At 63.6% G+C, this 223,185-nt stretch carries 230 protein-coding genes, 5 tRNA genes, 4 pseudogenes and 1 riboswitch (2 of these 240 only partly in view); of the genes and pseudogenes, 162 read left to right on the forward strand and 77 right to left on the reverse strand.

Going from position 1 to position 223,185, the window contains the following annotated elements:
• From MTX19_RS15565 to MTX19_RS15575, 3 genes are all read left to right on the forward strand, one after another.
• On the forward strand, positions 1-2,122 hold the 3' portion of the coding sequence (locus MTX19_RS15565; RefSeq protein ID WP_280984323.1) for an efflux RND transporter permease subunit. 1,064 nt of this gene lie to the left of the window's left edge; only the last 2,122 of its 3,186 coding nucleotides appear in the window; its start codon lies off the left edge, out of view; its stop codon occupies positions 2,120-2,122.
• A gap of 424 nt (positions 2,123-2,546) precedes the next feature.
• Positions 2,547-2,999: a hypothetical protein gene (locus MTX19_RS15570; protein WP_280984324.1), complete on the forward strand. Its 453-nt coding sequence runs from the start codon at positions 2,547-2,549 to the stop codon at positions 2,997-2,999.
• 115 nt (positions 3,000-3,114) lie between these two features.
• Positions 3,115-3,864, forward strand: coding sequence for a cation transporter (locus MTX19_RS15575; protein ID WP_280984325.1), 750 nt, complete (start codon positions 3,115-3,117; stop codon positions 3,862-3,864).
• An 86-nt stretch (positions 3,865-3,950) separates the two neighbouring features.
• Here the strand turns inward: MTX19_RS15575 and MTX19_RS15580 are convergent, their stop codons facing one another.
• On the reverse strand, positions 3,951-4,175 hold the full coding sequence (locus MTX19_RS15580) for a GDCCVxC domain-containing (seleno)protein (RefSeq protein WP_280984326.1): 225 nt from the start codon (positions 4,173-4,175) through the stop codon (positions 3,951-3,953).
• A gap of 330 nt (positions 4,176-4,505) precedes the next feature.
• Here MTX19_RS15580 and MTX19_RS15585 point away from each other — a divergent pair, with 330 nt between their 5' ends.
• Positions 4,506-4,790: a hypothetical protein gene (locus MTX19_RS15585; protein WP_280977281.1), complete on the forward strand. Its 285-nt coding sequence runs from the start codon at positions 4,506-4,508 to the stop codon at positions 4,788-4,790.
• A gap of 315 nt (positions 4,791-5,105) precedes the next feature.
• Here the strand turns inward: MTX19_RS15585 and MTX19_RS15590 are convergent, their stop codons facing one another.
• Positions 5,106-5,651 carry a tetratricopeptide repeat protein gene (locus tag MTX19_RS15590; protein ID WP_280984327.1) on the reverse strand — a complete coding sequence of 182 codons (546 nt, stop codon included), beginning with the start codon at positions 5,649-5,651 and terminating at the stop codon, positions 5,106-5,108.
• A gap of 276 nt (positions 5,652-5,927) precedes the next feature.
• Here MTX19_RS15590 and MTX19_RS15595 point away from each other — a divergent pair, with 276 nt between their 5' ends.
• From MTX19_RS15595 to MTX19_RS15610, 4 genes are all read left to right on the forward strand, one after another.
• Positions 5,928-6,251, forward strand: coding sequence for a hypothetical protein (locus MTX19_RS15595; RefSeq protein ID WP_280984328.1), 324 nt, complete (start codon positions 5,928-5,930; stop codon positions 6,249-6,251).
• 244 nt (positions 6,252-6,495) lie between these two features.
• Complete coding sequence (locus MTX19_RS15600; protein WP_280984329.1) at positions 6,496-6,891, forward strand: hypothetical protein; 396 nt, start codon at positions 6,496-6,498, stop codon at positions 6,889-6,891.
• A 266-nt stretch (positions 6,892-7,157) separates the two neighbouring features.
• Positions 7,158-7,874, forward strand: a complete 717-nt coding sequence (locus tag MTX19_RS15605; RefSeq protein WP_280984330.1) for an outer membrane protein — start codon at positions 7,158-7,160, stop codon at positions 7,872-7,874.
• Between the two features lie 158 nt (positions 7,875-8,032).
• Positions 8,033-8,272, forward strand: a complete 240-nt coding sequence (locus MTX19_RS15610) for a DUF6719 family protein (protein ID WP_280984331.1) — start codon at positions 8,033-8,035, stop codon at positions 8,270-8,272.
• Between the two features lie 60 nt (positions 8,273-8,332).
• On the opposite strand, the gene MTX19_RS15615 is transcribed toward MTX19_RS15610, so the two are convergent.
• Positions 8,333-8,587 (reverse strand): hypothetical protein, encoded by a 255-nt coding sequence (locus MTX19_RS15615; protein ID WP_280984332.1) that lies wholly within the window; start codon positions 8,585-8,587, stop codon positions 8,333-8,335.
• 522 nt (positions 8,588-9,109) lie between these two features.
• Here MTX19_RS15615 and MTX19_RS15620 point away from each other — a divergent pair.
• Together MTX19_RS15620 and MTX19_RS15625 are read left to right on the forward strand one after the other, a co-directional pair.
• Positions 9,110-9,478 carry a hypothetical protein gene (locus tag MTX19_RS15620; RefSeq protein ID WP_280984333.1) on the forward strand — a complete coding sequence of 123 codons (369 nt, stop codon included), beginning with the start codon at positions 9,110-9,112 and terminating at the stop codon, positions 9,476-9,478.
• A complete protein-coding gene (locus MTX19_RS15625) occupies positions 9,475-10,047 on the forward strand; it encodes an alpha/beta hydrolase (protein ID WP_280984334.1) in 573 nt (190 codons plus the stop codon). The genes MTX19_RS15620 and MTX19_RS15625 overlap by 4 nt, the downstream gene beginning before the upstream one ends.
• A gap of 219 nt (positions 10,048-10,266) precedes the next feature.
• Here MTX19_RS15625 and MTX19_RS15630 read toward each other — a convergent pair whose 3' ends face one another.
• The 5 genes from MTX19_RS15630 to MTX19_RS15650 form a co-directional block, all read right to left on the reverse strand.
• Entirely contained in the window at positions 10,267-10,746 is a 480-nt protein-coding gene (locus tag MTX19_RS15630; RefSeq protein WP_280984335.1) for a hypothetical protein, read from the reverse strand.
• Between the two features lie 332 nt (positions 10,747-11,078).
• A complete protein-coding gene (locus tag MTX19_RS15635) occupies positions 11,079-11,258 on the reverse strand; it encodes a hypothetical protein (RefSeq protein ID WP_280984336.1) in 180 nt (59 codons plus the stop codon).
• Between the two features lie 41 nt (positions 11,259-11,299).
• Complete coding sequence (locus tag MTX19_RS15640) at positions 11,300-11,482, reverse strand: hypothetical protein (protein ID WP_280984337.1); 183 nt, start codon at positions 11,480-11,482, stop codon at positions 11,300-11,302.
• A gap of 124 nt (positions 11,483-11,606) precedes the next feature.
• Positions 11,607-11,681, reverse strand: a tRNA-Thr gene (locus MTX19_RS15645).
• Between the two features lie 155 nt (positions 11,682-11,836).
• Positions 11,837-12,085: a hypothetical protein gene (locus MTX19_RS15650; protein ID WP_280985025.1), complete on the reverse strand. Its 249-nt coding sequence runs from the start codon at positions 12,083-12,085 to the stop codon at positions 11,837-11,839.
• A 256-nt stretch (positions 12,086-12,341) separates the two neighbouring features.
• Between MTX19_RS15650 and MTX19_RS15655 the strand changes: the two genes are divergently transcribed.
• On the forward strand, positions 12,342-12,812 hold the full coding sequence (locus MTX19_RS15655) for a hypothetical protein (protein WP_280984338.1): 471 nt from the start codon (positions 12,342-12,344) through the stop codon (positions 12,810-12,812).
• A 46-nt stretch (positions 12,813-12,858) separates the two neighbouring features.
• Positions 12,859-13,347 (forward strand): hypothetical protein, encoded by a 489-nt coding sequence (locus tag MTX19_RS15660; RefSeq protein WP_280984339.1) that lies wholly within the window; start codon positions 12,859-12,861, stop codon positions 13,345-13,347.
• A 57-nt stretch (positions 13,348-13,404) separates the two neighbouring features.
• Here the strand turns inward: MTX19_RS15660 and rlmB are convergent, their stop codons facing one another.
• Positions 13,405-14,229 (reverse strand): 23S rRNA (guanosine(2251)-2'-O)-methyltransferase RlmB, encoded by an 825-nt coding sequence (gene rlmB / locus MTX19_RS15665; RefSeq protein ID WP_280984340.1) that lies wholly within the window; start codon positions 14,227-14,229, stop codon positions 13,405-13,407.
• Between the two features lie 195 nt (positions 14,230-14,424).
• Between rlmB and MTX19_RS15670 the strand changes: the two genes are divergently transcribed.
• A tRNA-Tyr gene (locus tag MTX19_RS15670) sits at positions 14,425-14,510 on the forward strand.
• A 25-nt stretch (positions 14,511-14,535) separates the two neighbouring features.
• Here the strand turns inward: MTX19_RS15670 and MTX19_RS15675 are convergent.
• From MTX19_RS15675 to MTX19_RS15690, 4 genes are all read right to left on the reverse strand, one after another.
• The gene (locus MTX19_RS15675; RefSeq protein ID WP_280984341.1) at positions 14,536-15,288 is read right to left on the reverse strand and encodes a tyrosine-type recombinase/integrase; all 753 of its coding nucleotides are present in this window, start codon (positions 15,286-15,288) and stop codon (positions 14,536-14,538) included.
• Between the two features lie 327 nt (positions 15,289-15,615).
• Positions 15,616-15,912 carry a hypothetical protein gene (locus MTX19_RS15680; RefSeq protein ID WP_280984342.1) on the reverse strand — a complete coding sequence of 99 codons (297 nt, stop codon included), beginning with the start codon at positions 15,910-15,912 and terminating at the stop codon, positions 15,616-15,618.
• A gap of 611 nt (positions 15,913-16,523) precedes the next feature.
• Complete coding sequence (locus MTX19_RS15685; RefSeq protein ID WP_280984803.1) at positions 16,524-16,868, reverse strand: hypothetical protein; 345 nt, start codon at positions 16,866-16,868, stop codon at positions 16,524-16,526.
• 135 nt (positions 16,869-17,003) lie between these two features.
• Positions 17,004-17,213 carry a hypothetical protein gene (locus tag MTX19_RS15690; protein ID WP_280984343.1) on the reverse strand — a complete coding sequence of 70 codons (210 nt, stop codon included), beginning with the start codon at positions 17,211-17,213 and terminating at the stop codon, positions 17,004-17,006.
• A 983-nt stretch (positions 17,214-18,196) separates the two neighbouring features.
• Here MTX19_RS15690 and glk point away from each other — a divergent pair.
• The 4 genes from glk (at position 18,197) to MTX19_RS15710 (ending at position 20,633) form a co-directional block, all read left to right on the forward strand.
• Positions 18,197-19,180, forward strand: a complete 984-nt coding sequence (glk, locus tag MTX19_RS15695) for a glucokinase (protein WP_280984344.1) — start codon at positions 18,197-18,199, stop codon at positions 19,178-19,180.
• Between the two features lie 154 nt (positions 19,181-19,334).
• Positions 19,335-19,820 carry a hypothetical protein gene (locus MTX19_RS39265; protein WP_348638297.1) on the forward strand — a complete coding sequence of 162 codons (486 nt, stop codon included), beginning with the start codon at positions 19,335-19,337 and terminating at the stop codon, positions 19,818-19,820.
• The gene (locus MTX19_RS15705; protein ID WP_280984345.1) at positions 19,783-20,010 is read left to right on the forward strand and encodes a hypothetical protein; all 228 of its coding nucleotides are present in this window, start codon (positions 19,783-19,785) and stop codon (positions 20,008-20,010) included. The genes MTX19_RS39265 and MTX19_RS15705 overlap by 38 nt, the downstream gene beginning before the upstream one ends.
• A gap of 434 nt (positions 20,011-20,444) precedes the next feature.
• Complete coding sequence (locus MTX19_RS15710) at positions 20,445-20,633, forward strand: hypothetical protein (protein WP_280984346.1); 189 nt, start codon at positions 20,445-20,447, stop codon at positions 20,631-20,633.
• Positions 20,634-21,125: 492 nt separating this feature from the next.
• Here MTX19_RS15710 and MTX19_RS15715 read toward each other — a convergent pair whose 3' ends face one another.
• Positions 21,126-21,314, reverse strand: a complete 189-nt coding sequence (locus MTX19_RS15715; RefSeq protein WP_280984347.1) for a hypothetical protein — start codon at positions 21,312-21,314, stop codon at positions 21,126-21,128.
• Between the two features lie 489 nt (positions 21,315-21,803).
• On the opposite strand from MTX19_RS15715, the gene MTX19_RS15720 reads away from it, so the two are divergent.
• Positions 21,804-22,019 carry a hypothetical protein gene (locus MTX19_RS15720; RefSeq protein WP_280984348.1) on the forward strand — a complete coding sequence of 72 codons (216 nt, stop codon included), beginning with the start codon at positions 21,804-21,806 and terminating at the stop codon, positions 22,017-22,019.
• A 68-nt stretch (positions 22,020-22,087) separates the two neighbouring features.
• Here MTX19_RS15720 and MTX19_RS15725 read toward each other — a convergent pair whose 3' ends face one another.
• On the reverse strand, positions 22,088-22,516 hold the full coding sequence (locus MTX19_RS15725; RefSeq protein ID WP_280984349.1) for a hypothetical protein: 429 nt from the start codon (positions 22,514-22,516) through the stop codon (positions 22,088-22,090).
• Positions 22,517-22,652: 136 nt separating this feature from the next.
• Here MTX19_RS15725 and MTX19_RS15730 point away from each other — a divergent pair, with 136 nt between their 5' ends.
• From MTX19_RS15730 to MTX19_RS15740, 3 genes are all read left to right on the forward strand, one after another.
• On the forward strand, positions 22,653-24,179 hold the full coding sequence (locus MTX19_RS15730; RefSeq protein ID WP_280984350.1) for an FAD-dependent oxidoreductase: 1,527 nt from the start codon (positions 22,653-22,655) through the stop codon (positions 24,177-24,179).
• Between the two features lie 454 nt (positions 24,180-24,633).
• Positions 24,634-25,431 (forward strand): lytic murein transglycosylase, encoded by a 798-nt coding sequence (locus MTX19_RS15735; RefSeq protein ID WP_280984351.1) that lies wholly within the window; start codon positions 24,634-24,636, stop codon positions 25,429-25,431.
• Between the two features lie 91 nt (positions 25,432-25,522).
• A complete protein-coding gene (locus tag MTX19_RS15740; RefSeq protein ID WP_280984352.1) occupies positions 25,523-25,939 on the forward strand; it encodes a hypothetical protein in 417 nt (138 codons plus the stop codon).
• A 22-nt stretch (positions 25,940-25,961) separates the two neighbouring features.
• On the opposite strand, the gene MTX19_RS15745 is transcribed toward MTX19_RS15740, so the two are convergent.
• Complete coding sequence (locus MTX19_RS15745) at positions 25,962-26,348, reverse strand: YciI family protein (protein ID WP_280984353.1); 387 nt, start codon at positions 26,346-26,348, stop codon at positions 25,962-25,964.
• 442 nt (positions 26,349-26,790) lie between these two features.
• Between MTX19_RS15745 and MTX19_RS15750 the strand changes: the two genes are divergently transcribed.
• Positions 26,791-26,864: transfer RNA gene (locus tag MTX19_RS15750), tRNA-Gly, on the forward strand.
• A gap of 313 nt (positions 26,865-27,177) precedes the next feature.
• On the opposite strand, the gene MTX19_RS15755 is transcribed toward MTX19_RS15750, so the two are convergent.
• On the reverse strand, positions 27,178-27,765 hold the full coding sequence (locus MTX19_RS15755; protein WP_280984354.1) for an ANTAR domain-containing protein: 588 nt from the start codon (positions 27,763-27,765) through the stop codon (positions 27,178-27,180).
• Complete coding sequence (locus MTX19_RS15760) at positions 27,762-28,937, reverse strand: transporter substrate-binding domain-containing protein (RefSeq protein ID WP_280984355.1); 1,176 nt, start codon at positions 28,935-28,937, stop codon at positions 27,762-27,764. Before MTX19_RS15760 ends, MTX19_RS15755 begins: the two co-directional genes overlap by 4 nt.
• Positions 28,938-29,350: 413 nt before the next feature.
• Here MTX19_RS15760 and MTX19_RS15765 point away from each other — a divergent pair, with 413 nt between their 5' ends.
• The 9 genes from MTX19_RS15765 to MTX19_RS15805 all read left to right on the forward strand — a co-directional run bounded on the left by MTX19_RS15765 (position 29,351) and on the right by MTX19_RS15805 (position 38,913).
• Positions 29,351-30,751, forward strand: a complete 1,401-nt coding sequence (locus tag MTX19_RS15765) for an amidase (RefSeq protein WP_280986051.1) — start codon at positions 29,351-29,353, stop codon at positions 30,749-30,751.
• Positions 30,752-30,768: 17 nt separating this feature from the next.
• The gene (locus tag MTX19_RS15770) at positions 30,769-31,767 is read left to right on the forward strand and encodes an acetamidase/formamidase family protein (protein ID WP_280984357.1); all 999 of its coding nucleotides are present in this window, start codon (positions 30,769-30,771) and stop codon (positions 31,765-31,767) included.
• 33 nt (positions 31,768-31,800) lie between these two features.
• Positions 31,801-33,039, forward strand: a complete 1,239-nt coding sequence (locus MTX19_RS15775; RefSeq protein WP_280986052.1) for an urea ABC transporter substrate-binding protein — start codon at positions 31,801-31,803, stop codon at positions 33,037-33,039.
• Between the two features lie 96 nt (positions 33,040-33,135).
• Positions 33,136-34,002: a branched-chain amino acid ABC transporter permease gene (locus MTX19_RS15780; protein WP_280986053.1), complete on the forward strand. Its 867-nt coding sequence runs from the start codon at positions 33,136-33,138 to the stop codon at positions 34,000-34,002.
• A gap of 114 nt (positions 34,003-34,116) precedes the next feature.
• Complete coding sequence (locus tag MTX19_RS15785; protein WP_280984360.1) at positions 34,117-35,190, forward strand: branched-chain amino acid ABC transporter permease; 1,074 nt, start codon at positions 34,117-34,119, stop codon at positions 35,188-35,190.
• Between the two features lie 2 nt (positions 35,191-35,192).
• On the forward strand, positions 35,193-35,912 hold the full coding sequence (locus MTX19_RS15790) for an ABC transporter ATP-binding protein (protein WP_280984361.1): 720 nt from the start codon (positions 35,193-35,195) through the stop codon (positions 35,910-35,912).
• A complete protein-coding gene (locus MTX19_RS15795) occupies positions 35,902-36,612 on the forward strand; it encodes an ABC transporter ATP-binding protein (protein ID WP_280984362.1) in 711 nt (236 codons plus the stop codon). The genes MTX19_RS15790 and MTX19_RS15795 overlap by 11 nt, the downstream gene beginning before the upstream one ends.
• Before the next feature lie 51 nt (positions 36,613-36,663).
• Positions 36,664-37,425: an SDR family NAD(P)-dependent oxidoreductase gene (locus MTX19_RS15800; RefSeq protein WP_280986054.1), complete on the forward strand. Its 762-nt coding sequence runs from the start codon at positions 36,664-36,666 to the stop codon at positions 37,423-37,425.
• An 84-nt stretch (positions 37,426-37,509) separates the two neighbouring features.
• Positions 37,510-38,913: an amidase gene (locus tag MTX19_RS15805; RefSeq protein ID WP_280984363.1), complete on the forward strand. Its 1,404-nt coding sequence runs from the start codon at positions 37,510-37,512 to the stop codon at positions 38,911-38,913.
• Positions 38,914-39,148: 235 nt separating this feature from the next.
• Here the strand turns inward: MTX19_RS15805 and MTX19_RS15810 are convergent, their stop codons facing one another.
• Positions 39,149-39,304 carry a hypothetical protein gene (locus MTX19_RS15810; protein ID WP_280980268.1) on the reverse strand — a complete coding sequence of 52 codons (156 nt, stop codon included), beginning with the start codon at positions 39,302-39,304 and terminating at the stop codon, positions 39,149-39,151.
• The gene (locus MTX19_RS15815) at positions 39,301-40,524 is read right to left on the reverse strand and encodes an IS701 family transposase (RefSeq protein WP_280985451.1); all 1,224 of its coding nucleotides are present in this window, start codon (positions 40,522-40,524) and stop codon (positions 39,301-39,303) included. Before MTX19_RS15815 ends, MTX19_RS15810 begins: the two co-directional genes overlap by 4 nt.
• Before the next feature lie 89 nt (positions 40,525-40,613).
• On the opposite strand from MTX19_RS15815, the pseudogene MTX19_RS15820 reads away from it, so the two are divergent.
• From MTX19_RS15820 to MTX19_RS15855, 7 genes and pseudogenes are all read left to right on the forward strand, one after another.
• Positions 40,614-41,068, forward strand: a pseudogene (locus tag MTX19_RS15820) (cupin domain-containing protein).
• Positions 41,069-41,178: 110 nt separating this feature from the next.
• Positions 41,179-41,361 (forward strand): hypothetical protein, encoded by a 183-nt coding sequence (locus tag MTX19_RS15825; RefSeq protein ID WP_280984364.1) that lies wholly within the window; start codon positions 41,179-41,181, stop codon positions 41,359-41,361.
• 74 nt (positions 41,362-41,435) lie between these two features.
• On the forward strand, positions 41,436-41,828 hold the full coding sequence (locus MTX19_RS15830; RefSeq protein WP_280984806.1) for an NUDIX domain-containing protein: 393 nt from the start codon (positions 41,436-41,438) through the stop codon (positions 41,826-41,828).
• A 525-nt stretch (positions 41,829-42,353) separates the two neighbouring features.
• Complete coding sequence (locus tag MTX19_RS15840; RefSeq protein ID WP_348638298.1) at positions 42,354-42,818, forward strand: copper chaperone PCu(A)C; 465 nt, start codon at positions 42,354-42,356, stop codon at positions 42,816-42,818.
• Positions 42,819-42,932: 114 nt separating this feature from the next.
• Complete coding sequence (locus MTX19_RS15845; RefSeq protein ID WP_280984366.1) at positions 42,933-44,705, forward strand: PQQ-dependent dehydrogenase, methanol/ethanol family; 1,773 nt, start codon at positions 42,933-42,935, stop codon at positions 44,703-44,705.
• 67 nt (positions 44,706-44,772) lie between these two features.
• Positions 44,773-45,315, forward strand: a complete 543-nt coding sequence (locus MTX19_RS15850) for a c-type cytochrome (RefSeq protein WP_280984367.1) — start codon at positions 44,773-44,775, stop codon at positions 45,313-45,315.
• On the forward strand, positions 45,312-45,938 hold the full coding sequence (locus MTX19_RS15855) for a hypothetical protein (RefSeq protein ID WP_280984368.1): 627 nt from the start codon (positions 45,312-45,314) through the stop codon (positions 45,936-45,938). The genes MTX19_RS15850 and MTX19_RS15855 overlap by 4 nt, the downstream gene beginning before the upstream one ends.
• 48 nt (positions 45,939-45,986) lie before the next feature.
• Here MTX19_RS15855 and MTX19_RS15860 read toward each other — a convergent pair whose 3' ends face one another.
• Positions 45,987-47,690: a bifunctional protein-serine/threonine kinase/phosphatase gene (locus MTX19_RS15860; protein WP_280984369.1), complete on the reverse strand. Its 1,704-nt coding sequence runs from the start codon at positions 47,688-47,690 to the stop codon at positions 45,987-45,989.
• A gap of 244 nt (positions 47,691-47,934) precedes the next feature.
• Positions 47,935-49,194, reverse strand: coding sequence for an MFS transporter (locus tag MTX19_RS15865; protein WP_280984370.1), 1,260 nt, complete (start codon positions 49,192-49,194; stop codon positions 47,935-47,937).
• A gap of 628 nt (positions 49,195-49,822) precedes the next feature.
• Between MTX19_RS15865 and nirB the strand changes: the two genes are divergently transcribed.
• Genes nirB through MTX19_RS15880 form a run of 3 tightly spaced genes read left to right on the forward strand, consistent with a single transcriptional unit; the run spans position 49,823 to position 55,282 of the window.
• Positions 49,823-52,282, forward strand: coding sequence for a nitrite reductase large subunit NirB (gene nirB / locus MTX19_RS15870; RefSeq protein ID WP_280984371.1), 2,460 nt, complete (start codon positions 49,823-49,825; stop codon positions 52,280-52,282).
• Complete coding sequence (gene nirD / locus MTX19_RS15875; RefSeq protein ID WP_280977320.1) at positions 52,279-52,608, forward strand: nitrite reductase small subunit NirD; 330 nt, start codon at positions 52,279-52,281, stop codon at positions 52,606-52,608. Before nirB ends, nirD begins: the two co-directional genes overlap by 4 nt.
• 10 nt (positions 52,609-52,618) lie before the next feature.
• Positions 52,619-55,282 (forward strand): nitrate reductase, encoded by a 2,664-nt coding sequence (locus tag MTX19_RS15880; RefSeq protein ID WP_280984372.1) that lies wholly within the window; start codon positions 52,619-52,621, stop codon positions 55,280-55,282.
• 2 nt (positions 55,283-55,284) lie between these two features.
• Here the strand turns inward: MTX19_RS15880 and MTX19_RS15885 are convergent, their stop codons facing one another.
• Positions 55,285-55,539 carry a hypothetical protein gene (locus MTX19_RS15885; RefSeq protein WP_280984373.1) on the reverse strand — a complete coding sequence of 85 codons (255 nt, stop codon included), beginning with the start codon at positions 55,537-55,539 and terminating at the stop codon, positions 55,285-55,287.
• Positions 55,540-55,815: 276 nt separating this feature from the next.
• Between MTX19_RS15885 and MTX19_RS15890 the strand changes: the two genes are divergently transcribed.
• A complete protein-coding gene (locus tag MTX19_RS15890) occupies positions 55,816-57,042 on the forward strand; it encodes a CaiB/BaiF CoA-transferase family protein (protein ID WP_280984374.1) in 1,227 nt (408 codons plus the stop codon).
• 258 nt (positions 57,043-57,300) lie between these two features.
• Here the strand turns inward: MTX19_RS15890 and MTX19_RS15895 are convergent, their stop codons facing one another.
• Positions 57,301-57,996 carry a TetR/AcrR family transcriptional regulator gene (locus MTX19_RS15895; protein ID WP_280984375.1) on the reverse strand — a complete coding sequence of 232 codons (696 nt, stop codon included), beginning with the start codon at positions 57,994-57,996 and terminating at the stop codon, positions 57,301-57,303.
• Between the two features lie 235 nt (positions 57,997-58,231).
• Here MTX19_RS15895 and MTX19_RS15900 point away from each other — a divergent pair, with 235 nt between their 5' ends.
• The 3 genes from MTX19_RS15900 (at position 58,232) to MTX19_RS15910 (ending at position 61,977) form a co-directional block, all read left to right on the forward strand.
• The gene (locus MTX19_RS15900; RefSeq protein ID WP_280984376.1) at positions 58,232-59,464 is read left to right on the forward strand and encodes an acyl-CoA dehydrogenase family protein; all 1,233 of its coding nucleotides are present in this window, start codon (positions 58,232-58,234) and stop codon (positions 59,462-59,464) included.
• 268 nt (positions 59,465-59,732) lie between these two features.
• Positions 59,733-60,791, forward strand: a complete 1,059-nt coding sequence (locus tag MTX19_RS15905; protein WP_280984377.1) for a phosphotransferase family protein — start codon at positions 59,733-59,735, stop codon at positions 60,789-60,791.
• 250 nt (positions 60,792-61,041) lie between these two features.
• A complete protein-coding gene (locus MTX19_RS15910; protein WP_348638299.1) occupies positions 61,042-61,977 on the forward strand; it encodes a DMT family transporter in 936 nt (311 codons plus the stop codon).
• Positions 61,978-62,120: 143 nt separating this feature from the next.
• On the opposite strand, the gene argE is transcribed toward MTX19_RS15910, so the two are convergent.
• The 3 genes from argE to MTX19_RS15925 form a co-directional block, all read right to left on the reverse strand.
• The gene (gene argE / locus MTX19_RS15915) at positions 62,121-63,293 is read right to left on the reverse strand and encodes an acetylornithine deacetylase (RefSeq protein WP_280984378.1); all 1,173 of its coding nucleotides are present in this window, start codon (positions 63,291-63,293) and stop codon (positions 62,121-62,123) included.
• Positions 63,294-64,020: 727 nt separating this feature from the next.
• Complete coding sequence (locus MTX19_RS15920) at positions 64,021-65,448, reverse strand: IS1182 family transposase (RefSeq protein WP_280983057.1); 1,428 nt, start codon at positions 65,446-65,448, stop codon at positions 64,021-64,023.
• 165 nt (positions 65,449-65,613) lie between these two features.
• Positions 65,614-66,399 carry an SDR family oxidoreductase gene (locus MTX19_RS15925; RefSeq protein ID WP_280984379.1) on the reverse strand — a complete coding sequence of 262 codons (786 nt, stop codon included), beginning with the start codon at positions 66,397-66,399 and terminating at the stop codon, positions 65,614-65,616.
• Positions 66,400-66,536: 137 nt separating this feature from the next.
• Between MTX19_RS15925 and MTX19_RS15930 the strand changes: the two genes are divergently transcribed.
• The gene (locus MTX19_RS15930) at positions 66,537-67,244 is read left to right on the forward strand and encodes a histidine phosphatase family protein (protein ID WP_280984380.1); all 708 of its coding nucleotides are present in this window, start codon (positions 66,537-66,539) and stop codon (positions 67,242-67,244) included.
• 87 nt (positions 67,245-67,331) lie between these two features.
• Positions 67,332-68,099: an SDR family oxidoreductase gene (locus MTX19_RS15935; RefSeq protein ID WP_280977333.1), complete on the forward strand. Its 768-nt coding sequence runs from the start codon at positions 67,332-67,334 to the stop codon at positions 68,097-68,099.
• A gap of 170 nt (positions 68,100-68,269) precedes the next feature.
• Here MTX19_RS15935 and MTX19_RS15940 read toward each other — a convergent pair whose 3' ends face one another.
• Entirely contained in the window at positions 68,270-69,493 is a 1,224-nt protein-coding gene (locus MTX19_RS15940; protein ID WP_280984381.1) for a serine hydrolase domain-containing protein, read from the reverse strand.
• A gap of 172 nt (positions 69,494-69,665) precedes the next feature.
• On the opposite strand from MTX19_RS15940, the gene MTX19_RS15945 reads away from it, so the two are divergent.
• Positions 69,666-69,741 (forward strand) — tRNA-Trp (locus tag MTX19_RS15945).
• 86 nt (positions 69,742-69,827) lie between these two features.
• On the opposite strand, the gene MTX19_RS15950 is transcribed toward MTX19_RS15945, so the two are convergent.
• Positions 69,828-70,484, reverse strand: a complete 657-nt coding sequence (locus MTX19_RS15950; protein WP_280984809.1) for a site-specific integrase — start codon at positions 70,482-70,484, stop codon at positions 69,828-69,830.
• 682 nt (positions 70,485-71,166) lie between these two features.
• On the opposite strand from MTX19_RS15950, the gene MTX19_RS15955 reads away from it, so the two are divergent.
• The 9 genes from MTX19_RS15955 (at position 71,167) to MTX19_RS15995 (ending at position 77,013) form a co-directional block, all read left to right on the forward strand.
• Positions 71,167-71,853 (forward strand): hypothetical protein, encoded by a 687-nt coding sequence (locus tag MTX19_RS15955; protein ID WP_280984382.1) that lies wholly within the window; start codon positions 71,167-71,169, stop codon positions 71,851-71,853.
• Positions 71,854-71,921: 68 nt separating this feature from the next.
• A complete protein-coding gene (locus tag MTX19_RS15960) occupies positions 71,922-72,203 on the forward strand; it encodes a hypothetical protein (protein ID WP_280984383.1) in 282 nt (93 codons plus the stop codon).
• Between the two features lie 14 nt (positions 72,204-72,217).
• Positions 72,218-72,994 carry a hypothetical protein gene (locus MTX19_RS15965; RefSeq protein WP_280986055.1) on the forward strand — a complete coding sequence of 259 codons (777 nt, stop codon included), beginning with the start codon at positions 72,218-72,220 and terminating at the stop codon, positions 72,992-72,994.
• On the forward strand, positions 72,991-73,410 hold the full coding sequence (locus tag MTX19_RS15970; RefSeq protein ID WP_280986056.1) for a hypothetical protein: 420 nt from the start codon (positions 72,991-72,993) through the stop codon (positions 73,408-73,410). The genes MTX19_RS15965 and MTX19_RS15970 overlap by 4 nt, the downstream gene beginning before the upstream one ends.
• Positions 73,411-73,421: 11 nt before the next feature.
• Entirely contained in the window at positions 73,422-73,607 is a 186-nt protein-coding gene (locus MTX19_RS15975) for a hypothetical protein (RefSeq protein ID WP_280984386.1), read from the forward strand.
• A gap of 11 nt (positions 73,608-73,618) precedes the next feature.
• Positions 73,619-73,906: a hypothetical protein gene (locus MTX19_RS15980; RefSeq protein WP_280984387.1), complete on the forward strand. Its 288-nt coding sequence runs from the start codon at positions 73,619-73,621 to the stop codon at positions 73,904-73,906.
• 13 nt (positions 73,907-73,919) lie between these two features.
• Positions 73,920-74,114 carry a hypothetical protein gene (locus MTX19_RS15985; RefSeq protein ID WP_280984388.1) on the forward strand — a complete coding sequence of 65 codons (195 nt, stop codon included), beginning with the start codon at positions 73,920-73,922 and terminating at the stop codon, positions 74,112-74,114.
• Complete coding sequence (locus MTX19_RS15990; RefSeq protein WP_280984389.1) at positions 74,111-74,299, forward strand: hypothetical protein; 189 nt, start codon at positions 74,111-74,113, stop codon at positions 74,297-74,299. Before MTX19_RS15985 ends, MTX19_RS15990 begins: the two co-directional genes overlap by 4 nt.
• A gap of 122 nt (positions 74,300-74,421) precedes the next feature.
• Complete coding sequence (locus tag MTX19_RS15995; RefSeq protein ID WP_280984390.1) at positions 74,422-77,013, forward strand: hypothetical protein; 2,592 nt, start codon at positions 74,422-74,424, stop codon at positions 77,011-77,013.
• Between the two features lie 12 nt (positions 77,014-77,025).
• Here the strand turns inward: MTX19_RS15995 and MTX19_RS16000 are convergent, their stop codons facing one another.
• The 3 genes from MTX19_RS16000 to MTX19_RS16010 form a co-directional block, all read right to left on the reverse strand.
• Entirely contained in the window at positions 77,026-77,967 is a 942-nt protein-coding gene (locus MTX19_RS16000) for a hypothetical protein (protein WP_280986057.1), read from the reverse strand.
• On the reverse strand, positions 77,918-78,133 hold the full coding sequence (locus MTX19_RS16005) for a hypothetical protein (protein ID WP_280984392.1): 216 nt from the start codon (positions 78,131-78,133) through the stop codon (positions 77,918-77,920). Before MTX19_RS16005 ends, MTX19_RS16000 begins: the two co-directional genes overlap by 50 nt.
• A gap of 556 nt (positions 78,134-78,689) precedes the next feature.
• A complete protein-coding gene (locus MTX19_RS16010; protein WP_280984393.1) occupies positions 78,690-79,076 on the reverse strand; it encodes a hypothetical protein in 387 nt (128 codons plus the stop codon).
• Positions 79,077-79,291: 215 nt separating this feature from the next.
• On the opposite strand from MTX19_RS16010, the gene MTX19_RS16015 reads away from it, so the two are divergent.
• From MTX19_RS16015 to MTX19_RS16025, 3 genes are all read left to right on the forward strand, one after another.
• Positions 79,292-80,155 (forward strand): hypothetical protein, encoded by an 864-nt coding sequence (locus MTX19_RS16015; RefSeq protein ID WP_280984394.1) that lies wholly within the window; start codon positions 79,292-79,294, stop codon positions 80,153-80,155.
• 586 nt (positions 80,156-80,741) lie between these two features.
• On the forward strand, positions 80,742-81,035 hold the full coding sequence (locus MTX19_RS16020; RefSeq protein ID WP_280984395.1) for a hypothetical protein: 294 nt from the start codon (positions 80,742-80,744) through the stop codon (positions 81,033-81,035).
• A complete protein-coding gene (locus tag MTX19_RS16025) occupies positions 81,032-81,238 on the forward strand; it encodes a hypothetical protein (RefSeq protein WP_280984396.1) in 207 nt (68 codons plus the stop codon). The genes MTX19_RS16020 and MTX19_RS16025 overlap by 4 nt, the downstream gene beginning before the upstream one ends.
• Positions 81,239-82,034: 796 nt before the next feature.
• Here the strand turns inward: MTX19_RS16025 and MTX19_RS16030 are convergent.
• Positions 82,035-82,259: pseudogene (locus MTX19_RS16030) on the reverse strand (ABC transporter permease); the annotation flags it as partial.
• A gap of 70 nt (positions 82,260-82,329) precedes the next feature.
• On the opposite strand from MTX19_RS16030, the gene MTX19_RS16035 reads away from it, so the two are divergent.
• From MTX19_RS16035 to MTX19_RS16090, 12 genes are all read left to right on the forward strand, one after another.
• Positions 82,330-83,943, forward strand: coding sequence for an acyl-CoA synthetase (locus MTX19_RS16035; RefSeq protein WP_280984397.1), 1,614 nt, complete (start codon positions 82,330-82,332; stop codon positions 83,941-83,943).
• 337 nt (positions 83,944-84,280) lie between these two features.
• Entirely contained in the window at positions 84,281-84,472 is a 192-nt protein-coding gene (secE, locus tag MTX19_RS16040) for a preprotein translocase subunit SecE (protein ID WP_280977336.1), read from the forward strand.
• A gap of 20 nt (positions 84,473-84,492) precedes the next feature.
• The gene (gene nusG, locus MTX19_RS16045) at positions 84,493-85,026 is read left to right on the forward strand and encodes a transcription termination/antitermination protein NusG (RefSeq protein ID WP_016840553.1); all 534 of its coding nucleotides are present in this window, start codon (positions 84,493-84,495) and stop codon (positions 85,024-85,026) included.
• A 128-nt stretch (positions 85,027-85,154) separates the two neighbouring features.
• Positions 85,155-85,583, forward strand: coding sequence for a 50S ribosomal protein L11 (gene rplK / locus MTX19_RS16050; protein WP_027583240.1), 429 nt, complete (start codon positions 85,155-85,157; stop codon positions 85,581-85,583).
• A gap of 6 nt (positions 85,584-85,589) precedes the next feature.
• Positions 85,590-86,282 (forward strand): 50S ribosomal protein L1, encoded by a 693-nt coding sequence (gene rplA / locus MTX19_RS16055; RefSeq protein WP_280984398.1) that lies wholly within the window; start codon positions 85,590-85,592, stop codon positions 86,280-86,282.
• Between the two features lie 96 nt (positions 86,283-86,378).
• Positions 86,379-87,332 carry a 2-hydroxyacid dehydrogenase gene (locus MTX19_RS16060; RefSeq protein ID WP_280984399.1) on the forward strand — a complete coding sequence of 318 codons (954 nt, stop codon included), beginning with the start codon at positions 86,379-86,381 and terminating at the stop codon, positions 87,330-87,332.
• 575 nt (positions 87,333-87,907) lie between these two features.
• Positions 87,908-88,426 carry a 50S ribosomal protein L10 gene (gene rplJ / locus MTX19_RS16065; protein WP_280977339.1) on the forward strand — a complete coding sequence of 173 codons (519 nt, stop codon included), beginning with the start codon at positions 87,908-87,910 and terminating at the stop codon, positions 88,424-88,426.
• A 54-nt stretch (positions 88,427-88,480) separates the two neighbouring features.
• Positions 88,481-88,858 (forward strand): 50S ribosomal protein L7/L12, encoded by a 378-nt coding sequence (gene rplL, locus MTX19_RS16070; RefSeq protein WP_016847588.1) that lies wholly within the window; start codon positions 88,481-88,483, stop codon positions 88,856-88,858.
• A 541-nt stretch (positions 88,859-89,399) separates the two neighbouring features.
• Positions 89,400-93,518 carry a DNA-directed RNA polymerase subunit beta gene (rpoB, locus tag MTX19_RS16075; protein ID WP_280977340.1) on the forward strand — a complete coding sequence of 1,373 codons (4,119 nt, stop codon included), beginning with the start codon at positions 89,400-89,402 and terminating at the stop codon, positions 93,516-93,518.
• Positions 93,519-93,644: 126 nt separating this feature from the next.
• Complete coding sequence (gene rpoC, locus MTX19_RS16080) at positions 93,645-97,844, forward strand: DNA-directed RNA polymerase subunit beta' (protein WP_280984401.1); 4,200 nt, start codon at positions 93,645-93,647, stop codon at positions 97,842-97,844.
• A gap of 181 nt (positions 97,845-98,025) precedes the next feature.
• A complete protein-coding gene (locus MTX19_RS16085) occupies positions 98,026-100,086 on the forward strand; it encodes an FAD-dependent oxidoreductase (protein WP_280984402.1) in 2,061 nt (686 codons plus the stop codon).
• A 209-nt stretch (positions 100,087-100,295) separates the two neighbouring features.
• Positions 100,296-102,302, forward strand: coding sequence for an ABC transporter ATP-binding protein (locus MTX19_RS16090; RefSeq protein WP_280984403.1), 2,007 nt, complete (start codon positions 100,296-100,298; stop codon positions 102,300-102,302).
• Positions 102,303-102,337: 35 nt separating this feature from the next.
• Here the strand turns inward: MTX19_RS16090 and MTX19_RS16095 are convergent, their stop codons facing one another.
• A complete protein-coding gene (locus MTX19_RS16095; protein WP_280984404.1) occupies positions 102,338-103,546 on the reverse strand; it encodes an FAD-dependent monooxygenase in 1,209 nt (402 codons plus the stop codon).
• Positions 103,547-104,114: 568 nt separating this feature from the next.
• Between MTX19_RS16095 and MTX19_RS39270 the strand changes: the two are divergent.
• Positions 104,115-104,576, forward strand: a pseudogene (locus MTX19_RS39270) (GNAT family N-acetyltransferase); the annotation flags it as partial.
• A 183-nt stretch (positions 104,577-104,759) separates the two neighbouring features.
• On the opposite strand, the gene MTX19_RS16105 reads toward MTX19_RS39270, so the two are convergent.
• Complete coding sequence (locus tag MTX19_RS16105) at positions 104,760-105,947, reverse strand: NAD(P)/FAD-dependent oxidoreductase (RefSeq protein WP_280986058.1); 1,188 nt, start codon at positions 105,945-105,947, stop codon at positions 104,760-104,762.
• Positions 105,948-106,638: 691 nt separating this feature from the next.
• On the opposite strand from MTX19_RS16105, the gene rpsL reads away from it, so the two are divergent.
• From rpsL to rplQ, 31 genes are all read left to right on the forward strand, one after another.
• Positions 106,639-107,010 carry a 30S ribosomal protein S12 gene (gene rpsL / locus MTX19_RS16110; RefSeq protein WP_006611834.1) on the forward strand — a complete coding sequence of 124 codons (372 nt, stop codon included), beginning with the start codon at positions 106,639-106,641 and terminating at the stop codon, positions 107,008-107,010.
• A 15-nt stretch (positions 107,011-107,025) separates the two neighbouring features.
• A complete protein-coding gene (gene rpsG, locus MTX19_RS16115) occupies positions 107,026-107,496 on the forward strand; it encodes a 30S ribosomal protein S7 (RefSeq protein WP_280977347.1) in 471 nt (156 codons plus the stop codon).
• Positions 107,497-107,526: 30 nt separating this feature from the next.
• Positions 107,527-109,599, forward strand: a complete 2,073-nt coding sequence (fusA, locus tag MTX19_RS16120) for an elongation factor G (protein ID WP_280977348.1) — start codon at positions 107,527-107,529, stop codon at positions 109,597-109,599.
• Positions 109,600-109,639: 40 nt separating this feature from the next.
• Positions 109,640-110,830, forward strand: a complete 1,191-nt coding sequence (tuf, locus tag MTX19_RS16125) for an elongation factor Tu (RefSeq protein WP_280977349.1) — start codon at positions 109,640-109,642, stop codon at positions 110,828-110,830.
• Positions 110,831-110,916: 86 nt separating this feature from the next.
• Positions 110,917-111,225, forward strand: a complete 309-nt coding sequence (rpsJ, locus tag MTX19_RS16130) for a 30S ribosomal protein S10 (RefSeq protein WP_002712302.1) — start codon at positions 110,917-110,919, stop codon at positions 111,223-111,225.
• Positions 111,226-111,279: 54 nt separating this feature from the next.
• Positions 111,280-111,999, forward strand: a complete 720-nt coding sequence (gene rplC / locus MTX19_RS16135; RefSeq protein WP_280977350.1) for a 50S ribosomal protein L3 — start codon at positions 111,280-111,282, stop codon at positions 111,997-111,999.
• Position 112,000: 1 nt separating this feature from the next.
• The gene (gene rplD / locus MTX19_RS16140) at positions 112,001-112,621 is read left to right on the forward strand and encodes a 50S ribosomal protein L4 (RefSeq protein ID WP_280986059.1); all 621 of its coding nucleotides are present in this window, start codon (positions 112,001-112,003) and stop codon (positions 112,619-112,621) included.
• The gene (locus tag MTX19_RS16145; protein ID WP_280984407.1) at positions 112,618-112,917 is read left to right on the forward strand and encodes a 50S ribosomal protein L23; all 300 of its coding nucleotides are present in this window, start codon (positions 112,618-112,620) and stop codon (positions 112,915-112,917) included. The genes rplD and MTX19_RS16145 overlap by 4 nt, the downstream gene beginning before the upstream one ends.
• A 12-nt stretch (positions 112,918-112,929) precedes the next feature.
• Positions 112,930-113,763 (forward strand): 50S ribosomal protein L2, encoded by an 834-nt coding sequence (rplB, locus tag MTX19_RS16150; protein ID WP_280977352.1) that lies wholly within the window; start codon positions 112,930-112,932, stop codon positions 113,761-113,763.
• Between the two features lie 12 nt (positions 113,764-113,775).
• A complete protein-coding gene (gene rpsS / locus MTX19_RS16155; protein ID WP_008136357.1) occupies positions 113,776-114,054 on the forward strand; it encodes a 30S ribosomal protein S19 in 279 nt (92 codons plus the stop codon).
• A 10-nt stretch (positions 114,055-114,064) separates the two neighbouring features.
• Positions 114,065-114,451: a 50S ribosomal protein L22 gene (rplV, locus tag MTX19_RS16160; RefSeq protein ID WP_280977354.1), complete on the forward strand. Its 387-nt coding sequence runs from the start codon at positions 114,065-114,067 to the stop codon at positions 114,449-114,451.
• 17 nt (positions 114,452-114,468) lie between these two features.
• Positions 114,469-115,173, forward strand: coding sequence for a 30S ribosomal protein S3 (gene rpsC, locus MTX19_RS16165; protein ID WP_280977355.1), 705 nt, complete (start codon positions 114,469-114,471; stop codon positions 115,171-115,173).
• 30 nt (positions 115,174-115,203) lie between these two features.
• On the forward strand, positions 115,204-115,617 hold the full coding sequence (gene rplP / locus MTX19_RS16170; protein WP_280984408.1) for a 50S ribosomal protein L16: 414 nt from the start codon (positions 115,204-115,206) through the stop codon (positions 115,615-115,617).
• 5 nt (positions 115,618-115,622) lie between these two features.
• Positions 115,623-115,829: a 50S ribosomal protein L29 gene (gene rpmC / locus MTX19_RS16175; RefSeq protein ID WP_280977357.1), complete on the forward strand. Its 207-nt coding sequence runs from the start codon at positions 115,623-115,625 to the stop codon at positions 115,827-115,829.
• 11 nt (positions 115,830-115,840) lie between these two features.
• On the forward strand, positions 115,841-116,089 hold the full coding sequence (gene rpsQ, locus MTX19_RS16180) for a 30S ribosomal protein S17 (RefSeq protein WP_066499426.1): 249 nt from the start codon (positions 115,841-115,843) through the stop codon (positions 116,087-116,089).
• A gap of 75 nt (positions 116,090-116,164) precedes the next feature.
• Complete coding sequence (gene rplN / locus MTX19_RS16185) at positions 116,165-116,533, forward strand: 50S ribosomal protein L14 (protein WP_006611848.1); 369 nt, start codon at positions 116,165-116,167, stop codon at positions 116,531-116,533.
• Positions 116,533-116,847 carry a 50S ribosomal protein L24 gene (rplX, locus tag MTX19_RS16190; protein ID WP_280977358.1) on the forward strand — a complete coding sequence of 105 codons (315 nt, stop codon included), beginning with the start codon at positions 116,533-116,535 and terminating at the stop codon, positions 116,845-116,847. Before rplN ends, rplX begins: the two co-directional genes overlap by 1 nt.
• On the forward strand, positions 116,840-117,397 hold the full coding sequence (gene rplE / locus MTX19_RS16195; protein ID WP_280977359.1) for a 50S ribosomal protein L5: 558 nt from the start codon (positions 116,840-116,842) through the stop codon (positions 117,395-117,397). Before rplX ends, rplE begins: the two co-directional genes overlap by 8 nt.
• A 46-nt stretch (positions 117,398-117,443) precedes the next feature.
• Positions 117,444-117,749 (forward strand): 30S ribosomal protein S14, encoded by a 306-nt coding sequence (gene rpsN, locus MTX19_RS16200; RefSeq protein ID WP_280977360.1) that lies wholly within the window; start codon positions 117,444-117,446, stop codon positions 117,747-117,749.
• A 14-nt stretch (positions 117,750-117,763) separates the two neighbouring features.
• Positions 117,764-118,162 (forward strand): 30S ribosomal protein S8, encoded by a 399-nt coding sequence (gene rpsH, locus MTX19_RS16205; RefSeq protein WP_280977361.1) that lies wholly within the window; start codon positions 117,764-117,766, stop codon positions 118,160-118,162.
• Positions 118,163-118,176: 14 nt separating this feature from the next.
• On the forward strand, positions 118,177-118,710 hold the full coding sequence (rplF, locus tag MTX19_RS16210) for a 50S ribosomal protein L6 (RefSeq protein WP_280977362.1): 534 nt from the start codon (positions 118,177-118,179) through the stop codon (positions 118,708-118,710).
• 11 nt (positions 118,711-118,721) lie between these two features.
• Positions 118,722-119,081, forward strand: a complete 360-nt coding sequence (rplR, locus tag MTX19_RS16215) for a 50S ribosomal protein L18 (RefSeq protein ID WP_280977363.1) — start codon at positions 118,722-118,724, stop codon at positions 119,079-119,081.
• A gap of 57 nt (positions 119,082-119,138) precedes the next feature.
• On the forward strand, positions 119,139-119,714 hold the full coding sequence (gene rpsE / locus MTX19_RS16220; protein ID WP_016843761.1) for a 30S ribosomal protein S5: 576 nt from the start codon (positions 119,139-119,141) through the stop codon (positions 119,712-119,714).
• Between the two features lie 39 nt (positions 119,715-119,753).
• Positions 119,754-119,945: a 50S ribosomal protein L30 gene (gene rpmD / locus MTX19_RS16225; protein WP_028335461.1), complete on the forward strand. Its 192-nt coding sequence runs from the start codon at positions 119,754-119,756 to the stop codon at positions 119,943-119,945.
• Positions 119,946-119,967: 22 nt separating this feature from the next.
• Positions 119,968-120,456: a 50S ribosomal protein L15 gene (rplO, locus tag MTX19_RS16230; RefSeq protein ID WP_280977364.1), complete on the forward strand. Its 489-nt coding sequence runs from the start codon at positions 119,968-119,970 to the stop codon at positions 120,454-120,456.
• A 146-nt stretch (positions 120,457-120,602) separates the two neighbouring features.
• Positions 120,603-121,934 carry a preprotein translocase subunit SecY gene (gene secY, locus MTX19_RS16235; protein ID WP_280977365.1) on the forward strand — a complete coding sequence of 444 codons (1,332 nt, stop codon included), beginning with the start codon at positions 120,603-120,605 and terminating at the stop codon, positions 121,932-121,934.
• Between the two features lie 76 nt (positions 121,935-122,010).
• Positions 122,011-122,853, forward strand: coding sequence for an adenylate kinase (locus MTX19_RS16240; protein ID WP_280986060.1), 843 nt, complete (start codon positions 122,011-122,013; stop codon positions 122,851-122,853).
• A gap of 190 nt (positions 122,854-123,043) precedes the next feature.
• A complete protein-coding gene (gene rpsM, locus MTX19_RS16245; RefSeq protein WP_137483446.1) occupies positions 123,044-123,412 on the forward strand; it encodes a 30S ribosomal protein S13 in 369 nt (122 codons plus the stop codon).
• A 115-nt stretch (positions 123,413-123,527) separates the two neighbouring features.
• Positions 123,528-123,917, forward strand: coding sequence for a 30S ribosomal protein S11 (gene rpsK, locus MTX19_RS16250; protein ID WP_006021048.1), 390 nt, complete (start codon positions 123,528-123,530; stop codon positions 123,915-123,917).
• A 101-nt stretch (positions 123,918-124,018) separates the two neighbouring features.
• Positions 124,019-125,050 carry a DNA-directed RNA polymerase subunit alpha gene (locus MTX19_RS16255; protein WP_280977367.1) on the forward strand — a complete coding sequence of 344 codons (1,032 nt, stop codon included), beginning with the start codon at positions 124,019-124,021 and terminating at the stop codon, positions 125,048-125,050.
• 166 nt (positions 125,051-125,216) lie between these two features.
• Complete coding sequence (gene rplQ / locus MTX19_RS16260) at positions 125,217-125,633, forward strand: 50S ribosomal protein L17 (protein WP_280977368.1); 417 nt, start codon at positions 125,217-125,219, stop codon at positions 125,631-125,633.
• Positions 125,634-125,693: 60 nt separating this feature from the next.
• Here rplQ and MTX19_RS16265 read toward each other — a convergent pair whose 3' ends face one another.
• Positions 125,694-127,688: a methyl-accepting chemotaxis protein gene (locus MTX19_RS16265; RefSeq protein ID WP_280986061.1), complete on the reverse strand. Its 1,995-nt coding sequence runs from the start codon at positions 127,686-127,688 to the stop codon at positions 125,694-125,696.
• 403 nt (positions 127,689-128,091) lie between these two features.
• On the opposite strand from MTX19_RS16265, the pseudogene MTX19_RS16270 reads away from it, so the two are divergent.
• Both MTX19_RS16270 and MTX19_RS16275 read left to right on the forward strand, forming a co-directional pair.
• A pseudogene (locus MTX19_RS16270) lies at positions 128,092-128,887 on the forward strand (SDR family oxidoreductase).
• Positions 128,888-128,893: 6 nt separating this feature from the next.
• Positions 128,894-129,190: a DUF1330 domain-containing protein gene (locus tag MTX19_RS16275; RefSeq protein WP_280984410.1), complete on the forward strand. Its 297-nt coding sequence runs from the start codon at positions 128,894-128,896 to the stop codon at positions 129,188-129,190.
• 103 nt (positions 129,191-129,293) lie between these two features.
• On the opposite strand, the gene MTX19_RS16280 is transcribed toward MTX19_RS16275, so the two are convergent.
• A complete protein-coding gene (locus tag MTX19_RS16280) occupies positions 129,294-130,307 on the reverse strand; it encodes a zinc-binding alcohol dehydrogenase family protein (protein ID WP_280984411.1) in 1,014 nt (337 codons plus the stop codon).
• 120 nt (positions 130,308-130,427) lie between these two features.
• On the opposite strand from MTX19_RS16280, the gene MTX19_RS16285 reads away from it, so the two are divergent.
• Positions 130,428-130,805 carry a helix-turn-helix domain-containing protein gene (locus MTX19_RS16285; protein ID WP_280984412.1) on the forward strand — a complete coding sequence of 126 codons (378 nt, stop codon included), beginning with the start codon at positions 130,428-130,430 and terminating at the stop codon, positions 130,803-130,805.
• 86 nt (positions 130,806-130,891) lie between these two features.
• Here the strand turns inward: MTX19_RS16285 and MTX19_RS16290 are convergent, their stop codons facing one another.
• Positions 130,892-132,487, reverse strand: coding sequence for an OprO/OprP family phosphate-selective porin (locus MTX19_RS16290; protein ID WP_280984413.1), 1,596 nt, complete (start codon positions 132,485-132,487; stop codon positions 130,892-130,894).
• A 369-nt stretch (positions 132,488-132,856) separates the two neighbouring features.
• Between MTX19_RS16290 and MTX19_RS16295 the strand changes: the two genes are divergently transcribed.
• Both MTX19_RS16295 and MTX19_RS16300 read left to right on the forward strand, forming a co-directional pair.
• Positions 132,857-134,215, forward strand: a complete 1,359-nt coding sequence (locus tag MTX19_RS16295; RefSeq protein WP_280984810.1) for a DegQ family serine endoprotease — start codon at positions 132,857-132,859, stop codon at positions 134,213-134,215.
• Entirely contained in the window at positions 134,212-135,546 is a 1,335-nt protein-coding gene (locus MTX19_RS16300; protein WP_280984414.1) for a replication-associated recombination protein A, read from the forward strand. The genes MTX19_RS16295 and MTX19_RS16300 overlap by 4 nt, the downstream gene beginning before the upstream one ends.
• 4 nt (positions 135,547-135,550) lie before the next feature.
• Here the strand turns inward: MTX19_RS16300 and MTX19_RS16305 are convergent, their stop codons facing one another.
• Complete coding sequence (locus tag MTX19_RS16305) at positions 135,551-136,489, reverse strand: alpha/beta hydrolase (protein WP_280984415.1); 939 nt, start codon at positions 136,487-136,489, stop codon at positions 135,551-135,553.
• 132 nt (positions 136,490-136,621) lie between these two features.
• On the opposite strand from MTX19_RS16305, the gene MTX19_RS16310 reads away from it, so the two are divergent.
• From MTX19_RS16310 to MTX19_RS16320, 3 genes are all read left to right on the forward strand, one after another.
• On the forward strand, positions 136,622-137,884 hold the full coding sequence (locus MTX19_RS16310) for an RluA family pseudouridine synthase (protein WP_280984416.1): 1,263 nt from the start codon (positions 136,622-136,624) through the stop codon (positions 137,882-137,884).
• Positions 137,885-138,016: 132 nt separating this feature from the next.
• Complete coding sequence (locus MTX19_RS16315; protein ID WP_280984417.1) at positions 138,017-139,237, forward strand: amidohydrolase family protein; 1,221 nt, start codon at positions 138,017-138,019, stop codon at positions 139,235-139,237.
• 58 nt (positions 139,238-139,295) lie between these two features.
• A complete protein-coding gene (locus MTX19_RS16320; protein WP_280984418.1) occupies positions 139,296-139,607 on the forward strand; it encodes a hypothetical protein in 312 nt (103 codons plus the stop codon).
• Between the two features lie 173 nt (positions 139,608-139,780).
• On the opposite strand, the gene MTX19_RS16325 is transcribed toward MTX19_RS16320, so the two are convergent.
• The 3 genes from MTX19_RS16325 to MTX19_RS16340 all read right to left on the reverse strand — a co-directional run bounded on the left by MTX19_RS16325 (position 139,781) and on the right by MTX19_RS16340 (position 141,507).
• A complete protein-coding gene (locus MTX19_RS16325; protein WP_280984419.1) occupies positions 139,781-139,990 on the reverse strand; it encodes a hypothetical protein in 210 nt (69 codons plus the stop codon).
• A gap of 469 nt (positions 139,991-140,459) precedes the next feature.
• Positions 140,460-141,257 carry a Crp/Fnr family transcriptional regulator gene (locus MTX19_RS16335; RefSeq protein ID WP_280984420.1) on the reverse strand — a complete coding sequence of 266 codons (798 nt, stop codon included), beginning with the start codon at positions 141,255-141,257 and terminating at the stop codon, positions 140,460-140,462.
• A gap of 16 nt (positions 141,258-141,273) precedes the next feature.
• Positions 141,274-141,507: a hypothetical protein gene (locus tag MTX19_RS16340; protein WP_280977380.1), complete on the reverse strand. Its 234-nt coding sequence runs from the start codon at positions 141,505-141,507 to the stop codon at positions 141,274-141,276.
• Between the two features lie 227 nt (positions 141,508-141,734).
• On the opposite strand from MTX19_RS16340, the gene MTX19_RS16345 reads away from it, so the two are divergent.
• The 4 genes from MTX19_RS16345 to blaOXA all read left to right on the forward strand — a co-directional run bounded on the left by MTX19_RS16345 (position 141,735) and on the right by blaOXA (position 145,389).
• On the forward strand, positions 141,735-142,520 hold the full coding sequence (locus MTX19_RS16345) for an ATP12 family protein (RefSeq protein ID WP_280977381.1): 786 nt from the start codon (positions 141,735-141,737) through the stop codon (positions 142,518-142,520).
• 63 nt (positions 142,521-142,583) lie between these two features.
• Complete coding sequence (locus tag MTX19_RS16350) at positions 142,584-144,179, forward strand: flagellar hook-length control protein FliK (protein ID WP_280984421.1); 1,596 nt, start codon at positions 142,584-142,586, stop codon at positions 144,177-144,179.
• Positions 144,176-144,439 carry an EscU/YscU/HrcU family type III secretion system export apparatus switch protein gene (locus MTX19_RS16355; RefSeq protein WP_280977383.1) on the forward strand — a complete coding sequence of 88 codons (264 nt, stop codon included), beginning with the start codon at positions 144,176-144,178 and terminating at the stop codon, positions 144,437-144,439. The genes MTX19_RS16350 and MTX19_RS16355 overlap by 4 nt, the downstream gene beginning before the upstream one ends.
• 137 nt (positions 144,440-144,576) lie before the next feature.
• Positions 144,577-145,389 carry a class D beta-lactamase gene (gene blaOXA / locus MTX19_RS16360; RefSeq protein WP_280984422.1) on the forward strand — a complete coding sequence of 271 codons (813 nt, stop codon included), beginning with the start codon at positions 144,577-144,579 and terminating at the stop codon, positions 145,387-145,389.
• 154 nt (positions 145,390-145,543) lie between these two features.
• On the opposite strand, the gene MTX19_RS16365 is transcribed toward blaOXA, so the two are convergent.
• Entirely contained in the window at positions 145,544-146,035 is a 492-nt protein-coding gene (locus MTX19_RS16365; RefSeq protein ID WP_280984423.1) for a hypothetical protein, read from the reverse strand.
• A gap of 120 nt (positions 146,036-146,155) precedes the next feature.
• Entirely contained in the window at positions 146,156-147,511 is a 1,356-nt protein-coding gene (locus MTX19_RS16370; RefSeq protein WP_280986132.1) for a PLP-dependent aminotransferase family protein, read from the reverse strand.
• A 369-nt stretch (positions 147,512-147,880) separates the two neighbouring features.
• On the opposite strand from MTX19_RS16370, the gene MTX19_RS16375 reads away from it, so the two are divergent.
• Complete coding sequence (locus MTX19_RS16375) at positions 147,881-148,777, forward strand: DMT family transporter (protein WP_280984424.1); 897 nt, start codon at positions 147,881-147,883, stop codon at positions 148,775-148,777.
• Between the two features lie 155 nt (positions 148,778-148,932).
• Here the strand turns inward: MTX19_RS16375 and MTX19_RS16380 are convergent, their stop codons facing one another.
• A complete protein-coding gene (locus tag MTX19_RS16380) occupies positions 148,933-149,934 on the reverse strand; it encodes a dienelactone hydrolase family protein (protein ID WP_280984425.1) in 1,002 nt (333 codons plus the stop codon).
• A 196-nt stretch (positions 149,935-150,130) separates the two neighbouring features.
• Positions 150,131-150,541, reverse strand: a complete 411-nt coding sequence (locus MTX19_RS16385; RefSeq protein ID WP_280984426.1) for a DUF4260 domain-containing protein — start codon at positions 150,539-150,541, stop codon at positions 150,131-150,133.
• 187 nt (positions 150,542-150,728) lie between these two features.
• Here MTX19_RS16385 and MTX19_RS16390 point away from each other — a divergent pair, with 187 nt between their 5' ends.
• Positions 150,729-152,261, forward strand: a complete 1,533-nt coding sequence (locus MTX19_RS16390) for an acyl-CoA carboxylase subunit beta (protein ID WP_280984427.1) — start codon at positions 150,729-150,731, stop codon at positions 152,259-152,261.
• Between the two features lie 102 nt (positions 152,262-152,363).
• Entirely contained in the window at positions 152,364-152,711 is a 348-nt protein-coding gene (locus MTX19_RS16395; protein ID WP_280984811.1) for a hypothetical protein, read from the forward strand.
• A gap of 147 nt (positions 152,712-152,858) precedes the next feature.
• On the opposite strand, the gene MTX19_RS16400 is transcribed toward MTX19_RS16395, so the two are convergent.
• Both MTX19_RS16400 and MTX19_RS16405 read right to left on the reverse strand, forming a co-directional pair.
• Positions 152,859-153,320, reverse strand: coding sequence for a VOC family protein (locus MTX19_RS16400; RefSeq protein ID WP_280984428.1), 462 nt, complete (start codon positions 153,318-153,320; stop codon positions 152,859-152,861).
• An 851-nt stretch (positions 153,321-154,171) separates the two neighbouring features.
• Positions 154,172-154,522: a cupin domain-containing protein gene (locus MTX19_RS16405; RefSeq protein ID WP_280984429.1), complete on the reverse strand. Its 351-nt coding sequence runs from the start codon at positions 154,520-154,522 to the stop codon at positions 154,172-154,174.
• Between the two features lie 221 nt (positions 154,523-154,743).
• On the opposite strand from MTX19_RS16405, the gene MTX19_RS16410 reads away from it, so the two are divergent.
• Positions 154,744-155,061, forward strand: coding sequence for a hypothetical protein (locus tag MTX19_RS16410; RefSeq protein ID WP_280977392.1), 318 nt, complete (start codon positions 154,744-154,746; stop codon positions 155,059-155,061).
• A gap of 94 nt (positions 155,062-155,155) precedes the next feature.
• Here the strand turns inward: MTX19_RS16410 and MTX19_RS16415 are convergent, their stop codons facing one another.
• From MTX19_RS16415 to MTX19_RS16425, 3 genes are all read right to left on the reverse strand, one after another.
• Positions 155,156-155,404, reverse strand: a complete 249-nt coding sequence (locus tag MTX19_RS16415; RefSeq protein ID WP_280977393.1) for a hypothetical protein — start codon at positions 155,402-155,404, stop codon at positions 155,156-155,158.
• Between the two features lie 154 nt (positions 155,405-155,558).
• Positions 155,559-156,566 carry an alpha/beta hydrolase gene (locus MTX19_RS16420; RefSeq protein WP_280984430.1) on the reverse strand — a complete coding sequence of 336 codons (1,008 nt, stop codon included), beginning with the start codon at positions 156,564-156,566 and terminating at the stop codon, positions 155,559-155,561.
• 68 nt (positions 156,567-156,634) lie between these two features.
• A complete protein-coding gene (locus MTX19_RS16425; RefSeq protein ID WP_280984431.1) occupies positions 156,635-157,330 on the reverse strand; it encodes a metalloregulator ArsR/SmtB family transcription factor in 696 nt (231 codons plus the stop codon).
• A gap of 81 nt (positions 157,331-157,411) precedes the next feature.
• Here MTX19_RS16425 and MTX19_RS16430 point away from each other — a divergent pair, with 81 nt between their 5' ends.
• Positions 157,412-157,720 carry an NIPSNAP family protein gene (locus MTX19_RS16430; RefSeq protein ID WP_280977396.1) on the forward strand — a complete coding sequence of 103 codons (309 nt, stop codon included), beginning with the start codon at positions 157,412-157,414 and terminating at the stop codon, positions 157,718-157,720.
• Between the two features lie 31 nt (positions 157,721-157,751).
• The gene (locus MTX19_RS16435; RefSeq protein WP_280984432.1) at positions 157,752-158,102 is read left to right on the forward strand and encodes an antibiotic biosynthesis monooxygenase; all 351 of its coding nucleotides are present in this window, start codon (positions 157,752-157,754) and stop codon (positions 158,100-158,102) included.
• A gap of 2 nt (positions 158,103-158,104) precedes the next feature.
• Here the strand turns inward: MTX19_RS16435 and MTX19_RS16440 are convergent, their stop codons facing one another.
• From MTX19_RS16440 to MTX19_RS16450, 3 genes are all read right to left on the reverse strand, one after another.
• Positions 158,105-158,260 (reverse strand): hypothetical protein, encoded by a 156-nt coding sequence (locus MTX19_RS16440; RefSeq protein WP_280980268.1) that lies wholly within the window; start codon positions 158,258-158,260, stop codon positions 158,105-158,107.
• A complete protein-coding gene (locus tag MTX19_RS16445; protein WP_280985451.1) occupies positions 158,257-159,480 on the reverse strand; it encodes an IS701 family transposase in 1,224 nt (407 codons plus the stop codon). The genes MTX19_RS16440 and MTX19_RS16445 overlap by 4 nt, the downstream gene beginning before the upstream one ends.
• A gap of 62 nt (positions 159,481-159,542) precedes the next feature.
• Positions 159,543-160,306 (reverse strand): IS5 family transposase gene (locus MTX19_RS16450; RefSeq protein WP_280985793.1). Its coding sequence is split into 2 segments (ribosomal slippage): positions 159,543-159,962 and positions 159,965-160,306, totalling 762 coding nucleotides; the frame shifts between segments, so codons are not numbered across the junction.
• A gap of 118 nt (positions 160,307-160,424) precedes the next feature.
• Between MTX19_RS16450 and MTX19_RS16455 the strand changes: the two genes are divergently transcribed.
• The 3 genes from MTX19_RS16455 to MTX19_RS16465 all read left to right on the forward strand — a co-directional run bounded on the left by MTX19_RS16455 (position 160,425) and on the right by MTX19_RS16465 (position 162,772).
• Positions 160,425-161,648 carry an IS701 family transposase gene (locus MTX19_RS16455; protein WP_280985451.1) on the forward strand — a complete coding sequence of 408 codons (1,224 nt, stop codon included), beginning with the start codon at positions 160,425-160,427 and terminating at the stop codon, positions 161,646-161,648.
• Positions 161,645-161,800 (forward strand): hypothetical protein, encoded by a 156-nt coding sequence (locus tag MTX19_RS16460; protein WP_280980268.1) that lies wholly within the window; start codon positions 161,645-161,647, stop codon positions 161,798-161,800. Before MTX19_RS16455 ends, MTX19_RS16460 begins: the two co-directional genes overlap by 4 nt.
• 159 nt (positions 161,801-161,959) lie before the next feature.
• The gene (locus MTX19_RS16465) at positions 161,960-162,772 is read left to right on the forward strand and encodes an isocitrate lyase/phosphoenolpyruvate mutase family protein (protein WP_280984433.1); all 813 of its coding nucleotides are present in this window, start codon (positions 161,960-161,962) and stop codon (positions 162,770-162,772) included.
• Between the two features lie 65 nt (positions 162,773-162,837).
• Here the strand turns inward: MTX19_RS16465 and MTX19_RS16470 are convergent, their stop codons facing one another.
• Positions 162,838-163,281, reverse strand: coding sequence for a hypothetical protein (locus MTX19_RS16470; protein WP_280984434.1), 444 nt, complete (start codon positions 163,279-163,281; stop codon positions 162,838-162,840).
• A 146-nt stretch (positions 163,282-163,427) separates the two neighbouring features.
• Here MTX19_RS16470 and MTX19_RS16475 point away from each other — a divergent pair, with 146 nt between their 5' ends.
• On the forward strand, positions 163,428-164,069 hold the full coding sequence (locus MTX19_RS16475; protein ID WP_280984812.1) for a trimeric intracellular cation channel family protein: 642 nt from the start codon (positions 163,428-163,430) through the stop codon (positions 164,067-164,069).
• Between the two features lie 4 nt (positions 164,070-164,073).
• Here the strand turns inward: MTX19_RS16475 and MTX19_RS16480 are convergent, their stop codons facing one another.
• Positions 164,074-165,300: a cytochrome c gene (locus MTX19_RS16480; protein ID WP_280984435.1), complete on the reverse strand. Its 1,227-nt coding sequence runs from the start codon at positions 165,298-165,300 to the stop codon at positions 164,074-164,076.
• Between the two features lie 234 nt (positions 165,301-165,534).
• Between MTX19_RS16480 and MTX19_RS16485 the strand changes: the two genes are divergently transcribed.
• The 10 genes from MTX19_RS16485 to MTX19_RS16530 all read left to right on the forward strand — a co-directional run bounded on the left by MTX19_RS16485 (position 165,535) and on the right by MTX19_RS16530 (position 179,808).
• Positions 165,535-169,026, forward strand: coding sequence for an indolepyruvate ferredoxin oxidoreductase family protein (locus MTX19_RS16485; RefSeq protein WP_280984436.1), 3,492 nt, complete (start codon positions 165,535-165,537; stop codon positions 169,024-169,026).
• 89 nt (positions 169,027-169,115) lie between these two features.
• Complete coding sequence (locus MTX19_RS16490) at positions 169,116-169,460, forward strand: hypothetical protein (protein WP_280984437.1); 345 nt, start codon at positions 169,116-169,118, stop codon at positions 169,458-169,460.
• A 313-nt stretch (positions 169,461-169,773) separates the two neighbouring features.
• Positions 169,774-170,931: a thiolase domain-containing protein gene (locus tag MTX19_RS16495; protein ID WP_280984438.1), complete on the forward strand. Its 1,158-nt coding sequence runs from the start codon at positions 169,774-169,776 to the stop codon at positions 170,929-170,931.
• Entirely contained in the window at positions 170,931-171,320 is a 390-nt protein-coding gene (locus MTX19_RS16500) for a Zn-ribbon domain-containing OB-fold protein (RefSeq protein ID WP_280984439.1), read from the forward strand. Before MTX19_RS16495 ends, MTX19_RS16500 begins: the two co-directional genes overlap by 1 nt.
• Positions 171,321-171,525: 205 nt before the next feature.
• Positions 171,526-172,386 carry a MaoC/PaaZ C-terminal domain-containing protein gene (locus MTX19_RS16505; protein ID WP_280984440.1) on the forward strand — a complete coding sequence of 287 codons (861 nt, stop codon included), beginning with the start codon at positions 171,526-171,528 and terminating at the stop codon, positions 172,384-172,386.
• A gap of 152 nt (positions 172,387-172,538) precedes the next feature.
• On the forward strand, positions 172,539-173,417 hold the full coding sequence (locus tag MTX19_RS16510; protein WP_280977406.1) for an SDR family oxidoreductase: 879 nt from the start codon (positions 172,539-172,541) through the stop codon (positions 173,415-173,417).
• 65 nt (positions 173,418-173,482) lie between these two features.
• Positions 173,483-174,436 (forward strand): dihydrodipicolinate synthase family protein, encoded by a 954-nt coding sequence (locus tag MTX19_RS16515; RefSeq protein ID WP_280984441.1) that lies wholly within the window; start codon positions 173,483-173,485, stop codon positions 174,434-174,436.
• 7 nt (positions 174,437-174,443) lie between these two features.
• Positions 174,444-175,268 carry an NUDIX hydrolase gene (locus MTX19_RS16520; RefSeq protein ID WP_280984442.1) on the forward strand — a complete coding sequence of 275 codons (825 nt, stop codon included), beginning with the start codon at positions 174,444-174,446 and terminating at the stop codon, positions 175,266-175,268.
• Between the two features lie 484 nt (positions 175,269-175,752).
• Positions 175,753-178,434, forward strand: a complete 2,682-nt coding sequence (locus tag MTX19_RS16525; RefSeq protein ID WP_280984443.1) for a PAS domain S-box protein — start codon at positions 175,753-175,755, stop codon at positions 178,432-178,434.
• Positions 178,435-178,722: 288 nt separating this feature from the next.
• Positions 178,723-179,808, forward strand: a complete 1,086-nt coding sequence (locus MTX19_RS16530; protein WP_280984444.1) for an SMP-30/gluconolactonase/LRE family protein — start codon at positions 178,723-178,725, stop codon at positions 179,806-179,808.
• A 171-nt stretch (positions 179,809-179,979) separates the two neighbouring features.
• On the opposite strand, the gene MTX19_RS16535 is transcribed toward MTX19_RS16530, so the two are convergent.
• Complete coding sequence (locus MTX19_RS16535; RefSeq protein ID WP_280984445.1) at positions 179,980-180,330, reverse strand: GrlR family regulatory protein; 351 nt, start codon at positions 180,328-180,330, stop codon at positions 179,980-179,982.
• A gap of 237 nt (positions 180,331-180,567) precedes the next feature.
• Between MTX19_RS16535 and MTX19_RS16540 the strand changes: the two genes are divergently transcribed.
• Complete coding sequence (locus tag MTX19_RS16540) at positions 180,568-181,008, forward strand: hypothetical protein (protein WP_280984446.1); 441 nt, start codon at positions 180,568-180,570, stop codon at positions 181,006-181,008.
• A 178-nt stretch (positions 181,009-181,186) separates the two neighbouring features.
• On the opposite strand, the gene MTX19_RS16545 is transcribed toward MTX19_RS16540, so the two are convergent.
• Entirely contained in the window at positions 181,187-181,570 is a 384-nt protein-coding gene (locus MTX19_RS16545) for a VOC family protein (protein ID WP_280977412.1), read from the reverse strand.
• Between the two features lie 361 nt (positions 181,571-181,931).
• Between MTX19_RS16545 and MTX19_RS16550 the strand changes: the two genes are divergently transcribed.
• Together MTX19_RS16550 and MTX19_RS16555 are read left to right on the forward strand one after the other, a co-directional pair.
• Positions 181,932-182,465 carry a hypothetical protein gene (locus tag MTX19_RS16550; protein WP_280984447.1) on the forward strand — a complete coding sequence of 178 codons (534 nt, stop codon included), beginning with the start codon at positions 181,932-181,934 and terminating at the stop codon, positions 182,463-182,465.
• A 210-nt stretch (positions 182,466-182,675) separates the two neighbouring features.
• Entirely contained in the window at positions 182,676-183,200 is a 525-nt protein-coding gene (locus MTX19_RS16555) for a hypothetical protein (RefSeq protein WP_280984448.1), read from the forward strand.
• Between the two features lie 107 nt (positions 183,201-183,307).
• On the opposite strand, the gene MTX19_RS16560 is transcribed toward MTX19_RS16555, so the two are convergent.
• Positions 183,308-183,712: a hypothetical protein gene (locus MTX19_RS16560; RefSeq protein ID WP_280984449.1), complete on the reverse strand. Its 405-nt coding sequence runs from the start codon at positions 183,710-183,712 to the stop codon at positions 183,308-183,310.
• A 256-nt stretch (positions 183,713-183,968) separates the two neighbouring features.
• Positions 183,969-184,048, forward strand: a riboswitch (ZMP/ZTP riboswitch).
• A 15-nt stretch (positions 184,049-184,063) separates the two neighbouring features.
• Here MTX19_RS16560 and MTX19_RS16565 point away from each other — a divergent pair.
• The 7 genes from MTX19_RS16565 (at position 184,064) to fabA (ending at position 188,392) form a co-directional block, all read left to right on the forward strand.
• On the forward strand, positions 184,064-184,927 hold the full coding sequence (locus MTX19_RS16565; RefSeq protein ID WP_280984450.1) for a tetrahydrofolate dehydrogenase/cyclohydrolase catalytic domain-containing protein: 864 nt from the start codon (positions 184,064-184,066) through the stop codon (positions 184,925-184,927).
• Between the two features lie 145 nt (positions 184,928-185,072).
• Positions 185,073-185,552 carry a MaoC/PaaZ C-terminal domain-containing protein gene (locus tag MTX19_RS16570; RefSeq protein ID WP_280984451.1) on the forward strand — a complete coding sequence of 160 codons (480 nt, stop codon included), beginning with the start codon at positions 185,073-185,075 and terminating at the stop codon, positions 185,550-185,552.
• Positions 185,553-185,749: 197 nt separating this feature from the next.
• A complete protein-coding gene (locus MTX19_RS16575) occupies positions 185,750-186,043 on the forward strand; it encodes a hypothetical protein (RefSeq protein WP_280977419.1) in 294 nt (97 codons plus the stop codon).
• Positions 186,044-186,250: 207 nt separating this feature from the next.
• A complete protein-coding gene (locus MTX19_RS16580; protein ID WP_280984452.1) occupies positions 186,251-186,628 on the forward strand; it encodes a hypothetical protein in 378 nt (125 codons plus the stop codon).
• Between the two features lie 118 nt (positions 186,629-186,746).
• Positions 186,747-187,163 carry an ACT domain-containing protein gene (locus MTX19_RS16585; RefSeq protein WP_280984453.1) on the forward strand — a complete coding sequence of 139 codons (417 nt, stop codon included), beginning with the start codon at positions 186,747-186,749 and terminating at the stop codon, positions 187,161-187,163.
• A gap of 68 nt (positions 187,164-187,231) precedes the next feature.
• Complete coding sequence (locus MTX19_RS16590; protein ID WP_280984813.1) at positions 187,232-187,828, forward strand: TetR/AcrR family transcriptional regulator; 597 nt, start codon at positions 187,232-187,234, stop codon at positions 187,826-187,828.
• Between the two features lie 33 nt (positions 187,829-187,861).
• Positions 187,862-188,392, forward strand: coding sequence for a bifunctional 3-hydroxydecanoyl-ACP dehydratase/trans-2-decenoyl-ACP isomerase (gene fabA / locus MTX19_RS16595; protein WP_280984454.1), 531 nt, complete (start codon positions 187,862-187,864; stop codon positions 188,390-188,392).
• On the opposite strand, the gene MTX19_RS16600 is transcribed toward fabA, so the two are convergent.
• Positions 188,389-188,520, reverse strand: a complete 132-nt coding sequence (locus tag MTX19_RS16600) for a hypothetical protein (protein ID WP_280984455.1) — start codon at positions 188,518-188,520, stop codon at positions 188,389-188,391. The genes fabA and MTX19_RS16600 overlap by 4 nt on opposite strands.
• A gap of 374 nt (positions 188,521-188,894) precedes the next feature.
• On the opposite strand from MTX19_RS16600, the gene MTX19_RS16605 reads away from it, so the two are divergent.
• From MTX19_RS16605 to MTX19_RS16630, 6 genes are all read left to right on the forward strand, one after another.
• Positions 188,895-189,713, forward strand: a complete 819-nt coding sequence (locus MTX19_RS16605; protein ID WP_280984456.1) for a pentapeptide repeat-containing protein — start codon at positions 188,895-188,897, stop codon at positions 189,711-189,713.
• Between the two features lie 305 nt (positions 189,714-190,018).
• Complete coding sequence (locus MTX19_RS16610) at positions 190,019-190,423, forward strand: hypothetical protein (protein WP_280984457.1); 405 nt, start codon at positions 190,019-190,021, stop codon at positions 190,421-190,423.
• A 122-nt stretch (positions 190,424-190,545) separates the two neighbouring features.
• Entirely contained in the window at positions 190,546-190,734 is a 189-nt protein-coding gene (locus MTX19_RS16615) for a hypothetical protein (protein ID WP_280984458.1), read from the forward strand.
• Positions 190,735-191,008: 274 nt separating this feature from the next.
• Positions 191,009-192,337 (forward strand): MFS transporter, encoded by a 1,329-nt coding sequence (locus MTX19_RS16620; protein WP_280984459.1) that lies wholly within the window; start codon positions 191,009-191,011, stop codon positions 192,335-192,337.
• A gap of 54 nt (positions 192,338-192,391) precedes the next feature.
• Entirely contained in the window at positions 192,392-192,619 is a 228-nt protein-coding gene (locus MTX19_RS16625; RefSeq protein WP_280984460.1) for a hypothetical protein, read from the forward strand.
• Positions 192,620-192,927: 308 nt separating this feature from the next.
• Positions 192,928-193,203 carry a hypothetical protein gene (locus tag MTX19_RS16630; RefSeq protein ID WP_063701733.1) on the forward strand — a complete coding sequence of 92 codons (276 nt, stop codon included), beginning with the start codon at positions 192,928-192,930 and terminating at the stop codon, positions 193,201-193,203.
• 498 nt (positions 193,204-193,701) lie between these two features.
• Here the strand turns inward: MTX19_RS16630 and MTX19_RS16635 are convergent, their stop codons facing one another.
• Positions 193,702-194,745, reverse strand: a complete 1,044-nt coding sequence (locus MTX19_RS16635; protein WP_280984461.1) for a methyltransferase — start codon at positions 194,743-194,745, stop codon at positions 193,702-193,704.
• Between the two features lie 132 nt (positions 194,746-194,877).
• Between MTX19_RS16635 and MTX19_RS16640 the strand changes: the two genes are divergently transcribed.
• The 3 genes from MTX19_RS16640 to MTX19_RS39280 all read left to right on the forward strand — a co-directional run bounded on the left by MTX19_RS16640 (position 194,878) and on the right by MTX19_RS39280 (position 198,707).
• On the forward strand, positions 194,878-196,431 hold the full coding sequence (locus MTX19_RS16640) for a winged helix-turn-helix domain-containing protein (protein ID WP_280986062.1): 1,554 nt from the start codon (positions 194,878-194,880) through the stop codon (positions 196,429-196,431).
• 837 nt (positions 196,432-197,268) lie between these two features.
• The gene (locus tag MTX19_RS39275; protein WP_348638300.1) at positions 197,269-197,850 is read left to right on the forward strand and encodes a recombinase family protein; all 582 of its coding nucleotides are present in this window, start codon (positions 197,269-197,271) and stop codon (positions 197,848-197,850) included.
• Positions 197,851-197,891: 41 nt separating this feature from the next.
• On the forward strand, positions 197,892-198,707 hold the full coding sequence (locus MTX19_RS39280; RefSeq protein ID WP_348638301.1) for a recombinase family protein: 816 nt from the start codon (positions 197,892-197,894) through the stop codon (positions 198,705-198,707).
• A gap of 145 nt (positions 198,708-198,852) precedes the next feature.
• Here MTX19_RS39280 and MTX19_RS16650 read toward each other — a convergent pair.
• Together MTX19_RS16650 and MTX19_RS16655 are read right to left on the reverse strand one after the other, a co-directional pair.
• Positions 198,853-198,929 (reverse strand) — tRNA-Arg (locus tag MTX19_RS16650).
• A gap of 102 nt (positions 198,930-199,031) precedes the next feature.
• Positions 199,032-199,310, reverse strand: coding sequence for a hypothetical protein (locus tag MTX19_RS16655; RefSeq protein WP_280984463.1), 279 nt, complete (start codon positions 199,308-199,310; stop codon positions 199,032-199,034).
• Positions 199,311-199,541: 231 nt separating this feature from the next.
• Here MTX19_RS16655 and MTX19_RS16660 point away from each other — a divergent pair, with 231 nt between their 5' ends.
• On the forward strand, positions 199,542-199,985 hold the full coding sequence (locus tag MTX19_RS16660) for a hypothetical protein (RefSeq protein ID WP_280984464.1): 444 nt from the start codon (positions 199,542-199,544) through the stop codon (positions 199,983-199,985).
• A gap of 16 nt (positions 199,986-200,001) precedes the next feature.
• On the opposite strand, the gene MTX19_RS16665 is transcribed toward MTX19_RS16660, so the two are convergent.
• Positions 200,002-202,266 (reverse strand): cation:proton antiporter, encoded by a 2,265-nt coding sequence (locus MTX19_RS16665; protein WP_280984465.1) that lies wholly within the window; start codon positions 202,264-202,266, stop codon positions 200,002-200,004.
• 370 nt (positions 202,267-202,636) lie between these two features.
• On the opposite strand from MTX19_RS16665, the gene MTX19_RS16670 reads away from it, so the two are divergent.
• A complete protein-coding gene (locus MTX19_RS16670) occupies positions 202,637-202,870 on the forward strand; it encodes a hypothetical protein (protein WP_280984466.1) in 234 nt (77 codons plus the stop codon).
• A gap of 161 nt (positions 202,871-203,031) precedes the next feature.
• On the opposite strand, the gene MTX19_RS16675 is transcribed toward MTX19_RS16670, so the two are convergent.
• The 8 genes from MTX19_RS16675 to MTX19_RS16710 form a co-directional block, all read right to left on the reverse strand.
• Positions 203,032-203,262, reverse strand: coding sequence for a hypothetical protein (locus MTX19_RS16675; RefSeq protein WP_280984467.1), 231 nt, complete (start codon positions 203,260-203,262; stop codon positions 203,032-203,034).
• An 89-nt stretch (positions 203,263-203,351) separates the two neighbouring features.
• Positions 203,352-203,561 (reverse strand): hypothetical protein, encoded by a 210-nt coding sequence (locus MTX19_RS16680; RefSeq protein ID WP_280977435.1) that lies wholly within the window; start codon positions 203,559-203,561, stop codon positions 203,352-203,354.
• A 178-nt stretch (positions 203,562-203,739) separates the two neighbouring features.
• On the reverse strand, positions 203,740-204,561 hold the full coding sequence (locus MTX19_RS16685; protein ID WP_280984814.1) for a YkgJ family cysteine cluster protein: 822 nt from the start codon (positions 204,559-204,561) through the stop codon (positions 203,740-203,742).
• Between the two features lie 249 nt (positions 204,562-204,810).
• Positions 204,811-206,178, reverse strand: a complete 1,368-nt coding sequence (locus MTX19_RS16690; RefSeq protein WP_280984468.1) for an HlyD family type I secretion periplasmic adaptor subunit — start codon at positions 206,176-206,178, stop codon at positions 204,811-204,813.
• 30 nt (positions 206,179-206,208) lie between these two features.
• Complete coding sequence (locus MTX19_RS16695) at positions 206,209-208,059, reverse strand: type I secretion system permease/ATPase (RefSeq protein ID WP_280986063.1); 1,851 nt, start codon at positions 208,057-208,059, stop codon at positions 206,209-206,211.
• A gap of 299 nt (positions 208,060-208,358) precedes the next feature.
• On the reverse strand, positions 208,359-210,335 hold the full coding sequence (locus MTX19_RS16700; RefSeq protein WP_280984470.1) for a hypothetical protein: 1,977 nt from the start codon (positions 210,333-210,335) through the stop codon (positions 208,359-208,361).
• A 112-nt stretch (positions 210,336-210,447) separates the two neighbouring features.
• Positions 210,448-211,266 carry a hypothetical protein gene (locus tag MTX19_RS16705; RefSeq protein WP_280977442.1) on the reverse strand — a complete coding sequence of 273 codons (819 nt, stop codon included), beginning with the start codon at positions 211,264-211,266 and terminating at the stop codon, positions 210,448-210,450.
• A gap of 276 nt (positions 211,267-211,542) precedes the next feature.
• Complete coding sequence (locus MTX19_RS16710; RefSeq protein WP_280984471.1) at positions 211,543-212,097, reverse strand: hypothetical protein; 555 nt, start codon at positions 212,095-212,097, stop codon at positions 211,543-211,545.
• Between the two features lie 163 nt (positions 212,098-212,260).
• On the opposite strand from MTX19_RS16710, the gene MTX19_RS16715 reads away from it, so the two are divergent.
• Positions 212,261-212,740 (forward strand): hypothetical protein, encoded by a 480-nt coding sequence (locus tag MTX19_RS16715; RefSeq protein ID WP_280977446.1) that lies wholly within the window; start codon positions 212,261-212,263, stop codon positions 212,738-212,740.
• Positions 212,741-213,489: 749 nt separating this feature from the next.
• Here MTX19_RS16715 and bamA read toward each other — a convergent pair.
• Positions 213,490-215,763 (reverse strand): outer membrane protein assembly factor BamA, encoded by a 2,274-nt coding sequence (gene bamA, locus MTX19_RS16720; RefSeq protein WP_280984815.1) that lies wholly within the window; start codon positions 215,761-215,763, stop codon positions 213,490-213,492.
• 247 nt (positions 215,764-216,010) lie between these two features.
• Between bamA and MTX19_RS16725 the strand changes: the two genes are divergently transcribed.
• A complete protein-coding gene (locus MTX19_RS16725) occupies positions 216,011-217,096 on the forward strand; it encodes a hypothetical protein (RefSeq protein ID WP_280984472.1) in 1,086 nt (361 codons plus the stop codon).
• Between the two features lie 671 nt (positions 217,097-217,767).
• Here MTX19_RS16725 and MTX19_RS16730 read toward each other — a convergent pair.
• The 3 genes from MTX19_RS16730 to MTX19_RS16740 form a co-directional block, all read right to left on the reverse strand.
• Complete coding sequence (locus MTX19_RS16730; RefSeq protein ID WP_280978692.1) at positions 217,768-217,923, reverse strand: hypothetical protein; 156 nt, start codon at positions 217,921-217,923, stop codon at positions 217,768-217,770.
• Complete coding sequence (locus MTX19_RS16735; protein WP_280985451.1) at positions 217,920-219,143, reverse strand: IS701 family transposase; 1,224 nt, start codon at positions 219,141-219,143, stop codon at positions 217,920-217,922. The genes MTX19_RS16730 and MTX19_RS16735 overlap by 4 nt, the downstream gene beginning before the upstream one ends.
• A 62-nt stretch (positions 219,144-219,205) precedes the next feature.
• A protein-coding gene (locus MTX19_RS16740) for an IS5 family transposase (RefSeq protein ID WP_280985793.1) occupies positions 219,206-219,969 on the reverse strand; the annotation gives its coding sequence in 2 pieces (ribosomal slippage) (positions 219,206-219,625 and positions 219,628-219,969; 762 coding nt in all).
• A gap of 118 nt (positions 219,970-220,087) precedes the next feature.
• Between MTX19_RS16740 and MTX19_RS16745 the strand changes: the two genes are divergently transcribed.
• The 3 genes from MTX19_RS16745 (at position 220,088) to MTX19_RS16755 (ending at position 222,936) form a co-directional block, all read left to right on the forward strand.
• Positions 220,088-221,311 (forward strand): IS701 family transposase, encoded by a 1,224-nt coding sequence (locus tag MTX19_RS16745; protein WP_280984181.1) that lies wholly within the window; start codon positions 220,088-220,090, stop codon positions 221,309-221,311.
• Positions 221,308-221,463, forward strand: a complete 156-nt coding sequence (locus tag MTX19_RS16750; RefSeq protein WP_280980268.1) for a hypothetical protein — start codon at positions 221,308-221,310, stop codon at positions 221,461-221,463. The genes MTX19_RS16745 and MTX19_RS16750 overlap by 4 nt, the downstream gene beginning before the upstream one ends.
• Positions 221,464-222,063: 600 nt before the next feature.
• On the forward strand, positions 222,064-222,936 hold the full coding sequence (locus MTX19_RS16755) for a DMT family transporter (protein ID WP_280984473.1): 873 nt from the start codon (positions 222,064-222,066) through the stop codon (positions 222,934-222,936).
• A gap of 215 nt (positions 222,937-223,151) precedes the next feature.
• Here MTX19_RS16755 and MTX19_RS16760 read toward each other — a convergent pair whose 3' ends face one another.
• Positions 223,152-223,185, reverse strand: the 3' end of a protein-coding gene (locus MTX19_RS16760; RefSeq protein ID WP_280986064.1) for a peroxiredoxin. 626 nt of this gene lie beyond the right edge of the window; the window shows 34 of its 660 coding nt (coding positions 627-660); its start codon lies off the right edge, out of view — the gene reads right to left on this strand; it ends in the stop codon at positions 223,152-223,154.

Genomic DNA, 223,185 nt, shown 5'->3' on the forward strand with positions numbered 1-223,185 from the left:
GCATGTCCGCAGCGCGCTGGTCGCGATCCTGATGCTGCCGGTCGGCGTGCTGATGGCGTTCGGCGCCATGAAACTGCTCGGGATCGGCTCCAACATCATGAGTCTCGGCGGCATCGCGATCGCGATCGGGGCGATGATCGACGCGGCGATCGTGATGATCGAGAACGCGCACAAGCATCTGGAGCGCGCCGCGCCCGGCCGGTCGCGCGTCGCGATCCTGATCGAGGCCGCCGCCGAGGTCGGCCCGGCGCTGTTCTTCAGCCTCCTCGTCATCACCGTGTCGTTCATGCCGATCTTCACGCTGGAGTCGCAGGAAGGGCGGCTGTTCAGCCCGCTCGCCTTCACCAAGACGTTTGCGATGGCGGCGGCGGCCTTGTTGTCGGTCACGCTGGTGCCGGCGCTGATGGTGATCTTCGTCCGCGGCAGGATCGTTCCCGAGCACAGGAACCCGGTCAACCGCTTCCTGATCTGGATCTATCGGCCGGTGATCCAGTGCGTGTTGCGTGCCAAGACGCTGGTGATCTTGCTGGCGCTCGGCGCGCTCGCCATCTCGGTCTGGCCGGCCCGGCAACTGGGCACCGAGTTCATGCCTGATCTCAACGAGGGCACGCTGCTTTACATGCCGACGACGCTGCCCGGGATCTCCGTGACCAAGGCATCCGAACTGATGCAGACCCAGGACCGGATCATCAAGAGCTTCCCGGAGGTCGCCTCGGTCTATGGCAAGGCCGGCCGTGCAACGACGGCAACGGATCCAGCGCCACCGGAGATGTTCGAGACCATCATCAATCTCAAGCCGAAGGAGCAATGGCCGGCAGGGAGGACCATCGACAGCCTGATCGCCGAGATGGACAAGGCCCTGCAATTTCCCGGCGTCTCGAATGCCTGGACGATGCCGATCAAGGCGCGCATCGACATGCTCTCGACCGGTATCCGCACGCCAGTTGGCGTCAAGGTCATCGGCACCGACCTTGCCGGGATCGACAAGCTCGCCAAACAAATCGAGCAGGTTTTGAAAACCGTTCCCGGCACCTCGTCGGCCTATGCCGAGCGCAGCCTCGGCGGCTACTATCTCGAGATCACGCCGAACCGCGAGGCGCTGTCGCGCTACGGCATTGCGGTGCAGGATGTGCAGGATACGATCGCGACCGCACTGGGCGGCCAGAGCGTGACCACGACCGTCGAGGGACGCCAGCGCTTCACCGTCAACATGCGCTATCCGCGCGATCTGCGCGACAATCCGCAAGCCATCGCGAGCGACATCCTGGTGCCGATGCCGGCAGGCGGAGCGGTTCCGCTCGGCGAAGTCGCCGACGTCACGCCGGCGCGTGGGCCGACCTCGATCAGGACCGAGAATGGGCAGCTCGCGACTTACGTCTATGTCGACATCCGGGACCGCGATCTCGGCGGCTATGTCGCCGACGCGCAGCGTGCGGTGCAGGCAAGCATCCAGTTTCCGCCGGGGACCTACGTGGTCTGGAGCGGACAGTACGAATATCTGCAGCGTGCCATGGCACGCCTGAAGATCGTCGTGCCGGCGACGTTGCTGATCATCTTTCTGCTGCTCTATCTCAATTTCAGGTCGATCACCGAGACCATGATCGTCATGCTGTCGCTGCCGTTCGCGCTGGTCGGCGGGCTTTGGCTGATGTGGTGGCTGGGGTTCAATCTCTCGGTCGCCGTTGCTGTCGGCTTCATTGCGCTCGCTGGCGTCGCTGCTGAAACCGGCGTCGTGATGCTGATCTACCTCAATCAAGCGCTCGCGGAAGTCAGGCAGCGCCGCGCCGCCGAGGGGGAGGCGTTGAGCCAGACCGATCTACGCGAGGCCATTATGGAGGGCGCGGTTGAGCGCGTCCGGCCGAAGATGATGACGGTGGTCGCCGTCATGGCGGGGCTGTTGCCGATCATGTGGAGCACGGGCACGGGGTCCGAGATCATGCAGCGCATCGCGGTGCCGATGATCGGCGGCATGATGTCGTCGACCCTGCTGACGCTGATCGTGATTCCCGCGATCTTTGGGCTGGTCAAAGGGTTCCGTTTGCCTCCTGCGGGCAAATCACGGCCGCCGGCAAAGACGAAATCGATTGTAGCGAAAGTGAGAGAGCTGGAGCCAGCCGAGTGAGGGAGCCGGAGCCAGCCGGATGAGGTGATCCATGATGCACGACATGATGCCGGGAATGATGTGGGGCATGAGCCTGATTGGTGTACTCGTCGTCGTGGTCCTGATTCTGGCGGCCGCGGCTTTGGTCAAATATCTTCGTTCCTGAAGCCGAGGAGGCCAAAATGAAGCCCTGTCGAATTGTGGTACTCGCGACTCTCGCTTTCGTGTCGCCGGTGTTGGCCCAGAACGGCGATCCGTCACGTGGGCGACAGGATTTTCAGGCTTGCGTGCCGTGTCACTCGCTTGAACCTGACCGCAACATGACCGGGCCGAGCCTCGCAAACCTCTGGGGCGCAAGGCGGGAAGCCTGCCGAGCTTCGACCGTTACTCCGACACGCTAAAAGCTTCGGGGATCATTTGGGACGACCGCTCGCTGGACGCCTGGTTGACCGATCCGCAACGCATGGTGCCGGACAATGAGATGCCGTTCGAAGGGATCAAGGATTCACGCGTTCGCTCGGACCTGTTGGCGTTCCTCAAGCAGGCCACCAAACCCGGGGCCGCGCCGGACCGAACCGCCGAAAATCGCATGAAGGGGATGGGCGGCATGATGGGAGGTATGATGGGCGGCAATCGCGCTCCCAATCTGAAGACCCTGGAGCCCGGACAGCGCGTGACGGGCATCACGCACTGCCGCGACACCTATCGCGTGATCACCGCCGACGGTAAGACGCGCCATTTCTGGGAACGCAATCTGCGTCTGAAGACGGATTCCAGCCAGGAGGGCCCGCAGAGGGGAGCGCCAGCAATTGTCCCCGCAGGAATGATGGGCGACCGTGCCGACGTGATCTTCGCGGCTCCAGAGGAGATCAGCAAGACTATCGAAGGACGGTGCTGATTTCCGAATCGTCGCGTTGAGCGCGGAGCACAATGCCCGGATTGGCGCAGTTCCGCGTGCATGAACTTGAACCAGCTGCGTAGGCAGCCGTATCCTGTCTCTGGAAAGAAGGCCAATGAGCGATTGCTGCGAGCGGAAGACATCCGAATGCTGTGCACAACCGCCGCTGACGCTGCTGAAGAACGCTGGCGTGCCGACAGTGGAGCGCCATCGCGCGGCTGACGCGTGCTGCTCGGGCGGCGTTCCGGTCTTTGACGGTCTCAATCCGCGCTACAAGCGCGTTCTCTGGACAGTCATCGGCATCAACGGCGCAATGTTCCTGACCGAGATGATCGCGGGTCAGCTGGCCGGATCGCAGGCGCTCAAGGCGGATGCGCTCGACTTCCTTGCCGATACGGTCACCTATGGACTGAGCCTTGCCGTGATCGGCGCCAGCCTGCGAACGCGTGCCTTCGCGGCGCTATTGAAGGGCACTTCGCTGAGCCTGATGGCGCTGTGGGTGTTCGGCTCGACCGTTTATCAGACCCTCATTCTCGGTGTTCCGAAAGCCGAGGTGATGGGTGCAATAGGCACCTTGGCGCTCGCTGCGAACTTGGCGTCCGTTCTGCTCTTGCTGCCGTACAAGGACGGCGACGCCAATGTCCGCTCGGTCTGGCTCTGCTCGCGCAACGACGCGATGGGAAACCTCGTCGTGATGGTGGCCGCCCTGGGCGTTTGGGGAACAGCCACGCGATGGCCCGATATCGCAGTCGCCGCCGTCATGGCGGTGATATTCCTCACCTCGTCGGTGCAGATTCTGCGGCAGGCGTGGGCCGAGCATCGTGAGGCAGCGGCGCTACGCAGTCCGACTGCGGCGCATGGCTGATTGAGCCACACATGAGTGTGTGCACCGGGCGTCGTGCGGTTACGCCGGTGCGATGCCGGTCGATCGCGCGCCGTTTGGCCAATTCCTCATTGGCCACCATACGCGGTCTCGCCGCAGCATTTCCCGTCCGCCTGGACGGGAGGGCAGGGCACCGAACCGTAGGAGCAGAACACGCAACAATCGCCGTCCTTGGGCTTGAGCCGGATGCCGCAACCCTTGCAGTCGTAGAAGAACTGGCAGGCGTCAGTCGGCATGGTAACGGCTTCGGCGAAGCCGCAGGCCGGGCAGGTCAGGGTGGAGACGAGTTGCATGCCGCGCTTCATCCCGGGTCTGTCTTGTCGATTGGCGCGTGCGTGAAATCGCACTCCTCGCACATGTTCACGCAGGCCTGAATATGGGCGTTCCTCCGATCCGCGACAACAAGTCCCGGCTGCGCCCTCGGCGGTTGTGTCTGGGGCGATGCGGGGATTCGCTCGCCGCCCCAGGCGCGATCGTCAGGGCGTGTGTGCCTGATGCCGCGGGACCGGCGAAGAGCCAACATTAACTCTACTCTGCCGAAAACACGTTGATCGGCCGTAGCGCTGGAACGCGATCGGCATTGGTGCGTTGCTGTGCATTCCAGCGCACAGAAAGGCCTCCCCATGAAAGTCCACGCCGCGGTCATGCTGATAGCTACACTCATGCTGTCGGGAACCGTGCTGGCGCAGAGCTCCGGCCCGTCGGCCGGCGGCCCCGCCGGAGGTGGACAGGCCGCCAATGTCACGACGACGGGCCAGGCGCTGAACAGCGCCAAGAAGACCGGCGACAGCGGCCCGCCGATCGACAAGGCGGCGCGTCAGGCGAAGCCGGACGCGGGCGCCGCGAGCAATACGGTCGGCGTGAACCGCAGGTCCAAGACCGACCGGCGCAACGAGCACTATCCATAGAGCCGCAACCGCTGCGATGCCGTCGACCGGGAGCGGGTGCGCCGTTCCATGGTCGAGATATCGTCGCCCTTGATCATCGCGCTGCCGCTGAACCGGATCTCGGCGGCGGCGCTGCGGGTTCTGGCTGGGTTGCTCGCGTGTTCAGCAACGACGCGCTGCTGGTGCTTGCGACGCTGTGTTCGACCGGCGCGCTTTTGATACTGCGCATTCTCGGTCGCCGCCGGCGCATGATCGCAATAACCGTCACCACGTCATAACGAAAAAGCCGGCGCGGTCGTATCGACCGCACCGGCGGGATGCTTCGATGTCATCTGCTCAGTAGACGAGGGCGGTGCCCGGCGGCTTCTCCAGCGCCGCGGCGAGCGAGCGGTATTCCTCGCTGTTGGTGCCGGCGAGCTGCGCGATGCGGTTCAGATGATACTGCGCCTGGTCGCGGTTGCCCTGCTCGAGCTGCCACAGGCCGTAATACTGCCAGGTGCGCACGTGGTTGGGGTCGGCCTTGAGCGCACGCTCGTACCAGATCTGCGACACCTTGTAGTCGCCGAGCTTGCGATAGGAGTAGCCGATCAGGTTGGCGACGTCGGCGCGATCGTCCTGACCCAGCGCCTTCAACTGCTCGATCGCGGCGGCGTAGTCGTGGCGATCATAGATCGTGGCGTAGGCCGCGTGATAACCGGCCAGGAATTTCTGGTCGTCGATCGACGATCTCCTGTCTTTCTTGCTTGCCTTCTTGCCCTTGCCGCTGTCGGATGCGGGCGGGGACGGTTGGTCGCCGCCCGCCGCGTAGGCCTTGATGACGGGGCCGCCTGCTAGCGCCATCGAGAGCACCGCGAGGGTCAAAAACCTTGTCGTCCTGCTCATTCTTCGTCGCTCCCTGAGTTCCTGATCGCGCTCGGTAATCCTACACCGAAGCCTGTCGACTTGAACACCTAGGGCATCAGAACATTCCCGGCCGCCGCACGAATCCCCGTGACCCCTGCGCCCCGGGCACATGACAAAGATGTCATTCACATGAATGAAGACCGTCAGCGTCCTTCAGGACGGGTTCAGTGCGCGGTCTCTAAGGTCGCCTCCATTGATCGGCGAGGCCGACCATCCGGCCGGGTACCTCTCGATCCCGTGGAAGAGGAGACCACCATGTTGAAGTCGATTTCCGCAGCGCTGCTCGCCATGTCCGTGATCGCTGCCCCGGCGCTCGCCGCCGAGCAGGCCAAGACCGCCACCCCCGCGCCTGCGACGACCCCCGCGCCGGCAACCAAACCCGCGCCCGTGATCAAGAGCGAGCAGGAGCCGTCGAAGGCCCTGAACGCCAACGCGAAGATGGACCGTCATCACTATCGCCATCATCGCCACCACAAACATATGGGCCTGTTGAAGGTGCAGAAGGCGCCGAAGCACGCCAGCAAGCACGTCAAGGCGAAGGTCGCGATCAAGCACGTCGCGCCGGTCAAGCGCGGCTGAAACTGATCCGCCGGCGTGGTTTCGATCCACATTGCCCCGCCGCGCCGACGGATGTCAGACCCGGCCCGTTCGCCATTGCTTCCCCAATGGCGGTGGGCCGGTGTGCTGTCGGGGCCTCAGGCCCCGCAAGATAACCGAGTTGCGAATTCCATTCCGGCGCCGGGCGGTCTAAGAGATCGTCACGGGGATCATGGAACTGCGACACTTACGGCGACACTTGGGGATTTCAGCTAAACTGGCGGCGATGCTGCTGCTGTCGATCGGGCTAGCCGGCTGTGCCGGCGGCGGCGACAGCGGTCCAATCTCCTTCACCTCCGATCGCGGCGTGACCGAGCAGCCGTTTCCGACCAACTACCGCGCCGAGATCCTGGCGTTCATGCGGACCTACCTGAACAATCCGGTGGGCGTACACGATGGCGCCATTGCAGAGCCGGTGCAGCGTACGATAGGCGGCCGGTTGCGCTACGTGGTGTGCGTGCGCTACAGCGCAAAGGACACGGATGGAAATTACCGCCCGGCGCGTGAGCGCGGCCTTATCTTCGTCGACGGCCGGCTCGACCGCATCATGGAGAACGCCGCCGAGCCCTGTGCCGGCGTCTCCTACGGGCCGTTTGCCGAACTGGGCAATATGTCGCGGTAGCGCGGTCTGCCTGATCATCGGACGGTTAGCCTGAGCCGATCACTTTTCGGGGAGTGCTGAACCTTGGCTTAGGTATTTGCGACTTCCGTGAGGCGAGGGAGTGATCACTTAACCGATAAAAAACCTTCTGTGATCAGGAACAAACGGCCGTCGTTGCCGCTCTGTCACAGCTCGGGAAGATCACGGCTGCGGCATTGCCCCAAAGCAACCTAATTGAGGTCACGTTGTTTGGGTTGGTAGCGCAACGCTAGTAATGGGGACCACCAATGAAGAAGTTTCTGCTCGGCACCGTCGCCCTGGCCGCTCTTGCGAGCCCGGCGCTTGCGGCTGACATGCCGGCACGCACCTATACCAAGGCACCGCCGCCCGTGACCGCGCCTGCGCTTGTCTACAACTGGACCGGGTTCTACATCGGCGGCCATGTTGGCGGCGCGTTCACCGACGGCACCAACCTGATGGGCAGCGACGCGCGCTTCATGGGTGGCGTGCAGGGCGGCTTCGACTACCAGTTCGCGCCGAACTGGGTGATGGGTATCGAGGCGCAGTATAGCTGGCTGCCGAGCTCGTCGAACAATGGCGTGCTGTTCCCGGCGGGTACGCTCGTGACCGGCAATACCGACCAGATCGGTTCGGTGACCGGTCGCCTTGGCTACACCTGGGGTCCGGCGCTGCTCTACGCCAAGGGCGGTTACGCCTGGCGTGACAACAACAACATCACCGCCACGGTCGGCGGCGTGCCAGCGGCGTTCACCACCGACGGCAACCACAGGGACGGCTACACGGTCGGCGCGGGCCTCGAATACATGTTCGCGCCGAGCTGGTCGGCCAAGGCCGAATACCAGTACTATAATTTCGGCAAGACCACGTTCACGGGCGGCCCGGCCGACATTGTCGGCACGAGCTTCCGCAACGACGAGCACACCGTCAAGCTGGGCATCAACTATCGCTTCGGTTGGGGCGGCCCGGTGGGCAGCAACTACTGATCGTCAGTTCGTTTGAAATGCGCAAAGGCCGGCTTCCAGCCGGCCTTTTGTTCAGCGCGATCGCGCCTCGCATGAAATGCAAAAAATAATTCCTGCCTTGCACGGAACTTTCATCGTGATGCGCTATTATGCGGCTGCCGGGTGGTGGACAAACAAACATGCGTAAAGTTGCGTTAGGTCTCATTCTCTCTGCGGTCTCCGTGCCGTGCTTTGCCCAGACGGTCCTCAAATCCGAGCCCCTGATCCTTGCACCCTATGAGGTCGTGCTCGTGCAGGACGCATCCTGTCCGACCGGCAAGGTCCTCAAGGTCACCGGCGCAATCCGGGGTCTCCATCGACGGAAGGTCTGTGTTTCGCTCGCCTCCGAGCAAGCTTCGCTCGCGACGGCGACGCCGTAAAGCCGCAGGATTTTCCCCTATGCACGTCGGGTCCGCGCAAGCGCCCCGAAGCGGCAGACGTCACGAGTTCAGCCGCGGCTCTATGCGCGCTTCAAGATCGGCGTCCGCCTTGTTCTTGTCCGGATCCTCGTTCGGGTCGAGCTGGCAGGGACGGATCTCATAATCATTGTCCAGCACCGGGCGCGGCGAGCGCTTTTGCTCGTCGGTGACGGCATCAACCACCAGTCCGGATTTCTGGGCCAGGCTCCAGACGTCAGCCTCCGTCGGATAGGCCTTGCTCAGTTTGGCGTCCTGATAGAACAGTGCATACGGCATTTCGTCGCTCCCCCCGAAAACCCGACAACGCCGGCGCCGGTTAAGAGGTTTCCCCAAATGGTATCAGCGTTCCGATCACGGAACCGTGATCGGATTGTCGCCAAGCCATTGAAAGTACGAACCATTCGGACCTTTCCGTGGCGCGCCTTGAGTCCTTAACGCGCGGTAAACCCGGCGAAAAAGAATCCCCGGGACTCTCTGGCTAGAATCGCCGGATGCTCCGTTCCATGAGAGCGATCCTGCAGACCCCGAATGAACGCGTGCTGTTCGCGCTGGCGGTAACGCTGCTGGCAGCCTGCGCCGCGAATGTGGCGCTGGTCTGGGCGTGGCTCTAGATTCTCGTTTCGCGCATTGTCGTCACGCGAAGCGTGCTCCACTGAAAACGCGTTGACCCACGCGAAAACGCCGTGGCCGCCCGGCGGTCGGACCGATTGACGGTCCGTTCATTCCCTCCATCATCTCAAGCGACAACAAGAGCCCTCCGCACGACCGGCGGATGGGCCATTGCGGGGTGGAGCGACCATGATCGAAACACTGAAGGAGCGGGTCAATCGCGACGCGGGGCTGGTGCGCCGCGGCCGGTTTCTCACGACGACCTTCCTGCTCGAGATCGGCAGGACGGCGTGGCTGATTGCGATCCATGAGGGCCGGATCGGATCGGTGACGAAGGGGCCGTTCGTGATGCCGTCGTCGTGCTTTGCGTTGCGCACCTCCGAGGCTGAGTGGGACAGGTTCTGCGAGCACCGGCCGCCGCCGGGCTCCAACGACCTGATGGCGTTGATCAAGCGGCGCGTGCTGAAGGCCGAGGGTGACCTCCAGGTGTTCATGGCGAACCTGCGCTACTTCAAGGAGGCGCTCGGCAAGCTGCGTCGCGAGGGAGTTGCCGCATGAGCGCAAGGTTCGAACCGATCGTCGGCCGCTACATGCATCTCGAATTGTTCGGCCGGCCGCACCGCATCTATGTCGAGGAGGCGGGCGAGGGCACGCCGCTGCTTTGCCTGCACACCGCCGGCAGCGACGGCCGGCAATATCGCGGCCTGATGAACGATCCGCGTGTCACGCGCGATCATCGCGTCATCGCCTTCGACATGCCCTGGCACGGCAAGTCCTCGCCGCCTGAAGGCTGGCATGACGAGGAGTACCAGCTCACCTCGGCGCAATACACGACGATGATCCTCGCCGTGATCGATGCGCTCGAGCTCGACAAGCCGATCGTGATCGGTTGCTCGATCGGCGGACGGATCGCGCTGCAGATCGACACCAGGCGCTGCCCGCTGTTCCTGTTGTCCGGCGAGTACGACTATTCCTGTACGCCGGAGGAGACGCTGGCGGTGGCGAACAGCATTCCCGGAGCGGAGGCCACCATCATGAAAGGCCTCGGCCATTTCCCGATGAGCGAGGATCCGGGCGCGTTCTTGAAGCACCTGCTGCCGGTGCTGGAGAAGATCGCCGCGCGGTGAGGCCATGCGCGACACTGCGCTCGCTCTCCCGCGTGCAGGGAGCTGCTGCGCTTCGGCGCCCTTGGGTGGGATTTATTATCCGCCGCCGTCATGGCCGGGCTCGTCCAGGCCAAGCCCGGGCATGACGATGCTGATAGGACTTCAACCGAATGCCAGTCTTCAAGAACGGGAAATGAGCCCTGCCGCGCTCGATCCGAGGCGGACGAGCAAAGCACCCGCCTACTTGCCGGAGCGCGGTAGCTCGCTGTTGTCGCGGATCGCGGCGCGCACCTTCGCCATCGTGCTGGTGCAGTATTCCTCGCGCTCCTTGAGGAAACGCTGCTGGTTCGCACGGAACTTTGCCACGCGCGCCCGCACGTCCGCCCCGAAATCACCATCGATGTCGAGCCTTGCGAAATGCGGCATCTGCACTTGCGGCGCAGGGGCGGTCACCGCCGCGGCTTCGGTGACGGCCAAGGGGGCGGGCGGAGCGGGCGCCGCGGCAGGAGGCACCTCAAACACGGTCGGCACCGGCAGCGGTGCGGCCACCTGCGTCGGCGCTTCCTGAGTTTCCGTCCCGGTCTCCAGGACAATGGCCGGTGGAGCAGTCCTCTGCGGAGCAGGCTTCATCATCTCGGCGTCCGGGCGCTTGCCGGTCACCGACTGTACGAAGGCGATTGTCTGCGCGATCAGGAGATCGCGTTCTTCCATCCACTTCATGGCGCACCTTGAGCGCGCGGATTGCACCAAAGCAACCTCGCGGAATCAAGCGTTCACCATAATGATGGTTGACGAAGACGTTCGTTTTGCACGCGGGGTGACAAAAGTGTGACACCACTTCCACGCGCGACGCCCTTATCGCTCGCTGGGATGGGTGTTGGGGACGAACGGGTACCGACGATCCGCACCGGGGGCAGATCGGGAGCGTGCGGGATCGGCTACCGGCTGGAGCAGGCGGTCGGCACCGCGCTGATTCCCGCGACGGCCATGCCCAGCAGCATGTTGCGGTTGTCTTCGCGTCCCCTCATGCCGCGCGAGGCTCGGTAAATGCCCTAGTGAGCCGCCGCCTCGACAGTGATCGCTTCGGCCGCACGCGCCTCGATCAGGTCAGCGTAGCGGCCATACTCCTCGGCCATTTCGAGCAGCTTCTCACGCACCGCGGCGTCGGTCACCTGACGGGCCAGCCGTTTCGCCTGATCGGATTGGAAGCGGTAATGTGCTGAGTCGGACATGTGGCACCTCACACGTATGTAAGGGGCCGCTTCCTAAAGGTTCATTGCAGCGTTTGCTTATGATCCGCCGGCTCTGCAATGTCCGCTGCCGTGTCCTCGCGAACCTCGACCTCGAACCAGCCCATCTCCTTGAGCTCACGCGCCTTCTTCTCGGCCGCGTCCTCGCTGTTGCGCTTCAACACGATTCGACTGGTGCCATCGCGGGCAAGGATCAAATAGGTCATCGCCTAAGCCCCCCTTTTTAAATTGCATACACCGTTTCGGCCGGCAAGGGCAGAAGCAATCTGGACGTTGCGTGGTCCTACGGGAATGTCCCCACGAATCCTGCCAGGGCCACGGGACGAGGGCTGGTGCCGGCTGAGGGGATTGAACCCCCGACCTTCAGTTTACAAAACTGCTGCTCTACCGCTGAGCTAAGCCGGCGAATGGGAGGATTTGCGAGGCTCGCATAGCAGACTTGGCGGGCGAGAGCCAGAAGCAGAAATGCCCGTGCCCCGGCGGCGGTCTACGCCTTCGAGCCGGCAACGAAAAGGCGGCCCTTAAGGCCGCCTTGTTCGCTGGATGCACCAAGCTCCGCGCTACTGGCAGGGATGCCGGCGGCCGTCGGCGCCGCGGAACCAGGTGCCGGGGGTGCAGACGAAGCCGTTCTGCCGGGCATATTCCGCGCCGCCGATCGGGGCGGTGGCGATCGCGGCGGCCGTTCCAACGGCGCCGCCGACCACACCGGCCGCAAGGCCGAATGGGCCGGGGTCGTAGCGGTTGTAGCTGCTCTGCCAGTCGCGATCGCGCCGGGTGGTACGGTGGTGATGGGCATAGCCCCGTCCCATCGTCGAGCACATTGCATGCACATGCGCGACATCCGCGACGACTGTCGCGATCTGCGTCTATTCGATCATGGCGAACGCCTTCGCCTGACGCGCCGACAGGTCGGGACATGCGCGTTAACGATTCCTGATGCTGTTTCTTCATAATTGAGCGGGCGCGGATGCTTACGCGTTAGGCTTACCGGCAGTTCGACCCGCGGCCTTAACCCTTGCGCCTGCGCGTTGCTTTAGGTTGCGCGTCGAACAACCGGGACGTGGCATGCGCATCGGCATAGCACTGGCGATACTGGCCGGAATGACCTCAGCGGCGTCGGCCGGCGGCGGCTTCGACATCGTCGTGCCCTCTCGCCCCGGCGTGCCCATCATCATCAATGGGGTCGACGCCTCCTACGCCGTGGTCGAGAGCGCCATGGGTCTCGCCCGCAACGAGTCGATGGTGCCGACGGTCTATGGCGGCCGCCCGGTCGATCCGGTGCCGAATGTCGGCCACTATTATCCAAGCCTCGGCCACATGCCCGGCTACGGCCGCCTCGAGGTCGAGCCGCCGGCGAACCGCCGCCTGCCGCAGCCGGCCGAGAGCTATCACCAGTTATGGTCGGCGCAATCGGCCCCGCTGCCGGCGCAGTCCAACGTCCCCGTCGATCCGCCGCCGGTGATCTACGCGCCGCAGTTCAACGGGACGCGCCCGGGTTCGGTGCCGCGGCCGCCGCATCCCCGGAGCCCGCAATAGCCTTCACGAAGCCCATACCAACGAAAAACACCTACAGGAGAGAGTAATGCGTCAAATGATTACAGGAATGATCGCGGCCGTGGCGGTCATGGCCGCTGCGCCCGCGATGGCATGCGGCTTCAGCCCGTGCGCCGCACCGGTTTATTCCGCGCCGGTCGTGACCTACGGCTACGGTTACGGCTATTCCGGCTGCAACCCCTGCGGCGGCTACGCCGGCTATGGCGGTTACGGCGGCTGGGGGGCAGTCGAGCGTCTGCCGGATCCGGATGCGGTCTATCCTGGCACCGCGCAGCAGTACTACTACGTGAACCAGGGCCCGACCTACACCGGTCCGGGCGACTGGGCGCCGCGTCCGTATTATCGCGAGGGCTATGGCCGCCCGTATTACGGCTATCGCCACTATGGCTACCGCGCGTATCACCACTATCGCCCGTGGTATCACCGTCCGCACTATGGCTATCGTTACGGCCATGCGCCGCGTCATGCCTACGCGCCGTATCACTACGGCCATCGCGTGCTGCGCCGCTATTACTGATCCGGCGATCTCTCGAAGAGATCAGCGCCCGTTCGCATCTCGCGAGCGGGCGTTTTGCTACATCAGCCCGAGCCGGCTCGCCCCGATATAGAGCGCGAGCACCGCGGCGTTCGATACGTTGAGGCTCTTGATCTCGCCGGGCATGTCGAGCCGGGCGACGACGCGGCAGGTCTCGCGCGTCAATTGCCGCAGGCCTTTGCCTTCGGCGCCGAGCACCAGCGCTAAGGGCTGCTGCAACTCCACCTTGCCGAGGTCTTCCGCGCCCTGGCTGTCGAGCCCGACGGTCTGGAAGCCGCGCTCGTTCAGCTCATTCAACGCGCGCGCCAGGTTCTGCACGGTGACCAGCGGCACCAGCTCGAGCGCGCCGGAGGCGGATTTCGCCAGCACCCCGGTCGCCTCCGGGCTGTGGCGGGCGGTGGTGACGATCGCCTTCACCGCGAAGGCCGCAGCCGAGCGCATGATGGCGCCGACATTGTGCGGATCGGTGATCTGGTCCAGCACCAGCACGATGCCCTCCTGCGCCAGTGTGTCGATGCCGGGCGAGGGCAGGGGATCGGCCTCCGCGAGCAGGCCCTGGTGCACGGCGTCGGGGGTGAGGCGCTGGTCGAGCGCGCTGGGACGGACGATTTCCGGCGCGACGCGGGTGTCGATATTCTCCTCAGCAAGGCGCCTCGCGGCGTTCTCGGTGAGGTAAAGCTTGCGGATATAGCGGTCCGGATTGGCGAGCGCGGCCGACACCGTGTGCCAGCCATAGAGAATCACCGGCCCGTCGGAACCCGATTCTCGCTCCCGCCAGGCCGGGGGACGAGAAAATTTCTGCCCTTTTTGGAAGGGTTTACCGCCCTTGCTTCGGAAATTGGGTTTGCGGTCGCGATCGCTCATGTGAGGCTTGTGTCACGGCTCCCGAATATTGGCAATTTAACCCGCAAATAGCGCGCAGGCTTGGTTGACTTTGACCGGTCCCTTCGCCCATAACGGCGCCCGACCGCGCGCCTGAACCGGGCCTGCGCGGTTATCAGCGTCATTTCGATGACCCGGTCCGCCGCCACTCGCGCGGCCGGTCTGGCGCTGTTAGACGGGGGAGTGTCCCGAGTGGCAAAGGGAGCTGACTGTAAATCAGCCGCCTCATGGCTTCGTAGGTTCGAGTCCTACCTCCCCCACCATCCCAATCTTTTGGCTTTGAAAGGTCTACTCTTTTTGGCCCGCGGCCCGCACCTGCCCCTGAGGTGCGGGAATAGAAGTTTCTTGTTCGGTTCTCGCGAGAGTATTCATGGCACCCGTCGCCAGCTTCTGCCGGTTGGCGGTTCGCGTGTAGAGGGCGGCCATCTTCCCACCCTCCCAGCCAAAGATCGCCTCGAGCTGAGCCTCCGTGGCCCCATTATTTGCTGCCCTGGTGGCCGCGGCCTTGCGGAGACCGTGGGCTGACTTCTTGATTCCGGCGGCGCGGCAGGCGTCGCGGAAAGCGTTGCCGACGCTCTCCTTAGTCATCCGATGGCCCTTGGCTGTGGCAATGAATGCCAGATCCCCGGTCGGCCCGGCGTCGAGGGTATTCTGCAGGACGTCAAGCACAGGAATCGTGACACGAGTTCCTGTCTTCTCGGTGTCGATGCTGATCACACCATTTTTGACGTGCTGCTTGCCGAGTGCTGCAGCGTCACCACGGCGCAATCCGGTATAGCAGTAGATATCGAACATGACGCGCTCACGAGTCCCGCGCGGCCACCGCTGTTCGAACTGGATGATCTCTTCTTCTTCCCAGACCGGGAAGCCCTTAGTCTTCGGCTTCGCTACGGACTTGCCGGCCGCCGGATCAGCTTTGACATGTTCGGCATCGACAGCCCATTTGAACAGGCCCTTCATGGTATCGAGAAAGTGCCGCGCCGCATGACCTTTGCGCCGATCGATGCCTGCTTTGATGGCCTTCCCGGTAATCTTGGACAAGGGCTGAACGCAGCAGACCAACTATGTTTGCGCGGATCGGCGTCATGCGGGCGTTGAACAGACACGGGCCGGTGCAACAGCCGCGCCGGAAACGGGCGAAGGCGTACAGGGTGATAGGCTCGACGAGATGAAGCTCTCGCGAATGGTTGTGGTTGCTACTATCGGCGATCTCGATCGAGGCTGCGCTCGGACCTATGCTGCCCATTGGCAGGGGCCGGGCAATGGCAATAGTTATAAATCTGCGATCATCCCGTATCGCTCGCAGCGAAGGCCAAAATCTTGCCTCAATGCTCGAACGCGCCGGTCGTCAGCGGCCCTTGCGATCAATTATGCATCAGATTCAATGTTCACCAAGACGTCCCCTGCGATGATTTCGGGGGTGCCAAGATCAAGGTCATGCAGGCTTGCTTGAACAAACTGCAGGACCTTATCGTTCGCCGCGTTGGCGCTTTCGCGGTCCTCGAATATCATCACAGCGACACCGACGCCTTCGCCCCCATCCAATACATAATAAGATTTAAATCCGGGCGATCCCTTCAGGATCTGGCCGATGCCGCTCTTGGCGCGGCGGGCAGCATCCGCAACCGAACGAACCTTAGTGTACTTTCGAACGAACATATACATGAGACCACCCATGCATCTCAGTTCCGGTCTCGCTCATCAAAGCATATCGGGCCGCTGCTGGACTAGGGCCTGCTTCCTCGATGGGACATTCTGACGGGCGGATTTCCGATCGGAATCGACAGCACTGGCGGCGTCGATGTCAGCAATTTCGACGTGACGCTCCATCTGATCTTCGTGGATGGACCATGCCCAAACGATGCGTCGGCTCCGAGCCAACAGCACGCAGGGTACGGCCCAACCTCGCATTAGCGGGGCTGGGCGACCTATGCCCTGCACTCAACGTCTCTCAATTAATTCTTACTTCTTGCTGAGCCTGTGGCTCAGCCTGCAGCTCAGCTTGTAGCTGAACCAGAAGCTGTGCTTACCCGCTTGCGCTGGGCACCGCGAACAGCACTGACCTAATCCAAGTAAGAGGCGGCCACGGCTGGGGACACGGCCACGGCTGGGGTCATGGCTACGGTTATCGACCATTTGGCTGGAGTCGCGGTCGCAAGGTCGGCTGGCGCGGACACGGCTGCCCGCCCGGTCTCTGGAAACAGGGGCGGTGCTGACCCCAAGGGATTTCGTGGTTGCGGCGGATGAACTGAATCGAGAGAGACTGCCCGCCCAACTTATTCAAACCCCTGCACAGGCGGCGGAGCGGTTTCTGTCGTCGGGGCCGCGACCATCGCATGAACCGGCCGCTGTTCAGGTGCGGCGGCCTGCGGCGCATCCGCTGCGGGGACAACGCGGTGCCTGTCGGCGCGGACCACCTGTGTTGCACGACGTGTGGAGCGACGAGTATGCCGACCACTAGCCACCATGGACCGCGAAATTGAAGGGCCAGCCGTGTAGCCGACAACCGCGCCTGCAATCGCACCGACCGGGCCGAACACCAGCGCGCCGGAGATCGCCCCGAGGGCGGCATCACCGCCCCGCTCCTGCGCAAGTGTTGACGTTGGAACCATGACCAGCATGAGCGCCGCAACCGCGATCGTCTTTTTCACTTCAGATTGCTCCCCATTTTGACCGGTAAACACCCGTCCGATCGATCGCGGCTGATTAACGATGAAACGGGGCAGATTGATGCTCCGGCGCAAATGTGCCGAAAGTCATGAATCGGAGCTGCCAGCCGGTGGCCGCTGAGCTTTGACCAGCTGTGGCGTTTCAGCGGGCGTCACCGTTTCCCGGCTGTTCTCGTTTGCCTTGGAGCTTCTGCTTAGAAGCCCAATGATCCCGACGACCATGAAAAGCCCACCGGTGGCGATCAGCCAATGCGGCAGCTCCATCGTCAGACCATGCGTTCTTAGGTAATCAAACATCGAGCCCGTCATGTGGTTGGGAGAACGGCCCCGACCGGGGCCAATGGGGGCGGTTGATGGTCGGAACCGTTCCTGCGATCCACCGAGATTATGGGCACGCTCAGGATTTAGCGACCAAAAATGTCCCGCGCACAACCCGTCCGGGGAGATCGATTGCGTCGGTGCGGTGCGGCTATCGCCCGTGCATCCTGAAATAGCCGAAGATCACGATGAGGGCGATGGCAGCGATGATCATGCCAACTTCCATAAGGCGACGGAGCTCGCGATCGTCAAACGGCATCGGGCGGTTACCTCGTGCAGGCGAGGCGGTCCCGAGCGTGGGGTAGGTAGCTTTGGGATTGGCCGGGACCGCCCGCCCCAGCACCGCATACCGCTGCTGACGCGCTTGAACGTTGCTCCGTCTGCCGTCGCATACGCTTGAGACGGGCCCGGGATTTCTGTCTCCGTTCGAGGCAGGCCACGGAGTCAACGACCGCTTTTTGATCGGGTGCGGGCGCCGTTGAAAATTCCTTTTAAGGCTCAATGGTGGGAAAAATCCCGCACCGATTTGTAGCTAATTGTAATTACTGGGTTATTCGACGACTACCTCCCCCACCAGCCTTCGCTCGCTTCGCGAGCTTCGGCTAGGCAAGCCAGCAGGATCAATCGTAGCGAAGCGGGCGAAGGCTGCCTCGCCGAAGCCCAAAGGGCGAAGGCGGGCTCAGCATCCACACTGCATCGCAATTCTGACCTGCTCGGCGCCGCGGTTGCCACATCGCGGGCTCCTCACGACAGGGCCTGACGCGGCAATGTGCCTTCGATCCTGATATCGTCGTGTACGACCCGCATCATCGATGGAACCGTAAGCAGGTCGGCGGTGTTGCGGAGAGGCGGAGGCCGACCGGCGCTGCTCTGGTCGTTGTCCGGCGATGGTATCGAGATGGCTCGCGCTGTGAGACAAGGCGGGCCGATTGATGAGGGACAGCGGATCGCGAATGACGGGGATGGATCAAGCCTTGCTCGCCGACGTCGGCGGCACCAATGCGCGGTTCGCGCTGCTCGATCAGGGGACGATTGGCCCGACCACGCATATGAAGGTGGCCGATTACGAGACCCCGGCCGAGGCCATGGCGGCCTTCCTGGATCAGCAGGGCGCACGAGCCACCACCGGCTTCGCCATCATGGATGTCGCGGGGCCGATCGAGAACCAGCGCGTCACCCTGACCAACAGCCGGTGGACGTTCGACGCCGCCGAACTGCAACACCTGTTCGGCTTTCGCGCAGTGCATCTTCTCAATGATTTCGAGGCCATGGCGTGGTCGCTGCCGGCGCTGACCGCGCATGATTTGGTCAAGCTCGGCGGGCAGGATCCGGTCGCCGGCGGGCCGATGCTGGTGGTCGGTCCGGGGACCGGCTTTGGCGCGTCCTGCCTGATGCGGCGCGGCGCCTCGTCGCTGGCGGTCGTCACCGAAGCCGGCCACGCCACCCTGCCGGCAACATCGGAGCGGGAAGAGCAGGTGATCGCGCGCATGCGCAGCCAGTTCGGCCACGTCTCGATCGAGCGGGCGCTGTCCGGGTCCGGGCTGGAGAACCTCTATCGCGCCATCAATGCCATCGATGGCGCCGGCGCGCCCGCGCGCGACGCGGCCTCGATCGTGCACGCCGCTGCCTCCGAGCGCTGCGCCACCAGCCGCGCGGCGCTCGACATGTTCTGCTGTTTCTTGGGCAATGTCTGCGGAAACCTGACGCTGACGTTCTCCGCGTCCGGCGGCCTCTATCTCGCCGGTGGCATCCTGCCGCGCTTCGTCGACTATCTGGCGCGATCGGAGTTTCGCAACCGCTTCGAAGGTAAGGGACGGTTCGGGGCCTATCTCAGACGCGTGCCGGTCAACATCATCGTCACGCCGGATACCGCTTTTGCCGGGCTCAAGACGTTCTTCGAGATGAACGTGTCGACATCCGATCGCCCGCTCGCACCGGCGCAGTGACGATAGATATCGTTTTCGTCGTGCCATCCTGCCGTTGAACTCTCGACCTCCGGCGCTCGTTCGCCGGGTGGCAGCGGCGAGATTCAGCCTCCGGCTGATTGACTGAATGTTCATGATTTGTTCTTATGGTGGCGTTCCCGGAGGAGACACCGCCATGGACAACCGCATCAACGAAATTCGCAGACAGATCAGGGCCTTGAGGATCAGCATGCTCGAGGCCGAGGCGATCATGCGTGAGCAGATCAAGCGGGACGAGGATTGCGCCTTCGTGGCCGGGGACATCCTGAAGATGCGCCTAGTCATGAGCCGCCTGGTCGAGGAGCGCACCGTGCTGGGCGATCACGAGCCGATCCTGGTCAACTTCGCGTCGCGCCAGCCTCGCGCGGGGAAGTCCGTTGTCGTGCCGCTCCCGAAGCGTCATCTGGTCTTCGGCGAACAACGTGCGCGACGACCGCTCGAACTGCTGAGGCTTCGCGCGCAACTGCGCGAGCTGGGCTCGACCGTGGATCAGCTCAAGCAGGCCGGGCTCGACAGCGCGTCCGCACAGCTCCTGCTGTCGCGCAAGCGCGCGCAACTGGACGACATGATCAGCCGGAGGAAGCATGAAAGAGCCGCTTCGCTACTTCCACGACAGCGATGAACACTCGCCCTGGATCAAGGCGCTGGCCGAGGTCCGCCACCGGGCGACGCGCGAAGGTTGGTGCTTTCAGCACGTCCAGGCGATCATCGTGGCGATCGATCAATATGCGGAGGCGGCGCTCGGCAACCGCGAGTTCTTCCTCAACCGGCCGCAAACCGTCGGCCCGATCAAGAGAAGCAGCGTACCGTAGGACGTGCCGCAGGCGGCCGGCGCAGCCAGCTATGCGAGCGGCAATTGACGAGCCGCTCGCGATCAGCAGCCGGGATTGGAATCATTTCTCCGCGAAAGAAATCTCGAAGGACAAGTTTGAGACTGTCTGGAGTCAGGCGAACCAATCGATGGTCGGTCGTGTCAGCCGGTGAGGTGAGGGCATCAGGATCCCGCGCCGCAACCATTTTGGCTTAGCGCCAGCAGGCCACAAAATTTGTTTGCCTGAATGGCGCTGGCGAGAGAAGTATGTACCCGCTTCACCCGGCGACGGCGTTGCATCAGGGGCCTCCGGTTAGTCGCTCCTTGTGATCTGAGCCGGGCAGTCGAGATCGTTCCAAGCGGTCATCTGGATTATTGCCGGCGGTCCGTACCCCCGCGTACGCTGTCGAGATCGGAGCCGGGAGCAAAGCAAACATGAAGGACATGGTGGCGCATCTCGAAAAGCTCCGCGCTGATGCGGCGGAGTGCGCTCTGATCAGAGATCTTGCGACGGATCCCCGCAAGCGCCAGCTGTTCGCCATGCTGGCCGAGCACCTGTCGACGCTCGCGGCCACGGTCGAAACAGAGGTCGCGGCCGCCACCAAGGGCGACAAGGCTGACTGATCCGCGGATCAGCCGGAGCCTCGCGCTAGGATACCCGAAGCCGTCGGACTTCTCCGACTGTCATGTTCAATTCCGATATTTGTTCTGCCCCAAGCCGCCGCTGAATAAGGCTAACGGCCCATCCTTCCGGGACGGTGTCCAGCACTCGATCAACGGCTTCGTCTCGCGGCGTCGCGGCGAGCCAAATCTGTTGCTCGCCCTCATCGGTCGTCACACGAATCAAATGAACCTCGGAGGCAGGCTTATCTTCCATGCTCGCTACAAAGTACCGGCGAGAGCTTTAGTTTCTAACCCCTACGAACGAACCGACTACGGAGACGATTGAGCCTCAAGGTCGTTATGGCATCCTTTGACCTCAGCGTATCCCCCGCTGCGCCGCTACCTGAAATTGGTACGACTTGCCAATTGATGCGAGCCGGAAGAGGACAAAGGCAAAGGGTCTATGAAACGGCAAAGGGTCTATGACGAGAGAGGCCGCCAACTGAGGCGGCCTTACTTGTTTGCCAAGGCTTCGCGGGCCAACCGCTCGGCTCTCAGTCGTTCCAGGTTCTTGTAGCGCGCTTCCTGAGCGAGTTCATGTTCTCGCAGCGCCCGGATGGCGTCTTGTCGGCGCTCTGCATCCCTTGCTTTTCGTGCTTCCCGTGTCAGTCTTTCGCGCTCGGTGGGGGACAGTTTTGACATCTATCCCAACGTAAAGCGGGCAAAATGGTTCCTTTGCGGGCCTTATCCCGCCAGCCTTTTTAGGATGCGGCGTTGGTGATCGATATGGCTCTCATGTAGCAGCCAATAGGTCGCTAGAAGATCAACTGCCAATTCCGTGCTGTGACCATGCGCGCCAAGTCGGCGATGATCTCGACTTGGCGGGCAATATGCCTCTCACTAAGCGCAATGTGCCGCTCAGCATCCGCGAGATGGCCCCTCATCATATGTAGGTCCATCGCCGCACTATGACACGGAACCGGGCGTATCCCTAGTTAATTTGACTAAATCAGAAAACGGGCCGGCCCAGAACATTCCGTAAGCAATCTAGGTCCTCCTGCTGAAAATGTGCGCCAGGCCTTGATTAGATCTCTACTAATCCGAAGCAGCGCACGCAGGACAAGTCGACCCGTCGACATAGCACATCGTCGTCGACGGAGGAACGCTAGCACAGCAGCGGCGTTGGTCCGCATGACCGATAGCGAGTTACGTGAACAATCATTCGAAATCGCTTGGAACGTCCTCGAGCGATCCGGCGATCTTGGTGATCCCCTTGCCGCTGCCCATTTTCTGTTGGGCACGATCGATCGCATGATGCGCAAAGGTGAGAGGCGCCGCCTGCTCCTGTCCAACGCCGCTATCGATGCGTACCGGCTGAGATACGAGCCGCTCGTTCTGGCATCGTGATGCATTTCAATGGCGCGGGTTGCAGGGACTGGTGGGCAGGACGCCCAGCGAGACCCGCCCGATCACGATTAGCGGCGAACTGCTTTCTTCCGGCGATTATAGGGTGAACGGTTGATTGGCCTTAGCGAGATGCCCTCGCGCTGCGCTTTGCTTGCGATCGATGCCGGCGGCCGTTGCATCTTCAGGCTGATCACACCCGTCGGGGTGTTTGCCTTCGCCAGCGCGAGAAGCTGCGTCACTTCCTTGTTGCTCCAGCGCTGATGCGAGCGACGCTTGTATCTCGGGTTCGCCTTGCGCGGCCCTTTTCCTGCCGATCGGTGATCCAGGCCGCTTCCATGCTGATCGTGCCATGTGGTCCTCTCACGCGGTTCCTTCGCCTTCGCGAGAGGGCGGAACGAACGCAAAGCTCGGACGATTCCCGTCGCGAGAACGCGGGCGCACATCCTCATTGCTATCTGACATCTTGAATAGAGCGCCGGACGCAGCCGCGTCGTCAACGCGGCCTCGCACCTTGTCGCGAACGTCAATGTCGAGCGCCGTGCTAGCGTTAAGCGTCGTGCCGGCCCCCGCATCGATTGGAACCAATCGCGCCCGCGGGCTTTGATTTGGATTCTCGTCATGGAGGAGGCACGGATGGCCGAACAGAGCAACGGACCCGCTGGCCCGGACCTCACGCAGGGCGTCGCCCTCGGCGCTTTCGAGAACGACATGCTGGTCGGCCATGTCGGCGAAGACGAGATTTTGCTGGTGCGAAAGGACGGGCAGATCTTCGCGATCGATGCCCATTGCAGTCACTATCATGGTCCGCTCGCGGACGGGCTCGTGGTTGGCGGTAGCGTCCGCTGCCCTTGGCATCACGCCTGCTTCGACCTGCGCAGCGGCGAGGCGACCCGCGCGCCCGCATTGTCTGCACTGTCAGTCTGGAAGGTCGAGCAGGACGGCGACCGTGTCCTCGTTCGCACCAAGCAGGAGCCACACAAGGCCCCTCAGAAGCTTCCGGCCGACGCGCCGAAGCGGATCGTGATTGTCGGGGGCGGTGCTGCCGGCTTCGCAGCGGCGGAGATGCTGAGGCGCGAAGGGTTCGACGGCGCGATCACGATGCTGAGCAGCGACAAGGCGCCGCCGGTCGACCGGCCAAACCTGTCGAAGGACTATCTCGCAGGCAGCGCGCCGGAGGACTGGGTGCCGTTGCGGCCAGACGATTTCTATCCGGAAGCCAGGATCGAGCTTCAGCTCAAGACCGAAGTGACTGCGATCGACAGCAAGGCGAGCCGGGTCGTGCTCGGCGACGGCAAGGCCGTGCCGTACGACCGGTTGCTGCTCGCGACCGGTGCCGAGCCGGTGCGGCTGCCGATCCCAGGCGCCGATCAGCCTCACGTCCTCACCCTGCGTACGCTCGCCGACAGCCGCGCCATCATCGCGACGGCAAAGACAGCGCGGCGCGTGATCGTGATCGGTGCAAGCTTCATCGGGCTGGAGGCCGCGGCGGCATTGCGCACCCGCGGCCTCGAGGTTCATGTCGTGGCGCCTGAAGCGCGCCCGATGGAGCGGATCCTTGGGCCCGAGATGGGCGACTTCGTGCGGGCCCTGCACGAGGAGCACGGCGTGATCTTCCATCTCGGCGACACCGTCACCGCGATCGACGGGCATCGTGCCAGCCTGAAGCGCGGCGGAATGCTGGAGGCCGAGCTTGTCGTGGTCGGCGTCGGCGTGCGGCCGCGGCTGACGCTGGCCGAGCAGGCGGGGCTCGCGCTCGATCGCGGCGTCACCGTGAATGCGCATCTTGAGACCAGCGTGCCCGGCATCTACGCCGCCGGCGATATCGCGCGCTGGCCCGATGCCCATTCCGGCGAGAGCATCCGTGTCGAGCACTGGGTGGTCGCCGAGCGACAGGGACAGACCGCCGCGCGCAACATGCTCGGCCGGAAAGAGCCCTTCGATGCCGTGCCGTTCTTCTGGAGCCAGCATTATGACGTGCCGATCAACTATGTCGGGCACGCGGAGAGGTGGGACGAGATCGCCGTCGACGGCGACATCAAGGGCAGGGACTGCCTGCTGCGCTACAAGAGCAAGGGACGCGTGCTCGCTGTCGCGTCGGTCTATCGCGACCTGGACAATCTGCGGGCCGAGCTCGCGATGGAGCAGGGCGAGACGGTCTGAGCGCCGCGTCCCAACGTCGCGAAAACAGACGGGGCTGGTGTCGTGAACGACGCGAAATCTCGCATGATAGCGGACCTCATCGCCGGCTGCGCCGTTGCGCTGGCGTTGGCCGTGACCGCTTACTACGGATACCTGGCCTGGCTGCTCGTCTCTCCCGACTAGAGTATTTTCGGTTCTGATTGAATCAGAACCGAGGCTCTGGATTCTTGTTTTGACGCGTTTTCTTCACACGAACCAGTGTCCACTTCGCTCGAAAACGCTCCAGGCGATAGTGCCGTCCGCATCCCGGCGCCGGGGCCAAATGCCTCGGCAACGCGCCCGTGACCGGGATGGTCAATCCCGCTGCCCCGCCATATCGTACGATCCCGGCCGGCCGTTCATCGGCGGGTCATCTATCTTCGGCCATCGTCTATGCCGGCCGGAGGTCAAGGGCTACGATATGGAGGAGTTTTGAATGATCAGGGGCAGCCAGCTTGTAACGCCGGCGCTCGTCGCTATCGCGATCGTGGCGTCGCTTGGCGCGCAGGCCAATGCTGCCCAGTGCGGCAACGGGCCGGGCGGCTTCGAGAACTGGAAGCGCGAATTTGCCGAGGAGGCGAGAGCCAAGGGCGTCGGCCCCACCGCGGTTGGCGCGCTGATGCAGACGAACTACGCCAGCGCGACCATTGCGGCCGACCGCGGCCAGCGCAGCTTCGGCCTGTCGCTCGAGCAGTTCATGGCTAAGCGCGGCGCCGCGACCATCGTGGCGCGTGGCCGTTCGCTCAAGCAATCGCATGCCGCGATGTTCGCGCAGATCGAGCAGCGCTACGGCGTGCCGCCCGGGCCGCTGATCGCGATCTGGGGCATGGAGACCGGCTTCGGCAGCCAGCGTGGCAACCAGAACATGCTGTCGTCGATCGCAACGCTCGCCTATGACTGCCGCCGTCCGGAGTTCTTCACCGACCAGCTCTATGCCGCGCTGAAGCTGATCGACCGCGGCGCGATCTCGCCGAACCAGCGCGGCTCGATGCATGGCGAGGTCGGCCAGACCCAGTTCATGCCGAAAAATATCCTCAACTACGGCGTCGGTAATCTTGACGTCGCCGCCAACGCGCTGAGCTCGACGGCGAACTTTCTGCGCGCCCATGGCTGGCGCGCGGGAGCGGGCTATCAGCCCGGAGAACCCAATTTCGCAGCGATCGAGGCCTGGAACGGTGCACAGGTCTATCAGAAGTCGATCGCCATCATGGGACGGCAGATCGACGGGCGGTGAGCCGGCGGTCCGGTTTCATGGCCCTTCACCTCTTGTTAACGCAAGGGTGGCCAGATCGGTGCTGCGAACGCGCGAGAGTGGAGACAACTCCGTGCTCAAGGACGGCACCTACGCGGCCTGGTTCAGGACGCCGCTTGGCGAAGGCACTGGCATCGTTCATTTTGCCGACGGCAAGCTGTGGGGCCGTGACAGCATCATGCTCTACAGCGGCACGTACGAGGTCGCGGGCGATCGCTTCTCTGCCATCGTCACCACCAAGCGGCATACGGAGGGCCATGCGACGGTGTTCGGCGTCGATGATCTTGTGTTGAGGCTCGAAGGCTTGTCGGCCGGCGCGATTGCGACCTGTACCGGGACCGCCGACCAGGTGCCTGGTGTGCCGTTCGAGGCGACATTGATCCCGAGCGAGGGCTTGCCAGCCGAGCCCAAAGCGAACGCTCCCACGCCCGCGCCGAAGTTCGATGCGAGCAAGCTCCCGAAGCTCCCGAGCCGTTCCAGCCATCGCTGATCGCATCTTGGCGATCCGCGCTTCAGGCGTCGGTCGGGCTCGCGGTCTCCGGAAAAGGCGCGCCCGGCAGATAGAGCCTGACCGGGCGGATCTCGTAGACTGCGGTTGGATTCGCCCGGCGCAAGTCCCGCGCGGCCGCGATGGCCGCGTCCTCGTCGGCGCAGTCGATCACGTAGAGCCCGAGCAGTTGCTCCTTGGTCTCGGCGAACGGGCCATCGATCACCATCCCCTGGCCCGGCCCGCGCAGGGTGCGCGCCTTGTCGGTGTCGCCGAGCCGTGCGGCGGGACCGAGCCGGCCCTTGAGCCGTTCGTGGACCTCGCGCAGGCCGGCCATCACGGACGCGTCCTCTGCCGCGGTCCATGACTTGACCTCGGCTTCGACGTGGTAGGCCAGGATGGCATAAAGCATCGGTAGCTCTCCTCATTTTGCTGCGTCTGGACAAAGGACGTTTCGACACGGCCCGAACCGACAATTTTTGTCGGGAGCGCCAGCCGCGAATCAACTGACCCGTACAGCACAAAGGCGCGGCGGAATCACTCCCGCCGCGCCCCGGTTTGTTGTCTCGCTGGTCAAGGGCTGAGAGCGCCCCGATGCCAGGCTCATTGGTCAAGGCCTAGCGGGCGATCCCAGCGAGGTGACAGCGCTTGAGATAAGACACTGGATCACCTCCTTTCGTTGTTGATGGGACTGCAAATATAGGCAGCGAATCGGCCTCTGTTAAGGCGGCAAGTTCGCGGGGCAGGCGAGGGAACGGGGCGGATTATGCGCAAATAAAGGCCGTTCACAGAGGCCGAAGACGCAGCCGGAGCAGTTGAGGCGGCCGCCCGGCCGTGTTAGGTGATCGCGCAACGCGGGTGTAGCTCAATGGTAGAGCAGCAGCCTTCCAAGCTGAATACGAGGGTTCGATTCCCTTCACCCGCTCCAACACCGTCCGTAAAAATCACGACGAAACAACGTGTTGCATGTGCTCTCGCCTGCAAGATGCGTCGCATTCTTGTTCGACCTCGATCATCTGTCGCTTCAACGCGGCATTGAGCGCTCAGTCATTCACGATGGCGGCGGTGAGGTTCTTCAGTCAGGCGCCAACCTCCGCGGTCTCGCGGTCCATACTGACATTGTAATCGCAGCATTAATGGATTTTTGCTGCGCGAAGCGCCGCACGACTGCCTCGTCGACGCCCGAAGCGCACCTTGCGGGATTTGAGGGGAAGGACTCGCAATAACACCGATAGATAGGTCTAGCCGGTGGCCCTGGGCAGATAGCCTCTGGCCGTGACTTCCGCGGAGAGTTCCTCGATGGTCTTGCGCTGTTCCATGGCGGCTCGCCGGATGAGCGCGAAGGCGGCCGGTTCGGCGATGGCATGCGAGTGCATGACCTGGAGGACGGCGGCAAGCACGACGCGGCGCGAGCGAAGGCGCTGCTCCAGCTTGGCGACCTGCTGCTTCAACTCGTTGGTGCGCTCGTTGCGTTCGAACGCCATGACGAGCGCGGCGTAGATACCGGCCGAGCGCAGCGGCTTGACGAGAAACGTGGCGGGATCGAGCTCGAGCATCAGCTTCAGGCGGCTCGGCGTCTCCGTGCCGAGCAGGGCGATGACCGGGCATCGTCCGAGGAACGCGCGCTGCGCCGGCGCGGTCAGCGGCAGGAATTCGTCATCGATCAGCGCCAGGTCCGCGCAGCCGTCGACGGCGCCGCCGGGCTCCCACTGGATGGTGTCGATCCCGAGGCGCTCGAACTGACGTCGGACGATCGACGCGTCGCGTTCGTCCTTGATGGCAACGAGCGCCTTGCGTCCGCGCAGCGAAAATGAAGACGGCTTGCTCATTTCACAACCCGCAAATGCGGCGCATTCGGCGACGCTCCGTCCCTTGCGGTCTCCCGCGCGGGGCTGACGGCGACGTCGAGCTGCGTCAGATAGGGATCCGGCCTAACGGGAGCATCTGCTTCCCAGAAGATGTCAAACTGTCCTTCGGCGTTGGAAACGGCGAGCCGCGGCGTCAGGACGCAGTGGTTGTTGCCGCCGTCGATCCAGACCGGTCCTTGCGGCGAATTGTAGCGATGGCCCGCCGCGGCGCGCCGCACCTCGCCGATGTTGGATGTGCCCGCGCGTTGCAGCGCGCGCGCCAGCAGATAGACCGCGACATAAGTGGATTGTCCGTCGACGCAGGGGCTGCTGGCATCGCCATAGCGCGCCTTCCAGCGTGCGACGAAGGTGCGGTTCTCGGGCAGGCGGATGCTTTCGAAATAGGCCGACGACGTGATGCAGCCGGCCGATGCCGGTCCCACAACCTTGAGCTCGGGCTCGCACAGGCTGCAGCTCAGCATCGGGATGTTGAGGCCTGCGCTTGTGGTCGCGGCGTGGAAGGCGCGGATAAAATCGTAGCTCGAGCTACCGACCAGGGTATTGAAGACGGCCGGCGGCCTGCGGCGCACAATCTCATCGACAATGTGGCCGACCGTGCTTTCGCCGAGCTCAAGCAGCCGTTCGGCAAGGATGCTGCCTTGCGCCGCCGTCACCAGCTCGCGTGTCACGCGATTGGTTTCCCAGGTCCAGACATAATTGGAGCCAACGCAGAAGAGGTGCCGCGTGACGTTTTCGAGCACATAGCGCACGAGCGGGAGCACGTTGTGGTTGGGCGATGCGCCGACATAGATGACGTTGTCTGAACATTCGAACCCCTCGTAGCGGGCGGGGTGCCAGAGCAGGCGATCGGTGCGCTCGACGATTGGCAGCACCTGCTTGCGCGATGCCGAGGTATAACAGCCGACAATGTGCTCGACGCCGACGTTGCGAATGAGGTCGTCGCAAGCGGTGTGATACTCCGAAACGACGCCACGGGGATCGCGGACGTGGGGCGTGATCGAGAAGTCGAAGTCACTCTCGTTGTTGATCTCGTCGACGGCCATCAACGCGCTCTTGAGCAATTCGCGTCCCATGGCCTGATAGGGCCCGTGCTGCGAGCATATGATGCCTACTGGAATGGACGGCTTCGTCATCGGGGACTTTCGGCAGTGCAAGGCATTGAGCAGACCATCATCGCCGCTATGGGCGCAAGAGGTCTTGCTGAATTGCTGCGCATGCACCTCGTGAAATTTGTGCAGCCAGCTCGTTGACAATGCGCCGGACACGTACTTAGAATTTTCTGCTACCGGGCTTCCTGTCGAACCTTGCGTGCGTCGATCTGGCCGATGACGTCCTGATCCCCGCACTACGTGCTGCGTTCGATTTCAGGCCCATGCGATAGATCATAGCCGCGGCATTAGAGCCATTCGTCACCTCGTTTCGGAGGGGCGGGTGGCTTTTTTCTTTTGCCGCCAAATTAGTTGGCGATGCGTTGTCGCCAAGCCGGAGGCGCATGCGCGGTGATTGGCCCGCGCTTGCGTTACGTCAAGCGCGGGGATGAGAAACGATGCCGACGACAGATCTTCACTATCTCGGACTCATTGAAGTCGGGCAGCAGATCCATGCAAGGAAGCTGTCGCCGGTCGAAGTGACCAAGGCGATGCTCGCACGGATCGAGCAGCTCGACGGCAAGCTCAAGAGCTACGCTTACGTGATGGCCGATGCGGCGCTCGCCGAAGCCGCCACTGCCGAGAAGGATATCGCATCCGGCAAGATCAAGGGGCGGCTGCATGGCGTGCCGATCGCGGTCAAGGATCTCTGCTGGGTCAAGGGCGCGCCGGCCGCCCATGGCATGCCGATCCACCGCGACTTCCGTCCCAACGAGGACGCCACGGTGGTTGCGCGGCTGAAGAATGCGGGCGCGATCATTCTCGGCAAGCTGCAGCAGACCGAGGGCGCCTATGCCGATCACCATCCGAAGATCGATCCGCCGAAGAACCCGTGGAATGCGGATCTCTGGTCGGGGGCATCCTCGAGCGGTTCGGGTGTCGCGACCGCCGCAGGCCTCTGCTTCGGATCGCTCGGCACCGACACCGGCGGATCGATTCGCTTTCCCTCGGCCGCCAACGGCATCACGGGGCTGAAGCCGACCTGGGGGCGGGTCAGCCGCTATGGCGCGTTCGAGCTCGCGGCCACACTGGATCACATCGGACCGATGGCGCGCAGCGCGGTGGATTGCGGTGCGATGCTTGCCGTGATCGCAGGCCAGGACCCCAAGGATACGACATCCGTGCCGCTGCCCGTGCCGGACTATCTCGCCGGCCTATCGGGTGATCTGCGCGGCGTGACGATCGGTGTCGACCGGCGCTGGACCAGCGAGGGCACCGACGAGGCCGCGGGCAAGGTGCTTAGCGAAGGCTTGCGTGTCGCCGCCGATCTCGGCGCAACGATCAAGGACATCGCGTTTCCCGATGCCGTGGCCGTGATCGAGGATTGGTTCCCGCTGTGCGGCATCGAGGTGGCTGTCGCGCACGAGCAGACCTATCCGTCGCGCAAGGACGAATATGGCCCCGCGCTTGCAAGCCTGCTCGATCTCGGCCGGGCGCAATCCGGCATGGACTATCAGAAGATCGTACTGCGGCGCGAAGCATTTCGCGGCGCGGTGCGGCTGCTGTTCGAGACGGTCGATCTCATCGCGGTTCCGGCCCAGGCGTTCGCCGCGCCCACGCTCGTCAAGATGGCGACGCTCGGCGAGGATGCGTCCCTGATCACCGGACTACTCCGCTTCACCTGTCCGTTCGACATGACCGGAAGCCCGACCGTGACACTTCCCGGCGGTTTCGCCCCGAACGGCGGTCCGGTCGCTTTCCAGTTTATCGCGCCTCACTTCGGCGAAGCAAGCCTGGTGCGCGCAGGCGATGCGCTCCAGCGCGTCACCGACTGGCACAAGCGCCATCCCGCACTCTGAATCGAGGAGTCCCTCGCATGTCTGCAGAAGACTGGCTGAAGAGTTCGATCATGGCGAAGCGGGCCGTCGCCAAGGGCGCGACGGGCACGACCCATAGTCTGACCATCGAGCAACAGGGCGGCCTCCACTATGTCTACGGTCCCTACGCGAAGCCGACGCTGTCGATCGATCCAGGCGGCGTGGTCGTCGTCGAGACCGAGGACGCCTTCGGCGGCGTGCTGACCAGCGAGAGCGACAGCCCCACCGCCAAGCTCAACTTCCCTTACCTCAATCCGCAATGCGGGCCGATCGCGGTCAAGGGCGCCAAGAAGGGCGATTGCCTTGCCGTCTATATCATGGACGTCGAGACGCGCGGCGCGCAGCCGGCTGGAACGACCTGCATCATCCCGGAGTTCGGCGGGCTGGTCGGGACCGCCTCCACGGCGATGCTTAATCCGCCGCTGCCCGAGCGGGTGAAGAAGCTGCATGTCGACCGCAATGGCGTGCGCTGGAACGACAAGATCACGCTGCCCTACGAGCCCTTCATCGGCACGATCGGCGTGTCGCCCGAGATCGAGGCGATCTCCTCGCTGCAGCCCGACTACCACGGCGGCAACATGGATCTGCCGGACGTGGCACCCGGGGCCATCCTCTATCTGCCGGTCCACGCCGAAGGCGGGCTGCTCTATGTCGGCGATTGCCACGCGACGCAGGGCGACGGCGAGCTCTCCGGCGTCGCGCTCGAGCAGCGCGCGACGGTGACGCTCCAGGTCGATCTGATCAAGAACTGGAGCTTCGCCTGGCCGCGGCTCGAGACCCGTGACTTCATCATGACGATCGGCAGCGCGCGCCCGCTCGAGGACGCAGCCCGCATCGCCTATCGCGAGCTCGTGCGCTGGATGAGCGCCGACTACGGCTTCGACGAGATCGACGCGTACATGCTGCTCAGCCAGGCCGGCCGCATGCGGCTCGGCAACATGGTCGACCCGAAATACACGATGGGGGCGTCGATCCTGAAGAATTATCTCAAGACGTGACTTTCACAACTTTCAAGGACAGGGGACATCGCCATGATTTTGGGACGTAGGTGTGGGACTGCTTTGCTCGGCGCAATTGTCGCGGTGGCGGCACTGAGTGTTGCTCACGCGGCCGAGCCGCCGCTGAAGGTCGGCCTGCTCGAGGACGTCTCCGGCGACCTCGCATTCATGGGCATGCCGAAGCTGCACGGCTCGCAGCTCGCGGTCGAGGAAATCAACAAGAGCGGCGGCATTCTCGGGCGCCGGATCGAGCTGATCCATCTCGATCCGCAGGGCGACAATGCCCGCTATCAGGAGTTCGGCCGCCGGCTGCTCAATCGCGACAAGGTCGACGTTCTCATCGGTGGCATCACCTCGGCCTCGCGCGAGGCGCTGCGTCCGATCGTCGATCGCACCACCACGCCGTATTTCTACACGAACCAGTATGAAGGCGGCGTCTGCGATGCCAACATGATCAGCATGGGCGCGGTGCCCGAGCAGCAGTTCTCGACCCTGATCCCCTGGATGGTCGAGAAGTTCGGCAAGAAGGTCTACGTCATCGCCGCCGATTATAATTTCGGCCAGATCTCGGCGGAGTGGAACCGCAAGATCATGAAGGATCTCGGCGGCGAGGTCGTGGGCGAGGAGTTCATCCCGCTCGGCGTCTCGCAATTCGCGCAAACGATTCAGAACATCCAGAAGGCGAAACCCGATTGGCTGCTGACCATCAATGTCGGAGCCGCGCAGGACTCGTTCTTCGAGCAGGCCGCCGCGGCCAACCTCAATTTGCCGATGGGCTCCTCGATCAAGATCATGCTCGGCTTCGAGCACAAGCGGTTCAAGCCGCCGGCGCTCAACAACATGCATGCGACCGCGAACTGGTTCGAGGAGATCGACACCCCCGAAGCCAACGACTTCAAAAAGCGCTGGCACGCCAAGTTCCCCGACGAGCTCTACATCAACGACATGGGCTACAACGCCTACAACGCGCTCTACATGTACAAGGCGCTGGTCGAGAAGGCGAAGTCGACCAAGCTCGAGGACCTGCGCAAGGTGATCGCGACCGGCGCTGCCTGCATCGATGCGCCCGAAGGCAAGGTCTGCATCGATCCGAAGAGCCAGCACACGTCGCACCGCATGCGCCTGATTTCGGTCGGCCTCAAGCACGAGGTCACGGTTGAGAAGGACTACGGAACGATCCAGCCGTACTGGCTTGGCGAGATCGGCTGCGATCTCACCAAGAAGAACGACAAGGATCAGTACACGCCGAGCCATCTTCCCAGCAAGTCGTGACGTGCGCGGGGCACGAATCTTGCTCGTGTGAACACGTGGAGGCGTTCCGCCTCACCGGCGTCGCAACGATGCGGCGCCGCGATCAGGGAGGCCAGGATGTCGGCTGAACTCTTCTCGCTGTTCTATCAGTTCGCCGACGTCTTCGCGTTCCTGATCCTGTCGGCCGCGGGCCTTGCCATCGTGTTCGGCATGATGGGCGTCATCAACATGGCGCATGGCGAATTCATCATGTGCGGCGCCTATGTGACCGTCGGACTGGTGAATCTCGGCGTGCCGCTTCCGATCGCGCAGATCCTCGCCGCGGTGACGGCGGGGCTCATCGGCGTCGTCGTCGAGTTCCTGATCGTGCGGCGCTTCTACAAGCGTCCGCTCGATTCCCTGCTTGCCACGTGGGGTCTCAGCCTGATCGTGACGCAGTCGATGCTGCTGATCGTCGGCTCCGCGGTGCGAGGCATCGGGACCCCCGAAGGGAGCTTTGCGATCGGTGAGTATACGTTCTCGACCTACCGGCTCGTGCTGTTCGGATGTGCGGTAGCGGTGCTCATCGGTCTCTACATCATCTTCATGAAGACACGCTTCGGCGTGATCGCACGGGCGACGATGCAGAACGCGGCGATGGCGAAGGCGCTGGGCGCCCGGACGGGCCGGATCTATGTGGTCAGCTTCGGCATCGGCACGGGGCTGGCGGGCCTCTGCGGCGCGCTGTATGCGCCGACCATGACGCTGATCCCGACGATGGGCGCGACCTTCGTGGTGGAGAGTTTCGTCACCGTCGTGATCGGCGGCGCCAATGTGCTGCTCGGAACGGCGCCGGCGGCGGTGTTCCTGGCGATGATCCGGATGACGCTGAACGCGAGCTACGGCCAGATCATCGGGCAGATCGGCATGCTGTTTGCAGTCATCCTAGTCATTCGTGTCCTGCCCGAAGGACTGTCCAGCGTGCTGGTGCGTCGTGGGCGCTAGAGCATGATCCGGAAAAGTGTGAAGCGGTTTTCTGCAAGGATCATGCTCAAACAAAGAGGCGAGACGGTGATGCGATCGCAGTCGACCGTATCACCGTCGAAGCGAGGATCCCTGATGTTCAAGCTGCTCGACGGTCCGCAGACGCTCGGACGAGGCAAGATCTTCTGGTCCTGCTTCCTTGCCGTGCTGGCATGCGCGCTGATCTATCCGCTGTTTGCCGACTCCTATGATGTCGGCAACTTCGCCTATTTCCTGATCTGGATCTTCATGGCGCTCGGCCTCTGCCTGATGTGGGGCTATGGCGGCATGCTGTCGTTCGGCCAGACCTTCTTCTTCGGCATCGCCGGCTACGGCTATGGCGTGCTCGCGATCAACATGGGCGGCGGGACGACGACGATCGCAGCGCTCGTTCTCTCCGTGCTCATCGCGATGGTCGCGGCCGGGATCCTCGGCTACTTCATGATCTGGGGCGGCATCAGCGGCATCTTCTTCGGCATCGTGACGCTGTCGGCGACGCTGGTGCTTGCGTTCTTCCTCGGGCAGACGGCCGGGCCGGAATGGCATATCGGCCCGGCGCGGCTGAACGGCTTCAATGGCATGAAGGGCATGGACCCGCTGGCAATCGGTGACTTCTACATCGAAGGATCGGCGCTCTATTACATTATGATCGCGCTGATCGTGATCGTTTATTTCGCGCTGCGCATGCTGGTGAACTCGAGCGTCGGCAACGTGATCGTCGCCACGCGGGAAAATCCGCAGCGCGCCGAGATGCTCGGCTACGACGTGCGCAAATACCAGCTCCTGACCTTCGTGATCGGCAGCGGTCTCGCTGGGCTCAGCGGTGCGCTGTACACCTCCTGGGGACAGTTCATCACCCCATCGAGCATTGGCCTTCCGGCGGCGGCGATGCCGATCGTGTGGGTCGCGTTCTCCGGGCGCAGCGATCTGACCGCGACGCTTGTCGGATCATTCCTGCTGCTGTTCGGCTTCCAGACCATCACGGTCTACAGTCAGCAGGCAGCGCTGGTGCTGATGGGGGCGCTTCTGCTCGCGACCGTGATGCTGGCGCCGCAGGGCTTTGTGCTCGGCATCGGCAAGCTCGTTGTCGACTGGTGGACCAGGCGTCAGCGGCGCGAGCCGGCGTCCACGTTGGCCGACGCCGGCCGCCTGCAATCGGATGAGACTTGACCATGACACTCGTCGATGTGAAAGGCGTCTCCAAGCGCTTCGGTGGATTGACCGCCGTTTCCGACGTCGATCTGACGGTCAATGCCGGCGAGGTTCACTGCCTGATCGGGCCCAATGGGGCAGGGAAGAGCACCTTGTTCAAGCTGATCGTCGGGCTCTACCCGCCGACCAAGGGCAGCATCTTCTTCGATTCCGTCGATATTACCAATGAGCGGCCCTATGCGCGGGTGCAGCGAGGCATGAGCATCAAGATGCAGGCGCCGAGCGTCTTCAAGGAGCTGCCGGTGCGCCAGAATATCCAGATCGCGCTCCAGGAGCGTCTTTCCGGCGCCGAACGCGGCACGGAAGAGGAGCGGCTGCTGACGCTGCTCAACCTGGCGGCGGACAGCGGGAAGCTGGCCGGTGAGCTGTCGCACGGCCAGCAGCAATGGCTCGAGATCGGGATGGCATTGGCGCTGCGGCCGCAGCTCCTGCTGCTGGACGAGCCGACCGCCGGCATGTCGCCGGAGGAGACCTACAAGACCGGCGAGCTGATCAAGTCGTTCAATGCCGAGGGCATGACGGTTCTCGTGGTCGAGCATGATATGGCCTTCGTGCGCCAGGTCGCGCAGCGCGTCACGGTGCTGCACCTCGGCAGGATCTTCGCGCGCGGCAGCCTCGATGCGATCCTGCAAGACGAGAAGGTCGCCGACATCTATCTGGGTCAGGGCCATGCCCACTGAGCGCATTCTGGATGTGTCGGGACTGTGGGCGGGCTACGGCGCGACGCCGATCCTGCAGAGCGTCAACATGTCGGTCTCGCGCGGCGAGATCGTCGGCGTCATCGGCCGCAACGGCGTCGGCAAGTCGACCCTGATGCGATGCCTCATCGGTTTGCTGCAGACCTGGCGCGGCACGATCACCTTCATGGAGCAGGATGTGACCCAGCTCGAGGCCGATGCAAGGGCGCGTGCCGGCTTCGGCTATATCCCGCAGGGCCGCGACGTCTTCCCGCAAATGAGCGTCGAGGAGAACCTGCAGGTCGGCGAACTGATCGGCGGACCTGACGGCAAGAAGCTACCGGAGCTGGTCTACGAGTATTTTCCGCGATTGAAGGAGCGCCGGCGTCAGATCGCGGGCACCATGTCGGGCGGCGAGCAGCAGCAGCTCGCCATTGGGCGTGCGTTGATCGGCAATCCGACCCTGATGATCCTCGACGAGCCGTCCGAAGGTATCCAGCCGTCGATCGTGCAGCATATTTGCGAGGCACTGAAATCCTTCCGCGACGAGCTCGGGACGACGATCATCTTCGTCGAGCAGAACCTCGACACGATCCTGGCAATCGCCCAGCGCTGCTACATCATGGAGAAAGGCAAGATCACCCGATCACTGGCTGGAGAGGACGTCAACGCGGACAATGTCCGCGCGCAATTGTTGCTTTGATCAGCGGGCCAGGAAGCGTTCTGCAATCAATAATGAGGGAGGGAATGACAGATGGATCTGGGACTTAAGGGAGCAAAGGTTCTTGTCACCGGCAGCACCAGGGGGATCGGCAGGGCAATTGCCGACACCTTCGCTGCCGAAGGCGCCAATGTCGGAATTTGCGCGCGCAAGCAGGCCGATGTGGACAGCGCGGTTGCCGCGATCAAGGCCAAGGGCGTTGCAGCGTTCGGCAGCGCCGTCGATGTCTCGAACGGTGCCGCGCTCAAGGCGTGGGTCGCTGACATGGCATCCAAGCTCGGCAGCATCGATGTGGTGGTCGCCAATGTCAGCGCGTTGTCGATCGGGCAGGACGAGGAGAGCTGGGAGAAGGAGTTCTCCACCGACATGATGGGGACGGTGCGTCTGGTCAATGCGGCGATGCCCTATTTGGAAAAGAGCGCGGCGGCGGCGATCGTGACCATCTCCAGCGTCTCGGGGCGTGAAGTCGATTTTGCCAGCGGCCCTTACGGCACCTTCAAGGCGGCGATCATCCACTACACACAGGGGCTGGCCTACCAACTCGCCGCCAAGGGCATACGGGCGAACTCGGTGTCGCCGGGCAACACCTATTTCGAAGGTGGCGTCTGGAACATGATCAAGGACAACAATCCCGAGCTGTACAGGTCAGCGCTGGCGCTCAACCCGACCGGCCGCATGGGCACGCCGCAGGAGATGGCGAACGCCGCCGTGTTTCTTGCAAGCCGCGCGGCAAGCTTCATCACGGGGACGAACCTGGTGGTGGACGGTGCCTTGACGCGCGGCGTCCAGTTCTAGGCGCTGAGCAGGCAGCGAAGGCATGAAACCGCGCCGCCCGCGGCACCGATCCGGGCAATCATTTCGATAACAACAGGGCGTCAGATGTCAGCGGATCCGTTGCACTACAAGTCCATCACTGAAATCGCCGAACTGCTTCGCCGCAGGGAGGCGCGTCCTTCGGAGATCACCGAGGAAATCCTGAACCGGGTCGCACGGCTCGACGGGAAGTTTCACGGCTATGCCTTGGTCCTCGCGGAGCGGGCCATGGCGCAGGCAAGGCGCTACGATGACGAGATCGCCAAAGGCATCTGGCGCGGCCCGCTTCACGGCGTCCCGATCGGGCTGAAGGACCTCTGCTACACGACGTTCGCGCCGACCGCGGGCGGCACCACGATCCATGCCAAGTTCGTGCCGTCCTTCAATGCGACGATCGTGGATCGGCTGGAGCGTGCCGGCGCGGTGACGCTCGGCAAGCTCAAGATGACGGAAGGCGCCTATACGAGCCATCACCCCGATAATCAGGCGCCGCTCAATCCGTGGAATACGAATTATTGGGTCGGCTCCTCGTCGACCGGGTCGGGCGTGGCAACCTCGGCGGGGCTCTGCTACGGCGCGATCGGCAGCGACACCGGAGGTTCGATCAGGTTTCCGTCGGCGACCTGCGGGTTGACCGGGATCAAGCCGACCTGGGGGCGGGTCAGCCGGCACGGCATTTTTTCGCTGGCGGGTTCGCTCGATCATGTCGGGCCGATGTGCCGGAGCGCGGCGGATGCCGGGGCAATGCTCGGCGTCATCGCAGGCGCCGATGTCAATGATCCGACCGCCCTGCGGGCAGCCGTGCCGAACTATCTGGCCGGAATTGGAGACGGCATCCGCGGCCTGAGGATCGGGGTGGACCGCAGATACACCCAGGACGGGATCGACCCGCAAGTCGTCGTCGCCCTGCTGGAAGCCGAGCGCGCCCTTGCTGATCTCGGCGCTGAGATCCGCGAGGTTAAATTCCCTTCCTACGAGAAGCTCGTCAGCATGTGGATTCCGATGTGCTCGGTGGAGACAGCGGAAGCACATCTCGAAACCTATCCGGCGCGCAAGTTGGAGTATGGCCCGGACCTCGCGCTGCTGATCGAGCAGGGCAGATCTGTCAGTGGTGTGGAGATCGCTGCCATTCATCACGAGCGGCTCATATTCTCCGGCAGCCTTGCCGCATTGTTTTCGGACATCGACCTGCTGCTCGTCCCGACCATGCCGGTCCCGATACCGACGCTTGCGAAGATGAGCGAATATGGCGCCGATCCAAGCATATTGCTCAGCATCCTGCGCTTCACCGCCGTCTTCGACTTCAGCGGCAGCCCGACGATCACCCTGCCGATGGGGATGGCATCGGATCACATGCCGTTGAGCATGCAACTGGTCGGGCCGCATCTGTCCGAGGATGTCCTTGCGCGCGCCGGTCATGCCTTCCAGTCGGCGACGGACTGGCATACGCGGCGGCCTCCGGTCGACTGAGATCTGTGATCAGAGCTGCACGGCGATCGGGCCAGCTTGCTGGCCGGTCGATCGGGCGAGCGGGATAGAGAGAGCGCGGCGCGCAAATCGCTCCCCGCGGCGGGGACTATTTGGCTGGAGTCGGGATTATCCTTTATGAGCGACGAGAAGAGCGACGCGCATGGATCTGGTCGGGGCCTGAGACCGGATCGCCCGCGCGCGGCCGACAAGCTTTCGGCGAGAGATTCTGCTAGCATTACAGTTGTAATTTTTGCTTGAGATGCGCTTTGCGCGCGTTGGCTTGATGAGCCCTGCGCCAGGATGACCATGCGAGGATGTGGGCATGCGGGATGCGCCGCTGGGCGAGCTTCATGGCGATGCGGCGGATTTCCGGGATCGACCAGCGGATCAAGAACGATGCTTCGGTCGGGGCCGCGGTCGCGTTTTTTTAAGCAATGCTCCGGTGTTGGCCCGATGACGGATGACGGCCATCGTGGCGAAGGCAAGCATGACCAGTGAGACATGGCGATGCCAGCCATGCCAGGAGCGGGTTTCGTTGTGATCAAGACCGAGCTCGTTCTTGGCGGTTTCGAAGCTGTCTTCGATGGCCCAGCGATGGCCTTCCACGGATACCAGCTTCTGCATGGACGTGCCCTTGGGGCACCATGTGGAGAAGAAGGCTAAGCTGTTGTCGGCAATATTGCGGCGGATCAGAAGACCTCGGGTCCATTCCCCGGCAAGGTCGTCGTTGTATTCGCCGGCGTCGAGATCGGCCAGCTCAAGATAGGCCCAGTCGTGCCAGCGCGGACCTTTGGTTCCTTCGCCGGACGGCAGGCGGCGCCAGGCCTTCTTGGGAAGGCTCTGCGCGATCGTAGAGGCAGTGCCGGCGACAGGCTGCTGCTTGCCCCAGGAATAGAACACGTGATTGGAAGCAACCCCCAGAACATAGCCTTTGCCCGCCTTGCGCAGCAGGGTTTCGATCGCTCCCGTGCCATACACGCTGTCCGCTGCTACGAACGAGAACGGCACCTTTGCGGCGATCGCGCGAGCGATCATTTGATGCGCGATCCGGGGCTTCGTCGCAAAGCTCACATCGCTCGGGACATGTGCGGCCTTCAGGCGAGCGGGTTCGTCCGTCCATTCCTTTGGCAGGTAGAGCGCCCGATCGATGAAGGCATGGCCATGCCGCGACACATAGGAGGCAAACACTCCGATCTGGCAATTGGTGATCTTGCCCGCCGAGCCAGTGTACTGGCGCGCGACCCCACACGAGGCCTTGCCCTGTTTCAAAAAGCCGGTCTCATCGATGACCAGAACCGCGTCCTCGTCACCCAGCGTTTCCAGCGCGTACTCACGTACAATATCGCGCAGCGCGTCGGCATCCCACTGCCCCCGACCCAGAATCGCCTGCTGGCGCCACGGGCCTGGATCGCCAGCCGCTTCCGCCCGCATCCAACCCGTCTTGCGCGGCTCGTTGCCCAACAGTCCGTCGAGAAATTGCCCCGCCGAGGCCGCGACCCGCTCTTGCGTAAACAGCGGACGGATGCGTTGCTTGGCATCTCGCAACGACGAAGCCCACAGCGTCAGCGTATCCTCAACCGACGCGCCACCAATCATCAGATCCCGAATCATGGTCGCCCATAGATTCAGAACCTTCAGGAAGATGCAACTGTAATGCTAGGCGACGCGATCGTCGCGTCATCATCGCTTGAAAGGTTGCCATGCCGAAGGTCGACATCGCTCATGTGCCGGAGCGCAAGGGATCCGGTTATCCCACAGAGTTCGCCGCGCCGAGCGCGGAGCGGGCGCGGCAGCGGCTCGGCGACGCGGGTGGGCTCACTGATTTCGGCGTCAATCTCATGCGCCTGCCGCCGGGAGGCTGGTCGAGCCAGCGCCACTGGCATTCCGACGAAGACGAGTTCGTCTACGTGCTCGCGGGCGAGCTGACGCTGATCGAGGACCGCGGCGAGCGGTGCTGCGCGCCGGCGATTGCGCGGCGTTTGCAAAGAACTCCGGCAACGGGCATCATTTGATCAACCGGTCGGGGACGAAAGCGATCTATCTCGAGGTCGGCTCGCGATCGCCGAATGACGTCATCACCTGCTCCGACATCGACATGATAAGCCCGAGCTCCGATGGCCGGCTCCTGCACAAGGACGGCACGCGCTACGGCTAGATCCCGAGCCAGCGGACAACAGAGGCAGCCGCCGCGACGTCAAATCGGGCGTTGCGGAATGGTCGGCGCAGCACCAATTTTCAGGGTGTGCTGGTGTTCGGATGGTTCTCATGACGGAGTGGTACTTCGTTTGGATCGACGGTCCGCGCGGACCCGAGCCGCAGAAATGGTCGTCGGAGGGGCTGTGGGGGCAGCTCGGCCGCCAGGACATCATTGTCCGCTTTCCGTTGAGCGAGCGGGAGGCTGATCTGCCGCTCGACCAGCTGGCAAGGCTGCACCCCATTCCCCGCTGAACGGCGCCGTTGTCGCCCTTAGACGACGAGCCGTCCCTCGCGCTCCGCGACGGTCAGACGCGCTTCAGGCCCTGCTGGTTCAACGCCCGAAGACGGAAAGCGAGCCGTTTCCAGGGTCTTGGGCCTTGCCTGGCGGGTTCGTCGATATCGCCGGCGATCGCGACCTGGAGGCCTGCGCGGTGCGGAAGCTGAAGGACAAGACCGGCGTCGTCAGTCCCTATCTGGAGCAGCTCGGGAGCTGGGGCAGCGCCACGAGGGATCCGCGCGGCTGGTCGGCCACCCACGCCTATTTCGCGCTGCTGCCCGAGCAGGCGGCGGGCCGTGTATTGGCGGCGACGCGCAGTGGTTCGCGGTCGATGGCGAAAAGGTCAAGCCGCGGCTTGCCCTCGACCATGCCGAGGTTCTGCAGGCCGCGGTCCAGCGTCTGCGCAGCAAGGTCGAATACACCTCGCTGCCGGCCTATCTGATGCCGGCCGAATTCACGCTGCCGGAATTGCAGCGCACCTTCGAGATCGTGCTCGACCGCCCGCTGGAGAAGAGCGCATTCCGCACCCGCATGCTCGCCGCCGACCTGATCGAGCCGGTCGCCAGGATGCGAAAGGGCTCGAACCGGCCCGCGCAGCTTTATCGATTGAAGAAGGCCAAGGCCCGGGTGTTCTTTGCGCGCACCTTCATCCCGCCGGGTTGACGTCAGACCAAGGGATCGAGCCGGGCGTCGCGACCTCAGTGAGGAACGAGGCAAGGAACGCCTTTGCGAGCACATGGCTGCTCGCGCGCGCCAATAACCTCACGCAGTGCGGCATGCGCGGCATCGCGCTCGACTGGCGGACGTATATCGATGGTCACGCACGAAGGCTAGCACGACCATCGCGTGCATCGAAGTCGCACGGTGAGACTCTTCGGGTTCCGGATCATCAATCGCTGGCAGCGCGCGACGAAGCATGAAACAGTGCTTGTCGGTGGTGGCAGTGGGAGTAAGCTGGATGTCAGCGATGCGGATGCTGCAGTGCGTGGTTGCGTGCAGAACAACAACGATCGCGCTGCCATTATTCTGCCTGATCAGCGCGTTCGGAATTGTGCATGGCGCGGCCGCGCGCGAATCCTTGCAGATCGTGGACGCGCGCGTGCCGGCGGCCGACAAAGAGGGTGGGGACCTTCCCTTGACGATGACGATCAGGAACGAGGCCGACAGCGCCGACGCACTGCTTCGCGTCCGCTGTCCGGTCGCGAATTTTTCCGAGCGTCATACCGTCGACCGCGGCGAAGGCGCGCCCGCCATGCGTTCGATCCCGAACATCCCCGTCCCCGCCAAGGGAACGCTCGAGCTGAAGCGCGACGGCTACCACGTCATGCTGCTCCAGTTGCGTCAGGCGCTCGCGCCCGGCGAGACGTTCAAATGCGCAATCGTTTTTCAGAAAGCTGGAACAATCGAGACGGAGGTGATGGTCCAGAAGTGACCACGGAAGGCGGCGGGCCGACAGTCACCCGCCGGGACTCAAGGCTTCTCACCCGAAAGCCCGTATGTGACGGGCAATCGATCAATGAAGATGCTAGATCCGGAGGAAACAAGTATGACGAGGTTGAATTGGGTTAAATCCCATATGCTCGCAGCGGCGGTAGCATCCGCTGCGACCATCGCCGGCTCTTTCGCGTTCGCGGAAGACGTCAGCCAGGAGCGACTGCTCAATGCTGACAAGGAAGCCGGCAACTGGCTGCACCATCATAAAGACTACTCGGCCAACCGGTTCTCGACCCTAACCGAGATCAATCATGACAACGTCAAGAACCTGAAGGTCGCCTGGACCATGGCGCTCGGTGGCGTCGAGGGCGGCGGAATCTGGTCGCATGGCGGACTGGAAGGGACTCCGATCGTCGAAAACGGATTCATGTACGTCACCGACGGCTGGGGCTCAGTCTACAAGATCGATGCCCATGGTGGCAAAGGCGTGCTGCTCTGGAAGATGGATCCCAAGACCGACCACGATTGGGCCGGCGCAGTCGCGTGCTGCGGCGTCGACAACCGCGGCGTCGCGCTGTGGAGCAACCTCGTCATCTCGCACACGCTCGACGGCCGCCTAATCGCAACCAACAAGGAGACCGGGCAGGTCGTCTGGCAGCGTCAGGTCGCCGATCCCGACAAGGGTGAGGTCATCACCGGTGCGCCGCTGATCGTCAAGGATATGGCGATCACGGGCGTGGCCGGCGCCGAATACGGCATTCGCGGCTGGATCGCTGCGACCGACCTGAAGACCCAGAAGGAGGTCTGGCGGACGCACACGATCCCGGGCAAGGACGATCCCGGCCACGAGACCTGGAAGGACGACAAGAGCGCCGCCGCAACCGGCGGTGGATCCACCTGGGTCACCGGCAGCTACGACCCGTCGACCAACACGATCATCTGGGGCGTCGGCAACCCCGGCCCGGACTGGGATAATGAATACCGGCCCGGCGACAATCTCTATACCGACAGCTCGCTCGCGCTCGATGCCGACACCGGCAAGATCAAGTGGCATTACCAGCACACGCCGAATGATCCCTACGACTATGACAGCGTGGCGGAAAACGTGCTGGCCGATGTTCCCGGCCCGAACAACACGACGCTGAAGCTCGCGCTCGAGGCCGATCGCAACGGCTTCGCCTATGCGATCGACCGCACCACCGGCAAGTTCATCTGGGGCCTGCCGTTCGTGAAGAAGGTGAACTGGACCAAGGGCCTCGATCCGGAGTCGGGCAAGCCGGTGGAGTACGATGCGAAGCAGGGCGTGCAGCGCTATAATGTGTCGGTCACGCCGAGCCGTCAGAACAAGGTGACGGACATCTGCCCCGGCAACATGGGCGGCAAGAACTGGCCGCCGACTGCGTATAATCCGAACCTGAAGCTCTGGTACATCCCCGTCATCGAGAGCTGCAACCGGATCACGGTCGAGGAGATGACGCCGGACAAGTTCAAGCCGCGCGAATTCTTCACCGGTGGTGGACCGAGCCAACCGGTCAAGATCACCGGCAGCGTGACCGCGATCGACGTCACCACCGGCAAGGTGGCGGGGAAGGCGGAGACGCAGTTCCCGAACCTCGGCGGCATCCTGGCGACGCCTGACCTCGTGTTCTCCGGACAGCCGTCTGGCGAGGTGATCGCCTATGACGCGAAGTCCTTGCAGAAGCTCTGGGAGTTCAACACCGGCGGCGGTGTCAACGCGCCGCCGATGACGTTCTCGGTCGACGGCAAGCAGTACGTCGCGATCCTGGTCGGTCTCGGCGGTGCCTGGGACAAGTGGTTCATCGACGCCACGCCCGAGCTGAAGAAGATGCAGCCCGGCTCGATGCTCTACGTGTTCGCCCTTTGACGTCGCAACCGCGGGAGGCTTCCCCCCGAAGCCTCCCGCGTCGATTTGGCCGAGAGAAACAAAGCAAATGAAGCAAACATGGCTGGTTGGCGCGTGGCTTGGCTGCGCGCTCGTGATGGGATTTGTGGAGGCCGCGCATGCGCAGGCGGCAAGCGATCCGACGGATGCAGGCAAGGCGGTGTTCAAGCGGGCAAACTGCATGGGTTGCCACAAGTGGCACGGCAACGGGGGCGGCGGCTATGGTGGCGACGCGCTGTCACTTCGGAAGACCGAGCTGACGCGCGAGCAGATCATCGAGACGGTCAGCTGCGGCCGGCCGGGCACCGGCATGCCATTCTTCGTGCGCGGCGCCTACGACACCACGAAATGCTACGAGATGACGCGCCAGGATGTCGGCGATCGCATGCCGCCGGAAGCCAACGTCTTCCTGCGGCCCAACGAGATCGAGGCCGTCGCCGACTACGTGCTGGCTCATGTCAAGGGCAAGGGCGAGCCGACCTATGACCAATGCATCGCGTTCTTCGGCGAGGGCTCGCGCGTTTGCAACATCTACAAGGAGGCCGGGCACGCCGCCGCGCCGTCCGGTCAGAGCGACAAGGCAAAACCATGAGCAGGCAGCGATCAGCAATCCATGGCCTGGTCTTTGCTGCCACCATCACGGCAGCCGTGCCGGCGATGGCGACCGCGGGAGACCTGCGCGACATCAGTGTCGGCATGGCGATTACCAGCGCGCCCAACGCGGGGTATGTCAACCTGACCTGCGCGGGAAATAAAGCGCACAAGCTGTCGGGCTGGACGCAGTGGTCCGACTGCCCGGCCGGGGCGGACCAGCTGCGCGCGATCCATTTTGAGTACGACCCTGCGACGTCGCGGGAAGGCACGTTGGTGGGCGGCCATCCGGCCATCCTCACCGTCATGATCGATCACGACGCCAAGGTCGCGGCTCTGATGATCGAGACCGATCCGAAGGCGCGACTGTATCTGCGCAAGAAGGCGTTCCTGCTCGGGCTGCAGGCCAAGTCCCGCTACGGTGCGGACGGGTGGACCTGCTCGGAAGCGCAACCGGCGGGCGACAAGCAGGCCATCGGCGGCAGCTTTGTCGACGAGCATTGCAGCAAGACGACCGAGGGCCGATCGATCGAGATCGAGCGGCACCTCTATCGCGAGCCGAACAAGGAGCTCAAGGATTTCACCGACGAGACCCGGATTACAATTCGTCGCGCCGGGTCCTGAGGCGAAGCTAGTCTGCGGCGGGTCTATTCGACCTAAACTCATCCTCGGCTAATGCCGCGCCAGAAGCACCACGATGATCACGGCGAGAATGGCGCACAGCACCTTCCAGAATGTCACGGGATCGCGGTCGTGCAGCGATTTGCGGCTCGCCACCGCGGGCCCGGCCCAGGTGGCGCCGTTTTCCAGCTCATGGGCAAACTCGATGGCATCGCCGTAGCGGTGCGCGGGCTCGACGCTGATCGCCTTGCCGATTACCGCGTCGAGCCAGGCCGGCAGGTCCGGGCGGTAGCGTGACAGGGGCGCGGGCTTGCCGAAGCGCGGCCGCGAGAATGGTTCGATCTCGCCGAACGGATAATTCGCCGTGAACATCCGGTAGACGGTGACGCCGAGCGCAAACAGATCGGACGCTTCGTTGCCCGCCGTGCCGCCGAACAGTTCGGGGGCCATGTAGCTCGCGGTGCCCGGGATGTCCTCGGCCGGAAAATCCTCGAGCAGCGGCACGCGCGCAACCCCGAGGTCGACCAGGCGCAGGCCGCCGTCCTTCAGCAGGATCACATTGTCGGGCTTGATGTCGCGATGGATGATGCCGGCGCGGTGCAGCGCCGTGACCGCGCGCACGAGCTTGGTCGCAATCCCGATCCCCTCGGCGAGCGATAGTCGCGGCGCGCGCTTGAGGCGCTGCTCCAGCGTCTCGCCGTCATAGAGCGGCATCGCCGAATAGAGTCGCGTCTGCCGCTCCGCCGGCAGTTCGATGATCTCGCCGATCCACAGGCTGCGCACCCGCGCGGCAACCCAGGCCTCGCGCACGAAGGCGAGGCGGTAGGAGCCTTCGCCGGCAACGCGCGGGTGGGGAAATTTCAGCACGACTTCGCGGCCGGCCCGCTTGTCGACGGCCCTGAACAGGCGGCTGTAGCGGCCGTCGGACAGAACATCGCCGAGCACGAAATCGTCGATGACGTCGCCTGACGCGGGCAGGTCGAGGATCGGCAGCGCGGCGATCGCATGGGTGAGTTCGTCGCGGTCCGCCGGCGGCAGGTCCACAATGTCGAGCACCAGCGCGGTGGCGTTGTCGCTGCCATCAGCGGCGAGTGCGGCCTCGACAATGGCGCGCGCCGACTCTTCCGGCGGTGTGCGTTGCTCGAGCAATTGCTGGATGCTGACATCGCCGAGCGCTCCGTGCACGCCATCGCTGCAGATGACGAGCCGGTCATGCTGCCGGAGCCCCACGGTCAAGTAGTCGAACCGCGCGAATTCCTCGAAGCCGATGGCGCGGCTGAGCATGTGCGCGAGATCGCCGCGGCCGGCGATGTGATCCTGCGTCAGCCGCTCCAGCCGCCCCTCGCTCAAACGGTAGGCGCGGGTGTCGCCGATATGAATGATGTGACATTGCCGCCGCGACAGCACGATCGACGAGAAAGCGCAGGCCATGCCGCTGCGCGCGGCATCGACGCGGCCCTGGCTGTAGATCCAACCGTTCGCGGCCTCCAGCGCGCGTGCGGCGCGTCGGCGGACGCCGAGCGTCTCCGGCAGGGAATAATAGGCGTCGATGAAGCTGCGGACGGCGACCTCGGCGGCCTCGCGTCCACCCTTGTGGCCGCCGACGCCGTCGGCCACGGCCGCGACCACGTCGGCACTGATGCCGCCCGACCGGCCGAGGCAGGCCGCGACATAGTCCTCATTGGCGGCGCGCTTGCCGGTCTCGCTGGCGAAACCGACGCGAACTCCGAGATCCCGTTGCGAGCCGTTCGCCACGTGCGTTCAACGCCGAATGCATGTGAGACGCGATGGCCGCCCCGCGCGTGTCACCTCTCCCCATTGGGGAGAGGTCGCGCCAAAGGCGCGGGTCAGGGGGCTCGGGTCCCACTCGAGGGCGTAACCCCTCACCCGGATCGCATCTGGCGATGCGATCCGACCTCTCCCCGACGGGGAGAGGTAAACAATTGACGCCGTGGCAATCCGTCCTGAACTCATGTTTCATCCCCGGGCGCGGGGTGGCTTACACGCGCGCCCCCGACACCGCGCCCCAGGTGGTGCGCCAGCGGACCTTGACCATGGCAAGTCCGATGAAGCCAAGCAACGCCAGGACACCGAAGAACAGGAAGCCGGCGCCGAAGCCGCCGGTCATGGCCTTGGCGGTGCCCAGCGTCTGCGCCAGGAAGTAGCCGCCGACGCCGCCGGCACAGCCGACGAGGCCGGTCATCAGGCCGATCTCGTGACGGAAGCGCAGCGGGATCAGCTGGAACACCGCACCGTTGCCCATGCCGAGTGCCAGCACGCCGATCGAGAACAGGAGAACCGAGATCCAGGCGATCCGGGGCATCTGGGTCAGCGCCCAGCCGCTCTGTGCCGGCGCCGTCGGGCCTTCCGGCATGAAGGCGATCACGAGATAGGCGGCGACCACGACGCCGAACAGGATCGACAGCGCCCGGATGCCGCCGATGCGGTCGGCGATCAGGCCGCCGACGGGACGGAAGCCTGATCCGAAGGCGACGATCAAGGCCACCAGCAGGCCCGCCGCGACGCCGGAGACATGATATTGCACCGTGAAATAGAGCGGCAGCGCGTTGGCGAGCCCGACGAAGCCGCCGAAGGTGATGAAGTAGAAGAACATGAACCACCGGCTGTCGGAATCTTTGAGCAACGCGCCATAGGCCTTCAGCGAGATCGGCTTGCGCTCGCCCGGTGCGTCCTTGGCGGCGGCGACGTAATAGGCGAGCACCATCACCATCGGGATCAGAAGGCAGCCGAACACGGCCTGCCAGCCCCAATGTTCGGCAATGCTCGGCGCGAGCAGGGTGTCGAGCACGACACCCATATTGCCGGCGCCGGCAATGCCCATCACGACGCCCTGGTATTGCGGCGGATACCAGCGGCTGGCCTGGGGCAGGGCGACGGCAAACGAGGCGCCGCCGATGCCGAGCACCACGCCGAACAGCTCGATCGCCAGCTTGCTGGTCAAGCCGAACTGCCAAACCGCAATCGTCGCGGCAATCACGACGAGCTGGGCGATGATGCCGGTGCGCTTGGCGCCGATGACGTCGGCGAGCAGGCCCATCGGCACCCGCAGCAGCGCGCCGGCCAGCACGGGAATCGCAACCAGCGTGAACTTCTCGTTCACGGCCAGGTGCATGTCGCGCGCGATATAGACGATCAGCGGGCCGAGCGAGACCCACGCCATGAAACTGATATCGAAGTACAGGAAAGCGGCCAGCAGCGTCGGCCAGTGACCCGCCTTCCTGAATTCAGCAAACTTCATTTGCAAAGCCTCGCGGTGCTGCGGCGAAGGCAGCCGCGCAGTCGCGACCGGCCTTGGCGCAAACGGACAGAATGGAGTGAAGGACGAGAGCGCTCGTCGTTGAGACGTTCCCAATCAGCAAGGACTTCAGCAATAACCGTGCCATCGAAATCGACCGCGGTGCTTCGTCAGCAAGGCGTTGCCGAGATGTCCCGGATTCGCCCGTGACTCTCCTGATTGCTGCCGCGCGCAGCAGGTGCCGCCGCGCAAACGCGCACGCTGGTGCTTTTTTGAGCGCCGTGCCGGGCATGCGCGATGGCGCGTGAAACTCGTGTCGGCGACCGCACGAACGTTCCTTTTGCTGTCCTGCACAATAGATCATCGGCGTGGCTAAAAAATCGGCCGGTGATCCGCCTCGCACTCGTCCAGGATTTTCGGGGGAGGGCGGAAACGCTTTGATTTCGCTATCGGATTCGGCCGCGCCGACTTGGCACGCGTTTTGAATATCAGTCGGCAAAGGAACATCGATCGTCAGCGACGACGGTCTGCGCCCGCGGCTGGGCTTCCGAACAATCCCAATCTCAATCGACGTTGATCGACGACGCGTGCCGCGTCGCTGCGCAGCGTCGTCGGAATTGAAAGGCAGACCATGCTCGACAAGGTGACGAAGCAAAAGCTGGTTGTGATCGGCAATGGGATGGCCGGCATCCGCACCGTGGAGGCGCTGCTCGAACGCGCGCCCGATCTGTACGACATCACGGTGTTCGGTTCGGAACCCTACGGCAACTACAACCGCATCCTGCTGTCTCCGGTGCTCGCCGGCGAGAAGACCGTCGACGACATCATGCTCAACACCGTCGACTGGTACGAGGACAACAACATCACGCTGCGCAAGGGCGAGACGGTCACCATGATCGATCGTCGCACCTGCGAGGTCGTCACCGAGGCCGGGGATCGCGTTCCCTACGACCGCTTGCTGATCGCGACGGGCTCAAATCCGATCATGCTGCCGCTGCCGGGCAAGGACCTGCCGGGCGTGATCGGCTTCCGCGACATCTACGATGTCGATCGCATGATCAAGGCCTCGACCACCTATCAAAGCGCGGTCGTGATCGGCGGCGGCCTGCTGGGTCTCGAAGCCGCCAACGGGCTGATGAAGCGCGGCATGAACGTCACGGTCGTGCATCTGCTCGACACGCTGATGGAGCGCCAGCTCGATCCGGTCGCCGGCGGACTGCTGCGCAAGTCGCTGGAAGAGCGCGGCATGGCGTTCAAGATGCCGGCGCAGACGCAGGCGATCCTGGGCGAGGACCGCGTCACCGGCGTCCGCTTCGCCGACGGTACCGAGCTCCCGGCCGATCTCGTGGTGATGGCGGTCGGTATCCGTCCGAACTTCGAGCTCGCGAAGAAGGCAGGGCTTTATTGCGAGCGGGGCATCGTCGTCTCCGACACCATGCAGACCTATGACGGCCGCATCTATGCGGTCGGCGAATGCGTGCAGCACCGCCGCCAGACCTACGGTCTCGTCGCGCCGCTGTTCGACCAGGCCAAGGTCTGCGCCAACCACCTCGCGATGAAGGGCTTTGCCACCTATGACGGCTCGGTCACCTCGACCAAGCTGAAGGTCACCGGCATCGACCTGTTCTCGGCCGGCGACTTCGCGCCGGGGCCGGACAAGGAGGAGATCGTGCTGCAGGACGCCAATCGCGGCGTCTACAAGCGCATCATCCTGAAGGACAAGAAGATCGTCGGCGCCGTGCTCTATGGCGACACCATCGACGGTCCCTGGTACTTCCAGCATCTGCGCGACGGCACCGACGTCTCGCATATGCGCGAGCGCCTGGTGTTCGGCGCGGCCAATCTCGGCGACGGCGGCGTCAGCGGCCAGAGCTCGGTTGCCGCGATGAGCGACGAGACCGAGATCTGCGGTTGCAACGGCGTCTGCAAGGGCGCGATCGTCAAGGCGATCACCGACAAGAAGCTGTTCACGCTCGACGATGTCCGCGCCCATACCAAGGCATCGTCGTCCTGCGGCTCCTGCACCGGCTTGGTCGAACAGGTGCTGGCGTTCACGCTGGGCGGCGACTACTCGGCGGCGCCGAAGGTCAAGCCGCTGTGCAAATGCACCGATCACAGCCACGACGACGTTCGCCGCGTCATCGTCGAGCAGCAGCTCAAGACCATCCCCGCCGTGATGCGCTTCATGGAATGGAAGACGCTGAACGGCTGCCATTCCTGCCGCCCGGCGCTGAACTACTATCTGCTCGCGACCTGGCCCGGCGAGTATCGCGACGACCAGCAGTCGCGCTTCATCAACGAGCGCGTCCACGCCAACATCCAGAAGGACGGCACCTATTCGGTGGTGCCGCGGATGTGGGGCGGCGTCACCACGCCAAGCGAGCTGCGCGCCATTGCCGACGTCGCCGAGAAGTTCAACATCCCGACGGTGAAGGTCACCGGCGGCCAGCGCATCGATCTGCTTGGCGTCAAGAAGGAAGACCTGCCGGCGGTGTGGGCTGACCTCAACGATGCCGGCATGGTGTCGGGCCACGCCTACGCCAAGGGGCTGCGCACGGTGAAGACCTGCGTCGGCTCGGAATGGTGCCGCTTCGGCACTCAGGACTCCACCGGCCTCGGCATCAAGCTCGAGAAGTTCATGTGGGGCTCGTGGACGCCGGCCAAGGTCAAGCTCGCGGTGTCCGGCTGTCCGCGCAACTGCGCGGAGGCGACCTGCAAGGACGTCGGCGTGGTCTGTGTCGACTCCGGCTACGAGATCCATTTCGCCGGCGCGGCCGGACTGCACATCAAGGGCACCGAGTTCCTGACCAAGGTCGAGACCGAGGACGAGGCGCTCGAGGTGATCGTGGCCCTGACCCAGCTCTACCGCGAGGAGGGCTGGTATCTCGAGCGGATGTACAAATGGTGCGACCGCGTCGGGCTCGATCAGATCAGGAAGCGCGTCGTCGACGACGTCACGAACCGCAAGGCGCTGTTCGGACGCTTCGCCTATTCGCAGCAGTTCGCGCAGACCGACCCGTGGGCCGAACGCGCCAGCCGCGGCGTCGACCGCAATGAATTCGCACCGCTTGCCGAATTGGAGATCGCATGACCGGCTGGATTGAAATCGGCGCGCTGGACGAGATTCCGCGGCTCGGCTCGCGTGTCGTCCGCACGCCTCACGGCAACATCGCGGTGTTCCGCACCGAGAGCGACGAGGTGTTCGCGCTCGACGACCGCTGCCCGCACAAGGGCGGGCCGCTGTCGCAGGGCATCGTGCACAACAAGCGGGTGACCTGTCCGCTGCACAATTTCGTCATCGAGCTGGCGAGCGGCCAGGCGGTCGCACCCGACGAGGGCTGCACGCACACGCATCCGGCCAAGGTCGAGAACGGCGTGGTGTGGCTGTCGGTTCGGCAGACGGTGCCGGTGAGCTGAGCGACAGGCGATGTCGGTCAAGACCACGTGCCCCTATTGCGGCGTCGGCTGTGGCGTCGTCGCGAGCAAGGATGCGGACGGCAGCGTCCGCGTCGAGGGGGACCGGCAGCATCCGGCGAATTTCGGCCGCCTCTGCAGCAAGGGCTCGGCGCTTGCCGAGACCATCGGTCTTGAGGGACGGCTGCTCGAGCCGATGATCGGCGGCGCGCCGGCCCACTGGGACGATGCGCTCGATCATGTCGCCGACGGCTTCAGCCGGATCATCCGGGAGCACGGGCCCGATGCGGTGGCGTTCTACGTCTCGGGCCAGCTCCTGACCGAGGACTATTACGTCATCAACAAGCTCGCGAAGGGTTTTGTCGGCACCGCCAACATCGACACCAATTCGCGGCTCTGCATGGCCTCGAGCGTCGCCGGGCACAAGCGCGCGTTCGGCAGCGACACCGTGCCGGGCTGTTACGAGGATCTCGAGCAGGCCGATCTCTTGGTGCTGGTCGGCTCCAACGCGGCGTGGTGCCATCCGATCCTGTATCAGCGCATGCTGGCGGCCAAGGAGAAGAACCCGGCCTGCAAGATCGTGGTGATCGATCCGCGCCGCACCGCGACCTGCGAGGGCGCCGATCTGCATCTGCCGCTGCGCTCGGGCAGCGACTCCGTGCTGTTCAACGGGCTGTTTGCGTTCCTGGCCGGCAGCAATGCGGTCGATCGCGCCTTTGTCGGCAATTGCACGACGGGCATCGTCGACGCCCTCAAGCAGGTGGCCGGCCAGACCCTGGCGCAGACCGCCGCGACCTGCGGCCTGACTGAAGGCGCGGTCGGGCTGTTCTTCGACTGGTTCACCAGGACCGAGCGCGTCGTCACGCTCTATTCGCAAGGCGTCAACCAGTCGAGCAGCGGTGTCGACAAGGTCAATGCCATCATCAATTGCCATCTCCTGACCGGGCGCATCGGCCGTCCCGGCATGGGGCCGTTCTCGCTCACCGGCCAGCCCAACGCGATGGGCGGCCGCGAAGTCGGCGGACTTGCCAACCAGCTTGCCGCGCATATGGAGCTCGAGAAGCCCGAGCACCGCGACCGGGTGCAGCGGTTCTGGCGCGCGCCCGTGATCGCGGAGAAGGGCGGGCTGAAGGCGGTCGACATGTTCGACGCCATCGCTGACAAACGCATCAAGGCGGTCTGGATCATCTCGACCAACCCGGTCGTGAGCCTGCCCGATGCGGATCGCGTGCGGGCTGCACTCGAGGCGTGCGAGCTGGTCGTGGTGTCCGACTGCATCCGTGACACCGACACCACGCGCCATGCCGACGTGCTGCTGCCGGCGCTGGCGTGGGGCGAGAAGGACGGCACCGTCACCAATTCCGAGCGCCGAATCTCGCGGCAGCGCCCGTTCCTCGACGCGCCGGGAGAGGCCCGCGCCGACTGGCGCATCATCTGCGACGTCGCCAGCCGGATGGGCTATTCCGGCTTCGACTACGCCTCCGTCGCCGAGGTGTTCCGCGAGCACGCCGCGCTGTCCGGCTTCGAGAATGAAGGGACGCGCGATTTCGACATCTCGGCGCTGTCGACGCTCGATGACAGCGCCTACGACGCGCTGGCGCCGGTGCAGTGGCCGGTGACATCAGACCATCCGGCCGGCACGGCGCGGATGTTCGAGACCCAGACATTCTTCACGCCCGACGGCAAGGCGCGCTTCGTGCCGGTCGCGCCGCGCCCGGCGGGCAACGCGACCAGCCGCGACTATCCGCTGGTGCTCAACACCGGCCGTGTCAGAGACCAGTGGCACACCATGACGCGGACCGGAAAGACGTCGCGGCTGATGTCGCACATCTTCGAGCCCTATGCCGAATTCCACCCCGAGGACGCGCGTCTCGCCGGCCTGCAGCATGAGGGGCTCACGCGGCTGACGAGCCCGTGGGGCGAGATGGTCGCGCGCGTCGTGGTCAGCGCCGACCAGCGCCGCGGCTGCGTGTTCGTGCCAATGCACTGGAACGAGGAGTTCGCCGGCGCAGGACGCGTCAACGCGCTGGTCAATCCGGTGGTCGATCCGTTGTCGGGGCAGCCGGAGTCCAAGCACACGCCGGTCAAGGCCGATCCTTACGCGCCGAAATGGCATGCGTTCATCCTGAGCCGCAACGCGATCAGGCGTCCCGAGACCGGCTATTGGGTTCACGGCCGGGCCGGCGATTGCTGGCGGCTGGAACTGACCGGCGATGCGCGCCCCGAGAGCTGGCGCGACTGGGCGCGGGCGCAGCTCGGCCTCGAGCAGGTCGAGATCGAATGGATCGCCTACCGCGATCCGGCGGCGGGACGCTTCCGCTACGCGGCGGTGCGCGACGGCCGGCTGGAAGGTTGCGTATTCATCGCGCCCGATCACACGCTGCCGTCGCGGGCGTGGCTGGCGGGGCTGTTCGCGGGGACTCAATTGTCGGCCAACGCGCGGATGTCGCTGCTGGCCGGACGGCCGTTCGGGGCAGGCGAGGACAAGGGGCCGATCGTCTGCTCATGCTTCGGCGTCGGGCAGCACCAGATCGCCGACGCGATCCGCAAGGGCGCCGACAGCGTCGAGGCCGTCGGCCGCAGCCTGAAGGCCGGCACCAATTGCGGCGGCTGCAAGCCCGAGATCAGCAAGCTGATCGGCTCAGGCGCGCAACCGCGGCAGGCGATCGCGTCGTAGGTCTAACAGCCGCGGCAGATGCTCTTCAGCTTGCTGTTGAGCAGGCGGTCCTCCTCGTCCGAGGCCGCTTTGATGTAGGGATCGTCGGCGTGGCGCTTATCGGCGGCAAACGCACCCGCGCCGGTTGCGCCGCCCCCGTGCATACCGTGCATATGAAGCCCGCCGCGCCCGAACCCATGGCCGCCGCGCGCGTCGGCCGCCACCATCGAGACCGCCAGCGCGGTCAGAAACAGCCCCATCGTGGTGATCGTTCGCATGTCCCGCCTCCTTGCGGCGCCAAAATACCGTTGGAAAAGGCGTCAAAACGATGTCGGCCCTTTTCACAATTTCGCGCGGCGGCAATCGGCCTGTCCGGAGGAAGCGTTCGTGGCTGGTTCCCGAAAGAGGTCGCCGCGGATCCCGCACATAGGCCGCAGGCGGATGGCTTCATGCCGACAATGCAGTGCTCGCCTCGCCAAAATGGTGTATCGGCAGGCTCAGCGCGCACGGGCGGAGGTCCGGCGCCGCACAATCACCATATTGGAGGAAAGTTCATGTCGGCTCTGCCACTCTCGGGCATCAAGATTCTCGACCTGACGAGGGTGCTCGCGGGCCCGCTGTCGGCCCAGATGCTGGCGGATCTTGGCGCCGAGGTGATCAAGATCGAGCGGCCCGGCGGGGGCGACGATGCCCGCGCCTTCGGCCCGCCTTACCTCACCGATCCCGAAGGCAGGCAGAACAACAACAACTCGTTCTATCTCTGCGCCAACCGCAACAAGAAGTCCGTCACCGTCAACATCGCCAAGCCCGAAGGCCAGGAGATCATCCGCGAGCTCGCCAAATCGGTCGACGTGATGATGGAGAACTACAAGGTTGGCGACCTCAAGCGCTACGGCCTCGACTACGACACGATCAAGACAATCAACCCCGGCATCATCTATTGCTCGGTGACCGGCTTCGGTCAGACTGGCCCTTATTCCACGCGCGCCGGCTATGATGCGATCCTCCAGGCGATGGGCGGGCTGATGAGCGTCACCGGCCATATCGATGGCGAACCCGGCGCGGGCCCGATGAAGGTCGGCCCCTCGATCGTCGACTACATGACCGGCATGAATTCCTCGATCGGCATTCTCGCCGCGCTCTATCACCGCAAGGTCAATGGCGGCGAGGGGCAGCATGTCGACGTCTGCCTGTTCGACACCGTGATCGCCGCGCTGTCGCACTACGCACAGATCTTCCTGGTCAACGGCAAGACCCCGCCGCGCCGCGGCACCTGGGGCAATGGCGGCATGCCGGCCGGCGTGTTCCGCTGCGCCGACGGCGAATTGATGCTGGTGGTCGGCAATGACGGCCAGTTCCAGCGCACCTGCGCCGTGCTCGGCGAACCCGAGCTCGCCAACGACAAGCGCTTCATCAAGAACAACGACCGCGTCGTGCACGGCAAGGAGATCATGGCGATCTTCGCCGGCCTGTTCCTGAAGAAGCCGGTGGCCTACTGGCTCGAGGAGCTGGAGAAGGCCGGTGTGCCGTCGGGTCCGATCAACGACTTTTCGCAGGTGTTCAACGATCCGCACGTCCAGTCGCGCGGCATGCGGGTCAAGGTCGATCATCCCTTCGAGCACGACCTGTCGCTGATCCGCAACGCGCTGACCTTCTCGGGCACGCCGATCACCGAATACCGCGCCCCGCCGCTGCTCGGCGCCAACACCAAGGACGTGCTGGCCACGATCGGCTATGACGACGCCAAGGTGGAGAAGCTGAAGGCGCAGGGGATCCTGTAACGCCAGAGTTGTTTCGGCCAATTCCGGGCGACGTCGAGATCGATTGCATCGCGATGGTGTGAGAGCGCTGCTTGAACTCGCGCACCGCCCGCTTCACCTCTCCCCATCGGGGAGAGGTCGGCGCGTAGCGCCGGGTGAGGGGTCTCAGGTCCCTCGATAGAGCGTAACCCCTCACCCGATTTGCTGCGCAAATCGACCTCTCCCGATGGGAGAGGTGACGAGCTCGCGGCGAGGGCGCTTCAATCAGCGCGTATCGCTTCACAAATCCTGCCGCGTCAGCCGTCCGTGCACGACCGCCGGCCGCGGGGGCGGCGGCGCGGCGGCCGCGGCTTCGCCCATCGACAGCGCCATCACGGTGACGGCGACCACGCGGTCGATGATGGCCTGCACGTCGTTAAGATCGCATTTGCCTTCGGAGAGCCGCAGCAGGCGCTCCTTCTCGCGGATGGTGTGATGGGCCATCGCCAGCGCGAAGTGCAGCCCCCAATAGAGCTCGGTGTCGTCGCGGCCGGGCATCGCGCGGCGCATCGCCGCTGCGAACTTGCGTAAGTGATCGACCTCGCGGTTCTTGATGCGGCGGATCGGCGGCACCGATTCAATCGACGCCCGGATCATGAAGCGCGCGGCCGTGGAGCCCTCGCGGTCGGGCCCGAGGCAGCCGCGCAGGGTCGGGCCGACGAGGGCGCGCATGATGTCCTCGATTGAGGCGCGGCCGCCGCCTTTTTCCTCCGCCGCCTTCAGTTCATTGAGACGTTCGCGGTTGGTCTGGATGCTGCGGGTGACGAACAGCTCCGCGATCAGTTCGTCCTTGGAACCGAAATGGTAATTCACTGCCGCAAGGTTGACGTTCGCCTCAGCGACGATGTCGCGCAGCGTCACATCGCCGAAGCCGCGGTCGGCGTACAGGCGCTCTGCGGCTCCGAGGATCGCGGACCGGGTCTGATCGCTTGCCATGGCCTTCAACCTCTTCCGTCATTCCGGGGCGCGTCGCAGGCGCGAGCCTTACGGCAGGAGTTGCATTTCAAACATTTGTATGAAACTATCGTTTGAAGAGCCGGAAATGTCAATCCGCGGATGTCGCGGGCGGCGTTCTGGCACACCACGGTCGCGGTCCCGCGAACGCCCTTGCGGGCTGCGGGCGCGAGGTGAACAGTGCAGCCCAAAGTCTAGGAACAACGAGGAGCGTCCCATGGATTTCACGATGTCGGCCCGGCAGAAGGAATGGCTCGAGCGCGTTCAGGCGTTCATGAAGGATCACGTCCGTCCCGCCGTGCCGATCTACGAAAAGCAGGATGCCGAGGGCCCGCGCTGGAAGGTGATCCCGATCCTCGAGGAGCTGAAGAAGAAGGCGAAGGCCGAAGGCCTCTGGAACATGTTCATGCCGCCGTCGTCGCATGAGGACGACGAATTCCATGGCGCGGGATTGACCAACCTCGAATACGCGCTGCTGTCGGAAGAGATGGGCCACATCTCCTGGGCGTCCGAAGTGTTCAACTGCTCGGCGCCCGATACCGGCAACATGGAAGTGCTGATCCGCTACGGCACCAAGGAGCAGAAGCGCAAATGGCTGCGGCCGCTGCTGGACGGCGAGATCCGCTCCGCCTTCCTGATGACCGAGCCGGCGGTCGCTTCCTCCGACGCCACCAACATCGAGACCCGCATCGAGAAGGACGGCGATCACTATGTGATCAACGGCCGCAAATGGTGGTCGTCGGGCGTCGGCGATCCCCGCTGCAAGATCGCGATCCTGATGGGCAAGACCGATCCGAAGGCGGCCAAGCACCAGCAGCAGTCGCAGATCCTGGTGCCGCTCGACACCCCCGGCATCAAGGTCGAGAAGATGCTGCCGGTGTTCGGCTTCGACGATGCGCCGCACGGCCACGCCCAGGTGCTGCTCGAGAACGTGCGCGTGCCGGCCTCGAACCTGTTGCTCGGCGAGGGCCGCGGCTTCGAGATCGCGCAAGGCCGCCTCGGTCCGGGCCGCATCCATCACTGCATGCGCACCATCGGCAAGGCCGAGGAGGCGCTGGAGAAGATGGTGAAGCGGCTGGCCTCGCGCACCGCGTTCGGCAAGAAGATCATCGAGCATTCGGTCTGGGAGCAGCGCATCGGCGAGGCCCGCACCGACATCGAGATGAACCGTCTGCTGTGCCTCAAGGCCGCCGACATGATGGACAAGGTCGGCAACAAGACCGCGCAGCTCGAGATCGCGATGATCAAGGTCGCCGCACCCAACATGGCGCTCAAGATCATCGACCAGGCGATCCAGGCCTTTGGCGGCGGCGGCGTCTCCGACGAGGCCGGGCTGGCGCGCGACTATGCCCACATCCGCACCCTCCGTCTCGCCGACGGTCCGGACGAGGTGCACAATCGCGCCATTGCCAGACTTGAACTTCGGAAGTATGCAAACACGTCGCACTAACGCGAGACGATGTTTGGTTGAACTGGCGTCTCCGCGAAGCTTGCTGCACCTCTCCCGCTTGCGGGGGAGGTCGCAGCGCATCGGAAGATGCGCTGTGGGTGGGGGCTCTCTCCACAGCGGGACTCGCGGCGGCACCCCCACCCCAACCCTCCCCCGCAAGCGGGAGAGGGGGTACAGTTCCTTCGCGGCTGCTATTCAGCTAAACCTCGTGTCGAACCAACGGGAGCGCCTGCTGGCGTTCCCCAAGAACAGTTGAGGGAGCGTCACCGTGGCGGACGGCGTCAGGAAGGACGAAGAATTTTCCGGCACAAGGGAAGTCGAGGAGCGTCATCGTATCAACGAGGCGAATCTCGACGCCTGGATGCAGGACAACGTCGAAGGTTATCAGGGCCCGCTCAAGGTCCTGCAGTTCAAGGGCGGCCAGTCCAACCCGACCTACAAGCTTGAGACTCCCGGCCGCAACTATGTGATGCGCCGTAAGCCGTTCGGTAAATTGTTGCCGTCGGCGCATGCGGTCGATCGCGAGTTCCGCGTCATCGCAGCGCTCGGCAAGCAGAACTTTCCGGTGGCGAAAGCCTACGCACTGTGCACCGATGATGCCGTGATCGGCTCGGCCTTCTACATCATGTCGATGGAGGAAGGCCGGGTGTTCTGGGATCCGACGCTGCCGAGCCAGCCGCCGGCGGCGCGCCGGAAAATCTTCACCAGCAAGATCGAGACGCTGGCGAAGCTTCATTTGTTCAATCCGGAAGCGATCGGACTCGCCGATTTCGGCAAGCCGGGAAATTATTTTGCGCGGCAGGTCGATCGCTGGACCAAGCAATACCGGGCGTCCGAGACGCAATATATCGAGGAATTCGAGAAGCTCGCCGAGTGGCTGCCGAAGACCGTACCAGTGCAGCAGCGCGTCTCGATCGTCCATGGCGACTATCGCCTCGACAACATGATCTTCCATGCCACCGAGCCGCGCGTGCAGGCCGTGCTCGACTGGGAGCTGTCGACGCTCGGCGATCCCATGGCCGACTTCACGTATCTGTTGATGCAGTGGACCATGCCGGGCCTGGCCGGCGCCGATCTCAAGGCGCTGAACATTCCGAGCATGGAGGAGGCGGCGCAGATCTACTGCGACGTCACCAACATCCCGGTGCCGGACCTCAACTGGTATTTCTCCTACAATTTGTTCCGCCTTGCGGGCATCACGCAGGGTATCGCGGGGCGGGTCCGTGACGGCACCGCGTCGAACGCCAAGGCCCTCGAGTCGGCCAAGCGCACCGTGCCGCTGTCGAAGGCGTCATGGGAATACGCGCAGAAGGCCGGCGCGACCTGATACGGAAAATGCGGCGCGATCCTTGAAGAGGTCGCGCCGCTTTCACTTAACCTCGCCCCGCTTGCGGGAGAGGCAAAGGCCGCCTCTGGCGGCCGTTCGGAAAGTAGACGCCGAAGCGCAGCTTCGGCTATGCCGCATCGTTAGATGCGATCCGGGTGAGGGGGAGTCTCCGCGACCTCACCTTTCACCGAGTTTGCCGAGGCAGCCCCTCACCCCGACCCTCTCCCCGCGAAGAGCGGGGCGAGGGAGGATGTTCCCGCCGGATACTGTATTGACGCTCTCCTCGAACCTTTACGGCAGCCTGTTCATGGCCGCGGCCATGGCCAGCTTCACGATGAACGACACCATCACCAAGGGGGTGTCGTCGGAACTCAACATCGGAGAAATACTGGTCGTCCGCGGCGGGTTCGCGATCGTGCTGGTCACGGCGCTCGCCTCCCATCGCAAGGCGTTGCGCAGCTTCCGTTCGCTGTTGATCTGGCCGGTCGGTTTGCGCGTTGTCGGCGAGATCGGCGGCACGCTGACCTATCTCGCGGCGATCTCGCAGATCCCGCTTGCGAATGCCTCGGCGATCTTCCAGGCGCTGCCGCTCGTCATCACGCTGGGTGCGGCGCTGGTGTTCGGCGAGCCGGTCGGCTGGCGACGCTGGCTCGCGATCGCGGCCGGCTTCATTGGCGTGCTGGTGATCGTCCGTCCGGGCGCGGAGGGTTTCAGTCAGGCCGCGCTGCTGGCGCTGGCCTCGGTCGGCTTCTGCGCGGTGCGCGATCTCGCGACGCGCCGCATCCCGAAGCAGCTGCCGACCCTGTTCATCACGTTGCTGACGACCGTGACAGTCAGCACGGCAGGCGCCGTGATCCTGTTTCCGCTCGGCGGATGGAAGGCGCCGTCGGGCCACGCCCTCGGCCTGCTGGCACTCGCCGCGGTGCTGATCCTGATCGGCTATCAATGCATCATCGTGTCGCTGCGCACGGGCGACATCTCGGCGGTGGCACCGTTCCGTTATTTGGCGCTGTTGTGGGCGATGCTGCTTGGCTATCTCGTCTTCGGCCACAAGCCCGACGGGCCGATGCTCGCTGGCGCCGCGATCATCGTGGCGTCCGGTCTCTACGCCTTCTATCGCGAGCGCAAGCGCGACAAGCTCCGTCCCGCTGCAACCGGCCCCGGCCTGCCGCCGGACGGGCTGTGAGTCCGTGCTCCGTAGCTTGGGTGAGCGACTTGTCCGCCGTAGCTCGAAGAGCGAAGGCGGAAACGATACCGGGGGAGTGGTCCCGCATATCGCTTCGCTCATGCGGGCTACGCAACTGCGCTGCTAACCCGCCCTCCAAATCACTAAGACTTCGTACAATGCGCGATCAGCCGCTCGACGAATCCTGCGCAACTTTCGAGCTGCGACATCTCGACGAACTCATCCGGCGTGTGCGCCTGCGCGATCGAGCCGGGGCCGACCACCACCGACGGCACATCCGCCATGCTGACGAACAGGCCGGCCTCGGTGCCGAAGGCCACCTTGGCGTGGTCGTTGCGGCCGGCGAGCTGCTTGGCGAGCGTGACGACGGGATCGTCCGTTGGCGTATCGAGCGCGGGATAGTCGAGGATCTCCTCGAAATCGATGCCGCACTCCGGATGGCGCTTGCGCATTGCGGGTTCGATCTCGGCCCTGGCCCAGGCGACGATCGCATCGGTGACCTGCCTGGACTCGCTGACGCCAAGGCCGCGGCATTCGAATTCCACCGTGCACTGATCCGGCACGATGTTCAGCGCCGCGCCGCCATGCACGATGCTGGTGAGCAGGGTGGTGTGGGGCATGTCGTACAGCTCGTCGCGCGGCCCGTGGCTCGCGAGGTCAAGGGCGCGACGGCGGATCTCGGTGATGAGTTCGGCTGCGTATTCGATGGCGTTGACGCCGTCGGGGGCGATCGAGGAGTGGCGGGCGAGCCCGCGGAACGTGGCGCGGACGCCATGCTTGCCCTTGTGCCCGATGATCACCTGCATCTGCGTCGGCTCGCCGACGAAGCAGCCCAGCGGTTTGACCATCTTGCGGCTCACCTCGCGCAGCATCGGCCGCACGCCGACGCAGCCGATCTCCTCGTCATAGGAGATCGCAAGATGGATCGGCGTCTTGAGTCCGGCGCCAAGCATCTCCGGGACCATGGCAAGACAGACCGCGACAAAGCCTTTCATGTCGGTAGTGCCGCGGCCGTAGAGCCGTCCGTCGCGCTCGACGAGCTCGAACGGATTGTGCGTCCAGTTCTGGCCCGCAACCGGCACGACATCGGTGTGTCCCGACAGCACAAAGCCTGCCTTGTCGTCGGGGCCGATGGTGACCCACAACGAGGCCTTCTGCCCGGTCTCGTCCACGATCCGCTCAGCACTGATGCCGAGCGAGGCGAGGTAGCTCTCGATATGGGTGATGAGGGACAGGTTCGAGCGGTCGCTGACGGTGTCGAAGGCGACCAGATCGGCCAGCAGCTTGCGGATACGGTCGGGGCGTTGGCTTGGCATGGTGCGGCTCATTCGCAGAAACTGAGATTGTACCACTTTGAAGGCACTGATTTGCCCGACGGCGCAAGCCCCTTGCAGAAAAATATTTCTGTTTTTCGGAAGCGCAACTCAGTCTATGATCCACCCGTCTCACCCGATGAGGGGCGCTTCGCGATCGTCACGAGTGTTGGGTTGGGATGCGGTGGACGCCGAGTGCGCAACTGACGAGCACGCGTGAAGTGGACGGTGAAGTCGTGTGGTTCCGACGCCCTAGTGGCAGGTGTCGACTCCCAGGACGCGAAAAGCGTCTCGCGGATGACGGTGACAAACAAGCCCAGTCTCGCCGGGGAGAGCACGTATAAGCCGTAAAACCATCGCGCAGGGAAAGCCGGGATTGCTCCGGTTTCACCTGTGGTCCTACCTCCCGAGCTTTCCATTTGCTCGGGACCCATGGGTGCGATCGGCACCCGGCTTTCCCTGCGCCCTCTGTTTTTAGAGCGGCGTGAATTGCAGCAAACCTCGGACACTTCGTGCCGCGAGAATGCGGATGTATGACTCACAAGCCGCGCCACACACTCACTGTCGTCCCGGCGAAAGCCGGGACCCATACCCACGAATGTTTGTTGTTATGCATCGCCGGAACGACGGGTCCCGTTCACAACACCCGCCGCGGCGTATGGGTCCCGGCCTTCCAGGCCGTGCAAAAATGTCGGCGCGGTGCCTGGAGCTGAGAACGAGGAGGGCACCCTCAAGCTGGACAGGGCCGGAGCGCCTTGAGCAGAGCGGGTACGCTCTTGATGGCAATCAGTCTCTTGAGGTTGTAGGCGATGATGCTGAGCGCCAGTTCGGCTTTGGCTTTGCGCAATCCGCGGACGAGGAAGCGCGGGGTTCCCATCAACCATTTGATGGTCGCGAACGGATGCTCGGCGACTTCGCGGCGGAGCCTCATCCAGCTTGGATCGGCGATCGCCCGCTGATGCATGGCCTCGCGGTCATCGTCATGGAAGCCGCGCACGATGATCCGCTGCGCCGCCTCGGTGCATTGCGATTTCAGCGGACAGGCCGGGCAGGCTTGCGTCCGATATTCCTTCTTCTGTTTGGTGTGGGAGGTCTTGAAGAGTTGGAGGACCTCACCGGCAGGGCAACCCCAGCTGTCGCTCTCTCGGGCGTAGCTGAACTGATCGCGGCTGAAGTATTGCTTGCCCTTCGGATTGACCCGCTCGCCATGCGGTACGATCGCGGTGATCCCGTCCTGCTCACATTGCTTGCCGTGCGCGCCGTTGGCATAGCCGGTATCGGCAACGACGCTCACCTGATCGGCGCCGACGGCCGCCTTGCCCTGCCGGGCCATCGGGTGGAGTTGCTGCAGATCGTTGCCCTCGTTGGTCAGATCGAACGCAACGATCATGTCATGCTGGGCATCGACCGCGATCTGTGCATTGTAGGCAACCTGATGGCCGCGCGGCGTGCGCATGAGCTTGGCCTCAGGCTCACCCAGCACCTTCTGCTTGAGCCCTTCCTGAACCAGCTGTTCGGCCTGCTGCTGCAATTCAGCCCGCTGAGCCCTCAACGCGGCAAGGGCTGCAGCCACGTCGGTCTTGGTCGGCTCAAGCGGCGTCTCCTCGGCGTCGGCCTCATCCATCGCCGTCAGGTAGTCGGCGATCTTGCGCTCGATCGCCGCATCCCGCTCCGCAAGCTTCGCCTTGGTGATCACCTGCTTGCGGCTCGCCGCCGCAGCAATCTTGCTCCCGTCGATCGCCAGGACTTCGCCTCCAAACACCGATTGCTCGCGGCAGAACTTTATAAAGGCCCGGCAGACCCCGGCAATCGCCTCAGGATAGTCCTTGCGGAAGTCCGCAATGGTCTTGAACACCGGCCTCACCCGGTTGATCAGCCAGAACACTTCGACATTGCGCCGAGCCTCACGCTCAAGCCGCCGGCTCGAACGCATCTGGTTCAGATACCCGTAGACATAAAGCTTCAACAGATCGCGCGGATCGTAAGGCGGCCGCCCCGTCGCCTCCGCCTCAACGTTCGAGAAACCCAGCCCGGCAAGGTCCAGGCTGTCCACAAAACCGTCAATGACGCGCACCGCGCTGTCTGCCGCGATCACCTCGTCCAACGTCTCGGGATACAACGTCGCCTGATAGCGCGATTGGCCAACGATGTGTGCCATCCTGCCCCCGAATCCGTCTCTGCCTCCCAAATCCAACATCAGACCGTGGTTTTTGCACGGCCTGCTTCGCCGGGACGACAGCCGCGGATGTAGCGCCAGGGACGACGGTGGTGAACGTGGAGCCATCCGGGTTTTCACCAGGACAGCGAACGGAGCGAGCCTTTGCTAAATCGGCTTGCCTGTATACGGCATCGAGGCGGTGAGGCCGCCGTCGACCGGGATGGCTTGGCCGTTGACGTAGGACGCTTCATCGCTCGCCAGGAACAATCCCATCGCCGCGAGCTCATGCGGCTGGCCCGCGCGCTTCAACGGATTGAGCTGGCCGATCTTGTCGGAGGTGCCGCGCTCCTTGGCGCGGTCGAACACGGGCTTTGTCATTCCGGTTTCGATCAGGCCCGGGCAGACCGCGTTGATGCGCACGCCGGTGCCGGAGAGCGAGTAGGCGGTGGTCTGCACCAGGCTGATGACGCCGGCCTTGCTGGCGCCGTAAGGATGGCCGCTCGCGCCGGCCTTCAGGCCTGCGACCGAGGCAGTGCAGATGATCGAGCCGAATCCCTGCCTGGTCATGTGCGGAATCGAATGCTTGATCGCGAGGAACGGGCCGATCAGATTGACGCGCAGCACTTCCTGCCAATGCTCCACGGTCTGGTCGGCGAGCGGCACCAGGCCGCCGCTGACGCCGGCGTTGGCCCAGATCGCATCGAGCTTGCCGTATTTTGTGACCGCTTTGTCGATGAAGGCTTTGACGTCAGCCTCGGAGCCCGCATCGGCCGTCACAGCTTCAACGGTGCCGCCGGCATCGCGCACCAGCTTTGCGGTTTCATTGACGCCGTCGGTGCGATCGACCGCAATCAGCTTGGCGCCTTCCTTGGTGAAAAGCAAAGAGGCGGCGCGGCCGATGCCGCTTCCAGCGCCGGTGATGATGACGGATTTGCCTTCGAGGCGGCCCATGAGTTTCTCCCTGTGGCGTGATCCGCGGCGGCCTGCCGCGCGACGGAATTCAAACAAGATTTCAAACGTCCGAAGCACTTGAGACGATGTGCGGCGTGACGTACAGCGACGTGGGACACTATTGAAGGGCTCATTCGATGTCCAACCCAGAGCAAGCAAAGGTGATCACGACGCGGTGGTGGTGGGTTCGCCACGCACCGGTGCGCAGCGACGGCGGCAACATCTACGGCCAGGAGGATATCGACTGCGACACCAGCGACAGCGAAGTGTTCGAGGCGGTCGCCAAGATCCTGCCGCGCAACGCGGTGTGGTACTCGAGCAATCTGAAGCGCACGCACAAGACCGCGGAAGCGATCTGGGCCGCAGGCTTTCCGAAGCCGGCAAGCATGACGCAGGAGCGCGACTTCGCCGAGCAGCATCTCGGGCAGTGGCAGGGCATGAACCGCGCCGCGTTCCTCGCCAGCCGTCCGGTCGGCAGCACCTGGTTCGCTGATGTCAACGAGCCCGCGCCCGGCGGCGAGAGTTACATGGACCTCTACACCCGCGTCTGCCGTACGATCGTGCGGATCAATGCCGCGGAGGCGGGCAGGGATGTGATCGCTGTCGGCCATGGCGGCGTGATCAAGTGCGCTGTCGGTCTTGCGCTCGGCGGCCAGCCGGACAGGGGGCTCGCCTTCGACATCGACAATGTCTCGGTGACGCGGCTCGATCATGTCGCGGCGCCCGGCCTGTCGACCTGGCGGTTGCCGATGGTGAACCAGCAGCCCTGGATCGCCGATCCCCGGCACGCCGCGATGCATCAGCAGTCCGGGCCCGAAGTTCGGCCGGCGAGCAAGCTCGCGTGATGCCCCTATCGCAACACCGGAACGCTGCTTAAGCTCAACGCAGAATTCAAGACCTCAGACTCAAAACCTCAGATTTGGGAGAGAAACATGACCTTGTTCGACATGAAGGGGAAAGTCGCCGTCATCACCGGCTCGACGCGCGGTATCGGACGCGCCATTGCCGAGCGCATGGCCGAGCACGGCGCCAAGGTCGTGATCTCCTCGCGCAAGGCCGACGTCTGCGACCAGGTGGCGAAGGAGATCAACGAGACCTACGGCAAGGGCACCGCGGTCGCGATCGCGGCGAACATCTCGTCGAAGGAAAACCTGCAGAACCTCGTCGACGAGAGCAATCGCGCCTTCGGCAAGATCGACGTGCTGGTCTGCAATGCGGCATCGAACCCGTATTACGGCCCGCTGGCCGGCATTTCCGACGATCAGTTCCGCAAGATCCTCGACAACAACATCGTGGCCAACAATTGGCTGATCTCGATGGTGGTGCCGCAGATGATCGAGCGCAAGGACGGCTCGATCATCATCGTCTCCTCGATCGGCGGCCTGAAGGGCTCGACCATCCTCGGCGCCTACGCGATCTCGAAGGCGGCCGACATGCAGCTCGCGCGCAACCTCGCCTGCGAATACGGCAAGCACAACATCCGCGTGAACTGCATCGCGCCGGGCCTGATCAAGACCGACTTCGCCAAGGCGCTGTGGGACAATCCGGACAATCTGAAGGCCTCGACCTCGCGCTCACCGCTGCTGCGGATCGGCGTGCCGGACGAGATCGCGGGCGCCGCTGTTTTCCTCGGCTCGCGCGCCGGCGACTTCATGACCGGCCAGACCATGGTGATCGACGGCGGCGCGACGATCAGCTGACGCCGGCTTTGGTGCGCAAAGCGCGCCGCACACTCAACTGGTCATCACCCGCGAAAGCGGGTGATCCAGTAAACTCAGGCCTCCCGGTTCCTCACAACCGTCGCGGCGTAATGGAGGCCCCGCATGCGCGGGGCATGACAGTTCTGGGTACGGAGCGGGGAGTGTCGAACTCACTCCACCGCCGCGTACACTCCGTTGCGCACCAGCGAGCGGAAATACTCGCGTTGGCCGGGACCCTGCATCATGAAGACCGCGATCAGGTCTTCGCTCGGGTCGATCCAGAAGAACGTGCCGGCCATGCCGCTCCAGAAGAACTGGCCGACCGAGCCGGAGAACGGCGCCATGCCCTGCTGCATGCGCACGGCGAAGCCGAGGCCGAAGCTGTGGCCGGGCGATACCAGCGTGCCCTGGATCTTGACGTCGGCGCCGAGATGATCCGACGCCATCAGCTCGAGCGTCTTGCGGCCGATGATCCTGGTGCCGTCGAGCGAGCCACGGTTGAGCAGCATCTGTGCGAAGCGCGCGTAGTCCATCGTGGTCGAGACCAGTCCGCCGCCGCCGGACTCCATCGCCGGCTTCTCCAGCATGTTGAACAGCTGCACCTTCTCGTTGGTCCAGGGATCGGTCGCAAGGGCCTCGGCGAGCCGGCCGGCATTCTCCTGCCCGGTGTGGAAGGCGGTCTCCGTCATCTGCAGCGGGCTGAGGATACGTTCGGTCAGGAACGCGCCGAGCGTCTGGCCGCTGACCACCTCGATGATGCGGCCGAGGATGTCGGTGGAGCGGCTGTAGTTCCACTCGGCGCCGGGCTGGCAGACCAGCGGCATGCCAGCGAGCATGGTGGCGTGCTCGGCATTGGTGATCTTGCGGCTGCGCAGCCGCGACTGCTGGTAGAGCTGCTGCACCAGGCCGTTGCCAGTGTGGTCATAGGTCAGACCGGAGGTGTGGCGGAGCAGGTCCTGGATCGTCATCTGCCGCTTGGCCGGGACGAGCTCGAGCTTGCCGTTGTGTTCGACGCCGACCTTGGTCGCGGCGAATTCGGGGATGAATTTGGCAACGGGGTCGTTGAGCAGGAAGTGGCCGTCCTCCAGCAGCATCATGATGCCGACCGAGACGATCGGCTTGGTCATCGAGAAGATGCGGAAGATCGTGTCATGGGCCATCGGCGCAGAGGCCAGCGGGCTCTGCCGGCCGATCGCGTCGAACCAGCCGATTTGGCCGCGCCGTGCCACCAGCACCGTCACGCCGGGCGTGTTCCCCTTGTCGACCTCGCGCTTGAAGGTGTCGGACATCGCCTGCAGCCGCAGGCTCGACAGCCCGATCGATTCGGGCTTGGCGAGGGGGAGGGATGGGGTCTTCGGGCTGGCGGCGTGCCTGGCGGCGGTTTGAGCGTTCATGGTCTCTCCCTGTGCTCTTGTGATTGTTGCGGCGGGGTGCCAGCAAGGGGTGATGGCCGAAGTCTGGCGCAGAAGTTCTGCATTGAACAGGACGTTCAGCGCTTCGCCCTTGCAAAGCGGCCATGCCCTGTGCTTGAAACGGCGCGAACCGGCGGCGACGCCGGTTCCCTGCAGGAGTGTAGCTCAATTGGTAGAGCACCGGTCTCCAAAACCGGGGGTCGCAGGTTCGAGCCCTGCCACTCCTGCCAGTTAAATCAATTAGTTAGCTGGCACGTTAAACGCTTCCCATCCCAGCGCTGTCCCAAGTTGTGTCCCAAAGTGTTCTACGGCCGTTCTACAGCGCCACCATGCCGGCAAGTTCCTTGCTGATGCGGTCTTTGTCGGTGGCGATCTCCTTCGCGTAGGACTTCAGAAGCGTATAGGGATCGTGGCCCAGGCGCCGCGCCACGACGTCGACGGGGACGCCGCGCCGGAGGAGTTGGGTGCCATGGCTGCCGCGCAGATCGTGGAACCGCAGGCCGGGGAAGCCGAGCTTGCCAGCCAGCTTCGTGAATGCCCGGGTCACCGCCCGCGGATCACGGGGCCGCGTGAAGTCCGATTTCGGCCCGGCAAAAGAGGGGAAGATCAGGGCGTCATCGGCCAGCTTCAGCAACGACAGGTCGACCGCCCCCGAGTTATCCACAATCCCGGCCTTGAGCCTCAAGAACCGGTCCCGCTCTGCCGACAGTAGTTCGACCAGCCGCTCTTCGATGTCGATGTCCCGGATCCCGCGCTTGGTCTTGGGCGGCTTGAAGCCGATATTGCCCTTGGTCTGCTCGAGCGCGCGGCGGACGCGCAGGATTTTCTTCTCTGTGTCGAGATCAGACCAGCGCAAAGCGAGGATCTCGTTACGGCGCATCCCGGTATAGGCCGCGATGGCGACAATCAGGAAAAGCGCCGAGCGGCGGAAGCCCTCGACCAGTTTCTTCATCTGCTCTTCGTCGAGCGCGATGCCGTGATCTGCCTCGTCGGCAGCCTTCCAACACCCCTACCAACTGTACTGCCAACACCCCTGCCAACGGGTACCAACGATACTACCAACGCCTGTTCTCCAACCCCCCATACCCCCCGAGCGTTGGAAGCGCTCTCGCGGTCGCTGGGACCGCTCACGCTTCCGGCCGCTCAAGGAAGGGAAGGGCGGAAAGACCTCGTTCCTGGCGTGCGTGTAGTAACCGCGGAACGGCTGGCGATCAGTCGGGCATAATGCGCTGCCCTGGTCGAGCTTGTAACAGGTTATCATCGTTAGATTCGGCGTGGTCTGGGCCAACCCTTGGGACATACACTGCCCGTCAGCCTCACGATCGTGTGCAAGATCAGGTGTTTGCAGGCACAGCACCACCGGTTTGCGCATTCGGTGAAGGGATCTCACGCGCGAGTGCCAACCCAGTCTTTCACTCTGTTGAAGCAGTCCAGGCGCGGCCGCGCGCGCGAGCCGCCAGCGAAACGGCTGAACGTGCCGAAAAGGCTCTGATTTCCCGGCATTTAGACCGGGGTGGGGTGGGGTGGCCCCGGAAAGCCGGCCTCGACCGTATTATCGAGGTCGTCCTAAAATTTCGCGCCGCTCCGAAAAATTCCGGCCGCGTCCCTCTGCAAACATCGTCCACATCTGCGTCGCGCCACTGCCCGGTGATGCGATGAGCGATCAATTCGACATCTTCGATGATCTCGATGAGATCGCGCAGCAGTTCAGCCCCGCCGGAAATGTCGGCACGAAAAAGCCGCGGCGCCGGGGCAGGGGCAAGTACATGATGGTCTCTGCCGCGCTGGCGCGCGCCAAAGTAGCCCGGCCGGCTCCAGACTCACCGGCGGCCGCCGTAAGCCCGCCTGAGGCCATTCCGGAGAAGACGAGGCCGGCGCCGGGCCGGATCGTCCGCACGAAGGCCGAGCTGATCGCGGTGCTGCGGGATAGAAAAGAGGCCCTCAACCTTTCCCATGAGACCATGGACCGTCTGGTTGGCTGGGCTGATCGGATGTCGACGAAAGCGTTAGTTCCGGTGCCGCGGCGGGGATTGAGCGGCGCGATGTTGCAGGCGGTCCTGGATGCGCTCGGGCTCGGCGTTGCGGCGGTGGTGATCGTCGAGGATCCGGAGCAGGCCGACAAGATGCGGTCGCGGTGGCCGGCGCGCGGCAACAGTGGACCACGGCCAAACCGTAGTGCGTTGTTGTCGACTGGAGACATGTCGCATCCTTTGTTGGCTTTTGAAAACGCCACCACGGAGACGACGAGTGTCGCAATTGGAGATGATGGGCACCCGAGTGGAGCCGGAGATGAAGGAGCGGATCAAATCCGCTGCAGCAAAGGAGCGCCGGAAGGTCGCTGACTGGATCCGCTGCCGTCTCGAGGACGCCCTTCAGGCGGCAGAACCGGTCATCGAAAAGGAAATCCACCATGGTTGAAAAAGTGAGCCATACTGCGGTCACGGCGAGCACCGCGCCGTTCACCTTGAATGGGGGCACCTATCACGCGAACCTCTCGGGGACAGTCGCACATGGCATCGACACCCCCGAGCTGCAGCAGCTGGTGAACGGGTCGTTTGTCAGCGTCGATCCGCCGATCCGCTTCCTGGCGACCGAGGTCGGCGGCAGCAAGGCCGCGAAACTCGCCGCGGGCACCTACCGGTGGCGTATTCCAAACGGTCACAATGTAACCGTCAACATCATCGCGCAGTGAAGGGGCTGGTCGCGATGTTCAAGAAGTCCGCCGCCCCGCCGCCGGCAAAGGCCAGCGAGCGCATCGACCATTCGCCGCGCGCCGGGCGCGCTGATGAGGTCGCCGGCCTGCTCGATGGCGCCAAAGCCGTCCTTGCAGGTCTGGAAGCCGAGCTTCCGCCGCTGATCCTCGATGCGGTCAGTCGCAAGCCAGAGGCCGCGGAGCGGCTATCTGCCCACCGGGACCGTGTGGACCAGGCAAAGAGAGCGGTAGCCGAACTGCAAATGGCGCAAAGCCTTGCCGCGCGGCTCGATCGGGAGGCGGTGGCAGAGCAGAACGCGCGATCGCGTGCGGATCAGTTGGCCGTTTTCAAATCGTGCATGGCGAAGCGCGACGCTGCGGTTAAATCGCTGATGTCGGCCGCGGCCACGATGTCGAGCGCTTTCGGCGACTATCTCAACGCCACCGACCTCGCCAAGGGCGCCTTGCCCGCCGGCGTCACGTTTCCCTATGTCGGGGTTGGCCCGCTCGGGCTCGGCGGCCGCGGTGACGGGCCGCTCGACTTGCTGATTCTCGCGGAGCTTCACCGGCTGGCACCGCTCCGGCGGGCAGATACGAACGATTTTGCGGCGCTGCCCTTCGCGCGGCCGCTGCATCCGGGGAACGCCCTGAAGCCATCCTCGACACCTGCCGGGCTCGACGAATACCGGGCGGCGGCGGAAAAAATCACCATGGACATCGAAAGCCAGATCAGGGCCCTGGATGTCGCCGATCTCACCGAGGTCGAGAACATGGAGGCCTCAGCAGCATGACCGATGTGTGGACTATGACGCCGGACCAGGCCACGGCCAAGCTCGCCGAGATGTCGAGCGAATACGCCACGGCTTCCGCGAACAACTTCACTGCGCCCCAGCCGACTGTCGAGCAGCTTGCAGCCGAGCAGGCGGCAGCCGCTGAAAAGCGCGATGCCGACACTGTGCTCGACCACCTGATCGCGGCAGGTCTTTCGCCTGAAATCAGCGAGGCGGGCCTTGAAGTTCAACAGTACATCGAGGGCAAACGCTCGATCACACCGCAGCTGCGCGCCGCGGTCGACGCCAAAATCGAGTCATGGAAGCGCGACCCCGAGTGGCAGAAGAAACTGCTCGGTGGAGATCCGGAAGCCGCTCGTTTGCTTGCCATCGCCTCGGCGATGCGTTTAGCCCCAGTTCAAGAAGCCAAAGCATAGGAGATCAAAGAATGCCCGACCACGTAATCAAGGTGATCGATCCGAAGACTGGTGAGCTTCGTCACGTGACGCTGTCGCTCACCGACAAGCAGTTCCTGGATGCGAAGCGCTCCAACCTGCGCGACCTCACGCCGAAGATGCGCGCCGCGATCCCGGCGGGCTTCATGCCTGCGGGTGAAAGCTTCGCAACTCCCTAGGAGCGCAAACCATGCCGACGTCAGCGGAAGGCAAGGCATTCACCAACATCTCGGCGTCGACCACCGCGTTCGCGCTCAACGGTGGGAAGTACGGGGTCGACGCTGTCGCGACGTTCGGCGGCGGCTCGGTGAAGCTCCAGAAGCTGCTCGGAGACGGCACGACCTATCAGTCGGTCAGCACCGCGACGGATTTCACCGCCGCAGGCTATGCGGTGATCGATCTGCCGCCGGGCCAGTACCGGTTCACGATCGCCACCGCGACGGCCATTTACTGCGCTGTGACCCGCATCCCTTATTGAAAGTCCCGAGACCATGGATGAGACAGCCATCGAGATTTCGCTAACCCCACAGATGGTGATCGCGATCATCCGCTCGCAGGACCTCTGGCCGATCGACAAGAAGGCGCCGGAAGGCTTCTTCGACGTGCAGGAGAAAATCGGGCAAGCGCTTGCTGAAAACCCGGCGGCGCGCGCGGCCGTCAAGTCGATCGAGGACAGCGCGTCTTGAGCGATCCTAACTCAGCGGTGGTTGGTCTTAAGCGCGAGATCAAAACGGTCCGCGCGAAGGTCCGCGAATTGACCGGAGAGAACGAGCGGTGGCGCGATGTCGCGCGCACACTTCGACAGCTCGCCGGACTTTCTGATGCGCAGTACAGCCGTTTGTTGAATGCGGCATCTTTGCCGATCGAGTAGGCCGCGCTCGCTATAGAGCGCTTCGGAGTTGGGCTTTCCGCAACAAGCCTCGCCATGGACAACGGCGTTAACGTCTTTCGGTCGCTGCTCCGACAGCAGTGCGTCACTCGAAAGACGTTGCCATGCTGTCGGTCCGCCGGAAATTGATTGCTCTTGCTGTCGCCATCGCTCTATCGCCGTTGGCCGCGATCGCGCAGCAATTTAACACCCTCCCACCGAACAGCGTGATTGGCCGTATCGGCAACGGCGTTTCCGGCCCCGCGTCGGCAATTCCGTTCAGTCTCCTGAGCACGCAACTCGGCGCGCTCAACGAAGCTCAAGGATATCAGCGCGTCCTGGGCTTGGTCAGCGATGCCGTGCAGACGCCGACCAGCATCACCATCGCGTCCGGCCAGCACGCCCTCGTTACCGGCATCTCTCTTGGAGCCACGTGTGTCAGGGGATCGACCGTTGTCATCCCCGGTGCAGGCCTCGCTACCCCGGGGACTGGCGTAACGGACTACGCGCCGCTGGTGGCCAATGTGAGCAGCGTCAGCGGAACGACCTATGTCCTCGACACGAACGCGTCGACCACGATCGCCGGCACCGTCGGGACCGTGACCTGCGGCACCGACAACACGGCCGCGGTGAATAACGCGCTCACGCTTCAGGCCAATTCTTACTTTCCCGTCGGCACCTACCTCATCGCTGGGAACGTCACCGTTCCCAGCAGTCGCAACTTGATGATCCCGGATCGAACCCATGTCTTCAGCGCCGGCCGGTTCACCACGGCGGAAGCCGGCGCGCACGATGTTCACTACGTCATTGACGGCGATCTTCACTCGCTGGGAATGCAGGTCGCGGCAACTCCTACAGGTCTCGGCTGGCCCGTCGATACCAATGGCAACACTCCTGTCCGCGGATTTCTCGAGTTCGGTGCGAAATACACCGGCGCTACTGGATCGGACCAGGGCGCGAACTTCTCAGTGTCTGGCACCGGCTCGATTTGCGGTGAATTCAGCGGCACGCCCAACTTCAACAATCCCGTTTTCCAGCTCAACCGCAAGGGAATCCTGGCGCTCTACGCCTCAAACGTCCTGATCAACGTGCGAGAGGTCTGCGGCTTCCATGGCGAGGCCGTCATTGCGGTGCCTGGACCCGGCAATGTGCAGTCGATCCGCCTCACCGGAATGTACGTGCACGACGTGCGGTTCGACGCGCTCGACTTCAATGCGCCGTTCACCCTCAGCCCGGCCATTACGATGGGCGGAAACGAGGGGCTGTTGATCGACCACAACTACATCGAGAACTCCTACATCGGCATCGAGTCGCCGATCGGGACGGTCACGGCGAACCGCATCAATAACTACGTCTACACGGGCATCCAGTGGGGTCTCGGCTCCGGCCTTGGGCCGATGATCGTGACCGGCAACACGGTTGTCGGAGGCGGAACGGCGTCTGGTGCCAGCCTCGCCGTCTGCGGCTCGGCGTCGCGGTCAAGCGTCGGCACGTGCCTCGGGTTCAGCCAATCGCCCTACATTCCAGGGACGAATTTTGTTGTCGCGAACAACATCGTCATCAATCCGGGCGACTCCTGCTATGTGTTTGTGAACGCCTCGTACGGGCAGTTTTCGAACAACCAGTGCAACGGCGCAGGGCAGGCGACCTCGGCGGCCGCGTTCGACTTCACGAACGTTCACTACGTTTTCGGCAGCGGCAATTCGGATATCAATGCCGGCGCGCATTGGACCGCGTCGATCGTGTCCAACACGTCGGATAATCTGGCGCTCGGACCGGTGACAACGGCGAGCAAAGGTTCGCTGGTCGCGATGGGCAATGACAACATCTCGACCTATATCTCGCCCAGTGCCACGGCCGGCCTGCCGCTGATCAACAATGTCGGCGCTGCGCCGTCATACGGACAAGTTGGTGTCGCCGGCGGCGGTACAGGCGCGGCAACCCTACCGGCGCATTCCGTTCTGCTCGGCAATGGCACCGGTCCTATTGGCAACGTGCTCGGCTCGACCGCGGGACAGCCCCTCGTCGCGCAAGGTTCCTCAGTCAACCCGGCGTTCGCAACGCTGGGCATTGTCGGCGGTGGCACGAACTGCGCGGCTGCGTCTGGCACATGCTTGGACAACATCACTGGCTTTGCGACCAACGGCATGATGGTGCGAACCGGCGCCGGCACCTACACGTTCACCAACCCGACCGGCGCGGTGAAGAACAACGGTTCCGGAACGTTGTCTCAGGCTGCGTGTGCTGATCTCTCCAACGCGGCGGCATCTTGCAGCACGGACACGACGAACGCCGCGAACATCTCAAGCGGGACGCTGCCGAGCGGGCGGGTCAGCGGCGCCTACACCGGGATAACGAACATTGGGACCATCCCGTCGTTGTCGGTGTCGAATACGATCAGCACCAGCTGGCAGACGGACGCGTCGTCTCAATCGCAGATCAGCCTCGCCCAGAACGCGACCGCCAACATCGCGACCGGTTCCGGATTGCTCATTGTGTACGATGCGAGCAATGGAAACTGGGCGCTGGTCTTCGTCGGCGGCGGCAACACGACGATCCTGAACCAGAACGCGGCAGAGTTCGCCGTGACGTCGTCGCCGAGCACGAGCCAAACCGGCATCGTCTACAACGGCTCGACGAACTACATCATCAAAAACGGGTTTGCAGCGAGCCACGGCTACAACGTGTATGGCATGCGGATTAACTCCGCCAACTGATCCAGTGAGTGGTTAAGCCGGTGCTGTTGCCGGCACAAGCGCGAGTTGAGGCTGCGACACGCGCACCATGGCACGGCCGAGATGATTTTCGATAACTTTAAATGCTGGGGTGTTACTGAGCGTATGCATGTAGCAGTGATGCAGCGTGAGAACGAGATCTTGAAGTCTCTGGTCCGCCTCGAGATCAACGATCTCCAGTCCCGCTTTCTTGCACTGATCGATCTGAAAATGTGTGTTGTGTTCTTTGCTATCGCTCAGATTTGAAAGGATGTCACAAACGGATTCGATTTTCGCCGCTTGCTCATTTCCCGGCAACGCAGAGAACATGTTCTCTGCCAAGGTCCTGCGAATGAATCCGTCCGCAGCAAGCACCGCCCACTCGCATCGTTGCAAGAACGATGGTGTGATCTTTTGCAGTATGGGATTCCAAAATAGGGCCGATTGGTTGTTCTTCAGAATTTCATCATGAGCGCGGCGCACCTCCTTCAGGAGGCCCACTGCAGAAATTGATCCGTACTGCGGGTCGACCGGCCCCAAGCTGGACTCTTTGCCCATAACGATGCTGCTACAGGAGCAGGCGATCATCGTGCCCGCGGACATGGCAATCTGCGGCACAATTGCACGGATATCATTGCCGAACATGCTGCGAAGATAATCGACAAGAGACTCCGCAGCCGCGCCGTCACCACCAGGAGTGTGCAAGATCAGATCGAGGCCACGATCTCGCTTCAGCTCATGGATGCAGAGCATGAAGCCATTCTTGTCCTCGTCGTTGATCTGTGTTCCCTCAATTCGCGGCTTGCTTAGAAAGCCCGAATAGTACGCGATCACGTTGCGCTTGGTGTGCGTGAAAAGCCTTTTGAGGTATTTTCGCCGAACGACGTCGAAAGCCGATTCGTTGTGATCAGCCTGGTAGACGGAAATCTCGCGAAGTACGCTGTTCCAGTTCGGCATTCGAGTGCACCCCCATATGCACCGGAACGTTTGGCGTTCCGTACGTGATTACGGAAGGTACATCTGCGTACGCGCCTGGAAGCGTGAGATCGGCCGGATCGGCTTCGGGGGTGATGTGCCCCATCCGAATAAGATCGTCGAACATTTCTGAAACGATCAGTTTCATCGGAAGCCTCCAAAATCTCTCTAACAACAACGGTAAAGCAGCTTTTTCGATCCGCAGTCAAAGTAAAAAACAGGTTGCTTTTCGCCAAATGCCACTGATTCTGCAATCAGTGGTTAACGTACGTGCGTACGCGAGCCTTGGCGAGCGGAAAATAGTCAAGCGCAACCGTAGGTGGGATGCAAGCCCTGCGATCGCCCTGATAGCCGAAAGTATGTGGGGCGAGGCCCGCCAGCAGGCCCTAACCGACGCCCTTGGCGAAATTAATCACCTCTCCCCCAGTCGAAGCCGGGTATCGACCCAGCCGACTTTGCCGCAGGCGGTGCATTTCAGGTGTGCCGAGATATCGTACCAGTCCCAGTCGGGCAGGTCGGCAAGCTTCAGGACGATTACGAAATCTTTCGGGATGCGGAGCTTTGGTTAGCGGCTGCGGTCGGCTGCGCGCCGGCGTTTCTCATCGCCGCCCTGATGATCGTATCCCTGTTCCAGCCGCAGTTCCCGGGCTGACATTTGTCGCAGGGAACAGCGCCGAGCTACTGCGCGTCGTGGGTGTGGCAGACTATCGCTTGGTTACGCACGCGTTGACGGCGTATGCACATTGCTCGCCCGCGGTGAGGAGCCCTCCCGTCGGCCCGCTGTAATTGACAGCCGTCACCAGTCCGCTTCCGAACACGATATTGATGTTGCAAAATCTGCTGCTGCTTACAGCAGTGCCACCGAAACGATCAAAGCTCGCATCGGTTACCCTCATGCCGTTGCCGGAAGCATAACCCCAAGCTTCCGTGGCACCCTCGGCGGCTTTGGTCGACGGCGCGCCCATGCAGGTCAGCACCTGTTCTTTCGACATTCCGACCATTTGTGCTCGGGCGTCCTGAGCGATTTCAGCCCGCTGAACTGCGCATCCGCCTAACACGACGCACAGCGCCGCGATCCAAAATTTTCGCATGAAACAATCCCCCAGCGGCGCGCAATCAACCGCAACCGCTGGTGGAGCGCAAGCCCAAGGGCGCGCGGATAGCCGAAAGTAGTGTGCGCGAGTCGGAAAAAGCAGGGGCGCTGACCTAAGGGTCCCGATTTTATTTCGTTGTTCCGCCGTGTCTGGGCCGCGACTCGGGAGCCGCATCCGTCCCCGCGCAATCCCGCGCATGATGGAGACAGGCAATGCCGATCATCCCTTTCCCTCCCGCTGAATTCATGGCGCGGCTGCGAGCCGGGCTTACGCCTGCAGCGATCTACAAAGGGCAGTTGTTGGACGGGACGCGTGTTCGCGGTCTGAGCTCTGCTCGCGCATTCAAAGCCCACTGCGACGCAAATCCCGAGTGGCGGCAGGAAGCTCTCGAGCTCGTCGAGAAAAATTCAATTGCAGCACGAAGGCGAAAGGGCGATCTGAAGCGGAACCAGACACACTGCAAACGCGGTCATCCGCTAAACGAGGCGACAGTCTACTTCGATCGAGGCGAAAGTCATCGGAAGTGCAAGATCTGCACCGCCATTAACTCGCAAAACCCTCCATTGCCGACGGTGGATCAAGTCTCGCGGGTCACGGCAGCGATCAACGCCGGACAGAGGGCCGTTCAATTTTGTGGCAACAGATCTCCGGAGCGGATCTTCGGTTTCAACAAGCTGAAGGTGCTGAGACAGAGTAATCCTGAGTTCGATCGGCTTTACACCGGCAAGATTCTGCTCGTGCGGCCGCGGTCGAATCTCATTACACGGCCAAGCGTTCTCACGCCCGAAGCGCAAGAGTATCAGCGCGTAGCTGCCTTCGTGCCGTATCAGCTGCCGCACGATGTTAGAGACGACGTCATCCAATCCATCTTCTTGGCAATTCTGGAAGGCTCACTGCAGCCAGATCAGGTAAGGGGCCGCGTCCAGGAATTCATCAGGGCGCACTATCGCGAGGCGAACAGGCACGGCGTCGGCAAGTTCGGTCTCAAATCCCTCGACGCACCAATCTTCAGCGACGGTTCAAAGACCTTGGCCGATTTCGAGACGCGAAGCATCTGGGATGAGGTCCCCATGTAGGGGATAGATTTTTTACCAAATCAGTGAGACGGTGCAGGCGGAGCTTAGCAACTCCCGCCAAAGGCCTTGCCGGGCCGGTTTGGCACCAGGGCGATGGCAGGGCGATCCTTGCCGGGATCAAACGTCGCCATCGATTAGGACGCGCTGGTTAGCCGCCAGCGTGAACGGCACCACTATGCCGGGAAGGCGGCGGCTATACAATACCCTTCGGGGAAAGGCCGTCGCGCGCCGTCTCTGGCGGCGTTGCTAACTTCCCGGCGCCAGCGCTGTCCGCTGGCAACCGGCCGTAGCAAGCCGGCAATCCAGAGAACCACCCATGACCATCGAAAGACCCATGTTTCCGCCCCGTGCGGAGTCCGTGGATTCGATTTCCGCTCAACCCGCTGTCGACCACCGGCCCGAAGAAAGACCATCCGGCGACTCTCCTAGGCCCGCTGAGGGCACATCAAACGTCATCGTCTTCCCGCGTGCCGCAGAGCGCCGCGTCTCGTATGCGCCTACCGAACCCGCGGGGCCCCGTGTGACCGGCCGTCAGCGCGCCGGCTTCAAGCGGAATCCGTTGCGGCGTCTCTACAGCCGGACTGGAATGGCTGTGACGATAGCGGGGAAGCTGCATAGGGGAGAGCCGCTCCGCGCCGAGGGCTGGATCGACGAGCTTAAGTGGCTACGCCAGGGCGCCGAGGCGGCCCGACTCTTGGCTGAGGAGCTCGATGGATTCGTCGGGCGAATGGAAGGCTTGCCCAAGCCGGCAAACGTCCGCGTCCTCTCGCCGGTGGAGTTTGCGATGGCCTACGAGCAGTCCCCGCCCGAACTTAAGCGCCTTGTCTGCGCCGAGATCGAGCGCGTTCTCACGACGCGGAACGAGGGACCCCAGCAATGAGCAAAATCGTTGAATTGCGTCGGGCCGTCGGCTTCGAGAACGAGTGCGATATCGAAGACATTGTCGCGCTCACCGAATTGATGATCGTGATGTTGGCGCAACCCGATGCAAAGACAGCGCTAGACGGGATGCAGCGCCTCATGGGGATCGTCGCAGATCGGGCGCGTGATCTCCGGGCCCGCCTCCTGGAGGACAGGAGATGAAGCGCCGGCGCCGATCGCACCGGAAGCGTAACCGGCAGCGGCTGGCGGGACACCGCCGGCGGCTAGAACGATAGTAGTCCACGCTGTCCACAAACCTGACGGTTGTCGGGCAGGCCACCCTGGTGCAAGCTCCTAGGGGTGGTCCGGACGGAAGCCCGAAGCCACCCCCGCAGGGAGCCATCTCGGTGGGGCTTGGAGGGCCGGCGACGCAACCGCCGGCCTTCTGCTTTTCCACCAAGCGCGTGCATCCTAGGGCGACCGGAGCCCAGGTTAAGTCAGAAGACGGCTTATGCACGATTCACACAACGCGATGTGTGAAACCCGGGAGTGGGCCCGAGTTAGATCTTGCGCCAGTCGGGCAGATACTTGACGACGAATCCGCGCGGGAGTCTGATCCGCGCCCATGTCATCAGAACTCGACGATTATCGACGCCTTGAACGTGTCTGCCGGGAGCTGGCAGAGCGCGCCACCATGCCGGCAGAGCGGCGCGCGATGTTGATCATGGCTGGCAACTATCGCACTGCTGCGGATGCGCTCGTGTCCCAAGGCGTGTCCCAACGTGCGCTAGACGGCCCCGGAAAATGGTGGACGAGGACAGACAATATCGGCGGCGCGATACCGAGAATGCGCCGTAAATTCAGACAAATGAGCACGCGCGCAGACCTGATAAAACGGCTGCGCGCGTACTCCAAAACCGGGGGTTGGGAGTTCGAGCCTCTCCACTCCTGCCAGCCTTTACCGAACAATTTGAAGCAGTTGGCCGAGGCCCTGGACCCCGGCCATGATCACTTTCGCTCACTTGATGAGCGGGCAGCCGCCGTCCTTCAGTGGGCGGAAGGCCTGGTCGCCGGGCACCTCGGCGAGCACCTTGTAGTAATCCCACGGCCCCTTCGATTCCTCGGGCTTCTTGACCTTGAACAGGAACATCGAGTGCACCATGCGGCCGTCCTCGCCGACCACGCCGTTGTCGGCGAAGGCGTCGCGTACCGGGGTCGCGCGCATCTTGGCCCGCACTGGCCTACGCCGCCGACGGTAGGGCGGTGGGACGCTCAAATCAGAACAACGACACAAGCGCATTCGGGAGGGAGACATGAGTGAAGATATCGCCGCAACCATCCAGCGCGCACGCGAGCACAGCATCGGCGATCTCTTGCGCCGGTCCGCAAGGCGCTATCCAAACAAGACGGCGCTGATCTGCGGCGAGGTGAGCTGGACCTTTGCGGAGATGGACGCGATCTGCAACCGGCTGGCGCGCGGCCTGCTCGGGCTCGGCATCGGGAAGGGCGACCGCATTGCCGTACTGTCGCGCAATTCGCATGCGTTCGCGGCGCTGCGCTTCGCGGTGGCGCGGATCGGCGCCGTCCTGGTGCCGATCAACTTCATGCTGAACCCGGACGAGATCAATTTCATCCTCTCCAATTCCGGCGCGAAGTTGCTCGCGGTCGGGCCGGACTTTGTCGACACCGCGCGCGCCGCGGCCGCCAAGGGCTCGGCGATCGAAACGATGTTCTGGCTGCCGGGCGAGGATCCTGCCACGGCGCCCGACGGCATCAGGACGTTCGACAGCCTGCTGCATGCTGACGCCTCGGCGCCCGATGCTTCGGTCGACAGCCGCGACCCCGCGCAGATCATCTACACCAGCGGCACGGAGTCGCTGCCGAAAGGCGCGATCCTCACCCATGAAGCCGTGATGTGGCAGTATGTCAGTTGCATCATCGATGGCGGCATGGCGACCGACGACGCCGTCCTGCACGCGCTGCCGCTCTATCATTGCGCGCAGCTCGACGTCTTCCTGGGGCCCGCGATCTATCTCGGCGCCACCAGCCTGATCACCGGCAAGCCGGTGCCCGATCACATCCTGGCGCTGATCGCAGCCCACAAGATCAATGCGTTCTTCGCGCCGCCGACAATCTGGATCGCGATGCTGCGTTCGCCGGCGTTCGATCGCACCGATCTGTCGACGCTGCGCAAGGGTTACTACGGCGCCTCGATCATGCCGGTCGAGGTGCTGCTCGAGCTGCAGCGCCGGCTGCCGAACGTGAAGTTCTGGAATTTCTACGGCCAGACCGAGATTGCGCCGCTCGCAACCGTGCTGACGCCGGAGGATCAATTGCCGAAGGCCGGTTCGGCCGGCAAGCCCGCGATCAATGTCGAGACGCGGGTGGTCAATCCTGACATGACCGACGTCAGGGTCGGGGAGGTGGGCGAAATCGTGCACCGCTCGCCGCATCTGCTGTCCGGCTACTACAACGATCCGGGCAAGACCGCCGCGGCCTTCGCCGGTGGCTGGTTTCACTCCGGCGATCTCGCGACCGTCGATGCCGACGGCTACATCACCGTGGTCGATCGCGTGAAGGACATGATCAAGAGCGGCGGCGAGAACGTCGCAAGCCGCGAGGTCGAGGAGATGATCTACCGGCTGCCGGCGGTGTCGGAGGTCGCGGTGGTCGGGCTGCCCGATCCGCGCTGGATCGAGGCGGTGACCGCGATCGTGGTGGTCAAGGCGGGACAGAGCCTCGATGAGGACGCGGTCATCAAGCATTGCGCAGGCGCGATGGCCCATTTCAAGGTGCCGAAGCGGGTCATCTTCGTCGACAGCCTGCCGAAGAACCCGAGCGGCAAGCTGCTCAAGCGCGAGCTGCGGCAGCGCTATGTCGGCGGGGCCACGCTCGACCAGGCGGTCCAGAAGAGCTTTGCCGGGTAATCCGTCCGCCCGGCTGGGCGTGGGAGGGCGGGACCAGGTGGTACCAATCCCGCCGCCTAAGCCCTTGATTTGAGAGGGCCGGTCCTGTCCGGCCTCCGGCCGATCGGGGTAAGGGTGCGGCTCCGCCGACCTTGACCTTTGGCCGGTCTCGCAGTAGATACCCGCCACTCGCTGCCGGCCCGTTTTGACCGCGGATATCCGGCGCGGCCTGAATTCCCCCGAACAATCGAGCTCGTTCATCGGCTCAACCTTCCAAACGAGGGCTGGGTCCTCAAGATCGGCTGTTCGGATTCCTTGAAGCTTTGCAAATCGTTCGGTGACGGACGCGGATCTTACGATGGCTTTCAGCCCGTTCAAATTCCTGCAGGAAGTGCGCTCGGAGACCGCCAAGGTCACCTGGCCGACGCGCCGCGAGACGACCATCACCACCATCATGGTGTTCGTGATGGTGGCGCTGGCCTCGATCTTCTTTTTCGCGGCGGATCAGATCATCCGCTACCTGGTCACCATGATACTGGGTATCCACTGATGAGCACTGAAACTCAATTGATGGACAAGCGCTGGTACATCGTTCACGCCTACTCGAACTTCGAGAAGAAGGTTGCGGAGTCGATCCGCGAGCAGGCGAAGCAGCGCGGACTGGAAGAACTGTTCGAGCAGGTGCTGGTGCCGACCGAGAAGGTTACCGAGGTGCGCCGCGGCCGCAAGATCGACGCCGAGCGCAAGTTCTTCCCGGGCTACGTGCTGGTGAAGATGAAGCTGACCGACGAGGCGTTTCATCTGATCAAGAACACCCCGAAGGTGACCGGCTTCCTAGGCGCGGAGAACAAGCCGATGCCGATCTCGGAAGCCGAGGCCATGCGCATCCTGCACCAGGTGCAGGAGGGCGTGGAACGGCCGAAGGCCTCGGTGTCGTTCGAAATCGGCGAGAACGTGCGCGTGGCCGACGGCCCGTTCGCCTCGTTCTCGGGCGTGGTGGAAGAAATCGACGAGGCGCGCTCGCGCGTGAAGGTCGCGGTGTCGATCTTCGGCCGCGCCACGCCGGTCGAACTGGAATTCGGTCAGGTCGAAAAGGTGGTCTGACCGGACGGCGCGGGGTATATGCCTCGCGTCAGCAAAGGCCGTGGGAGGCGGGAGGCGGTCGCCAACCCCTTCAACCGAACCACGGAACCTGAAACCGCCGGCATCGTCCGGCACAACAGGAGTGATAAATGGCAAAGAAAGTGACCGGATACCTGAAGCTTCAGGTCCCGGCCGGTGCGGCGAACCCGTCGCCCCCGATCGGCCCCGCGCTTGGTCAGCGCGGTCTCAACATCATGGAGTTCTGCAAGGCGTTCAACGCGCAGACCCAGAAGGAAGAGAAGAACACCCCGATCCCGGTGATCATCACCATCTATGCGGACCGTTCCTTCACCTTCGAGATGAAGACGCCGCCGATGTCCTACTTCCTCAAGCAGGCTGCCAAGATCCAGTCCGGCTCGAAGGCGCCGGGCCGCGACAAGGCCGGCCAGGTGACCAAGGCGCAGGTGCGCGAGATCGCCGAGAAGAAGATGAAGGACTTGAATTGCGACACCGTCGAAGCGGCCATGAAGATGGTCGAGGGCTCGGCCCGTTCGATGGGTCTGGAAGTTGCGGGGTAAGGCGCCATGTCAATCGGAAAGCGTTTGAAGAAGGCCCGCGAAGGTATTGATCGCGAGAAGCTTTACCCGCTCGCGGACGCCATCAAGATGGTCAAGGAGCGCGCCAAGTCGAAGTTCGACGAGACGATCGAGATCGCGATCAATCTCGGCGTCGACCCGCGCCACGCCGACCAGATGGTCCGCGGCGTGGTCAACCTGCCGAACGGAACCGGCCGTACGCTCCGCGTCGGCGTGTTCGCGCGCGGCGCCAAGGCTGAGGAAGCCAAGGCCGCCGGTGCCGACGTCGTCGGCGCCGAAGATCTGGTCGAGAAGGTGCAGGGCGGCACGATCGATTTCGATCGCTGCATCGCCACTCCGGACATGATGCCGCTGGTCGGCCGCCTCGGTAAGGTGCTCGGTCCGCGCGGCATGATGCCGAACCCGAAGATCGGCACCGTGACCATGGACGTCACCAACGCCGTGAAGGGCGCCAAGGGCGGCTCGGTCGAGTTCCGCGTCGAGAAGGCCGGCATCGTGCAGGCCGGTATCGGCAAGGCCTCGTTCTCCGAGGACAAGCTGGTCGAGAACGTCAAGGCGCTCGCGGATGCGGTTTCCAAGGCGAAGCCGGCGGGTTCCAAGGGCACCTACATCCAGCGCGTGGCGGTTTCCTCCACCATGGGCCCGGGCGTGAAGGTCGAGCCGGGCACGATCCTCGGCTGAGATCTTTGGCCGTGACGAGATAAAGAGGGGCGGATCGGGCAACCGGTTCCGCCCCTTTGTTGTTTTGGCGCTTGAAGTTTCCAGGAAACAACAGAAATGTCCGACAAGGTCCTGATCTACTCGCGCTTCCCCAAGGCTCAGCTGGTGCGCTTCGGCGAACGCTATGAGCTCCTCAACACAGCGGGCCAACTGCCGGACGAAGCCTTCCCGGCGGCCGAGATCGCTGAGGTCCGCGCCATGATCACCGCCGGCGGGACGCCGCTCGACGGTGATGCCATGGACCTGCTGCCCAAGCTCGGTGCGATCATCTGCTACGGTACGGGTTTCGACGGCGTCGATCTGGCCGCTGCCGCGAAGCGGGGAATCGCCGTCGGTCACAGCCCGGGCGCCAACGCCGCGTCCGTGGCCGACATGGCGGTGACGATGATGCTGGCTGCGGTGCGCCGTCTGCCGGTGGCTGACAATTATGTCCGCAGTGGCGACTGGGCCGGCCGCAAGCCGTCACCGATGATGCGGCCGCAGGCCGGGATGCGCGGTCGCAAGGTCGGCGTCTACGGCATGGGCGAAATCGGGCGGAAGATCGCCGCCCGCGTCGCCGCCTTCGAAACCGAGGTCGGCTATTTCAGCCGCACCAGATACGATCTGCCCTATCAGTACCTGCCGAGCCTGGAAGCGCTCGCCGATTGGTGCAGCGTGCTGATGGTCGCGGTCCGCGCCGGCCCTGAGACCAACCATGCCGTCGACGCCGACATCCTGCGCCGGCTCGGCAGCGACGGCTTTGTCGTCAACATCTCGCGCGGCTCCGTCATCGACGAGACGGCGCTGGTTGCGGCGTTGACCGGCCAGACCATCGCCGGCGCCGGCCTCGACGTGTTCGCCGAGGAGCCGCATGCCCCCGACGCGTTGACGGCGCTTCCCAACGTGGTGCTCTCGCCGCATCTTGGTGGTCACACCCTGGAATCGCACGTGGCGATGCAGGACTGTGTGCTGGCCAATCTCGAGGCGTTCTTCTCAGGCAGGCCGCTGCCCTATCGGGTGAAAGGCGTCTGAGCGGGCTGACCGGATCACGGAACCGGGTTCCGGAGGCCGATCCGAACTGGTCTGAATTTTGCTCTTGGCAAGTCGGGCGAGACTCGCTAAATACCGCGCTCCGGGCGTGCCAGCGGTTGCTGGCATATCCGTGCTCGCATTCCGAAAACCTGAGACGATAGGAGACCATTCCTTTCCGCATGCCCGCAAGGATGTCGAAAGGAAGGAGACCCGTCGGCTCGAACGGAACGAGAGCAGGGGCATTCGGCTGAGCCGAATTGCCTCGATCCTGTCCGAGACTGCAGGCGCCAGCGAGAACTTCGCGTTTTCAACGGCTTAATCGCATGGCCTGCATAGACGGGTGAAGACCGGATTTCGCATTCCAGTTTGCGACGACCTCGCGGCTGGGCGCTGATTTGGTTCGAACCTCGACAGCCCATGGCCGCAAGGCTCTGGGAGGGCAGGCTTCTAGAACGTCGTCTTGCCCGGCATGTCCGAAGGGTTCACGCCCGACGGGTCAGGTTTTGGGCGGGACGATGGGTGCAACCCGGCGGTCCTGTCCTCGCGGAGAGGCCGCCAACCGGAGAGAGCTTGCTGTGGAACGAGCGGCAAAAAAAGAGGCGGTCGAACAGCTCAACGAGGTCTTCAAGACCACGAGCGTCGCGATCGTTGCTCATTATTCCGGCCTCACCGTCGCCCAGATGCAGACCCTGCGCAAGCAGATGAAGCAGGCGGGCGCGTCGGTGAAGGTCTCGAAGAACCGTCTCGCCAAAATTGCTCTTGAAGGCACTGACGTCGCAGCCATCGGCTCCCTGCTGAAGGGGCCGACCGTGATCGCAACTTCAAACGATCCGGTCGCGGCGCCAAAGGTTGCCATCGAATTCGCCAAGGCGAACGAGAAGTTCGTCATTCTCGGCGGCTCGATGGGTAAAACCGTCCTGAATGTCGACAGCGTGAAGGCGCTTGCCTCACTGCCGTCGCTCGACGAACTGCGCGGCAAGCTTGTCGGCCTCATCCAGGCGCCGGCGACCAAGCTCGCTCAGCTGTCCAACGCGCCCGCGGCCAAGCTCGCACGCGTCATTCAGGCTCATGCCTCAAAGGGCGAAGCGGCCTGACCCCTTCGCTAATCTCAAACCTGGTTCGAACCAAACGTTTAAGGAAACAGATCAATGGCTGACTTGCAGAAAATCGTCGACGACCTCTCGAGCCTCACCGTGCTCGAAGCGGCCGAACTCGCCAAGCTCCTCGAAGAAAAGTGGGGCGTGTCCGCCGCTGCCGCCGTTGCGGTGGCCGGTCCGGCCGCTGGCGGCGCTGCCGCTGCTCCGGCTGAAGAGAAGACCGACTTCACCGTCGTGCTGGCTGCCGCCGGCGACAAGAAGATCGAGGTCATCAAGGAAGTCCGCGCCATCACCGGCCTGGGCCTGAAGGAAGCCAAGGACCTCGTCGAAGGCGCTCCGAAGCCGCTCAAGGAAGGCGTCAACAAGGAAGAAGCCGACAAGATCAAGGCCCAGCTCGAGAAGGCTGGCGCGAAGGTCGAACTCAAGTAACCGCTGGTTATTTGGGCGAAACCCCGGGCGCGCGAAAGCGGGCCCGGGTCTGCCCGAACGGGATGCGAGTGGCCGGGTTCCGGTCATGGCGGCGCGGGCGGGACGGGACGAGCATGGCCCGGGAGTTTCCGGACCATGCAAAACGGCGTGCGACGGATTGTCGCGTGGCGTGGTGGACACAAAAAAGTGTGGGGATCCGTAGACTTAACCCTCGAATCTCCATTATTGCCTACCCATATCGGGTCGGCAGCGGAAAAACACGGTCGGCGGCGGGAGCGGCAGGGGCTCCCGGCGGAAGCCGTTGGGAGACAGTCAGATTTCGGGCTTTTTCAGTCCGTAGAAGCGGAAGGTTTTGACGGGCGGGTGCAGGCATGCGCCCCGCGCGTCGTTTTGCGTTTTGAAGGCCGCTGGTCCGGGTTGGGGATTTAATTCCTGAATTTGGGCTTCGTTCCTTCGAAGCGATTCGAAATTCAACCCGGGGGCGATGGCAGTCGTGTCCCGGAAGGTTCGCCCCACAAGGCGACGAAAATGAGAGGCCACGATGGCGCAGCAGACATTCACTGGTCGCAAACGCGTACGCAAGTTTTTCGGTCACATCAAGGAAGTTGCGGAGATGCCGAACCTCATCGAGGTTCAGAAGGCGTCCTATGACCAGTTCCTGATGGTGGAAGAGCCGGCCGGTGGGCGCCCGGATGAGGGGCTGCAGGCCGTGTTCCGTTCGGTGTTTCCGATCTCGGATTTCTCCGGCACCTCGATGCTTGAATTCGTCCGCTACGAGTTCGAGCCGCCGAAGTATGACGTCGACGAGTGCCGCCAGCGCGGCATGACCTTTGCCGCGCCGCTCAAGGTGACGCTGCGCCTGATCGTGTTCGATATCGACGAGGAAACCGGCGCCAAGTCGGTGAAGGACATCAAGGAGCAGGACGTCTACATGGGCGACATCCCGCTCATGACGATGAACGGCACCTTCGTCGTCAACGGCACCGAGCGCGTCATCGTCTCGCAGATGCACCGTTCGCCGGGCGTGTTCTTCGATCACGACAAGGGCAAGACCCATTCGTCCGGCAAGCTCTTGTTTGCCGCGCGCGTGATTCCGTATCGCGGTTCCTGGCTCGACATCGAGTTCGACGCCAAGGACATCGTGTTCGCGCGCATCGACCGCCGCCGCAAGATCCCCGTGACCTCGCTGATGTACGCGCTCGGTCTTGACGGCGAGCAGATCCTGTCGACCTTCTACAAGAAGATCACCTACAAGCGGACCAAGGACGGATGGCGCGTGCCGTTCGACGCCAACCGCTTCCGCGGCTATTCGACCGTCAATGACCTGATCGACGCCGACACCGGCAAGGTGGTGCTCGAGGCCGGCAAGAAGCTGACCGTGCGCCAGGCGCGCCAGCTTCAGGAGAAGGGCCTGAAGGCGCTGCGGATGTCGGACGAGGAGCTCGTCGGCAACTACCTCGCCGAGGATCTCGTCAACCCGAAGACCGGTGAGATCTACGCCGAGGCCGGCGAGGAGATCACCGACAAGTCGCTCAAGGTGCTGAACGAGCAGGGCTACAAGGATCTGCCGCTGCTCGACATCGACCATGTCAATGTCGGCGCCTACATCCGCAACACGCTCTCCGCCGACAAGAACATGACGCGCGAGGACGCGCTGTTCGACATCTACCGCGTGATGCGTCCGGGCGAGCCGCCGACGCTGGATTCGGCGCAGGCCATGTTCCAGTCGCTGTTCTTCGACGCCGAGCGCTACGACCTGTCTGCGGTCGGCCGCGTCAAGATGAACATGCGTCTCGAGCTCGATGCGCCCGACACCCACCGCACGCTGCGCAAGGAAGACATCCTGGCGGTCATCAAGACGCTGGTCGACCTGCGCGACGGCAAGGGCGAGATCGACGATATCGACCACCTCGGCAACCGCCGTGTGCGCTCGGTCGGCGAACTCATGGAGAACCAGTACCGGATCGGTCTGCTCCGCATGGAGCGCGCGATCAAGGAGCGCATGTCGAGCGTCGACATCGACACCGTGATGCCGCAGGACCTGATCAACGCCAAGCCCGCGGCTGCCGCCGTGCGCGAGTTCTTCGGTTCCTCGCAACTCTCGCAGTTCATGGACCAGACCAACCCGCTGTCGGAGATCACCCACAAGCGGCGCCTGTCGGCGCTTGGCCCGGGCGGTCTGACCCGCGAGCGTGCCGGCTTCGAGGTCCGCGACGTGCATCCGACGCATTACGGCCGCATCTGCCCGATCGAGACGCCGGAAGGTCCGAACATCGGCCTGATCAACTCGCTGGCGACGTTCGCGCGCGTCAACAAGTACGGCTTCGTCGAGACGCCCTATCGCAAGATCAAGGACGGCCGGGTCACCGACGAGGTGGTCTATCTGTCGGCGATGGAAGAGGGGCGCTACCGCGTCGCGCAGGCCAACGTGCCGCTCGACCCCAAGGGCCGATTCACCGAAGACCTCGTGGTCTGCCGTCACGCCGGCGAAGTGATGCCGGTGACGCCGGACAAGGTCGACTACATGGACGTGTCGCCGAAGCAGCTCGTTTCGGTCGCAGCAGCCCTGATCCCGTTCCTCGAGAATGACGACGCCAACCGCGCGCTGATGGGCTCGAACATGCAGCGCCAGGCGGTGCCGCTGGTTCGCGCCGAGGCGCCGTTCGTCGGCACCGGCATGGAAGGCGTGGTGGCCCGCGACTCGGGTGCCGCGATCGCCGCGCGCCGCTCCGGCGTGATCGACCAGATCGACGCCACCCGCGTCGTGATCCGCGCCACGGAAGATCTCGATCCGACCAAGTCGGGCGTCGATATCTACCGGCTGATGAAGTACCAGCGCTCCAACCAGTCGACCTGCATCAACCAGCGTCCGCTGGTGAAAGTCGGCGACATCGTCAAGAAGGGCGACATCATCGCCGACGGCCCGTCGACCGATCTCGGCGAACTCGCGCTCGGCCGCAACGTGCTGGTCGCGTTCATGCCGTGGAACGGCTACAACTTCGAAGACTCGATCCTGCTCTCCGAGCGGATCGTGAAGGACGACGTCTTCACCTCGATCCACATCGAGGAGTTCGAGGTGATGGCCCGCGACACCAAGCTCGGGCCTGAGGAAATCACCCGCGACATTCCGAACGTCTCGGAAGAAGCACTGAAGAACCTCGACGAAGCCGGTATCGTCTACATCGGTGCGGAAGTCCGCGCCGGCGACATCCTGGTCGGCAAGATCACGCCGAAGGGCGAGAGCCCGATGACGCCGGAAGAGAAGCTGCTCCGCGCCATCTTCGGCGAGAAGGCCTCCGACGTCCGCGACACTTCTCTCCGTGTTCCTCCCGGTGTGCAGGGCACGATCGTGGAAGTCCGCGTGTTCAACCGCCACGGCGTCGACAAGGACGAGCGTGCGCTGGCGATCGAGCGCGAGGAGATCGAGCGTCTGGCCAAGGACCGCGACGACGAGCAGGCGATCCTGGACCGCAACGTCTACAACCGCCTCGCCGAGCTGCTGGAGAACCGCCAGGGCATCGCCGGCCCCAAGGGCTTCAAGAAGGATACCAAGATCACCCGCGCGGTGCTCGACGAGTATCCGAAGTCGCAGTGGTGGCTGTTCGCCTCGCCGAACGACAAGCTGATGGCCGAGATCGAGGCCATGCGGAAGCAGTACGACGAGTCGAAGAAGGGCCTCGAGCAGCGCTTCCTCGACAAGGTCGAGAAGCTGCAGCGTGGCGACGAGTTGCCGCCCGGCGTGATGAAGATGGTCAAGGTCTTCGTCGCGGTGAAGCGCAAGATCCAGCCCGGCGACAAGATGGCGGGCCGTCACGGCAACAAGGGTGTGGTGTCGAAGATCGTTCCGATCGAGGACATGCCGTTCCTCGAGGACGGCACCCATGCCGACATCGTGCTGAACCCGCTCGGCGTGCCTTCGCGCATGAACGTCGGTCAGATCCTGGAGACGCATCTGGGCTGGGCCTGCGCCGGCCTCGGCAAGCGCATCGGCCAGACCATCGACGCCTACTATCACAAGCAGGATCTCAAGCCGCTGCGCGAGACCCTGAAGAAGATCTACGGCGAGGATGAAACCATCAGGTCGCTGAACGACAACGAGCTGCTCGAGCTCGGCCGCAACCTGAGCCACGGCGTGCCGATCGCCACCCCGGTGTTCGACGGCGCCAAGGAGGCCGACATCGAGGAGATGCTGAAGCTTGCCGGCTTCGACGCCTCCGGCCAGTCGACCGTCTATGACGGCCGCACCGGCGATGCGTTCGATCGCAAGGTGACGATGGGCTACATCTACATGCTCAAGCTGCATCACCTGGTGGACGACAAGATCCACGCGCGTTCGATCGGTCCGTACTCGCTCGTCACCCAGCAGCCGCTGGGCGGCAAGGCGCAGTTCGGCGGCCAGCGTTTCGGCGAAATGGAGGTCTGGGCGCTCGAAGCCTACGGCGCCGCCTACACGCTGCAGGAAATGCTGACGGTGAAGTCGGACGACGTCGCTGGCCGTACCAAGGTGTACGAGGCGATCGTGCGCGGCGACGACACTTTCGAGGCCGGTATTCCGGAATCGTTCAACGTGCTGGTCAAGGAAATGCGCTCGCTCGGCCTCAACGTCGACCTGCACAATTCCAAGATGGGGCCGGCGCCGACGTCGGAAGCGGCCGAGTGACGCTGTGATTTATGCCCGGCGCAATAGCGCCGGGCCTTCGCGCTCCGCTCGGACGTTGAGCGGGGCGCGGGTCGATAAAAATTTCGAATTTGCTGCCGGTGACGATCGGCACGCGAGGAGAAGACCATGAACCAAGAGATTATGAATCTTTTCAATCCGACGACGCCGGCCCAGGTCTTCGACCAGATCCGGATTTCGATCGCGTCTCCGGAGAAGATTCTGTCGTGGTCCTACGGCGAGATCAAGAAGCCGGAGACCATCAACTACCGCACGTTCAAGCCGGAGCGTGACGGCCTGTTCTGCGCGCGCATCTTCGGTCCGATCAAGGACTACGAGTGCTTGTGCGGCAAGTACAAGCGGATGAAGTACAAGGGCATCATCTGCGAAAAGTGCTCGGTCGAGGTGACGCTGTCGCGCGTCCGGCGCGAGCGCATGGGCCACATCGAGCTGGCCGCGCCGGTCGCCCACATCTGGTTCCTGAAGTCGCTGCCGTCGCGCATCGGCCTGCTGCTCGACATGACGCTGAAGGATCTCGAGCGGATCCTCTATTTCGAATACTACGTCGTGCTCGAGCCGGGTCTGACCGCGCTGAAGGACCGTCAGCTGCTGTCGGAAGACGAGTATCTGAAGGCGCAGGACGAGTACGGCCAGGATTCCTTCACCGCCATGATCGGCGCGGAGGCGATCCGCGAGCTGCTCAAGGGGCTCGACCTCGACAAGCTCGAGGCGCAGCTGCGTGCCGACATGGCGGAGACCGACTCCGACATCAAGCACAAGAAGCTCGCCAAGCGTCTGAAGATCGTCGAGGCGTTCCGCGTCTCCGGCAACAAGCCGGAATGGATGATCATGACGGTCGTCCCGGTGATCCCGCCGGACCTGCGCCCGCTGGTGCCGCTCGACGGCGGCCGATTCGCGACCTCGGACCTCAACGACCTCTACCGCCGCGTCATCAACCGCAACAACCGCCTGAAGCGGCTGATGGAGCTGCGCGCGCCCGACATCATCATCCGCAACGAAAAGCGCATGCTGCAGGAGGCCGTCGACGCGCTGTTCGACAACGGCCGCCGCGGCCGCGTCATCACCGGCGCCAACAAGCGCCCGCTGAAGTCGCTCGCCGACATGCTGAAGGGCAAGCAGGGCCGGTTCCGTCAGAACCTGCTCGGCAAGCGCGTCGACTATTCGGGCCGTTCGGTGATCGTGGTCGGTCCCGAGCTGCGCCTGCATCAGTGCGGCCTGCCGAAGAAGATGGCGCTCGAGCTGTTCAAGCCGTTCATCTATTCGCGGCTCGACGCCAAGGGCCTGTCCACCACGGTGAAGCAGGCCAAGAAGCTGGTCGAGAAGGAGCGTCCGGAGGTCTGGGATATCCTCGATGAGGTGATCCGCGAGCATCCGGTGCTGCTCAACCGTGCGCCGACGCTGCATCGCCTGGGCATCCAGGCGTTCGAGCCGGTGCTGATCGAGGGCAAGGCGATCCAGCTGCATCCGCTGGTCTGCGCCGCCTTCAACGCCGACTTCGACGGCGACCAGATGGCCGTGCACGTTCCGCTGTCGCTCGAAGCGCAGCTGGAAGCGCGCGTCCTGATGATGTCGACCAACAACATCCTGCATCCCGCGAACGGCCAGCCGATCATCGTGCCGTCGCAGGACATCGTGCTCGGCCTCTACTACGTCTCGATCATGCGCGAAGGCCTGCCCGGCGAGGGCAAGATCTTCGGCGACATGGCCGAGCTCGAGCATGCGCTGCACTCGAAGGTCATCCACCTCCACACCAAGATCAAGTACCGGTGGGAGAGCCTTGGCGAGGACGGCAAGCCGTCCAAGCGCTGGATCGAGACCACCGCGGGCCGCATCATGCTCGGCAATCTGCTGCCCAAGCATCCGAAGATCTCGTACGACATCATCAACAAGCTGATGACCAAGCGCGAGATCTCCGGCGTCATCGACCAGGTCTATCGTCACTGCGGCCAGAAGGAGACGGTGATCTTCTGCGACCGCATCATGGCGCTCGGCTTCTACAACGCGTTCAAGGCCGGCATCTCGTTCGGCAAGGACGACATGGTGGTGCCGCACGGCAAGTGGAAGATCGTCGATTCGACCCGTACGCTGGCGAAGGATTTCGAGCAGCAGTACAACGACGGCCTGATCACCCATGGCGAGAAGTACAACAAGGTCGTCGACGCCTGGTCGAAGGCGACCGAAGAGATCGCCAAGGCGATGATGAAGGAGATCTCCGCCACCAAGAAGACGGCGAGCGGAGCCGACGCCGACATCAACTCGATCTACATGATGGCGCACTCCGGTGCGCGTGGTTCGCCGGCGCAGATGCGCCAGCTCGCCGGCATGCGCGGCCTGATGGCCAAGCCGTCGGGTGAAATCATCGAGACGCCGATCATCTCCAACTTCAAGGAAGGTCTGTCGGTGCTCGAGTACTTCAACTCGACCCACGGCGCCCGCAAGGGTCTCGCGGACACCGCGTTGAAGACCGCGAACTCGGGTTACCTGACCCGTCGTCTGGTCGACGTCGCACAGGACTGCATCATCACGCAGGCCGACTGCGGCACCACGCTCGGCATCAAGATGCGCGCCATCGTCGATGCAGGCACGGTCGTCGCCTCGCTCGGCTCGCGCATCCTGGGCCGCGTGGCCTGCGATGACGTGCGCGACCCCGCCACCAACAACGTGATCGTCAAGCGCGACACGCTGATGGAGGAGAGCCATGTCGACGCGATCCAGCAGGCCGGCATCCAGGAGGTGAAGATCCGCTCGGCGCTGACCTGCGAGCTGATCAACGGCATCTGCGGCAAGTGCTACGGCCGCGATCTGGCCCGCGGCACGCCGGTCAACCACGGTGAGGCCGTCGGCGTCATCGCGGCGCAGTCGATCGGCGAGCCGGGCACGCAGCTCACGATGCGCACGTTCCACATCGGCGGCGCGGCGCAGCTCAACGAGCAGTCGTTCGTCGAGTCGAACTTCGACGGCAAGATCGTGATCAAGAACAAGGCGATCGCCCGCAACAGCGAAGGTCACCTGATCGCGATGGTGCGCAACATGGTCGTTGCGATCGTCGATGCCGACGGCGCCGAGCGTGCGACCCACCGTATCCAGTACGGTTCGCGCATGCATGTCGACGACGGCGACACGGTCAAGCGCGGCCAGCGCATCGCGGAGTGGGATCCCTACACCCGCCCGGTGCTCACCGAAGTCGAGGGCACGATCGGGTTCGAGGACCTGGTCGAGGGCCAGTCGATCTCGGAAACGCTCGACGAGTCCACCGGTATCGCCAAGCGCGTGGTCATCGACTGGCGCACGACGCGCGGCGGCTCGGACCTGCGTCCGGCCATCGTGGTCAAGGGCAAGGACGGCAAGGTGATGAAGCTCGCGCGCGGCGGCGACGCCCGCTACATGCTGTCGGTCGACGCCATTCTGTCGGTCGACATCGGCGCGAAGGTCATGCCGGGCGACATCCTGGCGCGGATCTCGACCGAGAGCGCCAAGACGCGTGACATCACCGGCGGTCTGCCGCGGGTGGCGGAACTGTTCGAGGCTCGCAAGCCGAAGGACGCGGCGATCATTGCGGAGACCGCGGGCACGATCCGCTTCGGCCGCGACTACAAGAACAAGCGCCGCATCTCGATCGAGCCGTTGGACAAGACCGAGGAGCCGCGCGAGTACCTGATCCCGAAGGGCAAGCACATCCACCTTCAGGACGGCGATATCGTCGAAAAGGGCGATTTCATCGTCGAAGGCAACCCGGCACCGCACGACATCCTGGCGATCAAGGGCATCGAGGAACTCGCTGCCTATCTGGTCAACGAGATCCAGGAGGTCTACCGGCTGCAGGGCGTGCTCATCAACGACAAGCACATCGAGGTGATTGTCCGTCAGATGTTGCAGAAGGTGGAGATCACCGATCAGGGCGACACCGACATGATCTCGGGCGAGCAGGTCGACAAGATCGAGTTCGACGCGCTCAACACCAAGGCCAAGGAGGAGGGCAAGAAGCCCGCCACGGGTACGCCGGTTCTGCTCGGCATTACCAAGGCGAGCCTGCAGACCCGCTCCTTCTTCTCGGCGGCGTCGTTCCAGGAGACCACGCGCGTGCTCACCGAAGCGGCCGTCAACGGCAAGGTGGACCCGCTCGAAGGCCTCAAGGAGAACGTCATTGTCGGCCGCCTGATTCCGGCCGGCACCGGCGCCTCGATGGCGCGGATCCGCGAAGTCGCGATGAAGCGCGACAAGCTGATTCTCGACGAGCGCGAGAAGCAGGCGGCGATCGTGCCGACGGCTCCGGAAGCGGAGCCGCTGGCGCTGCCGCCCGCCGAATAGGGCCCCGCAGAACTACGGTAGCCAACGAGAAGGCCGGCTTCGCGCCGGCCTTTTTGCTGCTTTCTTTTGGTGTTGCGGTGCAGGGACGCACTTTGTTCATCTTTCCTTCAGGCAAAAAAGCGCTTTTGCTAAGCTGACTTAGGCCGGCTGCTTTGCAGTTTCCGGAGACCACGGAATTCACATGCTTAACTTGGCTATCGTTGGCGGCGGCCCCGGGGGGCTGATGAGCGCCTGGTACTTGAAGCGTAAGCTCGGCGACCTCTGCCGCGTCACGATCTTCGAGGCGTCGAACCGACTCGGCGGCAAGATTCTCACGCGCAAATTCGAGTCCGCGCCCGCGATGTACGAGGCCGGCGTTGCCGAAATCTACGATTACTCGATGACGGGGCCGGATCCGCTGCGCGAGCTGATCCAGCATTTCGGACTGCAGACGATTCCGATGGACGCCGAGCAGGTTCAGCTCGACGGCGAGCTGCTCGCCGACGTCTCCGGCATGCGCCGCAAATACGGCCCGCAGACCGCGGCCGCGATCGAGGCGTTCCGCAGGCGCTGCGCCGACCTGGTGTCGCCGATCGAATATTACGAGGGCATCGGCGCCCACGACAACGAACACCCATGGGCCTACAAGACCGCCGAGCAGGTGCTCGACGAGGAGGTCGAGGACGAGACCGCCAAGCGCTTCTTCAAGGTGATGGCGCGCTCCGACATCGCGACAGAGAGCCACAACACCAACGGCCTCAACGCGCTGAAGAACTACGTGATGGACGTCGACGGCTATATCGGCCTGTACTCGATCCAGAACGGCAATGAGCAATTGATCGACTGCCTGCGCTCGGAAGTCGATGCCGACATCCAGCTCAATCATCGCGTTCTCAAGGTCGGCAAGACCGCCAACGGCCGCTATCAGCTCAACATGATGAACGGCAAGGGGCCGGAGACGCGCGACTTCGACCTCGTGCTGGTCTGCCTGCCGCATTCCTGGCTCGCGACCATGCGCTGGGACGGCGAGGCGCTGCGCCGGTCGATGGTCAAGCACGTCGCTTATTTCGACCGGCCGGCGCACTATCTGCGCGTCTCGATCCTGTTCGACGAGCCGTTCTGGGGCGAGAAGATCCCGGGCGCCTGGTTCATGTCGGAGGCGTTCGGCGGCTGCTGTGTCTACAATGAGGGCGCGCGCCACGACGTCGGCAAGCACGGCGTGCTGAACTGGCTGATCGCCGGCTCCGACGCGCTCGCCTTCGCCAATCTCAGCGACCAGGAGCTGATCGACGCCGCGTTGAAGTCGCTGCCGGCCTTGCTCGGCAATGCGCGCGAGCATTTCCTGGAAGGCAAGATCCACCGCTGGCTCTCATCGGTCAACGCGCTGCCCGGCGGCCTGCCGGTGCGCGATATCATGACCAACCACCGCCCCGAGCCGAAGGAGCATCCGGGCATCGTGGTGGTCGGCGACTATCTGTTCGATTCGACGTTGAACGGGTTGCTCGACTCTTCGGACGCCGCGACCGACATCATCGTTACCGAGATGATGCGGCTGCGCCGCGCCCGCGCGCAGGCGGATCCGACGTTCTCCGACAAGATTGACCGCAGCTACTTCGACAACTACCGCGGCGCCGGTCCGTACAGCAAAGCCTGGCGTCAGTTCAGCGATCCGGACTATCTGACGGACCTGATCAAGACGGTGTGGGGCCGGGCGAAGGACCACAAGCTGCTGATCGCGGGCTCCGCCAGCGGCGAGCTGGTGGGCGCGCTGCGCGAACGCGGCATCGACGCCTGGGGTATCGAGAACAACCGCTACATCCACGGCAAGACGCCGAAGGCGCTGACGAAGTACAACAAGCTCGGCTCGATCGCCGACATGCCGTTCAAGGACAACGAGTTCGATTTCGTGTTCGAGACCAGCCTGTGCCATCTCGGCGAAAAGCAGGTGCCGCGCGCCGTGCGCGAGCTCAACCGCGTGGTCAAGACCGGCCTTGTGTTCGGCTCGGTGACCTCGGACATGGCGCCGGCGATGATCGACCGCTACGACCTGTTGCGGGGGGTGAAGAAGCTCGGCACCTGGTGGGAATGGTCGGAGCTGTTCTTCAGCAACGGGTTCGACCTGTCGATGCACCGCCACGACTGCACCGATGCGTTGTGGGCGCTGACGCTTGCAGCCAACAAGGGACCGGGGCAGTGGTACGCCGACGCCGACAGCCTGCGCTATTCCTTCTTCGACAAGGTCGATGCTGACGAGGACGATTAGCGGGGAGGGGCGCGAGGCAGGCATCTCGCGTCAACAATCCGTCAAGCAGCAGCAGCGGTCCGGCCGAATCCATGGGGCCGCCGCGCCACGGGTTGGTTGTCCCAAACGCTTTGCCGAACTGGTCCTGATCGCATAGGATCGCCGCCGCAGTGCTTGCCGCTGCAATTTCGATTTGCGGTCATGCCGGCCGTGGAGCATCGGTTGGTTTCATGGCGCCCAAGTCTCCCGCATCCGACACTCCGAAACTGCTCGATCCCGATGATCCCGAGCTGAAGAAGAAGCTCGCAGGCACACCTGCGCCGGCCGTCTCGCCGAAGCCGGCTGCCGCGCCGCTGCAGGACGATGACGACGAGGAGGACGAGGACGACGAGCTCGATCTCGACGATGATGATGACGACGAGGACCTGGCCGTCTTCACCGCCAAGGAAGCCGCTGGCGCGCTCTCCACGATCTTCGGCTTCGTCAAGCCGATCCTGGCTGGCTACAAGAGGCCGTTCGCCTTCGTGACCATCGGCGTGCTGGTCGAGACGTTGTTCAACGTCATTATGCCGCTGAGCCTGAAATTCCTGATCGACGACGCGCTCGGCGAGGAGGATTTCGGGGCCCTTTACAAAATCCTCGGCGTGCTTGCCGTCGCGGGTATCGTCACCTCGATCATCGCGGTGTGGTACGAGCGCTGGGACGCGCGGCTCGCCGCCGGCATCATTGCCGACGTGCGGACGCGGCTGTTCGAGCACGTCCAGAACCTGCCGTCTGCCTATTTTGCGCGCACCAAGCGCGGCGAGATATTGTCGCGCTTCTCGATCGACCTCTCGGCGTTCGAGGGCTCGATCAAGAACTTTGCCAACAGCGCGGCGCTGCCGTTCTTCGAATTGATCGCCGGCATCATCCTGATGCTGTTCCTCAGCTGGCAGCTCGCTGCGGTCGCACTGCTGATATTTCCGATCACGCTGATCGGCCCGCGCATCCTGACACCGAAGGCGGTGCAGGCGAACTACGAGCAGAAGCTGAACGAGGCGGCGCTGCTGGGGACGGTGCAGGAGAACGTGGCAGCGCAGGCGGTGGTGAAAGCATTCAACCTGCAGCGCCGAGCGCTCGGCTGGTTCACCCTGCGCAACTGCGACGTCAGGGCGAAGGCGGCCTCCGCCATGTTCCTGTCGACCATGGTGGAGCGCACCGTCACCATCGCGGTGCTGCTGTTACACCTCGTGGTGCTGGCGATCGGCGCCTACCTGGCGACCAAGGGGCAAATCACCGTCGGCACCTTCGTGACCTTCGAGGGCGCGTTCTGGGAGGTGTCGTACAACATCGCGCATCTCATGCACTTCATCCCGATGTCGATCCAGTCGGCGGCGGCGGTGCAGCACATCCAGGAACTGCTCGACGAGCCGACCCGCGGTGCCGACCGCCCCGGCGCACCGGATCTGCCGCGCATCACCAACGACATCACCTTCGACCACGTCACGTTCAAATACGAGGGCGCGGCGACGCCGGTGCTCGACAATCTCAGCCTCAAGCTCAAGGCCGGCAAGAGCGTCGCGATCGTCGGCCCCAGCGGCTCCGGCAAGAGCACCTTGTTGAACCTGATTCTACGTCTCTACGTGCCGGACGAAGGCCGCGTCGCCATCGACGGCGTCGACATCCGCAAGGTGACGCGGGAATCGCTGCGGGCGAATATGGCGATCGTGTTCCAGGAGAACATGCTCTTCAACATGTCGATCCGCGAGAACATCCGGCTCGGCAAGGAAGGGGCGACCGACGCGGAGGTCGAGGACGCGGCGAAGAAGGCCGAGATCCACCGCTACATCATGAGCCTGCCGCACAAATACGACACGCCGGTCGGCGAACGCGGCGACACGCTGTCGGGCGGTCAGCGCCAGCGCATCGCGATCGCGCGCGCGATCATCCGCAATCCGTCCGTGCTGCTGCTCGACGAGGCGACCTCGGCCCTCGACCAGACTACGGAGGCCGCGATCAACCACACGCTGCTCAAGGTCGCCAAGGGCCGCACCATGATCTGGTCGACGCACCGCCTGACCTCGGTGGTCGAGATGGACGAGATCATCGTGATATCGGGCGGCAGGGCGATCGAGCGCGGCTCGCATGCCGAGTTGCTCGCCAGGAACGGCGTCTACCGCAAGCTCTGGGACGACCAGGGCCACGCCTCGCACGACGCGGACGATGACGATGATGAGGATGAGGACGACGAGGAGTAATCCCGTCGGGTTGTCGCCGGTCGCGCTCGCCTGGATCAGGCGAGCCGGCCTCGCGGCGGTTGTCCGCCGATCACGCGGCGTCCGGGGCGGGCAGACCTCACCGGCAGCCGTTTGCGGATCGCGTAGCGGACGCCCTGGGCGAGGCGAACCGCGAAGCGGCCCCAACGACCGGCCCGCCACGCAACCCCGCGTTCGATCGAGAGCGACCGCAGGTGATAGGCCTTGGCGAGGCATCGCGCCTCGCATGCGACCTTGATGGGGTCCTCGTAGAATTGCTTGATCTTGTCGACGTCCATGCCGTCCGTGGCGAGCCAGGCAGGGATATGGATGTTGCAGAGACGTTCGACATCGGTGAAGACCTTGGTCGTCCCGGTGCCGGCGGCCGGGCAGGACGTCGAAAACGCGTCGCCGGCCAGCACGACGCCGGGCCGAAGATAGCCGTCGGTCACGCAGAGATCGGCGGGCCTGATCCGGATCGGCGTGCCCACCTTGAAATCCCCCATCATGCGATGCAGGCCCGGCATCACCGCCATCATCGTCGCTTCGGGGGCCTGCCGGAAATCGCGCAGCCACGGATCGGTCATGTCGCGGTAGACCATCAGGTTGGCGCGCATCTTGTCGCCGATCGGGAAGACCGAGAGATAGGCCATCCGCTGGCCTGGCCGCCCCGGCCAGTAGGTCAGCGCCGGGAATTCGAACGAGGCGCGGCCGACCGGCGCGATGTCGAAGCCCAGCGTGATCGAATGACATGAGCTGATGACGCGGCGTTGCATGCCGAGCATCTCGCGAAGACCGATGTTCAGTCCGTTTGCGAGCACGACGAGGCGTGCCGAAACCACCTTGTCGTCGGCGAGCGTGATCCTTTGGCGGTCGCTGCTGGTTGCAATCGCGTAGGCCTTGCCGTGGATGATCTCCACGCTCGCGGGGACCTGCGCACGAACGGCATTGACCAGCGTGTCGTACATCACGCCGTGCTGGTCGCTCGGTTTCCTGGCGACCACGAGGCCGAAGCGTGCCTCCCAGACCTCGCCGTCGAGCGTGGTGGCGTCCAGCGTTCGTTCGGCGAGCCCCGTCTTGCGCAACAGCTCGAGCTGGTTTCCGGCCAGCTTCTCGCAGCGCAGCTCGGGCGGGTAGGTCACGTGCGGATCGATCAGGCAGGCCGCCACGCCGGCGCGCCCGAGCATTGCTGCGGCAGTCGCGCCGGCAAGCCCGCCGCCCACGATCGCAACGTCCGTGTACCGCATGGATGATGGGCCCCGAATTGAAGCGGCGAGTCTGCGCTTCAATGGCAAAAAAACGCTGAAGCGCCTGATCACGATCCGGTCAACACCGCCGTGCTTAACCGAATCACAATCTCCGCATCGCACGATGCCCTGTCGAAACGGCCGAACAGGCAAATTGCGGATGATTTCGGTAACGATCGATTCACCAAATCTGGACCTTGGCACGCAGTGGGACGATCTCGTTCTGCGGGCATCGCCGAACGTGTTCATGCATCCCGCCGCGCTGAAGGCGGCGAACGACACTCATTTCGCCCGCATCGGGATGATGCTCGCATGGCATGAGGGCACAGGTTCGCGCCGCCTGGTCGGCGCCTGGGCCCTGCAGCGGCGCAGGGTGGTCCCGTGCTGGCCCGAGGTGCTGGAGGGGCTGCCTTACAACTACGCTTTTCTGTCCAACCCGGTGGTCGATCCCCTCCATGTCGACGAGGTGATCCCGGCGCTGCTGGCGGCAGTCGAGATGAACCGGCAGCTGCCGAAGATGATGAACCTGATGCAGTTCGATGCGGAAACGCCGAGCCACAAAGCGATGATGGAGGTGCTCGCCGCGCGGGGCGTGGCCCCGCTGGTGCTGACGGCGAGCGCACGGCCTTATGTGACGCGGGAGTTCGGCGTGAAGCGCTCCGGCTCGACGCGGAAGAAGCTGCGCCAGGACTGGAACAGGCTGTCGGCGCTGGGCAACGTCGAGGTGATCAACGACCGATCGCCCGCCGCCGTGCCCGCCGCGTTCGAGACGTTTCTGACGATGGAGCAGGCGAGCTGGAAGGGCGCGCGCGGCACCGCGCTGCTGTCGGACGGCCACGATGCGGCGTTTGCGCGGAGACTGGTGCAGAATCTCGCCGCCGTGCAATGCGCATCGGTCGCGCTGCTGCAGGTCAACGATGAACCGATCGCGGCACAGGTTTTGATGTATTGCGGGACGACGGCCTACACCTGGAAGACGGCGTTCGATCTGACGTTCGGCAAGTACTCGCCCGGCGCGCTGCTGGTCGACAAGGTCACCGACCAGCTGCTTGTCGGATCCGATATCCAGACGATCAATTCGTGCGCAGCCGAGGACAGCTTCATGGCGCAGCTATGGGCCGGCCGCCGTCCCATGGTGGACATGCTGATCGACGTTCGCGCCGGTCATTCGCTGGGCTACCGGATGGAAGCGGCGCGCCAGCTCGGTTACCAGCTACTGCGGCGTCTGCGGCACCGCATGCGCCACTGCCGCCCGGCGGCCGCCGCTGCGCAGCCGCCGAAGCCGGCCTTTGACAAGATAGGCGAGAAAGCGCGCCCAGCGCTGAGCGCGCCAATAAAGCCCGGGGTCGATCGACACCGAGCGGAACGAGAACGCCTTGGCGTTTGACCAGGCGTCGCACGCGGTCTTGAGCGGATCGTCGTAATAGGTTGCGATCTTGTCCGCACCCATGCCGTCGGTCGCGAGCCAGGCCGGGATGTGGACGCTGCAGAGTTGCACCACGTCGGTGAACACCTTGTCGGTTCCGGTGCCGCTGACCGGGCAGGTGGCCGCAAAGGCGTCGCCGACCAGCACGACGCCGGCCTGCCGATAGCCGGTGCTGACATAGAGGTCGGTGGGCCTGACCCTGATGTCGCCGGAGACATCGAAGTCGCCGGTGATCCGGCGCAACCGCGGCAGCGCGGCGTTGAGTGCCTCGACTGGATTGCGCCGCATCGCGCGCAGCCAGGGATCGTCGGCCTGGCGATAGGTGAAGAGATTGGCGCGCATCCGGCCTTCGATCGGAAACAGCGTCAGATAGGGGATGCGGTCGCTTGGCCGCTCGGAGAAATAGGTCATCGCCGCGAACGGGAAGGCCGAACGCCCCACCGGCACGAGATCGAAGCCGAACGAGATGGAGTGGCAGGGGCTGGTGACCTCGCGCCCAATGCCGAGGCTGCGGCGCAGCCCGACGTTCAGTCCATTGGCGAGCACCACGAGCCGGGCCGAGATCGTATCGCCGTTGGAAAGCGCCAGCGTCTGGCGCTCGGCGCTGGTCCTGACATCGATGACCTTGTCGCAGACGAATTCGGCCGGTTCGGCGATTTCGGCGCGGATTGCTGCGATCAGCGCGGCGTACATGATGCCGAATTGCTGGTTCGGGGGAGTGTCGAGCAGATAGCCGAATCGTGCGATCCAGTTTTCGCCGCTCCGTGTGGCCGAGCGCAGCACGGATTCGGCGAATCCCGTCGCAGCGAATCGCTGCAGCTGCTCAACTCCGCCGAGCTTCTCGACGCGGAAATCGAACGGATAGGTCCAGTGCGGGTCGATCAAAATGTTCGGAATCCCGGCGCGCCCGAGCATGGCCGCGGCGGTCGAACCCGCGAGGCCTCCGCCGATGATTGCAATGTCGGTGTGCCGCATGAGGGGTCTGAGACGACAGGACCCGCCTTTTTGCGCTGCGAATGGCAAATAAAACCTTATTTTGCGGCCGACTCCGGTAACCCGGTCGGGAAGAATTGTTTCTGATCATATTATGTCCGGGTAAAATTTGATTCACCCGAACGCACCGTGGGGTAGTGTGGGGCAGGGGAGTTGTCATAATCCGGCGTGCACCCGGGCGCGGAGGAAATGCGAAATCCGCAGGCGCCAGAGGCGTTTCTTTGATTATCGTTTTGCTTGACTTCACTATCCCGCGCTTATACAAGGCGGCCACTTAACGACAGGCGGTGAGCAACGCCAGCGTCGGAACGGAACACCCCTAGGGTCCCTTTTCGGGAGCCGGACGGGCACCAACCTCGACGAATGCCGCTCAAACGCTGTCGATGATAGCTAGGCAATGCCAGGACGATTTTAGTTCTCTTGAGCAAGTCCTCTTGAGAGTGAATTCGGATGCATGACCTCGGTGGCGGGCTGGACAGCGAACGCTGAGCAGTCCGGGAATCGCGGTCCTCTGTGGCGTCGAAGCGCTTTCCACTCAGCGATGAGTGGTTGGCGCGATTTCGTTTTGCGCGGTTGATTGTTCCGCGTCGAGCGGGCCGTACGGGATGGCTGATCCCGAGAAGAATTTGCGGAGCCATTCAAGGTTTCGCGCGAACTAAAGGGTGAAGGCTGCATGCCGACGATCAACCAGCTGATCGCTAATCCACGTGAAGTGCAGAAGTCGCGCAAGAAGGTGCCGGCGCTGCAGCAGTCGCCGCAGAAGCGCGGCGTTTGCACGCGCGTCTACACCACGACCCCGAAGAAGCCGAACTCGGCGCTTCGTAAGGTCGCCAAGGTGCGCCTGACCAACGGCTTCGAGGTGATCGGCTACATCCCGGGTGAGGGCCATAACCTGCAGGAGCACTCGGTGGTCATGATCCGCGGCGGCCGCGTCAAGGACTTGCCGGGCGTGCGCTACCACATCCTCCGCGGCGTGCTGGATACCCAGGGCGTCAAGAACCGTAAGCAGCGCCGTTCGAAGTACGGCGCGAAGCGTCCGAAGTAAGCGGGAACCGATCAGATGTCGCGTCGCCATTCTGCTGAGAAGCGTGAAGTTCTTCCCGATCCGAAGTTCGGGAACATCGTCATTACGAAGTTCATGAACTCGGTGATGTACGCCGGGAAGAAGTCGGTTGCCGAAAACATCGTCTACGGTGCGCTCGGCATGATCGAGGCCAAGACCAAGCAGAACCCGCTCGGTGTGTTCGAGCAGGCGCTCGAGAACGTGATGCCGACCATCGAGGTCCGCTCCCGCCGCGTCGGTGGCGCGACCTACCAGGTGCCGGTGGAAGTCCGCTCGGTGCGCCGTCAGGCGCTCGGCATCCGCTGGCTCATTTCGGCCGCGCGCGAGCGCAACGAGAAGACCATGACGGAGCGGCTCTCGGCGGAACTGCTGGATGCGTCGAACAATCGCGGGAACGCCGTCAAGAAGCGTGAAGACGTGCACCGGATGGCGGAAGCCAACCGCGCCTTCTCGCACTATCGCTGGTAAGGCGAACAACGAAATCTAAGGAACAGTCTCATGCCCCGCCAACATGCCATCGAGGACTACCGCAACTTCGGTATCATGGCGCATATCGACGCCGGCAAGACCACGACCACCGAGCGCATCCTCTATTACACCGGCAAGAGCCACAAGATCGGCGAAGTGCACGAAGGTGCCGCGACGATGGACTGGATGGAGCAGGAGCAGGAGCGTGGCATCACGATCACCTCGGCTGCGACCACCGCGTTCTGGAACGGCAAGCGCCTGAACATCATCGACACCCCGGGCCACGTTGACTTCACCATTGAGGTCGAGCGTTCGCTGCGCGTGCTCGACGGCGCCGTGTGCGTGCTCGACTCCAACCAGGGCGTCGAGCCGCAGACCGAGACCGTGTGGCGCCAGGGCGACAAGTACAAGGTGCCGCGCATCGTCTTCGCCAACAAGATGGACAAGACCGGTGCCGACTTCTTCAAGTGCCTGTCCGACATCGTCGACCGCCTCGGCGCCAAGCCGATTGCGATCCAGCTTCCGATCGGTGCCGAGAACAACTTCAAGGGTCTCGTCGACCTCGTGAAGATGAAGGGCATCATCTGGAACGATGAATCGCTCGGCGCCAAGTTCGACTATGTCGACATCCCGGAAGATCTGGTCGAGCAGGCCAAGGAATATCGCGAGAAGATGGTGGAAGCCGCCGTCGAGCTCGACGACGACGCCATGGCCGCTTACCTCGACGGCAAGGAGCCCGACGAGGCGACGCTCAAGAGGCTGCTTCGCAAGGCGGTGCTGACCGGCGCCTTCTATCCGGTGCTGTGCGGCTCCGCGTTCAAGAACAAGGGTGTGCAGCCGCTGCTCGACGCCGTCGTCGACTATCTGCCGTCGCCGCTCGATGTGCCCGCGATCAAGGGCACCGACGACAAGGGCAACGAAGTGGTGCGCAAGGCGGACGACAAGGAGCCGCTGTCGCTGCTTGCGTTCAAGATCATGGACGACCCCTTTGTCGGCACCATCACCTTCTGCCGCATCTACTCTGGCATCCTGCAGTCGGGCACCGGCGTGGTGAACTCGACCCGCGAGAAGAAGGAGCGTATCGGCCGCATGCTGCTGATGCATGCGAACAACCGCGAAGACATCAAGGAAGCCTATGCCGGCGACATCGTCGCGCTGGCAGGCCTGAAGGAAGCGCGCACCGGTGACACGCTGTGCGATCCGACCCACCCCGTGATCCTCGAGAAGATGGAATTCCCGGAGCCGGTGATCGAGATCGCGATCGAGCCGAAGTCGAAGGCCGACCAGGAAAAGCTGGGCGTGGCGCTCGCCAAGCTCGCCGCGGAGGATCCGTCCTTCCGCGTATCGACCGACCACGAGTCCGGTCAGACCATCCTGAAGGGCATGGGCGAACTCCATCTCGACATCAAGGTCGACATCCTCAAGCGCACCTACAAGGTCGACGCCAATATCGGCGCGCCGCAGGTGGCGTTCCGTGAGCGTGTCACCAAGCGGGTCGAGCACAGCTATACCCACAAGAAGCAGACCGGCGGTACCGGCCAGTTTGCTGCCGTGACGCTGATCGTCGAGCCGAACGAGGCCGGCAAGGGCTACGAGTTCGAGTCGAAGATCGTGGGCGGTGCGGTGCCGAAGGAATACATCCCCGGCGTCGAAAAGGGTCTGGAGAGCGTGCTGTCGTCGGGCGTGGTCGCCGGCTTCCCGGTGGTCGACGTCAAGGTGCAGCTGATCGACGGCAAGTTCCACGACGTTGACTCGTCGGCGCTGGCCTTCGAAATCGCCACGCGCGCCTGCTTCCGCGAGGCGCTGCAGATGGGCAAGTCTGTTCTGCTCGAGCCGATCATGAAGGTCGAGGTGGTGACCCCGGAAGACTACACCGGTTCGGTCATCGGCGACCTGAACTCGCGGCGCGGCCAGATCCAGGGCCAAGACATGCGCGGCAATGCCAACGTCATCAACGCGATGGTCCCGCTCATGAACATGTTCGGTTACGTGAACAATCTGCGCTCGATGAGCCAGGGTCGCGCGACCTTCACCATGCAGTTCGATCACTACGCCGAAGCTCCGGCGAACGTGTCGGCTGAAGTCCAGAAGAAGTTTGCCTGATTGTCGTTGGTTGGCAACTAACGATTGAACGGAGAGTCAAATGGCCAAAGCTAAATTCGAACGTACCAAGCCGCACTGCAACATCGGAACCATCGGTCACGTCGACCACGGCAAGACCTCGCTGACCGCAGCGATTACCAAGGTGCTCGCAGAAACCGGTGGTGCGACGTTCACCGCCTACGACCAGATCGACAAGGCGCCGGAAGAGAAGGCGCGCGGCATCACCATCTCGACCGCACACGTCGAGTACGAGACGACCAACCGTCACTATGCCCACGTCGACTGCCCCGGCCACGCCGACTACGTGAAGAACATGATCACCGGCGCTGCCCAGATGGACGGCGCGATCCTGGTCGTGTCGGCCGCTGACGGCCCGATGCCGCAGACCCGCGAGCACATCCTGCTCGCCCGCCAGGTCGGCGTGCCCGCGCTCGTCGTGTTCCTCAACAAGTGCGACATGGTCGACGATCCGGAGCTGCTCGAGCTCGTCGAGCTCGAAGTCCGCGAGCTGCTCTCGAAGTACGAATTCCCGGGCGACAAGATCCCGATCATCAAGGGCTCGGCGCTCGCCGCCCTCGAAGACAAGGACAAGAAGCTCGGCCACGACGCCATCCTCGAGCTGATGCGCAACGTCGACGAGTACATCCCGCAGCCGGAGCGTCCGATCGACCAGCCGTTCCTGATGCCGGTCGAAGACGTGTTCTCGATCTCGGGCCGTGGCACCGTGGTCACCGGCCGTGTCGAGCGTGGCATCGTCAAGGTTGGCGACGAAATCGAAATCGTCGGTATCCGCGACACCCAGAAGACCATCGTCACCGGCGTCGAAATGTTCCGCAAGCTGCTCGATCAGGGCCAGGCTGGCGACAACATCGGTGCGCTGCTCCGCGGCACCAAGCGCGAGGAAGTCGAGCGCGGCCAGGTGCTGTGCAAGCCCGGTTCGGTCAAGCCGCACACCAAGTTCAAGGCTGAGGCCTACATCCTCACCAAGGAAGAGGGCGGCCGCCACACCCCGTTCTTCACGAACTACCGTCCGCAGTTCTACTTCCGCACCACCGACGTGACCGGCGTCGTGCACCTGCCCGAAGGCACCGAGATGGTGATGCCGGGTGACAACATCGCGATGGAAGTGCACCTGATCGTGCCGATCGCGATGGAAGAAAAGCTGCGCTTCGCGATCCGCGAAGGCGGCCGCACCGTCGGCGCCGGCGTCGTCGCCGCCATCATCGAGTAAGAACGCGAATAGGGAATGGCGAGTAGCGAGTGGGTCACTCCATTCGCTATTCGCTACTCGCCACTCACTAAAGAGAGAATACGGCAATGAACGGCCAAAACATTCGCATCCGTCTCAAGGCGTTCGACCATCGAATCCTCGATACGTCGACCCGTGAGATCGTGAACACGGCGAAGCGCACCGGTGCGCAGGTTCGCGGACCCATTCCGCTGCCGACCCGCATCGAGAAGTTCACCGTCAACCGTTCGCCGCACGTTGACAAGAAGAGCCGCGAGCAATTCGAGATGCGCACCCACAAGCGCCTCCTCGACATTGTCGACCCGACCCCGCAGACCGTCGATGCGCTGATGAAGCTCGACCTGGCCGCCGGTGTCGACGTCGAGATCAAGCTCTAAGGATTTGGATTTTTACGTCCGCCGCTTGCGGACAGAAAGACAGGAAGCACGCCGATGCGCTCCGGAGTGATCGCACAAAAGGTCGGGATGACGCGGGTCTTTACGGAGACCGGCGAGCATATCCCTGTGACCGTGCTGAAGCTGGGCAACTGCCAGGTGCTGGGTCACCGCACGACCGAGAAGAACGGCTATGTCGCCCTTCAGCTCGGCGCGGGCACCCGCAAGACCGTCTACATGCCCAAGGCCGAACGCGGCCAGTTCGCGGTCGCCAAGGTCGAGCCCAAGCGCAAGGTCGCCGAGTTCCGCGTGTCCGAGGACTCGCTGATCCCGGTGGGCGCGGAAATCCAGGCGGACCATTTCGTGGTCGGCCAGTTTGTCGACGTGACCGGCACCTCGGTCGGTAAGGGTTTTGCCGGCGGTATGAAGCGCTGGAATTTCGGCGGCCTGCGCGCCACCCACGGTGTGTCGATCTCGCACCGTTCGATCGGTTCGACCGGTGGTCGTCAGGATCCCGGCAAGACCTGGAAGAACAAGAAGATGCCCGGTCACATGGGCGTCGATCGCATCACCACGCTCAATCTGCGCGTGGTGCAGACCGACGTCGAGCGCGGCCTGATCCTCGTCGAAGGCGCCGTTCCCGGCTCCAAGGGCGGCTGGATCTCGGTGCGCGACGCGGTGAAGAAGCCGCTGCCGAAGGAAGCCCCGAAGCCCGGCAAGTTCAAGGTTGCCGGCGGCGAGGCTGCCGAGGCTCCGGCCGAGAAGGAGGGCGCGTGAGATGGAACTGAAAGTCACGACCCTTGAGGGCAAGGACGCCGGATCGGTTCAGCTCTCGGACGCGATCTTCGGTCTCGAGCCGCGCGCGGACATCATCCAGCGCTGCGTGCAGTGGCAGCTGAACAAGCGTCAGGCCGGCACGCACAAGGCCAAGGGCCGCGCCGAGATCTGGCGCACCGGCAAGAAAATGTACAAGCAGAAGGGCACCGGCGGCGCCCGTCACGGCTCGGCTCGCGTGCCGCAGTTCCGTGGCGGTGGCCGTGCGTTCGGTCCGGTCGTTCGCTCGCATGCGACCGACCTGCCGAAGAAGGTGCGTGCGCTCGCGCTGAAGCATGCGTTGTCGGCCAAGGCCAAGGACGGCGGGCTTGTCGTGATCGACAGCGCGGCCGTCAAGGAAGCCAAGACCAAGGCGCTGCTCGGTCAGTTCTCCGGTCTCGGGCTCACCAACGCGCTGATCATCGACGGTGCGGAGCTGAACGCCGGTTTCGCGACCGCGGCCCGCAACATCCCGAACATCGACGTGCTGCCTATCCAGGGCATCAACGTTTACGACATTCTCCGCCGCCAGAAGCTGGTGCTGACCAAGGCCGCGGTTGATGCGCTGGAGGCGCGCTTCAAATGAAGAACATTGATCCGCGCCACTACGATGTGATCGTCGCTCCTGTCGTGACGGAAAAGGCGACGCTCGCCTCCGAGCACAACAAGGTGCTGTTCAAGGTCTCCGGCAAGGCCACCAAGCCGCAGATCAAGGAAGCGGTCGAGAAGCTGTTCGACGTCAAGGTGAAGAGCGTCAACACCCTCGTTCGCAAGGGCAAGACCAAGGTGTTCCGCGGCAATCTCGGCTCGCAGTCGGACACCAAGCGCGCGATCGTGACCCTGGAAGAGGGCCACCGGATCGACGTGACTACCGGACTATAAGGCGCAACGACGATGGCATTGAAAACCTACAATCCCACGACGCCGGGCCAGCGCCAGCTGGTCATGGTCGATCGTTCGGCGCTCTACAAGGGCAAGCCGGTGAAGACGCTGACCGAGGGCAAGCTCGGCACCGGCGGCCGCAACAACACCGGTCGCATCACCGTGCGCTTCCGCGGCGGCGGCCACAAGAAGGCCTACCGCACCGTCGACTTCCGCCGCGACAAGGTGGACGTACCGGCGACCGTGGAGCGGCTGGAGTATGATCCGAACCGCACCGCGTTCATCGCGCTGATCAAGTACCAGGACGGCGAGCAGGCCTACATCCTGGCGCCGCAGCGCCTGGCGGCGGGCGACACCGTCGTCGCCGGCAACTATGTCGACGTGAAGCCCGGCAACGTCATGCCGCTCGGCAACATGCCGGTCGGCACGATCGTGCACAACATCGAGCTCAAGATCGGCAAGGGCGGGCAGCTCGCGCGCTCGGCCGGTACCTACGCCCAGATCGTCGGCCGCGACCAGGACTACGTGATCATCCGCCTGAACTCGGGCGAGCAACGTCTGGTGCACGGCCGTTGCCGCGGCACGATCGGCGCGGTCTCCAATCCGGATCACATGAACATCTCGATCGGCAAGGCCGGTCGGACCCGCTGGCTCGGCTGGCGCCCGCACAACCGCGGCGTCGTCATGAACCCGATCGATCACCCGCACGGCGGTGGTGAAGGTCGTACCTCGGGCGGTCGCCACCCGGTTACTCCGTGGGGCAAGCCGACCAAGGGCAAGAAGACCCGCACCAACAAGTCGACCAACAAATTCATTCTCCTAAGCCGCCACAAGCGGAAGAAGTAAGGAACGCCGGACATGGTTCGTTCAGTCTGGAAAGGCCCGTTCGTCGAAGGCTCTCTGCTCAAGAAGGCAGATGCCGCGCGCGCGTCCGGCCGTCACGACGTCATCAAGATCTGGAGCCGCCGCTCGACCATCCTGCCGCAGTTCGTCGGCCTGACGTTCGGCGTCTACAACGGCCAGAAGCATGTGCCGGTGGCGGTCAACGAGGAAATGGTGGGTCACAAGTTCGGCGAGTTCTCGCCGACCCGGACCTTCCATGGCCACTCGGGCGACAAGAAAGCCAAGAAGGCTTGAGGATTAGACGATGAGCAAACCAAAGCGCGAACGTAGCCTCGCGGACAATGAGGCCAAGGCCGTCGCCCGCATGCTGCGCGTCAGCCCGCAGAAGCTCAACCTGGTGGCGCAGCTGATCCGCGGCCGCAAGGCGTCTGCTGCGCTCGCCGACCTGCAGTTCTCGCGCAAGCGGATCGCGGTCGACGTCAAGAAGTGCCTGGAGTCGGCGATCGCGAACGCCGAGAACAACCATGACCTCGATGTCGACGATCTCGTCGTTGCCGAGGCGCATGTCGGCAACGGTCTCGTGATGAAGCGCTTTGCGCCGCGTGGTCGTGGCCGTTCGGGCCGTGTGTACAAACCGTTCTCGCACCTGACCATCGTGGTTCGTCAGGTCGAGGCCGAGGCAAGCGCTTAAGGGCGCAGGAGAAGACGATGGGTCAAAAGATCAATCCAATCGGGCTGCGTCTCGGCATCAACCGGACCTGGGATTCCCGTTGGTTCGCCGGCAAGCAGGAATACGGCAAGCTGTTGCACGAGGACGTCAAGATCCGCGAGATCCTGCACAAGGAGCTCAAGCAGGCGGCCGTGGCGCGCATCGTGATCGAGCGTCCGCACAAGAAGTGCCGCGTGACGATCCACTCGGCGCGTCCGGGCGTGGTGATCGGCAAGAAGGGCGCCGACATCGACAAGCTGCGCAAGAAGGTCGCCGACATCACCTCGTCGGACGTCGTGATCAACATCGTCGAAATCCGCAAGCCGGAGCTCGACGCGACCCTGGTCGCCGAATCGATCGCCCAGCAGCTCGAGCGCCGCGTCGCGTTCCGCCGTGCCATGAAGCGCGCCGTACAGTCGGCGATGCGCCTCGGTGCCGAAGGTATCCGCATCAATTGCTCGGGCCGTCTCGGCGGCGCTGAAATCGCGCGCATGGAGTGGTACCGCGAGGGCCGCGTGCCGCTGCACACGCTGCGCGCCGACGTCGATTACGGCGTTGCAACCGCGTTCACGACCTTCGGCACCTGCGGCGTCAAGGTCTGGATCTTCAAGGGCGAGATCCTCGAGCACGATCCGATGGCCCAGGACAAGAAGATGGCCGAAGGCGACACCCCGCGTTCGCGCCGCGATGCGGCCGCCGCTTGAGGCAAAGCAGGAATTTGAGGGCTTAAAGCCATGATGCAACCTAAGAAAACGAAGTTCCGGAAGGCGCATAAGGGCCGTATCCACGGCGTTGCGACCTCTGGCGCGACGTTGGCGTTCGGCCAGTTCGGCCTGAAGGCGATGGAGCCTGAGCGCGTCACCGCCCGTCAGATCGAAGCCGCCCGCCGCGCGCTGACCCGTCACATGAAGCGCGCCGGCCGCGTCTGGATCCGCGTGTTCCCCGACGTGCCGGTGTCGAAGAAGCCTGCCGAAGTCCGCATGGGCTCCGGCAAGGGTTCGCCGGAATTGTGGGTGGTCCGGGTCAAGCCGGGCCGTGTGATGTTCGAGATCGACGGCGTGCCGGTGCAGACCGCGAAGGAAGCGCTGACGCTCGCCGCCGCCAAGCTGCCGATCAAGACGCGCTTCGTCGCGCGCATTGCGGAGTAATCGCCATGGCCGAGATGAAAGTTGCAGACATTCGCGCGATGAGCGACGACCAGCGGGAAGACGCGATCCTCAACCTGAAGAAGGAGCGCTTCAACCTCCGCTTCCAGCGCGCCACCGGTCAGCTGGAGAACACGTCGCGGATGCGGGAAGCCCGCCGCGACATCGCCCGTATCAAGACCATCGCTGCCGAGCAGCGCGCGAAGAAGAAGTAAGGGGCCAAGCTATGCCGAAACGTACTCTGCAGGGCGTGGTCGTCAGCGACAAGCAAGCCAAGACGGTGGTGGTGCGCGTCGATCGCCGCTTCACCCATCCGATCTACAAGAAGACGATCCGCCGTTCCAAGAACTACCACGCGCACGACGAGAACAACCAGTTCAAGCCCGGCGACATGGTCTGGATCGAGGAATCGAAGCCGATCTCGAAGCTGAAGCGCTGGACCGTGGTCCGGGGCGAACACAAGAAAACGGCCTGATAACTTCGGCTTAGCCGAGGCATTTCAGGGAAATTTTGAGCGCGCTAGAGCGCAGAAAGAGGACGAGGTGCATCAATGATTCAGATGCAGACCAACCTCGACGTGGCCGATAATTCAGGCGCACGCCGTGTCATGTGCATCAAGGTGCTTGGCGGTTCCAAGCGTCGCTATGCCACCGTGGGCGACATTATCGTTGTGTCGATCAAGGAAGCCATTCCGCGTGGCAAGGTGAAGAAGGGCGACGTGATGAAGGCCGTCGTGGTGCGGGTCCGCAAGGACATCCGCCGCGCCGACGGCTCGGTCATCCGTTTCGACCGCAACGCCGCCGTGCTGATCAACAACCAGTCGGAGCCGGTCGGCACCCGCATCTTCGGGCCGGTGCCGCGCGAGCTTCGCGCCAAGAACCACATGAAGATCATTTCGCTCGCGCCGGAGGTGCTGTGATGGCTGCCAAGATCCGCAAAGGCGACAAGGTGATCGTGCTCACCGGCCGCGACAAGGGTCGCACCGGCGAGGTGTTCGAGGTGCGTCCGGACGAGAACAAGGCCCTCGTCCGCGGCATCAACATGGTGAAGCGTCACCAGAAGCAGACCCAGTCCCAGGAGGGCGGCATCATCTCCAAGGAGGCGCCGATCCACCTGTCGAACATTGCGTATGTCGGCAAGGACGGAAAGCCGACCCGCATTGGGTTCAAGATTCAGGCCGATGGCAAGAAGGTTCGTGTTGCCAAGAGCTCGGGAGCAGAGATCGATGGCTGATACCGCTTACGTGCCGCGCCTGCGCGCGGAGTATGACAAGAAGATCCGCGGCATGATGACCGAGAAGTTCGGCTATGCCAACGTGATGCAGGTTCCGCGCCTGGACAAGGTCGTGCTCAACATGGGCGTCGGCGAGTCCGTCAACGACCGCAAGAAGGCCGAGACCGCCGCTGCCGAGCTGACCCTGATCGCCGGCCAGAAGGCGATCGTGACCTATTCGCGCGTCGCGATCGCGACCTTCAAGCTGCGTGAGAACCAGCCGATCGGCTGCAAGGTCACGCTGCGCAAGGCCCATATGTACGAGTTCATCGACCGCCTGGTGAATGTGGCGCTGCCCCGCGTCCGCGACTTCCGCGGCCTGAACCCGAAGAGCTTCGACGGCCGCGGCAACTATTCGCTCGGCATCAAGGAGCACATCATTTTCCCCGAGATCGACTTCGACAAGGTCTCGGAAGCGCGTGGCATGGACATCACGGTCTGCACCACCGCCAAGACCGACGACGAGGCGCGCGCCTTGTTGACCGCTTTCAATTTCCCGTTCCGGCAGTGAGTAGCTGAGTCAAGGCAACTCAAACGCGGATACCCAGGAGCCAAGCATGGCAAAGAAGAGTTCAGTCGAGAAGAACAACCGGCGCAAGCGGATGGCGAAGAACGCCGCTCCCCGCCGCGAGAAGCTGAAGGCGATCATCGCCGACAAGACCAAGCCGATGGAAGAGCGCTTCGCGGCGACGCTGAAGCTCGCCGAGATGCCGCGCAACTCGTCGCCGACGCGCATCCGCAACCGCTGCGAGCTGACCGGGCGTCCGCGCTCGAACTATCGCAAGAACAAGCTGTCGCGCATCGCGCTGCGTGAACTCGGCTCCAAGGGCCTGGTTCCCGGGCTCGTGAAGTCAAGCTGGTAAGGAGGGTCGGAACCATGTCCACGCACGATCCGATCTCCGATCTCATCACCCGCATCCGCAACGCGCAGATGCGCTCGAAGTCCAAGGTCTCGAGCCCCGGCTCGAAGATGCGCGCCAACGTGCTCGAGGTGCTGAAGGCCGAGGGTTATATCCGCGGCTACGCCAGCGTCGAGCATGCGAGCGGCCGCAGCGAGCTCGAGATCGAGCTGAAGTATTTCGACGGCGAGCCCGTCATCCGCGAGATCGAGCGGGTGTCGAAGCCGGGCCGCCGCGTTTACGCCTCGGTGAAGAACCTGCCGCGCGTGAACAACGGTCTCGGCATTTCGGTGTTGTCGACGCCGAAGGGAATCATGGCTGACCACGAGGCGCGCGAGGCGAACGTGGGCGGCGAAGTTCTCTTCACGGTGTTCTGAGGAAGGAATTTACGATGTCACGTATCGGCAAAAAGCCGGTGGCGATCCCGTCGGGTGTGACGGCGACCGTCGAAGGCCAGACGGTGAAGGTGAAGGGGCCGAAGGGCCAGCTTCAGTTCGTCGTGCATGACGACGTCGAGGTGAAGTTCGAGAACGGCCAGGTCAAGGTCGCTCCGCGCGTCAAGACCAACCGCGCGCAGGCGATGTACGGCACCGCGCGGGCGCAGGTGGCGAACCTCGTCGAGGGCGTCACCAAGGGCTTCGAGAAGAAGCTCGAGATCACCGGCGTCGGCTACCGCGCCGCGATGCAGGGCAAGAACCTGCAGCTCGCGCTCGGCTACAGCCACGACGTGATCTACGCGATCCCGGAAGGCATCACCATCGCGGTGCCGAAGCCGACCGAGATCACGATCACCGGCAACGACCCGCAGCGCGTCGGTCAGGTCGCCGCCGAGATCCGCGCCTACCGTCCGCCGGAGCCCTACAAGGGCAAGGGCGTGAAGTACGCCAACGAATTCATCTTCCGCAAGGAAGGCAAGAAGAAGTAACGGAGCCGGTCATGTCACTCAAGGTTACGAATGCCCGGCGCAAGCAGCGCGTGCGCCTTGCGCTTCGCCGCTCGGCAGGCGGCCGTCCGCGGCTGTCGGTGTTCCGCTCGTCGAAGCACATCTACGCCCAGGTCATCGACGACCAGAAGGGCGAGACGCTGGCGTCCGCCTCGTCGCTGGAGAAGACCATGCGCGAATCCGGCAAGACCGGTGCCGACATCGATGCGGCAAAGGCGGTCGGCAAGCTGCTGGCGGAACGTGCGGCGCAGAAGGGTGTCAAGGAAGTCGTGTTCGATCGCGGCGCCTACATCTATCACGGGCGCGTCAAGGCGCTCGCCGATGCGGCGCGCGAAGGCGGATTGAGCTTCTAAACGAATCGAACGATTACGAGGAAAGAGGCGTAGGCCTCCTAGAGATTGGAAAACACCATGGCAGGTGAACGCGAACGCGGCGGACGCGAACGGAGCAGGGAGCGCGAGGAGCGCGACAGCGAGTTCGTCGACAAGCTCGTCCACATCAATCGCGTGGCGAAGGTCGTCAAGGGCGGCAAGCGCTTCGGCTTTGCGGCGCTGGTCGTGATCGGCGACCAGAAGGGCCGGGTCGGGTTCGGCCACGGCAAGGCGCGCGAAGTTCCCGAGGCGATCCGCAAGGCGACCGAGTCGGCCAAGCGGAACCTGACGCGCGTCGCCCTTCGCGAAGGCCGCACGCTGCATCACGACATCGCCGGTCGTCACGGCGCCGGCCGCGTCTACCTGCGTGCCGCTCCGGCCGGTACCGGCATCATCGCCGGCGGCCCGATGCGCGCGGTGTTCGAGACGCTCGGCATCCAGGACGTGGTGGCGAAGTCGATCGGCTCGTCGAATCCCTACAACATGGTTCGCGCGACCTTCGACGCGCTGAAGCATCAGGATTCGCCGCGTTCGGTGGCCGCCCGCCGCAACATCAAGGTCTCCACCCTGCAGTCGCGCCGCGTCGGCGGCGACGCCGAAGTGGTGGCGGAATAACCCGCGCGGGAAACCAGCGCGCTATTTGGAGTTATTGTCATGGCCAAGGCCAGCAAGACGATTAAGGTCGAGCAGATCGGCAGCGCGATCCGCCGCCATCACTCGCAGCGTTCGACGCTGATCGGCCTCAAGCTCAACAAGATCGGCCGGGTCGCCGAGCTGCAGGACACCCCTGAAGTTCGCGGCATGATCAGCAAGGTCCAGCATCTCGTCCGCGTCGTCGGCGAGTAAGCAAGATATAAGGAGAAGGGCGATGAAGCTCAGCGATATCGCCGACAACGCCGGCGCCCGCAAGAAGCGGATGCGCGTCGGCCGTGGCATCGGTTCCGGCAAGGGCAAGACCTCGGGCCGCGGCGGCAAGGGCCAGACCGCGCGTTCGGGCGTCCGCATCAAGGGTTTCGAAGGCGGCCAGATGCCGATGCATCGCCGTCTGCCCAAGCGCGGCTTCAACAACATCTTCAAGCTCGACTTCGCCGAGATCAATCTCGACCGTCTGCAGGAAGCGATCGACAACAAGCTGGTCGATGCGTCTGCGACTGTGAACGCCGAGACCCTGGTCAAGGCCGGCGTGCTGCGCCGCGCCAAGGACGGCCTGCGGCTGCTCGGCCGCGGCGAGATCAAGGCCAAGCTGACCATCGAGGTGCACGGCGCCTCCAAGTCGGCGATTGCCGCGGTCGAGAAGGCTGGCGGCTCGGTCAAGATCCTGGCCCCCGCCAAGGCGGAAGAAGGCGAGGCGGCGTAACATCTGCGTCATTGCCCGCGCGCGGCGCGGGCAATCCGCAGATCGAATGATGGACTTATCGAGGCCGAGCACCAGATAATGTCCGGTGTCTGCCGATCGCCCCCGCAGGGGCGTCAGCGAAGGGGGCTCCGGGAGAAAGCCGAAACATGGTCTCAGCAGCCGAACAACTTGCAGCAAACCTCAATTTCGGAGCTCTAGCGAAGGCTGACGAGCTGAAGAAGCGCATCTGGTTTACCCTGGGTGCGCTGCTTGTTTATCGGCTGGGCACCTACATCCCGCTGCCCGGCATCGATCCAAACATCTGGGAACAGGTGTTCCGCACCCAGTCCGGCGGCATCCTCGGCATGTTCAACATGTTCGCCGGCGGCGGCATCCACCGCATGGCGATTTTTGCGCTGAACATCATGCCGTACATCTCGGCATCGATTATCATCCAGCTCCTCACCACCGTTTCGCCGCAGCTCGAGGCCCTGAAGAAGGAGGGCGAGGCGGGCCGCAAGACGCTGAACCAGTACACCCGCTATCTCACGGTGATCCTGGCCTTGTTCCAGTCCTACGGCATCGCGGTCGGCCTCGAAGGCGCCGGCAATGTCGTCAGCGACCCCGGCATGTTCTTCCGCCTTTCGACCGCGATCACGCTGACCGGCGGCACCATGTTCCTGATGTGGCTCGGCGAGCAGATCACCTCGCGCGGTATCGGCAACGGTATCTCGCTGATCATCCTGTCGGGCATCGTCGCCGAACTGCCGTCGGCGCTCGCCAACATGCTGGAACTTGGCCGCCAGGGCGCGATGTCGACCGGTCTGATCCTGATCGTCATCGTGATGGCGATCGCGGTGATCGCCTTCATCGTGTTCATGGAACGGGCGCAGCGCCGGCTGCTGATCCAGTATCCGAAGCGCCAGGTCGGCAACAAGATGTTCGAGGGCCAGTCCTCGCATCTGCCGCTCAAGCTCAACACCTCGGGCGTGATTCCGCCGATCTTCGCCTCGTCGCTGCTGCTGCTGCCGACCACCGTTGCGAACTTCAATGCCGGCAAGGGTCCGGAGTGGTTCCAGTGGATCACCACCCAACTCGGCCATGGCCGACCGCTGTTTCTGATCCTCTATCTCGCGCTAATCGTCTTCTTCGCGTTCTTCTACACCGCGATCGTGTTCAACCCGACCGAGACCGCCGACAATCTGAAGAAGCATGGCGGTTTTATCCCGGGCATCCGGCCCGGCGAACGCACCGCCGAATATATCGACTACGTGTTGTCGCGTATCACGGTGCTTGGTGCGATCTATCTTGCTATCGTCTGTCTGATTCCGGAAATTCTGATTTCCTACGCCTCGGTGCCGTTCTACTTTGGTGGTACGTCGCTTTTGATCGTCGTCAGCGTGACGATGGATACCGTGGCGCAGGTTCAGGGTTATCTGCTGGCCCATCAGTATGAAGGGCTGATCAGGAAGTCGAAGCTCAGGGGTCGTCGGCGCTGATTGGGGTGCGCGGCGGTTCCAAACTCACATCACGGGTGTGCGGGTCTCGCTCACCTAGCCGGGGGGCGAATTAGTCATGAGATTGATCCTTTTGGGGCCGCCGGGCTCGGGCAAGGGGACCCAGGCACAGCGGTTGGTCCACAAGCATGGCATTGTCCAGCTCTCGACCGGCGAGATGCTGCGCGCGGCGGTCGCCGCCGGCACGCCGATCGGACTGCAGGCCAAGGAGATCATGGCCAATGGCGGCCTGGTGCCGGACGAGGTCGTGGTCGGGATCATCGCGGACCGCATCGAGCAGCCCGACGCCAAGAAGGGCTTCATCCTGGATGGCTTCCCGCGCACGGTTCCGCAGGCGGAAGCGCTCGACGAGCTCCTCAGGAAGAAGCATCTCAAGCTCGACGCCGTCGTCGAACTGCGCGTGAACGAGAGCGCATTGCTGGACCGAGTTGAGAAGCGCGCCGAGGAGACCCGTGCGCGTGGCGAGGAGGTCCGCCTCGACGATACGCCGGAAGTGCTGACCAAGCGCCTTGCGCAGTACCGTTCGCTGACGGAACCGTTGATTCACTATTATTCGGAGCGGCGGAAGCTCTTGACCGTCGATGGCATGATGACCATCGAGCACGTCACCCGCGAGATCAATCGGATCCTGGGTGCGATCGGCGCGCTGGAACCGAAGGCCGCTGAGTCGGCCAAGTCCTCCGTCGGGGCGGCGAAGAAGCCCGCCAAGAAGACCGCGGCGGCGTCCAGGGCAGCCAAAAGGGCAGCCAAGGGGGCAAAAAAGACCGCCAAACCGGCCCGGAAGGCGGCCAAGGTCGCCAAAAAGGCCAAAAAGGTGGCCAAGACCAAGGCCGCCGGGAAGGGCGGGAAAACCGCCAAGAAGGCAGCAAAAAGGCTCACGAAACAGCGAGCTAAGCGTTAGGAGCGGTTGACGAAACCGACATGAATCCCTTAATAAGCCCCGCATCCAAGTCGGATAGTTTTGTGACGATGCCGGGCCCCAAAGGATATGAGGGGAAGGGCGTCGTGTTCGCGTTTGTGGACACCTGCCCGCGAAAGCAAGAACTTGAGAAGCCCGTATCCGTGAGGGATCGGCGACAGGAGAGAAATCCGTGGCCCGTATTGCCGGCGTCAACATTCCCACCAACAAGCGCGTGCTGATCGCGCTTCAATACATCCATGGCATCGGCCAAAAGAATGCGGCCGACATCATGGAGAAGGTCAAGATCCCGCTGGACCGTCGCGTCAACCAGTTGACCGACCAGGAAGTCCTGCAGATCCGCGAAGTCATCGACCGCGACTATCTGGTCGAGGGTGACCTCCGTCGCGAGGTCGGCATCAACATCAAGCGGTTGATGGACCTCGGCTGCTATCGCGGCCTGCGGCATCGCCGCGGTCTGCCGGTGCGCGGCCAGCGTACCCACACCAATGCGCGTACGCGCAAGGGGCCGGCCAAGGCGATCGCCGGCAAGAAGAAGTAAGTTTTGCGAATTGCGGGTGGAGAGTAGCGAATGGACGTTCGCTACTCGCTATTTGCGTTTTGAGGTGTAGCCGCTGGCGTTACGGCGGCGCTTGAGATCACAGGAAAGGTTTGAAATGGGCAAGGAAGCCACCCGCGTACGCCGCCGCGAACGCAAGAACATCGCCTCCGGCATCGCGCACGTGAATTCGTCGTTCAACAACACGACCATCACCATCACCGACGCACAGGGCAACACGATCGCCTGGTCGTCGGCGGGCACCATGGGTTTCAAGGGCTCGCGCAAGTCGACCCCCTATGCCGCGCAGGTCGCGGCCGAAGACGTCTCCAAGAAGGCGCAGGAGCACGGCATGCGCACGCTGGAGGTTGAAGTGGCCGGCCCCGGTTCGGGCCGTGAATCGGCGCTCCGTGCGCTGCAGGCTGCGGGCTTCACCGTCACCTCGATCCGCGACGTGACCACGATCCCGCACAATGGCTGCCGCCCGCGCAAGCGTCGGCGCGTTTGATTGAAATCGCGGGCGGCCCGGCCGCTTGCGATCGTTTTTGGAATTGACCGCGCGGACTGTTCCGCGATCTCCAACGCCAGGTTCGTCCATTCGACTGGCACATGGGTGAAACAGTGACGATCCAGAAAAATTGGCAAGAACTCATTCGACCGAACAAGCTGCAGGTGACGCCGGGCTCGGACGCGTCCCGGTTCGCCACCGTCGTCGCCGAGCCGCTCGAGCGTGGCTTCGGCCAGACGCTCGGTAACGCGCTGCGCCGCATCCTGTTGTCCTCGCTGCAGGGCGCGGCGGTGCAGTCCGTGCACATCGACGGCGTGCTGCACGAGTTCTCCTCGATCGCTGGCGTCCGTGAGGACGTCACCGACATCGTGCTCAACATCAAGGACATCTCGATCAAGATGCAGGGCGAAGGCCCGAAGCGCATGGTCGTGAAGAAGCAGGGCCCGGGCGCGGTCACCGCCGGCGACATCCAGACCGTCGGCGACGTCACCGTCCTCAACCCCGACCTGCAGCTCTGCACGCTGGACGACGGCGCCGAGATCCGCATGGAGTTCACGGTCACGACCGGCAAGGGCTACGTCGCCGCCGAGCGCAACCGTCCCGAGGATGCGCCGATCGGCCTGATCCCGGTCGACAGCCTGTTCTCGCCGGTCCGCAAGGTCTCCTATAAGGTCGAGAACACCCGTGAGGGCCAGATCCTCGACTACGACAAGCTGACGATGACGATCGAGACCAACGGCGCGATCTCGCCGGAGGATGCCGTCGCCTATGCCGCGCGCATCCTGCAGGATCAGCTCAACGTGTTCGTCAACTTCGAGGAGCCGCGCAAGGAAGTCGCGCAGGAGATCATCCCCGATCTCGCCTTCAACCCGGCCTTCCTCAAGAAGGTCGACGAGCTCGAGCTGTCGGTGCGTTCGGCAAACTGCCTGAAGAACGACAACATCGTCTACATCGGCGACCTCGTGCAGAAGTCAGAAGCGGAAATGCTCCGCACCCCGAACTTCGGCCGCAAGTCGCTGAACGAAATCAAGGAAGTGCTGGCCCAGATGGGTCTGCATCTCGGCATGGAAGTGCCGGGCTGGCCGCCGGAGAACATCGACGAGCTCGCCAAGCGCTTCGAGGATCACTACTGAGCACCAGCATGATCCCGGAAAAGTGTGTAGCGGTTTTCCGACAAGGATCATGCTCAAACAAGAAAGCAAAAGCGCTCGATAGCGCTTTTGCGGGCGAACGCAGGCAGCCCACCTGAGCAACATGTCCGACGAACCGTCGCGGCAGATACAAAGTAAGGAATAGACTATGCGTCACGGCAAGGTTCATCGGAAGCTCAACCGCACCGCCGAGCATCGGCGTGCGATGTTCGCCAACATGGCGGCCGCGCTGATCAAGCACGAGCAGATCGTCACCACGCTGCCGAAGGCCAAGGAGCTGCGGCCGATCGTCGAGAAGCTCGTCACCCTGGGCAAGAAGGGCGGCCTCGCGCTGCGCCGCCAGGCGATCTCGGAGCTGCGCGACGTCGACCAGGTCAAGAAGCTGTTCGACACGCTGGCGCCCCGCTACAAGGACCGCCAGGGCGGCTACACCCGCATCATCAAGGCCGGCTTCCGCTACGGCGACAACGCGGCGATGGCCGTGATCGAGTTCGTCGATCGCGACGTCGATGCCAAGGGCCAGGATTCCGGCCCGACGCAGGAGAAGGAAGCCGAGGCAGCGTAAGCCGGTCTCTGGTCAAGGTTTCGAAAACGGCGCCCTCGGGCGCCGTTTTTTTGTGACCATTCAGCCGGCGCGGATGGTGGCGATGAAATTATCGAGCTCCTGCTTGAGACGGTTGTTGCCGTCCGACAGCAGCCGTGCGGAGCTCAGGACCTGGGAGGAGGCGCTGCCGGTCCTGGAGGCGCCGCTTGCCACCTGGCCGATGCTGACGGCCACCTGGGAGGTCCGCTCGGAGGCGACCTGAACGTTCTGCGCGATGCTCCGCGTCGCGTCGCCTTGCGCCTCGATCGCCTTCGCAACGCCAGAGGCGATCTCTGAGATCCGGCGGATAATGCCTGCGATATCGCTGATAGCCTCGGCGGATTCCTTTGTGGCGGTCTGGATGCCGGCGATCTGCTCGCGGATCTCCTCTGTCGCCTCCGCGGTCCGCCTGGCGAGCGTCTTGACCTCCTGCGCGACCACGGCGAAGCCGGAACCCGCCTTGCCGGCGCGGGCGGCCTCGATCGTCGCGTTCAGGGCGAGCGGGTTGGTCTGATGCGCGATCGTTGCGATCAGTTGCACCACGTTGCCGATACGGTCGGCAGCGGATGCGAGCTGCGCCATCCGATCGTCGGTTTGCCTTGTCTGCTGCACGGCCTCGCTGGCGATGCTGGCCGATTCCTCGACCTGGCGTCCGATCTCGGACGCCGAGGCGATCATTTGTTCCGCCGCGGCCGCAACGCGCCTGACATTGTCGGAGGCTTCTTCGGAGGCTGCCGCGACGTTTGCCGACATGTCCTGCGTGTGATGGGCCGTGTCGCTGAGATCGCGGGCCGAGGCGGCCAGTTCCTCCGATGCCGCCGAGACGGTATCGATGACGCCACCGGCGCTGGCCTCGAATGCTTCCGCCAGCCGCGCGAGTTCGCGCTTGTGCCGATCGGCGGCGCGACGGTTCTCCTCCAGCCTCGCGTCAAGCTCAAGACGGGCCTTCTCCTGCGCCTTGGTCTTGAACGATTCGACGGCGCGCGCCATTTCGCCGATTTCGTCTGACCGCTCCAGGCCGGGCAGGACGACGTCGAACCGACCGTCGGCCAATTGCCGCATCGCGGCCGTCATGCGGCTGATGAGCCCGGCGAGGCGCCGGCCGAACAACACGGCAAACAACGTGAGCACGAACGCGGTCAGTCCGATCACCCATGTCAGGGCCTGCCTGAACTCACTGGCCTTGCGCTGTGCGAGATCGGCGCGAGCGCTGGCTGCCGCGGCGACCCTGACCAGCATCGGCCGGATACGGTCGAAGATCTGATAGAGGTCCTCCATCTGGTCATCGAGCGCCTGGCGGGAGACGAGGACGCCGGCGAACGCAAGCTTGTAGGATCGGGCGAGACCAAGGAGTTCGGATTTCACGTCCTTAGCCAGCGTTGACGATGCCAGCGCCGTCTCGAACGCGGCCTCACGCTCATCGAGCTGGTCGCCAAATCGCTCTTCGCCGCTCAGGACGAAATCCTTCTCGAGACGGCGCATCGTCAGCAACAGGACGGTCAGCCCGGGCTGGTCGAGCTGCGCCAGCCGGGACTCGTACTGCTGCGCCGAACTGCGCAGTTTTCCGCGCAAGCCATCATTGTCGGTCAGGCCCAACATGCGCTGGGCGCCGACGATATTCTGGAACCTGGTCGCATAGAGATTGATGCCGCTCCGCAAGGAGGACACCTGCCTGATCGGATCGTCCTCCGGCAGCGCTGCTGCGAAAGCTTCGAGTCTGTCGAGCATCGCCGTCTCGTCCTGGACGCGATTGGCGAGAGTCTTCGCCAGGTCTTCATTGCGCGTGCGCAGGAACTTGGCCGCGATCTGCTGCGTCTCCAGGAAGCCGTCGGACAGCTCGGACAATTGCGCTCTGAAGCGCATGCTGTCGTCTGACTCGCGCTGCATGCGTGCCGCGTATTCGAGGCCGCCGAGACAGGCTGCGCTGACGATGACTACTCCGCCGATACCAAGCATCGCGATCTGGCTTCGAAGGCTTGGTCGGAATCGCTTCAGAATGATCGCGCGGAGTTGCTTCGTCCTGGAGATTACGAACATCTGATGCTTTCCTGTCAGTCGCACGGCTCCGGACGTCGTTGTCGCTGAAAGAGGATCTGCGCCCGGTTGCCGAAGATATAGCCAGAGGTCCGCTCGAGCTATTTGCGGCGACGACTTACAGTCGTTGAATTGACAATCTGTGAAAACGACTGGGGTGCAAACGATGCGTTTTGTGACGGTTGGATGAAAGTCGGCGAGAACCGCATGGCGCGAGGGATGCCACGGTTGCCACTCATGTGCGTGCTGCAGGCGATGGGGCTATGACGCCTGGCGCTGTTCTGCGTGTCCCGTAACAGCGTCTTCGCACTCGTCCTGAATTCGCGCATCTCCCGTGCTCGATGCTTGGTTGCATCGGCGTGATTTCGATCAAATATCACGGAAAGGACCGACAGGAGCTCTCCCAATGAAAATCGACCTTTCCGGAAAAACTGCGCTGGTCACCGGCCTCGACCGCAGGTATCGGCAACGCGATCGCACGGGGCCTCGCGGGGACAGGCGCGGATGTCATCGTCAACGGCCGGGGCCACGCCAGGATCGATGCCGCCGTTGCGGCGGTCGCAAAGGCGGTGCCGGGCAGCAAGGTGCGCGGCATCGCCGCCGATGTCTCGACCGCCGCCGGCTGCAAGGCGCTGCTCGCGGCCTTGCCGGAGGTCGATATCCTTGTCAACAACGCCGGCATCTTCGAGCCGAAGGATTTCTTCGACATTCCGGATGAGGATTGGAGCCGCTTCTTCGAGGTCAATGTGATGTCGGGCGTGCGGCTGTCGCGCGGCTACATGCAGGGGATGTTGAAGCGCAACTGGGGACGCATCGTCTTCATCTCCTAGGAATCAGGCCTCAACATCCCGACCGAGATGATCCACTACGGCATGACCAAGACCGCGCAACTTGCGATTGCCCGCGGGCTCGCGCAATTGACCAAAGGCACCGCGGTCACCGTCAACTCTGTGCTGCCCGGGCCGACCATGTCGGAGGGGGTGGAGACCTTCGTCAAGGATCTGGCGAAGCAGAACGGCCAGTCGGTGGACGAGGCGGCCTCGAATTTCGTCAAGCAACACAGGCCGACCTCGCTGTTGCAGCGCTTTGCCAGCACCGAGGAAATCGCCAATCTCGTGGTCTATATCTGTTCGAAGCAGGCCTCCGCGACCAACGGCGCTGCGCTCCGCGCCGAAGGTGGCATCGTCAACACCATCGCGTGAGGGCGCATGCCGGCTTATGCAATCTCAGAGGTCGAGATGCGGGACGCCGCTGCGTTCGAGGCCTATCGTACGCTGGCTGCGAAGAGCATCGCGCAATATGGCGGACGTTACATCGTGCGCGGCGGTGCGGCCGAAGTGGTGGATGGTGGTCCTCCGCCGAAGGCCATCGTCATCGTCGAATTTCCGGCGATGGCGATCTTGCGGGAATGGTACGCGTCGCCGGAATACGCCGAAGCGCTGAAGTTGCGCGCGACCGCTCTCGAGCGGCGGCTGATCTTCGTGGAGGGCGTCGCGCCGGCGTAGGATCCTGATGGTACGACGGGTTAGCGTTAGCGTAACCCACCGCTCTTCAAAAATGCGTGGGTGGGTTACGCCTTCGGCGAACCCACCCTGCGCAATCGTGGGCTTACCACCCCTCCAGCACGATCTTGCCGCGCGACTTGCCGCTCTCGAGCAGCGCGTGGGCGCGCTTGAGATTGGCGGCGTTGATAGTGCCGAAGGTCTGGTCGAGGGTGGTGCGCAGCACGCCCTTGTCGATGAGGTCCGAGACATCATTGAGCAGATGATTCTGCGCGATCATGTCTGATGTCTGGAATGAGGAGCGCGTGAACATCGACTCCCAGTGCACCGACACCGCCTTGCCCTTGAATACGGCGACGTTGAACTCCGGCGGATCGTCGATCAGGCCGAACTTGCCCTGCGGCGCGATGAAGTCGGCGATCGACTTGTAGTGCTGGTCGGTGAAAGTGAGGCTGGCGACCAGCCCGACCGGTGGCAGCTTCAGCTTCTCGATCTGCTCCTTCATCGGCTTGGCATGATCGATCACGGCATGGGCACCGAGATCGAGGCACCATTTCTGAGATTCCGGACGCGTTGCCGTTGCGAGCACGGTCAAGCCGGTGAGCCCGCGCGCGAGTTGGATCAGGATCGAGCCGACGCCGCCGGCGCCGCCGATGATCAGAAGCGTGCGCGGATCGAGGCTCTTGCCCGGCACCGCGCCGAGCCGGTCGAACAGCAGTTCCCAGGCGGTGATCGAGGTCAGCGGCAGCGCCGCGGCCTGCGCGAATGACAGCGATTTGGGCTTCTTCCCGACGATGCGCTCGTCGACCAGGTGAAACTCCGAATTGGTGCCCTGGCGCTGGATCGAGCCGGCGTAGAACACCTCGTCGCCCGGCTTGAACAGGCTGACATCGGGGCCGACCGCGTCGACCACGCCGGCCGCATCGAAGCCGAGGATCTTGTACTCGCCCGCGGGCGGCGCCGCGCGCTTGCGCACCTTGTAGTCGACCGGGTTGGCCGAGATCGCCTTCACCGCGACCCGGATGTCGCGCCCCTTCGGCTCCGGCTTTGCAGTCTCGAAATCAATGAGCGAATCCGCCGCCTCGATCGGCAGCGATTTTTGGTATCCGACGGCCTTCATGGCTTGTCTCCATTGGTGGCGGCGATTGCCTGTTGTCTAACTGTCGCGCTGGCCTCCACTTGGCAAGTACTGTAAATTCAGGGAACTAGTCCCCGTTTGGATACTATTGGGAAAAATCCGATGAAACGGAAGAATTTCGCGCGTCGGCCGGGGTGTGCGGTCGAGGCGGCGCTCGACCTGATCGACGGCAAATGGAAGGGCGTGATCCTGTTTCATCTGCAGGCCGGCACCCAGCGCTTTGGCGAGTTGCGGCGGCGGATGCCCGGCATCACCCAGCGGATGTTGACCAAGCAGCTGCGTGCGCTCGAGGACGATGGTCTCGTGATCCGCAAGGTCTATGCCGAGGTGCCGCCGCGGGTCGAGTACACGCTGTCCGAACTCGGCGAGAGCCTGCGCCCGGTGATCGATATACTCAAGGCGTGGGGCGAGAGCCACCAGGAGCGGTTGTCCTGTGCGCCGGCGCCGGAGGTGGTGAGGAAGCCGAAGCGCGCGGCTTGAGCCGCGAGGAGATGAGGAGAGTGAAAACCGGGAGCAGGGTGCGGCTCCCGGTTTTGGCTACGGTGACCGACGGCGATCAGGCCGCGTCAGAATGCGACCTGCGTGCGCATCGCCACGGCGTCGAACTTCGAGCCGACGTCGGCGGGCGAGGTCGGCGATGCCTGCCTGGCGACGTTGCCGTGCAGGTAGTCCAGCATGAAGCGGATGTTGCCGTTGACGTACCAGTTCAGCGCGGCAGTGTAGACGGTCTGCCGTCCGCCGGCGACGCCGGTTGCCGATCCGATCTGATCGTTCAGGTCGATCGTGCTGACGCGTCCGGCGATTTCCCAGGCGCCCCAGCCGCCGCCGTCAAGCGAGAATGGGTGCGCCGGCTTGATGCCGTTATAGGCGGCCGCCGCCGCGTTGTAGGTGTGCGTCTCGCCGGTCAGCACGTAGCCAGCCTGCGCGTAACCGCCCTGGAATTTCAGGCTTGGCGCACCGATCGGTGGCAGGCCGGTGTTCGCGCCACGATCGACATTGAACCAGAAATACTCGCCCTGCAGGATCAGCGGGCCATAGGTCGCAGCCGCTTCGACGCTGTAGACCTGCGCGCCCGACGCGTTGGCGATCGCGCCGGTCGTCGCCAGCACGGTGGGGTCGATGCGGAGCTCAGGCCGGTCGCTGAGCGTGACCGTCTGCGCCTGCGTCAGCAGATTCCGCGCCGGCTGGATCAGCCATTCTGCATCGGCGCCGATATGCACCGAGTAATCCCTGCCGCTGATCGGGTTGCCGGCGATACGGGCGACTGCGCCATATTGCTCGGTGCTTGCGGCCGGCGAGGTGCTCGATGCCGAGTGCAGTGCGCCGGTGGACGGTCCGGTAACATAGCCGCCGACCCAAAGCTGATCGTTCCACCAGCGGGTGCCGACGGTCGAACGGAAGTCGCCGGCCGCGATGTTGGTCGCGACGACGCCGGCCGAGGCGCGCTCCATGAACAGGATGTCGTTGGAGCTCGTGGCCTCGTCGAGTGTGTAGGGCAGGTCCATGATGCCGCCTTCAATCGCCATCTTGCCGCCGAACGGCTTGAAGCCGGTATAGCTCAGATAGGCGTTCTCGATGCCGGAGACGCCGCCGCCCGGCAGCGATCCCGGCGCCGAACCGCCGAAGCCGTCGGAAGAGCCGCCGAAGTCGTAGATCAGTGCGAAATTCCAGTCGCTGAGGAACTTGCCGACGACGCCGATGCGTGCGCGGCGGACGTTCTCGCCGCTGTCGAGCTTTTGCGGCGATGTCCCCGCGGAGTTGGGACGATAGTCGTAACCGCCGACGTCCCAGTGCACGCGGCTCGTGATCGCGATGCAGTTCTGCTCGTCCGCGGTGCAGATCGTCGGCCGGTTGTTCGGCATCGACACCACGACGCCGGACGGCGCGATCGGACCCTTGACCGGAATGGCGGCGTTGGCGTTGGCGACGCTCGAGGCCTTTGCATCCGCCGCCTTCGCATGCGCGTTCGCGGCGGCCGCCGTCGCCGCGTTCGCGTTGCTCTGCTTCTGCAGCTTGTCGATCTTCTGCTCCAGCACGCGGAGCTGCTGCTTGAGCAGCGCGATCTCCGCGTCGCTGTTGCTTGCCGATTCCGAATGTGCCGGCGAGGTGGCGAGTGCTCCCGCCACGCCGAGGGCGATTGCCCCCAATCTTGTCGCGCCCATCTTACGCTCCCCTGTTGAGATGAAGTCCCCCACTCACTGAGAGCCGAGTCCTAGGAGCGTATCGTGACTGACGCACGACAGCGCCGTCCGGGCTTGCGGTTCCGCTTGTCGTGTGCCGGCAACAAGCGAAGCTGCGCAGTGAGATGACGACCATCATAGGGGCTTGGCGGCGTGCATCAACGTGCCCCAGGCCGGTTTTGCACCGCTCGGTTGGGCGTCGGACGTCACGAGGTGGGGCGCCAGATATTGAGCCGTATACCCTTCAATTGCCATACGAACGCGCCTATATTCCGGCGTTTTCCGCAAGAGGTGAGAATGCTCCGATTCATCCGCTTTGCCGCTATTCCCGTCCTGTGCACGCTGGCCTTCATGGCAAGCCTTGACCCTGCCGCGGCGCAGGACCGTCGCGTCCCGTCCTCGCAGGCGGAGCTGCAGCTGTCCTACGCGCCGATCGTGCAGCGGGTGCAGCCGGCGGTGGTCAATGTCTACGCGGCCAAGATGGTGCAGAACCGCAATCCGCTCCTGGACGATCCGATCTTCCGCCGCTTCTTCGGCGTGCCGGGACAGCAGCCCGAGCAGATGCAGCGCTCGCTCGGCTCTGGCGTGATGGTCGATGCGTCCGGTCTCGTCGTCACAAACAATCACGTGATCGAGGGCGCCGACCAGGTGAAGGTCTCGCTCGCCGATAAGCGCGAATACGAGGCCGAGATCGTGCTGAAGGACAGCCGCACCGATCTCGCGGTGCTGCGCCTGAAGGACACCAACAAGGAGAAATTCGCGACGCTCGACTTCGCCAATTCCGACCAGTTGCAGGTCGGAGACGTCGTGCTCGCGATCGGCAACCCGTTCGGCGTCGGCCAGACCGTCACGCACGGCATCATCTCGGCGCTGGCGCGCACCCAGGTCGGCATCACGGATTATCAATTCTTCATCCAGACCGATGCCGCGATCAATCCCGGCAATTCGGGCGGCGCGCTGGTCGACATGACCGGCCGGCTCGCCGGCATCAACACCGCGATCTTCTCGCGCTCCGGCGGCTCGCAGGGCATCGGCTTTGCGATTCCCGCCAACATGGTGCGCGTGGTGGTGGCCTCGGCCAAGAGCGGCGGCAAGGCGGTGAAGCGGCCGTGGCTCGGCGCGCGGCTGCAGGCGGTGACGCCAGAGATCGCCGAGACGCTGGGGCTCAAGCTGCCGACCGGCGCGCTGGTTGCCAACGTCGCGCCGAACAGCCCGGCGGCGAAGGCGGGGCTGAAGCTGTCCGACCTGATCGTTGCGATCGACGGCACGCCGATCGACGATCCCAATGCGTTCGACTACCGCTTCGCCACCCGGCCGCTTGGCGGCAGCGCGGAGATCGACGTGCAGCGCGGCGGCAAGCCGGTGAAGCTGACGGTGCCGCTGGAGACCGCGCCGGACACCAACCGTGACGAGATCGTGCTGACCGCGCGCTCGCCGTTCCAGGGCGCCAGGGTCGCCAACATCTCGCCAGCGCTGGCCGACGAGCTGCATCTCGACGCGGGAGCTGAGGGTGTCGTGGTGACCGAACTTGCCGATGACGGCACGGCGGCCAATGTCGGCTTCCAGAAGGGTGACATCATCATCGCGGTCAATAACCAGAAGATCGCGCGGACCAGCGATCTCGAGAGGGCATCGAAGACGGGGACGCGGATCTGGCGGATTACGCTGGTGCGCGCCGGCCAGCAGATCAACGTGACGCTTGGCGGATGAGCCCGAAGCAACCACGCGAGGCTTCCAATCTGTTCGCTGCGGCGGGGATGGAGCAGGATGCGCCGCATCCGCTCCCCGACCGTCTGCGCCCGCGGACGCTTGCCGATGTCGTCGGCCAGGATCACATTCTCGGTCCCGACGGCGCGCTGACCCGCATGCTGGAGACGCGCACGCTGGGCTCGCTGGTGTTCTGGGGCCCGCCCGGCACCGGCAAGACCACTGTGGCGCGGCTGTTGGCCGACGCCACTGAGCTGCATTTCGAGCAGATCTCGGCGGTGTTCTCCGGCGTCGCTGATCTGAAGAAGGCGTTTGATGCCGCGCGCGCCCGCCGTGAGACCGGCAAGGGCACGCTCCTGTTCGTCGACGAGGTGCATCGCTTCAATCGCGCGCAACAGGATTCCTTCCTGCCCGTGATGGAGGACGGCACCGTGGTGCTGGTCGGCGCCACTACGGAAAATCCCTCGTTCGAGCTCAACGCGGCGCTCCTGTCGCGCGCCCGCGTGCTGGTGTTTCACTCGCTCGACGCGGCCGCGATCGAAAAGCTGTTCGCCAATGCCGAGAAGGTCGAGGGCAGGAAGCTGCCGCTTGATGCCGAGGCGCGTGCGGTGCTGGTGCGGATGGCCGATGGCGACGGCCGCGCCTCGCTGACGCTCGCCGAAGAGGTCTGGCGCGCCGCGCGCAAGGGCGAGGTGTTCAACGCGGCGCAGCTGCAGGACATCCTGCAACGCCGCGCGCCGATCTACGACAAGTCGGCCGACGGTCACTACAACCTGATCTCGGCGCTGCATAAGTCGGTGCGCGGCTCCGATCCGGACGCGGCACTGTATTATCTTGCGCGCATGTTCGATGCCGGCGAGGACCCGCTGTTCTTGGCGCGGCGGGTGGTGCGCATGGCGGTGGAGGATATCGGGCTCGCCGATCCACAGGCGCTGGTGATCTGCAACGCCGCCAAGGATGCCTACGACTTCCTCGGCTCGCCCGAGGGCGAGCTCGCGATCGCGCAGGCCGTGATCTATCTCGCCACCGCGCCGAAATCGAACGCGGCCTACACCGCGTTCGGGGCTGCGATGCAGACCGCCAAGCAGGGCGGCTCGCTGCTGCCGCCGAAGCACATCCTGAATTCGCCGACGAAGCTGATGAAGTCGGAAGGCTACGGCTCCGGCTATCAATACGATCACGATATGCCCGATGCGTTCTCCGGTCAGGACTATTTCCCGGAGGCGTTGGGACGCCAGACCTTCTACGATCCGCCGGACCGCGGCTTCGAACGCGAGATCCGCAAGCGGCTGGATTATTGGGAAAGGCTTCGCAAGGAGCGAGGCGGCAAATAGCGCCTCACTTTCCGCTCTTCACGAAGTCCAGCATCTGGTCGGTCAGCCGCGTGTCCGATGTGTTGATTGAATAGACCTCCGACACGTGGCTGTGCTGCGGCAGCATGAAGGTGCGTGCACAGCCGCTCGGCCGCTTGCAGGTGGCCTGCTTCAACAGCTCGAACTGCTCGACAAAGCGCGGCGGGTCGAGCTCGGCCGCGGCGACCATCATCGGGATCGGGCTCGCGACCAGGCCCTGCAGTGAGGAGCGCTCGGCGTAGCGCGACGGGTCGGAGCCGTAATAGGCGAGCTCGGCATCGCCGACCGGAGAGGCCGTCAGGTCATAGATGCCCGACACCATGATGGCGCCGGCAAGCCCGCCGCCCTTCACCTTGTGGAATTCGGGATGGGAAACATAGCTCGCGACATGGATCGCACCGGCCGAATGGCCCATCAGGAAGATGCGCGCGGGATCGCCGCCGCGCTCGCCGATCTTCTCCGAGACCCATTGCACGATCGCGCCCATGTCCTCAGGGCCGGCCGGCCACGGGAAGGCGGGCGCCAGGCGGTAGGTCGCGTTGACGCCGACAAAGCCGTTCTTCACCGCCCACAGCATGATGTTGTCGTAGAACGGACTGCCGGGATTGCGCTTGTTGCCCGCGACGAAGGCGCCGCCATGGATGAAGATCAGCACCGGCCGAGGCGACGACGCCGTATCCGGCGTGAACACATCGAGCAAATGACGGTCGGCAGGACCGTATTTGACGTCGCGCTCCACCTTGACGCCCTGATAGGGCTCCTTCTGCTGCAGCGGCGCGTAGAGCGCGGCTGTCTTGGGCGAGTCGCCGACGCGGCCGAGTTCCAGCAGCTTCCAGGCCAGATCGTCCGGCATCGGGCTCTGCGCCAGCGCCGGGCCCGCGATCATCACGGCCGCCGCCGCCAAGGCCGATAGTGCCAGTCTCATTGCAAGCTTCCCCGTCGATTGCCGCGTGCGGCCGAAGGCGGCCGATGTCGCGCTGGATTTACACCGATTTCGCCGTGACGATTCGCGGCATTTGCGCTACGCACAATGCAGGTCTGGAGCCGAAAAATCACCATGAGCCGCCGCATCAAGAGAACGATATCGCCGGGCGATCGCGCCAAGGACCGAGCCAAGGATCAAGCCAAGGATCGCCCCAAGCACCGGACAAAGGGCGGGCCGGAGCAGCGCAGCCGCAAGCCGGACGAGCGCAAGGCAAGCGACCGTCCGCCGGCGCACCGCGCGCCCGGCAAGGCGGCGCGTTTTGCCGAGCCGCGCCGTGAGCGGCGGGAGCGGGGCGAGCCCGTCGCCCCGACACCGGCGAAAGCTGTGAGCGAGCGGCCGCTGCCGACCAAGGTGCAGACCGTCGTGGTGACGGCGGACGAGAACGGCATGCGGATCGATCGCTTCCTCGAGGCGCGGTTTCCGGGCCTGTCGTTCTCCCACATCCAGCGCATCGTCCGCAAAGGCGAGCTCAGGGTCAACGGCAAGCGTGCCGATTCCAAGGACCGGCTGGAGGAGGGGCAGAGCGTCCGCATCCCGCCGTTGCGGCTCGATGCGCCCAAGGCGGCGGGCGTGCTGTCCGAGGCCCAGACCAGGACCTTGCAGGCGCTGAAGGAGATGACCCTCTACGAGGACGACGACGTGCTGGTGCTGAACAAGCCGGCAGGTCTCGCCGTGCAGGGTGGCTCCGGCATGACGCGCCATGTCGACCAGATGCTGGAGGTGATGCGCGATGCCAAGGGCCAGAAGCCGCGCCTGGTGCATCGCCTCGACCGGGAGACATCGGGCTGCCTCTTGGTCGCCAAAACGCGGTTTGCCGCGACGCATCTGACCGGCGCCTTCCGACATCGCTCCGCGCGCAAGATCTACTGGGCGCTGGTCGCCGGCGTGCCGAAACCGAAGCAGGGCCGCATCTCGACCTATCTCGCCAAGGAGGAGAGCGAGGAGGACACCATCATGCGGATCGCGGCGCATGGCGACGAGGGCGCCAGCCATGCCGTGACCTATTATGCGGTGGTCGAGACCTCGGCGCAGAAGCTCGCCTGGGTCTCGCTGAAGCCGGTGACCGGTCGGACGCATCAATTGCGCGCGCACATGGCGCATATCGATCACGCGATCGTCGGCGATCCCAAATATTTCAACAAGGAGAATTGGGAGCTGCCCGGCGGTCTGCAGAACCGGCTGCACCTGCTCGCCCGCCGCATCGTGATTCCGCACCCGCGCGGCGGCGTGATCGACGCGACTGCACCGCTGCCGCCGCACATGCTGCAATCCTGGAATCTGCTTGGGCTCGAGTCTGACCGGTTCGACCCGATCGAGAACGCGCCCGAGGAATGACCGGCGCTCAGGCGCCGGCGCGGAATAAACTTCGCCGACAGCAACAACGATCAAAGCGGTGTCGAACGTCGCGGCTACCGTGCCGTGTGCCGGGATCGGCCGGCGTGCGTTCATGATCGAAAGGGGTTGTGTATGACCAGGACCTGGCTCCGCACGGCGCTGCTCCTCGGGCTTCTTGGCTCGGCCGCCATCACCGCGACGGCCCTCGCTGAAACGGTCGTGCTCCGCGGCGGCAATCTTTACGCCTCGCCCGACGCAGCTCCGCTACCCAATTCCGTGATCGAGATGACCGACGGCGTCATCAGCGCGGTCGGCAAGTCCGGCGACATCCAGGTGCCCGCGGATGCGCGCGTGATCGATTGCAGCGGCAAGACGATCGTTGCAGGCTTCTGGAACAGCCACGTCCATTTCACGCAAGGCGTCTGGCACAATGCCGGCACCGCACCCGCGGCGCCATTGACCGAGCATATGCAGCAGATGCTGACCCGATGGGGCTTTACGACGGTGTGGGATCTCGGCTCGGATCCCAGGGACACGCTGGCGCTGCGCCGGCGTATCACCGCGAACGAAGTCGCGGGTCCCAACATCCTGCTCGCCGGCAGCATCTTCCCGAAGGACGGCCATCCCGCCTATCTGCCGGCAGAGATGCAGCTACCCGAGGCGTCCACGCCGGACGAGGCGTCGCAGCTGGCGCGCACCTACGTGAACCTCCATCTCGACGGCGTGAAGCTGTTCACCGGTGTGTACAAGGGAAACAGGCCCGTCGTGAACATGGACCCGGCCGTTGCCAAGGCCGCCGTCGACGTGGCGCATGCGCAGGGCAAGCCGGTGTTTGCCCATCCGCAGAACAGGATCGGCGTCGAGACGGTGATCGCGGCCGGCGTCGACGTGCTCGCGCACACCGTCCCGAGTGAAAGCAGCTATACGGCGGAGCAGCTGGCGCATTTCAAGGCGCAGGGCATCGCACTGATTCCGACTCTGTCGCTGTTTACCACCGTCGTCCTCGATCCCGCCGTGACAAATCGCCTGCTCGCCGCAACCGTCAATCAGCTCGAGCAGTTCTCCGAGAATGGTGGCGCGGTTCTGTTCGGCACCGATGTCGGCTTCACCACGCTTTATGACACCACGCAGGAATATGAGCTGATGCACCGCGCGCTGTCGGAGCGCCAGATCCTGGCGTCGCTGACGTCAAATCCGGCGCGATATTTCAAGGCTGCGAAGAAGGGACGGGTGGAACAGGGTTTCGACGCCGATGTCGTGGTGCTCGACGGCGACCCCCTGAACGACGTCCACAATCTCGCGAAAGTGAGCTACACCATCCGCGCCGGTCACGTGATTTATCAGAAACCGTGAAAGCAGAGCATACGACCCATGACTTGAAGCGTTGCCGCAGAAGGACGACATCTTGGTCATGAAACGCTTGTTGATCATGGTTTGTGCGGCGATCTGCATGGTGGGGGCGACGGGCGCGTTTGCGCAGACCATTCCACCGGGTGGCTCGATCTACAATCCGCCACCGCCCAGGCCTCCACCGCCGCCCAAGATCGAGGTGCCGGCAATCCCCAAAATGGACGCTCTGCCCACCCGGCCGAGCGTCAGCTCCAGGGGGCGCGCGTCGTTTGGCGACCGCATGAGCCGATGCATGGACGAGGCCGCCTCCGGCGGCGGATTGAGCCAGGTCGGTCGTGCCGCCTATGCGAGATCCTGCGCCAATGGCGATTAGAGCGTGGGCTGATGAGCAGGCCTTGCCGGAGCACCGCGAGAGGTATCGGCTGCGGCTGTTGGCGAACCTCTCGTGACCGCGTCAGCGCGACGTCATCGCCGAACAATCGGGCAGCGATACCGACAGCCTGCGACGCCGGACTCACGGCAATCCGAACATGCGGAAACGGCGGCTTATCCGAGCGGACTGTCCTGATTTCGTCTTACGATCTTGAGTGTGAGCAGGACGGCTCCGAGCACGAGGAGCAGGAGTCCTATGACAAATGTCCCGGCGGACTCGAATGTCGCGCCGACCGCCGTCAGCAAGCAGCCAAGAATGATTGCGACAAGCCCGCCAAGCTTCTTTAGCAGCAGAAGCTGCCCGTCACTCGCGTGCGCTTCCATGATCAACCTCGCTCTTTGAGTGATGCGGCCACCACGAGCCAGTTGCTTGGACGAGCGACAGGCTCGCATTCGCAGGCTGCAATCGTACACTCGCGCACCCACGGTGGAAATCCTTTGCTGATGACTTTCTCTTTGATTGAATTGCGCTCTGACGATTGGGACAATCGCGCTTACTTAGCGGCGCGATGGAACAAGGCAGGCGCTTCGATTGAGCGGCGCATCCCGCCGCGGCAGCGGAACTTCGGGACGCGCAACGCGTCCCGACACATTTGTCGCAAAGTGTTCGCGACAAAGCCCTGCAAAGCGCTTCAAGTCGAACAGCGAAGGGAACAATTCGCAGATGTATCCGACGCTCGCCAGAGTGCCGAGCGAGTTGCTCGGAATCTGCCTGGCCGAGACCGGGGGGCGCGTCTGGCGCCGGCAATATCTCGAACACGAATTCTCGATCAAGAGCGTGTCGAAGCTGCCGTCAGGCAGATACCGCCCTTGGCTGCAAATAGTCGGGATTGAATTCCGCCAGAGCTTCAAGCTCGCTGCGCCGTGGAAGCACGACGGTGTGTCCCTGCCACTCCAGCAGCTTGCGCTGCCTGAGCGCCTGCAGGGTGCGGTTGGTGTGCACGGTCGAGAGTCCGCAGGCGGCGGCAAGCTCTGCCTGTATCAGCGGAAATGAAAAGCTGTTCTCATTGAGCAATCCGACGAACTCAAGTCGCGTCGCGATCTCGCAGAAGAGGTGGCCGATCCGTTGGATTGCATCGCGCGAGCCGAGGCTTCCGACCCATTGGCGAAAAATCGCCGCGTCGATCAAGGTCTCGCGCCAAAACGCATGCATGAGGGTCGGGGACTTGTCGAGCAGGGCTCTCAGCGACGCATGCGTCACCATGCCGACAGTGCTCGGTCCCGCACTGCAGAGGTCATGATCCATCACCGGCAGATACAACGTCATCAAATCGGGCATGTCGCCCGGGACGTGCAGCGACAGAATCTGACCGCGATCGCCAATGATCTTCCGACGATACAGAAAGCCGTTCATCAGGACAGCGCAGCGAACCGCCGCATCCCCTTCCTTGAGCAGGCATTCGCGATCGTTCAATGTTCTGATCGTGTGAGGAAGGGCTTCCAGTGCGGTACGGTCCTGATCTGAAATGCCAACGCCGGCGTGCAAGCGGGCCACTAACTTTTGGTGCATATGCTCGAGTGTCGACAAGAGCGCGATCCCGATGTCATTCAATCCAATGGTGACGCTCCAGTTATCATCGAAGACCGGCATGACGCCCGAACATCCGTCAACTCCACCAACTGGTGGCGACCGTTACGGTTGCACCAGCGACGACATGCTCGCCATCCCTGATCTCAATCGTCAGGCGATCTTCGCGGCCCTGTCGAGTGAAATCGCGAGCGGCATCGCCAAGAGCGACCAAGGCCAGCTCCCGCGCCACATCGACGCCGGGCAGGTCTTCTCCGACGTCATCCCGGATGACGCCGGTCGCGTCGCGATAATCGAAGAAATAGCGGGGCATGCGGAGCAAATTCGCGACGGAGACCCTTGTTCCAATTTTCGGATCAGCGATTCCAGTGAGCGGAACCCGGCGTCAGCCGAGACGGCTCGCAGACTGGCCGCGACGAGGCCAAGAGGTGCGAGGATTTTGGAGGTGCGAGGATTTTGGCGAGTCCCATCAGCTTTATTTGCCGGTGTCCCTGACATATCTTGCGGGCAAATCCCTCGGAACGAAAGCCGGCCGGCGCGATGCGCGAACTCTTCGACGAAGTTGCAGGACAATCCCCGATCGATCCGCAGGAGGCGGTGCGGCGTCAAACCCGCGCCCCCCAGCGCAAGCGCTTCTACAAGAGCGCCGGTGTCGCGGAGGCCGACGGCGGATTTTCAGTCACACTCGACGACCGGTCGATCCGCTCGCCCTCGGGCAAGCCGATCGTTGTGCCGTCGCGCGCGATCGCCGACACGATCGCGGCGGAGTGGAATGCGCAAGGCGAGACCATCGACCCCCTGACCATGCCGCTGACGCGCTTTGCCAACAGCGTCGTCGAGGGAGTGATCGATCGCGTCGATGAGGTGTCCGAGGACGCCGCGAAATTTCTCGGCAGCGACATGCTGTTCTATCGGGCCGGCCATCCCGAGGCGCTGGTGGCGCGCGAGGCGGCGCATTGGGACCCGGTCCTGTTCTGGGCCGCCGACACGCTCGGGGCCCATTTCATCCTGGCCGAGGGGATCATGCATGTCGGCCAGCCCGAGGCCGCGATCGCGGCGGCGCGGGCTGCGTTTCCGGCGGATCCATGGTCGGTCGCCGCCGTTCACGTCGTGACGACGCTGACGGGCTCGGCGCTGCTGGCGCTGGCGCTGGCGCATGGCTTTCGCGACGAGGACCAGGTCTGGGCCGCCGCCCATGTCGATGAAGACTGGAACATCGAGAAGTGGGGCGTCGACGAGGAGGTCGCCGCGCGCCGCGCCGCCCGGCTGGTCGATTTCAAGGCCGCGGCCGGCATCCTCCGGGCTCTGGCGTCGCCCGTCGGTTAACGAGGGGTTTAGGACGCTCGGCTAGCCTGCCGCACGATCTTACCGGCCGGCCGAGACCCCCATATGGCAATCACAATCAATCCCGTGCTGCCGGTGCTCGCGCCCCAGGCGGGGAGCATTGCGCCGGATCTCACCCTGCAGGCGGGCAGTGTGGTCAACGCGGAGGTGTTGAAGATACTGTCCGCCGATCTGGTGCGGATTGCGATCGCGAGTCTCGCGATCGACGTCCAGACCGAAGTCCCGTTGCAGCAGGGCCAGAACCTGCAGCTTGCGGTCTTGAACACCCAGGATGGCGTCCGCCTGCAACTGGTGGGGTCGGGTGGGGGCGCGACCGGCACACCGGGCGATGCGGTGAAACTGTCGCCAGCGGCGATGGCCGGCGTCGGCGACGCTTCCCCTGTGAATACGACCGCGTCGCAGCCTGTGCTGACGCCGCTCGAGCGTGTTGCCGTCACCGCAGCCATGCAGAGCGCCGCAACCGCACAGGGCAGCCAGGGGCCGCTGTTTGCCAATCTTGCCGCGATCGCGTCGGCCAATTTGCCGCCGAAGCTGCAGGCCGCCGTCGCACAGGTGTTGGCACAGCAGACCAACCTTGACGACAATCTCAGCGGCGATGCCGTCAAGGCCGCATTCCAGAAATCCGGCGTGCTGTTCGAGGCCTCGCTGGCCTCGCGCGCTGCGCCGCCGGCCGGCACCGTGCCTGACCTGAAGGCCGCGCTGATCGTGCTGCGCCAGACGCTGCAGTCGTCGCTCGGGACTGCCGATGCTGCCCGCCCCGCATCCGCGCCGTTGCCTCAGGAGGCGCCGCTGCCGAACCTCGGCGCAGCACCGGGCCTTGCGCCACCGGCCATGCCCGATCTCGAGGTCATCGAGATCCTGCTGCCGCAGGCGCGCGTGCCGGTCGCGGAGGATCTCACGTCTGGCGGCGCGAGCCTTGTCGGCGCGCTGGCCGATGCGCTCGACGGCGGACCGTCGCCGGGCGGCGCGCTCAACCTGCTTCAGGAAGCCTTGCACGAACTTGACGGCCCAGTGCGGCACGGCGCCGGACCGCAGGACATGCCGACCGGCGACGTTGCGCGCACCAACACGCCGCCGCCGCCGTTTCGCGGCGCGCTTCCGGTCGCGCAGGCCATGGCAGAGCCGTCGATCGCGCCGGATGCGCCGCTGTCGACCGTCGCGCATCGCCTCATGGAAAACACCGATGCCGCGCTGGCGCGGCAGACACTGCTGCAGGTCGCCTCGCTGCCGGATGGGGGCGACGCCCTGCGCCCGCAGATCGACGCGATGACGCCACGCTGGAATTTCGAGATCCCGTTCCTTACCGCTCAGGGCACGGCGATGGCGCAATTCGAGATTTCCCGTGACGGCGGCGGCGAGGCCATTGAGGCGACCAAGCGGGCCTGGCGGGCGCGCTTCACACTCGACATCGAGCCGGCGGGTCCGGTGCACGCGCTGGTCTCGCTGAGCGGCGACACCACATCGGTGCGGATGTGGGCAGAGCGGCCGCTAACCGCCGCACAGTTGCGCGATGGCGCCACCGAGTTGAGCCAGGCACTCGCCAGAGCCGAGCTCACGCCCGGCGAGATCGAGATCCGCGACGGCGCGCCGCCGCAAGCAACGCCCGCGCGCGCCGGGCATTTCCTGGACCGCGCGCTATGAGCGAGACCAAGTCCCAGCTCGCGGTCGCCCTGCATTACGATCGCTCCGGCGCGCCCCGCGTCGTCGCCAAGGGCAAAGGCGCGATCGGCGCCAGGATCATCGAGGTCGCCAAGGCCCACGACATCCCGATCGAGGAGAACGAGGTGCTCGCCGGCGCGCTCTCCAATGTCGAGCTCGGCGATGAAATCCCGGAGGAACTCTACAAGGCGGTCGCCGAGGTCCTGATCTTCGTGCTGCGCCTGTCGGGCCGGGTGCGCTAGCAAGAGTGTTGTCGAGCGAAGTGAGGAACCTGGTTCGCGTGACGGCGGCGCGTCAAGGGGAGAGCCTTGTTGCCATCCTTTCACCACGATGGCATCAACCATCGTTGTCTGCCTCAAGAACCGGTCCAGGACCTGCCGTGATCAATCGCCGCCATGCGCTCGGTTTGTTCGCCACAGCGAGCATTTTGCCGTCTCGCAGCTTCGCCAACGTGTCCTACCAGCGCAGCGAGTTTCGTGAGGATCTCGCACGGCGGTTCTTCGATCTCGGTACCGAAGGCACCTTCGTCGGCTACAAGGTCGACGACTACCTGATCATCGCGAGCGACAAGGTTCGCTCGGGTGAAGGCAAGCTGCCGGCCTCGACCTTCAAGATCCCGAACTCGCTGATCGCGCTCGAGACCGGCGTGGTGCAGGACCCCGACAAGGACGTGTTCAAGTGGGACGGCGTGACGCGCAGCATCGAAGCCTGGAACAGGGATCACACGCTGCGTTCGGCGATCGCGGTGTCGGCATTCCCGGTCTATCAGGAGATCGCGCGCCGGATCGGCGAGGAGCGGATGAAGACGTATGTCGAGATGCTCGACTACGGCAATCGCGACATCAGCGGCGGCATCGACCAGTTCTGGGTGTCGGGAAATTTGCGGATCGATCCGATCCAGCAGGTCGACTTCCTCGACCGGCTGCGCCGCGGCGTGCTGCCGGTGTCGAAGCGCAGCCAGGAGCTGGTGCGCGACATCCTGCCGGTGACCAGGGTCGGCGACGCCGTCATCCGCGCCAAGACCGGCTTGACCGACAAGGCGCACGGCTCGCTCGGCTGGCTGGTCGGTTGGGTCGAGAAGGGCGACATGGTGACCGTGTTCGCGATGAACATGGACTGCAAGACGCAGGCGCAAATCGACGCGCGGATGTCGGTGACGCAGCAATGCCTCACCGATATCGTCGCGATCTGACGGGCTGACCTGCCATCATGTTCGCGATGGCGGAGGAGACCGTGCCACCAGGCAAGCAAGACCCGTTCAAAGGCCCGCGAGAGAGGGGTGGTAGCGGGGACGTGATGACGTTCCGAACAACGTCATCACGTTCCGAAGTGCGTAGGGCTTGGCGCTAGCGCCGCGTGAGCGAGAGCGAAACCGCTCTCACATTGCTGCTCGGGTCCGGTCGGATCGATACGGATTGCCGACCGCCGCGCGTCGTCAGCGACAAATTGGCGGAGAAATTGTTGCCGCGCGCGGCGGCTTCGACGTGATCGCCGATCGCTCGTCCGGAAATCGTTCCGGATGCATTGCGGCTCGCTTCCGTCCATGCACCGGAGATGGCGCCACCGCGATATTCAACATTGCTGGCCAGATCGAAATTGTAGCTCGGGCTCGCACATCTGAGCGACAGGCTGAGCTCGGCGCCGGTCCCGGCGACATCGTATCTCGCCCGGCAGCGCAGCCGTTCCTGCATTCCGTCCGACGTGGTCAGGGTGCCGCCGCCTGACCATGAGCCGGCCATGGCGAGGAAAGGCGAGGCGGGCGCGGCCTGCAAAGGCGGAGCGAACAGGCCGAGCGACAGCAGCACGAGGCTGCTCCTCGCGAGTGTGGATCGAGACATCTTGGCCTCCTCTAGCGGTTGATGCCCATCAACGCAGCAGGGTTCCAAAGGTTCTTGCCACGCACATGCATGAAGCTGGCCGGTTCCACGACCCACGATGAAGCGAACTGCGTCGGCCCACTAGTGCCGGATCGCCCGCTGCAGCGCCGACATCACCTTCGGATCGCGGCATTGCGCGACGTTGAAGCGCATGAAGCCGGCGGCCGATTGCGAGGCGCTGAATACATTGCCCGGCGCGAGCACGACGTTGTCGGCCAGCGCCGCGCGCGCCACGTCGGCTGAGTCGCAGCCTGCGGGCAGGCGGCACCAGAGATAGAAGCCGCCGCGCGGCATCAGCCATGGCGCAATGCCAAGGCGCTGCAGTCTGTCGCCGACGTCGCGGCGGGCGCGCGCCAGGCGTCGCCGCAGCTCCTCGACATGCTTGCGATAGAAGCCGCTGGCGAGCACGCTCGCGATGATCTCGGTTGCCACCGCGCTCGGGCCGCCGAACCCGGTGGCGACCTGGAGGTCGACGAGGTCCTCGATCCAGTCCGGCCGCGCGGCAATGTAGCCGCAGCGCACCGAGGCCGACAGCGTCTTGGAGAAACTTCCGATCCGGATCACGCGGTTGAGCCCGTCGAGCGCGGCCAGCCGCGCCGAGGGTTCGGGCTCGAAATCGGCGAAGATGTCGTCCTCGACGATCGTCAGGTCGTATGTCGCGGCGGCGTTCAACAGCCGATGCGCGGTCTGCGGCGACAGCGTCGCGCCGGTCGGATTATGCAGCGCCGAATTGGTGACGTAGAGCCGCGGCCGCTCGGCCTCCAGCACGGCCTCGAAGCGCGCGACATCGGGGCCCGAAGCGGTGTAGGGCACGCTGACGATCTTCACCTGATGCGCGCGGAGCAGGGCACGGAAATTGAAGTAGCAGGGATCGTCGACCAGCACGGTGTCGCCCGGGCGCAGCAGGAAGCGGCAGACCAAATCGATCGCCTGCGTGCCGGAGGCGGTCAGCAGCAATTGCTCGGGCGGCAGCTCCAGTCCTTCGTCGGCGAAGCGCGCCATCAGGATCCGGCGCAGCGTGAGCGAGCCGCGCGTGGCGCCATAGTCCGAGAGTGCGGCGTCTTCGGCCCGCGCCAGGCCGCGCAAGGCGCGGCGCAGCGCCTCGGTCGGCATCCAGTGGGCCGGCAGCCAGCCGCAGCCCGGCTTCAGCGTGGCGCCATCGGTATCGAGCGACTGCCGCGACACCCAGAACGGATCGACGGCGCGGTCGCGCTGCGGCTGGTCCTTGGCCAGCGCCAGCGGCGGCAGCGCGGTGGCCGAGACGTAGAAGCCGGAGCCGGGCCTGGCCCGGATCAGGCCCTCGGCCACCAGCCGGTCATAGGCTTCGACCACGGTGGAGGGCGAGACGCCCATGCTCGCCGCGAAGCTTCTGATCGAGGGCAGCCGGTCGTCGGCGACCAGCGTGCGGCTTGCCACCCTGGCGCGGATCGCGTTCATCACGTCGGCGGTCCGCGTGGTCTTGCTGTGCTCGGAGGGCTGCTGCAAGTGTATGCCTACCTTCGCCCATACAGTTCGGCAATATTGTACTGATCCGTAGCTGCCTTGGCCAGCCCGAAGCGGCTATTCTCGCTGCAAAGAGCAGGATGAGATTCGGTTGAATGAATCTGGCGGCAGGCTCGCTGCACCTCTCCCGCTTGCGGGGGAGGTCGCATCGCATCGAAGATGCGGTGCGGGTGGGGGCTCTTTCCATTACCAAGAACCTTCGTCGTGGAGATACCCCCACCCCAACCCTCCCCCGCAAGCGGGAGAGGGGGCCAGCGTGCTCGCGGTCCGACCATGTCTCTCCACGCGCAAAAGCGAGGTACGATGACCGATTCGAGAGTGGCGTCGGGCGAGGCGATCAGCAGGGCATCGCTCGACGGCTGGGGCAGCGGCCTGCTGGGCGTGGTCATCTTCAGCGGCTCGCTGCCGGCGACGCGAGTTGCGGTCGCAGGCTTTTCACCGCTGTTCCTGACCGCGGCGCGCGCCCTGATCGCGGCGGTGCTGGGGGCTGCGCTGCTGGCGGTGTTGCGGCAGCCGTGGCCGAAGCGCCAGGACCTGGTGTCGCTGACGATCACCGCGCTCGGCGTCGTGCTCGGCTTTCCGCTGCTGACGGCGCTCGCGCTTCAGCACATCACCTCGGCGCATTCGATCGTCTTCATCGGCCTGCTGCCGCTCTCGACCGCGATCTTCGGCGTGCTGCGCGGCGGCGAGCGGCCGAAGCCGCTGTTCTGGCTGTTCTCCTGCCTCGGCAGCGCCACGGTCGCGGCGTTCGCGATCTCGAACGGCGGAGCGGCCTCGCTGACCGGCGATCTCCTGATGGTTGCCGCGATCATCGTCTGCGGTCTCGGTTACGCCGAAGGCGCAACGCTGTCGCGCCGGCTCGGCGGCTGGCAGGTGATCTCGTGGGCACTGGTGCTGTCCGCGCCGCCGGTGCTCGCGCTGACGATCGCCACGCTGCCGGCGAGCTGGGACGGGATCGGCGTCCCGGCCTGGCTCGGGCTCGCCTATGTCTCGATCTTCAGCATGCTGGTCGGCTTCGTATTCTGGTATCGCGGGCTCGCGCTCGGCGGCATCGCCAGCGTCGGCCAGTTGCAGCTGCTGCAGCCCTTCTTCGGCCTCGCGCTGGCCGGCTTGCTGCTGCACGAGCAGGTGCCGTGGACCATGATCGCGGCGACCGCGCTCGTCGTCGCCTGCGTCGTCTTCGCGCGCCGGTTCGCCTGACAGCAGTGCTTAATCCTCACGGTAAGGAGCGCGGAGCGCGCGTCTCTGGACGATGCTGCGCATCGCCAGGCGAACCATGAGGCCATGCACGGGCCTACATCCTTCGAGACGCCGCTTCGCGGCTCCTCAGGATAAGGGGATCATGCTCGGCTCTGTCAGCCCAGCCCAAACAGCGTGCGCAGGAAGTCGCTCACCGCCTTGCGCGCCTCGATCGCGGTGGTCGGATTGCCGCCGACATGCGGGCCGAGCTCGACGCAGGCGTCCTTGTAGCTGAACGGCGCCTGCGTCGCCGCGTTCATCAGCACGCCGCCTTCGCCTTCCTTGATGGTGCAGTGGCGCACGGTCTGCGAGGCGGTTGCTTCCACCACGGTGTTGTTGCCGATCAGGCCGGAATCGAAGCCGTGCGCGGAATCCGGATACTCGGTCAGCACCACGTCGCGCTTGGCTTCCTTGAGGCGCGCGACATAGGCCTTGCAGCTCGCGACGGGATTATAGTCGTCCGGCGTGCCGTGGAAGATCCGGATCGGGCGCGCCGCGACCTCGGTGTCGGTTGCGTAGCTCGTCGAGCAATCCGGATAGAACGGAATATAGGCCGCGAACTGCACGCCGGACTTGTTCCAGAGCTTCTTGAAGCGGTCGAGGCTCGCATAGAGCGCCGCCTGTCCGCCGCGCGAAAATCCCATCAGCGCGATTCTGTCGGGATCGACCCGCGGATGCTTCGCCAGGATCTCCAGCGAACGGTAGATGTCGACGATCAGATTGAGCCGGCCGAGCAGTGCCTGGTTCGGCCCGGTCGCAGTCAGGCCGCGGCCGGAGAAGCCGTCGATCACGAAGGTCGAGATTCCCATGCCGTTGAACTGGCGCACCCAGGCGTCCATCCCGCTGCCGACGCCGCTCGAGCCGTGCATCAGCACCACCACCGGCAGCCGGCCGGCGCCTTGCGCGATCCGCAATTCGCCGCCGACCGTGACGTGCTTGCCGTTGCTGTCGCCGGTCAGGAATTGCCGGTCGGAGATGGTGAGCGAGGGGATGGCGTAGATCTCGGTGCGGGCGGCGATCTCCTTCGGGATCTGTTGCGCGCTGGTCTCGATGCAGGTGAACAGGACGGCGCAGCAAAGGAGGATGGCGGTCGCGGCCAGGCGCCAGTCTGTCAGCATCGGCTCACCCAAGGGTTTCGCAAATGGCGGCAACTAGACCAATCGCAGGGCAGGCTGTCAATTTGCCGGGTCGAATACGAGGCCTTGCCAAGCTGACGACCGGCCGACAGCGTCGGGATTTCAAGGTTGCGCCGTCATGGCCCAGCCCAAGGCTAGCCCAAGGCCGGGCATGACGAAGCGAGGAACGGATTGCGCGCTAAGCCGGCTCCTGTGCTTTCCCGATCCGCCCGAGATGGGTGAAGCCGAAGCCCCTGGAATATTTCAGCCCGTAGCCGAGCGCGCGGTCGATCCCGATATGGGCGAGCCAGATCATCGCGATCGAGAGCACCAGCGGCTCGGCGCTGGCGAAGCCGAGCGTCATCAGCGCCACCGGCGCCAGATAGGCATGGGCGGCATTGTAGACGAGGGCGCCGATCCGGGGGCCGGCGAGGTAGGCGGCAAAGCTTAGGTCCGGCACCAGGAAGAGCAGGATATAGACCAGCCACGACCCCTCCCATTGCGCATAGAGCACGGTCATGCCCAGGAACAGCACCAGGCCCTCCAGCCGGAGCAGGGTACGCACCCCGCCGGTCGGTGCGCCGGTCTCGGCCACGGTCGTTTCGGTCATTGCCATCTCCCCAGATATCGGAAAATCCTACCGTTTTTGCGCCCCAACCCGCCCACAAGGCGGTTTCCGGTTACGAAAACGCCGTGCTAAAGCGTTTTCGGGCGAAGTGGGAACCGGTTCGCATCAAGACAATACGTCGGCGCCATCCCTCAAACGGTGGTCCAGTAGCTAATACGGGCGGAAGCAGATGAAAGATATCCTCGATACCCTCGAAGAACGGCGCGCGGGCGCCAAGCTTGGCGGCGGTGAGAAGCGCATCGAGGCGCAGCACGCCCGCGGCAAGCTGACCGCGCGCGAGCGTATCGAGCTTTTGCTGGACAAGGGGTCCTTCGAGGAATTCGACATGTTCGTCGAGCACCGCTCGATCGAATTCGGCATGGAGAAGACCAGGATCCCCGGCGACGGCGTCGTCACCGGCTGGGGCACGGTCAACGGCCGCAAGACCTTCGTCTTCGCCAAGGACTTCACCGTGTTCGGCGGCTCGCTGTCGGAAACCCATGCGCTGAAGATCACCAAGCTGCAAGACATGGCGATGAAGGCGAGGGCGCCGATCATCGGCCTCTACGACGCCGGCGGCGCGCGCATCCAGGAGGGCGTCGCCGCGCTCGCGGGCTATTCCTACGTGTTCCGCCGCAACGTCATCGCCTCGGGCGTGATCCCGCAGATCTCGGTCATCATGGGCCCCTGCGCCGGCGGCGACGTCTATTCGCCCGCGATGACCGACTTCATCTTCATGGTGAAGAACACGAGCTACATGTTCGTCACCGGTCCGGACGTGGTGAAGACCGTCACCAACGAGGTGGTGACTGCCGAGGAGCTCGGCGGCGCCTCGGTGCACGCCACGCGCTCCTCGATCGCCGACGGCGCGTTCGAGAACGATGTCGATGCTCTGTTGCAGATGCGCCGGCTGATCGACTTCCTGCCGTCGAACAACTCCGACGGCGTGCCGGAATGGCCGAGCTTCGACTCCATCGAGCGGGTCGACGATTCGCTCGACACGCTGATCCCCGACAATCCGAACAAGCCCTACGACATGAAGGAGCTGATCCTGAAGGTCGTCGACGAGGGCGATTTCTTCGAGATCTCGGAGGCCTTCGCCAAGAACATTGTCACCGGCTTCGGCCGCATCGCGGGGCGCACCGTCGGCTTCGTCGCCAACCAGCCGATGGTGCTGGCCGGCGTGCTCGACAGCGATGCGTCAAGAAAGGCGGCGCGCTTCGTCCGCTTCTGCGATGCCTTCAACATCCCGATCGTCACCTTCGTCGACGTGCCGGGCTTCCTGCCGGGCACGAGCCAAGAATATGGCGGCCTGATCAAGCACGGCGCGAAGCTCTTGTTCGCCTATTCGCAGTGCACGGTGCCGCTCGTCACCATCATCACCCGCAAAGCCTATGGCGGCGCCTTCGACGTCATGGCGTCGAAGGAAATCGGCGCCGACATGAACTACGCCTGGCCGACCGCGCAGATCGCCGTGATGGGCGCCAAGGGCGCCGTGGAGATCATCTTCCGTTCCGACATCGGCGATCCCGACAAGATCGCGGCGCGAACCAAGGAATACGAAGACCGCTTCCTGTCCCCCTTCATCGCCGCCGAGCGCGGCTACATCGACGACGTCATCATGCCGCATTCGACCCGCCGCCGGATCGCCCGCGCGCTCGCGATGCTGAAGGACAAGAAGGTGGAAATCCCGGCGAAGAAGCACGACAATTTGCCGTTGTGAGCTGTTGTAGGTGGGTTAGCGAAGCGTAACCCACCACCTTCGCTCCAAGCGATCTGCGGCGGGTTACGGCTTCGCCTAAGCCGCCCTACGAGCTTGAGCATGATGACCGAAGACGAGCCGACCGACGAGATTTCAGAGCTCGAAGAGCTGATCGAGGACCTTGCCGAGATCGCCGAACGATGCCGGCGGATCATTCTGGGTTCGAAGGTGGCGATCGCAGGCGGGCTCGTGTTGCTGGTCGTCGCGCTACTGGGCCTGCTTGGCGACAGCCCGGCCGCCGCGCTCGGAGCGATTGCGCTGGTGCTCGGCGGGATCGTGTCGCTTGGATCGAATGTCAGCACGTTGCGACAGACGGAAGGCGCGCTCAGCTCAGCCGAGGCGCGCCGTGCGCGCCTGATCGGCAGCATCGACCTGCGCGTGGTTCACGATGCGCCGCTCAAGCTGATGTGACGTGCCAGCTCTCGTCGAGGCGTAGCCCGGATGAGCGCGGCGACATCCGGGGGCGCTCCATCAGCGCAGCAGAACTCACCCGCATATCGCTCCGCTCATGCGGGCTACGCGGCTGATAATCCGCCCCTGCGACGGCCACGCCTTCGCCTAGGCCGCCTTGTGTTGTTGCTTCATGAAGTTCGCCGCGCGCTTCTTGAGTTCGGTCGGCGGCACGTCCTCGATGTGTGTGCCGATGTGCCAGTGGTTGCCGGCCGGGTCCTTCACGCCGCCGCTGCGGTCCCCATAGAATTGGTCCGCGGGTTCCATCAACGATGTGGCGCCGGCCTTGAGCGCCATCTGATAGACCGCATCGACGTTGGGCACGTAGAGATACAGCATGGTGGACGTAGCCTGTGCACGCTCCGAGGAGTCGGCAATCATCACGATGGAGTTTCCTATTTTGAACTCCGCATGCATGATCTTGCCGTCGGGGCGCATCATCGGCTCGAATACCGGTTGCGCTCCGAACGCCTCTTTCATGAAGCGGATGATTTTCTCCGCGCCATCGACGACGAGGTAGGGGGTGATGGTGTGGAATCCCTCGGGAACCGGCTTCACCTGTGTTGCCATGGTTGTCTCCTCTGGTTGCTTGATCCACGCAAGGCGCCCCCAGCCCGCCTTCTTCTTTTGGTTGGATTGTCTATCCGGTCTTTGAGCAAAGTATGACCGCCATTGTGCCGCGCTGGACGGATTGAGCAGGGGCGTGTCGATGGGCGAGGCGCGGGGTGGCCTGCGACAAAATAACCCGACGGGCAAAATTCTGCTTCCGTCGTCGGGCAACTCAGCACTACGACTCCGCCCGTCTCACCCGATGAGGGGCGGATCGCGATCGTCACGAACGCGGTGTGGGATGCGGTGGACGCTAAGTGCGCAACTGACGAGTGCGCATGAGGCGGACGGTGAAGTCGTGTGGTTCCGACGCCCCAGTGGCAGGTGTCTCTTCGCTAGGCACGCGAAAGCGTGTTTGCGAAGACGGTGACAAAAAAGCCAAGTCTCGCCGGGGAGAGCACGAAGTAAGCCGTAACCCATCGCGCAGGGAAAGCCGGGATTGCTCCGGTTTCACCTGTGGTCCTACCTCCCGTGCTTTCCATTTGCACGGGACCCATGGGTGCGATCGGCGCCCGGCTTTCCCTGCGCCCTCTGCTCAAGAGGGGGCGAAACGAACGGCAAAAGCTCGGACACATCGTGCCGCGGGAACGCGAAGCCATATCTCAACGACTGTCATCGCCCGCGAAAGCGGGCGATCCAGTATTCCAGAGGCCGCAGTGATTGATCCGAGAGGCCGCAGCGTACTGGATACCCCGCATGCGCGGGGTATGACGGCGGGGCGGAGCGATGGATTGCTTCCGCCTTGGCCGAGGCTTCGGCGGACAAGTCGTCGCTTCGCTCCTCGCAATGACGATGGGATGCAGCGCGCGAACCTAGCTCGCCGCCAGCGGCACGTAATCGTATTCGCCGACGCCTTGCAGGATCAGGAAGGTGAGCGACGTGGTGCCGGCATTGGTCACGAGGTGAGGGCGGGTCGGCCTGACGGCATAGACCTCGCCGGGCTTCAAATTCACTTCCTCCTTGGGCTCCTGCAGGAACAGCCGCATCTGGCCTTCCAGAACGTAGAAGGTGTCGGAGATATTGCTGTGGCTGTGCCACGGCACCTTCTGCGTCGGCGAGAGTTGCAACTCAGTGATGCGAAAGCCGGGGCGGGCGGCGTGCTGGGCGCGGCGCTCGACTTCGTAGAGATGGCTGGCATCCTTGACCGGCTGTCCTTGCTTCATGGCGGCCTCCCTGAGATTTTCCTGGGTCCCGTCTGGCGGGAAGCAAGGATGCTAACCCTGTTGCGCCGCGCACGGAACGGTCAGATCGGACATGACGGGTCAGCGCGGCAGCGTGTGGACGGCGGGTGAGCGTCAGCGTAACCCGCCATATTAGGAACGTTACGCGGCGGGTCACGGCTTCGCACAACCCGCCCTACGAGAACAAATTGTGGAGGAGCCCAATGCCTGCTGCCTATTTCGTCGTCCGCGCCACCGTCACCGATGCCGCCAGGCGACCAGCCTTCGATGCGTGGTACTCGCGCGAGCATCTGCCTGACGCGATGAAATCGTTCGGCGCGCAGCGCGCGTGGCGATGCTGGAGCCTGAGCGATCCGTCGCTGCATCAGGCGACGTATCAGTTCGCCGACCAGGCGGCACTCGAACGCGCGGTCAACAGCGATCACATGAAGCGGCTGGTCGCCGATTTCAATCGCGACTGGCCGGACGTGACGCGCACGCGCGATCTGTTGCTGCTCGCCGAAGAGGCGATGGCGACATGATGGTTGTATGACGTGATGCTGCGGTCGAAAGACAAGCATCGCAAAAGAAAAACCCCGCACGAGACGGGGCTTTGTTGATCGTATCGTGCCGCGATCAGATCGGGCGGCAGCGGCCGTAGCGCCAGGCGAAGCCCCGTGGGCAAATGCGCCCGCGCGGCGCCACCACAACCGGCGGCCGAACAACGACTGGGCCCGGAGCGACCACGACAGGGCCGCGGTTCCTGACGCAGCCGCCATAGGGTCCGCGATGCCAGCCGGGGCCGCATCCACCCGCTGCTTCAGCGGCGCTCATTCCGGCGAACGCGGTCGTGACCAAAATTGCTGCTGCAAAAAGATACTTCATGTCTGCTCCTTCGATATGAGCCGCGGCTAGCGGCACCGCAACAATCATCCACTCCCGATTCGCCCGGCCGGATCATTACAGAAGCCGTGCCTTCCGTCGCCGACCGTAACGTCTCGGGCTGAATGCGACATGAACATTGCAGCTTGGGGCTGCGTCAGTGCGCCGCAAGGAAACCCAGCAACAATTCGTCATACTTCGCGCGCGCTTCGAGGAACACCAGATGCCCGGTGTTCGGAATCACCTCGGCGCGCGCGTTTTGCATCTTCGCCGCCAGCTCCTTGGCGAGATCGGCGTTGTGGCCCATCTTCGGCCGCAGCGCTTCCGGTGCGTTCGGCCGGCCCGGTGCGTTGTGATCGTCGGCGCCCATGATGAACAGCGTCGGCTGCGTGATCAGCGGGATCTCGTGCACGACGGGCTCGCGATAGATCATCTGCCCCGAAGCGACGAAGGCGTGCAGCCAGCGCGGATATTCGGCGCTGCCTTTGATGTTGAAGCGCGCGTCGATGAACGGCGTCACCTGGTCCGGTGGCAGCTTCAGCGCATAATTGGTCTCAAGCTGCTTGCGATAACCGTCCGCAGTCAGCTTGTCCTCGTGCTCGAGGATCTTTTCGGTCGGCGTCGGCGGCACATAGAGGCGGTAGTCTTCAAGTCCGATCGGCGCGGTCAACACCAGATGATTGACGCGATCGGGATAGGCGCGGGCGATGCGGACGGCCACCATGCCGCCCATCGAATGCGCGACGACATTGGCCTTCGGGATCTGCAGATGATCGAGCAGGGTGACGGTGTTGCGCGCGAGGTTGTCGAAATGCAGATCGCCCTCGGGCTTCGACGATTTGCCGAAGCCGACCTGGTCCGGCACCACGACGCGATAGCCGGCATCGGTCAGCGTCTTGATGACGGGCGCCCAGTAGCTCGAGGGGAAGTTGCGGCCGTGCAGCAGCACCACGGCGCGTCCGTTCGGCTGTGCCGGTGCCACGTCCATATAGGCCATCCGCAGTTGCTCGCCGTCATTGACCAGCGGCAGCATGTGAACGGGATAGGGATAGGGGAAGCCTTCGAGCCCGATGCCATAGGGTTCGCGCTCGGCGGCGGAGGCGTGCGCAAGGGGCAAGGCGAGCACGGCGCCGAACAGCGCCGCGGCGAAGGAACGATAGTTCATTGAAGGCTCCGGAAAGCGATGTCACGCGTTCGTGCGCGCCAGCCTGGCGCTGGGTCGAACGCGCGCCGTTATTCGCCCGCCCCGAACAGCGCGGCAAATCGCTTTTCGCCGTTTCGCGAAAAATTGACCACGCGGCTGCCCGGCGTGGCATCGCGCGCGGCCCATTTCAGTTCCGTGAAACGGTCCATCATGGCTGCACCCAAGGTCCCTGCGAGATGATGTCGTCGCTCGCTCCAGTCGAGGCAGGCCTTGCACACGGGACGGCGCGGATGCGTGAGCGCGTCGGCGTCGATCTGCAGCTCCTCGGCCATGAAGCGCTTGCCTTCGCCGGTGAGCTCGATCGCCTGCTTGGTCTGGCGGATCAGCTTCTGCCGCTTCATGCTGTCGAGCATCTGCACGCCGAGATCGCCCGCGAGATGGTCGTAGCAGATGCGTGCACGGCGCAGCGCCGGATCCTTCGGCCCGGTGCGCACGCGCATATGGCCGGCGCGGGCGGCGATGCCCTGCAGGCCTTCGAGCACATCGGCGACGTCCGGGTCGGTGAGGCGGTAGTAGCGGTGGCGGCCCTGCTTTTCCGGCTCGACCAACCCGCCGGCCTCGAGCTTCGCCAGATGCGAGCTCGCTGTCTGCGGCGTAATGCCGGCCTCCTGCGCAAGCTCGCTCGCGGTCAGGGCGCGGCCGGTCATCAGCGCGGTGAGCATGTTGCAGCGCGCGGGATCGCCGACGAGGGCAGCGATCCTGGAGATGTCGGGTCCTGCTTTCATAGTTCGATACTAGCCGAAGCATCGGCGTCGGACAAGCGGCTAGTCTCCTTGCAATGACCGGGACAATCAGGAGGCCATCACATGACCGTCACCGTCTTCATCCGCTACCAGCTCGATCCGTTCAAGCGTGCGATGTTCGAGGAGTATTCGCGGAACTGGCTCTCGATCATCCCGCGCTGCGGCGGCGATCTGATCGGCTACTGGATGCCGCACGAGGGCACCAACAACATCGCGTTTGCGCTGATCTCGTTCGAGAATCTCGCCGCCTATGAGGCCTATCGGGCGCGGCTGCGCACCGACAAGGAGGGGGTGGCGAACTTCAACTTCGCGGAAGAAAACAGGTTCATCCTGGCGGAGGAGCGGACCTTTCTGCGCAAGGTCGCGCTATAGTGCGTCCATCACAATAAGAGCGGAGCCATCCATGATCGCCGTGATCTTCGAAGTCTGGCCGAAGCCGGAGCATCGGCAGCAATATTTCGACCTGGCCGCCGAATTGAAGCCGATCCTGCAGGAGATCGACGGCTTCATCTCTGTCGAGCGGTTCGAGAGCATCACCGAGAAGGGCAAGTTCGTGTCGCTGTCGTTCTTCCGCGACGAGGCGGCGGTCGAGGCCTGGCGCAACACGGTCGAGCATCGCCGCACCCAGGCCAAGGGCCGCGCCCGGATCTTCGAGAATTATCGCCTGCGCGTCGCCAGCGTGATCAGGGACTACGGCATGAACGAGCGCGAGCAGGCGCCGAAGGATAGCCGCGCGGTCCACGAGGCACGCTAGCATTACAGTTGTAATTTTTGCTTGAGATGCGCTTTGCGCGCGTTGGCTTGATGAGCCCTGCGCCAGGATGACCATGCGAGGATGTGGGCATGCGGGATGCGCCGCTGGGCGAGCTTCATGGCGATGCGGCGGATTTCCGGGATCGACCAGCGGATCAAGAACGATGCTTCGGTCGGGGCCGCGGTCGCGTTTTTTTAAGCAATGCTCCGGTGTTGGCCCGATGACGGATGACGGCCATCGTGGCGAAGGCAAGCATGACCAGTGAGACATGGCGATGCCAGCCATGCCAGGAGCGGGTTTCGTTGTGATCAAGACCGAGCTCGTTCTTGGCGGTTTCGAAGCTGTCTTCGATGGCCCAGCGATGGCCTTCCACGGATACCAGCTTCTGCATGGACGTGCCCTTGGGGCACCATGTGGAGAAGAAGGCTAAGCTGTTGTCGGCAATATTGCGGCGGATCAGAAGACCTCGGGTCCATTCCCCGGCAAGGTCGTCGTTGTATTCGCCGGCGTCGAGATCGGCCAGCTCAAGATAGGCCCAGTCGTGCCAGCGCGGACCTTTGGTTCCTTCGCCGGACGGCAGGCGGCGCCAGGCCTTCTTGGGAAGGCTCTGCGCGATCGTAGAGGCAGTGCCGGCGACAGGCTGCTGCTTGCCCCAGGAATAGAACACGTGATTGGAAGCAACCCCCAGAACATAGCCTTTGCCCGCCTTGCGCAGCAGGGTTTCGATCGCTCCCGTGCCATACACGCTGTCCGCTGCTACGAACGAGAACGGCACCTTTGCGGCGATCGCGCGAGCGATCATTTGATGCGCGATCCGGGGCTTCGTCGCAAAGCTCACATCGCTCGGGACATGTGCGGCCTTCAGGCGAGCGGGTTCGTCCGTCCATTCCTTTGGCAGGTAGAGCGCCCGATCGATGAAGGCATGGCCATGCCGCGACACATAGGAGGCAAACACTCCGATCTGGCAATTGGTGATCTTGCCCGCCGAGCCAGTGTACTGGCGCGCGACCCCACACGAGGCCTTGCCCTGTTTCAAAAAGCCGGTCTCATCGATGACCAGAACCGCGTCCTCGTCACCCAGCGTTTCCAGCGCGTACTCACGTACAATATCGCGCAGCGCGTCGGCATCCCACTGCCCCCGACCCAGAATCGCCTGCTGGCGCCACGGGCCTGGATCGCCAGCCGCTTCCGCCCGCATCCAACCCGTCTTGCGCGGCTCGTTGCCCAACAGTCCGTCGAGAAATTGCCCCGCCGAGGCCGCGACCCGCTCTTGCGTAAACAGCGGACGGATGCGTTGCTTGGCATCTCGCAACGACGAAGCCCACAGCGTCAGCGTATCCTCAACCGACGCGCCACCAATCATCAGATCCCGAATCATGGTCGCCCATAGATTCAGAACCTTCAGGAAGATGCAACTGTAATGCTAGGCAGTGTGGACACTTATCGCATCCATAGGACGATGGCGGCGAGAGTGACGACGGCTCGGTAATTTCGGGCGGTTTTTTCGAAGCGGGTAGCGACGCGACGGAACTGCTTGAGTTTGGAGAAGCAGCATTCCACGAGATGGCGCTGGGCATAGAGATGCTTGTCGAGCGGATATTTGAGCGCGCGTGACGGGTTGTTGGGGATCACGGCGAGCGCCTTTTTGGCGGCGATGTCTTGGCGCAAATGGTCGGCGTCATAGGCTGTGTCGGCGATGACGACCTCGGCGGGCAGTCCCTCGATCAATGCGGCGGCTTGCGGTGCATCGCCCTTCTGGCCTGCGGTGAGCGTGAACCGGACAGGACATCCAAGACCGCGAACGGCCATATGGATCTTCGTGCTCAGGCCGCCGCGCGAGCGGCCAAGCGCCTGATCTTCAGGCCCCCTTTTTTCGCCCCAGCGGCGTGCTGATGCGCCCGGACGATGGTGGAATCGACGATTAGATATTCGAAGTCTGGGTCGTCGGACATCGCCTCGAAGATCCGCCACCAAACACCCTTGGTGCTCCATCGGCTGAAGCGCCGGAACACGCTGTTCCAGTCCCCGAACACCTCCGGAAGATCACGCCAGGGAGAGCCGGTCCGCACGATCCAAAGCACACCTTCCACGAACATCCGGTTGTCTCGCCCGGTCGAGCCCTTCTGGTCGGGCCGGCCGATGATCAGCGGCGCCATGCGCTCCCAGGCCGCGTCGCTCAACACCAAACGATCCATCACACCCAAGACTGCCTCCCCAAAAGCAGCCTTGAATCTGATTTGCTCTCAAAAGGGAATCCTTAGAGTCCACACTGCCTAGCATTACAGTTGCATCTTCCTGAAGGTTCTGAATCTATGGGCGACCATGATTCGGGATCTGATGATTGGTGGCGCGTCGGTTGAGGATACGCTGACGCTGTGGGCTTCGTCGTTGCGAGATGCCAAGCAACGCATCCGTCCGCTGTTTACGCAAGAGCGGGTCGCGGCCTCGGCGGGGCAATTTCTCGACGGACTGTTGGGCAACGAGCCGCGCAAGACGGGTTGGATGCGGGCGGAAGCGGCTGGCGATCCAGGCCCGTGGCGCCAGCAGGCGATTCTGGGTCGGGGGCAGTGGGATGCCGACGCGCTGCGCGATATTGTACGTGAGTACGCGCTGGAAACGCTGGGTGACGAGGACGCGGTTCTGGTCATCGATGAGACCGGCTTTTTGAAACAGGGCAAGGCCTCGTGTGGGGTCGCGCGCCAGTACACTGGCTCGGCGGGCAAGATCACCAATTGCCAGATCGGAGTGTTTGCCTCCTATGTGTCGCGGCATGGCCATGCCTTCATCGATCGGGCGCTCTACCTGCCAAAGGAATGGACGGACGAACCCGCTCGCCTGAAGGCCGCACATGTCCCGAGCGATGTGAGCTTTGCGACGAAGCCCCGGATCGCGCATCAAATGATCGCTCGCGCGATCGCCGCAAAGGTGCCGTTCTCGTTCGTAGCAGCGGACAGCGTGTATGGCACGGGAGCGATCGAAACCCTGCTGCGCAAGGCGGGCAAAGGCTATGTTCTGGGGGTTGCTTCCAATCACGTGTTCTATTCCTGGGGCAAGCAGCAGCCTGTCGCCGGCACTGCCTCTACGATCGCGCAGAGCCTTCCCAAGAAGGCCTGGCGCCGCCTGCCGTCCGGCGAAGGAACCAAAGGTCCGCGCTGGCACGACTGGGCCTATCTTGAGCTGGCCGATCTCGACGCCGGCGAATACAACGACGACCTTGCCGGGGAATGGACCCGAGGTCTTCTGATCCGCCGCAATATTGCCGACAACAGCTTAGCCTTCTTCTCCACATGGTGCCCCAAGGGCACGTCCATGCAGAAGCTGGTATCCGTGGAAGGCCATCGCTGGGCCATCGAAGACAGCTTCGAAACCGCCAAGAACGAGCTCGGTCTTGATCACAACGAAACCCGCTCCTGGCATGGCTGGCATCGCCATGTCTCACTGGTCATGCTTGCCTTCGCCACGATGGCCGTCATCCGTCATCGGGCCAACACCGGAGCATTGCTTAAAAAAACGCGACCGCGGCCCCGACCGAAGCATCGTTCTTGATCCGCTGGTCGATCCCGGAAATCCGCCGCATCGCCATGAAGCTCGCCCAGCGGCGCATCCCGCATGCCCACATCCTCGCATGGTCATCCTGGCGCAGGGCTCATCAAGCCAACGCGCGCAAAGCGCATCTCAAGCAAAAATTACAACTGTAATGCTAGAGCGCCGTCAGGCGAGGTGCGTGCGGTTCGCGAAGGCAACGCGCCGCAACAACATCGAGAGCTTCGATTCTCGCTCAGTCAGAACCGAAGCTCTGGCGCGCAGAAGCGCGCGTGCCTATCTCTGCGCGGCCAACCAGGCTCAGGGAGAAAACGATGCTGACAACTGCTGACAAACGCGCCGCCTTCAAGAAGTTGCATGAGAGCGGATGCTTCATCATTCCGAACCCGTTCGATGTCGGCAGCGCCAAGGCATTGCAGCATCTCGGCTTCAAGGCGCTGGCCTCGACCAGCGCCGGCTTTGCCTGGACCATCGGCAAGGCCGACAACCGCGTCACCGTCGATGACGTCTGCAACCATCTGACCGCGGTGTGCGCGGCCGTCGATATTCCCGTCAATGCGGACTATGAGGGCGGCTTTGCGGTGGAGCCCGACAAGGTCGCGGTCAACGTCGCGCGCGGCGTGAAGACCGGCGTCGCCGGGCTGTCGATCGAGGACTCCACTGGAGACGCAGCCAAGCCGCTGTTCGACTTTGAGCTCGCGGTGGAGCGCATCAAGGCGGCGCGCAAGGCGATCGACGCCGACAACAGCGGGGTCCTGCTCACCGGGCGCTGCGAAGCGTTTCTGTGGGGCCAGCCGGACCTCAAGCTGGTGATCGAGCGGTTGCAGGCCTATTCGGCCGCCGGGGCCGACGTTCTCTATGCGCCGGGCATCAAGACCAAGGACGAGATTTCGGCCGTCGTGAAAGCGGTGGCGCCGAAGCCGGTCAATCTCCTGATTGGCGCACCGGGCCTGTCGCTGCAGGAAGCCGGCGATCTCGGTGTGCGCCGGATCAGCGTCGGAGGCTCGCTGGCGCGGATGGCCTGGGCCGGCGTGATGAAGGCAGCGAAGGAGATGGCCGAGAAGGGCACCTTCACCGAGTTCGCCAACGGCTATCCCGGCGGCGAGCTGAACAAGATGTTCAAGTAATCAAGCGCAAAAAAGCAGCGGGCCGATGGGGCCCGCTGCCGGGAGTTTATTCGACGCGTCGGTCGTTATTTCGCATTGCTGGCCGGCGGCGCAGCGGGCTTGTTCGCGTCGGACTTGTTCATGTCAGCCGGATTCGCGCCCGACGGCGGCGTTGCAGGCTGCGCCGGCGCCGCACCCGTGGTCGTGCCGGGCTGGGTGTTCGGCTTCGGCGTCACGTCACGCATGCCCGGAGGCGCCGCGGCCGGGTTGGCCGGGTTCTGTTGCGCGGTCTGCGCGGGCGGTGTCGTGCCTGCCTGGTTCACCGATGTGTTGTTCAGTCCATAGAACAGCGCGCCCAGCACCACGGCGACCGCGACTGCGAACATGGCGACCTTGGTGCCGCTCACCGGACCTTCTCCGAGTTCCGGATCCGGCTGCAGTTCGTTATCCAAACTGTTGAAACGCGCCTGACGGTGGAATTCCTCATCGGTCAGGTTGGCGTGACGCGGATCGTTGGGATCGTAGGTCATTAATTGTTCCTCCGTTAGCACCCCAAAACTAAACGCAGGGGACAATGGCTGGCGCCTGAGGATGTTCCGCGTCAATGTTGCAACCTGCTCATGACGGAACCGCCGATTCCCGGTTCCTGACGCCTGTTTCATGAGGTTTTTTCGCGATGTGGACCTTGCCGCCCACCGACTCGGTGCTTCACGTGCTCTCGTTTATCGCGGTCGCGGCGCAGTCGATGACGGCGGCGCTCGCCGCCGGCAAGCGCAGCATGGATTGGGCCGGCGTCTGCATGCTCGGGGCCATCACGGCGCTTGGCGGCGGCACCATCCGCGACGTGCTGCTCGGCCATTACCCGCTGCTCTGGGTCGCGCACCCGATCTACCTTGCGATCGCGGCGGTTGCGGCCTTCGCCACCATCCTGCTGGCGCGGCTGGTGCATCGGCTCAACCTCGCATTCCTCGTGCTCGATGCGATCGGGCTCGTGGTGTTCACGATGGCCGGCTGCGATGTGGCGTGGCAGGTCGACGCCTCGCTGCCGATCGTGATCGTCGCCGGTATGATCACGGGCTGCGCCGGCGGCGTGCTGCGCGACATCCTCTGCAACGAGGTGCCGCTGTTGTTTCGCAGCGAGCTCTACGCCAGCGTTTCCGTCGTCACCGGCCTGTTCTACGCGACCGCGTTCGGCCTGGAGCTCAACGACCAGCTCTGGACCCTGCTGACATTCGCGCTTGGCTTGACGCTGCGTCTGCTCGCGATCCGCTACAAATGGGAGATGCCGAAATTCGTGTTCAATGGCGAGGAGCGGTGACGAATTATTTCGCCTGCCGCGCCTTCGCGACCTCGTCCGCCGTCACTGCCGGCGCAGCATTGCCCCAGGAATTGCGGATATAGGTCGCGACGTCGGCGATCTGCTGGTCCGTCAGCTTGGGATAGGACGGCATTGAGCCTGCGTTCGGCGCCCGCGGCGTGGTCACGGTCTGCGCGCCATCGAGGATGATGCGCAGCGTGCTCGCAGGATTGGCCGACTGCAGATTGGCGTTGCCGGGGAGCGGCGGGTAGATCCGCGGCGAGCCCGAACCATCGAGTTCGTGGCAGGAGACGCAGGCGCCGCGGTAGATTTGCTCGCCGTCGCTCATTTGCGCCGGCGAGGGCGGGGGGACCTCGGGCTCCGGCGCGCCGGCAGGCAGGCTCTTGAGGTAGACCGCGATCGCGCGCACGTCGGCGTCGCTCATCTTCGAGGTCGAATTGACGACCACCTCCGACATCGGCGGACCGGCGTGGCTATGCCCGTTGCGGCCGCTCTGCAGATATTCGACGATGTCGTCGACGCTCCAGGACTTCAGCCCGCTGCGATCGGCCTCATCGAGCCTTGGCGCGAACATGCCCTGGACCATGCTGCCGCCGAACGCCTGGTCGTGCCGGTCGGCGCCGAAGACGTTCTTCGGCGTGTGGCAGGCGCCGCAATGGGCGAGGCCCTCGACAAGATAGCGCCCGCGATTCCATTCGGGGCTCTTGCCCTGATCCGGCTGGATGATGCCGGGCGTAAAGAAGAGGTAATCCCAGGCCCGCATCAACACGCGGTAGTTCAGCGGCCAGCGCAGCTCCGGCGGCGGCGCCTTGTTGGCGACAGGCGCAAGCGTCGCGAGATAGGCGCGGATCGCCAGAATGTCGTCGCGGATCAGCCTGGTGAAATAGGGGTAGGGGAAGGCGGGATAGTAGTGCGTGCCGTCGGGCGAGGCGCCGGTGCGCAGCGCGCGCAGGAAGTTGTCGTCGCTCCAGCCCCCGATGCCGGTATCGCGGTCGGGCGTCAGGTTCGGCGAGAACACGGCGCCGAAGGGCGTGTCGATCCGCTTGCCGCCGGCAAAGGGCTTTGCCGGGTCGGCGGTATGGCAGCTCGCGCAATCGCCGGCGATCGTCAGCGCCTTGCCGTGGGCAACCATGTCGTCGGATGGCTCGGCCGCACATTCGCGCGCCGCGAACGCACTGCACAACAGCAGAGCTGCCAGAATCGCACCCGTCGTTCGACGTCGCTGCCCCATTCTTGCACCGTGCGGCCCACAAGCCGCGTTACGCCATTTCGCCGCAGGCCCGCCTTGCGACAGAAACCGAAACGACGCTCGGATATTCCCGGCACGATATTGCGATTTTTGAATGCCGGGCTTCCTTGCTCAGAATTGTGCTGCGCGCTGCGAAAAATCCGACATAGACTGGTTCTAACCAGCTCGGATGACTAGCTAAAAACCGGTCGTCGCGACCAACGAAAAGAGGGCTAAATGGGAATCAACCAAGGGCCTATCAGTCTCGACCAGAAATACACCCAAGACACCGGCCACGTCTTCCTGACCGGCATCCAGGCGCTGGTCCGCCTGCCCATGGCGCAGATCAGGCGCGATCGCGCGGCCGGTCTCAACACCGCAGGGTTCATCTCCGGCTATCGCGGGTCTCCCCTCGGCGGCTACGACCAGCAGTTGTTCGCCGCCCGCAAGCATCTCGAGCAGTACAACATCAAGTTCCAGCCCGGCGTGAACGAGGACTTAGCTGCCACCGCGATCTGGGGCTCGCAGCAGCTCGGGCTGTCGCCCGGCGCCAAGTATGATGGAGCCGTCGGCATCTGGTACGGCAAGGGCCCCGGCGTCGACCGCTGCGGCGACGTGTTCCGCCACGGGAATGCCGCAGGCTCGGCCAAGCATGGTGGGGTGCTCTGCCTCGCCGGCGACGACCACGGCGCAAAGTCCTCCACCGTCCCGCATCAGTCCGACCACGCCTTCATCTCCGCGCTGATGCCCTACCTCTACCCCTCCAGCATCCATGAAATGATCGAGATGGGCCTGCTGGGTATCGCGATGTCGCGGTACTCCGGCTGCTGGGTCGGCATGAAGGTGATTACCGAGACGGTCGAGACCACGGCCGAGATCGACCTCACCGACGAGATGACGCCGTTCGTGATCCCGACCGATTTCGAGCTGCCGCCGGGCGGGTTGAACATCCGCTGGCCGGACGACCGCTTCGAGCAGGACCGCCGGCTGCAGGACTACAAGGGCTTCGCCGCGATCGCCTTTGCCCGCGCCAACAAGGTCAACCGCGTCACCATGGATTCGCCGAACGCGCGCTACGGCATCATGGCCTCGGGCAAGAGCTACGAGGACATCCGCCAGGCGCTGCGCGAGCTCGGCATCACGCCTGAGATCGCCGCCAAGATCGGCATCCGCCTCTACAAGATCGGCATGCCCTGGCCGCTGGAACCGGAAGGCGTGCGCAACTTCGCGGTCGGTCTCGAGGAGATCTTCATCGTCGAGGAACGCCGCGAGATCGTCGAGAACCAGGTCAAGCAGGAGCTCTTCAACTGGCGCGACGACGTCCGCCCGCGCATCGTCGGCAAGATGGACGATCACGACAAGCGCTTTCTCACCTTTGCCGCCGAGCTCAGCGTTGCCTCATTGGCGAGCTCGCTGACCGAGCGACTTCTTCGACTTAATCTCAATCCTGAAATCGCAGAGATGCTGCGCGCCAAGGCCGACTGGTTCAACGGCCGCCAGTCGACGCAGATGCAGGCGACAGCCCCTGTCACCCGTGTGCCGTACTTCTGCTCGGGCTGCCCGCACAACACCTCGACCAAGGTGCCCGAGGGCAGCCGCGCGCTCGCCGGCATCGGCTGTCACTTCATGGCGCTGTGGATGAACCGCTCCACCGAGACCTTCACCCATATGGGCGGCGAGGGCGTGCCGTGGGTCGGCATCGCGCCGTTCACCAACGAGAACCATATCTTCGCCAATCTCGGCGACGGCACCTACTTCCATTCGGGCATTCTCGCGATCCGCCAGGCGATCGCCTCGAAGGCCAACATCACCTACAAGATCCTCTACAACGACGCCGTCGCAATGACCGGCGGTCAGCGCCACGACGGCGATCTCTCGCCGCAGCAGATCACCTTCCAGCTCCACGCCGAGGGCATCCGCGAGATCTATCTGGTCTCGGAAAATCCCGACGCCTATCCCGCCGATACGATCGCGCCCGGCGTCAAGCTGTACCATCGCGACGAGCTCGAAAACGTCATGAAGATGTGCCGCGAGTACAAGGGCACGTCGGCGATCGTGTTCGTGCAGACCTGCGCGGCCGAGAAGCGCCGCCGCCGCAAGCGCGGCCTGATGGAGGATCCGCCGCGCCGCGTGCTGATCAATCCGGCGGTCTGCGAAGGCTGCGGCGACTGCTCGGTGCAGTCGAACTGCATCTCGGTCGAGCCGCTGGAGACCGAGCTCGGCCGCAAGCGCACCATCAACCAGTCGACCTGCAACAAGGATTATTCCTGCGTGAAGGGCTTTTGCCCGTCCTTCGTCACGGTCGACGGCGGCAAGCTGAGGCGGCGCGCGCCGCCCGATCTCGGCGCGATCGGCGACCTGCCAGAGCCGGCATCGAAGCCTGCGCTGGACCGGCCCTACAACATCGCGGTCGGCGGTGTCGGCGGCACCGGCGTGCTGACGATCGGCGCGCTGCTCGGCATGGCGGCCCATATCGAGGGCAAGGCCAGCATGATCCTCGACATGTCCGGCCTCGCGCAGAAGGGCGGGGCGGTGCTGAGCCACGTTCGGCTCTCCGAACACACCGCTGACGTGACTTGCTCGCGTATCGTGACCGGCACGGCCGATCTCGTGCTTGCCGCCGACGAAGTGGTGGCGGCCTCGAAGGACACCATCACGCTCTGCGATGCGAGCCGCACCGTCGGCGTCATCAACAGCCACGTGATCCCGACCGCCGATTTCATCCTGAACCGCGACTTCAACTTCCAGACCCGCAAGGTCAACAGCGTGCTGGAGACCGAGCTACGCAAGGACTCCACCTTCTTCGACTTCACCAAGCCGGCCGAGGCGCTGCTCGGTGACAGCATCGCCACCAACATCATGATGCTGGGCTTCGCCTATCAGCGCGGCTTGCTGCCGCTGTCGGCTGAGGCGATCGAGAAGGCGATCGAGGTCAACGGCGTCTCGATCAAGATGAACACGCAGGCGTTCGAACTGGGGCGGCTCGCCGCCGCCGATCCGGCGCGTCTGGCCGCGATGCTGAAGGATCAGGACGACGTCGTTCCGCCGAAGACACTGGACGCGATGTCGCTCGATGAGATCATAAGCCACCGCATGGCGCTCTTGACCGACTACCAGAGCTCGCGCCTGGCGAAGCGTTACCGCAAGCTGGTCGACCAGGTCCGTGAGGCCGCGACCAAGGGCGGCTTTGGCGAGGCGCTGCCGCGCGCGGTCGCAATCAACTACGCCAAGCTGCTCGCCTACAAGGACGAGTACGAGGTGGCGCGTCTGTTCACCGACGGCCATTTCGAGAAGCAGTTGCGCGACCAGTTCGAAGGCGAGTTCAAGTTCAGCTTCAATCTCGCGCCGCCGATCCTCGGCGGCGGTCTCGATGCGCAGGGCCGGCCGAAGAAGCGCGCGTTCGGCGCCTGGATGATGTCCGTCTTCAAGGTGCTGGCGAAATTCCGCTTCCTGCGCGGCACGCCGCTCGACATCTTCGGCTACAACGCCGATCGCAAGCTGGAGCGCGATCTGATCACGGGCTACGAGAAGGATGTCGCAACCGTGCTCAGCCTGCTATCGCCGCTCAATCACGACATCGCGGTTGAACTGCTGTCGCTGCCCGATCGCATCAGAGGCTACGGCCCGGTGAAGGAGAAGGCGATCGCGGAGGCAAAGGTTCGCTACGCGCAACTCGCCGCCGACCTCGCCAATCCACCGCCGGCACCGCGGCAGATGGCGGCGGAGTAGGGCAGTTCAATCGGTGAGGTGGTTTGGCGCAGCGTGGCCCGCAGCTTCGGTTGCTATGCTTGCGGACGTCACGCGTATGGGGGCGGCGGATGGACTTGACCAAGAGGATCGTCACGCAGGCGCCTCTCGAAGAACTTTGGAACGATAATGGACCGTTAGACGCGCGCCGTGGGGAACGGGCAGGCGAAACGGAAATCGTTCGGCTTCTGCAGGATGGCTCGACTTTCGTGGTTGCCGACGCAGGACTTCCTTTGCGGTGGATATCCGCAGACGATCGTTTTGCGTTCTGGAAGGACGAAGTGAAGTATCGACTGGTGGCTTTAGACGCTGATCGCTTTGACGTCTGCAACTATCCCGGCAGCTACTGCTATGTCGCGACGATGTGGCCGTGCGCGTCGCTCGGACCGGTGATCGTTCTGGAAAAGCATCATTAGTTCGGCCAAAGGTTCGCTACGCGCAACTCGCCGCCGACCTCGCCAACCCGCCGCCGGCACCGCGGCAGATGGCGGCAGAGTGAGCTGACCCTCGCGGTGAGGAGGCGTATAGCGCCGTCTCGAACCATGAGGCCTCGATCTTGCCTGTGGCCCATCCTTCGAGACGACCGCTTCGCGATCTCCTCAGGATGAGGTCGAGTATGTGGCGGCCGGCGATCGCAGTCTCGCCTGACGGAATATTTCCGCGCTTGCCAAGGTCGCGCGGGCAGTTCAGAAAAACGCTGGACGGTTAAGAACGCCAGCGGAGAACGATTTGACCATCAAGGGCAAAGCCTACATTGCCGGGATCTACGAACATCCCACCCGGCACGCACCCGACAAATCAACTGCACAGCTTCACGCCGAGGTCGCCAAGGGCGCGCTCGAGGACGCGGGGCTTACCAAGGACGATATCGACGGCTATTTCCTTGCCGGCGATGCGCCGGGCGGCTTGTGGCCGATGGTCGATTATCTCGGCCTCAACACCAAGAAGCTGCGCCACGTCGATTCCACCGAGACCGGCGGCTGTTCCTATCTGATCCATCTCGGCCATGCCGCCGAGGCGATCGCCGCCGGCAAGTGCTCGGTCGCGCTGGTCACGCTGGCGGGCAAGCCGCGCACCGGCCCGATGCCGCCGCGTGCCGCCGGCGCCGAGCTCGATTTCGAGTCCGCCTACGGGGCTACCACGCATAATGCCTACGGCATGTGTGCCATGCGTCACATGCACGACTACGGCACCACCTCCGAGCAGCTCGCCTGGATCAAGGTCGCGGCCTCGCATCACGCGCAATACAACCCGCATGCGATGCTGAAGGAGGTTGTGACGGTCGAGGACGTTCTGAACTCGCCGATGATCTCCGACCCGCTGCACCGCATGGATTGCTGCGTCGTCACCGACGGCGGCGGCGCGATGATCGTCACCACGCCCGAGATCGCCAAGAGCCTGAAGAAGCCGCTGGTCCGGCTGATCGGCCATGGCGAGGCGATGAAGGGTCCGCGCGGCGGCAAGGATCTCGATCTGACGTACTCCGCCGGCGTGTGGTCCGGCCCGCGCGCCTTCGAAGAAGCGGGCGTGACGCCGAAGGACATCAAATACGCCTCGATCTACGACAGCTTCACCATCACCGTGCTGATGCAGCTCGAAGACCTCGGCTTCTGCAAGAAGGGCGAGGGCGGCAAGTTCGTCGCCGACGGCAATCTGATCTCGGGCGTCGGCAAGCTGCCGTTCAACACGGATGGCGGCGGCCTCTGCAGCAACCACCCCGTCAACCGCGGCGGCATGACCAAGATCCTCGAGGCCGTCCGTCAGCTGCGCGGCGAAGCGCATCCGAAGGTGCAGGTGCCGAACTGCGACCTCGCCATCGCCCACGGCACCGGCGGTCTGCTCGGCGTTCGCCACGCCGCCTCAACCTGCATTCTGGAGCGTGCGTAATGTCTGAAGCCAAGAAGTACAATGCCCCGGTGACCAACCCGGAGACCGCGCCGTTCTGGGAGGCGGCGAAGGCGGGCAAGTTCATGATCAAGCGCTGCAACACTTGCGGCGAAGCGCATTACTTCCCGCGCGCGATCTGCCCGTTCTGCTTCTCCGACAAGACGGTGTGGGAAGAGGCGAGCGGTGAGGCGACGGTCTACACCTACAGCCTGATGCGGAAGTCGCCGACCGGTCCCTATGCGATCGCCTATGTGACGCTGAAGGAAGGTCCGTCGCTGCAGACCAACATCGTCGATTGCGACCTGGAGAAGGTGACGATCGGCCAGAAGGTGAAGGTGGTGTGGAAGCCGACCGACGGCGCGCCGCTGCCGTTCTTCACGCCGGCCTAAGAAGTACCGTCCCCCCTTGCGGGGGAAGGTGGCAGCCGAAGGCTGCCGGAAGAGGGGTTTCTCTCCGCGAGAGAGATGCGTCTGTGGAGGCAACCCCTCTCCCTGAGGAGTTCGTTGCGCAACCGGTGTGGCCCTCTCCCGCAAGGGGAGAGGGCTCAACAACGGGTACCGCGCTGAAGGAAAGAAGTTCGGGGAGAAAACAACAATGCCGATCGTGTACGAACAGCTGATGGCCCTGAAAAATCTCGGCCAGAAATACAGCTACACTGACCGCGACGTGATGCTCTATGCCTACGGCATCGGCTTAGGGGCCGATCCGATGGACGAGAAGGAGCTCGCCTTCGTCAATGAGGGCACGCTGACGCCGCGTCCGCTGAAGGTGGTGCCGACCTTCGCGTCGGTGGCCGCGTGGGGCGCCGGGCCCGGCGAGATGAATCTGAACCGCGTGATGGTGGTCGACGGCGAGCGTGACATCACCTTCCACAAGCCGTTCGCGACAGCCGCCCACATCACCGCCGACTCCACGGTGCTCGACGTCTTCGACAAGGGCAAGGACAAGGGCGCGGTGATCCGCCACCAGACCGTGCTGAACGACGAGAAGGGCGAGAAGCTTGCCACGCTGGTCGCGTCGCGTTTCGCCCGCGGCGACGGCGGCTTTGGCGGACCGTCGGACGGCCAGCCCGAGCCGCACAAGGTGCCGGAGCGCGCCCCCGACAAGGTGGTCGACATTACGACGCGGCCCGACCAGGCGCTGATCTACCGTCTGTGCGGCGACCGCAATCCGCTGCACTCCGATCCGGAGTTTGCGAAGAAGGCCGGCTTCCCGCGGCCGATCCTGCACGGCATGTGCACCTACGGCATCACCTGCCGCGGCGTGCTGCAGACCTATGCCGACTACGATCCGTCCGCCTTCAAGCAGCACGTGGCGAGGTTCTCCTCGCCGGTGTTTCCCGGCGAGACCGTGACCATGGAGTTGTGGAAGGACGGCAATGTGGTCTCGTTCGAGGCCAAGGTGAGGTCGCGCGGCGTCACCGTGATCAGGAACGGCAAGACGGTGCTGGCGTAACGATGTCGCAGGCTGTGGTCTGACTTGTGTCGTCATGCCCGGCCTTGTGCCGGGCATCCACGTCTTTCTTTCCGCGGAGACAGAAGACGTGGATGGCCGGGACGAGCCCGGCCATGACGGAGAAAAACCAAGAACAAAACGGAGAAGCAACCATGGGATTACTCGACGGCAAGGTGGCGCTGATCACGGGCGCCGGTGGCGGACTTGGTGAAGCCTACGCAAAGCTGTTCGCGCGCGAGGGCGCGGCGGTGGTGGTCAACGACCTCGGTGGGCCGCGCGACGGCTCGGGTTCCGACAAGTCGATGGCACAAAAGGTGGTCGACGCGATCAAGGCCGAGGGCGGCCGCGCGGTCGCCAACGGCGCCGACATCTCGACCATGGCCGGCGGCCAGTCAGTGTTCGACGACGCCATCAAGAATTTCGGCCGCGCCGACATCCTGGTCAACAATGCCGGCATCCTGCTCGACGAGACCTTCCACAAGGCCAAGGAAGCGAACTGGGACAAGGTGATGAAGGTGCATCTGAAGGGCACCTTCTGCTGCACCCAGCCGGTGTTCAAATGGATGCGCGACAATGGCGGCGGCGTTATCGTCAACACGTCGTCCACCTCCGGCCTGATCGGCAATTTCGGCCAGACCAATTACGGCGCGGCCAAGGGTGGCATCTGGGGCCTCTCCAACGTGCTGGCGATCGAGGGCCGCAAGTACAACATCCGGATCTGGACGCTGGCGCCGGGCGCCTTGACCCGCATGACTGCAGACCTGCCCCGCTACAAGGAGAACCCGGGTGCGGCGCTCGGTCCGGACGGCATCGCGCCGGCAGTGCTATACATGGTCAGCGACTTGTCGGGCGACCAGACCGGCAAGGTGCTCGGCGTCTCGGGCCCGCGCGGCGTCCGCGAGATGCGGATGATGGAAATGGAGGGCTGGAAGCCGCCATTTACCGGCTGGAAGGCCGAGGACATCGTCACCCATGCCAAGGAGATCTTCTTCTCCGAGGAACAGATCAAGATGGGCGCGCGGCGGTTCTGACCCATGCTATAGGGGCCGGGGCGGCGCCGGATGGCCCGCCCCGGATACCCAACGAGGACCTCATCATGAAGCTCACCGCCCAGGCCGCAGGAACCTTTGCGATCGCGCCGACCCCGTTCCATGACGACGGCCGCATCGACGAGACATCCATCGACCGGTTGACCGATTTCTACACCGAGGTCGGCTGCGACGGCGTCACGGTGCTCGGCATCCTGGGCGAGGCACCGAAGCTCGATGCCGCCGAGGCCCAGCAGGTCGCGCTCCGCTTCGTCAAGCGCGCCAAGAAGCTGCAGGTGATCGTCGGCGTCTCCGCGCCGGGCTTCGCCTCGATGCGGTCGCTGGCGAAGGCCTCGATGGACGCGGGCGCCGCCGGCGTCATGATCGCGCCGCCGCCGAGCCTGCGCACCGACGACCAGATCGTCACCTATTTCAAGCAGGCGCAGGATGCGATCGGCGACGACATTCCCTGGGTGCTGCAGGATTATCCGCTGACGCTGACGGTCGTGTTCACGCCCGCCGTGATCCGCAAGATCGTGATGGACAGTCCGTCCTGCGTGATGCTCAAGCACGAGGACTGGCCGGGCCTGGAGAAGATCTCGACACTGCGCAACTTCCAGAAGGACGGCTCGCTGCGGCCGCTGTCCATCCTGGTCGGCAATGGCGGCCTGTTCCTCGATTTCGAGATGGAGCGCGGCGCCGACGGCGCGATGACCGGCTACGCCTTCCCTGAACTCCTGATCGATGTCGTCAACCTGTCCAAGGCCGGCAAGCGCGATGCCGCGCACGATCTGTTCGATGCGCATCTGCCGCTGATCCGTTACGAGCAGCAGCCCGGCGTCGGCCTCACCGTGCGCAAATACGTGCTGCAGAAGCGCGGCATCATCTCCTCCAGCGCCCAGCGCAAGCCGGGTGCGGTCATCACGCCGCAGGCGAGGGCGGAGGTGGACTATCTGTTGTCGCGCGTGGCCCGCGTGGACCGCCGCGCCAACCTGCAACCCCAATCCAGCGCAGCAGGCTAGCCCCTTTATGACCGAGATCGTAGCCCCGCGCCTTGCGTCGACCGTGTTGCTGCTGCGTGACGCCACGTCGTCACGCGACGTCAGCGGCAATAGCCGCGACGGGATCGAAGTCTTCATGATGGTCCGCCATCACCAGATCGAGTTCAACTCGGGTGCGCTGGTGTTTCCGGGCGGCAGCGTCGACAAGAACGATAAGGAGATCGCGGCGAGTCCCGCGCTCTATTCCGGCGGGGCAGGGCTCGACCCCGACGCGCTCGGTTTCCGCATCGCCGGGATCCGCGAGACCTTCGAGGAGAGCGGCATCCTGCTGGCGCGGCCGAAGGGCTCGAAGGACCTGGTCGAGGCCAGGCGGGCGAGCGAAATCGCGCACGCCCATCGCGCTGATCTGAACGAGGGCAAGATCACGTTCCAGAAGATCCTGGCCGACAACGGCATGGTGCTGGCGCTCGACGAGCTCGTGCCCTATGCGCACTGGATCACGCCGGAGGGCATGCCGAAGCGATTCGACACCTGGTTCTTCCTCGCCGCCGCTCCGCCGGAGCAGCTCGGTGCACATGACGGCAAGGAATCCACCGACTCGATCTGGGTGTCGCCGCGCGAGGCGCTTGAGGGCGGCGAGTCCGGGCGCTTCAAGCTGCCGTTCCCGACCACCCGCAACCTGATCCGGCTCGGCAAGCAGGCGAGCGTGCAGGCCGCGCTCGCCGATGCCGAGGGCATGTCGATCGTCACGGTGATGCCCGTGATGACCAAGACCGCGACCGGCCGCCAGCTCCGCATCCCCAAGGAAGCCGGCTATGACGGCGAGATCTTCGAGGTCGGCGCAGCGGGGTAGGGCGTCGTCCGCGCCTGCCTCACCATCGTTTGCCCGGGCAAAAGCGCGAAGCGCGTCTTAGTTAGCAAGATGACCTGGGCATCCACGTCTTGTTCGCCGCGCGTCGAAGACGTGGATGGCCGGGACGTGGCCCGGCCATGACGGGGAGAGGGCGGGGCTGCCGGCACACTTCGTTGAGCAGCGAAATATTTCGTGTCTCCGCATTGTAGGTTCCGTCTCAATGACCGAGACGGAATCCGCGGCATGACCACCACCCCGCGCCAGCCCAGCATGGCAGCGGCCTGACACGGCCAGCTTCAGAGCGCTGTCGCTACGACCGGAAGCCGGCACCGCCGTGCGGGTCCCGGATTGGGGCAAAGTGCTTCACCAGCGTGACGCAAATCACCTTCGCCGCACAGGCGGCTTGTTGATCCGCGTCGGCATGTTCCCAAACGCCCGTAATTTCCCGTATATTGCGGGCCAACTGGATCCCGGCCTCGATGACATGACTGCAGAACTGCCGCCGAATTCGCAAGCGCCGCGAGCGTTTTCCCTCTCGATCGGCCAACTCACGTTCGGCAGCTTCCTGCTGGTCCTGGCTGTGATCATCATCACATCTACCGCGAGTGTGGTCGCGATCCGTCACATCGATGCGACCTTTGCCGAACTGCAGCGGCTGCAAAGCGTCGGCGACATCGCCGAGGATATCGACCGGCGCATGAACGAGCTGCGGCTGGCTGCGCGGGACTTTGTCACCGAACCGGGCAGCCAGTCGGTGCAGGTCGCGGAGGCGGCGCAATCGCTGAGCGAGATCCTGAAGAAGACCCGCATCGAGCTCGCTCCCGAACAGCAGGACATGATCGACGGCGTCACCCAGCGGCTTGCGACCTATCGCAGCGGCATCGAGCGCATCTCGGCGCTGCTCAGCAGTCGCGCCGAACTGGTCGCCGCGCTGCCCCCGCTGCGTGACGCCTTCGACAAAGCGATCGCCGCGAGCTCCGATCCGGCGATGGCGACCGCGCTGTCGCAAATCCAGAGTCGCATCGGCACTGCGCTGCTTGCGCATAATACGTCCGCGGCCGAGCAGGGCGCGCAGAGCATGCGCGCGATGACGATTGCCGATCCGGCGCTGCGGACGGCCGTCGATAAATATGCCGAGGCGATCATCGCGATCTCGGTGCGCGAGGGCCAGATCGCCGACATCGACAGGGAGGTGCTCGGCGAAGAGGGGCGGCTGATCCAGCGCGTCACCGAGCTGTTGCGCGAGCTCAGTACGCGGCGCGGGCACGTGCTGTCGCGGGATTTCGCGCGCACGCTGGCGGAAGCGAAATGGCAGAGCATCGTGCTCGGCACGGCGGGCGTTTTGATCGGCCTGTTCGCGGCGGTGCTGGTGGTTCGCCGTACCGTCCGGCCGCTCGCCAGGATCGCCGGGTCGATCCGCAGGGTCGCAGGCGGCGAGAAGAGCGCGTTTATCCCGGGCGCGGATCTCGACAACGAGATCGGCGATATCGCGCGCGCCGCCGAGGTGTTCCGCCAGACGCTTGTCGACGCCGACAGTGCACGCGAGGCCGCGTTGCGCGCCCTTGCCGAGCAGCGGCTCGCCGAGGAGAGCTACCGCAAGCTGTTCGAGTCCTCCGTCGACGGCATCTATGTGACCACGCCGGGCGGCACGCTGCTCAACGCCAACCCGGCGCTGGCGCGGATGATGGGCTACGCCACGCCGCAGGACCTGATCAACGGCATCGACGACATCGCCTCTGCCGTCTATGTGGATCGGGCGGCCCGCGCGCGATATCAGCAGCTGATGCATCGCGACGGCATGGTGCGCGACTACGAGTACCAGGTGCGCTCGCGCGACGGCACCGTGCTGTGGCTGTCCGACTCGGCCACCGCGGTGCGCAACGATGAGGGCGAGGTGATCCGCTACGAGGGGACGGTGCGCGACATCACCGACCAGAAGCGCGCCGAGGACGCGATCGCCGAAGGCCGCCGCCTGCTCCAGATGGTCATCGACACGGTGCCCGCCGTCATCAACGTGAAGGACCGCAATCTGCGCTACGTGCTGATGAACCGCTACATGGCGGGCATCTTCGGCATCGAGCCGCAGGATGCGATCGGCCAGACCACCACCGAGCTGATGTCGCGCTACGGCGGCGCCAAGACCGACGAGAACGACAAGCGCGTGCTGTCGGCGCGCCGCGAGCTCGGCTTCTACGAGGAGGAATACAAGGATGCCGCCGGCAACATGCGGCAATGGCTGGTCAACAAGTTGCCGATCCTGGGCACGCAGGGCGAGATCGAGAACATCGTCACGGTCGCGCTCGACATCGGCGAACGCAAGCGCTCCGAGCAGGAGATGCGCAAGGCGAAGGATTCCGCCGAAGCCGCGCTGCGCAATCTGCGCGAGACCCAGAACTCGCTGATCGAGGCCGAGAAGCTTGCCGCGCTCGGGCGGCTGGTGGCCGGCGTCGCGCATGAGGTCAACAACCCCGTCGGCATCAGCCTGACGGTGGCGTCCGCGCTCGAGCGCAAGACAGCGAATTTCGCAGGCCAGGTCGAGCGTGGCGATCTGCGCCGCTCCAGCCTCAACGAGTTCCTGGGAACGGCCCGTGATGCGTCGTCGCAGCTCGTCGCCAATCTCAATCGCGCCGCGGAGCTGATCCAGTCGTTCAAGCAGGTCGCGGCCGATCGCAACTATTCGGACCAGCGAACGTTCGATCTCGGCGATCTCACCGAGCAGGTGGTGATGAGCCTGCGGCCCGGCCTGCGCAAGCACAATCTGACGCTCAACGTCGATTGCGAGCCGAGCCTGATCATGAACTCCTATCCCGGACCGTACGGCCAGGTGCTGACCAATCTGTTTCTCAACTCGGTCGCGCATGCGTTTCCGGACGGCAGGGCCGGAGACGTCGATATCCAGGTGCGCGCATTGGGCAAGGACCATGTCGAGGTGATCTTCGCCGACAATGGCTGCGGCATGAGCCTCGACGTGCGCCGCCGCGCCTTCGACCCGTTCTTCACCACCCGGCGCGATCAGGGCGGCACCGGGCTTGGCCTGCACATCGTCTACAGCATCGTCACCACGCGCCTTGGCGGACGGCTCCACCTTGATTCAGAACCGGGCCAGGGCACGCGCATCCAGATCGTCCTGCCCCGCGTCGCGCCGCTGGAGCTGGCGGCGGAGTAGGCTACCTCGCCGATATTTGCCGCGGCCGTTTGCTCTAACCGCGTCATCCTGAGGCGCGCGCACGCCGCGCTCCTCCAGCGACAACGGCAAAGCCGTTGCCCGGGGGTGACGGGTTAAAGTTCTGTAGGGCGGTGACAGACCAACGGGAAGGAGCCGCTATCGCGCAAGATCGATATTCGATCAGTATCGATCGATACCGGAAGGGAATTGGACCATTCCGAGCGACGCCCGTACCGCTCCCTCAATCGACCTTCGGTCAGTGGGCGATAGCAGCAGGGGAGGAACGACATGATCTCGCGTCGCAACCTGATCGCCGGCATCGGCGCCGGCGTGGCAAGCGCGGTGGCTGGCCCTGCGATGGCGCAGTCGTTCCCGTTCAAGCCCAATCAGCGCTATCCGGATCCGGCCGTCGAGATCCTCGATCCGAGCTTTGCGAAATACCGGCTCTACAGCAGCACGCTGGAGCAGGTCGCCACCGGCATGCGCTGGGCGGAGGGGCCCGTCTATTTCCCCGAAGGCGGCTATCTCCTGTTCAGCGACATCCCCAACAACCGCATCATGAAATACAGCGAGAAGGACGGCAGCCTCAGCATCTTCCGCAGTCCGGCCAATTTTGCCAACGGCAACACCCGCGACCGTCAGGGGCGGCTCGTCACCTGCGAGCATTCCGTCACACGGCGGGTCACGCGCACCGAGAAGAACGGCAAGATCACCGTGCTCGCCGACAGTTTCGAGGGCAAGCGCCTCAACGCGCCCAACGACATCGTGGTGAAGTCGGACGATACGATCTGGTTCACCGATCCGGTGTTCGGCATTGCTGGCGAGTGGGAGGGCTTCAAGGCCAAGCCCGAACAGGCCAACACCAACGTGTTCCGCATCGGCACCGACGGCAAGCTGACGGCCGTCATCACCGATCTCGTCAATCCCAACGGGCTTGCGTTCTCGCCGGACGAGAAGAAGCTCTACGTCGTCGAATGGAAGCGCACGCCGAACCGCAGCATCTGGAGCTACGACGTCAATCCGGATGGCACGGTCGGCACCAGGACGAAGCTGATCGACGCCGCCGATCAGGGCTCACTGGATGGCTTCCGCGTCGATCGCGACGCCAATCTCTGGTGCGGTTGGGGAAGCAACGGAGCGCTGCAGTCCGAACCGACCGAGGTCAACGGCCGCAAGGTCTATCAGCTCAGGGGAAAGCCAGAGGATCTCGACGGCGTGATGGTGTTCAGCCCCCAGGGCAAACCGCTCGCCTTCATTCGCCTGCCTGAGCGTTGCGAGAACCTGACGTTCGGCGGCCCCAAGAACAACCGCCTCTATATGGCGGCCTGTCACTCGATCTACGCCCTCTACGTCGAGGCGCACGGAGCGACCTGAGACACGGCGGGGGCCGTGCACTCGCGCTGCGGGCTGTGCGTGCCGCTCTACTCACGTCATGCCGAGCGAAGCGAAGCAATCCATTGCGCAGTAGGCGCAGCAAACTCCGTCATGGATTGCTTCGTATTGCTCCTCTCAATGACGGGGATGGTGCCTTGCGCGGCGATGCGCCTAGTTGATATCCGTTAGCTTGTGCAGCGTCGCGCTGAAGATCAAGCTCGCCTTGCCGACCAGTGCGGTCCCGTTCATGGTCGCGCGCGTATCCGTGAAGGTGCCGGAAACGCCGATGCCGACCGGGGCAGGGCCTCCGAACAGCGGGTTGTCGGTGTCACGCGGCGTGGTGTGGCGCTGCACCAGGACCTCGCCCTTGAACACGTCGTCCCTCACCGTGTAGGTGCCGGTGTAATAGAGATAGGCGTCGCCGCCGAAAATCTGGCCGTCGCGGAAAAGGATCACACCGCTGCCCTTGCCGACGCGCCCGTCGAGCAGGGTGACGTGGATAGAATACAGCCCGTTCTTCATGACGTCCCGCTTGGCCGGCCGCCGCGCCCACGGAAGCCGGTTGTTTTTTATGCCAAAGCGCGCAACCTCGCGCAACGCGGCAGGTTAATTCAGGGGTGGCCTGAGTTGGCGTGAACCCTCGGTTCCTGCCAGTCGGTGTGACAGCGCCATGACAGCGGACCGTGCGCGCGATCGGACTGGCCCGCGAAATGCATAGCTCTGGTAGCACTGGCAGGTAAGTGCTGGAGCAAGAAACACATGACAGACTGGATTGAAGCTGGCGGCCCTTTGGCGCGCCCAGGCAATGTCCAAGGAACTTCGGCCCGTCATCGCGCGGGCCGTGTCGCGACGTTACGGTGCCTTGGCCTTGTGACGCTCCTGTCGGTAGCCACTGCGCATGTCGCGCAGGCGCGCGATCCCGATGGCCGCTACGCCAATTCGCCGCTCAAGCAATGGTTTGATGGCTTGCGCAGCGGGAAGGGCCCGTGCTGTTCGGATGCCGATGGCACCGCCATCAGCGACGTCGATTGGGAATCCAAGGATGGACATTACCGCGTTCGTCTCGATGGCCAATGGATCGACGTGCCGGATGAAGCCGTGATCACCGAGCCCAACCGCGCCGGCCGCGCCATGGTCTGGCCGATCCGCAGTTACATGGGTATCACGATCCGCTGCTTCATGCCCGGCAGCATGACGTAGCGGAACGAAGTCACACCCGATCTCGATCCGCGTCATCCTGCAGGTGCGAGCGCAGCGCGCCTCGAAGGATGGACGCGGCCCGGCTGGTGGCCGTCGACGCTTCGAGACGCGCTTCGCGCTCCTTCAGGGTGACGGGGGTAGGAAAGGTCGCCCCGGTTTTGCGAGCGCGGCGGTCGGCTCACACGTATTTCTTGTCGCGCTCGAGCAGCTCGATCGAGATGCCCTGCGGGCCGCGGATGAAGCAGATGCGCACGCCGGGACGGATCGTGGTCGGCTCCTTCGTGAATTCGACGCCCTTGGCCTTGATCTCGGCGGCGACTGCGTCGATGTCCTTCACCGTCAAGCCGAAATGATCGAGTCCCTGATACGGCGTCACCGGCGGAGCGTTGACGCCGTCTCCCGGAGCCACCTCCGCGATGAATACCTTGGCGCCGCCGAGCTGGACGTCGATACGGCCCGGTCCGCGGATAATCTCGCCGCCGAGGATGTCGCGAAGCCAAATGGCGGTCGCCTCGGGATCCGGGCTGCGCAGGTGGATGTGGTCCCAGGTCACGGTCGGCATTGCGATCTCCTTGCTTGTTCTTGCGCCGCTTGTGCTGCGGGCGTTGTTTCTGAGGCGGCGCAAATCTAGCGACCGGCCGAAGGCAATTCCATCCCGGCGCGATGCCTGCCGCAATATCGCCGTCCCGGAATGAAACCATTTCGGATATCGGCGATTGTCTCGGCAGTGGCGCCCTTCCGCGGCAGCCTCTGAGGCTGTGCGGGAGGGCGCTGTCTGGCGTGGCCAGCGGGGTGAGGGCACGACGATGCGGATCGGCCTGGCGTCGTTTCGGAATGCGGGCGCTGATCATTTCGGTACAACTGGTATTTGCGCAAGCCTGGCGCTTTCGGTGATTGTCGTTGCCGGGATCGCCGCATGGTTAATGCTCCCGGAGCCGAGCGACGCTGGAGACGACGAGGGGTCCTCGTCCTCCGCAATCGTGGTCACGACACAAAACGCACAGACCCCGGCGCAGACAAGCGAGGCGCAGTCAGCTCAGGCGGCTGCGATCCCTTCTCGATCGGTCGCGACCGCGCCACCGGGTGAGCCTGCGACGGTCGGGGTCGCCACGGCTCCGCAGACAACGCAAGAAGCCAAGCCGTCGGAGCCTGCAGCCCAAAAGTCACCCCTCGACGGGCTGCGGATCGCATCGCAGTCCTTCCGCCGTGGCGGGCTTGGCTCGAAGGCGCTCGTCACCCTGACGCTGCGCAATGCCAACGATTTCGCGGTGAAGGATGTCGAGATCGCCTGCGCCTTCATCCGCCGTGACGGCAGCCCCCTGACCGAGCGCACGCGCGTCATTCCCGGCACCATCGCCATGAGGAGCCGGAAGACCTATTCCCACATGTTGATCGGGTTCATAAATATTAATGCAAGCAAGGCGAAGTGTTCGGTCGTAACCGCGAGCCGCCTCTAGATCCTCATGCCGAAAAAGTGACCGCCCCGGGTGAACCATCAGGGGCAGTAAGGAACTAACTATTAGCTTGCCCGTTTGGACCATGACCCGGCAGCGCGACGGCGGTTTTCCGAGTGATCATGCGCAAACGATGAGTTCGGTGCGCGATGACAGATGTCGTCGTGGCAAGGCGAGTTGAACCGCGCGCGTTGCGCGGGGGGAGCTATCAAGATGCCAGTGGCGCGTTACTTCCTGTTTGTCGGCGGAGTTCTGCTCGCGCTGCTATTCGTCGTCAACGCGCTCGTGCCGCAGGATGACATTGCCGCAAGCAACGGCTTGTCGTCGCCGGGCTTCGACAAGAGCATGGTCCGCATCAGGTCGACCCAGAAATTGCCGGAGCGGGTGGTGTATGACACCAACCTGCCCACCATCGTTCCGCCGCAGGTGAATGCGGTTGCCGCAGCCACTCCGCGCGCGATTCCAGGGTCGGCCGGTTCGCGCGTTCGTGATTCCTTTGCCCAGTTCGTGCCCGCGCAAGCCAAGAACGATGCCAAGGGCCAACCGGCGGCGGAGGCCAAGCCGCTGGAGCAGCACGCGCAGGCCCAGCCGCACGCGCCGAAGAAGCGCCGGATCGCCAGGGCCCGCGCGCCGAGCCAGTTCCAGCAGGCCCGAATGGCCCAGCCGGGCATGTTCCAGCCGTTCCGGATGGCCCAGCAGCAGCCGCGCGGTTTCTTTGGCGGCTTCGGCACCTGGTAGCGCGCCGACCGGCATAGCCGGAACCTGAGCCGCGCCGCCGGTCGACGGCCGCTCATCAAGCTCCCAATCGCACTCCGCCCGCCCGCCGCCTGCGGCGGCGAATGGAATTAGCGCGGCAGGCGTGGAATCTTGTCGGCGAAGCCGTTGTAGCAGGCCAGACGTTCGTCCTCTTCCTTCAAGAAGCGGCACTCGTTGACGCCCTTGGCGGGAGCAGCTTTCGGCTTCGGCTGCGGCTTGAAGATCTCATCATAGCAGTTCAGCCGGTCCTTGGTGCCGTCGTCGATGTCCTGGCAGGCCTGCAGCTTCACCGCGACCGATTGCGGCTTGCCGGGAGCGGCCTTCTCGCCCTTCTTGGCGGCGTGCTTCTTGCCGATCTGGACCAGCGGCTTGTCGCCGACCATCGGCGGCTGCGAGGCGGCTGGCTTGGCCTCATCGGCCGGCGGCGCGGTGGTACCCTGGGCGAGCGCGGCAGCCGGGTACAGGAGCGCCAGCGCGAGGATGATATGTCTCATGTTGAAAATGTCCGAAATGGCGTGGTGACCAGAGGAAGGCGCCCGGGATCGGAAAAGCCGGGTGTGCCGTGACTATCGCAAGTTCCGCCCAAATCCTACCCCCGACTTGAGCTCCCGCTATGGCTTCCACCGGGAAGAGGGGCCGGGCTGGCTGCGCCCCTCTGCGCGCGAGCCGGGCGGGGCCGCCTTCGGCGTGGCGCCGCGGTCTGCGAAGGCTTGCCGCCATTGCCTTCTCCGGAGCAGCCGACTATAAGCCGGCGATCTGCGCGACTGGCGCTTGGATGGATGACCATCGGGGAGCGCAGAGGCTGAACGCCGCGCGCCTGGGCACCGCTTCGAAACGGAGGTGCCATGACGGCGAACATTCTCGATGGGCACGCGCATGCCCGGATTGTCATCGACAGCATTGCAGGCGAACTTGAGCGGCTGCCCCGCGTGCCGGGGCTCGCCGTGGTCCTGGTCGGCGACGACCCGGCCAGCCATATCTACGTCCAAAGCAAGATCAGGATGGCCGAGCGGCTTGGCTTGCGCGGCGAGGTCGAATTCCTGCCGCACGACGCCGGCGAGGCCGATCTGCTCGCCCGGATCGAAACCCTCAACGCGCGCGACGATATCGACGGTATCCTTGTCCAACTGCCGCTGCCGTCGCATATCGACACCTTGCGCGTCGTGGCCGCGGTCGATCCCTCCAAGGATGTCGACGGCCTGCACGCCCTGAATGCGGGCCGTCTGTTCCACGGTGACGATGCGCTGGTGCCGTGCACGCCGCTCGGCTGCCTGCGCCTGATCAAGTCGATCCAACGCGATCTCACCGGCTGCCATGCCGTGGTGATCGGAAGCTCCAACATCGTCGGCAAGCCGATGGCCGCGCTGCTGCTGCAGGAGCACGCGACTGTGACGCAGACGCATATCCACACCCGCGGGATCAGCAACATCTGCCGCCAGGCCGACGTCCTGGTGAGCGCGGTGGGGAAGGCGGGGCTGGTCCGAGGCGACTGGATCAAGCCGCAAGCCATCGTGATCGATGTCGGCACCACCCGCGTGGAAAAGCCGGAGGGCGGCTATGAGGTGCGCGGCGACGTGACCTTCGATGAAGCGGTGCAGGTCGCCGGCGCGATCACGCCGGTGCCGCGCGGCGTCGGACCGATGACGATCGCCTGCCTGATGGAGAATACCGTCAAGGCCGCGAAGGCGAGGGCGGTGCGGTTGCAATAGCGTTGGCGCCAGGTGGGACGTGCGATCCACTTCGCGCGTCTTTCGCGAGGTCGATCGGCGCGCGCGACAGCGATTCATGACCTGCCAGGTAATGGAAAGCCGTCGGCATTGGTCTATCGTCGCAGCCGAAACGAGGAGGCGCGCAATGCTGTACGCGGAAGATCTCATCGAGGGCCAGACATTTCAGCTCGGCGCCTACACGATCGATGAGGCGGAGATACTGGACTTCGCCCGGAAGTATGACCCCGTGCCGATCCACGCCGACCCCGTCGCGGCCGCTGCCGGCCCGTTCGGCGGCCTGATCGCAAGCGGCTTCAACACCATCGCGATCTATCAACGTCTCGTCGTCGAGGCGATCTGGGCGAAAGTTGCCGGCATCGTCGGACGAAGCCTTGAGATTCGGTTGCCTCGTCCGGTTCGTCCGGGAACCACACTGACCGGCCAATCGCAGATCCAGAAGATCACCATCAGGCCGGAGCGGCGCGACGCCGTCGTGATCTTCAGGACGGAACTGGTCGACGACGAGCGTCGTTCTGTCCTCGTCCTGGTGCTTGATGCCCTCATTCATCTGCGACCGGCGGAGAAGGGGCCCGCGCAAGCAGAAGCGTCGCCATTGGCGACCTAGCGCGCGTTGCCGTCACGCGACCTGCGGAAATTAACAGCGGCTTAGGTTTCGAGGAACCTGTGGTTAGACGTGGTCATTGCGTCGCGCGCGGGAACATTTCGATGCGGGATCGGTTCGTAACTCCGTGACCCCTGAGGAAGAGGGCAAAATGGGGAAAAACCAGCCAGCCCGAAGCCACGAAAAAAGAGGAGCAGCACATGAAGCTGAGTTCCGCACAAGTGAAACAAACGATGACGCAACTCGACGCCCAGGTGCTCCCCGAGGATCACCCGGCCGTCGCGCAACTGAACAGCGTGTTCGGCGATCACACGTTCTTCGTCGACAGAAGTGGCCTCAAGGTTCTCGAACCTGCCGAAGCGCCCGATATGCAGGGGCAGACCGGTGAAGTCGTAAGCCTCGCCGAATGGAGCGATCCGGAGCTCACGAGTCTCCGGCCGCACGAGCCGGAGCCGACCGGCGTGCTGATCACTCTCGAGCCCAGCAAGCACTGAGCGCTGCATCACATGGCGCCGCGATCGGTTGCTTGAGTGCGCCGTTCGCGGGCCGATGCTGCGGCCCGTCGTCAGGTCGACGCCCAGGTCTCCATTGCAGACAGTGCCGATCGTCACATCAAGAGGTGGCGAAAGTCACATGGCAAATCAGCTTCGCCTGCGTATGCATCGGTTGCAGATACGGCGTATCCAGGCGAAGAGGGGCAAATGGGGAGCGTACGGCGCTGGACCTCTGATGAGGACGACAAGCTCAGGGAGCTCGCCAAGGCCGGCAGGAATGCCCTTGAGATCAGCAACGAGCTGACTCGCAGCCCCTCAGCCGTGCGCCGCCGCGCGGAAGTTCTATCTGTCCTCATCGTCGCGAAAGCCTACCGGGCGCGCCCGTCGCATGTCGCGACGCATCTCGAACGCGTGGCGATCGACGCGATCCGGAATCGTCGCCCGTTTCCCGCCGGCGTCGGCCCGAGCACCATCGCGGGGATGATCGAGAAGGGATGGATCGTCCCGGAGAGCGCGATGGGACGAAAGTACCGCGTCACCGATGGCGGCGTGGAGGCGGTCCGCCGCAAGATCCCGAGCAACTGAAAACAGTCCGGAGACGCAGCGCGCCGGGACGGACCAGCGCAATGCCGCCTCTGTCGTCATTGTGGCGCCGGCATCACCCGCGGGTAGAATAAGCCGCATCTCTCGAAGAGGATGCGCGGTGGCCGGCGAACGCAATCTGGATACGTTGCTGCGGGGCATGAAGCCCGAACTGCAGGACGGCATTTTCGTGTTTTGCACGATTGCAGCCGACGAAGACGTACCCGTCGGCATCAGGCCGCTGCTGACATTTCGCGAACAGGAAGCAACCACCCTGGTGATCCGACGAGAGGAGGCCGAACGCGCCGGGCTGCGCTACCAGTTCGCCTCGCGCCTTTTGACCTTGACCGTGCATTCCTCGCTTGACGCGGTCGGGTTTCTGGCCGCGGTCTCGGCTCGCCTCGCGCATGCCGACATCAGCGTGAATGCGGTGTCGGCGTTCTATCACGATCATCTGTTCGTGCCCGAGCATCGGGCCAACGAAGCCCCCTCGCGCTTCTGCAGGGCATGGCCGCCCGGGCGTGACCCTCGTCCTTGACATTTCTTGGAGGTTACGCTGAATTGAATTCAATTCAATAGCGGAGATCAGGCAAGGCCGTGACCGGTATGGGGACGCGAGAGAGGCTGATCGGCGCGGCTCAAGAGGAACTCATTCGCGGCCATGGGCACCTGGAGATGCAGGCCGTCGCGACGCGGGCGCGCGTCTCGGTCGGGCTCGCCTATCATCACTTCGGATCGAAGGCCGGTTTGATCGCAGCCGTTGTCGAAGACTTCTACAACCGCCTCGATGGGGCGGTGTTCAGCGGCGCGAGGCTGCCTACGGAAAGCTGGGCGGCGCGGGAGCGGGCGCGGATCCGTGCCTATATCGCGTTTCATTACGCGCACCCGTTTGCCCCTCTCGTCATCGGGACGCTGAGCCGCGCGCCTGAAGTGGTGGATGTCGAGACCGCCTTCACCGCCAAGCAACTCGCGGCGGGCGCGCTCATGCTCGAGGCGGCGCAGCGCGACGGCATCGTACCCGGCGACATCGATCCGCAACTCACCATCGCGCTGATGATCGGCGGCATTCGCCAGGCACTGGTCGGCAGCCTGACGCGCGAGCCGCGACCCGATCCGGACAAACTGACCAACGACATCTGGGTCTTCATCGCCGCGGCGCTGCGCCTGCCCGTGGAGACGGACGCCCGGAGCAGGGGCGCCTGACGTTCAGCCGGCAACATCACGAAAGGTCTCGTTTTGCCCAACCCGCACGACTTTCACGCACCGCAATCGTCCTACAGCAAGGAAGATCTTCTCAGATCGAGCGAAGGCGGCTATTTCGGCCCGGGCAATGCGCAGTTGCCGGCACCGCCGATGCTGATGATGGACCGCATCACCGAGATCAGCGTCGACGGCGGCGAATTCGGCAAGGGCCGCATCGTCGGCGAATTGGACATCTCGCCGAGCCTCTGGTTCTTCGATTGTCACTTTGCCAATGACCCGGTAATGCCGGGATGCCTCGGGCTGGACGCGATGTGGCAGATGATCGGCTATTGGCTGGGATGGTCGGGCTCGCCAGGCAGGGGCCGGGCGCTGGGCGTCGGCGAGGTGAAGTTCAGGGGGCACATCACGCCCGACGTCAGGCATGTTCGCTACGAGGTCGACATGCGCCAGGTCAAGCGCGGCCGGCTGGTGCTCGGAATTGCCGACGGCCGCGTGCTTGCCGACGGCGCCTGCGTCTACGTGGCGAAGGACATGAGGGTCGGGCTGATCACGTCGGCCGCCTAGCGCTGAGCTATCGCCTGACGATTCAAAACCGTTTTGTGCGCCGGCGCGGGGCCAATCGTCGCCCACACCACCGCTGCGATCGCCAGGGCCGCGAGGATGGCGCCGCGCAAAGGATGGTCGTTCTTCATACCGGCCCGATCAGATGACGTGCTCGAGTTTCCGCATCTCCTGCAGGCGAGCCAGACAATATTCCCGATACATTGCGTTGATGAAGTCCCACATGATCCCAATCCCTTTGGTGCAATGCGGGTAAGCTGCGCCGGATTTGTTTCAGGCTGACTTCGCGGGCCCAGGAAAATGGTTTCGTCCGCTGGTCTTGACGGAGCTGGCGCGCCGCGGCGAATGAAGATTCTCGATGGGGTGGTCACGGCATTGCCAGGAGCATGATCCGGTTTCATACTCTTGCATAGTCCGGCGGCCCACCGCGACCAGCCAAGCTGACGCTGCGACCAAGCGAAATGCAGGCGACAATGCCGGATTATCGGAAAGCGGAGGGACGGCGATGCTGTTTCGTTTCGCATTTGCGCTTGTGTCGATGACGGCGCTGCTGCTCGATCCCATGGACGCCGCGTCGCAGGGCATGCTGAGCAACGTCGACCTCAACAGCCCCGAAATGTCGACAGCGGAGATGACGCGCGCCGAGGTCGAGGCGCTTCTCAAGGCGGCGCCTCAGGACCCCGCGGGCCAGCGCTCTGCGGATTTGCAAGGAAAGCGGCTGTCTCACCTCGATCTCTCAGGGCTCGACTTTTCCGGCAGCAATCTTCGCCTCGTCAAGCTCAACCGGACCAGCCTGAAAGGCGCACGCTTCGATCGTGCCATCCTCAACCAGGCCTGGCTGATCGACGCGGATTTGACCGGGGCGTCCCTTGTCCACGCATCACTGCTCGGCACGCAGATGCAACGCGCGAAGCTCGACAGCGCCGATTTGAACGGCACCCGCATCACCGCGGATTTTTCCGGTGCCAGCTTGATCGGGGCCAAGCTCACCGGCGCCGATTTGAGCGCTGATATGCGCAACCAATCGATGGGCCTGATGCGCGGCGTGCTCAAATCCGCCGATCTCACAAATGCGGACCTGAGCGGCGCCAATCTCTCGCGCGTCGATCTCGAATTCGCCCAGCTGCAGAACGCCAATCTGGCGAATTGCAATCTCAACCATGCCGACCTTGCGGGAGCCGACTTGTCCAACACCAATCTCGCAGGCGCCGATTTCACCGAGGCCGACCTCGCGTCGGCCCTCTTGCCGAGCGCAGCCGCGCTGGAAAAGGCCAGCAATCTGGACAAGGCTTTGAACTTGAACCTGGCGCGGCGCCATCCTTGAGGATCGCAGTGATCCAAGCCTTGGCATTTCGGCCGGGAACCGAGCGATCGGCATACCAGCGCCAACAGCCGTGAAATTACAACCAGCGGTTTTTGAAAGTGCAGATTGTGTCAACGCGATCGGTTCCAGTGCCGCGATTGCATCATAATTGATGCACAACCAAAACACTCACGCGTGTTGCTGTTCCAGCAAATCAGTCTCAGGCTGAACATCCCTCGGTGGTGACGGGTGGCGCACGCCCTCAGACACTGGCCTCGCAAGTGTGTCGGCCGTCATCGCCGGGGAATCGCGCTTGCCAGCGCCTCATGATCGCGACGCAGGCTCGGCAAGCGTTCACCCCACGTCAGTGGAATTTGAGAGCCTGCGCGCTAGCGCTCGAAGCGGTGTCTTGGCATCGTTCTTGCCAAGGCGCGGCTCGTTTCAAAAAGAAAAAGAAGGAGACGACAGCGATGACAGAGCCAACAAACAAAGAAGTCGCTGACCTCGCTCGCAAGCTGATCAAGCTCATCCTGCGCGAGCACCCCGTGACCGACCCGCGCGTGACGACCGTGACAATGGTGAGAGCACTGATCGCGGTGATTATGACGGTGGGCGAGATAGCCGGTATCTCGTCACAGGCGATGGCCCTGGAATTTGAATTTGCCGCGCACAATCTTCGTGACGGCAAGGTGTTGCATATCGGCCCCGGAAGGGATGCAGACCGTCGATAGCCGCGTGCTTGAGGTAAGCCGTCAGACCTCTGATCTAGTGAGGATAGGACTCAGGAGGGCAAATTGCTGGCCGGACCTTGGAACGCAAGCATGCGGGCGTTCCAGGGCCTGGCAGGCCACGCATGCGGACCGAGGCGGGCGGTTACCGTCGCGACCACCTCCGCGGGCTCGCCCAGCGCGTGGAAGTCGATGCGAAAGAAGTTCGCATCATGGGCTCGAAAAACTTGTTCCTGCGCACGCTCGTCGCTGGGTCAAGCGCAAAAACGGCAGGTGTTGGAGTGCCCGATTTTGTACTGACGGTTTTGTATTGAAATGGCGCGCCACGGCCGATGAAGATGGGCACTACTGCTTCGCCATTCCACCATGACACCTTATCCGGAGAGGCGCTCCAATAGGAATGTCGGCGAAGATCTTTGACACGGCGCAGCCGCTCCGGGCGACAATCAGGATTCGAACGCGCGACTTTAGCCTTCGAGACTAAGAGTCCGAGAGCGATCCCGCCGGAAACGTCTCTGAATTGGTACGCAACTTTTGCCGTCTATCTGTCTTGTCAACACATTGTGGATTCAATGAATCTGGACGCCGATGACTGTTGGGTCGATCTGGATGCCGAAGACCTTGCGCCCGATCGTGTCGTTGCTCCTGGGGCTCGCGTTCCTGCTGGCAGGCAGTGGCCTGCAATTCACCTTGCTGCCGTTGCGCGGCAGCGCGGAAGGTTTTGACGATCTTGCACTCGGCGTCATCAGTTCTGCCTATTATGTCGGCTTCGTCAGCGGCTGTCTGCTCGCGCCTTATCTGATCCTGCGCGCAGGACACATTCGCGCCTTTACAGCAATGGTGGCGGTGGCGGCTGCCGTGGCGCTTGCCTACGCACTCGTGCCGGTGGTCGCGGCCTGGATCGCGTTCCGCGGCGTAACCGGCCTCTGCCTCGCCGGTCTCTACCTGGTGGTCGAGAGCTGGCTCAACGATCGCGCCTCCAACGAGACTCGCGGGCTCGTGCTGTCGGCTTATGTGGTGGTCAATTATGGCGCCATTACACTTGGTCAGGCTTTGGTGACGCTCTATCCGATCACCGAGGCCGGGAACTTCATGGTGGCCGCCATGCTTTCCTCCTTGGCTATTGTTCCGGTGGCACTGACCCGCGCGGCGCAACCAGCACCGCTTACCATCGTCAGCTTTCGCGTCGAACAGCTCTATCGCGCGGCGCCGGTCGCGCTTGTGGCAAGTTTCATGATTGGCGCTGCCAACGGTGCATTTTGGGGGCTCGCGCCGCTATCGGCCGCCGGCAGCGGCCTCAGCATCAATCAGGCGGCGCTGTTCATGAGTACGGCGGTGCTGGCAGGAGCGATCGTTCAGTGGCCGGTGGGCCATCTGTCCGACCGCGTCGATCGCCGCCGGGTGCTGCTTGTTCTCTTGATCGGAGCCGCCGCCGCGGGCGTCGCCTCGTGGCTGATCTCCGCGTCTGGAACGACGCTGCTGCTGTTCGGCATTCTCTTCGGTGCACTTGCTCTGCCCGGCTATTCGCTTGCCGCTGCCCACGCCTATGACAAGACCCCCGCGAGTGATGTCGTACCGATCGCCGCTACGATCCTGCTCACCAACGGCCTCGGTTCGGTGGTCGGGCCTCTCATTGCCGCCACCTTCATGTCCGCGGAAGGACCGCGCGCGCTATTCCTGTTTACCGCGATAGTCCAGGCGCTGCTTGCGACCTACGTATTCTACCGCACGCGTGTGCAGGCCTCGCTTGCCTCCCCGCGGAAGACCGAGTTCGATCTTGCCACGACCGCACTCGTGGGCACGGTGGTCACACACGACGCGCTGGACCCAGCCGATCCCTCGATCGTTATCCCGGAGCGCTATGCGCGCGCCCCCATGCAAGCCAATGCGAGGTCGGCTCCACCGTCGGAGCGCTGACCCGGTTCGCTGCTTGCCGCGGCATCCAGCGCCACCCTCATTGGAGCGCAAACCATGCGCGTTCAAGTCGAGATCCATCCTGATGACGACGGCACACCGATGATGCGGGCGCTTCATTTCGATAACCGTCGGATCGACGTCGTCGAAGCGCTCGATCAATGGTACGGGCCGGACTACCGCTACGTTAAAGTCCGAGGCCGCGACGGGGCGTTGTACATCCTGAAATTCGACGAGACGCGCGCTGACTGGGAACTGACGATGTTGGCGCGCCACGGCCGATGAAGATGGGCACTATTCATTCGCAGTAGCGCGATGACGGAGCAGCCCGCCATGCGGCCCAATTCGCGATACTGCGATGGCCTGCGATTTTGCACTGCGCCTCGTGGGCCCGCCTCCCGCGGCGCTTGCAGCCTGACGCGGCGGCCTATCTCGCGTTGCGTTGCCTTTGGCGGCACGCACGGCAGCGGGAGGAACTTACCATTTCCTTATTTCTCGCTTCTCTTTTTGCGTCGTTGAGGTAGCCTCGCAGGACCAGACGGGCGCTGAGGCCCTCTGGAGGGCAGGAACACTCGAACATGGAGGGTTCTGCTATGGCCAAGCAAGAAAACTCAATTGAGTCGGCCCATCGCGTCAAACTCCTGGAAATTGATTGGGAAGACCTCAGCGAACCGGGCGCTTATGTTGAACGCGGCACCGGTGATCTTTACCGCTTCCCAATGGAGTCCTTGCTCAAGGGAGGCTCTCCGGTCGTCACCAAGGAGAGCCATGGTGCGTCCAGGCTTTGCCAGATCAGCAAAGATCCCTATGTGACGAGCATGAAGGCCAGGCTCATTTGCGCCCAGCACAACATCGAGCCTAACTTCTAGCATTCTCGTCTCGTGTTGCGCCTGAAACGGTGCAGCGACTTAGCAAGGATGACATGACGGACGCGCTCGTGCGGAGGGCGTCCGTTATCTGCATCGAGTGTAGGCGAATGGCTCTGGAAGACGAAGCCGCTCGCGCTCCATAGTGCGGTCAGAACGTCCAAATCGAACAGGTGAGCGAGGCTCGGACCGATCGACAACGTTCGGACCTAAAGCTGTACCCGTGTCTCCGGAATAAACCGTAGCCGATGTGTCCAGGACGGACCGTACCGGGTGGCGCGCCACGGCCGATGAAGATGGGCACTATTGCTTCGCCGTGGCGCTATGATGCCATAGCCGATTACCGGCTCCAACCGACTAACCTGCGATGGCCTGCGATCTTTCGCTACGCCTCATGGGCCGCAGTCTTCCCGATTTCCGGTTGCCCGTCGATAGCGACCCTTTAGATCAATCCCGGGAATGGCGTGATAAGCCGAGAGCGGAGAAAAACTCGGTCGCGCTTCACTTGATGCCAATCACCATCGAATCTGGGCCAACCAGCGGCTCGACGCGCGTTTCGACAAAGCCCGCCTCCTTGAGCCAACCGATGCAATCGGCTCCTGTGAAATCGAAGCCTTCGCGGGTTTCGATCAGCGTGTTCAGGCTCATCAGGAGCCCGAACGCATTCTTCCTGCGCTCGTCATCGATGATCGGATCGTAGACGATGAGCGCGCCACCGTAAGGGAGCGCCTGGTAGGCGTTTCGGATCAGCATTCGCTTTTTCTCAAGGCTCCAGTCATGCAGGATGTGCCCCATGATCAGCACGTCGGCCGAGGGCATCGGGTCGGCGAAGAAGTCACCTGCTTGGAACGAGAGCCGCGACGAGAGGCCGTGCTGCACCGCGTAGGCCTCGAAATGCGGCTTCACCACTGGGAGATCGAATCCGATGCCGTCGAGATGGGTGTGCGCGCGGGTGAGTTCGACCGCAAGGGCGCCTTGGGCGGTACCGATATCGGCGAAAGTCTTGTGATCGGCCCAGGGGAATTTGTCCACGATCGCGTGTGCAGCGCACAGGCTCAGTCCCGTCATCGCCTTAAGGAAGTCGGCGAGGATTGCCGGGCTCCGGTAAATCTCATCGAATAGGTCGCGGCCCTGCTTGGCCTCGTTCTGCGGCTCGCCGGTCCGCAGCCCCTCAGTTAGCGAGCCCCAGAATGGATAGAGCCGCGCGTTTGCCATTTCGAGCATGCCGCCCACATACGTCGGCTTGCGGCGATCGAGAAACAGTGCACCCGCCGGCGTATTGGAATAGAGCGCGTCGTGGCGCTCGAGTTGGCCGAGCGCGACCAGTGCATCGAGGAAATCGCGGACGCTGCGCGGATGCAGCTTGAGCTGCGTGGTCAACGCCTCGGCGCTTATCGGCCCGTCGGCCAGCAATGTGAACAGTCCGAGCTCTATCGCGCTCAACAGCGTTTTCGAGCCCCAAAATGCAAAACCAAGCTGCATGATGGCGTCCGGCGTCGGCGTGGCGGCGGGCGTGATAATGTTCAGCTGGACCTGCTGGTTCATGGCTGCACCTTTGCGTATTCGCGTGAGAGCAAGCCTAGGCAAGCCGACAGAGGTCCGCATGGAGACGCTATTGATTTTTCATGCTCATTCCGTTGACATACCAATCGGAGCGGCAAGTTAGAGAGCGGCGGCATGCGCCTTCACTTCGATCAGTGCGTCCTGGACACGGAGCGTCGGGAGCTCCGCCGTGGACTGGCTCCCGTGCCGGTGCAGCCTCAGGTCTTCGATCTGTTGGTCTATCTGATTGAGAACCGCGGTCGCGTCGTTAGCAAGGATGACCTCCTCCTCGCGGTCTGGAACGGACGGATCGTGTCCGAATCGACGCTCATCAGCCGCATCAATGCAGCACGCCGCGCAATCGGCGACAACGGCGATCAACAACGCCTGATCCGGACGGTCGCGCGCAAGGGTGTGCGGTTCGTCGGCGAGGTACGGGGGCAATTGGACAGCGTTGCGTCATCGGACCTGGCGCGGGAGACGCCGATTGTCAGCCTCGCGCCGCCAGACCGGCCCTCGATTGCGGTCCTGCCTTTCGTTAACATGTCGAACGATCCCGACCAGGATTTCTTCGCCGACGGAATCACCGAGGACATCACGGCGGCGCTCAGCCGCATCCGTCAGTTCTTCGTGATCGCGCGCAACGCAACACAGCGATACAAGCAAGCGCCGCTAGATTTGCGTGAGATCGCCGCGACGCTCGGTGTGCGCTATGTGGTGGAAGGCAGCGTGCGCAACGCCGAAGGGCGCGTCAGAGTTTCGGCTCAACTCCTCGACGGCCTCAGTGGGAACCATATCTGGACGGAGCGCTTCGACCGCAAGCTGGACGATATATTCGCTGTCCAGGATGAGATCGCCTTGGGGATCGCCGGGCAGATCGAGCCCGAGCTCAGCCGCGCCGAGTATGAGCGGACCAAGGCGACGCCACCGGAGAATCTTGGTGCCTGGGAGCTCTTCCATCGTGGAATGGCGCTGATCGCGAAGCGCACCCGGGAGGGCAACGTCGAAGCCCGCCAGTTGCTCGAAAGATCGTTGAGCCTCGACCCCAACTTCGCACCAGCCCATGCGGCGATCGCCTGGAGCCAGGCAGAGGACCTCTTCTTTTGCTTTGCTGTTCACGATTCAAGGGACATTTTCGACCGGGCACGCCGGGCCGCAACCCTCGATGATCGCGATCCCCTGTCGCATCTTGCGCTCGCCTGGGCGCTGACCTTCATGCGTCAGCCGGATTCCGCGATCGACGCGGTGAAACGGGCGATCGCGCTTAGTCCAAGCTTTGCCCATGCCCATGCGATCCTGGGTCGGCTGCTGATTCAGTCCGGCCGATGTCTTGAGGGCATCGCGGAGGCCGAACAGGCGATCCGTCTGAGCCCCTTCGCGCCAAACGCACGGCAATATCTCAACGTTCTTGCAGTCGGGCATTTCTACCTCGGTGAGTACGCCAAAGCCATCGAGATCGCCCGTCAGGCTATCCAGACTTTTGACACTTGGGTGCCACGGATGCTCATTACGTCGTCGCTAGGTCATCTCGGCGATCGCGCGAACGCCGAGCAGGCGCGCGTCGAACTGGAGAAGCACCACCCTCGATTTTCCATTGCTCAGGCGCGGCGTGACTACGTGGTCTTCGACGAACGATGTCTCGAACGTCTGCTAACCGGTCTGCGCAGGGCCGGCGTACCGGAAAGCTAACGGGCACCGTCCGCCTTGGGGTCATTCGCGTCGATATTGCCAAGTCCGCCTTCTCATCCGCTATCGGCGATTACCCGACATTTCCGACCGAGAGCCGCGTGCTTGTCATTAGGATTGATGGGTCGCAGATCTCGACCAATTGGGACGGCAAGATAAAAGCGACGGTGTCACTCCGTGCCGTCGGGGGTCGTAAGTGTCTGTGTGCACATTGTTTTAGATGGCACTGTGACGGCACCGTGCAAAACGCCCCAGTGCCGCTTCAACGGAAAAAGCGTTTGGAATCAATATCCCGAGCGCCGCCCATCGCAGCGTAGCGGTTTGCCAGCGCGTGCTGGGGACGGTATCGGGCCATGATCGCATGGGAGACCGCTGCCGGACCAACGGTGCGCCGTCAAGGCTCGCGCTGCGCGCGACCGGCTCCGCCGGCTTGCGGCCTTGACTGCGCTCCGCTGGCCCGGCTCTTTGTCGCCATGCGATCATGGCTTGCTGTGCGCGGTTGCGCTAAAGCTGCAGAGGAAGTGCGAGATCGCAGCGCTGTAGCGGGACGTGGCGTAGACTTCGGCCGTTCTGTAGATCGGCCAAGCTTGCCACAGTGGCGCCATGGCTTCCTCCCAAGATTCGCGGAGACAACACGCGCCGCTTGACGATCTCTACGACTACGCGGCGGCGCCCCGTCGTCGTGACCGACGACGGGCGAAGCGCGATTCGATAACTTGGATGGTGGCGGATGACTGGCCGGAGGACGTGCCGGTGACGGATGCAGAGATCGACGTGTTCGAGGCGTGGTTCGGCGAACTATTCGACGATTTGTTTTGAAAGGGTTAAGGGGGCATCACCATGGCTGCAACGGTTCGGGCGGCTCTCTATCTCCGAATCTCGACGGGGCGGCAAGCCGACAACGATCTCTCCATCCCGGATCAGCGCCGCCAGGCGAAAGCCTACTGTGCGTCGCGCGGCTGGGAGATCATCGCTGACTATGTCGAGCCCGGTGCTTCCGCGACCGACGATCGGCGGCCGGAGTTCCAGCGCATGATCGACGCGGCGACCGCCAAGCCATCTGCGTTCGACGTTGTCCTGGTGCACAGCTTCAGCCGCTTCTTCCGCGACCAGTTCCAGCTTGAGTTCTACGTCCGCCAGCTTGCCAAGAATGGCGTGCGGCTAGTGTCGATCACCCAAGAACTCGGCGACGATCCCATGAGCAACATGATCCGCCAGATCATGGCGCTGTTCGACGAATACCAGTCCAAGGAGAACGCCAAGCATACGTTGCGGGCGATGAAGGAGAATGCACGGCAAGGCTTCTGGAACGGTGCGTTGCCGCCGATCGGCTACCGCATCGTGAACGCCGCCGAGCAGCGCGGCCACCGCACCAAGAAGACGCTGGAGATCGACCCCATCCAAGCCGAAACCGTGCGCTGATCTTCCGCCTGGCGCGCGAGGGGAACGGCTCTTCGGGGCCAATGGGCGTCAAATCGATCGCCAAACATCTCAACGAAGCCAGCATCCGAACGCGCGATGGCGGGCGCTGGGACGTCGATGCCGTGCACAAGGTGCTGACGCGAACAACCTATGTCGGCCGCCACCGCTTCAACACCAAGTATTGGAAGACGCGCGAGCGCAAACCGGAGGCTGAGTTGGTCGAAATGGCGGTGCCGCCGATCATCGACATGGCCGAGTTCGAGGCGGTGCAGACGCTGCTCAAGACGCGGAGCCCCGCAATGACAGCGCCACGCATCGTCAGCGGGCCGACCCTCCTTACCGGCATCTTTTGCGCAGCCTGCGGCGGGGCGATGACGCTGAGGACCGGGAAGAGCGGGAGATACAAATATTACACCTGCTCGACCAAGGCCCGGCAGGGCGAGACCGGCTGCAAGGGCCGCACCGTTCCCATGGAAAAGCTCGACAGTGTGGTGGCCGAGCAAATTGAGCAGCGCCTCTTGCAGCCCACACGTCTCGAGGAAGTCCTATCGGCCGTCCTGCATCGTCGGGAAGAGCGCGCCGAGCGCCGAACTGCGCAAGCGTGCGGCCGAGGCGGAAGCCAAGCTCAAGCGGCTGTACGACGCCATCGAAAACGGAATCGCCGACGTCTCCGATCCGCTGCTCAAGGATCGCGTGACCGAGCTGAAGTCCGTCCGCGACCAGGCCCGCGCCGACGCAGAGCGGGCCGAGGGCGCGCTCGATCGAGCCGTACCGAGCATCACACCCCAGACGCTCAAGACCTTCGCCAGCCAGGCCCGCAGGCGGATGCGGACCGAGTCGGGCGGCTACCGCCGTGACCATCTTCGCGCCCTGGCCCAGCGCATCGAGGTGGACGCGAAAGAAGTTCGCATCATGGGATCGAAAAGCGTGCTCCTGCGCACGCTCTTCGCCGGATCGAGCGAAAAATCGGCAGGTTTTGGAGTGCCCAGTTTTGTACCGAAGTGGCGCGCTCGGAGAGATTCGAACTCCCGACCCTCGGAATCGAAATCCGATGCTCTATCCAGCTGAGCTACGAGCGCGTTGGCCAGAGGTCGCTTAGCAGACCTGAGCCGAAACGGCCAGCGGCCGCTGACCGCGTTTTTGGGCGACCTGGCGACAGGTTCGCGTGAAGGGGACGGATCTCACTCGCAGGGATGCCGGCGGTGGTCCTGGCCGATATAGGCGGCCGCGCTCTGATAGCATTTGTTGCTGGAGGGGCCGTCGTAATAGGCAAAGCGGCCGGGCGTCAGGCCGGGGCCGTAATTGTGCAGGTAGCTGATGTGGTAGGGCAGGCCGCGATGGACGTGGTGCCGGTAATGGTGGTGCCGGTGGTGCGGGTAAACGGAGAGGTCGGCCGCGACCGCCGGGGCGACGGCAAAGACGGCAATGGCCGTGGCGGCGAAAAGCTTCAGTCTGGTCATTAGCGGCCTCCTGACATCGCGCTGGAATCGGCATTTTCGGCCGATCCATCATCTATTTAACCCGAAATCGGGCGAAAAGCTGCGGGAAATCAGTCACAGCGCGCCAAATTTCGCCTTTTTGCGCATGCTTAACGGATTGCCAACACAGTCCGGCCAGAGTCTTGCGGTCAGGTCCGGCCTCCGGCCGACCTTCCGCCGATATTCTTTGGGCACTTCGGTTTCGAACATTCGATGCGCATCACGCCCCTTGCCGTGCTGTTTCTCGTCCTGGCCGCCGCGCCTGCGCGGGCCGATTTGCACATCACGCGTGACCATGGCGGCTATGTCGAGGAGTACAAGGCCAAGTACAAGCGCATCCGCGACCGCGGCGAGCGCGTCATCATCGACGGCATCTGCAACTCGGCCTGTACGCTGGTGTTCGGCATCGTGCCGATGAACAAGATCTGCGTCACGCCGCGGGCGAGCCTCGGCTTCCACCTGGCCTATTACGACAAGGCCTTCACCTTCGGCATCAAGGTCACCAGTCTCGAGGGCACCTCGGACCTGATGTCCTACTACCCCAGCTCGGTGAAGGACTGGATCCGCCGCAACGGCGGGCTCACCACCGAGATGAAGAAGATCAAAAACGGGCCCGAACTCTGGAAGATCGTCGATCCCTGCCCGGACGAGTGGTAGGGCGCCCCAGAGCGCCTCAGTCCTTCGGCCTGACCTCGCCATCCGACACCAGCAACACCGACGCCTTGGATTTGGCGAGCACGGCTGCGGCGACGCTGCCGAAATCCAGGCTGTCGCCCCGGATGCGGTCGACACCGATGACGACGAGATCGGCGCCGACAGCCGCGATCTGCTGCAGGATCGCCACTTCGGGCGCCGTGTTGGCGCGCAAGGTCGTGGCCACCCGGACATCGTAGCGCGCGGCGGTCGCCGCGATGTCCTTCAGGATCGCTTCCTCGCGAGCCAGCGACATGCTGGCGCCGGTCCGGCGCGCACCCTTGTCGCGCGTGGTCGAGACATAGATGACCTGTAAGGGCTCCGTGCCGAGCCGCGCCAGCGCGATCGCCACGTCGGCGCCGCGGCGCGAGACATTGCTGCCGGAGACCGGAACCAGGATCCTGCGGGCGTTGGCGGTCGGCTCCTTCCGGTGGACGCCCTTCGCAGCCGCGATCGCGAGCGGACCGTCGAAGCCGGACGTCAGATCGTCGATCCGCTTGTCGAACCCGCCGTCGCCGCTGGCGACTTTGTCCATGCCGACCACGAGCAGGTCGAAACCCTTCTTGGCCTCCTCGGCGATCGCCTCCGCCGCGATCTTCTCCGGCGCGCGGGTGAGGACATCGACATCGCCGCCGCCGTCAGGTTCGGCCTCGGCGCTCGCCTTGGCCGCGTTGATGACCGCTGTCTCCGGGCTTTCCTTCTCGTTGCGCTTCTTCTCCTGCCGCCTGGCGCGCATCCCGACATGCAGCACCGTGATCGGCAGGCCGCGTCCGCCGGCGAGGAGGCCTGCGAGATGCGCCGCGAACTTGGCGTTGATGCTTTCGTCGACCGCGAGCAGCAGCCGCTCGAGATTGGCGACAAAGCCGCGCTGCTCATATTCCTCGCGCTCCAGCCGTTCCTTCTCCTCCTTGCCGAGCGGAAGCCTTGCCAGCGCGTCGCGCAGCGTCGGCGGCATCGCCATCGTGGTCAGGATCGCCATAGTGACGATCATCGAGAACATGGTCTGGCTGAGCACGCCCACCTGGAGTCCGATAGTTGCGATGATCACTTCGGTCGAGCCCCGCGCATTCATGCCGCTCGCCAGCGCATAGGATTCCTGCCGCGTCAGGCCGCCGAGCGCGCCGCCGACAAAGGCGCCGCCGAACTTGCCGATGCTGGCGATCAGCACCAGCGCCGCGGTCAGCAGCAGCAGCGACGGATCCTTCAGCACGGTCAGATCGGCGCTCAGCCCCGCAAGCCCGAAGAAGACCGGCATGAACAGGCTCGAGATCAGTCCGCGCAGCCGCTCGTCGATCTGCCGGGTCAGGATCGGGGATTCCCCAACCAGCACGCCGGCGACGAAGGCGCCGAGCACGGTGTGGACGCCGATCAGATGCGTGATCATCGCCATCACGCTCATCAGCAGCAGGATAACCGTGATCACCGCGGCCGAGCTCGCCAGATTGTCGTTGGCCCAGCGGATCAACCGGAACACCAGCCGCCGGCCGATCGTGAAGCTGACCGCGAGGAAGGCGAGGGTGCCGAACAGCGCCTTCGAGACCGACAGCAGATCGAGACTGCCGCGCGAGGCCAGGCTGAAGATGATGGCGATGATGATCCAGCCGATCGTGTCGTCGATGATCGCGGAGGCGACGATGATCTGGCCGACATTGCGCCGCATGAAGTTCATCTCGCGCACCACGACGGCGACGATCTTCACCGATGAGATCGAGAGCGCCGTGCCGAGGAACAGCGAGGCGATCAGCCGTGCCTCGGGATGCGGCAGCAGGCTCTGCGGCAGCACCTGGCCGAGCGCAAAGCCGCAGACGAACGGCACCGCGATGCCCGCGATCGAGATCGTCATCGCGGCGCGGCCGACCTTGCGCACCAGCTTGAGGTCGGTCTCCATTCCGGTCAGCAGCAACAAGAGCAGGATACCGAACTGTGCGACGCCGTCGATCAGCGCCTTTTGCTCGCCGGATGACGGAAAGATCGCAGCCTGCGCCGACGGCCACACCCAGCCCAACAGGGACGGGCCGAGCAGCAGGCCGCCCAGCAGCTCGCCGATGACGGAGGGCTGGCCGATCCGCTGCATCAATTCGCCGAGGCCGCGCCCGACCGCGATCAGCAGCGCGACCTGAACCAGGAAAGTGAATTCCGACGCGCGGCTCGCCTGACCGCCCTCGGCGTCGGCGGCCGTCACCGTCGCAAGCAGAACGACGACCGCCCAGATCGTCGGTTGAAGCCGCCCCCTGCGGATCAGCATTGCGTCTCCGATTGCCTGATTAGCGTTCCGCGGGCCGCTCGACCCGCACCTCAAGCCTCTGGCCAGAACCATCAACGCACAGGTTCCAAAAGCGATCCGTACAGTCGCCACGGGGCCTGCCGCTTGGAACCGAGCCCAGGCCAATCCGTTTTGTCTTCATGATGTCAGATGACCCAATGCCAATGGGCTAGGCCGGCGTTCCGCGTGCGGCCATGCCCGCACGAATGGAGTGCTGAGATGTCGACACGAACCAATCTTTCGAAAGCAGAACTTGCGCGCAGCGCCGCCGGTGCCGCTTCGGCCCTGGTGCTGTGCGGGTTGGTCTTGTTCGCTGTCGCCCATCATCTGAGTGGCGGGTAGAGGCGCATCCATGGAAGGCAGGGCGGAAGCGAACACGGAAGGCGACGACGCGCGGATCGCGCGAGCCTCGCGGGCGATCCGCGCAATGTCCGACGAGCTCAAGGCCGATCTGGATGGGGCGGCTTGCGGCACCAACCGGTCGCAGCCGGACCCGCTGCGGCGGCTGCGCGACGTTGCGCGCACGGCGCCGGTTCAGGCGCTAGGCATCGCCTTCCTACTTGGAGTGATCGTCGCGCGCCGCTGACTGACAGTGCCTCGTGTTGCGGGTCCAGCCGGTGAACCCACGCCCGGCGCTCGGCCCACGATCCGGAACGCCACGCGTCTCATAGCCTCAATGTGTGCGGCCTGCCGTTTCCGCTTGTCGGCATGGTGGATTTGTCGCCTCTCGGGAGGGCTGCCTCCCGTCTATCTCTTGTCGGCAGGCGGGGGATCCTCACTGTCCTCGTCATCGTTCGCCGGTGCCGAACGCACGATCTCGAATCTGGAGCGGCTGAAGCGGCCCAGGCTGCCCAGCTCGTAATAGTCATCTCGCTCGTGGACTTTGGTCACCTCATAGATATGTCCCACGGTGAGCGTGTTTCGCTGCAACGTGTTGTCGATGCAGCGAACACGGAAGATCTTGCCAGTGTCGACCATGCCGTCATCCTCGGTTATTGGCTGGCTTTGATCGCTCGCGCGGCACGGTCTCCCGCGAGCCATCGCTGAACCCGTTGCGATCGCAGGGATCACGAATTCCGTTTCGGCGGATCAATCAGCTCGCCGTCGCCTGACACGAACCTCATTTGATAGCCGGCCGGAAGCACCTGACCGGCTGCATCGTCCGCGACCGGGACATCAAGGACGAGCCCGGATATCAACGCATGTTCCCAGGCTTCCTTTTCGGTCGGAAAGGCCTGGTCGATTTGGCGATCGCGATCGAACAGTGCGTAGGGCATCCTGTTTCTTCCCGAGCATGAACACCGATCAAAGGAGGTGTCGCAGGTCCCATGCAACATCACGAAAACGCTTGTCGCGTGGAGGCGTTCCAACGCCCGCGGCTGACATCGATATCCTGTCGCGCTCTCTGCTCGTATCGGGTTTGCACGATCGCGCCGCGTTCAGGCGCGATCGTCTCTAGGGCGCGGCGTGCAGGTTTTTCGTCAGCCGGAGAAGGGTGGGCCGATAGGGCGGGTGAGGGTCGTCGTCATCGGGGATGGCGCAATAGCCGAGCTCTTGCTGGATGCGCTGGATCTCGATGACGCGATCGTTCAACCGCTGCAAATGCTCGAGCGACCTAGCCCTCCAGTAGCGGAAGGTATCATGCGAGGTGGGCACGAAGGCCGTGCCGAACAGCGTCGGATCGGGAACGACGGTTCGCCCGAGCAGGAGAAATCTGTCGGAACCTACGATGACGAGCGTGGCATAGCGGCGGCTTCCGCCTACCCTGATTCCGTCGAGGGACAATTCGCAGAGCTTGCTGAAATACGGCTCCTCTTGCCACCGGTCGGGACAATCGAGATCGACCTGCACGTTGAGTGCGTCCAAGCCGAAATGCGGCACAATGCCTGATTTTTCGGGAAACCAGTCGTCATCGAGATGACCCTGCAGCCAGGCACAACTGAACGACCGGCACTGCCGGGGACGCTGTGCATAGATATCGCATCCTCCGCCGGCCATGATGTGCTTGCAGGACTGGTTGACCGGTTTGCCGATATCGGTCACTTCAAGCACCTTGCAGCAGAGGGTGCAGGACCCGCACTCCCGGACGGTCGGTGTCACCGGTATGCCGAGGGCCCAGCAGCCCTGACTCTCGCGGAAGACCAGGTTCTGCTTCTCCAGTGCGTTCAACGCACGCTCGACCTTAAGCCGGGATAATCCGGTCGCGTCGACAATACCCTTCGTCGTCGCCGCGCCACTCTCGATCGCACGCACGACGACCAACGTCACTTGATCCATTCTTCTTGCCGGCTGTCTGTTGTGCCTGGTTTGTTGGGCGCCAACATCAGCGGCGATCAATCGCCGATATGCTGGCATCCGACTCGTCGCGGCCGAGGGCCGCGCGATTACATCATAGACTATCCGCGAGAGCAGGACGCCGCACCGCCTAAACCTGCATGGCTTCCTTGAAGACAAATCGTCGTGAATGGCACGAGTCAGCTACTCCGGAGGCTTCCAACTTCGGAATCTCTGCGCAATGCGAGCGGCTTACCGCTCCCGGAATGCCCGTGTCATGCTGTCTTCAAGCGGCTTTGCGATGTACTGAAGGAAAGTCCGCTCCGTGGTCTTGATGAAGACCTCTGCCGGCATTCCGGGCGTCGGGCGGAAATTCGGCAGCTTCGCAGCTTCTGCCGCATTCAAGCGGACCCTCACGACGTAGACGTCCGTAGGACCCACTTGCATGGACTTGTGCTCATCCGGCAGGGAATCCGCCGAAAGATAGATGACATCGCCGCTGATCATCGGTGTGACGCGCTGGCTGAGCGCGGTGAGCCGTACCATCGCATGCTGACCCCGCCTCACGCTATCGATATCCTGCGGCCTCACGCGCGCCTCGATGATGAGTTCAGCGTTGAGCGGCAGGATCTCCATGATCGGCTTGCCAGGTTCCACGACTCCTCCTTCGGTGTGATACCGCATCTTGACCACGATACCTTCAACCGGAGCTACTATGTTCACTCGATCGAGCACCGCCTGGGCACTAAGAACCCGCTCGTTGACGTCTGCAAGCTCGCCACGGACGTCGCGCAACTGATCGACCGCCTTCTTCACCGCGTCCCTTCGTAATCCGGTGATTTGCTCCTGGGAACGGGCGATGCGTTCCTTGGCGTCACCAATGTCGGCCATGATTCGCCCAACTTCACCTTCGAGGTTCACTTTGGTCCGTTGCAACAGCAGGAGATCCGGCTTCTTCACCAGACCGGATTGGAGAAGATACTGTTTCGTGTCGATATCCTCATCGAGCAGGTGCATCTGACGCTTGACACTGTCGAGTTGCACTTTCGAACCTTCGATGCGCTCTTCGATCGCCTTGATGCTCGCCTCGACTGCGGCGATATCGCTCTTCAGATTGTTGCGGCGGGCAACAAGCGTCATGCGTTGAGTATTCAGAATCTCCAGGATTTCCGGATCGCTCGCCTTTTCAGTCAAGTCGTGTGGAAAGCTGACCGCGTCCTGCTCGTGGATTTCGGCCTGCAAGCGAGTGTCCTCTGCAATGAGGCGGCTCTGTCGGATCTGCAGCCGTCGCAGTTCAGCCTTAGGCGTTGTGGGATCCAGCTCCATCAATGTCTGGCCGGCCTGGACAACGTTTCCTTCCCGCACGGCAATCTTCCGGATGACGCCTCCCTCGAGATGTTGGATCGTCTTGTTTTCACCTGTCGCGACGAACACGCCTGAGGCAACCACCGCACCGGCGATCGGGGCCGTGGTGCCCCACACGCCAAAGCCCATGACGGTGGACGCGATGATCAGGATCCCGCCGAGCGTGGCTGCCTTCGTAGAGCGCGGAAGATCCGCATCCCAGGATGGCCGTTCCTGGACCCGTTTTCGCCTGACTGCCTCAATGAGGAACTTCATGGATAAGCCCCTGGATACACTGTACGCGCTTCACGCATCGAGGATCGGCGCGCCGCCCGGAGATGGCCCGCCGCCGCTCGGCGGCTTGCGGCCGGAAAGGAGATGGATCATTTCATCTCGCGCTCCGAACGCCTGCACTGATCCATTCTGCAGGATCATGATCCTGTCGACGCTCTGCAGCAGCGCGGGGCGCTGCGTGACCGCCACGATGGTCGTGCCTTTTTGCTTGGCCCGCATCAGCGCCTTGGCCAGCGCCAGTTCTCCACTTGTATCGAGATTGGCATTCGGTTCGTCCAGCACGACGAGGCGTGGGCTACCGTAGAACGCGCGAGCCAGTCCGATCCGCTGCCGCTGGCCTCCCGACAGGGGGCTGCCATCCATGCCGATGACGGTCTCGTATCCTTGAGGAAACTCAGCAATCATCTCGTGCACATCAGCGGTTTCCGCAGCATCGAAAATGTCCGCGTCGCGTGCATCCTCCCGCATGCGCGCGATATTGGCTTTGATAGACGCAGGAAAGAGCTGAACGTCCTGCGGCAGGTAGCCGACGCATTCCCCGAACTGGCGAGGATCCCAGTTACGCAGATCCATCAGGTCGAGCCTTACGTTGCCGGCGGTGGGGATGATGGAGCCGACGAGCATCCTAGCGAGCATGGTCTTGCCGGTGCCGGACGGACCGACAATCGCGAGGGATTCGCCGGGATCGAGCTGAAAGCTCACGCCGTTCAGGATCACCTTCTTCGTGGGCGGCGGGACGTAGAGAATGCGCTCGACGCTGAGACGCCCTTCCGGCCTCGGCAACCGCAGCCGACGCAGGTTGAGCGGGGTATTTTGCAGAAGCGTCTTGATGCGCTGATAGGCGGACCGCGCGTGAACGTAGCTCCGCCATCCCTCGATCGTGCCTTCAAGCGGAGCAAGCGCGCGGCTGGACACAATGGAGGCGGCAATGATCATGCCACCGGTGAGGTGCGCCTCGAGCGCGAGGACCGCACCCCAGCCGAGGATCGAGATCTGCGTCCCCAACCTCAGGAATTTGGAGAGGCCGGTCATGAGGATGTTGCGATCCTGAGCGATCACCTGCGCTTTGAGGGACTCTACCGTCTCTTGGCCCCACACTCGAACGCCCTCGGGAATCATGCCCATGGCGTTTATGACCTGCGCGTTGCGCGCCATGGCTTCGGCCTGAAGGTTGGCGCGGGTTACGAAGGCACTCGCTCGGGTAAACGGATCGGCGGTGACGTGCTGGTTCAGCAAGGCGAGCCCGGTCAGGCCAAGACCAGCTACGGTGACGATCAATCCAAGCTGCGGGTGAATGAGGAACACCACGATCAAATAGATGGGCGCAATCGGCGCATCGAACATTGTCAGCAAGACCGGTCCGGTCATGAAGGACCGAAGCTGCTGCAGGTCGGCAAGTGTCTGGAATTCGCGGCTTGAGCCACTCTGTGCCGCCTTCGCCGCCGCACTGAGCACAGGACCGCCAAGCCGCGCCTCGGTATCAACGGCAACGCGCATGAGAATGAAACGACGCATCATGTCCATGAGCACATGTGCTGCGATCGCAAATATAACGATTGTCGTGAGCATGATCAGGGTGTCGATGCTCCGGCTCGTCAGAACGCGATCGGACATGTTGAAAAGATAGATTGGAATCGACAGCGCCAGCAGGTTGACGACAAATGAGAAGATTCCAATCGTCAGAAAATTTCGCTTGATCGACGCGAGTCCCTTGGAAAGAGTTTCCCGGTATTCGTCGCCTCCCGTGGCCTTCTGCAATGGCGACGATCCGCCGCCACCGCCTCCGCCGCTCCTCGTTCCGCCGCCGTTCGATCCGCCTGAATTTGATACTTTGCGTTCTTCCCCCGCAGCATTGACCGCCACGCCCGATTCTCCCCCCTTCGCCAGCGGAGGACTCGCCTGCGGGTCTTTCGAGTGTACCTGCGGATGCCTTGTCTCGGCCAGCTGACTGACTGCCGGGCCGGAAGCCGCTATGTCTGCACGGTTTGAGGTCCGGACCTCACCCAGTTCGTCAGGAGCGGCGACAGCATCATGGCGGGCGGCTCTCGGATCGAACCTCAAGACGTTGGGCGCTCGCGCGTTCTCGCCGGTCCGCGCGGTGTCCGATGAACTTCCTATGCCCCATTTGTCCATCACACGGCCCTTCCGCCTGCGCTCATTTGCTAGTGCATCATGTGTGACATCGGATCATCGTGAGTTACCGTGGTCGTCACGTGAACGACGGGATGCGGAGTCGGATCCACGATTTTCGTGTCGTTGAGGAATGCGACGATCTCCGGAGCAAGCGCTTGAGGATCGTTCCAGTGACCACCGTTTCCACCGGAGCTTGCGCCCTGGGGGAGCATGTTGGCCTGGATCAGCACGGAGTCGGAGTAGACATGCCCACCCACAAAGGTTTGATCGGGCTCCGCGCAGACGATCGACGCCAGGTTGAGCGTCAGATCGTGACCTGCGATGACCGACTGCTCCGCTGGGCCATCGCCTATGAGTGGATTTCCTGGCGTGGGCGACGACATGTCCTGCAGAACGTAGTTGCTGTTCTGTAGAAGGTTGGTTTGCCAGATTGCGTTGACATCGTAATAATCACCAGTCACGTACAAGACGTGAAGCGTTCCGCCGTAACCGTGAATCAGAGATGCCAGCGATGGATCCATGCCGGTCTGGCCATTTTCGATCTCGTTGACGATCTGCTGAAGGCCGCCATTGAGCGGATTGAAATCCTGACCTCCGTATGCGTCGATCGTCGCCGCATTGATGAGCTGGTTTCCTCCGAGGCTGATCGACTGCCCACCCAGTCCGCCGGCGCCACCCGCGCTATGCACGGAGTGGATGATGTCGTTATTCACCAGGATATTGTACTGATAGATCATGTTGGCGGAGTGGTACGATCCGCCCACGATGATCATGTCGTACTTGAAGTCACCATTCGTGAGCTGAGCCAGATTCATCAGCTGGTTCTCGCCAGCCACAGCGTCGTAGTGCGTATCCGAGCTCTTCTGCTCGACGACATCGTTGTTGGAGAGGTAGTTGATCTGCGTCAGCGTGTGGACCTGGTAGTAATTTCCATGGACGACATCGATGTCCCACGTGGCGCTCGGCGCTCCTGGAGATCCGGCATAAACTGATGCGTGCTGGACAAACCCGGCCGCATTCGTCGTCTCGTCAGGCGTGAAATTGACGGAGCTGGGTGCTCCCGAGCTCCCGCTCGTTTCGACATGATCGTTGTTTGCACAGGCGTTGACCTGGAAGATCGCATTCGTGGTGTACTGGTTTCCCAGCACGATCATTGTCTTGCAGGCGCTTCCCATATCAACGATCTGCGCGGCATTGGTCAGGTGATTGTCGCCGACATCGGCCCATTGTCCGAGGCTATGGCCGGTGTCCGCGGGCTTGTTGTCGAAAGGCGATGACAGATTCTGATGAAGCGCATCCGGCTCCGTTGCGTCGGGCTGCCCGTTCAATTGGTACCCGTCCTTCACGGACGGGGGATTGCCTGAACCACCATGGCTGTTGTTCCAGTCTTGGTCGATCGCGCCGAGTGACGAAACGATCGCGGACGTGTCGTGCGGAAGCTTCCAGGACTCCGGAACGGCATCACTGACTTGGTGGATCATCGTACCAAGCAGTTGATCCGAAACCTGGATGAGGTGGTTCATGATCGGGGGATAGGTGGTTCCGATCAGGGCGCTGTCGTCATTGAAAAGCGCGTTGACCTGATGGATCTCGATCTCGCTTTGCTCGCCACCGGCGTGATACACAACCTTGACTTCGAAGCTGGCACCGCCACCACCGCCGCCTCCACCACCGCCGAAGAATGGCGGCGACGGCGGGAGGGGCCGATCCGGTTCGTCGGGGACGTCGCCGTGAGGCCAGCTCATTTTTGGCAGATGTGACTGCGGCGCACGGTGGAATTGGTCGATATCGTCCGGCAGGTTTCCTGGAGGTGCCACGGCGGCCGTCTGAAGATCGTCGAAGCTCAGTGGGTCACTATTCTGGGGCGGGCGTGGCGGATCGTCCGCGTCGGCGGCGCGCGCGCCGGGACCCCCGTCAAGTTGCGGGCGATCGCGCGCGATGTCATCGAAGAGATGAAGGTAACCGGCAAAATAAGAGATTGCTTCCGTCAAGCCGCCCGGAATCATTGTCGATCTCCACTCACAGATCGAGTCTCTGCGAGCTCAAGCGTCGCAATATGAATTGCTGCCAAAATGGAGCGGCCCGCGCGGGTCGAATCCGCGCGGGCCGAGGAGATGATCAATGATGCAGGCCTGTGTCGTGCGAGTCGTGCAGGTCGGACCCTGCCACTTGCATCGTCAGGCTGTTGAACTGGATGTTGGCGCCCAGCGTGATCGTCTGTGTGAAGGCAGACTGCGTCAGGGCGGCGTCGGCATGAGAGGTGATGCCGCTGGCAGACGTGCCGGCGACGTCGCCGACATGGCTGTGGTCGAGATTGGAATCGCCGCCAAGAGCCTTGGCATCCATGCTGAACCCGTCGCCGTGCTCGGTCTCGGCACCGGTGAAGGTGACATTGGCGTTGTCAACCTGCCCATTGTTCACCAGGTTGTTCACCTGATCGATGTTGAACTGGTTGCCGTCACCGTTCAGCGTCTGGTTCACGACCTGCGGCATGATCAGCGAATCGCTGAAGTTGCCCATGTCGTGCATATCGATCACCGGCGAGCTCAAGCCGGTTGCATGCAGATCGAGGTCGACCTTGACGTTGACGTCGACGTTGGAATCGACATGGTTCTCGACGTTGTTATTGACCGCGTTGTCGACCTTGTTGTGGACGTCGTTGTCGTTGTGGTCGAAGTTGCCGTTGGCATTCAGGTTACCGTTGCCGTTCCAGTTGCCGTTGCCATTCCAGTTGCCATTCGCGTTGTCGTTGTCGCTGGAATTGTCGCTGGAATTGTAAAGCGCCTGCGAGGCGGTCTGCGTCTCGTGCTGGCCCTGACCTTGACCTTGGCCCTGACCTTGACCCTGGCCCTGCAGATTCAACTGGCCCTGACCCTGACCCTGCAAGTTCAGCTGGCCCTGAGCTTGACCCTGAAGCTGGCCCTGTTTCTTGGACATGAGATACTCCTGTTTGGGTTTGGAGTATCGTCAACGTTTGCGGCCGCTGATCTTCTGCGTCTGCGACCCCTCACGTCTTTCGATACTGCTTTGCGTTGAGCCGGTTCTCCCGACTACGGACATCGCCTGATGTCCGCACAGGCAGCATCGTCGAAGACCTGGAGGTCTTCAAATGCCTTTCCGGAGTAGTGGGCGTGGTCCGAGGGGTGGAGTTCTTCTCCGAAGGAGGTAAGCTTCGACGGGGAGGCTACTACCTTTGAGGTATCGCTCATGCCGTCATTGCTGCAGGTGAGCCTCGAGCTTCGGCAGAAATTCCCAGACATCTCGGTTGATGCGGATCATCGCGCGGACCGTCTCAGAGAGCTCCTTCAGACGAGCCTCATCGACCGGCCGCGTTTCTCCAAACGCGAGGCTTGCGCGTGTCTGAATCACGCGCATGGACTGTGTCTTGACGATTTCGCCGCTCTCGTCGACCGCATACATGCAATGCGTGAGCTCGTTACGAACTTGCGTCGTATCGTTGAAGCGGTCGATAAGCTTGTTCAACTCTCTACCAAGAGCTTGATCTCTAATCTTGATCTTGGCCAGCCGTTGAATCAAATCGAGACGGGCGCGCGTCGTGTTCAATGTGGCGAACACTAACGCAGCCGACGCTTCATCCGTGCTGAGCAGGAGCATCAGGACGTAAATGAACAGGCTCTCATTGTTCGACCAATTGAAGATGAGATTGCCAATGAGCGCGAGGACCGTCGTTCTATGGCCGGCTGACTCCGGCGCGGTCGCCTCAAGCGCGCTGAAATCCGGTTTGGGAGGTAGCTTGCTCGCAGTCATTGACCTGGACCCCGCGTGACGTCCCGACGACTCGCAATCCCTTGCCAAGTCGACTAACGTTGGCATCCTAGCGCAGTTTGACTCCACCGTGCTACGCTCGTTTGCTAGCGCTGATGGCCCGATGGCAACGCCGGAAGCCAGAATGCTGAGGTGGCTTTTTACAATGATCGACGTGCTCCGTGTGCGCAATGCCGCGGTCACGACGATCCGGCCATTGGTTGAAGCAAGCAGAGGCCGTCTCGACGGCATTCCCGACTCGGTTTGGCTTGAACCTTATATGATCGGGCTCTTGGGCATGCTGATCACCTTGGCGGCGGAGCGGCAGACGCGCCCCATCGAGGGGGCCGCGATGCGCCAGATTCAGACGGAAGCCTGGCGCAAGATTACCGGGCTCGACTATCGAATAGGCGAAGAGATCATGCTGCTCAGTGCGACTCATGACGAGCAGTTCCTCGCAGGGTGCATGGATGCTGCGAGTATAGCGTCCGAGCTATACGGCGATGAAGCGGCCGCTCCGCCCGGCTGGGATGCCCCTAATCTGCTGGGCTCGTCGCTCTTTGCCGATCCAGCCGCAGCTCATCAGGTCCGGGACATCGTCCGATGGCGCGAGACATTCGATTCCTACATCGTGCGTCGCCAGTAGATCGGGGCGGCTCGGCGTCTTCGCGCAGTTCCCTACCGATTTGGAGCAGCTCGTTCGCCAGTATGGCGATTTCTGTCCGGTTCCTGGCATGGAGCTTTCGCATGATTTGGCGCGGGTCCCACGCTCATTGCCAGGTGAAGGTTGGAAATTCGAACCGGGGCCGTTTGGCGGGCTGGTATGCCGATGATCAGTGCCGGCTGTGCTCAGAGCGGAGGGGAGCGGGCGGCGCCGGACCCGACGGGCGCTTCTCAACTTCGCTTCGCGTCCAGGCTAACTCGCTGCTGGTTGGTTACTACCGGCGCCGAAATGCCTATAAGAATCGAAAGCAGGAGCGGAGGAAGGAGAAGCATATGTCCATGCAACATCCATGTCTCCAGCGAGCCCCAAATTGCATATGTGGCAACGACCGTAAGAACCTCAGCGAGGATGACGCTCTGTTGCCATCAGAAGCTTAATGAGTTTGTAATGAGTTTGCCTATTGGCCCATAGCGTCCACCTCGACGCTTGCTTTGGCGCCTGCTTCTAGGGGGACCGGACGTCCCCACGGCATGATCCAGTTGACGCAAATGCCCCTTAGGCGACCCGATCGCGCCCTGGGCTGTGAAGCGTTCAACTTAGATCGCAGTTCGCCCTTCGCGTGAAGGCGGCCAACTTCGAGAACATCAAGCATCGGCACCGTCGGATACTGATAGCGACGTCGAGCTGCGGGATAACCTCAATCAAGTCGCTATGGCGCTGCATCTCGCCGGTCAGAACGGCGAGGCGGTAAAATTGAACGGCTGCGTCACATCATAGGCCGCCTTTGTGATGGGCAAAGCGTAGTTGATGGCGAGCGCCCCGAAGGGCGAGGCCCAGGTCAGGCCGACGCCGACGGACGAACGCAGGATGTTGCTGTTGGCCACATTAACCGTCTGGCCTCCGAAGGTTGTGGGTCCCGTGTAACGAAACACGCTTCCGGCATCGACGAAGGCCGAGCCCTTCAAACCGTATTCGTTGGGCAGGCCGGGAATCCCGCTCTGCAGTTCGGCCGTGGTTGCCCAATACAGGCTGCCGCCGACATTGTCCATCGTGCTGCCGCTGGTCAGGTCGCGCGGGCCGAAGCCGTTGGGCGCGAAGCCGCGCACCATGCCGGGGCCGCCGAAGAAGCTGTTGATCAGCGGCGCCTGTTGACCGCCCCAGCCGGTGATATAGCCGCCTTGCGCGCGAACCAGGCCGACCAGGTCGCCGCCGAGAGATTGGTAGTGGCGCACATCCCCCGTCGTCCGAAGGAAACGGACGTCGCCGCCGAGGCCGGCGAGGTCCTGCCTGAGTTGCGAGTTGACGCCGCTGGTCGGGCTCTTGGTGTTGTCGAGGGTGCTGTAGGTGGTCGTGCTGCCGATACCCGATACCAAGGCAGGCCCGGCCGCAGCGGCCTGCTGGATCGGTAGCGACACTGTCGTGCCTGACGAAGTCGGTGCGAGCGTGACACTCTGGTTGGACATCGAATAGCGCCACTGCACGCTGGTCTCTTCCGCCATCGGCGTCGCGAGCGTGAAATTGGCGCCATAGGTATCGGTCCCGTAGGACTGATAAGTGCTGGCAAAGGTCTGCCTGCCGAACAGCTCGGCGCCCGCCGTGGCGCGGCTGTCGAAGATATCCGGTTCGGACACCGAAAGATCGACACCGCGCGAATACTGGCCGTAGCCGACGCGCGCCTGCACCGCTGCGCCAGTGCCAAGAAAATTGCGATCGCCCAGCTTGACCTCGCCGAGCCATCCGTCGGTCGTTGAGTATCCGCCGGACACGAAGAAATCGCCGGTCGGCTGGTCGACGGTTTCGACGTCGAGCACCACGCGATCGTTTGCCGAGCCCGGCCGGGTCGTGATCTTGACGTCCTTGAAATAGTTCAGGCTCTTCAATCGCCGTTCGGCGCGATCGACCAGCGTTTGGTTGTACGCATCACCTTCCGCGAGATCGAATTCGCGGCGGATCACATAGTCGCGCGTCCTTGTGTTGCCGTGGATCGCGATCCGCTCGATGTAGCTGCGCGGTCCCTCCTTGATCACGAAGGTCACGTCGATCCGCCGCGCCTCCGCGTTGCGATTTGTGCGAAGGGTTACGTGTGCAAAGGGAAAGCCAAGCTTTTCCATCTCTAACGCCAGCGCCTCGGAGCTCTTGTCGAGGAGGCTATTGTCGAAGGGCACGCCCGAACGTGCCGAAATCCGGGCACGCAGCTGCTCGGGATCAATCCCGGACACGTGCGACTCGAGACCGATGCTGCCGAGTCGATAGGGCTCGCCTTCGTCGATGACGAAAGTCACCGCAAAACCCTGGCTGGCCGAATCATATTCGGCGCGCGCGTCGGTGACGCCGGCGTCGGCATAGCCATGGTTGCGGTAATAGCGCCGAAGCTGCGCGCGGTCCTGCGCAACCCGGTCGGGGTCGTAGATGTCCGTATGGGTGAGGAAGCTCAGCACATTCGTCGCGGACGTGTTGATGACGGCGGCCAACTGACGCCGGCTGAACGCGTGATTGCCGACGAAATTGATCTGCCGTACCGTCGCTTTCTTGCCCTCGGTGATGGTAAAGACGAGATCGACGGTGTCGTTGCCGCGCTCGATCGTCTCCGGCACCACTTGGACCTCCTCGCGGCCAATGTGCCGATAAACCTCCATGACGCGGCCGACATCGGCCTGCACCGTGGCGCGTTGGAATGGAACACCAGGCTTCGATTGGACAGCGGCGGCAAGATCTTGATCCTTGATTTTTTTGTTGCCCTCGAACGCAACGCGGCCAAGCAGCCTAGCTTCGGTCAGACGCACGACGATGCCATCGCCGGCGCGATCAATCCTGACCTGGTCGAACAGTCCCGTACCGATCAGCCCTTTCAACGCGGCGTCGAGTGCGGCCGCGTCGTAGTGGCCGTCGGCCGCGGGATGGAAATAGGAACGCACCGTTGCGCTCTCGACGCGCCGGTTGCCCTCTACGGTGATCCTGGTCGCGGGATCGGCAGCCAGCGCCCGCGAGACAGACAGCGCGAGCACGACGACAAGCAGCGCCGCCGCACTGCACCGCCGGTCTCGCCGATTGGATATCCCCGTCACTTCTGCCTGATATCTCACGGGCGACATCGAATTTCCGGCGCCGGGCAAAAGAATGTCAGAGGCGAGGCCAGTTGCAGGCCAAAGGTGAACGCTGCCACAATTTCGACGCGCCCCCGACCTGCCGTCCTAAGATTCGTCGTATGGCCGCTTCAAATGCCGCTTAGCCAAAGGGCTGGAAGCTCTCGCGATGCACGCCGTCGCGAGCGCGAAGGAGCATCACATGCGTTATGCAGCTCTCATCTTCACACTGGTTGCTCTGATTGGTCCGGCTCCCGCCGCAGTCGCTTCCCAGATCGATCCGCGCGCCTCGCTCGGTGTGGTGCAACAGTGGATCTACAACTATCGCGCCAAGCCGGACTATGCGCACGTGCCGGCCGCTGTTCGCGTCCTCTTTCATTCGCAGACGTTCAAAGAGCCCGAAAACGCGGGGATCTATCTCGGCTTCATCGCCGGGGCGATCGGGTCGAATCCGCCGAAAGCCGAGCAGCTGGTGAACAGCTTGATCCCCGTGCCGCCGGAAGACGAGTGGGTCATCGTTCGCGCCATTGCCTATTCGGGGCTGCCTGACTGGCGCAACCTGCTACGGCGGATCGCGCCGAAAATGCCGGAACGGCGGGTCATGATCGACAGCTATCTCAACGGTACGCTACCGACGCTGGCGGAAATTCCCCTGGAAGAGTCGAAGCCGGGCATGCTCGACAAGCTACGCAGCGCCTTCAGCCGCAATCCGTTCAAGAAGGAAGACAAGAAGCTTGACACCAAATTGACCTTCGCGACGAGCCAGGATCTGCTGGATACGCTCTGGGGCTACTATTTCGCGACGGGCTCTCACGTGCCGATCATGAGAATCGTTCAAATGCTGCCGTGGTCGAAAAGCCGCGACACCATCGACAAGCTGACGGTGGGCAGCATGGCGCGCTACACCCTTGCAAGCTATGCCGTGCGCGACAACGCCTTGCGCGAATTCCTGCGTGGCGAGCTGGCGCAGCAACCTGAAGCGATGAAGGGTCCGCTGACCGAGGTCATTCGGGCCGCCGACACCGTTCAGCTCAGCGCCTTGCGACGCGATGCCGTCGCAGCAGTCGAGGAACTAAAGACGAAGGGATCGGATGCCCGCCGCAACCTCGATTTCTGGGGACAGGTTGGGGTGGGCGCGCTTGCCCTCGGCTGTGTGTCCGCTGCTGCGCTCGGACAAGTCGCTGTCGGCGTTCCCTGCGTGATCGGCGGTGCCACGTCGCAAGGGTTGTTGTCGTTCTGGGAGAAGCAGCAGTAGCGCCGTCTCGTCTGGCCAGCGAACTCGGCGGCATCGATCGAGGGCCGTAGGCGGTAGCCCGCCGCCTTAAGGCGGCGGCAGACGTAGGGACATCTTCCCGTCTGCAGCTACCTCGCCGTGCCGGTCAAGTCCCGCTGCGACGCTCCATGCGAATGTCAGCATCTGGCCCCATAGCTGAAGGCCGCTTCAATCGTCGGCACGTCGGCTCGTCGGGGCAGAGCGGACATCGCTGAGCTCGGAATCATCGGCGGCTTGGCGCGAATTCCAAAACGGTCGCGACGAACGGCGGACAGGAGTCCCAGCTATCAGTCTCACGCTCATTGCCAAGTGCAGGTTGGAAATTCGAACCGGGGCCGTTTAGCGGGCCGGTATGCCGATGATCGGTGCCGGCTGAGCTCAGAGCGGAGGAGCGGGGCCGCGCCGGACCCGACGGGCAACTCAATTTCTCAATATTCGCTTCACGCATCCTGGCAAATGTCCAGCCCTCGGGCGAGAAATATTTCTGTTTTCCAGAAATGACGTTTAGTCTATGATGCGCCCGTCTCACCCGCCTGAGGGGCGCTTCGCGATCGTCACGAGTGTTGGGTTGGGATGCGGTGGACGCCGATGTCACGGCTGACGAGCGTGGCTGATGGCGGACGGTGAAGTCGTGCAGGCCTGACGCCCTAGCATTACAGTTGTAATTTTTGCTTGAGATGCGCTTTGCGCGCGTTGGCTTGATGAGCCCTGCGCCAGGATGACCATGCGAGGATGTGGGCATGCGGGATGCGCCGCTGGGCGAGCTTCATGGCGATGCGGCGGATTTCCTGGATCGACCAGCGGATCAAGAACGATGCTTCGGTCGGGGCCGCGGTCGCGTTTTTTTAAGCAATGCTCCGGTGTTGGCCCGATGACGGATGACGGCCATCGTGGCGAAGGCAAGCATGACCAGTGAGACATGGCGATGCCAGCCATGCCAGGAGCGGGTTTCGTTGTGATCAAGACCGAGCTCGTTCTTGGCGGTTTCGAAGCTGTCTTCGATGGCCCAGCGATGGCCTTCCACGGATACCAGCTTCTGCATGGACGTGCCCTTGGGGCACCATGTGGAGAAGAAGGCTAAGCTGTTGTCGGCAATATTGCGGCGGATCAGAAGACCTCGGGTCCATTCCCCGGCAAGGTCGTCGTTGTATTCGCCGGCGTCGAGATCGGCCAGCTCAAGATAGGCCCAGTCGTGCCAGCGCGGACCTTTGGTTCCTTCGCCGGACGGCAGGCGGCGCCAGGCCTTCTTGGGAAGGCTCTGCGCGATCGTAGAGGCAGTGCCGGCGACAGGCTGCTGCTTGCCCCAGGAATAGAACACGTGATTGGAAGCAACCCCCAGAACATAGCCTTTGCCCGCCTTGCGCAGCAGGGTTTCGATCGCTCCCGTGCCATACACGCTGTCCGCTGCTACGAACGAGAACGGCACCTTTGCGGCGATCGCGCGAGCGATCATTTGATGCGCGATCCGGGGCTTCGTCGCAAAGCTCACATCGCTCGGGACATGTGCGGCCTTCAGGCGAGCGGGTTCGTCCGTCCATTCCTTTGGCAGGTAGAGCGCCCGATCGATGAAGGCATGGCCATGCCGCGACACATAGGAGGCAAACACTCCGATCTGGCAATTGGTGATCTTGCCCGCCGAGCCAGTGTACTGGCGCGCGACCCCACACGAGGCCTTGCCCTGTTTCAAAAAGCCGGTCTCATCGATGACCAGAACCGCGTCCTCGTCACCCAGCGTTTCCAGCGCGTACTCACGTACAATATCGCGCAGCGCGTCGGCATCCCACTGCCCCCGACCCAGAATCGCCTGCTGGCGCCACGGGCCTGGATCGCCAGCCGCTTCCGCCCGCATCCAACCCGTCTTGCGCGGCTCGTTGCCCAACAGTCCGTCGAGAAATTGCCCCGCCGAGGCCGCGACCCGCTCTTGCGTAAACAGCGGACGGATGCGTTGCTTGGCATCTCGCAACGACGAAGCCCACAGCGTCAGCGTATCCTCAACCGACGCGCCACCAATCATCAGATCCCGAATCATGGTCGCCCATAGATTCAGAACCTTCAGGAAGATGCAACTGTAATGCTAGGCAGTGTGGACACTTATCGCATCCATAGGACGATGGCGGCGAGAGTGACGACGGCTCGGTAATTTCGGGCGGTTTTTTCGAAGCGGGTAGCGACGCGACGGAACTGCTTGAGTTTGGAGAAGCAGCATTCCACGAGATGGCGCTGGGCATAGAGATGCTTGTCGAGCGGATATTTGAGCGCGCGTGACGGGTTGTTGGGGATCACGGCGAGCGCCTTTTTGGCGGCGATGTCTTGGCGCAAATGGTCGGCGTCATAGGCTGTGTCGGCGATGACGACCTCGGCGGGCAGTCCCTCGATCAATGCGGCGGCTTGCGGTGCATCGCCCTTCTGGCCTGCGGTGAGCGTGAACCGGACAGGACATCCAAGACCGCGAACGGCCATATGGATCTTCGTGCTCAGGCCGCCGCGCGAGCGGCCAAGCGCCTGATCTTCAGGCCCCCTTTTTTCGCCCCAGCGGCGTGCTGATGCGCCCGGACGATGGTGGAATCGACGATTAGATATTCGAAGTCTGGGTCGTCGGACATCGCCTCGAAGATCCGCCACCAAACACCCTTGGTGCTCCATCGGCTGAAGCGCCGGAACACGCTGTTCCAGTCCCCGAACACCTCCGGAAGATCACGCCAGGGAGAGCCGGTCCGCACGATCCAAAGCACACCTTCCACGAACATCCGGTTGTCTCGCCCGGTCGAGCCCTTCTGGTCGGGCCGGCCGATGATCAGCGGCGCCATGCGCTCCCAGGCCGCGTCGCTCAACACCAAACGATCCATCACACCCAAGACTGCCTCCCCAAAAGCAGCCTTGAATCTGATTTGCTCTCAAAAGGGAATCCTTAGAGTCCACACTGCCTAGCATTACAGTTGCATCTTCCTGAAGGTTCTGAATCTATGGGCGACCATGATTCGGGATCTGATGATTGGTGGCGCGTCGGTTGAGGATACGCTGACGCTGTGGGCTTCGTCGTTGCGAGATGCCAAGCAACGCATCCGTCCGCTGTTTACGCAAGAGCGGGTCGCGGCCTCGGCGGGGCAATTTCTCGACGGACTGTTGGGCAACGAGCCGCGCAAGACGGGTTGGATGCGGGCGGAAGCGGCTGGCGATCCAGGCCCGTGGCGCCAGCAGGCGATTCTGGGTCGGGGGCAGTGGGATGCCGACGCGCTGCGCGATATTGTACGTGAGTACGCGCTGGAAACGCTGGGTGACGAGGACGCGGTTCTGGTCATCGATGAGACCGGCTTTTTGAAACAGGGCAAGGCCTCGTGTGGGGTCGCGCGCCAGTACACTGGCTCGGCGGGCAAGATCACCAATTGCCAGATCGGAGTGTTTGCCTCCTATGTGTCGCGGCATGGCCATGCCTTCATCGATCGGGCGCTCTACCTGCCAAAGGAATGGACGGACGAACCCGCTCGCCTGAAGGCCGCACATGTCCCGAGCGATGTGAGCTTTGCGACGAAGCCCCGGATCGCGCATCAAATGATCGCTCGCGCGATCGCCGCAAAGGTGCCGTTCTCGTTCATAGCAGCGGACAGCGTGTATGGCACGGGAGCGATCGAAACCCTGCTGCGCAAGGCGGGCAAAGGCTATGTTCTGGGGGTTGCTTCCAATCACGTGTTCTATTCCTGGGGCAAGCAGCAGCCTGTCGCCGGCACTGCCTCTACGATCGCGCAGAGCCTTCCCAAGAAGGCCTGGCGCCGCCTGCCGTCCGGCGAAGGAACCAAAGGTCCGCGCTGGCACGACTGGGCCTATCTTGAGCTGGCCGATCTCGACGCCGGCGAATACAACGACGACCTTGCCGGGGAATGGACCCGAGGTCTTCTGATCCGCCGCAATATTGCCGACAACAGCTTAGCCTTCTTCTCCACATGGTGCCCCAAGGGCACGTCCATGCAGAAGCTGGTATCCGTGGAAGGCCATCGCTGGGCCATCGAAGACAGCTTCGAAACCGCCAAGAACGAGCTCGGTCTTGATCACAACGAAACCCGCTCCTGGCATGGCTGGCATCGCCATGTCTCACTGGTCATGCTTGCCTTCGCCACGATGGCCGTCATCCGTCATCGGGCCAACACCGGAGCATTGCTTAAAAAAACGCGACCGCGGCCCCGACCGAAGCATCGTTCTTGATCCGCTGGTCGATCCCGGAAATCCGCCGCATCGCCATGAAGCTCGCCCAGCGGCGCATCCCGCATGCCCACATCCTCGCATGGTCATCCTGGCGCAGGGCTCATCAAGCCAACGCGCGCAAAGCGCATCTCAAGCAAAAATTACAACTGTAATGCTAGTGGCTGGTGTCTCATCAGTAAGAGCAAGCTCTCTCGCTGATGACGGTGACAACAAAGCCCAGTCTCGCCGGGGAGAGCACGTATAAGCCGTAACCCATCGCGCAGGGAAAGCCGGGATTGCTCCGGTTTCACCTGTGGTCCTACCTCCCGTGCTTTCCATTTGCACGGGACCCATGGGTGCGATCGGCACCCGGCTTTCCCTGCGCCCTCTGATCAAGGAGAGGGTGGAGCGAAGTGCAAACCTCGGGCGCATCGTGCCGCGAGAATGCGAACGTATGACTCACAAGCGGTGCGACAAACTCGGTGTCGTCCTGGCGAAAGCCAGGACCCATTATCCCAAATGCTCATTGTTGAGCGACGCTGGGGCCACGTTCCCGTTTACAATCAAATGCGGTGGTTATGGGGCCTGGCGCTCGCCAGGACGACGAACGACGAGTGGCACGCACAACGCCTGCCGCGGAGTATTGCTCCCTTGCTTGCGCAGGGATGACACTGCGCGTGACGCGCTACTTCATCATAGCCACTGCCTTGCGCAGCATGGTTGCAAATTTCGCGATTGCCGACTGCCTCATCTTCAGGCAATGACGGCCGGCAATGAACAAGAGCTACGAGGAAACTGCTGCTCGTCTGGCGCCGGCGATCTTTGTCGTGCTGTGGAGCACCGGATTCATCGGCACCAAATACGTCATCAACAATGCGGAGCCGCTGACCTATCTTGCGATCCGGATGGCGTTCGTGGTGGTGGTGATGATGGTCATCGCCGCGATCGCGCGGCCGAGATGGCCGGACCGGGCCGGCATGTTTCACAGCGCGGTCGCCGGCATCCTGGTGCACGGCTTCTATCTCGGCGGCACGGCGATTGCGATCGCGCATTCGATTCCGGCCGGGCTCTCCGCGCTGATCCCGGGCCTGCAGCCGATCCTGACCTCGACGATCGCCAACCGCTGGTTAGGGGAACGCGTCACGTCGCTGCAATGGGGCGGGCTCGTGCTCGGCCTTGCCGGCGTCGCCCTGATCCTGCACGACCGGCCGATGACAGGCGAGGCGGGGTGGGGCTGGCTCGCCTCGGTCGTCTCGCTGATCAGCATCACGCTCGGCACGCTCTATCAGCGGCGCTACTGCAACCGGATCGACTGGCGCGTCGGCAATCTCGTGCAGTACATCGCGGTGACGATCTTCTTCGGCATCGGCGCCTTGCTGTTCGAGTCCAATGTCGTGCACTGGACCGCCGAATTCGTGCTGGCGCTGGCCTGGCTGGTGTTCGCGCTGTCGATCGGCTCGATCGGGCTGTTGTACTGGCTGATCCGCCACCATGCCGCGACCTCGGTCGCGAGCCTGTTCTATCTGGTGCCGGCGGTGACCGCGTTGATGGCCTATGTGCTGTTCGGCGAGCGGCTCGATCCTGTCGCGATATCAGGCATGGCCGCCTGCGCCGCGGCGGTGTTGCTGGTCAACCGCCGCCCGTAGGCGCAGCCCTTGTCACGAACAATTGCAGTCCGGCTGGTGCCGAGACCAATTCCTTGTCATTCCGGGGCGATGCGGAGCATCGAACGACGGTGCGCACTTGCGCATCCGGGAATCTCGGAATTGCTGGATGCGCATTGCGCACCTGCGGTCTGGTGTCAGCGCACCAGACCCGAATGACCCTTGCGATAACGCGCGAGGCACGTCCTCGCAGACAGTTACTTCGGCTGCGGCACGATCCGGATATACGGC

The organism is Bradyrhizobium sp. ISRA464, assembly GCF_029910095.1.
Classification (GTDB): Bacteria; Pseudomonadota; Alphaproteobacteria; order Rhizobiales; family Xanthobacteraceae; genus Bradyrhizobium.

Bases quoted from the DNA above. Each gene is read 5' to 3' on its own strand.
- MTX19_RS16685 (WP_280984814.1), bottom strand. From the start codon at position 204,561: ATGGATCAAGTGACGTTGGTCGTCGTGCGTGCGATCGAGAGTGGCGCG.
- MTX19_RS15600 (WP_280984329.1), top strand. From the start codon at position 6,496: ATGCTGCTGCTGTCGATCGGGCTAGCCGGCTGTGCCGGCGGCGGCGAC.
- MTX19_RS16550 (WP_280984447.1), top strand. From the start codon at position 181,932: ATGCTCCCGGAGCCGAGCGACGCTGGAGACGACGAGGGGTCCTCGTCC.
- MTX19_RS15910 (WP_348638299.1), top strand. From the start codon at position 61,042: ATGTTCCCGCCGGATACTGTATTGACGCTCTCCTCGAACCTTTACGGC.
- MTX19_RS16605 (WP_280984456.1), top strand. From the start codon at position 188,895: ATGCTGTTTCGTTTCGCATTTGCGCTTGTGTCGATGACGGCGCTGCTG.
- MTX19_RS15690 (WP_280984343.1), bottom strand. From the start codon at position 17,213: ATGTTTGATTACCTAAGAACGCATGGTCTGACGATGGAGCTGCCGCAT.
- rplD (WP_280986059.1), top strand. From the start codon at position 112,001: ATGGAACTGAAAGTCACGACCCTTGAGGGCAAGGACGCCGGATCGGTT.
- MTX19_RS16470 (WP_280984434.1), bottom strand. From the start codon at position 163,281: ATGACCTACGATCCCAACGATCCGCGTCACGCCAACCTGACCGATGAG.
- MTX19_RS16335 (WP_280984420.1), bottom strand. From the start codon at position 141,257: ATGCCGGTCTTCGATGATAACTGGAGCGTCACCATTGGATTGAATGAC.
- MTX19_RS16665 (WP_280984465.1), bottom strand. From the start codon at position 202,266: ATGCTGATCCGCAGGGGGCGGCTTCAACCGACGATCTGGGCGGTCGTC.
- MTX19_RS16520 (WP_280984442.1), top strand. From the start codon at position 174,444: ATGACCGAGATCGTAGCCCCGCGCCTTGCGTCGACCGTGTTGCTGCTG.
- MTX19_RS16500 (WP_280984439.1), top strand. From the start codon at position 170,931: ATGTCTGAAGCCAAGAAGTACAATGCCCCGGTGACCAACCCGGAGACC.
- MTX19_RS15780 (WP_280986053.1), top strand. From the start codon at position 33,136: ATGTCGGCTGAACTCTTCTCGCTGTTCTATCAGTTCGCCGACGTCTTC.
- rpsQ (WP_066499426.1), top strand. From the start codon at position 115,841: ATGCCGAAACGTACTCTGCAGGGCGTGGTCGTCAGCGACAAGCAAGCC.
- rpsL (WP_006611834.1), top strand. From the start codon at position 106,639: ATGCCGACGATCAACCAGCTGATCGCTAATCCACGTGAAGTGCAGAAG.
- MTX19_RS15745 (WP_280984353.1), bottom strand. From the start codon at position 26,348: ATGCTTTATGCCATCCTGGCCTACCACGTCGAAGCCGAGGTCAAGTCA.
- MTX19_RS16540 (WP_280984446.1), top strand. From the start codon at position 180,568: ATGACAGACTGGATTGAAGCTGGCGGCCCTTTGGCGCGCCCAGGCAAT.
- MTX19_RS16240 (WP_280986060.1), top strand. From the start codon at position 122,011: ATGAGATTGATCCTTTTGGGGCCGCCGGGCTCGGGCAAGGGGACCCAG.
- MTX19_RS16490 (WP_280984437.1), top strand. From the start codon at position 169,116: ATGGACTTGACCAAGAGGATCGTCACGCAGGCGCCTCTCGAAGAACTT.
- MTX19_RS15655 (WP_280984338.1), top strand. From the start codon at position 12,342: ATGCGCATCGGCATAGCACTGGCGATACTGGCCGGAATGACCTCAGCG.
- rplX (WP_280977358.1), top strand. From the start codon at position 116,533: ATGGCTGCCAAGATCCGCAAAGGCGACAAGGTGATCGTGCTCACCGGC.
- MTX19_RS16530 (WP_280984444.1), top strand. From the start codon at position 178,723: ATGATCTCGCGTCGCAACCTGATCGCCGGCATCGGCGCCGGCGTGGCA.
- MTX19_RS16105 (WP_280986058.1), bottom strand. From the start codon at position 105,947: ATGCGGCACACCGACATTGCAATCATCGGCGGAGGCCTCGCGGGTTCG.
- fusA (WP_280977348.1), top strand. From the start codon at position 107,527: ATGCCCCGCCAACATGCCATCGAGGACTACCGCAACTTCGGTATCATG.
- MTX19_RS16420 (WP_280984430.1), bottom strand. From the start codon at position 156,566: ATGAACTATCGTTCCTTCGCCGCGGCGCTGTTCGGCGCCGTGCTCGCC.
- rplV (WP_280977354.1), top strand. From the start codon at position 114,065: ATGAGCAAACCAAAGCGCGAACGTAGCCTCGCGGACAATGAGGCCAAG.
- MTX19_RS16400 (WP_280984428.1), bottom strand. From the start codon at position 153,320: ATGGCAACACAGGTGAAGCCGGTTCCCGAGGGATTCCACACCATCACC.
- MTX19_RS16315 (WP_280984417.1), top strand. From the start codon at position 138,017: ATGACCAGGACCTGGCTCCGCACGGCGCTGCTCCTCGGGCTTCTTGGC.
- rpsN (WP_280977360.1), top strand. From the start codon at position 117,444: ATGGCAAAGAAGAGTTCAGTCGAGAAGAACAACCGGCGCAAGCGGATG.
- MTX19_RS16380 (WP_280984425.1), bottom strand. From the start codon at position 149,934: ATGCTGACAGACTGGCGCCTGGCCGCGACCGCCATCCTCCTTTGCTGC.
- MTX19_RS16680 (WP_280977435.1), bottom strand. From the start codon at position 203,561: ATGCCCTACGCACTGTTCGATCGCGATCGCCAAATCGACCAGGCCTTT.
- rplC (WP_280977350.1), top strand. From the start codon at position 111,280: ATGCGCTCCGGAGTGATCGCACAAAAGGTCGGGATGACGCGGGTCTTT.
- MTX19_RS16355 (WP_280977383.1), top strand. From the start codon at position 144,176: ATGAGCGAGACCAAGTCCCAGCTCGCGGTCGCCCTGCATTACGATCGC.
- rpsJ (WP_002712302.1), top strand. From the start codon at position 110,917: ATGAACGGCCAAAACATTCGCATCCGTCTCAAGGCGTTCGACCATCGA.
- MTX19_RS16405 (WP_280984429.1), bottom strand. From the start codon at position 154,522: ATGAAGCAAGGACAGCCGGTCAAGGATGCCAGCCATCTCTACGAAGTC.
- MTX19_RS16300 (WP_280984414.1), top strand. From the start codon at position 134,212: ATGAGCCCGAAGCAACCACGCGAGGCTTCCAATCTGTTCGCTGCGGCG.
- MTX19_RS15755 (WP_280984354.1), bottom strand. From the start codon at position 27,765: ATGAGCAAGCCGTCTTCATTTTCGCTGCGCGGACGCAAGGCGCTCGTT.
- MTX19_RS16025 (WP_280984396.1), top strand. From the start codon at position 81,032: ATGAGCAAAATCGTTGAATTGCGTCGGGCCGTCGGCTTCGAGAACGAG.
- MTX19_RS16005 (WP_280984392.1), bottom strand. From the start codon at position 78,133: ATGAAACTGATCGTTTCAGAAATGTTCGACGATCTTATTCGGATGGGG.
- MTX19_RS16445 (WP_280985451.1), bottom strand. From the start codon at position 159,480: ATGATTCGGGATCTGATGATTGGTGGCGCGTCGGTTGAGGATACGCTG.
- MTX19_RS16735 (WP_280985451.1), bottom strand. From the start codon at position 219,143: ATGATTCGGGATCTGATGATTGGTGGCGCGTCGGTTGAGGATACGCTG.
- MTX19_RS15825 (WP_280984364.1), top strand. From the start codon at position 41,179: ATGACGGAGTGGTACTTCGTTTGGATCGACGGTCCGCGCGGACCCGAG.
- MTX19_RS15660 (WP_280984339.1), top strand. From the start codon at position 12,859: ATGCGTCAAATGATTACAGGAATGATCGCGGCCGTGGCGGTCATGGCC.
- MTX19_RS16525 (WP_280984443.1), top strand. From the start codon at position 175,753: ATGACTGCAGAACTGCCGCCGAATTCGCAAGCGCCGCGAGCGTTTTCC.
- MTX19_RS16350 (WP_280984421.1), top strand. From the start codon at position 142,584: ATGGCAATCACAATCAATCCCGTGCTGCCGGTGCTCGCGCCCCAGGCG.
- MTX19_RS16390 (WP_280984427.1), top strand. From the start codon at position 150,729: ATGAAAGATATCCTCGATACCCTCGAAGAACGGCGCGCGGGCGCCAAG.
- MTX19_RS39280 (WP_348638301.1), top strand. From the start codon at position 197,892: ATGGGCGTCAAATCGATCGCCAAACATCTCAACGAAGCCAGCATCCGA.
- MTX19_RS15940 (WP_280984381.1), bottom strand. From the start codon at position 69,493: ATGAACGCTCAAACCGCCGCCAGGCACGCCGCCAGCCCGAAGACCCCA.
- MTX19_RS15610 (WP_280984331.1), top strand. From the start codon at position 8,033: ATGCGTAAAGTTGCGTTAGGTCTCATTCTCTCTGCGGTCTCCGTGCCG.
- MTX19_RS16700 (WP_280984470.1), bottom strand. From the start codon at position 210,335: ATGATTCCGGGCGGCTTGACGGAAGCAATCTCTTATTTTGCCGGTTAC.
- MTX19_RS15840 (WP_348638298.1), top strand. From the start codon at position 42,354: ATGCGGATGCTGCAGTGCGTGGTTGCGTGCAGAACAACAACGATCGCG.
- MTX19_RS16410 (WP_280977392.1), top strand. From the start codon at position 154,744: ATGCCTGCTGCCTATTTCGTCGTCCGCGCCACCGTCACCGATGCCGCC.
- MTX19_RS15985 (WP_280984388.1), top strand. From the start codon at position 73,920: ATGGATGAGACAGCCATCGAGATTTCGCTAACCCCACAGATGGTGATC.
- MTX19_RS16095 (WP_280984404.1), bottom strand. From the start codon at position 103,546: ATGCGGTACACGGACGTTGCGATCGTGGGCGGCGGGCTTGCCGGCGCG.
- MTX19_RS16015 (WP_280984394.1), top strand. From the start codon at position 79,292: ATGCCGATCATCCCTTTCCCTCCCGCTGAATTCATGGCGCGGCTGCGA.
- rpsC (WP_280977355.1), top strand. From the start codon at position 114,469: ATGGGTCAAAAGATCAATCCAATCGGGCTGCGTCTCGGCATCAACCGG.
- MTX19_RS39275 (WP_348638300.1), top strand. From the start codon at position 197,269: ATGGCTGCAACGGTTCGGGCGGCTCTCTATCTCCGAATCTCGACGGGG.
- rplF (WP_280977362.1), top strand. From the start codon at position 118,177: ATGTCACGTATCGGCAAAAAGCCGGTGGCGATCCCGTCGGGTGTGACG.
- MTX19_RS16655 (WP_280984463.1), bottom strand. From the start codon at position 199,310: ATGACCAGACTGAAGCTTTTCGCCGCCACGGCCATTGCCGTCTTTGCC.
- MTX19_RS16345 (WP_280977381.1), top strand. From the start codon at position 141,735: ATGCGCGAACTCTTCGACGAAGTTGCAGGACAATCCCCGATCGATCCG.
- MTX19_RS16600 (WP_280984455.1), bottom strand. From the start codon at position 188,520: ATGAAGAACGACCATCCTTTGCGCGGCGCCATCCTCGCGGCCCTGGCG.
- nusG (WP_016840553.1), top strand. From the start codon at position 84,493: ATGGACAAGCGCTGGTACATCGTTCACGCCTACTCGAACTTCGAGAAG.
- MTX19_RS15925 (WP_280984379.1), bottom strand. From the start codon at position 66,399: ATGGGCCGCCTCGAAGGCAAATCCGTCATCATCACCGGCGCTGGAAGC.
- rpsH (WP_280977361.1), top strand. From the start codon at position 117,764: ATGTCCACGCACGATCCGATCTCCGATCTCATCACCCGCATCCGCAAC.
- MTX19_RS15625 (WP_280984334.1), top strand. From the start codon at position 9,475: ATGAGCGCAAGGTTCGAACCGATCGTCGGCCGCTACATGCATCTCGAA.
- MTX19_RS16455 (WP_280985451.1), top strand. From the start codon at position 160,425: ATGATTCGGGATCTGATGATTGGTGGCGCGTCGGTTGAGGATACGCTG.
- MTX19_RS16675 (WP_280984467.1), bottom strand. From the start codon at position 203,262: ATGGTCGACACTGGCAAGATCTTCCGTGTTCGCTGCATCGACAACACG.
- MTX19_RS16430 (WP_280977396.1), top strand. From the start codon at position 157,412: ATGACCGTCACCGTCTTCATCCGCTACCAGCTCGATCCGTTCAAGCGT.
- MTX19_RS15815 (WP_280985451.1), bottom strand. From the start codon at position 40,524: ATGATTCGGGATCTGATGATTGGTGGCGCGTCGGTTGAGGATACGCTG.
- rpmD (WP_028335461.1), top strand. From the start codon at position 119,754: ATGGCCAAGGCCAGCAAGACGATTAAGGTCGAGCAGATCGGCAGCGCG.
- MTX19_RS15960 (WP_280984383.1), top strand. From the start codon at position 71,922: ATGGTTGAAAAAGTGAGCCATACTGCGGTCACGGCGAGCACCGCGCCG.
- MTX19_RS16255 (WP_280977367.1), top strand. From the start codon at position 124,019: ATGGGTGAAACAGTGACGATCCAGAAAAATTGGCAAGAACTCATTCGA.
- rpsG (WP_280977347.1), top strand. From the start codon at position 107,026: ATGTCGCGTCGCCATTCTGCTGAGAAGCGTGAAGTTCTTCCCGATCCG.
- MTX19_RS16285 (WP_280984412.1), top strand. From the start codon at position 130,428: ATGAAACGGAAGAATTTCGCGCGTCGGCCGGGGTGTGCGGTCGAGGCG.
- MTX19_RS16640 (WP_280986062.1), top strand. From the start codon at position 194,878: ATGCGCCTTCACTTCGATCAGTGCGTCCTGGACACGGAGCGTCGGGAG.
- MTX19_RS15995 (WP_280984390.1), top strand. From the start codon at position 74,422: ATGCTGTCGGTCCGCCGGAAATTGATTGCTCTTGCTGTCGCCATCGCT.
- rpmC (WP_280977357.1), top strand. From the start codon at position 115,623: ATGGCCGAGATGAAAGTTGCAGACATTCGCGCGATGAGCGACGACCAG.
- MTX19_RS15935 (WP_280977333.1), top strand. From the start codon at position 67,332: ATGACCTTGTTCGACATGAAGGGGAAAGTCGCCGTCATCACCGGCTCG.
- MTX19_RS15765 (WP_280986051.1), top strand. From the start codon at position 29,351: ATGCCGACGACAGATCTTCACTATCTCGGACTCATTGAAGTCGGGCAG.
- MTX19_RS15630 (WP_280984335.1), bottom strand. From the start codon at position 10,746: ATGAAGTGGATGGAAGAACGCGATCTCCTGATCGCGCAGACAATCGCC.
- MTX19_RS16505 (WP_280984440.1), top strand. From the start codon at position 171,526: ATGCCGATCGTGTACGAACAGCTGATGGCCCTGAAAAATCTCGGCCAG.
- MTX19_RS15845 (WP_280984366.1), top strand. From the start codon at position 42,933: ATGACGAGGTTGAATTGGGTTAAATCCCATATGCTCGCAGCGGCGGTA.
- MTX19_RS15980 (WP_280984387.1), top strand. From the start codon at position 73,619: ATGCCGACGTCAGCGGAAGGCAAGGCATTCACCAACATCTCGGCGTCG.
- MTX19_RS16305 (WP_280984415.1), bottom strand. From the start codon at position 136,489: ATGAGACTGGCACTATCGGCCTTGGCGGCGGCGGCCGTGATGATCGCG.
- MTX19_RS15850 (WP_280984367.1), top strand. From the start codon at position 44,773: ATGAAGCAAACATGGCTGGTTGGCGCGTGGCTTGGCTGCGCGCTCGTG.
- MTX19_RS16020 (WP_280984395.1), top strand. From the start codon at position 80,742: ATGGCTGTGACGATAGCGGGGAAGCTGCATAGGGGAGAGCCGCTCCGC.
- MTX19_RS16475 (WP_280984812.1), top strand. From the start codon at position 163,428: ATGTGGACCTTGCCGCCCACCGACTCGGTGCTTCACGTGCTCTCGTTT.
- MTX19_RS16570 (WP_280984451.1), top strand. From the start codon at position 185,073: ATGCTGTACGCGGAAGATCTCATCGAGGGCCAGACATTTCAGCTCGGC.
- MTX19_RS16755 (WP_280984473.1), top strand. From the start codon at position 222,064: ATGAACAAGAGCTACGAGGAAACTGCTGCTCGTCTGGCGCCGGCGATC.
- MTX19_RS15595 (WP_280984328.1), top strand. From the start codon at position 5,928: ATGTTGAAGTCGATTTCCGCAGCGCTGCTCGCCATGTCCGTGATCGCT.
- glk (WP_280984344.1), top strand. From the start codon at position 18,197: ATGGATCAAGCCTTGCTCGCCGACGTCGGCGGCACCAATGCGCGGTTC.
- MTX19_RS16365 (WP_280984423.1), bottom strand. From the start codon at position 146,035: ATGTCTCGATCCACACTCGCGAGGAGCAGCCTCGTGCTGCTGTCGCTC.
- MTX19_RS15580 (WP_280984326.1), bottom strand. From the start codon at position 4,175: ATGCAACTCGTCTCCACCCTGACCTGCCCGGCCTGCGGCTTCGCCGAA.
- MTX19_RS16340 (WP_280977380.1), bottom strand. From the start codon at position 141,507: ATGCCCCGCTATTTCTTCGATTATCGCGACGCGACCGGCGTCATCCGG.
- MTX19_RS15615 (WP_280984332.1), bottom strand. From the start codon at position 8,587: ATGCCGTATGCACTGTTCTATCAGGACGCCAAACTGAGCAAGGCCTAT.
- MTX19_RS16690 (WP_280984468.1), bottom strand. From the start codon at position 206,178: ATGAAGTTCCTCATTGAGGCAGTCAGGCGAAAACGGGTCCAGGAACGG.
- secY (WP_280977365.1), top strand. From the start codon at position 120,603: ATGGTCTCAGCAGCCGAACAACTTGCAGCAAACCTCAATTTCGGAGCT.
- rpoC (WP_280984401.1), top strand. From the start codon at position 93,645: ATGAACCAAGAGATTATGAATCTTTTCAATCCGACGACGCCGGCCCAG.
- MTX19_RS16710 (WP_280984471.1), bottom strand. From the start codon at position 212,097: ATGACTGCGAGCAAGCTACCTCCCAAACCGGATTTCAGCGCGCTTGAG.
- MTX19_RS16565 (WP_280984450.1), top strand. From the start codon at position 184,064: ATGACGGCGAACATTCTCGATGGGCACGCGCATGCCCGGATTGTCATC.
- rpoB (WP_280977340.1), top strand. From the start codon at position 89,400: ATGGCGCAGCAGACATTCACTGGTCGCAAACGCGTACGCAAGTTTTTC.
- MTX19_RS15880 (WP_280984372.1), top strand. From the start codon at position 52,619: ATGTCGGTCAAGACCACGTGCCCCTATTGCGGCGTCGGCTGTGGCGTC.
- rplN (WP_006611848.1), top strand. From the start codon at position 116,165: ATGATTCAGATGCAGACCAACCTCGACGTGGCCGATAATTCAGGCGCA.
- MTX19_RS16630 (WP_063701733.1), top strand. From the start codon at position 192,928: ATGGCCAAGCAAGAAAACTCAATTGAGTCGGCCCATCGCGTCAAACTC.
- MTX19_RS15640 (WP_280984337.1), bottom strand. From the start codon at position 11,482: ATGACCTATTTGATCCTTGCCCGCGATGGCACCAGTCGAATCGTGTTG.
- argE (WP_280984378.1), bottom strand. From the start codon at position 63,293: ATGCCAAGCCAACGCCCCGACCGTATCCGCAAGCTGCTGGCCGATCTG.
- MTX19_RS16590 (WP_280984813.1), top strand. From the start codon at position 187,232: ATGGGGACGCGAGAGAGGCTGATCGGCGCGGCTCAAGAGGAACTCATT.
- MTX19_RS16625 (WP_280984460.1), top strand. From the start codon at position 192,392: ATGCGCGTTCAAGTCGAGATCCATCCTGATGACGACGGCACACCGATG.
- MTX19_RS15930 (WP_280984380.1), top strand. From the start codon at position 66,537: ATGTCCAACCCAGAGCAAGCAAAGGTGATCACGACGCGGTGGTGGTGG.
- MTX19_RS16670 (WP_280984466.1), top strand. From the start codon at position 202,637: ATGGAAGGCAGGGCGGAAGCGAACACGGAAGGCGACGACGCGCGGATC.
- MTX19_RS15900 (WP_280984376.1), top strand. From the start codon at position 58,232: ATGGATTTCACGATGTCGGCCCGGCAGAAGGAATGGCTCGAGCGCGTT.
- MTX19_RS15790 (WP_280984361.1), top strand. From the start codon at position 35,193: ATGACACTCGTCGATGTGAAAGGCGTCTCCAAGCGCTTCGGTGGATTG.
- MTX19_RS15805 (WP_280984363.1), top strand. From the start codon at position 37,510: ATGTCAGCGGATCCGTTGCACTACAAGTCCATCACTGAAATCGCCGAA.
- MTX19_RS16295 (WP_280984810.1), top strand. From the start codon at position 132,857: ATGGCAAGCCTTGACCCTGCCGCGGCGCAGGACCGTCGCGTCCCGTCC.
- MTX19_RS15885 (WP_280984373.1), bottom strand. From the start codon at position 55,539: ATGCGAACGATCACCACGATGGGGCTGTTTCTGACCGCGCTGGCGGTC.
- MTX19_RS16265 (WP_280986061.1), bottom strand. From the start codon at position 127,688: ATGTTCGTAATCTCCAGGACGAAGCAACTCCGCGCGATCATTCTGAAG.
- MTX19_RS16545 (WP_280977412.1), bottom strand. From the start codon at position 181,570: ATGCCGACCGTGACCTGGGACCACATCCACCTGCGCAGCCCGGATCCC.
- MTX19_RS16000 (WP_280986057.1), bottom strand. From the start codon at position 77,967: ATGCCGAACTGGAACAGCGTACTTCGCGAGATTTCCGTCTACCAGGCT.
- MTX19_RS16560 (WP_280984449.1), bottom strand. From the start codon at position 183,712: ATGAGACATATCATCCTCGCGCTGGCGCTCCTGTACCCGGCTGCCGCG.
- MTX19_RS16515 (WP_280984441.1), top strand. From the start codon at position 173,483: ATGAAGCTCACCGCCCAGGCCGCAGGAACCTTTGCGATCGCGCCGACC.
- rplE (WP_280977359.1), top strand. From the start codon at position 116,840: ATGGCTGATACCGCTTACGTGCCGCGCCTGCGCGCGGAGTATGACAAG.
- MTX19_RS15680 (WP_280984342.1), bottom strand. From the start codon at position 15,912: ATGTATATGTTCGTTCGAAAGTACACTAAGGTTCGTTCGGTTGCGGAT.
- rplB (WP_280977352.1), top strand. From the start codon at position 112,930: ATGGCATTGAAAACCTACAATCCCACGACGCCGGGCCAGCGCCAGCTG.
- MTX19_RS16290 (WP_280984413.1), bottom strand. From the start codon at position 132,487: ATGGGCGCGACAAGATTGGGGGCAATCGCCCTCGGCGTGGCGGGAGCA.
- MTX19_RS16370 (WP_280986132.1), bottom strand. From the start codon at position 147,511: ATGAACGCGATCCGCGCCAGGGTGGCAAGCCGCACGCTGGTCGCCGAC.
- MTX19_RS15620 (WP_280984333.1), top strand. From the start codon at position 9,110: ATGATCGAAACACTGAAGGAGCGGGTCAATCGCGACGCGGGGCTGGTG.
- MTX19_RS16715 (WP_280977446.1), top strand. From the start codon at position 212,261: ATGATCGACGTGCTCCGTGTGCGCAATGCCGCGGTCACGACGATCCGG.
- MTX19_RS15730 (WP_280984350.1), top strand. From the start codon at position 22,653: ATGGCCGAACAGAGCAACGGACCCGCTGGCCCGGACCTCACGCAGGGC.
- MTX19_RS16375 (WP_280984424.1), top strand. From the start codon at position 147,881: ATGACCGATTCGAGAGTGGCGTCGGGCGAGGCGATCAGCAGGGCATCG.
- MTX19_RS15775 (WP_280986052.1), top strand. From the start codon at position 31,801: ATGATTTTGGGACGTAGGTGTGGGACTGCTTTGCTCGGCGCAATTGTC.
- MTX19_RS16435 (WP_280984432.1), top strand. From the start codon at position 157,752: ATGATCGCCGTGATCTTCGAAGTCTGGCCGAAGCCGGAGCATCGGCAG.
- MTX19_RS16465 (WP_280984433.1), top strand. From the start codon at position 161,960: ATGCTGACAACTGCTGACAAACGCGCCGCCTTCAAGAAGTTGCATGAG.
- MTX19_RS15710 (WP_280984346.1), top strand. From the start codon at position 20,445: ATGAAGGACATGGTGGCGCATCTCGAAAAGCTCCGCGCTGATGCGGCG.
- MTX19_RS16085 (WP_280984402.1), top strand. From the start codon at position 98,026: ATGCTTAACTTGGCTATCGTTGGCGGCGGCCCCGGGGGGCTGATGAGC.
- rplP (WP_280984408.1), top strand. From the start codon at position 115,204: ATGATGCAACCTAAGAAAACGAAGTTCCGGAAGGCGCATAAGGGCCGT.
- rplQ (WP_280977368.1), top strand. From the start codon at position 125,217: ATGCGTCACGGCAAGGTTCATCGGAAGCTCAACCGCACCGCCGAGCAT.
- MTX19_RS15895 (WP_280984375.1), bottom strand. From the start codon at position 57,996: ATGGCAAGCGATCAGACCCGGTCCGCGATCCTCGGAGCCGCAGAGCGC.
- MTX19_RS16035 (WP_280984397.1), top strand. From the start codon at position 82,330: ATGAGTGAAGATATCGCCGCAACCATCCAGCGCGCACGCGAGCACAGC.
- MTX19_RS16395 (WP_280984811.1), top strand. From the start codon at position 152,364: ATGACCGAAGACGAGCCGACCGACGAGATTTCAGAGCTCGAAGAGCTG.
- secE (WP_280977336.1), top strand. From the start codon at position 84,281: ATGGCTTTCAGCCCGTTCAAATTCCTGCAGGAAGTGCGCTCGGAGACC.
- MTX19_RS15920 (WP_280983057.1), bottom strand. From the start codon at position 65,448: ATGGCACACATCGTTGGCCAATCGCGCTATCAGGCGACGTTGTATCCC.
- nirD (WP_280977320.1), top strand. From the start codon at position 52,279: ATGACCGGCTGGATTGAAATCGGCGCGCTGGACGAGATTCCGCGGCTC.
- MTX19_RS15585 (WP_280977281.1), top strand. From the start codon at position 4,506: ATGAAAGTCCACGCCGCGGTCATGCTGATAGCTACACTCATGCTGTCG.
- MTX19_RS15705 (WP_280984345.1), top strand. From the start codon at position 19,783: ATGAAAGAGCCGCTTCGCTACTTCCACGACAGCGATGAACACTCGCCC.
- MTX19_RS15590 (WP_280984327.1), bottom strand. From the start codon at position 5,651: ATGAGCAGGACGACAAGGTTTTTGACCCTCGCGGTGCTCTCGATGGCG.
- MTX19_RS15970 (WP_280986056.1), top strand. From the start codon at position 72,991: ATGACCGATGTGTGGACTATGACGCCGGACCAGGCCACGGCCAAGCTC.
- MTX19_RS15685 (WP_280984803.1), bottom strand. From the start codon at position 16,868: ATGCTGGTCATGGTTCCAACGTCAACACTTGCGCAGGAGCGGGGCGGT.
- MTX19_RS16610 (WP_280984457.1), top strand. From the start codon at position 190,019: ATGATCGCGACGCAGGCTCGGCAAGCGTTCACCCCACGTCAGTGGAAT.
- MTX19_RS16325 (WP_280984419.1), bottom strand. From the start codon at position 139,990: ATGGAAGCGCACGCGAGTGACGGGCAGCTTCTGCTGCTAAAGAAGCTT.
- rlmB (WP_280984340.1), bottom strand. From the start codon at position 14,229: ATGAGCGATCGCGACCGCAAACCCAATTTCCGAAGCAAGGGCGGTAAA.
- MTX19_RS16615 (WP_280984458.1), top strand. From the start codon at position 190,546: ATGCGGACCGAGGCGGGCGGTTACCGTCGCGACCACCTCCGCGGGCTC.
- MTX19_RS16385 (WP_280984426.1), bottom strand. From the start codon at position 150,541: ATGACCGAAACGACCGTGGCCGAGACCGGCGCACCGACCGGCGGGGTG.
- MTX19_RS15760 (WP_280984355.1), bottom strand. From the start codon at position 28,937: ATGACGAAGCCGTCCATTCCAGTAGGCATCATATGCTCGCAGCACGGG.
- MTX19_RS16535 (WP_280984445.1), bottom strand. From the start codon at position 180,330: ATGAAGAACGGGCTGTATTCTATCCACGTCACCCTGCTCGACGGGCGC.
- MTX19_RS15785 (WP_280984360.1), top strand. From the start codon at position 34,117: ATGTTCAAGCTGCTCGACGGTCCGCAGACGCTCGGACGAGGCAAGATC.
- MTX19_RS16145 (WP_280984407.1), top strand. From the start codon at position 112,618: ATGAAGAACATTGATCCGCGCCACTACGATGTGATCGTCGCTCCTGTC.
- rplR (WP_280977363.1), top strand. From the start codon at position 118,722: ATGTCACTCAAGGTTACGAATGCCCGGCGCAAGCAGCGCGTGCGCCTT.
- MTX19_RS16745 (WP_280984181.1), top strand. From the start codon at position 220,088: ATGATTCGGGATCTGATGATTGGTGGCGCGTCGGTTGAGGATACGCTG.
- rplL (WP_016847588.1), top strand. From the start codon at position 88,481: ATGGCTGACTTGCAGAAAATCGTCGACGACCTCTCGAGCCTCACCGTG.
- MTX19_RS15575 (WP_280984325.1), top strand. From the start codon at position 3,115: ATGAGCGATTGCTGCGAGCGGAAGACATCCGAATGCTGTGCACAACCG.
- MTX19_RS15855 (WP_280984368.1), top strand. From the start codon at position 45,312: ATGAGCAGGCAGCGATCAGCAATCCATGGCCTGGTCTTTGCTGCCACC.
- MTX19_RS16575 (WP_280977419.1), top strand. From the start codon at position 185,750: ATGAAGCTGAGTTCCGCACAAGTGAAACAAACGATGACGCAACTCGAC.
- MTX19_RS16705 (WP_280977442.1), bottom strand. From the start codon at position 211,266: ATGTCCAAGAAACAGGGCCAGCTTCAGGGTCAAGCTCAGGGCCAGCTG.
- rplK (WP_027583240.1), top strand. From the start codon at position 85,155: ATGGCAAAGAAAGTGACCGGATACCTGAAGCTTCAGGTCCCGGCCGGT.
- MTX19_RS16415 (WP_280977393.1), bottom strand. From the start codon at position 155,404: ATGAAGTATCTTTTTGCAGCAGCAATTTTGGTCACGACCGCGTTCGCC.
- MTX19_RS16425 (WP_280984431.1), bottom strand. From the start codon at position 157,330: ATGAAAGCAGGACCCGACATCTCCAGGATCGCTGCCCTCGTCGGCGAT.
- MTX19_RS16090 (WP_280984403.1), top strand. From the start codon at position 100,296: ATGGCGCCCAAGTCTCCCGCATCCGACACTCCGAAACTGCTCGATCCC.
- MTX19_RS16620 (WP_280984459.1), top strand. From the start codon at position 191,009: ATGACTGTTGGGTCGATCTGGATGCCGAAGACCTTGCGCCCGATCGTG.
- MTX19_RS16280 (WP_280984411.1), bottom strand. From the start codon at position 130,307: ATGAAGGCCGTCGGATACCAAAAATCGCTGCCGATCGAGGCGGCGGAT.
- MTX19_RS16480 (WP_280984435.1), bottom strand. From the start codon at position 165,300: ATGGGGCAGCGACGTCGAACGACGGGTGCGATTCTGGCAGCTCTGCTG.
- MTX19_RS16555 (WP_280984448.1), top strand. From the start codon at position 182,676: ATGCCAGTGGCGCGTTACTTCCTGTTTGTCGGCGGAGTTCTGCTCGCG.
- MTX19_RS16580 (WP_280984452.1), top strand. From the start codon at position 186,251: ATGGGGAGCGTACGGCGCTGGACCTCTGATGAGGACGACAAGCTCAGG.
- MTX19_RS15650 (WP_280985025.1), bottom strand. From the start codon at position 12,085: ATGGGACGGGGCTATGCCCATCACCACCGTACCACCCGGCGCGATCGC.
- MTX19_RS16725 (WP_280984472.1), top strand. From the start codon at position 216,011: ATGCACGCCGTCGCGAGCGCGAAGGAGCATCACATGCGTTATGCAGCT.
- rpsE (WP_016843761.1), top strand. From the start codon at position 119,139: ATGGCAGGTGAACGCGAACGCGGCGGACGCGAACGGAGCAGGGAGCGC.
- rplO (WP_280977364.1), top strand. From the start codon at position 119,968: ATGAAGCTCAGCGATATCGCCGACAACGCCGGCGCCCGCAAGAAGCGG.
- MTX19_RS16635 (WP_280984461.1), bottom strand. From the start codon at position 194,745: ATGAACCAGCAGGTCCAGCTGAACATTATCACGCCCGCCGCCACGCCG.
- MTX19_RS16060 (WP_280984399.1), top strand. From the start codon at position 86,379: ATGTCCGACAAGGTCCTGATCTACTCGCGCTTCCCCAAGGCTCAGCTG.
- rplA (WP_280984398.1), top strand. From the start codon at position 85,590: ATGTCAATCGGAAAGCGTTTGAAGAAGGCCCGCGAAGGTATTGATCGC.
- MTX19_RS15890 (WP_280984374.1), top strand. From the start codon at position 55,816: ATGTCGGCTCTGCCACTCTCGGGCATCAAGATTCTCGACCTGACGAGG.
- MTX19_RS16320 (WP_280984418.1), top strand. From the start codon at position 139,296: ATGAAACGCTTGTTGATCATGGTTTGTGCGGCGATCTGCATGGTGGGG.
- MTX19_RS39265 (WP_348638297.1), top strand. From the start codon at position 19,335: ATGGACAACCGCATCAACGAAATTCGCAGACAGATCAGGGCCTTGAGG.
- MTX19_RS15715 (WP_280984347.1), bottom strand. From the start codon at position 21,314: ATGTCAAAACTGTCCCCCACCGAGCGCGAAAGACTGACACGGGAAGCA.
- MTX19_RS15800 (WP_280986054.1), top strand. From the start codon at position 36,664: ATGGATCTGGGACTTAAGGGAGCAAAGGTTCTTGTCACCGGCAGCACC.
- MTX19_RS15865 (WP_280984370.1), bottom strand. From the start codon at position 49,194: ATGAAGTTTGCTGAATTCAGGAAGGCGGGTCACTGGCCGACGCTGCTG.
- MTX19_RS16010 (WP_280984393.1), bottom strand. From the start codon at position 79,076: ATGCGAAAATTTTGGATCGCGGCGCTGTGCGTCGTGTTAGGCGGATGC.
- MTX19_RS15955 (WP_280984382.1), top strand. From the start codon at position 71,167: ATGAGCGATCAATTCGACATCTTCGATGATCTCGATGAGATCGCGCAG.
- MTX19_RS16485 (WP_280984436.1), top strand. From the start codon at position 165,535: ATGGGAATCAACCAAGGGCCTATCAGTCTCGACCAGAAATACACCCAA.
- MTX19_RS15720 (WP_280984348.1), top strand. From the start codon at position 21,804: ATGACCGATAGCGAGTTACGTGAACAATCATTCGAAATCGCTTGGAAC.
- nirB (WP_280984371.1), top strand. From the start codon at position 49,823: ATGCTCGACAAGGTGACGAAGCAAAAGCTGGTTGTGATCGGCAATGGG.
- MTX19_RS15965 (WP_280986055.1), top strand. From the start codon at position 72,218: ATGTTCAAGAAGTCCGCCGCCCCGCCGCCGGCAAAGGCCAGCGAGCGC.
- rpsK (WP_006021048.1), top strand. From the start codon at position 123,528: ATGGGCAAGGAAGCCACCCGCGTACGCCGCCGCGAACGCAAGAACATC.
- MTX19_RS15635 (WP_280984336.1), bottom strand. From the start codon at position 11,258: ATGTCCGACTCAGCACATTACCGCTTCCAATCCGATCAGGCGAAACGG.
- MTX19_RS15605 (WP_280984330.1), top strand. From the start codon at position 7,158: ATGAAGAAGTTTCTGCTCGGCACCGTCGCCCTGGCCGCTCTTGCGAGC.
- MTX19_RS15735 (WP_280984351.1), top strand. From the start codon at position 24,634: ATGATCAGGGGCAGCCAGCTTGTAACGCCGGCGCTCGTCGCTATCGCG.
- MTX19_RS16275 (WP_280984410.1), top strand. From the start codon at position 128,894: ATGCCGGCTTATGCAATCTCAGAGGTCGAGATGCGGGACGCCGCTGCG.
- rpsS (WP_008136357.1), top strand. From the start codon at position 113,776: ATGGTTCGTTCAGTCTGGAAAGGCCCGTTCGTCGAAGGCTCTCTGCTC.
- MTX19_RS15975 (WP_280984386.1), top strand. From the start codon at position 73,422: ATGCCCGACCACGTAATCAAGGTGATCGATCCGAAGACTGGTGAGCTT.
- MTX19_RS16510 (WP_280977406.1), top strand. From the start codon at position 172,539: ATGGGATTACTCGACGGCAAGGTGGCGCTGATCACGGGCGCCGGTGGC.
- tuf (WP_280977349.1), top strand. From the start codon at position 109,640: ATGGCCAAAGCTAAATTCGAACGTACCAAGCCGCACTGCAACATCGGA.
- MTX19_RS16660 (WP_280984464.1), top strand. From the start codon at position 199,542: ATGCGCATCACGCCCCTTGCCGTGCTGTTTCTCGTCCTGGCCGCCGCG.
- MTX19_RS16310 (WP_280984416.1), top strand. From the start codon at position 136,622: ATGAGCCGCCGCATCAAGAGAACGATATCGCCGGGCGATCGCGCCAAG.
- MTX19_RS15795 (WP_280984362.1), top strand. From the start codon at position 35,902: ATGCCCACTGAGCGCATTCTGGATGTGTCGGGACTGTGGGCGGGCTAC.
- MTX19_RS15770 (WP_280984357.1), top strand. From the start codon at position 30,769: ATGTCTGCAGAAGACTGGCTGAAGAGTTCGATCATGGCGAAGCGGGCC.